General features: G+C 69.4%; 224 protein-coding genes and 3 tRNA genes (1 of these 227 cut by a window edge). 104 read left to right on the plus strand and 123 right to left on the minus strand.

Annotated features, from left to right (window positions below):
* The coding region (locus E7T09_RS21770) for a hypothetical protein (RefSeq protein ID WP_168734629.1) at positions 1-431 on the minus strand (431 nt) is incomplete at its 3' end.
* Positions 432-462: 31 nt separating this feature from the next.
* Between E7T09_RS21770 and E7T09_RS00010 the strand changes: the two genes are divergently transcribed.
* Positions 463-1,287 carry a DMT family transporter gene (locus E7T09_RS00010; RefSeq protein ID WP_240741533.1) on the plus strand — a complete coding sequence of 275 codons (825 nt, stop codon included), beginning with the start codon at positions 463-465 and terminating at the stop codon, positions 1,285-1,287.
* Positions 1,288-1,375: 88 nt separating this feature from the next.
* On the opposite strand, the gene E7T09_RS00015 is transcribed toward E7T09_RS00010, so the two are convergent.
* Both E7T09_RS00015 and E7T09_RS00020 read right to left on the minus strand, forming a co-directional pair.
* A complete protein-coding gene (locus tag E7T09_RS00015) occupies positions 1,376-3,409 on the minus strand; it encodes a GGDEF and EAL domain-containing protein (protein WP_136387114.1) in 2,034 nt (677 codons plus the stop codon).
* 63 nt (positions 3,410-3,472) lie between these two features.
* Positions 3,473-5,464: a S9 family peptidase gene (locus tag E7T09_RS00020; RefSeq protein ID WP_136387115.1), complete on the minus strand. Its 1,992-nt coding sequence runs from the start codon at positions 5,462-5,464 to the stop codon at positions 3,473-3,475.
* Between the two features lie 257 nt (positions 5,465-5,721).
* Between E7T09_RS00020 and E7T09_RS00025 the strand changes: the two genes are divergently transcribed.
* From E7T09_RS00025 to E7T09_RS00045, 5 genes are all read left to right on the plus strand, one after another.
* Positions 5,722-5,913 (plus strand): hypothetical protein, encoded by a 192-nt coding sequence (locus E7T09_RS00025; protein WP_136387116.1) that lies wholly within the window; start codon positions 5,722-5,724, stop codon positions 5,911-5,913.
* 118 nt (positions 5,914-6,031) lie between these two features.
* Positions 6,032-7,132 carry a M20 family metallopeptidase gene (locus E7T09_RS00030; protein WP_240741534.1) on the plus strand — a complete coding sequence of 367 codons (1,101 nt, stop codon included), beginning with the start codon at positions 6,032-6,034 and terminating at the stop codon, positions 7,130-7,132.
* Positions 7,133-7,334: 202 nt separating this feature from the next.
* Positions 7,335-9,476, plus strand: coding sequence for a GMC family oxidoreductase (locus tag E7T09_RS00035; RefSeq protein WP_136387117.1), 2,142 nt, complete (start codon positions 7,335-7,337; stop codon positions 9,474-9,476).
* Between the two features lie 89 nt (positions 9,477-9,565).
* Positions 9,566-10,582, plus strand: a complete 1,017-nt coding sequence (locus tag E7T09_RS00040) for an aldo/keto reductase (RefSeq protein WP_136387118.1) — start codon at positions 9,566-9,568, stop codon at positions 10,580-10,582.
* A gap of 262 nt (positions 10,583-10,844) precedes the next feature.
* A complete protein-coding gene (locus tag E7T09_RS00045; protein WP_136387119.1) occupies positions 10,845-11,141 on the plus strand; it encodes a hypothetical protein in 297 nt (98 codons plus the stop codon).
* Positions 11,142-11,147: 6 nt separating this feature from the next.
* On the opposite strand, the gene E7T09_RS00050 is transcribed toward E7T09_RS00045, so the two are convergent.
* Positions 11,148-11,843 (minus strand): PIG-L deacetylase family protein, encoded by a 696-nt coding sequence (locus tag E7T09_RS00050; protein WP_136387120.1) that lies wholly within the window; start codon positions 11,841-11,843, stop codon positions 11,148-11,150.
* A gap of 145 nt (positions 11,844-11,988) precedes the next feature.
* Between E7T09_RS00050 and E7T09_RS00055 the strand changes: the two genes are divergently transcribed.
* The 5 genes from E7T09_RS00055 to E7T09_RS00075 all read left to right on the plus strand — a co-directional run bounded on the left by E7T09_RS00055 (position 11,989) and on the right by E7T09_RS00075 (position 16,354).
* Positions 11,989-12,999 carry a GNAT family N-acetyltransferase gene (locus E7T09_RS00055; protein WP_136387121.1) on the plus strand — a complete coding sequence of 337 codons (1,011 nt, stop codon included), beginning with the start codon at positions 11,989-11,991 and terminating at the stop codon, positions 12,997-12,999.
* Entirely contained in the window at positions 12,996-13,973 is a 978-nt protein-coding gene (locus tag E7T09_RS00060) for a GNAT family N-acetyltransferase (protein ID WP_136387122.1), read from the plus strand. Before E7T09_RS00055 ends, E7T09_RS00060 begins: the two co-directional genes overlap by 4 nt.
* Before the next feature lie 152 nt (positions 13,974-14,125).
* Positions 14,126-15,082 carry a GNAT family N-acetyltransferase gene (locus E7T09_RS00065; RefSeq protein ID WP_136387123.1) on the plus strand — a complete coding sequence of 319 codons (957 nt, stop codon included), beginning with the start codon at positions 14,126-14,128 and terminating at the stop codon, positions 15,080-15,082.
* A gap of 1 nt (position 15,083) precedes the next feature.
* On the plus strand, positions 15,084-15,842 hold the full coding sequence (locus E7T09_RS00070) for an arginase (RefSeq protein WP_240741535.1): 759 nt from the start codon (positions 15,084-15,086) through the stop codon (positions 15,840-15,842).
* Complete coding sequence (locus E7T09_RS00075) at positions 15,839-16,354, plus strand: hypothetical protein (protein ID WP_136387124.1); 516 nt, start codon at positions 15,839-15,841, stop codon at positions 16,352-16,354. Before E7T09_RS00070 ends, E7T09_RS00075 begins: the two co-directional genes overlap by 4 nt.
* Before the next feature lie 110 nt (positions 16,355-16,464).
* On the opposite strand, the gene E7T09_RS00080 is transcribed toward E7T09_RS00075, so the two are convergent.
* Both E7T09_RS00080 and E7T09_RS00085 read right to left on the minus strand, forming a co-directional pair.
* Complete coding sequence (locus E7T09_RS00080; RefSeq protein ID WP_136387125.1) at positions 16,465-17,199, minus strand: ribonuclease H; 735 nt, start codon at positions 17,197-17,199, stop codon at positions 16,465-16,467.
* 21 nt (positions 17,200-17,220) lie between these two features.
* Positions 17,221-17,421, minus strand: coding sequence for an XRE family transcriptional regulator (locus tag E7T09_RS00085; protein ID WP_136387126.1), 201 nt, complete (start codon positions 17,419-17,421; stop codon positions 17,221-17,223).
* 47 nt (positions 17,422-17,468) lie between these two features.
* Between E7T09_RS00085 and pyrE the strand changes: the two genes are divergently transcribed.
* Entirely contained in the window at positions 17,469-18,029 is a 561-nt protein-coding gene (pyrE, locus tag E7T09_RS00090; RefSeq protein WP_136387127.1) for an orotate phosphoribosyltransferase, read from the plus strand.
* Positions 18,030-18,247: 218 nt separating this feature from the next.
* Here pyrE and E7T09_RS00095 read toward each other — a convergent pair whose 3' ends face one another.
* The 3 genes from E7T09_RS00095 to E7T09_RS00105 form a co-directional block, all read right to left on the minus strand.
* Positions 18,248-20,056 carry an ABC transporter ATP-binding protein gene (locus E7T09_RS00095; RefSeq protein ID WP_136387128.1) on the minus strand — a complete coding sequence of 603 codons (1,809 nt, stop codon included), beginning with the start codon at positions 20,054-20,056 and terminating at the stop codon, positions 18,248-18,250.
* Positions 20,053-21,855 (minus strand): ABC transporter ATP-binding protein, encoded by a 1,803-nt coding sequence (locus E7T09_RS00100; protein ID WP_240741536.1) that lies wholly within the window; start codon positions 21,853-21,855, stop codon positions 20,053-20,055. The genes E7T09_RS00095 and E7T09_RS00100 overlap by 4 nt, the downstream gene beginning before the upstream one ends.
* Before the next feature lie 124 nt (positions 21,856-21,979).
* Positions 21,980-22,729, minus strand: a complete 750-nt coding sequence (locus E7T09_RS00105; protein ID WP_136387129.1) for a peptidylprolyl isomerase — start codon at positions 22,727-22,729, stop codon at positions 21,980-21,982.
* Between the two features lie 78 nt (positions 22,730-22,807).
* On the opposite strand from E7T09_RS00105, the gene cmk reads away from it, so the two are divergent.
* Complete coding sequence (cmk, locus tag E7T09_RS00110) at positions 22,808-23,461, plus strand: (d)CMP kinase (protein ID WP_136387130.1); 654 nt, start codon at positions 22,808-22,810, stop codon at positions 23,459-23,461.
* 71 nt (positions 23,462-23,532) lie between these two features.
* On the opposite strand, the gene E7T09_RS00115 is transcribed toward cmk, so the two are convergent.
* Together E7T09_RS00115 and E7T09_RS00120 are read right to left on the minus strand one after the other, a co-directional pair.
* Entirely contained in the window at positions 23,533-26,151 is a 2,619-nt protein-coding gene (locus E7T09_RS00115) for a S8 family serine peptidase (RefSeq protein ID WP_136387131.1), read from the minus strand.
* 65 nt (positions 26,152-26,216) lie between these two features.
* The gene (locus E7T09_RS00120) at positions 26,217-26,978 is read right to left on the minus strand and encodes an Ig-like domain-containing protein (protein ID WP_136387132.1); all 762 of its coding nucleotides are present in this window, start codon (positions 26,976-26,978) and stop codon (positions 26,217-26,219) included.
* A gap of 297 nt (positions 26,979-27,275) precedes the next feature.
* Here E7T09_RS00120 and E7T09_RS00125 point away from each other — a divergent pair, with 297 nt between their 5' ends.
* Positions 27,276-27,827 (plus strand): hypothetical protein, encoded by a 552-nt coding sequence (locus E7T09_RS00125; RefSeq protein ID WP_136387133.1) that lies wholly within the window; start codon positions 27,276-27,278, stop codon positions 27,825-27,827.
* A 59-nt stretch (positions 27,828-27,886) separates the two neighbouring features.
* Here the strand turns inward: E7T09_RS00125 and E7T09_RS00130 are convergent, their stop codons facing one another.
* The gene (locus E7T09_RS00130; RefSeq protein ID WP_168734631.1) at positions 27,887-28,492 is read right to left on the minus strand and encodes a nitroreductase; all 606 of its coding nucleotides are present in this window, start codon (positions 28,490-28,492) and stop codon (positions 27,887-27,889) included.
* A gap of 7 nt (positions 28,493-28,499) precedes the next feature.
* Complete coding sequence (locus E7T09_RS00135; protein ID WP_136387135.1) at positions 28,500-29,291, minus strand: TatD family hydrolase; 792 nt, start codon at positions 29,289-29,291, stop codon at positions 28,500-28,502.
* Between the two features lie 171 nt (positions 29,292-29,462).
* On the opposite strand from E7T09_RS00135, the gene E7T09_RS00140 reads away from it, so the two are divergent.
* Genes E7T09_RS00140 through E7T09_RS00150 form a run of 3 tightly spaced genes read left to right on the plus strand, consistent with a single transcriptional unit; the run spans position 29,463 to position 32,122 of the window.
* The gene (locus E7T09_RS00140) at positions 29,463-30,077 is read left to right on the plus strand and encodes a hypothetical protein (protein ID WP_136387136.1); all 615 of its coding nucleotides are present in this window, start codon (positions 29,463-29,465) and stop codon (positions 30,075-30,077) included.
* 29 nt (positions 30,078-30,106) lie between these two features.
* Positions 30,107-30,997: an LptA/OstA family protein gene (locus tag E7T09_RS00145; RefSeq protein WP_136387137.1), complete on the plus strand. Its 891-nt coding sequence runs from the start codon at positions 30,107-30,109 to the stop codon at positions 30,995-30,997.
* Between the two features lie 30 nt (positions 30,998-31,027).
* Positions 31,028-32,122 (plus strand): LptA/OstA family protein, encoded by a 1,095-nt coding sequence (locus E7T09_RS00150; protein WP_136387138.1) that lies wholly within the window; start codon positions 31,028-31,030, stop codon positions 32,120-32,122.
* Here the strand turns inward: E7T09_RS00150 and E7T09_RS00155 are convergent.
* The 7 genes from E7T09_RS00155 to E7T09_RS00185 all read right to left on the minus strand — a co-directional run bounded on the left by E7T09_RS00155 (position 32,079) and on the right by E7T09_RS00185 (position 41,257).
* Positions 32,079-33,005, minus strand: coding sequence for an L-lactate dehydrogenase (locus tag E7T09_RS00155; protein ID WP_136387139.1), 927 nt, complete (start codon positions 33,003-33,005; stop codon positions 32,079-32,081). The genes E7T09_RS00150 and E7T09_RS00155 overlap by 44 nt on opposite strands.
* Positions 33,006-33,035: 30 nt before the next feature.
* Positions 33,036-33,479, minus strand: a complete 444-nt coding sequence (locus E7T09_RS00160) for a universal stress protein (protein ID WP_136387140.1) — start codon at positions 33,477-33,479, stop codon at positions 33,036-33,038.
* 145 nt (positions 33,480-33,624) lie between these two features.
* A complete protein-coding gene (locus E7T09_RS00165) occupies positions 33,625-35,346 on the minus strand; it encodes a M12 family metallopeptidase (RefSeq protein WP_136387141.1) in 1,722 nt (573 codons plus the stop codon).
* Between the two features lie 58 nt (positions 35,347-35,404).
* Positions 35,405-37,069, minus strand: a complete 1,665-nt coding sequence (locus E7T09_RS00170) for a C1 family peptidase (protein WP_136387142.1) — start codon at positions 37,067-37,069, stop codon at positions 35,405-35,407.
* A gap of 119 nt (positions 37,070-37,188) precedes the next feature.
* On the minus strand, positions 37,189-37,929 hold the full coding sequence (locus tag E7T09_RS00175) for a hypothetical protein (protein ID WP_136387143.1): 741 nt from the start codon (positions 37,927-37,929) through the stop codon (positions 37,189-37,191).
* On the minus strand, positions 37,926-38,138 hold the full coding sequence (locus E7T09_RS22560) for a zinc ribbon domain-containing protein (protein WP_136387144.1): 213 nt from the start codon (positions 38,136-38,138) through the stop codon (positions 37,926-37,928). Before E7T09_RS22560 ends, E7T09_RS00175 begins: the two co-directional genes overlap by 4 nt.
* Positions 38,139-38,239: 101 nt before the next feature.
* On the minus strand, positions 38,240-41,257 hold the full coding sequence (locus E7T09_RS00185) for a tetratricopeptide repeat protein (protein ID WP_136387145.1): 3,018 nt from the start codon (positions 41,255-41,257) through the stop codon (positions 38,240-38,242).
* A 278-nt stretch (positions 41,258-41,535) separates the two neighbouring features.
* Here E7T09_RS00185 and E7T09_RS00190 point away from each other — a divergent pair, with 278 nt between their 5' ends.
* The 4 genes from E7T09_RS00190 to E7T09_RS00205 are packed head-to-tail and all read left to right on the plus strand — an operon-like array spanning position 41,536 to position 46,317.
* Complete coding sequence (locus E7T09_RS00190; RefSeq protein ID WP_136387146.1) at positions 41,536-42,999, plus strand: MBL fold metallo-hydrolase RNA specificity domain-containing protein; 1,464 nt, start codon at positions 41,536-41,538, stop codon at positions 42,997-42,999.
* Between the two features lie 31 nt (positions 43,000-43,030).
* Entirely contained in the window at positions 43,031-43,528 is a 498-nt protein-coding gene (locus E7T09_RS00195) for a DUF3105 domain-containing protein (RefSeq protein WP_370293582.1), read from the plus strand.
* Between the two features lie 36 nt (positions 43,529-43,564).
* Positions 43,565-44,290, plus strand: a complete 726-nt coding sequence (locus E7T09_RS00200; RefSeq protein WP_136387147.1) for a DUF6683 family protein — start codon at positions 43,565-43,567, stop codon at positions 44,288-44,290.
* Complete coding sequence (locus tag E7T09_RS00205) at positions 44,287-46,317, plus strand: hypothetical protein (protein ID WP_136387148.1); 2,031 nt, start codon at positions 44,287-44,289, stop codon at positions 46,315-46,317. Before E7T09_RS00200 ends, E7T09_RS00205 begins: the two co-directional genes overlap by 4 nt.
* A gap of 46 nt (positions 46,318-46,363) precedes the next feature.
* On the opposite strand, the gene obgE is transcribed toward E7T09_RS00205, so the two are convergent.
* The 3 genes from obgE to rplU all read right to left on the minus strand — a co-directional run bounded on the left by obgE (position 46,364) and on the right by rplU (position 48,407).
* The gene (gene obgE / locus E7T09_RS00210) at positions 46,364-47,689 is read right to left on the minus strand and encodes a GTPase ObgE (protein WP_136387149.1); all 1,326 of its coding nucleotides are present in this window, start codon (positions 47,687-47,689) and stop codon (positions 46,364-46,366) included.
* Between the two features lie 122 nt (positions 47,690-47,811).
* Positions 47,812-48,087, minus strand: coding sequence for a 50S ribosomal protein L27 (rpmA, locus tag E7T09_RS00215; RefSeq protein ID WP_136387150.1), 276 nt, complete (start codon positions 48,085-48,087; stop codon positions 47,812-47,814).
* Positions 48,088-48,104: 17 nt separating this feature from the next.
* Positions 48,105-48,407 (minus strand): 50S ribosomal protein L21, encoded by a 303-nt coding sequence (gene rplU, locus E7T09_RS00220; protein ID WP_136387151.1) that lies wholly within the window; start codon positions 48,405-48,407, stop codon positions 48,105-48,107.
* Between the two features lie 414 nt (positions 48,408-48,821).
* Here rplU and E7T09_RS00225 point away from each other — a divergent pair, with 414 nt between their 5' ends.
* The 4 genes from E7T09_RS00225 to E7T09_RS00240 all read left to right on the plus strand — a co-directional run bounded on the left by E7T09_RS00225 (position 48,822) and on the right by E7T09_RS00240 (position 52,428).
* Entirely contained in the window at positions 48,822-49,199 is a 378-nt protein-coding gene (locus E7T09_RS00225; protein WP_240741537.1) for a YkvA family protein, read from the plus strand.
* Positions 49,200-49,267: 68 nt separating this feature from the next.
* Positions 49,268-50,680 carry a hypothetical protein gene (locus E7T09_RS00230; protein ID WP_136387152.1) on the plus strand — a complete coding sequence of 471 codons (1,413 nt, stop codon included), beginning with the start codon at positions 49,268-49,270 and terminating at the stop codon, positions 50,678-50,680.
* 1 nt (position 50,681) lies between these two features.
* Positions 50,682-51,845, plus strand: a complete 1,164-nt coding sequence (locus E7T09_RS00235) for a YbfB/YjiJ family MFS transporter (protein WP_240741538.1) — start codon at positions 50,682-50,684, stop codon at positions 51,843-51,845.
* Positions 51,846-51,915: 70 nt separating this feature from the next.
* Complete coding sequence (locus E7T09_RS00240) at positions 51,916-52,428, plus strand: RNA 2'-phosphotransferase (RefSeq protein WP_136387153.1); 513 nt, start codon at positions 51,916-51,918, stop codon at positions 52,426-52,428.
* Here the strand turns inward: E7T09_RS00240 and E7T09_RS00245 are convergent.
* Positions 52,415-53,050 (minus strand): DUF4291 domain-containing protein, encoded by a 636-nt coding sequence (locus E7T09_RS00245; protein ID WP_136387154.1) that lies wholly within the window; start codon positions 53,048-53,050, stop codon positions 52,415-52,417. The genes E7T09_RS00240 and E7T09_RS00245 overlap by 14 nt on opposite strands.
* 77 nt (positions 53,051-53,127) lie before the next feature.
* Here E7T09_RS00245 and E7T09_RS00250 point away from each other — a divergent pair, with 77 nt between their 5' ends.
* Positions 53,128-53,883 (plus strand): NAD-dependent deacylase, encoded by a 756-nt coding sequence (locus E7T09_RS00250; protein WP_136387155.1) that lies wholly within the window; start codon positions 53,128-53,130, stop codon positions 53,881-53,883.
* Entirely contained in the window at positions 53,880-54,332 is a 453-nt protein-coding gene (locus E7T09_RS00255; protein WP_136387156.1) for a DinB family protein, read from the plus strand. The genes E7T09_RS00250 and E7T09_RS00255 overlap by 4 nt, the downstream gene beginning before the upstream one ends.
* 53 nt (positions 54,333-54,385) lie before the next feature.
* Here E7T09_RS00255 and E7T09_RS00260 read toward each other — a convergent pair whose 3' ends face one another.
* Both E7T09_RS00260 and E7T09_RS00265 read right to left on the minus strand, forming a co-directional pair.
* Positions 54,386-55,597 carry a VWA domain-containing protein gene (locus tag E7T09_RS00260; RefSeq protein WP_136387157.1) on the minus strand — a complete coding sequence of 404 codons (1,212 nt, stop codon included), beginning with the start codon at positions 55,595-55,597 and terminating at the stop codon, positions 54,386-54,388.
* A 90-nt stretch (positions 55,598-55,687) separates the two neighbouring features.
* Positions 55,688-56,599, minus strand: a complete 912-nt coding sequence (locus E7T09_RS00265; protein WP_136387158.1) for a hypothetical protein — start codon at positions 56,597-56,599, stop codon at positions 55,688-55,690.
* 73 nt (positions 56,600-56,672) lie between these two features.
* On the opposite strand from E7T09_RS00265, the gene E7T09_RS00270 reads away from it, so the two are divergent.
* A complete protein-coding gene (locus E7T09_RS00270) occupies positions 56,673-58,313 on the plus strand; it encodes an HRDC domain-containing protein (protein WP_136387159.1) in 1,641 nt (546 codons plus the stop codon).
* Between the two features lie 55 nt (positions 58,314-58,368).
* On the opposite strand, the gene E7T09_RS00275 is transcribed toward E7T09_RS00270, so the two are convergent.
* The 4 genes from E7T09_RS00275 to E7T09_RS00290 are packed head-to-tail and all read right to left on the minus strand — an operon-like array spanning position 58,369 to position 61,402.
* Positions 58,369-58,707, minus strand: coding sequence for a ferredoxin (locus E7T09_RS00275; RefSeq protein ID WP_136387160.1), 339 nt, complete (start codon positions 58,705-58,707; stop codon positions 58,369-58,371).
* 3 nt (positions 58,708-58,710) lie between these two features.
* Positions 58,711-59,505: an ABC transporter ATP-binding protein gene (locus tag E7T09_RS00280; RefSeq protein WP_240741539.1), complete on the minus strand. Its 795-nt coding sequence runs from the start codon at positions 59,503-59,505 to the stop codon at positions 58,711-58,713.
* Complete coding sequence (locus tag E7T09_RS00285; RefSeq protein WP_136387161.1) at positions 59,498-60,520, minus strand: iron ABC transporter permease; 1,023 nt, start codon at positions 60,518-60,520, stop codon at positions 59,498-59,500. The genes E7T09_RS00280 and E7T09_RS00285 overlap by 8 nt, the downstream gene beginning before the upstream one ends.
* Positions 60,521-60,532: 12 nt before the next feature.
* Positions 60,533-61,402, minus strand: coding sequence for an ABC transporter substrate-binding protein (locus E7T09_RS00290; protein ID WP_136387162.1), 870 nt, complete (start codon positions 61,400-61,402; stop codon positions 60,533-60,535).
* Positions 61,403-61,823: 421 nt separating this feature from the next.
* Here E7T09_RS00290 and E7T09_RS00295 point away from each other — a divergent pair, with 421 nt between their 5' ends.
* Positions 61,824-62,114 (plus strand): hypothetical protein, encoded by a 291-nt coding sequence (locus tag E7T09_RS00295; RefSeq protein ID WP_136387163.1) that lies wholly within the window; start codon positions 61,824-61,826, stop codon positions 62,112-62,114.
* 10 nt (positions 62,115-62,124) lie between these two features.
* Here the strand turns inward: E7T09_RS00295 and E7T09_RS00300 are convergent, their stop codons facing one another.
* On the minus strand, positions 62,125-62,769 hold the full coding sequence (locus E7T09_RS00300; protein ID WP_136387164.1) for a lysophospholipid acyltransferase family protein: 645 nt from the start codon (positions 62,767-62,769) through the stop codon (positions 62,125-62,127).
* A 68-nt stretch (positions 62,770-62,837) separates the two neighbouring features.
* Here E7T09_RS00300 and E7T09_RS00305 point away from each other — a divergent pair, with 68 nt between their 5' ends.
* Complete coding sequence (locus tag E7T09_RS00305) at positions 62,838-63,467, plus strand: NAD(P)-dependent oxidoreductase (RefSeq protein ID WP_136387165.1); 630 nt, start codon at positions 62,838-62,840, stop codon at positions 63,465-63,467.
* Between the two features lie 3 nt (positions 63,468-63,470).
* On the opposite strand, the gene xseB is transcribed toward E7T09_RS00305, so the two are convergent.
* On the minus strand, positions 63,471-63,716 hold the full coding sequence (gene xseB / locus E7T09_RS00310; protein ID WP_136387166.1) for an exodeoxyribonuclease VII small subunit: 246 nt from the start codon (positions 63,714-63,716) through the stop codon (positions 63,471-63,473).
* A gap of 90 nt (positions 63,717-63,806) precedes the next feature.
* Here xseB and E7T09_RS00315 point away from each other — a divergent pair, with 90 nt between their 5' ends.
* Positions 63,807-64,481: a flavin reductase family protein gene (locus tag E7T09_RS00315; RefSeq protein ID WP_136387167.1), complete on the plus strand. Its 675-nt coding sequence runs from the start codon at positions 63,807-63,809 to the stop codon at positions 64,479-64,481.
* Here the strand turns inward: E7T09_RS00315 and E7T09_RS00320 are convergent.
* From E7T09_RS00320 to E7T09_RS00340, 5 genes are all read right to left on the minus strand, one after another.
* Entirely contained in the window at positions 64,478-65,101 is a 624-nt protein-coding gene (locus tag E7T09_RS00320) for a DNA-3-methyladenine glycosylase (protein WP_136387168.1), read from the minus strand. The two genes, E7T09_RS00315 and E7T09_RS00320, sit on opposite strands and share 4 nt — an antisense overlap.
* Before the next feature lie 597 nt (positions 65,102-65,698).
* Positions 65,699-66,427: a bifunctional dihydropteridine reductase/dihydrofolate reductase TmpR gene (gene tmpR / locus E7T09_RS00325; RefSeq protein WP_240741540.1), complete on the minus strand. Its 729-nt coding sequence runs from the start codon at positions 66,425-66,427 to the stop codon at positions 65,699-65,701.
* Positions 66,424-66,834, minus strand: coding sequence for an NUDIX domain-containing protein (locus E7T09_RS00330; protein WP_136387169.1), 411 nt, complete (start codon positions 66,832-66,834; stop codon positions 66,424-66,426). Before E7T09_RS00330 ends, tmpR begins: the two co-directional genes overlap by 4 nt.
* Before the next feature lie 33 nt (positions 66,835-66,867).
* A complete protein-coding gene (locus E7T09_RS00335; RefSeq protein ID WP_136387170.1) occupies positions 66,868-68,355 on the minus strand; it encodes an ABC transporter permease subunit in 1,488 nt (495 codons plus the stop codon).
* Positions 68,352-69,272 (minus strand): DMT family transporter, encoded by a 921-nt coding sequence (locus tag E7T09_RS00340; RefSeq protein ID WP_136387171.1) that lies wholly within the window; start codon positions 69,270-69,272, stop codon positions 68,352-68,354. Before E7T09_RS00340 ends, E7T09_RS00335 begins: the two co-directional genes overlap by 4 nt.
* Positions 69,273-69,435: 163 nt before the next feature.
* On the opposite strand from E7T09_RS00340, the gene E7T09_RS00345 reads away from it, so the two are divergent.
* Positions 69,436-69,627 carry a hypothetical protein gene (locus tag E7T09_RS00345; RefSeq protein WP_136387172.1) on the plus strand — a complete coding sequence of 64 codons (192 nt, stop codon included), beginning with the start codon at positions 69,436-69,438 and terminating at the stop codon, positions 69,625-69,627.
* Between the two features lie 114 nt (positions 69,628-69,741).
* A complete protein-coding gene (locus E7T09_RS00350) occupies positions 69,742-70,392 on the plus strand; it encodes an SRPBCC family protein (RefSeq protein WP_136387173.1) in 651 nt (216 codons plus the stop codon).
* 51 nt (positions 70,393-70,443) lie between these two features.
* Here the strand turns inward: E7T09_RS00350 and E7T09_RS00355 are convergent, their stop codons facing one another.
* Together E7T09_RS00355 and E7T09_RS00360 are read right to left on the minus strand one after the other, a co-directional pair.
* On the minus strand, positions 70,444-70,767 hold the full coding sequence (locus E7T09_RS00355; protein ID WP_136387174.1) for a hypothetical protein: 324 nt from the start codon (positions 70,765-70,767) through the stop codon (positions 70,444-70,446).
* A 10-nt stretch (positions 70,768-70,777) separates the two neighbouring features.
* Positions 70,778-71,365 (minus strand): TetR/AcrR family transcriptional regulator, encoded by a 588-nt coding sequence (locus tag E7T09_RS00360; protein ID WP_136387175.1) that lies wholly within the window; start codon positions 71,363-71,365, stop codon positions 70,778-70,780.
* A gap of 115 nt (positions 71,366-71,480) precedes the next feature.
* Here E7T09_RS00360 and E7T09_RS00365 point away from each other — a divergent pair, with 115 nt between their 5' ends.
* The gene (locus E7T09_RS00365) at positions 71,481-72,569 is read left to right on the plus strand and encodes a histidinol-phosphate transaminase (RefSeq protein WP_136387176.1); all 1,089 of its coding nucleotides are present in this window, start codon (positions 71,481-71,483) and stop codon (positions 72,567-72,569) included.
* Positions 72,570-72,872: a YkgJ family cysteine cluster protein gene (locus E7T09_RS00370; protein WP_136387177.1), complete on the plus strand. Its 303-nt coding sequence runs from the start codon at positions 72,570-72,572 to the stop codon at positions 72,870-72,872.
* Here E7T09_RS00370 and chrA read toward each other — a convergent pair.
* Positions 72,849-74,009, minus strand: a complete 1,161-nt coding sequence (gene chrA / locus E7T09_RS00375) for a chromate efflux transporter (RefSeq protein ID WP_136387178.1) — start codon at positions 74,007-74,009, stop codon at positions 72,849-72,851. The genes E7T09_RS00370 and chrA overlap by 24 nt on opposite strands.
* Before the next feature lie 105 nt (positions 74,010-74,114).
* Positions 74,115-75,224, minus strand: a complete 1,110-nt coding sequence (locus tag E7T09_RS00380) for an acyl-ACP desaturase (RefSeq protein WP_136387179.1) — start codon at positions 75,222-75,224, stop codon at positions 74,115-74,117.
* A 206-nt stretch (positions 75,225-75,430) separates the two neighbouring features.
* On the opposite strand from E7T09_RS00380, the gene E7T09_RS00385 reads away from it, so the two are divergent.
* From E7T09_RS00385 to E7T09_RS00395, 3 genes are all read left to right on the plus strand, one after another.
* Positions 75,431-76,351: a hypothetical protein gene (locus E7T09_RS00385; RefSeq protein ID WP_136387180.1), complete on the plus strand. Its 921-nt coding sequence runs from the start codon at positions 75,431-75,433 to the stop codon at positions 76,349-76,351.
* 92 nt (positions 76,352-76,443) lie between these two features.
* Complete coding sequence (locus E7T09_RS00390; RefSeq protein WP_136387181.1) at positions 76,444-76,914, plus strand: peroxiredoxin; 471 nt, start codon at positions 76,444-76,446, stop codon at positions 76,912-76,914.
* Positions 76,915-76,919: 5 nt separating this feature from the next.
* Positions 76,920-77,858: a ParA family protein gene (locus E7T09_RS00395; protein WP_136387182.1), complete on the plus strand. Its 939-nt coding sequence runs from the start codon at positions 76,920-76,922 to the stop codon at positions 77,856-77,858.
* Positions 77,859-77,861: 3 nt separating this feature from the next.
* Here the strand turns inward: E7T09_RS00395 and bshB1 are convergent, their stop codons facing one another.
* On the minus strand, positions 77,862-78,581 hold the full coding sequence (bshB1, locus tag E7T09_RS00400) for a bacillithiol biosynthesis deacetylase BshB1 (protein WP_136387183.1): 720 nt from the start codon (positions 78,579-78,581) through the stop codon (positions 77,862-77,864).
* A 100-nt stretch (positions 78,582-78,681) separates the two neighbouring features.
* On the opposite strand from bshB1, the gene E7T09_RS00405 reads away from it, so the two are divergent.
* The 4 genes from E7T09_RS00405 to E7T09_RS00420 all read left to right on the plus strand — a co-directional run bounded on the left by E7T09_RS00405 (position 78,682) and on the right by E7T09_RS00420 (position 81,158).
* Positions 78,682-78,756: transfer RNA gene (locus E7T09_RS00405), tRNA-Thr, on the plus strand.
* A gap of 134 nt (positions 78,757-78,890) precedes the next feature.
* Positions 78,891-79,256 carry a hypothetical protein gene (locus E7T09_RS00410; RefSeq protein WP_136387184.1) on the plus strand — a complete coding sequence of 122 codons (366 nt, stop codon included), beginning with the start codon at positions 78,891-78,893 and terminating at the stop codon, positions 79,254-79,256.
* 230 nt (positions 79,257-79,486) lie between these two features.
* Positions 79,487-79,786, plus strand: coding sequence for a DNA-directed RNA polymerase subunit omega (rpoZ, locus tag E7T09_RS00415; protein ID WP_136387185.1), 300 nt, complete (start codon positions 79,487-79,489; stop codon positions 79,784-79,786).
* 79 nt (positions 79,787-79,865) lie between these two features.
* Positions 79,866-81,158, plus strand: coding sequence for a sodium:proton antiporter (locus tag E7T09_RS00420; protein ID WP_136387186.1), 1,293 nt, complete (start codon positions 79,866-79,868; stop codon positions 81,156-81,158).
* A 29-nt stretch (positions 81,159-81,187) separates the two neighbouring features.
* Here the strand turns inward: E7T09_RS00420 and E7T09_RS00425 are convergent, their stop codons facing one another.
* From E7T09_RS00425 to ispF, 7 genes are all read right to left on the minus strand, one after another.
* Complete coding sequence (locus E7T09_RS00425; protein WP_136387187.1) at positions 81,188-81,769, minus strand: peptidylprolyl isomerase; 582 nt, start codon at positions 81,767-81,769, stop codon at positions 81,188-81,190.
* A gap of 49 nt (positions 81,770-81,818) precedes the next feature.
* Entirely contained in the window at positions 81,819-83,066 is a 1,248-nt protein-coding gene (locus E7T09_RS00430; RefSeq protein WP_136387188.1) for an aminopeptidase, read from the minus strand.
* Positions 83,067-83,071: 5 nt separating this feature from the next.
* Positions 83,072-83,665 (minus strand): DUF2087 domain-containing protein, encoded by a 594-nt coding sequence (locus E7T09_RS00435; protein WP_168734633.1) that lies wholly within the window; start codon positions 83,663-83,665, stop codon positions 83,072-83,074.
* Positions 83,662-83,889 carry a hypothetical protein gene (locus E7T09_RS00440; RefSeq protein WP_240741541.1) on the minus strand — a complete coding sequence of 76 codons (228 nt, stop codon included), beginning with the start codon at positions 83,887-83,889 and terminating at the stop codon, positions 83,662-83,664. The genes E7T09_RS00435 and E7T09_RS00440 overlap by 4 nt, the downstream gene beginning before the upstream one ends.
* A gap of 81 nt (positions 83,890-83,970) precedes the next feature.
* Positions 83,971-84,432, minus strand: coding sequence for a tRNA (cytidine(34)-2'-O)-methyltransferase (locus tag E7T09_RS00445; RefSeq protein ID WP_136387189.1), 462 nt, complete (start codon positions 84,430-84,432; stop codon positions 83,971-83,973).
* On the minus strand, positions 84,429-85,145 hold the full coding sequence (locus E7T09_RS00450; RefSeq protein ID WP_168734634.1) for a metallophosphoesterase: 717 nt from the start codon (positions 85,143-85,145) through the stop codon (positions 84,429-84,431). Before E7T09_RS00450 ends, E7T09_RS00445 begins: the two co-directional genes overlap by 4 nt.
* 17 nt (positions 85,146-85,162) lie before the next feature.
* Positions 85,163-85,654 (minus strand): 2-C-methyl-D-erythritol 2,4-cyclodiphosphate synthase, encoded by a 492-nt coding sequence (gene ispF, locus E7T09_RS00455; RefSeq protein ID WP_136387191.1) that lies wholly within the window; start codon positions 85,652-85,654, stop codon positions 85,163-85,165.
* A gap of 134 nt (positions 85,655-85,788) precedes the next feature.
* Between ispF and E7T09_RS00460 the strand changes: the two genes are divergently transcribed.
* Genes E7T09_RS00460 through E7T09_RS00470 form a run of 3 tightly spaced genes read left to right on the plus strand, consistent with a single transcriptional unit; the run spans position 85,789 to position 87,551 of the window.
* On the plus strand, positions 85,789-86,562 hold the full coding sequence (locus tag E7T09_RS00460; protein WP_168734635.1) for a GGDEF domain-containing protein: 774 nt from the start codon (positions 85,789-85,791) through the stop codon (positions 86,560-86,562).
* A gap of 56 nt (positions 86,563-86,618) precedes the next feature.
* Positions 86,619-87,059, plus strand: a complete 441-nt coding sequence (locus E7T09_RS00465; RefSeq protein WP_136387193.1) for a hypothetical protein — start codon at positions 86,619-86,621, stop codon at positions 87,057-87,059.
* 18 nt (positions 87,060-87,077) lie between these two features.
* A complete protein-coding gene (locus tag E7T09_RS00470; protein ID WP_136387194.1) occupies positions 87,078-87,551 on the plus strand; it encodes a hypothetical protein in 474 nt (157 codons plus the stop codon).
* Between the two features lie 3 nt (positions 87,552-87,554).
* Here the strand turns inward: E7T09_RS00470 and E7T09_RS00475 are convergent, their stop codons facing one another.
* The 4 genes from E7T09_RS00475 to E7T09_RS00490 all read right to left on the minus strand — a co-directional run bounded on the left by E7T09_RS00475 (position 87,555) and on the right by E7T09_RS00490 (position 93,085).
* The gene (locus E7T09_RS00475; RefSeq protein WP_136387195.1) at positions 87,555-90,380 is read right to left on the minus strand and encodes an ATP-binding protein; all 2,826 of its coding nucleotides are present in this window, start codon (positions 90,378-90,380) and stop codon (positions 87,555-87,557) included.
* Positions 90,381-90,449: 69 nt separating this feature from the next.
* Entirely contained in the window at positions 90,450-91,010 is a 561-nt protein-coding gene (locus tag E7T09_RS00480) for a YigZ family protein (protein ID WP_240741542.1), read from the minus strand.
* Positions 91,011-91,081: 71 nt separating this feature from the next.
* Complete coding sequence (locus E7T09_RS00485) at positions 91,082-91,699, minus strand: NUDIX hydrolase (RefSeq protein WP_136387196.1); 618 nt, start codon at positions 91,697-91,699, stop codon at positions 91,082-91,084.
* A 9-nt stretch (positions 91,700-91,708) separates the two neighbouring features.
* Complete coding sequence (locus E7T09_RS00490; RefSeq protein WP_240741543.1) at positions 91,709-93,085, minus strand: DUF4403 family protein; 1,377 nt, start codon at positions 93,083-93,085, stop codon at positions 91,709-91,711.
* 220 nt (positions 93,086-93,305) lie between these two features.
* On the opposite strand from E7T09_RS00490, the gene E7T09_RS00495 reads away from it, so the two are divergent.
* Positions 93,306-94,157, plus strand: coding sequence for an intradiol ring-cleavage dioxygenase (locus E7T09_RS00495; RefSeq protein ID WP_136387197.1), 852 nt, complete (start codon positions 93,306-93,308; stop codon positions 94,155-94,157).
* 305 nt (positions 94,158-94,462) lie between these two features.
* Here E7T09_RS00495 and E7T09_RS00500 read toward each other — a convergent pair whose 3' ends face one another.
* The 3 genes from E7T09_RS00500 to E7T09_RS00510 are packed head-to-tail and all read right to left on the minus strand — an operon-like array spanning position 94,463 to position 96,257.
* Positions 94,463-95,116 carry a ferric reductase-like transmembrane domain-containing protein gene (locus E7T09_RS00500; RefSeq protein ID WP_168734636.1) on the minus strand — a complete coding sequence of 218 codons (654 nt, stop codon included), beginning with the start codon at positions 95,114-95,116 and terminating at the stop codon, positions 94,463-94,465.
* Positions 95,113-95,964, minus strand: coding sequence for an FAD:protein FMN transferase (locus tag E7T09_RS00505; RefSeq protein WP_136387199.1), 852 nt, complete (start codon positions 95,962-95,964; stop codon positions 95,113-95,115). Before E7T09_RS00505 ends, E7T09_RS00500 begins: the two co-directional genes overlap by 4 nt.
* Positions 95,961-96,257 carry a hypothetical protein gene (locus E7T09_RS00510; RefSeq protein ID WP_136387200.1) on the minus strand — a complete coding sequence of 99 codons (297 nt, stop codon included), beginning with the start codon at positions 96,255-96,257 and terminating at the stop codon, positions 95,961-95,963. Before E7T09_RS00510 ends, E7T09_RS00505 begins: the two co-directional genes overlap by 4 nt.
* A gap of 62 nt (positions 96,258-96,319) precedes the next feature.
* Here E7T09_RS00510 and E7T09_RS00515 point away from each other — a divergent pair, with 62 nt between their 5' ends.
* A complete protein-coding gene (locus E7T09_RS00515; protein WP_168734637.1) occupies positions 96,320-96,754 on the plus strand; it encodes a secondary thiamine-phosphate synthase enzyme YjbQ in 435 nt (144 codons plus the stop codon).
* 4 nt (positions 96,755-96,758) lie between these two features.
* On the opposite strand, the gene E7T09_RS00520 is transcribed toward E7T09_RS00515, so the two are convergent.
* Positions 96,759-97,568: a phosphotransferase gene (locus E7T09_RS00520; RefSeq protein WP_205746930.1), complete on the minus strand. Its 810-nt coding sequence runs from the start codon at positions 97,566-97,568 to the stop codon at positions 96,759-96,761.
* A 205-nt stretch (positions 97,569-97,773) separates the two neighbouring features.
* Here E7T09_RS00520 and E7T09_RS00525 point away from each other — a divergent pair, with 205 nt between their 5' ends.
* Positions 97,774-98,991: an adenylosuccinate synthase gene (locus tag E7T09_RS00525; protein WP_136387202.1), complete on the plus strand. Its 1,218-nt coding sequence runs from the start codon at positions 97,774-97,776 to the stop codon at positions 98,989-98,991.
* Between the two features lie 110 nt (positions 98,992-99,101).
* Complete coding sequence (folE, locus tag E7T09_RS00530; protein WP_136387203.1) at positions 99,102-99,731, plus strand: GTP cyclohydrolase I FolE; 630 nt, start codon at positions 99,102-99,104, stop codon at positions 99,729-99,731.
* Between the two features lie 208 nt (positions 99,732-99,939).
* On the opposite strand, the gene glmU is transcribed toward folE, so the two are convergent.
* From glmU to E7T09_RS00550, 4 genes are all read right to left on the minus strand, one after another.
* Complete coding sequence (gene glmU, locus E7T09_RS00535) at positions 99,940-101,391, minus strand: bifunctional UDP-N-acetylglucosamine diphosphorylase/glucosamine-1-phosphate N-acetyltransferase GlmU (protein ID WP_136387204.1); 1,452 nt, start codon at positions 101,389-101,391, stop codon at positions 99,940-99,942.
* An 88-nt stretch (positions 101,392-101,479) separates the two neighbouring features.
* Positions 101,480-102,436, minus strand: a complete 957-nt coding sequence (locus E7T09_RS00540) for a prolipoprotein diacylglyceryl transferase (RefSeq protein WP_136387205.1) — start codon at positions 102,434-102,436, stop codon at positions 101,480-101,482.
* Positions 102,437-102,547: 111 nt separating this feature from the next.
* Positions 102,548-103,318 carry a twin-arginine translocase subunit TatC gene (gene tatC, locus E7T09_RS00545; protein ID WP_136387206.1) on the minus strand — a complete coding sequence of 257 codons (771 nt, stop codon included), beginning with the start codon at positions 103,316-103,318 and terminating at the stop codon, positions 102,548-102,550.
* 10 nt (positions 103,319-103,328) lie between these two features.
* Positions 103,329-103,565, minus strand: a complete 237-nt coding sequence (locus E7T09_RS00550; protein WP_136387207.1) for a twin-arginine translocase TatA/TatE family subunit — start codon at positions 103,563-103,565, stop codon at positions 103,329-103,331.
* 480 nt (positions 103,566-104,045) lie between these two features.
* On the opposite strand from E7T09_RS00550, the gene E7T09_RS00555 reads away from it, so the two are divergent.
* The 4 genes from E7T09_RS00555 to E7T09_RS00570 all read left to right on the plus strand — a co-directional run bounded on the left by E7T09_RS00555 (position 104,046) and on the right by E7T09_RS00570 (position 106,938).
* On the plus strand, positions 104,046-104,291 hold the full coding sequence (locus tag E7T09_RS00555; RefSeq protein WP_136387208.1) for a twin-arginine translocase TatA/TatE family subunit: 246 nt from the start codon (positions 104,046-104,048) through the stop codon (positions 104,289-104,291).
* A 126-nt stretch (positions 104,292-104,417) separates the two neighbouring features.
* Positions 104,418-104,981, plus strand: a complete 564-nt coding sequence (locus tag E7T09_RS00560) for a sigma-70 family RNA polymerase sigma factor (RefSeq protein ID WP_240741544.1) — start codon at positions 104,418-104,420, stop codon at positions 104,979-104,981.
* The gene (locus E7T09_RS00565; RefSeq protein ID WP_240741545.1) at positions 104,971-105,705 is read left to right on the plus strand and encodes an anti-sigma factor domain-containing protein; all 735 of its coding nucleotides are present in this window, start codon (positions 104,971-104,973) and stop codon (positions 105,703-105,705) included. The genes E7T09_RS00560 and E7T09_RS00565 overlap by 11 nt, the downstream gene beginning before the upstream one ends.
* 264 nt (positions 105,706-105,969) lie before the next feature.
* Positions 105,970-106,938 carry a ferritin-like domain-containing protein gene (locus E7T09_RS00570; protein WP_136387209.1) on the plus strand — a complete coding sequence of 323 codons (969 nt, stop codon included), beginning with the start codon at positions 105,970-105,972 and terminating at the stop codon, positions 106,936-106,938.
* Between the two features lie 77 nt (positions 106,939-107,015).
* Here E7T09_RS00570 and E7T09_RS00575 read toward each other — a convergent pair whose 3' ends face one another.
* Together E7T09_RS00575 and glpX are read right to left on the minus strand one after the other, a co-directional pair.
* Complete coding sequence (locus E7T09_RS00575) at positions 107,016-107,744, minus strand: SDR family oxidoreductase (protein ID WP_136387210.1); 729 nt, start codon at positions 107,742-107,744, stop codon at positions 107,016-107,018.
* A gap of 92 nt (positions 107,745-107,836) precedes the next feature.
* Positions 107,837-108,841 (minus strand): class II fructose-bisphosphatase, encoded by a 1,005-nt coding sequence (gene glpX / locus E7T09_RS00580; protein WP_136387211.1) that lies wholly within the window; start codon positions 108,839-108,841, stop codon positions 107,837-107,839.
* A gap of 119 nt (positions 108,842-108,960) precedes the next feature.
* Here glpX and E7T09_RS00585 point away from each other — a divergent pair, with 119 nt between their 5' ends.
* Positions 108,961-109,476: an HD domain-containing protein gene (locus tag E7T09_RS00585; protein WP_136387212.1), complete on the plus strand. Its 516-nt coding sequence runs from the start codon at positions 108,961-108,963 to the stop codon at positions 109,474-109,476.
* Positions 109,477-109,488: 12 nt separating this feature from the next.
* On the opposite strand, the gene E7T09_RS00590 is transcribed toward E7T09_RS00585, so the two are convergent.
* Both E7T09_RS00590 and E7T09_RS00595 read right to left on the minus strand, forming a co-directional pair.
* Positions 109,489-109,929: a hypothetical protein gene (locus E7T09_RS00590; RefSeq protein WP_136387213.1), complete on the minus strand. Its 441-nt coding sequence runs from the start codon at positions 109,927-109,929 to the stop codon at positions 109,489-109,491.
* Between the two features lie 62 nt (positions 109,930-109,991).
* Entirely contained in the window at positions 109,992-111,926 is a 1,935-nt protein-coding gene (locus E7T09_RS00595) for a hypothetical protein (protein ID WP_136387214.1), read from the minus strand.
* A gap of 60 nt (positions 111,927-111,986) precedes the next feature.
* Between E7T09_RS00595 and alr the strand changes: the two genes are divergently transcribed.
* A complete protein-coding gene (gene alr / locus E7T09_RS00600) occupies positions 111,987-113,069 on the plus strand; it encodes an alanine racemase (RefSeq protein ID WP_136387215.1) in 1,083 nt (360 codons plus the stop codon).
* A 77-nt stretch (positions 113,070-113,146) separates the two neighbouring features.
* On the opposite strand, the gene E7T09_RS00605 is transcribed toward alr, so the two are convergent.
* The 3 genes from E7T09_RS00605 to E7T09_RS00615 all read right to left on the minus strand — a co-directional run bounded on the left by E7T09_RS00605 (position 113,147) and on the right by E7T09_RS00615 (position 116,645).
* The gene (locus tag E7T09_RS00605; protein WP_168734638.1) at positions 113,147-113,728 is read right to left on the minus strand and encodes a YcjF family protein; all 582 of its coding nucleotides are present in this window, start codon (positions 113,726-113,728) and stop codon (positions 113,147-113,149) included.
* A 330-nt stretch (positions 113,729-114,058) separates the two neighbouring features.
* Positions 114,059-115,555 (minus strand): cysteine--tRNA ligase, encoded by a 1,497-nt coding sequence (gene cysS / locus E7T09_RS00610; RefSeq protein ID WP_168734639.1) that lies wholly within the window; start codon positions 115,553-115,555, stop codon positions 114,059-114,061.
* Between the two features lie 139 nt (positions 115,556-115,694).
* Positions 115,695-116,645 (minus strand): LysR family transcriptional regulator, encoded by a 951-nt coding sequence (locus tag E7T09_RS00615; protein WP_136387217.1) that lies wholly within the window; start codon positions 116,643-116,645, stop codon positions 115,695-115,697.
* A gap of 127 nt (positions 116,646-116,772) precedes the next feature.
* Between E7T09_RS00615 and E7T09_RS00620 the strand changes: the two genes are divergently transcribed.
* Positions 116,773-117,066, plus strand: coding sequence for a hypothetical protein (locus tag E7T09_RS00620; protein ID WP_136387218.1), 294 nt, complete (start codon positions 116,773-116,775; stop codon positions 117,064-117,066).
* 142 nt (positions 117,067-117,208) lie between these two features.
* On the opposite strand, the gene E7T09_RS00625 is transcribed toward E7T09_RS00620, so the two are convergent.
* The 3 genes from E7T09_RS00625 to E7T09_RS22400 are packed head-to-tail and all read right to left on the minus strand — an operon-like array spanning position 117,209 to position 118,213.
* Positions 117,209-117,862: an HD-GYP domain-containing protein gene (locus E7T09_RS00625; protein WP_136387219.1), complete on the minus strand. Its 654-nt coding sequence runs from the start codon at positions 117,860-117,862 to the stop codon at positions 117,209-117,211.
* A gap of 2 nt (positions 117,863-117,864) precedes the next feature.
* Complete coding sequence (locus tag E7T09_RS00630; protein ID WP_136387220.1) at positions 117,865-118,062, minus strand: hypothetical protein; 198 nt, start codon at positions 118,060-118,062, stop codon at positions 117,865-117,867.
* Positions 118,063-118,078: 16 nt separating this feature from the next.
* Positions 118,079-118,213, minus strand: coding sequence for a hypothetical protein (locus E7T09_RS22400; protein WP_255578366.1), 135 nt, complete (start codon positions 118,211-118,213; stop codon positions 118,079-118,081).
* Positions 118,214-118,236: 23 nt separating this feature from the next.
* On the opposite strand from E7T09_RS22400, the gene E7T09_RS00635 reads away from it, so the two are divergent.
* Positions 118,237-120,147: a hypothetical protein gene (locus E7T09_RS00635; protein WP_136387221.1), complete on the plus strand. Its 1,911-nt coding sequence runs from the start codon at positions 118,237-118,239 to the stop codon at positions 120,145-120,147.
* Positions 120,148-120,174: 27 nt separating this feature from the next.
* Here the strand turns inward: E7T09_RS00635 and E7T09_RS00640 are convergent, their stop codons facing one another.
* From E7T09_RS00640 to E7T09_RS00650, 3 genes are read right to left on the minus strand one after another with little or no spacing between them, the layout of a single operon-like run.
* Complete coding sequence (locus tag E7T09_RS00640; protein WP_136387222.1) at positions 120,175-121,014, minus strand: metallophosphoesterase; 840 nt, start codon at positions 121,012-121,014, stop codon at positions 120,175-120,177.
* A complete protein-coding gene (gene hspR, locus E7T09_RS00645; RefSeq protein WP_136387223.1) occupies positions 121,011-121,748 on the minus strand; it encodes a heat shock protein transcriptional repressor HspR, fused homodimer type in 738 nt (245 codons plus the stop codon). Before hspR ends, E7T09_RS00640 begins: the two co-directional genes overlap by 4 nt.
* A gap of 44 nt (positions 121,749-121,792) precedes the next feature.
* Complete coding sequence (locus tag E7T09_RS00650; RefSeq protein WP_136387224.1) at positions 121,793-122,758, minus strand: ion channel; 966 nt, start codon at positions 122,756-122,758, stop codon at positions 121,793-121,795.
* Positions 122,759-122,914: 156 nt separating this feature from the next.
* On the opposite strand from E7T09_RS00650, the gene E7T09_RS00655 reads away from it, so the two are divergent.
* From E7T09_RS00655 to E7T09_RS00700, 10 genes are read left to right on the plus strand one after another with little or no spacing between them, the layout of a single operon-like run.
* Entirely contained in the window at positions 122,915-124,303 is a 1,389-nt protein-coding gene (locus E7T09_RS00655; protein ID WP_136387225.1) for a dipeptidase, read from the plus strand.
* Between the two features lies 1 nt (position 124,304).
* Complete coding sequence (locus tag E7T09_RS00660; RefSeq protein WP_136387226.1) at positions 124,305-124,895, plus strand: phosphoribosylglycinamide formyltransferase; 591 nt, start codon at positions 124,305-124,307, stop codon at positions 124,893-124,895.
* A complete protein-coding gene (locus E7T09_RS00665; RefSeq protein ID WP_136387227.1) occupies positions 124,892-125,455 on the plus strand; it encodes a DUF402 domain-containing protein in 564 nt (187 codons plus the stop codon). Before E7T09_RS00660 ends, E7T09_RS00665 begins: the two co-directional genes overlap by 4 nt.
* Before the next feature lie 58 nt (positions 125,456-125,513).
* Complete coding sequence (locus tag E7T09_RS00670) at positions 125,514-126,002, plus strand: DUF4442 domain-containing protein (protein WP_136387228.1); 489 nt, start codon at positions 125,514-125,516, stop codon at positions 126,000-126,002.
* 36 nt (positions 126,003-126,038) lie between these two features.
* On the plus strand, positions 126,039-126,485 hold the full coding sequence (mce, locus tag E7T09_RS00675) for a methylmalonyl-CoA epimerase (RefSeq protein WP_136387229.1): 447 nt from the start codon (positions 126,039-126,041) through the stop codon (positions 126,483-126,485).
* On the plus strand, positions 126,482-126,856 hold the full coding sequence (locus E7T09_RS00680) for an antibiotic resistance protein VanZ (protein ID WP_136387230.1): 375 nt from the start codon (positions 126,482-126,484) through the stop codon (positions 126,854-126,856). The genes mce and E7T09_RS00680 overlap by 4 nt, the downstream gene beginning before the upstream one ends.
* 10 nt (positions 126,857-126,866) lie before the next feature.
* Entirely contained in the window at positions 126,867-127,820 is a 954-nt protein-coding gene (locus E7T09_RS00685; RefSeq protein ID WP_136387231.1) for a MoxR family ATPase, read from the plus strand.
* Positions 127,821-127,831: 11 nt separating this feature from the next.
* Positions 127,832-130,750: a transglutaminaseTgpA domain-containing protein gene (locus E7T09_RS00690; protein WP_136387232.1), complete on the plus strand. Its 2,919-nt coding sequence runs from the start codon at positions 127,832-127,834 to the stop codon at positions 130,748-130,750.
* 53 nt (positions 130,751-130,803) lie between these two features.
* Positions 130,804-131,298, plus strand: coding sequence for a hypothetical protein (locus E7T09_RS00695; RefSeq protein WP_136387233.1), 495 nt, complete (start codon positions 130,804-130,806; stop codon positions 131,296-131,298).
* Positions 131,299-131,328: 30 nt separating this feature from the next.
* Positions 131,329-131,718, plus strand: coding sequence for a hypothetical protein (locus E7T09_RS00700; protein WP_136387234.1), 390 nt, complete (start codon positions 131,329-131,331; stop codon positions 131,716-131,718).
* A gap of 194 nt (positions 131,719-131,912) precedes the next feature.
* Here E7T09_RS00700 and E7T09_RS00710 read toward each other — a convergent pair whose 3' ends face one another.
* Positions 131,913-132,647, minus strand: coding sequence for a pyroglutamyl-peptidase I (locus E7T09_RS00710; protein ID WP_136387236.1), 735 nt, complete (start codon positions 132,645-132,647; stop codon positions 131,913-131,915).
* Positions 132,648-132,718: 71 nt separating this feature from the next.
* On the opposite strand from E7T09_RS00710, the gene E7T09_RS00715 reads away from it, so the two are divergent.
* The 3 genes from E7T09_RS00715 (at position 132,719) to E7T09_RS00725 (ending at position 134,691) form a co-directional block, all read left to right on the plus strand.
* Positions 132,719-133,552 (plus strand): DNA-formamidopyrimidine glycosylase, encoded by an 834-nt coding sequence (locus E7T09_RS00715; RefSeq protein ID WP_136387237.1) that lies wholly within the window; start codon positions 132,719-132,721, stop codon positions 133,550-133,552.
* Positions 133,549-134,193: a pyridoxamine 5'-phosphate oxidase gene (gene pdxH / locus E7T09_RS00720; protein ID WP_136387238.1), complete on the plus strand. Its 645-nt coding sequence runs from the start codon at positions 133,549-133,551 to the stop codon at positions 134,191-134,193. The genes E7T09_RS00715 and pdxH overlap by 4 nt, the downstream gene beginning before the upstream one ends.
* Before the next feature lie 81 nt (positions 134,194-134,274).
* A complete protein-coding gene (locus tag E7T09_RS00725) occupies positions 134,275-134,691 on the plus strand; it encodes an organic hydroperoxide resistance protein (RefSeq protein ID WP_136387239.1) in 417 nt (138 codons plus the stop codon).
* Positions 134,692-134,740: 49 nt separating this feature from the next.
* Here the strand turns inward: E7T09_RS00725 and E7T09_RS00730 are convergent, their stop codons facing one another.
* The gene (locus E7T09_RS00730) at positions 134,741-136,252 is read right to left on the minus strand and encodes a 2-phosphoglycerate kinase (RefSeq protein ID WP_136387240.1); all 1,512 of its coding nucleotides are present in this window, start codon (positions 136,250-136,252) and stop codon (positions 134,741-134,743) included.
* 116 nt (positions 136,253-136,368) lie between these two features.
* Entirely contained in the window at positions 136,369-136,986 is a 618-nt protein-coding gene (locus E7T09_RS00735) for a TetR/AcrR family transcriptional regulator (RefSeq protein ID WP_136387241.1), read from the minus strand.
* A gap of 121 nt (positions 136,987-137,107) precedes the next feature.
* Here E7T09_RS00735 and ppgK point away from each other — a divergent pair, with 121 nt between their 5' ends.
* Both ppgK and E7T09_RS00745 read left to right on the plus strand, forming a co-directional pair.
* Entirely contained in the window at positions 137,108-138,004 is an 897-nt protein-coding gene (ppgK, locus tag E7T09_RS00740) for a polyphosphate--glucose phosphotransferase (protein WP_136387242.1), read from the plus strand.
* 41 nt (positions 138,005-138,045) lie between these two features.
* Entirely contained in the window at positions 138,046-139,209 is a 1,164-nt protein-coding gene (locus tag E7T09_RS00745; protein WP_136387243.1) for an amidohydrolase family protein, read from the plus strand.
* Positions 139,210-139,279: 70 nt separating this feature from the next.
* On the opposite strand, the gene E7T09_RS00750 is transcribed toward E7T09_RS00745, so the two are convergent.
* Both E7T09_RS00750 and E7T09_RS00755 read right to left on the minus strand, forming a co-directional pair.
* Entirely contained in the window at positions 139,280-139,837 is a 558-nt protein-coding gene (locus E7T09_RS00750) for a hypothetical protein (RefSeq protein WP_136387244.1), read from the minus strand.
* 56 nt (positions 139,838-139,893) lie between these two features.
* A complete protein-coding gene (locus E7T09_RS00755) occupies positions 139,894-140,367 on the minus strand; it encodes a hypothetical protein (protein WP_136387245.1) in 474 nt (157 codons plus the stop codon).
* Positions 140,368-140,537: 170 nt separating this feature from the next.
* Between E7T09_RS00755 and secA the strand changes: the two genes are divergently transcribed.
* Positions 140,538-143,147: a preprotein translocase subunit SecA gene (gene secA / locus E7T09_RS00760; RefSeq protein WP_136387246.1), complete on the plus strand. Its 2,610-nt coding sequence runs from the start codon at positions 140,538-140,540 to the stop codon at positions 143,145-143,147.
* A gap of 242 nt (positions 143,148-143,389) precedes the next feature.
* Here the strand turns inward: secA and E7T09_RS00765 are convergent, their stop codons facing one another.
* The 3 genes from E7T09_RS00765 to E7T09_RS00775 all read right to left on the minus strand — a co-directional run bounded on the left by E7T09_RS00765 (position 143,390) and on the right by E7T09_RS00775 (position 146,252).
* Positions 143,390-144,616: a diguanylate cyclase gene (locus E7T09_RS00765; protein WP_240741546.1), complete on the minus strand. Its 1,227-nt coding sequence runs from the start codon at positions 144,614-144,616 to the stop codon at positions 143,390-143,392.
* A 107-nt stretch (positions 144,617-144,723) separates the two neighbouring features.
* Positions 144,724-145,575 carry an ion transporter gene (locus E7T09_RS00770; protein ID WP_136387247.1) on the minus strand — a complete coding sequence of 284 codons (852 nt, stop codon included), beginning with the start codon at positions 145,573-145,575 and terminating at the stop codon, positions 144,724-144,726.
* Positions 145,576-145,790: 215 nt separating this feature from the next.
* A complete protein-coding gene (locus E7T09_RS00775; RefSeq protein ID WP_136387248.1) occupies positions 145,791-146,252 on the minus strand; it encodes a peroxiredoxin in 462 nt (153 codons plus the stop codon).
* 608 nt (positions 146,253-146,860) lie between these two features.
* Between E7T09_RS00775 and E7T09_RS00780 the strand changes: the two genes are divergently transcribed.
* From E7T09_RS00780 to E7T09_RS00800, 5 genes are read left to right on the plus strand one after another with little or no spacing between them, the layout of a single operon-like run.
* Entirely contained in the window at positions 146,861-147,847 is a 987-nt protein-coding gene (locus E7T09_RS00780) for a hypothetical protein (protein WP_136387249.1), read from the plus strand.
* Complete coding sequence (locus E7T09_RS00785; protein ID WP_240741547.1) at positions 147,844-149,061, plus strand: FTR1 family protein; 1,218 nt, start codon at positions 147,844-147,846, stop codon at positions 149,059-149,061. The genes E7T09_RS00780 and E7T09_RS00785 overlap by 4 nt, the downstream gene beginning before the upstream one ends.
* A complete protein-coding gene (locus E7T09_RS00790) occupies positions 149,048-151,123 on the plus strand; it encodes a hydantoinase/oxoprolinase family protein (protein WP_240741548.1) in 2,076 nt (691 codons plus the stop codon). Before E7T09_RS00785 ends, E7T09_RS00790 begins: the two co-directional genes overlap by 14 nt.
* A gap of 2 nt (positions 151,124-151,125) precedes the next feature.
* Entirely contained in the window at positions 151,126-151,629 is a 504-nt protein-coding gene (locus E7T09_RS00795) for a hypothetical protein (RefSeq protein ID WP_136387251.1), read from the plus strand.
* 6 nt (positions 151,630-151,635) lie between these two features.
* On the plus strand, positions 151,636-152,016 hold the full coding sequence (locus tag E7T09_RS00800; RefSeq protein ID WP_136387252.1) for a MerR family transcriptional regulator: 381 nt from the start codon (positions 151,636-151,638) through the stop codon (positions 152,014-152,016).
* A 360-nt stretch (positions 152,017-152,376) separates the two neighbouring features.
* Here the strand turns inward: E7T09_RS00800 and E7T09_RS00805 are convergent, their stop codons facing one another.
* The 6 genes from E7T09_RS00805 to E7T09_RS00830 form a co-directional block, all read right to left on the minus strand.
* Complete coding sequence (locus E7T09_RS00805) at positions 152,377-153,180, minus strand: HAD family hydrolase (protein WP_136387253.1); 804 nt, start codon at positions 153,178-153,180, stop codon at positions 152,377-152,379.
* Positions 153,158-154,231 (minus strand): ABC transporter ATP-binding protein, encoded by a 1,074-nt coding sequence (locus E7T09_RS00810; RefSeq protein ID WP_136387254.1) that lies wholly within the window; start codon positions 154,229-154,231, stop codon positions 153,158-153,160. Before E7T09_RS00810 ends, E7T09_RS00805 begins: the two co-directional genes overlap by 23 nt.
* Before the next feature lie 8 nt (positions 154,232-154,239).
* Entirely contained in the window at positions 154,240-155,010 is a 771-nt protein-coding gene (locus tag E7T09_RS00815; RefSeq protein ID WP_136387255.1) for an ABC transporter permease, read from the minus strand.
* Positions 155,007-155,933 (minus strand): ABC transporter permease subunit, encoded by a 927-nt coding sequence (locus E7T09_RS00820; protein WP_136387256.1) that lies wholly within the window; start codon positions 155,931-155,933, stop codon positions 155,007-155,009. The genes E7T09_RS00815 and E7T09_RS00820 overlap by 4 nt, the downstream gene beginning before the upstream one ends.
* Positions 155,934-156,110: 177 nt before the next feature.
* Positions 156,111-157,184, minus strand: coding sequence for an ABC transporter substrate-binding protein (locus E7T09_RS00825; protein WP_205746931.1), 1,074 nt, complete (start codon positions 157,182-157,184; stop codon positions 156,111-156,113).
* A 13-nt stretch (positions 157,185-157,197) separates the two neighbouring features.
* Positions 157,198-158,031: a sugar phosphate isomerase/epimerase gene (locus E7T09_RS00830; RefSeq protein WP_136387257.1), complete on the minus strand. Its 834-nt coding sequence runs from the start codon at positions 158,029-158,031 to the stop codon at positions 157,198-157,200.
* A gap of 1,034 nt (positions 158,032-159,065) precedes the next feature.
* On the opposite strand from E7T09_RS00830, the gene E7T09_RS00835 reads away from it, so the two are divergent.
* The 6 genes from E7T09_RS00835 (at position 159,066) to E7T09_RS00860 (ending at position 164,160) form a co-directional block, all read left to right on the plus strand.
* Positions 159,066-159,905 (plus strand): SDR family NAD(P)-dependent oxidoreductase, encoded by an 840-nt coding sequence (locus E7T09_RS00835; protein WP_136387258.1) that lies wholly within the window; start codon positions 159,066-159,068, stop codon positions 159,903-159,905.
* A complete protein-coding gene (locus E7T09_RS00840) occupies positions 159,902-161,152 on the plus strand; it encodes an MFS transporter (protein ID WP_205746932.1) in 1,251 nt (416 codons plus the stop codon). The genes E7T09_RS00835 and E7T09_RS00840 overlap by 4 nt, the downstream gene beginning before the upstream one ends.
* 113 nt (positions 161,153-161,265) lie before the next feature.
* Positions 161,266-161,607 carry a cyclophilin-like fold protein gene (locus E7T09_RS00845; protein WP_136387259.1) on the plus strand — a complete coding sequence of 114 codons (342 nt, stop codon included), beginning with the start codon at positions 161,266-161,268 and terminating at the stop codon, positions 161,605-161,607.
* Between the two features lie 90 nt (positions 161,608-161,697).
* Positions 161,698-162,720 (plus strand): zinc-dependent alcohol dehydrogenase family protein, encoded by a 1,023-nt coding sequence (locus tag E7T09_RS00850; protein WP_136387260.1) that lies wholly within the window; start codon positions 161,698-161,700, stop codon positions 162,718-162,720.
* 71 nt (positions 162,721-162,791) lie between these two features.
* Entirely contained in the window at positions 162,792-163,190 is a 399-nt protein-coding gene (locus E7T09_RS00855) for a cupin domain-containing protein (protein ID WP_136387261.1), read from the plus strand.
* 13 nt (positions 163,191-163,203) lie between these two features.
* The gene (locus E7T09_RS00860) at positions 163,204-164,160 is read left to right on the plus strand and encodes an AraC family transcriptional regulator (protein ID WP_136387262.1); all 957 of its coding nucleotides are present in this window, start codon (positions 163,204-163,206) and stop codon (positions 164,158-164,160) included.
* A gap of 766 nt (positions 164,161-164,926) precedes the next feature.
* Here E7T09_RS00860 and E7T09_RS00865 read toward each other — a convergent pair.
* From E7T09_RS00865 to E7T09_RS00875, 3 genes are all read right to left on the minus strand, one after another.
* Positions 164,927-165,502: a hypothetical protein gene (locus E7T09_RS00865; RefSeq protein WP_136387263.1), complete on the minus strand. Its 576-nt coding sequence runs from the start codon at positions 165,500-165,502 to the stop codon at positions 164,927-164,929.
* A 195-nt stretch (positions 165,503-165,697) separates the two neighbouring features.
* Positions 165,698-166,600, minus strand: a complete 903-nt coding sequence (locus tag E7T09_RS00870) for a DUF2141 domain-containing protein (protein WP_136387264.1) — start codon at positions 166,598-166,600, stop codon at positions 165,698-165,700.
* A gap of 71 nt (positions 166,601-166,671) precedes the next feature.
* Positions 166,672-167,448 (minus strand): carboxypeptidase regulatory-like domain-containing protein, encoded by a 777-nt coding sequence (locus E7T09_RS00875; protein WP_136387265.1) that lies wholly within the window; start codon positions 167,446-167,448, stop codon positions 166,672-166,674.
* A 134-nt stretch (positions 167,449-167,582) separates the two neighbouring features.
* On the opposite strand from E7T09_RS00875, the gene E7T09_RS00880 reads away from it, so the two are divergent.
* The 4 genes from E7T09_RS00880 (at position 167,583) to E7T09_RS00895 (ending at position 172,705) form a co-directional block, all read left to right on the plus strand.
* Complete coding sequence (locus tag E7T09_RS00880; RefSeq protein WP_136387266.1) at positions 167,583-167,792, plus strand: hypothetical protein; 210 nt, start codon at positions 167,583-167,585, stop codon at positions 167,790-167,792.
* Between the two features lie 450 nt (positions 167,793-168,242).
* Positions 168,243-170,288: an AAA family ATPase gene (locus E7T09_RS00885; protein ID WP_136387267.1), complete on the plus strand. Its 2,046-nt coding sequence runs from the start codon at positions 168,243-168,245 to the stop codon at positions 170,286-170,288.
* A gap of 8 nt (positions 170,289-170,296) precedes the next feature.
* Positions 170,297-172,321 (plus strand): AAA family ATPase, encoded by a 2,025-nt coding sequence (locus E7T09_RS00890; protein ID WP_136387268.1) that lies wholly within the window; start codon positions 170,297-170,299, stop codon positions 172,319-172,321.
* A gap of 150 nt (positions 172,322-172,471) precedes the next feature.
* Positions 172,472-172,705: a hypothetical protein gene (locus E7T09_RS00895; RefSeq protein WP_240741549.1), complete on the plus strand. Its 234-nt coding sequence runs from the start codon at positions 172,472-172,474 to the stop codon at positions 172,703-172,705.
* A 539-nt stretch (positions 172,706-173,244) separates the two neighbouring features.
* On the opposite strand, the gene E7T09_RS00900 is transcribed toward E7T09_RS00895, so the two are convergent.
* The 11 genes from E7T09_RS00900 to E7T09_RS22045 form a co-directional block, all read right to left on the minus strand.
* A complete protein-coding gene (locus E7T09_RS00900; protein WP_136387269.1) occupies positions 173,245-173,688 on the minus strand; it encodes a DUF305 domain-containing protein in 444 nt (147 codons plus the stop codon).
* Positions 173,689-173,812: 124 nt separating this feature from the next.
* Positions 173,813-175,456 carry a PQQ-binding-like beta-propeller repeat protein gene (locus E7T09_RS00905; protein ID WP_136387270.1) on the minus strand — a complete coding sequence of 548 codons (1,644 nt, stop codon included), beginning with the start codon at positions 175,454-175,456 and terminating at the stop codon, positions 173,813-173,815.
* Positions 175,453-176,148 carry a c-type cytochrome gene (locus E7T09_RS00910; RefSeq protein WP_136387271.1) on the minus strand — a complete coding sequence of 232 codons (696 nt, stop codon included), beginning with the start codon at positions 176,146-176,148 and terminating at the stop codon, positions 175,453-175,455. Before E7T09_RS00910 ends, E7T09_RS00905 begins: the two co-directional genes overlap by 4 nt.
* Positions 176,145-176,861, minus strand: coding sequence for a c-type cytochrome (locus E7T09_RS00915; RefSeq protein WP_136387272.1), 717 nt, complete (start codon positions 176,859-176,861; stop codon positions 176,145-176,147). Before E7T09_RS00915 ends, E7T09_RS00910 begins: the two co-directional genes overlap by 4 nt.
* Positions 176,858-177,181 carry a hypothetical protein gene (locus tag E7T09_RS00920; protein WP_136387273.1) on the minus strand — a complete coding sequence of 108 codons (324 nt, stop codon included), beginning with the start codon at positions 177,179-177,181 and terminating at the stop codon, positions 176,858-176,860. The genes E7T09_RS00915 and E7T09_RS00920 overlap by 4 nt, the downstream gene beginning before the upstream one ends.
* Positions 177,171-177,710 (minus strand): hypothetical protein, encoded by a 540-nt coding sequence (locus E7T09_RS00925; protein WP_136387274.1) that lies wholly within the window; start codon positions 177,708-177,710, stop codon positions 177,171-177,173. Before E7T09_RS00925 ends, E7T09_RS00920 begins: the two co-directional genes overlap by 11 nt.
* Positions 177,707-178,288 carry a cytochrome c oxidase subunit 3 gene (locus E7T09_RS00930; RefSeq protein ID WP_136387275.1) on the minus strand — a complete coding sequence of 194 codons (582 nt, stop codon included), beginning with the start codon at positions 178,286-178,288 and terminating at the stop codon, positions 177,707-177,709. The genes E7T09_RS00925 and E7T09_RS00930 overlap by 4 nt, the downstream gene beginning before the upstream one ends.
* Positions 178,285-179,967, minus strand: a complete 1,683-nt coding sequence (locus tag E7T09_RS00935) for a cbb3-type cytochrome c oxidase subunit I (protein ID WP_240741550.1) — start codon at positions 179,965-179,967, stop codon at positions 178,285-178,287. The genes E7T09_RS00930 and E7T09_RS00935 overlap by 4 nt, the downstream gene beginning before the upstream one ends.
* Complete coding sequence (gene coxB / locus E7T09_RS00940; RefSeq protein ID WP_136387276.1) at positions 179,964-180,908, minus strand: cytochrome c oxidase subunit II; 945 nt, start codon at positions 180,906-180,908, stop codon at positions 179,964-179,966. The genes E7T09_RS00935 and coxB overlap by 4 nt, the downstream gene beginning before the upstream one ends.
* A 169-nt stretch (positions 180,909-181,077) precedes the next feature.
* The gene (locus E7T09_RS00945; protein WP_168734641.1) at positions 181,078-182,046 is read right to left on the minus strand and encodes a GNAT family N-acetyltransferase; all 969 of its coding nucleotides are present in this window, start codon (positions 182,044-182,046) and stop codon (positions 181,078-181,080) included.
* A gap of 385 nt (positions 182,047-182,431) precedes the next feature.
* Positions 182,432-183,178, minus strand: coding sequence for a transporter (locus tag E7T09_RS22045; protein WP_240741551.1), 747 nt, complete (start codon positions 183,176-183,178; stop codon positions 182,432-182,434).
* A gap of 238 nt (positions 183,179-183,416) precedes the next feature.
* On the opposite strand from E7T09_RS22045, the gene E7T09_RS00955 reads away from it, so the two are divergent.
* Positions 183,417-184,196: a sulfite exporter TauE/SafE family protein gene (locus E7T09_RS00955; RefSeq protein ID WP_136387278.1), complete on the plus strand. Its 780-nt coding sequence runs from the start codon at positions 183,417-183,419 to the stop codon at positions 184,194-184,196.
* A 53-nt stretch (positions 184,197-184,249) separates the two neighbouring features.
* On the opposite strand, the gene E7T09_RS22155 is transcribed toward E7T09_RS00955, so the two are convergent.
* From E7T09_RS22155 to E7T09_RS00980, 6 genes are all read right to left on the minus strand, one after another.
* Positions 184,250-184,627: a hypothetical protein gene (locus E7T09_RS22155; protein ID WP_240741552.1), complete on the minus strand. Its 378-nt coding sequence runs from the start codon at positions 184,625-184,627 to the stop codon at positions 184,250-184,252.
* The gene (locus tag E7T09_RS22160; RefSeq protein ID WP_240741553.1) at positions 184,624-184,839 is read right to left on the minus strand and encodes an HAD family hydrolase; all 216 of its coding nucleotides are present in this window, start codon (positions 184,837-184,839) and stop codon (positions 184,624-184,626) included. Before E7T09_RS22160 ends, E7T09_RS22155 begins: the two co-directional genes overlap by 4 nt.
* Before the next feature lie 369 nt (positions 184,840-185,208).
* Positions 185,209-186,885: a hypothetical protein gene (locus E7T09_RS00965; RefSeq protein ID WP_136387279.1), complete on the minus strand. Its 1,677-nt coding sequence runs from the start codon at positions 186,883-186,885 to the stop codon at positions 185,209-185,211.
* 128 nt (positions 186,886-187,013) lie between these two features.
* Positions 187,014-188,636 carry a hypothetical protein gene (locus E7T09_RS00970; protein WP_136387280.1) on the minus strand — a complete coding sequence of 541 codons (1,623 nt, stop codon included), beginning with the start codon at positions 188,634-188,636 and terminating at the stop codon, positions 187,014-187,016.
* A 59-nt stretch (positions 188,637-188,695) separates the two neighbouring features.
* Positions 188,696-190,276 carry a hypothetical protein gene (locus E7T09_RS00975; RefSeq protein WP_136387281.1) on the minus strand — a complete coding sequence of 527 codons (1,581 nt, stop codon included), beginning with the start codon at positions 190,274-190,276 and terminating at the stop codon, positions 188,696-188,698.
* Between the two features lie 11 nt (positions 190,277-190,287).
* Positions 190,288-191,304, minus strand: a complete 1,017-nt coding sequence (locus E7T09_RS00980) for a hypothetical protein (protein WP_136387282.1) — start codon at positions 191,302-191,304, stop codon at positions 190,288-190,290.
* Positions 191,305-191,687: 383 nt separating this feature from the next.
* Here E7T09_RS00980 and E7T09_RS00985 point away from each other — a divergent pair, with 383 nt between their 5' ends.
* The 4 genes from E7T09_RS00985 (at position 191,688) to E7T09_RS01000 (ending at position 195,702) form a co-directional block, all read left to right on the plus strand.
* Positions 191,688-192,869, plus strand: coding sequence for a GAF domain-containing protein (locus E7T09_RS00985; RefSeq protein WP_136387283.1), 1,182 nt, complete (start codon positions 191,688-191,690; stop codon positions 192,867-192,869).
* Positions 192,866-193,555, plus strand: a complete 690-nt coding sequence (locus E7T09_RS00990) for a response regulator transcription factor (protein ID WP_136387284.1) — start codon at positions 192,866-192,868, stop codon at positions 193,553-193,555. Before E7T09_RS00985 ends, E7T09_RS00990 begins: the two co-directional genes overlap by 4 nt.
* 721 nt (positions 193,556-194,276) lie before the next feature.
* Complete coding sequence (locus E7T09_RS00995; protein WP_136387285.1) at positions 194,277-194,627, plus strand: hypothetical protein; 351 nt, start codon at positions 194,277-194,279, stop codon at positions 194,625-194,627.
* 40 nt (positions 194,628-194,667) lie between these two features.
* Positions 194,668-195,702 carry a nuclease-related domain-containing protein gene (locus E7T09_RS01000; RefSeq protein WP_136387286.1) on the plus strand — a complete coding sequence of 345 codons (1,035 nt, stop codon included), beginning with the start codon at positions 194,668-194,670 and terminating at the stop codon, positions 195,700-195,702.
* A 2-nt stretch (positions 195,703-195,704) separates the two neighbouring features.
* Here E7T09_RS01000 and E7T09_RS01005 read toward each other — a convergent pair whose 3' ends face one another.
* The 9 genes from E7T09_RS01005 to E7T09_RS01045 all read right to left on the minus strand — a co-directional run bounded on the left by E7T09_RS01005 (position 195,705) and on the right by E7T09_RS01045 (position 203,424).
* Positions 195,705-196,274 (minus strand): hypothetical protein, encoded by a 570-nt coding sequence (locus tag E7T09_RS01005; protein WP_136387287.1) that lies wholly within the window; start codon positions 196,272-196,274, stop codon positions 195,705-195,707.
* On the minus strand, positions 196,271-197,203 hold the full coding sequence (locus tag E7T09_RS01010; protein WP_136387288.1) for a hypothetical protein: 933 nt from the start codon (positions 197,201-197,203) through the stop codon (positions 196,271-196,273). The genes E7T09_RS01005 and E7T09_RS01010 overlap by 4 nt, the downstream gene beginning before the upstream one ends.
* The gene (locus E7T09_RS01015) at positions 197,193-198,500 is read right to left on the minus strand and encodes a zinc ribbon domain-containing protein (protein ID WP_168734642.1); all 1,308 of its coding nucleotides are present in this window, start codon (positions 198,498-198,500) and stop codon (positions 197,193-197,195) included. Before E7T09_RS01015 ends, E7T09_RS01010 begins: the two co-directional genes overlap by 11 nt.
* Positions 198,501-198,757: 257 nt before the next feature.
* Positions 198,758-199,510, minus strand: coding sequence for a hypothetical protein (locus E7T09_RS01020; RefSeq protein WP_136387290.1), 753 nt, complete (start codon positions 199,508-199,510; stop codon positions 198,758-198,760).
* Positions 199,507-200,181, minus strand: a complete 675-nt coding sequence (locus E7T09_RS01025; RefSeq protein ID WP_136387291.1) for a hypothetical protein — start codon at positions 200,179-200,181, stop codon at positions 199,507-199,509. Before E7T09_RS01025 ends, E7T09_RS01020 begins: the two co-directional genes overlap by 4 nt.
* Before the next feature lie 50 nt (positions 200,182-200,231).
* A complete protein-coding gene (locus tag E7T09_RS01030; protein ID WP_136387292.1) occupies positions 200,232-200,729 on the minus strand; it encodes a hypothetical protein in 498 nt (165 codons plus the stop codon).
* A gap of 40 nt (positions 200,730-200,769) precedes the next feature.
* The gene (locus E7T09_RS01035; protein WP_168734643.1) at positions 200,770-202,119 is read right to left on the minus strand and encodes a DnaB-like helicase C-terminal domain-containing protein; all 1,350 of its coding nucleotides are present in this window, start codon (positions 202,117-202,119) and stop codon (positions 200,770-200,772) included.
* The gene (locus E7T09_RS01040) at positions 202,116-203,138 is read right to left on the minus strand and encodes a hypothetical protein (RefSeq protein ID WP_136387293.1); all 1,023 of its coding nucleotides are present in this window, start codon (positions 203,136-203,138) and stop codon (positions 202,116-202,118) included. Before E7T09_RS01040 ends, E7T09_RS01035 begins: the two co-directional genes overlap by 4 nt.
* Positions 203,131-203,424, minus strand: a complete 294-nt coding sequence (locus tag E7T09_RS01045) for a helix-turn-helix domain-containing protein (RefSeq protein ID WP_168734644.1) — start codon at positions 203,422-203,424, stop codon at positions 203,131-203,133. The genes E7T09_RS01040 and E7T09_RS01045 overlap by 8 nt, the downstream gene beginning before the upstream one ends.
* A gap of 83 nt (positions 203,425-203,507) precedes the next feature.
* Here E7T09_RS01045 and E7T09_RS01050 point away from each other — a divergent pair, with 83 nt between their 5' ends.
* The 4 genes from E7T09_RS01050 to E7T09_RS01065 all read left to right on the plus strand — a co-directional run bounded on the left by E7T09_RS01050 (position 203,508) and on the right by E7T09_RS01065 (position 206,914).
* Positions 203,508-204,152, plus strand: coding sequence for a helix-turn-helix domain-containing protein (locus E7T09_RS01050; RefSeq protein ID WP_168734645.1), 645 nt, complete (start codon positions 203,508-203,510; stop codon positions 204,150-204,152).
* Between the two features lie 59 nt (positions 204,153-204,211).
* The gene (locus E7T09_RS01055; RefSeq protein ID WP_136387296.1) at positions 204,212-205,645 is read left to right on the plus strand and encodes a tyrosine-type recombinase/integrase; all 1,434 of its coding nucleotides are present in this window, start codon (positions 204,212-204,214) and stop codon (positions 205,643-205,645) included.
* Positions 205,646-205,772: 127 nt separating this feature from the next.
* Positions 205,773-206,717, plus strand: a complete 945-nt coding sequence (locus tag E7T09_RS01060) for a type IIL restriction-modification enzyme MmeI (protein ID WP_370293755.1) — start codon at positions 205,773-205,775, stop codon at positions 206,715-206,717.
* Positions 206,714-206,914: a hypothetical protein gene (locus E7T09_RS01065; protein ID WP_136387297.1), complete on the plus strand. Its 201-nt coding sequence runs from the start codon at positions 206,714-206,716 to the stop codon at positions 206,912-206,914. Before E7T09_RS01060 ends, E7T09_RS01065 begins: the two co-directional genes overlap by 4 nt.
* Position 206,915: 1 nt before the next feature.
* Here the strand turns inward: E7T09_RS01065 and E7T09_RS01070 are convergent, their stop codons facing one another.
* Positions 206,916-208,193: an AAA family ATPase gene (locus tag E7T09_RS01070; protein WP_136387298.1), complete on the minus strand. Its 1,278-nt coding sequence runs from the start codon at positions 208,191-208,193 to the stop codon at positions 206,916-206,918.
* The gene (locus E7T09_RS01075; RefSeq protein ID WP_136387299.1) at positions 208,190-208,822 is read right to left on the minus strand and encodes an RNA ligase family protein; all 633 of its coding nucleotides are present in this window, start codon (positions 208,820-208,822) and stop codon (positions 208,190-208,192) included. The genes E7T09_RS01070 and E7T09_RS01075 overlap by 4 nt, the downstream gene beginning before the upstream one ends.
* 470 nt (positions 208,823-209,292) lie before the next feature.
* On the opposite strand from E7T09_RS01075, the gene E7T09_RS22165 reads away from it, so the two are divergent.
* Positions 209,293-209,697, plus strand: a complete 405-nt coding sequence (locus E7T09_RS22165) for a hypothetical protein (protein WP_240741554.1) — start codon at positions 209,293-209,295, stop codon at positions 209,695-209,697.
* Between the two features lie 2 nt (positions 209,698-209,699).
* Positions 209,700-214,547, plus strand: a complete 4,848-nt coding sequence (locus E7T09_RS01085; protein ID WP_136387300.1) for a DUF4132 domain-containing protein — start codon at positions 209,700-209,702, stop codon at positions 214,545-214,547.
* Positions 214,548-214,936: 389 nt separating this feature from the next.
* Here E7T09_RS01085 and E7T09_RS01095 read toward each other — a convergent pair.
* A tRNA-Val gene (locus tag E7T09_RS01095) sits at positions 214,937-215,011 on the minus strand.
* A gap of 21 nt (positions 215,012-215,032) precedes the next feature.
* A tRNA-Ile gene (locus E7T09_RS01100) sits at positions 215,033-215,108 on the minus strand.
* A gap of 108 nt (positions 215,109-215,216) precedes the next feature.
* Between E7T09_RS01100 and E7T09_RS01105 the strand changes: the two genes are divergently transcribed.
* The 4 genes from E7T09_RS01105 to E7T09_RS01120 all read left to right on the plus strand — a co-directional run bounded on the left by E7T09_RS01105 (position 215,217) and on the right by E7T09_RS01120 (position 219,998).
* Positions 215,217-216,575: a glycogen synthase gene (locus tag E7T09_RS01105; protein WP_136387302.1), complete on the plus strand. Its 1,359-nt coding sequence runs from the start codon at positions 215,217-215,219 to the stop codon at positions 216,573-216,575.
* A complete protein-coding gene (locus E7T09_RS01110) occupies positions 216,568-217,410 on the plus strand; it encodes a hypothetical protein (protein WP_240741555.1) in 843 nt (280 codons plus the stop codon). Before E7T09_RS01105 ends, E7T09_RS01110 begins: the two co-directional genes overlap by 8 nt.
* 30 nt (positions 217,411-217,440) lie before the next feature.
* On the plus strand, positions 217,441-218,193 hold the full coding sequence (locus E7T09_RS01115; RefSeq protein ID WP_136387303.1) for an RNA methyltransferase: 753 nt from the start codon (positions 217,441-217,443) through the stop codon (positions 218,191-218,193).
* 74 nt (positions 218,194-218,267) lie between these two features.
* Positions 218,268-219,998 (plus strand): GAF domain-containing sensor histidine kinase, encoded by a 1,731-nt coding sequence (locus E7T09_RS01120; protein WP_136387304.1) that lies wholly within the window; start codon positions 218,268-218,270, stop codon positions 219,996-219,998.
* An 11-nt stretch (positions 219,999-220,009) separates the two neighbouring features.
* On the opposite strand, the gene apaG is transcribed toward E7T09_RS01120, so the two are convergent.
* A complete protein-coding gene (gene apaG / locus E7T09_RS01125; RefSeq protein ID WP_136387305.1) occupies positions 220,010-220,414 on the minus strand; it encodes a Co2+/Mg2+ efflux protein ApaG in 405 nt (134 codons plus the stop codon).
* A gap of 38 nt (positions 220,415-220,452) precedes the next feature.
* Here apaG and E7T09_RS01130 point away from each other — a divergent pair, with 38 nt between their 5' ends.
* On the plus strand, positions 220,453-221,520 hold the full coding sequence (locus E7T09_RS01130) for a M20/M25/M40 family metallo-hydrolase (protein WP_136387306.1): 1,068 nt from the start codon (positions 220,453-220,455) through the stop codon (positions 221,518-221,520).
* Between the two features lie 15 nt (positions 221,521-221,535).
* Here E7T09_RS01130 and dusA read toward each other — a convergent pair whose 3' ends face one another.
* Positions 221,536-221,824, minus strand: the 3' portion of a protein-coding gene (gene dusA, locus E7T09_RS01135) for a tRNA dihydrouridine(20/20a) synthase DusA (RefSeq protein WP_136387307.1). 749 nt of this gene lie beyond the right edge of the window; 289 of the gene's 1,038 nt are visible here — the last part of the coding sequence; its start codon lies off the right edge, out of view; the stop codon is at positions 221,536-221,538.

Raw genomic sequence — 221,824 nt, forward strand, 5'->3', positions numbered from 1 at the left:
GTGGGTACCAGGGCGGTGGCGACCGTGGCGGTCAGGGTGGCGGCTTCCGTCCCCGTGAAGACCGTGGTGGGTACCAGGGCGGTGGCGACCGTGGTGGTCAGGGTGGCGGCTTCCGTCCGCGTGAAGACCGTGGCGGGTACCAGGGTGGTGGCGACCGTGGTGGTCAGGGCGGCGGCTTCCGTCCCCGTGAAGACCGTGGCAGCTTCGGTGACCGCGAGTTCCGCCCGCGCGACGCGGCTCCCCGCGAGGCGGCCCCGAGTGGTGACGACCGTCCGCGCGCCCGGCCTGATCGCGGCTGGAGCAACACGCCGCGCCGCGACGACGAATAACCAGAGCTGGCTCATGGCGCCCACGGTGCTGTGAACCTTCAGGCCCGGCCGGGTGGCGATGTCCACCGGCCGGGCTTCTTCGTGCGCCACGCGGTCAGGCATCCGCTACACTCGGCAGCCTGATGGAGGGCCGGTGCTGAATCCCACCCTGAGCGGGCTGTTGTCGGCGGCCACCTACGGCCTGGGCGATTTTCTCTCGGGTCTTGCCAGCCGCCGTGATCCGCCGCTGCGGGTGGTGGCGCTCACGCACCCATTGAGTGCGGTGGCCATGCTGCTGCTCGCCTGGGGCCTGGGCCAGCCTCTGCCCGCCGTGGCCGAGCTCCTGTGGGGCGCGGCGGCTGGACTGGCGGGCCTGATCGCGGTGCTGGCCTTCTACCGGGCGCTCGCGCTGGGGCCGATGGGCGTGGTGTCGGTGGGCGCAGGGGCACTGTCGGCCCTCGTGCCGGTCGTGGTGGGCGTGTTCGGCGGCGAGGTGCTGGGCGTGTGGGGCTGGCTGGGCGCGGTGGGCATCCTGGCGGGCACCGCGCTGCTGGGCTGGCCGGCAGCAGGGGAGACGTCCGGGCGGGGCGTGCCGCTGGGCCTGCTGGCCGGGGTGGGCTTCGGCGTGTTCTTCGTGCTGCTGGCGCAGGCGCAGGGAGGCGGAGTGTTCTGGGTGCTGGGGGCCGCCCGTGTGGCGAGTTCCCTGGTCGCCGTACCGCTTGCGGCCGCCACGGTGGGATTGCGACCGCGCGGGCCGGGCCTGATCCTCGCGTCGGCCCCTGGCGACACGCTGGGGAACGTGTTCTACCTGCTGGCCGTCCAGGGTGGGCCGCTGGCGGTGGGGGCACTCCTTACCAGTCTGTATCCAGCGATCACGACGCTGCTGGCGGTCAGCGTGCTGCGCGAGCAGTTGCGCGCTCCGCAGTGGGTGGGCGTGGTGCTCTCCCTGGGTGGCGCAGCTCTGCTCGCCCGGCCCTGATTCCCTTTCAGGCGGAGAGGTGACATCGGCTCCGTCTGCTCAGCCCCGAAGTTGATCTGGAGAGCGGTGAATTGCTGTGGTGGGCTGGCTACGACTGGCCGCGGTGGGCCATGCCCACACCCTCGGCCGGGGCGGGCGCACCCGGCAGATTCAGTTCGACCGGGAAGGAAGTGCCGAAACCGGGTGTCGGGCGGCCCAGCAGGTACCCCTGGGCGCAGCGGGCTCCCAGTCGCCACGCGTGCCGGAGGCTCGCCACGGACTCGATCCCCTCGACGATCACGGTCACGCCCGATTCGCGGGCGTAGGCCATGATGGCGGCCAGCACGGCATTCGAGGTGGTGTCCATGGGTGCGGCCACCACGATGCTGCGGTCGATCTTCACGAAGTCCACCGGCATGCAGCGCAGCATCTCCAGCCCGGCGTTGCCCGCGCCCACGTCGTCCAGCGCCAGTCGGAAGCCGGCGGCGCGCAGGGCCGCAGCCTGCTGAAGCACGGCGGGAAGGTTCCCGGTGCTGCGCTCCGTGATCTCGATCACGACACGCTGTGGCGGCAGACCGGCGGCCTTCACGTCCCGCAGGAGCTGTTCGGCCAGCGGGGTCTCCTGATCCAGGGTCTGTGGAGAGAGGTTCAGGAACAGCAGCGAGCCCTGGGGCAGCTCCGCGGTGCGCGCCAGGATCGTGTGCAGACACTGCCGGTCGAGTTCCGCTCCTCGGTGAACGCGGGCGGCCACGTCGAACAGTTCCTGCGGCCCCCGGAAGCCGGAGTCCGCCGACGGGCGGGCGAGAGCCTCGAAGGCCATGGGCGCCTCGGAGGCGTGGCCCTGGCCCCCCAGTCCCCAGATCGGCTGGAACTCCACGTCCAGCGCACCGCAGCTGAGCAGGTCGCGCAGGGCGTCTACCTGTCCCTGCCCCAGCAGGCTGGCGCGGTCTTCGATCTCCTTGAAGGTCACCACGCGGTTGCGGCCCCGCCGTTTGGCGGCCCGCAGGGCCTGGTCTGCCTGCTGGTGCAGGTCGTCGGGTGAGATCGTACCGGACGTGGTCGTGGTGAGCCCCACGCTGATCGTCGGCAGGTGCCCGGCCGCCAGCGACGTGCGCAGGTCGTCGAGGGCGGCCCTCGCCTGATCGGACGGCAGCGGCAGCAGCAGCGCGAACTCATCTCCGCCCACGCGGTAGGACCGGCCTGGGAAGCCCATGCCCAGCAGATGTCCCACATCGGACAGGACGGAATCGCCGTGCAGGTGTCCGCCCCGGTCGTTGATGCTCTTGAACTCGTCCAGATCCAGGCGGGCCAGGGTCAGGGCCGTGCCGTCGAGCGCTCCCAGACGGATGGCGGCGCCCAGGCCCTCCTGGAAGGAGCGGTGGTTGCCCAGGGCCGTGAGCGGATCCGTGATCGCCTCGGCGCGCAGGCGGTTCATGGTCGTCTCGGTCGCGTAATCCAGGCGCTGCTGATGGCGCTGCATGAGGCGCCACAGGAGCACCAGGATGCCCATGCCCGCGAGGAACACCAGCGGCGCGAGCAGTGCCAGGGTGTCCTGCAGGCGGATCAGGCGGGCCAGCTGGGCCCTGGAGGCCACGCGGTGCGTGCGTGCGGCGGCGTCCAGCTGCGTTTCGAGCTGCGTGAACACCGGGTCGACCATGATGCGGTCGATGTTGTTCACGTGGACGGCGTCGTGCGTGCGGACGGCGGGAAACAGGGCAGAGTGCACGGCATTCACATACTGGCCGTGCAGGCTGACCAGGCGGTCGAGGCCCTGCCGTTCGTCCGGGCTGCTGTTGGTGACGGCCGCGCGGATCACCATCAGGACGGTGCGGCCGGCCTTGGCGTGCTGCGCCAGGATGTCCGGCCCCGGCTCCAGGCGGTATTTGCGTTCCAGGGACTCCTCGGTTCCTACCCAGTAGCGCGCTTTCTGGTACAGGTCACTCTGCCGGACGCTGCGGCTCACCGCGTGGGTCAGGGTGCTCGACTGCAGTGCGGTCAGCACGGCGAACAGGGCCATCGCCAGGAAGGTGACGGCCAGCGCGACCGGAATCACGCGGCGACCCTTGGTCTGGGGTGAGGGCAGCGCAGCGTCCACCGCGGATCCGCGCTGCGGTGGGACTGCGGTGCCGGGCTCTGACGGCATGCCCCGACTGTACGACAGCGGGTCTTACCCGTTCCTCACCTGCGCCTCGGCACAGGCGCCTCGTCAGTGGGCAGTATTCCCCAGCCAGCGGCCCAGCCAGTCCAGCGTTTCCTGCAGGCGAATCATGCGCCGGTCTGGACGACCGGAACGCGACAGTTCATGGTCCTCGCCGGGAAACCGCACGAAACGGGCAGGCACGCCCAGTTGCGTCAGCGCGGCGTACCACTGCTCGCCCTGCTCGATGGGGCAGCGGTGGTCGAGCACCGAGTGCACGATGAGGGTCGGCGTGCGGACGTCCTCCACGTACTGCAGGGGGCTCATGTCCCACAGTCGGGGCGTGTCGGCCCGCCGGTGCGCGCTCAGGCCCAGCTCGTCCTCCCAGAAGCGCAGGCCGATGTCCGAGGTGCCCGCGAAGCTGATCAGGTTGCAGATGCTGCGATCCGTGATGGCCGCCTGGAAGCGCGGGGTATGAGCCGTGATCCAGTTGGTCATGAACCCGCCGTAACTGCCGCCCATCACGGCGGTGCGCGTCCGGTCGAGGCGCGGAATCGCGTCCAGGCAGGTGTCGAAGAAGGCCAGCAGATCGTCCTGGTCGACGCTGCCCCACTGGCCGTGGATGGCGTCCACCCACGCCTGCCCGTACCCGATCGAGCCGCGCGGATTGCTGTAGCACACGCCGTAGCCCTGCGCGGCCAGCAGCTGGAACTCGTGCGTGAAGGCGTGCCCGTAATCCGTGTGTGGCCCGCCGTGGATGTTCAGCAGCGCCGGTGCCGGCGCGTCGCCGTCCGGCAGCAGCACCCAGCCCTCGCCCTCGCCCAGTGGCGTGGAGAAGGTCACGCGCTGCGGCGGTCGGGCAGGGAAGGGCAGACGGTCGTTCAGGGCGGTGACCGTGACGCCACTGAGCTCCACTTCCGGGAACGTATCCGCCGCTTCACGCAGCAGGGCCACGCCCGAGGCGTTCGCGGTGAAGGCGGCGATCACACCGTCTGGCCGGTGGTCGTGCGCCGTGACCCTTTCGTCCGAGCCGTCCAGGGTGGCGCGGAACAGGCCGCAGCTGCCGCGCACCGTCGAGCTGAACAGCATGGTCTGCCCGTCCAGCCACACCGGCCGCTCCGGCATGGCGCCCACGTGGCAGTCGCCGCCCACGGCATTGCCGACGGGATGGTCGTGCCCGGCGTCCAGGCGCAGCACCACCCCGTCGGGGCTGGTCACGTACAGGTGTGTGTGCTCGGTGTTGCCTTTCCCCTCGGGGCGACCCACCAGGGCGAAGCGCTCGCCATCCGGGTGCGGGACGACCGCCGTGATCGCCGAATTCCAGCGCGTCTGCTGGATAGGCTCTTCGTCTAATGGCAGGGCCCACACCTCCTGCTGCCAGTGCGCGGCCCGCAGGTCATCCGTAGAGCTCACGAACAGCACGCCCCGGCTGTCCGGCCGCCACGCGTACGCATTGATCGCCACGGCCGGAGCGTGCCACTCGGTCAGGGTGGCAGCCTGCACGTCATAGCGCCACAGGCGGGCGGGCCGCTCCGGCAGCCAGTCCTGGCCGTTGAAGCGGTAGCGGGGCCGGGTGATGACGCGCGCCTCGCCCCGTTCGTCCCGCCGGTCCTCATCGTCGCCCACGCTCAGGAACGACAAAAAACGGCCGTCCGGACTCCACTGCACGTCCTGCGCAGGGTTCTTCAGGTGGGTCAGACGCGTGGCCTCGCCCCCTGACAGCGGGAGCAGGTGCAGCTGTCCCTTCAGGCCCCCGCCGTCTCGCACGAAGGCCAAGTGCGTTCCGTCCGGCGACCAGCGCGGCGACGTGTCGCGCCCTTCGCCCGCCGTGATGGCCCGCGCCGCGCCGTCCCCGGCCAGCCAGATGTGGGCCCTGTAGCGGGGCCGCGCGAAGGTCGGCTCCGGCTTCAGCGGGTCTTCTTCCTCGACCCGTGAGAGTACGAAGGCAACGTGGCGGCCGTCCGGACTGATCTGCGGATCCGACGGGAAGGCCAGGGCCAGCAGACTCTGCGGTGTGGGTCGGGCCGGTACGGTGGACGGCGACGCGGTCGTGGCGGTCATCCGCGCAGTCAAGCACGGGGGGCCTTCGCGATCATGATGCTTCACTCAAGAACAGATGACGGCGCTCCCATGGCCAGCCTATCCAGCCATGACATGGCCAGCTAGCATAGGAGTACCGGTATCGGCGGCCCAGTGTGCGGGCCACAATCAGTCCTTCGTTTCGACGGAGGGCGTTTGTTTCTGCATGGCAGCCACCGGTACGGCCACCCTGGCACGCCCTCTTCCCATCTCTGTTCGCCGACACTGGAGGTCTGCGCATGCACGAGCTGTCCTGCACCTGGGTTCCCGGTACCACCAACGTCGTCCGGCTTCGTTTCAACGGACGCACCATCGAGATGACCAGCACCCGCCTGAGCCGTATTTTCGGGCCGAAGGTGCTCGGTGACCTGTACCTCCGGGGCCGCGCCGTCCTGCGCGCCGACGCCGGCCAGGTCGCCCAGCTGACCTGAGTTCCTCGCTTTCCTCGCGCGCGCCAGGCTGAAGCTGGCGCGCGCCGGTTTTGTGTTGAGGCCGGCGCCGGCCAAAGGACGCCCCTCCCGCTCACGGGCGCGCAGTACGATGGCCTTTATGCTGTCCGACCTGAACGCGATGCTGTCCGACCTGCACGAACTGGTCCGTCTCGAATCCCCATCCAGCGACCCGATGGCGGTCGCCCGCGTGATGGACGTCGTGGAGGGCTGGGCCCGCGACCTGGGGGCCACCACCCGCGCCCTGCCTGGCGGCACCCGCTCCCTGTGCTTCGGAATGGACGAGGGGGGGGATGCCCGCCCGCTGCTGATCCTGATGCATGCCGACACCGTCTGGCCGACCGGCACCCTCGATCAGATGCCGTGGCGCCAGGAACATGACCGGCTGTATGGCCCCGGCACCTACGACATGAAGGGCGGCATTGTCGGGGCCTTCCATGCGCTGCGCGCCCTGGGCCGCCAGTGGCCGGCGGGCGGCATCCACGTCCTGCTGTCTCCGGACGAGGAAATCGGCAGCCTGAGCAGCCGCGCGCACATCGAGGCTGCCGCCCACGAGGCCCGCGCGGCCCTGGTGGTCGAGCCGCCCGTGGCGGATTCGCACAACCTGAAAACCGGCCGCAAGGGCACCGGCGGCTACTGGCTCACCCTGACCGGTATCGCCAGCCACGCCGGCAACAAACCCGCCGAGGGGGCCAGCGCCATCACCGCCGCCGCCGAGGCGATCCTGGCCATTCAGGCATTGGCCCGGCCGGACGTGGGCACCACGATCAGCGCCGGGGTCATTCGCGGCGGCAGCGCCATGAACGTCATCCCCGAGCGCTGCGCCGTCGAGTTCGACGTGCGCGTGAGCACCCTGGCGGAGGCGGAACGCGTGGACGCCGCCGTGCAGGCCTGGCGGCCCACAGATCAGCGCGTGGGGGTGGATCTGACCGGCGGTCTGAACCGCCCGCCCTTCGAGCAGGGCGAGGACACCACCCGGCTGTACGCGCGGGCCCGCGACATCGCCGCCTCACTGGGCTTCACGCTGGGCCACGAGAGCGTGGGGGGCGGCAGCGACGGCAACTTCACCGCACCCATCACGCCCACCCTGGACGGCCTGGGCGCACCCGGCGACGGCGCGCACGCCGCGCACGAGCACATCCGCCTGGATCGCTGGCCCGCGCACGTGCAGCTCCTGACCCGTCTGATCCAGACCCTCTGACCTGGACGGGGCTCTGGTTGCCCGGGAAGCGGGAGAGGCGCCTTCAGCGCAGCGCACCGGCAAGGATGACCTGTCTGTTCCGTGCGCGGCAGGAGGCCGGTAGACAGGCCTAGAGTGACCGCACCCAGGCTCAGCGGTACGGGGATCGGTCGGCCCACTGAGCCTGCCCTGACGTCCGGCCGCGTTGATGGAGGTTCACTGCATGACCGATGCCCCCGACCGTCCGACCCTGACCGCCCTGGTCGACTGCCTCATTCCCGCCGACGACTTTCCCTCCGGCTGGGAGGCGGGCGTGGGCAGCTTCCTGACCTCCATCTTTGGTCGCGAACTGCGCGAACGCCGGGCCGAGTTCGGGCGGGGCCTGGACGCGCTCGACGCGGAAGCGCAGGTTCGGCATGGCCGGGAGTTTGCCGGACTGACGGCTGCCGAGCAGCACGCCCTGGTCACGCAACTGCTGGACGGTGACGCGCGGACGGACTGGGGAGCCCTGACCGCCGCCGACTACCTGCAGTGGGTGATTCGGCTGTGCATGCAGGGGTACTACGGCGATCCCGGCAATGGCGGCAACCGGGACGGCGTGGCGTGGAGGATGCTCAACTACCGCCCCCTGCCGGACGGCGCCCACTGGCCGGAGATCGAGGATCGGCCGCCGACGCTCACGGGCTGGGACGACCTGCGGGAGCACTACGACGCGGTTTTGGTCGGCGCCGGGGCTGGGGGCGGCGTGGCGGCGTGCGTGCTGTCGGAAGCCGGGCACCGCGTGCTGCTGGTCGAGCGGGGGCCATGGCTGGGCACGCACGACCTGCGGGGCGATCACCTGCGCAGCGCCCGGCTGTCGCTGGGGTACGAGCCGGCCAGCGGCCCCCCGCTGCACGGGAACCCGCGCGTGGCCGCCGGGCCGGGCGGCGAGAGCGTGATCCTGCCCAGCGACCCGCGCTGGCTGAACAACGCCATGACCGTGGGCGGCGGCACCCGCGTGTACGGCGCGCAGGCGTGGCGCTTCTCGCCCGAGGATTTCCGCATGGCGAGCACCTATGGGGTGCCGGAGGGCAGCACCCTGGCCGACTGGCCGATCACCTACGAGGATCTGGAACCCGACTATGACCGCGCTGAGTGGGAACTGGGCGTGTCCGGCGACCCGGCTGGGAACGTCTGCGCCGGGCCACGGCAGCGGGGCTACCCCATGCCGCCCCTGTCGCCCAACGGGAACGTGCGTGTGCTGGCGACGGGTGCACTGGCGCTGGGCCTGAAGACCTCGCCGGTGCCGCTGCTGATCAACTCCGTGCCGTACGGCGGGCGCGGCGCGTGCCTGCAATGCGGGGCCTGCGTGGGCTTCGGCTGTCCTGGTGAATTCAAGAACGATACGCGCAACACGGTGATTCCCCGTGCGCTCGCCACCGGCCGCTGCGACGTGCTCAGCGGCGTGCAGGTCGAGCGGGTCACCACGGACGACGCCGGGAAGGTCACGGGCGTCGCGCTGGTGACCGCACAGGACGGCGCCGTGCGGCGGCGCGAGATCGGCGCCGGTCAGGTGCTGCTTGGGGCGGGCGCGATCGAGACGGCGCGCCTGCTGCTGAACAGCGCCACCGCGCAGGAACCCACCGGCCTGGGCAACACGCACGATCAGGTGGGCCGGCACCTGCAGGGGCACGTATATGCCGGAGCCTTCGCCGTGTTCGATCAGCCCGTGCAGGACAGCCGTGGTCCAGGCCCCAGCATCGCCACGAACGATTTCCGGCATGGCAACCCGGGCATCGTGGGGGGGGCCATGCTCGCCAACGACTTCGTGCCCATGCCGCTGTGGATCTACTCGCTGCTCACGACCCTGACGCCCGCGCTGCCCACTTGGGGTCTGGCGTGCAAGCAGGCCCTGCGCGACCTGTACCCCCGTCTGGCGCTGGTGTTCGGCCCGGTGCAGGAGGTGCCGAATCCGGACGCCCGCGTGACCATCGACCCCGGAGTACGGGACGCGCTCGGGATTCCTGTCGTGCGGATCAGCGGGAACATCCACCCGGAAGACCGCAGAACGGCGGCGTTCATCTCGGCTCAGGCTGTGGAGTGGGTGAAGGCCAGCGGGGCCACGCAGGTCATCCCGCTGATCATGGCCCCGGCCGATGGGCCCAGCGGCGGGCAGCACCAGGCGGGAACCTGCCGCATGGGGAACGATCCCCGCACCTCAGTCACGGACGCCTGGGGCCGGGTCTGGGGGCATGAGAACCTGCATCTGGTGGACGGCTCACTGCACGTCACCAACGGCGGCGTGAACCCGGTGCTCACCATCCTGGCGCTGGCGTACCGGGTCAGCCGGCAGGTGGCGGAGCGCATGAACGCCGGGCCGGGCTGAGCCACGCCCGTTCTGCGGTGCTGGACACCTGCAGGGCGGGCCGTGCCATCATGCGAAACGTTCACATTGCTTTCCCCGGAGGTTTTGCCATGACCACGTACCGTCAGCTGGGCCGCAGCGGCCTGCACCTGTTTCCCCTGGGCCTGGGCACTATGCAGTTCGGCTGGTCCGCCGACGAGGCCGCCTCGCAGCCGATCCTCGACCGCTACTACGAGGTGGGCGGGAATTTCATCGACACCGCCGACATCTACACCATGTGGACGGCCGGCAATCCCGGCGGCATCTCCGAGGAGATCATCGGCCGCTGGATGAAAGCGCGCGGCAACCGCGACGACCTGGTCGTCGCCACCAAGGTGCGCGGCGCGATGGGCGAGTTCGGCGTGGAGGGCCGCAGCAGCATCAAGCAGCGCGAGGGCCTGTCGCGCCGCTGGATCCTGAAGGCCTGCGAGGACAGCCTGCGCCGCCTCCAGACCGACCACATCGACCTGTACCAGGTGCACTGGATCGACGCGCACACGCCCATCGAGGAGACCCTCTCGGCCCTCACGGACCTCGTGCGGCGCGGGTACGTGCGCTACATCGGGTGCAGCAACTACAGCGCATGGCGGCTGATGCAGGCCCTCTGGACGAGCGACGCCCGCCACCTGGAGAGCTTCGTGAGCATCCAGCCGGAGTACTCGCTGCTGTCGCCCACCCGCGCGAACTTCGAGCGTGAACTCCAGCGGGTGTGCGTGGAATACGGCCTGGGCGTGGTGCCGTGGAGTCCGCTGGGCGGCGGCCTGCTGACCGGCAAATACCGGCGGGGCCAGTCCCTGCCCGACTCCGTGCGGGCCGGCGAGGCGGGCCAGCGGCTGACCGAACACAACGACGCTGTGATCGGCACCCTGGAGACGGTGGCCTCGCGGCACGGCGCCAAGCCCGCGCAGGTGGCCCTGGCGTGGCTGCTCCAGACGCCCGCCATGACCGCACCCATCGTCGGCGCGAACTCGGTGGCGCAGCTCGATGACCTGCTCGGCACCCTCACGCTGACCCTGACGTCAGAGGACGTGGCCGAGATCGACAAAGCCAGCGACTGGGAGCGCGCCCGCACCGAACTCGAACGCTGACCGGACGGCCGGACGCGGATCCACCGTGGCCGTGCGGGTCAGGGCGGGCGTGGTGGCCTGGGCTTCCGTTCGCAGCGGGTGAGGCGACCCGCCCTGTGGCTGTCGTCCACCTTGACGCGCTCCTGTTCATGGGGAGCGCTTCCTGACCCTCTGCGGTCGGTCTGAAGCCGGAGCGCCTTTACAATGAGGCACCACCGTCTACTGCACCGGGACGACAGCTGCCCGTGCTGCCCGCCGCGCCGCCCTGGCCAGAGGTCTTTGCATGTTCAATCTGTTCCGCAAGAAAGCCGCCAACCCCTATGTGAAGCAGGACGACCAGCAGACCTTCCGCGTGCGCGTCCGCACCCGCCCGCACGGGGATGTGGTCGAGTTCCGCTTCACGAAAAGCGCCCACATCGGCATCGACGACGACGGCAACCACATCTTCCGCAAGCCCGTGGTGTCGTCCGAGCATTTCGACAAGGGAGAGTTGACCGTCCACTTCGACCGCAATTACACGGTGACCGGCACCGACGGCGAGAACGTGGACTTCATCCCGGTTCGCGAGTGGGAGGACTGACCCTCCTCAGCTGAGGCCGACCTCATGGAAGGTCTCGGTCATGATCCGCTGCGGGAACTTCCGGATGAAATCCACGGTGCTCAGCGCCTGGGTGCGGTGGCACGCGATCGCCTGCAACTTACGCGTGATGAACGGCGAGACGTCGTGGCGGGTATTGGGCTTCAGCCACAGGGCCAGCAGTTCCTCGTTCTCTGGCGGAATGTCGCTGGCGTAGTACCACAGCCGGGGCCGCTCGGGTTCCGGCACACGGTCCCACGCGGCCCTCGCGAGCCGGTGCGTGGTTACGTGATCCGGGTGCCCGTTGCTGCCGTTCGGCGGGAAGGTCAGCAGGATTTCCGGGCGGTAGGTGGTCAGGGCGCGATGGGCGACCTCGACCAGCGTCTCGAAGGGTTCGTCGATCAGGTGCTTGTCCGGAAAGTGGTGGTGCTCGAACACGCTGCCCTGTGCCCTGGCGGCGGGCGTCGTGAGTCCGATCACATCCAGCGCGGCGCTCAATTCCACCTCGCGAAGCCGGGCGAGTTCCTCCGGCGTGTTGCACAGACCCAGGGTACGCCCGGCCTCGCCGCGCGTCAGGGTGACCAGTCCGCAGGGCTCGCCGGCCTCCAGGTACCCCATCAGCGTGCCGGACGCGCCGTACACCTCGTCGTCGGGGTGGGGCACGATCAGGAGCAGTTTCAGGCGGGCGTCGGTCGCGTGACTCATGCCCAGGAGGATAGTCCAGCACGAGAGAATGGTGCACCCGCGCCACCGGCCCTCATTGGAGGTCGGACGAGCGGGTCGTGCCGGCCGACGGGCATAAGCCCATAGGCAGATGCGCGACCCCGGCGGATCGGGTCACGATGACGCCATGACTGCCCCTGAACTGAACGCGACCTTCACGCTCCGTGAGCCGCGATTGCCCGCCGATTACGCCCCGATGGCCGAGGTACTGACCCTGTGCCACCAGGAGTGGCCGGTCAACGCCGAGGATCTGGAACGCGATGACAGAACCCGCGATCCGAAGATGTTCCGCACGCAGGTGGTGGCCGAGCAGGACGGCCGGATCGTGGGCGTCGCGGGCTTCGGACATGACGACCGCTCCTTCGAGGAATGGCGCTACTGGGGCGGCGTGAACGTGCACCCGGACGCGCGTGGCCAGGGCATCGGGACGGCTCTGTACGACGAGCTGATGCGCCGGGCCACGGCCCGCGGCGCGCGGGAACTGCGCGCGGGCAGCAGCGACCAGCCGAACGATGTGCCTGGCCGGGCCTTCCTGGAAAAACGCGGGTGGTCGGCCGCCTGGGAACGCTACGAATCCCAGATCGACACCCGGACGCTCGACCTCGCGGCCCTGGGCGACCTGCTCAAGGCCGTGGAGGCGGACGGTGTGCAGCTCAAGTCCCTGACGGATCTGGCCGGTGATCCTGAACGGAACCGCAAGCTGTGGGAACTCGACTGGCTGCTCTTTCAGGACGTGCCGATGGGTACCGTCTTCACGAAGAAGACCATGGAGCAGTGGGTCACGGAGGAACTCGACGATCCGCATCTGGCTCCCGAGTTGTCCTTCGTGGCCGTGCGTCCCGGCGCGGACGATCCCCTGACGGGCGAGTACGTGGGCTACTCCACGCTGGGCCAGAGTTCCCCCGGCGTGTACTACATCGGGATGACCGGCGTGCTGCGCTCCGAGCGGGGCAAGGGCATCGCCAAGGCGCTGAAGGTCGCCGCCATGCGCGCCCTGCAACACGCTGGGGGCGGCGTGATCAAGACCTTCAACGACCCGCCGAACAAGGCCATGCTCGGCATGAACGCCGCGCTGGGCTTCGAGCGCACCGCCACCCGCTACCGCTACGAACTCCACCTGGACGGCGAACAGCCATGACGGCCGCCTCTACCCTGGTCATCCGCGAGACGACGGACGCGGATATTGCTGACATGGCGCGGATCATGAGTGAGGTCAACCCCGCCCACCCCTGGACGCCAGAAGCCCTGGCACACGAGATCGAGTTCCTGCAGTCGCACCCGCTGGGCCTGCACCTGGCGCAGTGGATCGCCGTGCAGTACGCGCAGCCGGTCGCCACGGCTGCCGCGCTGCAATTCGCCGGCATGTACCACCCGGATCGCTACCACGCGGAGGTCATGGTGCTGCCAAGTGCGGGCCGGCACGGGATCGGCACGCGGCTCGCGGACGTGCTGGACGCCCACCTGAGGCAACGTGGAGCGCGCGAGGTGCTGGCCGGCGCGTACGAGAACCACCCGCACGCGCTGGCGTTCCTGACGAGGCGTGGCTTCACGGAGGCCATGCGCTTCTGGGACAACGTCCTTGATCTGCGCGGCTTCGACCTCCAGGCCTGGGCCGAGCAGGCGCTGGTGCCGGACGGCGTGCGCGTTCTGAGCTATGCGCAACTGGTCGCCGAACTCGGCCCGGACGCCGCCCTGACCGCCTTCTACGAGGGATTCAAGGAGGCCCGCGAGGACGTGCCCCGCACCGGCGAGGTGACCCCGTTGACCCCCGAGGACTTCCAGAAACGCCAGGAGAATCCGTCCGTGTATCCGGAGGCCCAGCTGCTCGCGGTCACGGATCACGGCGAGGTCGTGGCCGTCTCGGAACTGTGGCGCGCGCAGAACGACCCGCAGCGCCTGGACACCGGCCTGACCGGCACTCGGCGGGCCTGGCGGCGCCGGGGTCTGGCGCTGGCGCTGAAACTCGCCGCGATCCGCGTGGCCCTCTCGCAGGGCGTCACCGAGATCTGGACGGGAAACGCGACCACCAACGCGCCGATGCTCGCCATCAACGACCGCCTCGGCTTCCGCACCCGCCCCGCGTTCATCGAGATGAAATGGGGCGGCGTGTGACCCAGGCCGCCCCGCTCGGACTCCTGCTGAAGAGGACAGAGCGGGCTGATGTCTGGGGAAGGCCCCGGCGGTTGGTTGCATGGCATCCTGATGGTTCTGCAACGTCGGCCCGGCGTTCCGGATCGTTTCGAACTCACCCGTAAGGAACCCGCATGCCACTGACTGTCCGCCCTGTCCTGGATCACGAGTGGGACGACGCTGCCCGCGCGTACTCGGCCGCCCATCCGCAGGAGCCGTACAGCGGCGCCGACCTGCGCAAACGCCACCGCGAGCAGCAGGACTGGAACTACACAGCGGCCACGCTGGTCGCCGTGGATGGCCCCGAGGTGGTCGGGATGGGCAGCTACTACCAGAATCCCGGCGCGTACCACAAGGATCGGTACACCCTCGACTTGGGGGTGCTCCCGGAGCGTCAACGGCAGGGCGTGGGCGGGGCGCTCTGGGCGGCGCTGGACGCGCAACTGATCGCACACGGCGCGGAGTCCATCCGCGTGCTGGCGCGCGAGGACCATCCCACCGCGCCGGGCTTCCTGGGTCGGCGGGGCTTCGTGGGCGGTAAACGGTACTTCACGAGCGCGCTCGACGTGACGGCCTTCGACGCCACGCCCTACGCCTCCACCCTGGCCGCCGTGGCCGCGCAGGGCATCACGATCCTCAGCCTGAGCGACCTGCGCGCCGCCGGGACGCCCGATCTGGAGGCCCGCCTGCACGCCCTGATGAGCGATGTGCGCCGTGACGTGCCCCGCAGCGAACCTGCCACGCCCCTGGCGTTCCAGGTGTTCGAGGAGGCCGTGCTGGGCGACCCCGGTTTGATTCCGGACGCGTATCTGGTCGCCGCGCATGCGGAACAGTTCATCGGTCAGACGGCGCTGTTCTCGTCTGACGTCAGCGACACCCTGTACACCGGTCTGACCGGTGTCACCGCCGCGTGGCGGGGCCGGGGCGTGGCCACTGCCTTGAAGGTGCGGGCCGCCGGTGTCGCCCGGATCAGGGGGGCGCCCACCATCCGCACCGACAACGCCAGCGACAATGCCCCCATGCTGGCCGTGAACGACCGCCTGGGCTTCGTGCGCGATCCTGCGTCCATCAGCTACCAGCGGGTCTACTGAGATGCTGCTCAGTATCGACTGGGACGCCTTTTCTGGAACGCGGGAACTGGTGTTTGACGCGCCCATCTGGGGCACCCGTGACCGCCCGCACGACCGGCTGGATGCGTGGTGGACTCGAACCCTCAAACGCGGCGGCAGCACCTGGGCGGCCCTGGACGCCGACTACCCGCTGTACCCCGGCTGGGAGGCCATCGGCACGTACGTGGACGTGCCCGCCTTCGTCGCCCTGAGCCACGCGGACGCCTGGACGTGGCTCCAGCAGTTCCCCGGTGAGGACGTCCTGAACATCGATTCCCACCATGACCTCGCCAGTTTCAGCGGCGATCCCCGTCGGGTGCGGCCCGGCAACTGGGCGGGCCTGGGCCTGGAGGCCGGGCTGATCCGCACCTATACCTGCTTGTACCCCACGTGGCATGAGCACCTGCCGGTCGCGGAAGGCTTCGACCTCGACCGAACCCGCGCGGAGCTGGGCGCCCTGCTGTTACCGGATGTTTGTGCGCGCACGACCCTGCGGCGGCAGGCCACGCCGCTCGACGGATGGCCAGAGGCGAGAGATGTACAGGCCCTGCTGCTGGTGCAGTCGCCCGCCTGGACGAACCCGGCGCACGATCCGGTCTTCATGGAAGTGGCCTGGGGGGTGGGGGCGGCCCCCATCACGGAGCCCCTGTCGCGGCCTGCCCCCTGTACTGCCGGTCAGGTTCGGGCCTACAATCACGTCACGACCCCGCCCGCCCACGCCCCACAGGAGACACCGACGTGACCAGCACCAGCGAACCCCAGACTGCTCCCGTCGCCTTCCAGGTGGGTGTGTTCGCGCTCGTCCAGCATCAGGGCACCTACCTGATCGTCCGGCACCACAAACCCATGCTGCCCGGCGGCTCCCAGAGCCTGCCTGGCCTGCTGCTTGAGGTGCCCGCCGGGAACAACATCATCGAGATGCACCTGCGCCGCGCGCTGCTGTCCCAGGTGGGCATCGCGGTCAGCGACCTGCGACTGGTCGGGTCGCATGCCGGACGGGGCGTGCAGAGCGGCAACGGTGACGCCCGGCTGAACCTGATCTTCGGCACGCAGTACTGCTCGGGCATCCTGAACCCCCAGCCCGACAAGCTGGCGAGCGCCGAATGGCTGCCCAGCCACGAGTTCGGCGAGTACAGCGGCTCGCCCGAATGGCTGCAATCTGCCATCCGCGAATTCGAGACCGTGACCCTGACCCCGGGAAGCCGCCCACCCGGCACGCCCAAGACGTCCTTCTTCCGCCGCCGTCAGGGCTGACACCACCATCCACCGCGCGCCCAGATTTCTGGGCGCGCGGTTCGTGCCACGGGTGACAGGTGCGGCCATCTGCCACCCGTGACGGGCACCCGGCAGCCGTCTGCAGGAAATCACGAGGCTAGGAACTCCACCTGCACGCCACTCGCATCGGCCACCTGCCGCGCCGCTCGCAACTGCGACTGCGCGCCCAGCCGCAGGGCCCGCTCCGGCCGGCGCCACAACGCCTGGGCCACCCGGCTCGCCCGCCGCACCACCAGCGACTCGCCCGGGTGCGCCAGCCCCACGGCCGCCATCAGTGCCTGCGCGCTCGGCGGCACCTCCGACGCGAGATCCAGCGGCACCAGCGCCGTCACGCGCTCCCCGGCCCGCCGCAGACTCACGCGCGCCTCCGCCCAGCCCGGCCGGTGCTCGATCAGCACGTCCGCCTGCACGCCGACCGGGGTGCCGACCAGACCACGCCGCGCCTCGTTCGCCAGCTCGTGTGCGGTCAGCATGTGCCGCCGCGTCCGGGGCGCGTACCCCACCCGCAGCGCCACCCCACGCTCCTGTGCGGCCTCCATTACTTCCCGCGCCTCGCCATGCAGCAACTCCGGCCCGCGACCCCGTCCCACTGCCGCGATCACCGCCTCGTTGTCCGTGTGCACCGTCAGCGCTTCCTCGGGCGGGGCCAGCCGCACGGCCTCCAGCACGGCCCGCACCTCGGCCAGATTGTTGTCCGGCGAATCCAGTTGCCCCTGGTAGCGCGCCGGCAGCGCCCCCGGCGTGATCAACACCAGCCCCCAGCCGCCCACCCCGGAGCCGTCCGGCAGCTCATGCCAGCTGGCATCCACGAACGCATGGTTCATGTCCTCACCCCCACGCGCCCGTTACAGCGTGATATCCAACCGCCGCTCCAGCACGGCCCGCGCCTTCTGATGCAGGCTGCGCGGATCGAAGTCCCCGCGCTCCAGCGCCCGCAGCAGCGCCAGCTCCAAGCCTGCCTCGTGCGCCAGTTCCTCCAGCCCGATCCCCAGCAGCTGACGACGCACCCGCACCACCACCGCCCCCGGAAACGGAACCGACTCCATACCCCACCATGCCACGCCACGCGTGTCCACAATGGAATAATCACCGCATGGACGTCCTCAAGCTCTACCAGGAAGCCGGCGCATACCACGAAGGGCACTTCCTGCTCGCCTCGGGCCGCCACAGCCCCAAATTCCTCCAGAGCACCACCCTGCTGCAACACCCGCACCTCACCGAACAGGTCGGTCAGGCCCTCGCTCAGAAGCTCGCCGACGCTGGCTTCACCGCCGACTTCATCATCGGCCCCGCCATGGGCGGCGTGGTGCTGGCCTACGAGGTCGCCCGGCATCTGCACACCCGGGCCATCTTCGCCGAGAAGGACGGCCAGGGCGGCATGAAGATCCGCGAGGCCTTCAGCATCGGAGAAGGGGAGACCTTCATTGCCGTCGAGGACGTCCTGACCACGGGCGGCAGCGTCCTGAAAGCCGTCCTGGCCGCCGAGAAAGCGGGCGGGCAATGTGCCGCGATCGCCTGCATCGTGGATCGGCGGACGCAGGACGGGCCTCTCAGCGGGTATCCGCTGGTGTCGCTCACGCGTCTGGTGTTCGATACGTATCCTCCAGACGCTGTGCCGACGTGGCTGGCGGAGATTCCCTTGCAGGAGATTTAGGGTTCGTCTTGGGTGGCCCCACCCCCTAGCCCCAGAGGGGCAGGGGGAGTAGCGCTGCGCTGGGCATGTGGTCGCTGTTGTCGTCCGGCTGGCCCTGGCGGTGGCTTCGTTCGCTTGGGCGGCGTCCCCGCCACCTGCGTTCACGTCGTCACCGCCCGCGCGCTGCGCGCCCGACGGCATTCGGTGGGCGCGCAGGGTGGGACGCTTCGCTTCTTTGCTTACCCCACGTCTTCCGCCCACAGGGCGCGCATTTCCTCGCTGCGTTCCAGCAGGTCGTCGAGGGTGCCCTCGTCCACAATTTTTCCGTGCTGCATGAGCAGGATCCGGTCCGCACGGGTCAGGGCGGCGCGGCGGTGGCTGACCACCAGACAGGTGGCGTCGGTCTCGGTGAACAGGCCGTCCCACAGTTGCGCCTCGGTACGGGCATCCAGGGCACTGGATACATCGTCGAAGACGAGCAGGTCGGCGTCGCGGGCGAGCATACGGGCCACCGCCGTGCGCTGCACCTGCCCGCCGGAGAGTTTCACGCCGCGTGCCCCGACGGGTGTGTCGAGGCCCTGCGGAAGCTGCGCGAGATCCGGTTCGAGCACGGCGAGGCGCACAGCGCGGCCCAGGCGGTGTTCGTCCTGGCCGCTCAGGACGTTCTCGCGCAGGCTGTCGCTGAACAGGCCTGGGAGCTGGGCCGTGTACGCGCTGCGGGGTGGGACGAGGAAGGTGGCGGCGTCGTCGACCGTCTGCCCGTTCCACTGCACGCTGCCGCTCTGGGCGGGCATCAGGCCCAGCAGGGCGCGCAGCAGGGTGCTCTTGCCGCTGCCGATGCGGCCGGTGACGACCACGAACTCGCCGCGCCGCACCGTGAAGGTAGCGTCCTGTACGCCCAGGCCGCTGGCGTGCATGGCGGTCAGGTGCGCCACGCGCAGTTCCTCCAGCGGCAGGGCGGGCGGAGCGGCGGGGGGAGCGCTGGGCTCGCCGCTGAGGAAGGCGTCGTGATGCTCGACGATCTTCGTATCTGGCGCATCCTGGAGCAGGCGGGTCATGCGGTCGTAGCTGACCCCGGTGCGGCGGTGCCGGGCAATGGCGTCGCCGAAGAAGCCCATGCTGCCGGTCAGGCGGGGCAGCAAGCCGATGAACAGCACGAAATCCGCGATGTCCAGCGCGCCGCCGCGCACCTTGTTCGCGCCGAGCAGCAGCACCAGACCCACGGCCAGGTTCACCATGTTCGTGTTCACGCCGCGGATCAGTTCCGTGAGCAGCACGTCACGCAGCGCGGCGTGGCGGCGCGTCTCGCCGAGACGCTTCAGGTGGGCAACCATGCCGTCCTCGCGGGCGGCGAGTTTCACGGCGCTCACGGCGTTGAAGGTCTCGCCGATGAAGTCGGTCACGCGGGCGGTCGCCTCGCGCATGCGGCGGCGGTACGTGCGGATGGTGGGCGACAGCCGCTGCACGAACGCGACCATCAGCAGCAGCGGCGCGCACACCAGCAGCGTGATCAGCGGATCGACGCGCGCCATCAGCGTGATCGCCACGATGGAGTACAGCACGAAGCCCGCACCGTCCACCCAGACTTCGGTGTAGCCGGCCACGTCGTCCACGTCGTCCCGGAAGCGGCTGACCGCCTCGGCGGGTGTGTCGGGCAGGCGGCGCGAGCGGGGCGCGGTCAGCAGGTAGCCCATCAGGTTGCGGCGCACCAGGGCGTCCAGCGTGTACCACAGCTCGATCCACGCGCGGAATCCCCCGTAGAAGATGCCGATGCGGCTGGAACGCACGAACGCGAACCATCCGACCGCGACCCACGCGGCGGCAATGGCCGGGTCGAGCGGCTGCCCGGCGACCTTGAGGCCCTCGGCGCGCTCCAGTGCCTGGAACAGCCGACTCACGGCCAGGGTCAGCAGCGCGGGCGACGCGTGAATCATGCCCCACATCAGCAGGTTGAACGCGAACAGCCAGGGTTTATACGCGAAGAGGCGCCGCGACAGCGCGAAGGTGCGCTCGCGGGTCGGTCTGGAGGCTGAGGGAACGGTCGTCATGCAAGCACCCCCTCGGCATCGTCCAGCACGCCGGCCCGGAGCAGTTCGGCGTAGTGGCTGCGCGGGTCGCGGGCCAGATGGGCGCGGTCGCCGTCCTCCAGCACGTGCCCGTCGCCAAGCACCAGAATCCGGTCGGCGCGGGCCACCGTATCGAGACGGTGGGCGATGATGATCGCGGTGCGCCCGGCGAGCAGGCGCGTCATGGCGGCCGTCAGCAGGCCCTCGGTGGCCGGGTCGAGGCGGCTGCTGGGCTCGTCGAGAATGATGACGGCCGGATCGAGCAGCATCACGCGCGCGAATGCCAGCAGCTGCGCCTCTCCGGCCGAGAGGCTGCCGGTGGGCAGGGGCGTGTGCACGCCGTTCTCCAGCCGGGCGAGCCAGGCGTCCAGCCCGACCTCGTGCAGGGCGGCCTCCACGCGGTCGTCGGGAATAGTGGGGTCGAAGAAGCTCAGGTTGTCTCGCACGCTCGCCTGGAAGAGCTGCACGTCCTGCGTGACGACCGCGACCCGCTGGCGCAGGGTTTTCAGGGGCACGTCCCGCACGTCCACGCCGCCCAGCGTGACCTGTCCGCCGGTGGCGTCGTACAGGCGCGACACGAGACGGGTGAGGGTCGTCTTGCCGCTGCCGGTTCGGCCCAGCAGGCCCACCGTCTGTCCGGCCGGCAGGACGAAGCTGACGTCATGCAGCACGCCGCGCGACTCGGGGTCGTCCGGGGTGTACGTGAACTCCACGTCGCGGAAGGCCAGGGCCAGCGCGCCGGCCGGGAGGGGCTGCGCACCGTCCACGATGCCGCTGCTCAGCGCGAGGATCTCGCCCACCCGGCCCAGGCTCGCGCCGGCCTTCTGCAACTCCTGAAGCTGCTGCGTGAGCTGGTCGATGGGTTCCTCGACCATGCTCATATACTGGTACATCAGGAAGGCGGTGCCCAGTGTGATTGCCCCGGCCGCGTACAGGCCCACGGCCGCCGCCAGGACACCCACGTACCCGACCGCGAACAGGATCATGCTCAGTTGCCACACCACGCTGCGCCGCCGCCACGAGCGGATCGAGCGGGTGAAGAACTCCCGCTGGGTGCGCAGGAAGGCGTTCAGATGGTGCCCCCCGGCTCCCAGCGCGCGGATGTCCTCCAGGCCCGAGAGGCGCTCCTCCACGAAGCCGAACAGTTTTGCGCTCGCCTCGCGTTCCTGGCGGGTGGGTTCCACGCCCAGCTTCCGCACGCGGTTCATGGCGGCCAGCGTGACCAGCGTGAACGCCGTGACACCCAGGCCCACGCGCCAGTCCACCCTGTAGAACATAAAAAGCGCGCCCGTGAGCAGCAGCGCCGCGCCGAACACGCGCACCGCGAACTGCGAGAAGAAATTGCTCAGCGCGGTCACGTCCCCGTCGATGCGTTCGATCATCTCGCCGGGCGTGCGTTCCTTGTGCTCACGCATGTCCAGCGACAGCAGGTGGGCCATCAGGTCGGCGCGCAGGCGGTTGGTGGCCGTCCAGCCGACCCGCGCGCCGACGAAGGTTGCGCTGGCGTTCAGCAGCTGAACGCCTACCGCCAGCCCGATGTAGATGCCCGCCAGCCGCACCAGCAGTCCCGGATCGGCCGCGCGGCCCAGCTTGGCGTTGTCCACGAAGCGGCTCAGGAGCTGCGGCAGCAGCAGGTTCAGGCCCACCGCGCCCAGCAGCAGCGCCGCGAGGCCCAGCACCTGCCATTTCAGCGGGCCCAGGTAGGTGCGCAGCACGCCCAGGGTGGAATGCCGGCCGGGAGAACTTCGGCCAGGCGTGTCGAGGTGAGGTTCGGCCATCATGCGTTCAGGCTAGAGCGTGCACGGGCATGGCGCATCCGCATAGTGGCGCATTCATGCGGAAAAACCCTCATGTAAGCGGCCGGAAGGGCGCAGTGCCACCCCTTCCGGCCCCGTGATCCTGCGCTCAGTTCTTGGTCAGGATCCGCACGCTGATGATCTGGTCGGCCACCGCGCCCGCGATGTCCGTGTTGTTCTGATCCATGGTGCGCGTCAGTTTCGGCAGCAGCGCGTCGCCCGTCACGACCTTCCCGAAGATGGTGTGCTTGCCGTTCAGGAACGTGGTGGGCACGAAGGTGATGAAGAACTGCGAGCCGTTCGTGGCCGGGCCGCTATTCGCCATGGCCAGGATGCCGGGCGAGTCGAAGGTCAGCTTCGTGCGGAATTCGTCCGCGAACTTGTAGCCGGGATCGCCCGTGCCCCACTCGGCCTTGGTGGCCATGTCCACGCTCTTGGGATCGCCCGTCTGGGCCATGAAGCCGTCGATCACGCGGTGGAACCGGATGCCGTCGAAGAAGTGGTTGCGGGCCAGGAACACGAAGTTGTTCACGGTGACCGGCGTTTCCTGCTCGTACAGGTCGGCCAGCAGCTGACCCTTGCTGGTGTCGATCAGCGCGTAGTAATCCTTACCGTCCTGGAGGGCGTAGTCCGGCTCAGATTTGAAAGTGCGCACCGGCTTGGCACTCAGGGGTGGCACCAGCGTGTACCCGGCCGGGATCGGCCCGGCCTTCGTCACGGCGGGCTTGGTCGTGGCGGGCGGCGTGGTGGTCGTGGTGTCCGGCTTGGTCGTGGACGGCGTGGTCGAGGTGTCCGCCGCCTTCTTCTGGCAGGCGGTCAGCGCGAGCAGCGCGGTGAGGATCAGGGCAGCGTGTTTCATGACCGTCCAAGTCTAGCGGCCCCGCGTGAGGGCGTACGGCCACCCAAAGGTGGGCGCAGGCGGCTACACTGCGCCCTGATGCAAGGACGCTCCGCCTCCGCCCCTTCCCAGATCGTCACCATCGACGGCGTGGCCGCCAGTGGCAAATCCAGCGTGTCCTCCGGCGTGGCCCGCGCTCTGGGCATTCCGTACCTCAGCAGTGGCCTGCTGTACCGTGCCGCGACCCTCCTCGCCTTGGAAGACGATGCCGACCTCAACGATGAACCGGCCGTCCTCGCCGCCCTGAAGACCCACCCGATCCGCCTGGAACCGCTCGCGGAAGGCAACCGCGTGTGGCAGGGAACACGCGACTTGACAGACGACCTGCACTCCACCCGCGTCGACCACGGCGTCAGCGTCGTGGCCGTGCTGCCCGGCGTGCGCGCCTGGGTCAACGAGCAGCTGCGGCAGGTGCCCCCGCCCTTTGTGGCCGAGGGCCGTGACATGGGCACGAACGTGTTCCCGCACTCCGCCGCGAAGTTCTACCTGACCGCCAGCCCCCGCGTCCGTGCCCAGCGCCGCGCGCAGGAACGCCCGGAAGACGTCGACGCCATTGAGGCCGCCCTGATCCGCCGGGATGACCTCGACCGCGTGCAGAGTGCCCCCGCCAAGGATGCCCATGTCATCGACACCGGGCCGCTCGACCTGGACGGGGTGATTCAGGCGATCCTGAAACGGGTTATGAAGGACTGAGCGAGTTCTGACCTTCGTCAAACAGGAGAGGCGGGCCGCACTGGCCCGCCTCTCCTGTTATGCCGCTCCGATCAGGGGCGAGCGACCTTGAATGACTGGCTGGTGTACGTCTCAGTGTCGGCCGGGTTGCTCGGATCACCCAGCGCCTTGAGCACCTTCAGGCGCAGTTTGTAGGTGCCGTTGGGCACGCTTGAACCGTCACTCAGGGTGCCGTCCCAGGGGATCTGGTAGTAATCCGCAGTGCTGGGGCTCCTGGACCAGTAGGGCTCCGTGAAGTAGTTGCCCACCGTGGCTCCGGTGCTGTTGAGCACGTCCATTCGGAGGGTGCGTGCCTGATGGTCAAGCACGAAATACACCAGTGGTAGATCCTGACCGGCCATCGTGAAGTCAATGGGCGTCGTGACCGGATCTGTTTCTGCGTAGGCGGTCTTCGTGCCGCTGTCATACAGGCCGGGATCATCAAGCACCTGAATGCTCTGGTAATCGCCCTTGAAGCCGCTGTAAGGAATGGTCATGTTGCTGCCCGCCGTGCTGCTCAGGGATAGGTAGCCGCCGTACTGCGACTTGTCCGGGGCACCACTGGGGGGTGTGACCACTACATTCAGTTCGGCTTCACCCATGGCGGGCACCGTGACCTGCACCGAACCGCCATCCACGCTGGTACCGTTCACACTCACCGTGGCGTACACCGTGCTGGGCTTGGGCGCCAGGGTCGTGCCTCCGAGCGTCAGGGCGGGCACGTGCGTTACGGTGAACACCTGCGCGGTCGCGCTGCTGTTCTTCAACACCACGACTTTGCTACGTGTGGTGAATGTGCTGCTGTCGCCCAGGCTGAGCTTCTCGGGCGTGGCCTGCACCGTGGAGTTGTACGCGCCCACGATGTTCACCATGCCGCCGCCCTGACGCTGCACGTAGTCTGGCGCGGCCGGATTCATGGTGCCGTCTGCGGCGCGGAAATAGCGCAGGGTAGCGGTGTTCATCAGCAGCGCGCGCATGTCCTTGGCGGCCAGGGACGGCCGTGCCTGCAACATCAGGGCGGCGGCACCGGCCACGTGCGGCGAGGCCATGGACGTCCCGCTGATCGTGTTGTACCCACTGGCGATCAGGCTCAGGGGCCACGTGCTCTTGATGTTCCCACCGGGCGCGGCGATGTCCGGCTTGAATTCCAGCTCTGGCGTCATCCCGTACGAGGAATAGGAGTCGATGGTGTTCGCGCTCGGGTTGTCGACCGTGGTGGTGCCTACGTTGAACTTCGCGGTGACGCCCGCCCCGATCAGGCCGTCAATCTTGGCGCCGTCCGTCGCGGAGATGGACACGACCGGAATGGTGATGGCCGGATCGCCGGCAGCCGGCACCACGGTCGGGGAGAGGTACCCGTAGGCGTTGTTGTACAGGATGACGGCGGCCGCGCCGGCCTTCTGGGCGTTGCTGGCCTTCTCGTAGAACGTGCAGCCGCCCCGCCGGATCAGGACAGCCTTGCCCGTCAGGCTGCCGGCCGGGAACGCTCCGCTGGCCGTGCAGCCGTCGTTCGTGGTGGCGGTGGTGCTGCCGGCCTTCTTGGTGATGGTCAGCGCGGTGGTGGTGCCGGGGGCAGGAGCGCCGTCGGCGGGCAAGTACCCGACCTTGCTGCCGTCGGGCGTGATGGTGAAGCTCGACAGGTCGAGTTTGGTGTTCCCCACGGACGCCACGGCGATCACGTTGTCGCCCGAGGCGGGAGTGCCCAGGGAATAGACTCCGCTCGCCCCGTCGTTCCCGGCCGAGATGGCCATCACGATGCCCTTCTTGACCATCCGGCTGGCGGCCTGGGCCAGCGGGGTCTCGGACCAGCCCCCAAACCCGCTGCCCAGGCTCATGTTCACCACGTTCATGCCGTCGGCGGTGGCCTTCTCCATAGCGAGCAGGATCACGTCGTCACCGCTGGTGCCGTCACAGCCGAAGATCTTGTACTCGCCGAAGCTCACGCCAGGGGCCACGCCCTTGTAGCCGGTGGTGGGATCGTTCCCGCCGATGATGCCCGACACGTGCGTGCCGTGCCCCGCGCAGTCGTTGGGCGTGGGATCGGGGTGGAGCACCAGGGCGTCGCCTGTCCCACCCGCGTCGTACTTGTCCCCCACGAAGTCGTACCCGGCCACGATGCGTCCTGTGAAGGCCGGGTGGCCCGCGTCGATGCCGGTGTCGATGACGCCGACCTTGACGCCTGCTCCTGTCAGACCGTATTCGTTCTGGGCGACATCGGCACCGATCATGCTTCCGGAATACACGTCGAGTGGCTGGAGGTTCAGCGGCTGCACCATGCCCTTGCGTGGATTGGCAACCATTTGTACCGGGTACACGCCGATCACGCCAGGAAGCGTGGAGATATGGTTCAGCTGCGTCTGCGTGGCCAGAACAGTGAATCCGTTGAAGAGCGTGTGGTAGCTCTGGAGTTCCTGATACTGGATGCCTCGCTGCGCAGCCTGGGCACGGAACGTGGCCTGTTGGCTGCCAATGCTCAGGCTGCTCAGAGAGGTGGGATCACCGGCAAGTTCCACAAACCACTTTTTCGGTGACAGGGCGGTGGTCATGTCCATGGTTGGACGCTGGCCCGTATGTGTGGCAGGGGTCGTGCTGGAGCGGGGAGTGCTGGAGCCACAGGCCCCGAGCAGCAGGGCCAGACTCATGGCGGACAGGATGGTGGCAGTGTTCTTCACGGACGGTTCTCCTTGAATGGACGACAGGCAGGGACGAGAAGCAGGGCGTGCGGGTGGACAGGCCCTCAGCGGCGGGTCAGGGCAACCTGATAGGTGTTGGTGGCCTTATCGTCCTTGAAGTTGGCAACCGGCGTGGGGCTGACGTCGTTGTCGTGGATGGCAGAGCTGGTGACCATCACGTAGTACGTGCCAGCGTCCGTGATGTTGAAGCGGATCTCGGATTCCAGGCCGCTGCCGCTGTCGTCGTCCTTTTCGAGGACGGTCTTGCCGTCCGGGAGGAGGATCATCACATACGGGTCGAGGGTGCTGGCCGCGTTGACGCTGACGCTCTGCACGGTGAGTTTGAGCATGTCGCCCGCCGCGGCATCGAATTTGTAGAAGTCGTGGTCGGTGTTCTTCCCGCTGATGACGCCGCTGGCCCCGCCACCGATGGCCAGGGCAGTGGCCTTGTCCGTGGTGTCGTTGGGTTCACTGGCATCGGTGGCCGTCACGCTCAGGGTCGCAGTGGCCTTGGCGAGATTGCCCGCCTTGTCGTAGGCACGGGCCTCGATGGTGTGATCGCCCACGTCGGTCGCGGCGTAGGGTTTCGTGACGTTGTAGGGAGCGCTGGTATCGCTCTGAACCAGCGTGCCGTTGTCGTAGAAGTCCACCTTCGCGATGCCGCCCGCATCGGTGGCCGTGGCCGTGAAGGTCGCGACGCCTGGAACGAGCAGGGGGGTGGGGCTCGCACTGACGCTAACCGTCGGTGGGGTGTGGTCGGAGGGAGCGCAGCTGCTGAGCAGCCCCCCGGTCAGGACGATCAGGGACAGGGCGTACAGTCGGTTCATGGCCACTCCTTCACAGTGAATTGAGCGAGAGACACGAGACGATCCGGCGTAGAGGGTGCCGTGATCGCGTGCCGTGGAAACGTCGGGTGCTTAAGGCGGACTTAAGCTGTGGTCGTGATGGGGGCAAGCTTATCGTCCGTTTACGCTCCGTGCAACCGTTCTCAGCGTCCGGCAACCCTGTCCTCATGAAGCTTTTCCTCATTGATGTCATTTGCCAGGTCGGCACTGCCCACAACCTGCCGTTTGCCTGAGAGTGGTCTTCACCTGCCTTGCGATCCGCTCGGGTACCCTATCTGCATGCGTCCTCACCGTCTATCTGCCCTTGTCCTGCCTGCCCTGATCCTTGCCGCGTGCGGTCAGACCTCCGTCAAGGCTCCAGCCGATTACCGCCTTAGTGGCACGCTGGCCGGCGACTGGGGCGCGGCGCCTCACCTGCGCCTGGCCCTGGTCGGTACGGGCTTTCCGGTGGCTGTTAGTACCAACAGTTCCATCGCGCAGAACGTCGTGGCAAACAGTGATGGCACCTGGGCGTTCGGCTTTGACCTGCCCAGCCCGCCCCTGCCGAACCTGGCGGGGGTGTATCAGGTGGTGGCCTTCAACGATGCCAACAACGACGCCCGCCTGACACTGGGCGAGACCTTCGCGCGCAACCGCGAGTGGCTGGTGTACAGCCCGGTCAGCGGCACCATCCCCGCCGTCAGCATTCCGGACTTCCTGCCCGGCGAGAGCGAGGGCCTGCCGGAACTGAAGGTGTCGGCCGGATGGAACCTGTACGACCGGACACAGGCGCTCACCGCCACGAACCCGCACGGCGTGCAGACGGTGACCGGCTACGACATCAGCCGCTGAGAGCTGCCGGGAACAGCAGGCACCTTCTCAGGGGCAGGACATGAGCGGCGTCCCCGGCATCATTCCGCCCAGGTGACCTTCTCGCTGAGGGGCGCGCGCGAACTGTCCGGCGCCTCCCCGGCGGGAGAGCCGAGGTAGATGAAGCCCATCAGGGCTGGTGCTCCCAGCGCTGCCGCCGTCACCGGACTGATCATCACCGCTCCACTTGCCCACTTGCTCGCCAGGCCGAAGGCCGTGGCGGCCAGCAGCATGTTCTGCGCCGCACACGCCAGCGCGGCCTGTTCCTCCCACAACGGGAACTTCGATGTTGCGGGCACATGCAGTTCCAGGCTGATCCACGCGGGGGCTTTCAGGGCGCGGGCCCGCTGCGCCGCCAGGGCCGCCTCGCTGTCCCGATCCGGCGCGCTCCCGGCCGCATAGGCCTGCGCGAAGATGTTTCCCAGCCGCTCGCGGGCCGCCCCGGTGAAGACCGTGAACCGCCACGGTTGCGTGCGCCCGTGCGTGGGTGCCCAGGTGCCCGCAGCGAGGATCGCCTCCAGCACCCTGCGCGGCACCGGATCGGGCCTTAGCAGCGCGATGTCTACGGTTCGGCGGCGCCGGATCACGTCCAGCACGACCTGCGCTTCAGAGAGGGGGGGTGGGACAGGTGCAGTGGACTCGATCACGTGGACATCATGCCCCGGACGGGGCGGCGGGCGGGTCGGGCAGGGCATACACCCGGCGGGCGTTCGCGTCGGTCACGGCTTCCAGGTCGGCCGCGTTCATGCCGCGCAGCTGCGCAATGAAGTTCAGCGTGTGCCGCACGTAGCCGGGCCGGTTGGGTTTGCCCCGGTTCGGCACGGGGGCCAGGAAGGGGGCGTCCGTTTCAAGCAGCAGGCGATCCAGCGGCAGCGCCTGCGCGGCCTCGTGGATCTCGCGGGCGTTCTTGTAGGTGGTATTCCCGGCGAAGCCGAAGAAGGTGTGAGGGCCGCGTTCCAGGCCGAACTTCAGCAGGCCACCGTGCCCGGAGAAGCAGTGCAGGATCACCGGCACGTCCGGCCACGCCCTCAGCACCTCCATGACGCCCTGGTGGGCGGCCTGTCGATCCTGCTTGTCGCGCGTGTGGATGACCAGCGGCTTGCCCGTGCGGCGGGCGAGATCGAGCTGCCACTCGAAGGCCAGGAGTTGCGCGGCGCGTTTCGTGTCGTCCCAGTAATCGTCGAGGCCGCTTTCACCGACGCCGACCACGCGGGGATGCCACGCCAGGAGCTCGATGGCGGCCCGGGTTTCGGGGCTGTCCTCGTCCGTATCGGTGGGGTGCAGGCCGACGGTCGCGTACACGTCACCGAACTGCTCGGCCAGGGTCACGGCGTTCCGGGCATGCTCGGGGCTCGCCCCGATGCACACCAGGGCGCTCAGGCCCAGTTCGCCGCGCGCGCTGGCGGGATCATCCAGGTAGTCGAGGTGCGTGTGCGTGTCGATCATGCCCGCCAGGGTAATGCTGAATTCGCCTTTACCCGTTCCGGTGGCCGCTTGATCCCACACCGGCGCAGGCAGGAACCCGGACAAAGGCCCCCGACGGGGGCGCACGTCGTCCACCGGGCCTCCCACTCCAGCCCCACCACTCTCATGAAGGGCGCGCGGTAAAGTGCCCGCGTGCCCAGAGCCGGTCTCTACGCCCTTCTCGTCATTCTGGGGTTCGCCCTGCTGTTTGCGTTCCTGCCGTCCGGCACGACGGCGGGCAGCCAGACGGGCGCCACCCTGAGTGGCGTGAAGTTCCGCCTGTATCCCAGCCGGGACGAGGACGCCGTGTGGTCATTCGCGGCCCAGCAGGTGACGAGTGATCCCGTGGCGGGCGAGACGCACCTGACCGGCCTGTCCGGCGGCCAGCGGCTCGTGAAGCAGCGTGATCCAAAGACAAACGCCCTCACGGGCCGTCAGACCCTCGACGCCCGGCTGGACACGCAGGATCTCACCATCGACGATCAGGACAACATGACCACCCGTCAGGCCAAGATCACGCTGGTGAACGAGTGTGCGGACATCGATCTTCGGGGCACGCCGGACTCGCCCGTGAAGATCGAGCAGGGTCAGGGGTTCAGTGCACCCGTGGCCGAACTGAGTTCGCCGCTGCTCAGCGGCCACATCGAGAACCTGCGCATGACCTTCGGCTTCAGCATTGAGGAGTCCGATCCGGCGCATTCCAACTTCACCTCGAATCTAGACACTACGGAACGCTGTGTGAACGGCAAGCGCGTGACCGGTACCTGAATCCCACCGTCTATCCCCAGGAGATCCCCATGAAACAAAAAGCCCTGTTCCTCAGCCTGCTCGTCACGACCGCCGCCCTCGCGCAGGCGGCCGATACCACCAAGCGCCTGATCACCATCCAGGGTGGGCCGCGCGGCGACCTGCGCAAGGGCCCCCTGACCTTCACGGGCAGTCCGGTCAAGGCGACCGTGAGCACCCTGAACATCGAGGCGTCGCAGGCCGTCATGTCCGCGCCCGCCGGCACGCTACTGATCGAGGCCAAAGGCAAACGCACCGCGGACTTCACGGGCAGCGTGGTCGTGACCCGTGGACGCCTGACCGCCAAGGGCGACAAGCTCGCGTATTCCGAGGTGACCGGGCAGGGCATCATGACCGGCACGCCCAGCGCGACCTTCGTGCCGGCCAACAAGGAAGACGGTGACGCCGTGGCGATCCAGGCCACCCAGATGAGCTTGGACGTGGACAACAATGTCTCGACCAGCACGGGCAGCGTGGGCCTGACCAACGGCACCCAGACCGGCAAGGCCGACAAACTGGTGTTCGACGAGGACAAGGAACTCGCACAGCTGACCGGCACACCCAGCCTGACCCGCGCCGCGAAGGGCGCCCAGAAGGAACTGGTGATGAGCGGCACTGAAGTCCGGGCCCGCACCAAGGAGAAGACGCTGTACGTGAAGGGCAACGTCAAGCTCGTGCAGGGCACCACGACCACCACCGGCGACGCCGTGTACTACGACGACAAGAAGAACGTGGCCTACGTGGTCGGCAACGCCGTGAGCGTGGACAGCAAGACCAAGGTCACGCTGCGCGCCCCCGCCAGCGGCTACCTGGAGCAACGCACGGACCTGGCGCGCGTGCGGGTGCTGAACTCGGCGTACAAGATTCCCGTGGATCAGTTCACGCTGCGCAGCGAGCAGTAAAGGCAGGTGGGCACGGCGCTACACTCGCGTATGGCCTTTCCCCGGCGATCCACGGCCGCCCTCCTGACGCTGGCGCTGCTGGGTGGCCCGCTGACGGGCGTGTTGCCGCTCGCGCGCGCGCAGCAGACGGCCTCGCCGGCGGACCAGGCGGCCCCGGCAACCTCTCCTGCGGCGCCCGCCCCGGCCGCCACGCCCACCGACACAACCGCGCCCGATACGGCGTCACCGGATGCCGGGTCGGAGAACGCCAGCCTGGAACTGGTGCGCAAGGGCCAGAAGGACGGCAAGGAACGCCGCATCCGGATCGTGCGGACCGGCACCAGCGATGAAACGGGCATCTTCACGGTCTGCAGTCCGCAAGACGGCGACCCTGAGAATGCACCGAACATCGCCGTATTCAGCGAGACGGGCAAGGGCGGCATCGAGATCACCATCGACAAGAACCTGATCCGCGTGCCGCTCGCGGTGGTCACGCAGCAGCAACCCAAGGAGGGGCAGGACGGCAGTGACGGCCGCGTGGAGGCCAGCGCCGGCACCGCCCAGTTCCTAGATGCCGCGCCGGCGGGGGCCACGGACCGACTCTCGAAGTGCGGCGTTCAGGCCACGCCGAAGCCCGCGCCGGACACGGTGTTCGTCACGCAGGGCAAGACCGAACTGAAGGGCCAGTCGCTCGTGTACGACGAGACCGACGGGATCGCCCGGATCGACGGGCCGATCACCTTCAACCGCCCCAACCAGACGGATCCGCTGACCGGCAAGAGCGACAAGATCGAGGTGGACGTCGATCAGGAGAAGACGACGCTGGTCGGGAACGTCGTGCTGAACTCGGCCGGTGGGCGGGTCAGCCGGGCCGCCCGCGTCGAGTACGACGACACCCGCAACCTCGCGCGCCTGATCGGCACGCCGGATCAGCCGGCCCAGAGCGTGAAGGGCGGCGATACCCTGACAGCAGGGATGATCCTCTACGACCTCGACCGTAACGAGGTGTACGCCGTGAAGGCCGAGGGCGGCACCATCACCGGCGAATTCCAGGACGGCGACACCGGCACGGACACCGCTCAGGGCGGTTCCACCCCTTCGACTACGCCGACGACCACTCCGCCAGGCTCGACCTCGCCGCCCTGAGCACGCCCGCACTGGCTTCCAGGGCCTGCCCCTCGGCGGGGGTCAGCTCGGGCATGACCGTGTCGATCACGCCCGCTGCGCCGACGATGCGCGGCAGGCTCAGGCTCACGCCGAAGGCCTCGGTGGGCACGCTGACGGTCAGGATCGCGCGCCGGTCGGCCAGAATACGTTCCGTGATGCGGGCCAGGGCCGCACCAATCCCGTAATACGTGGCGCGCTTGCCCTGAAAGATCGAGGCCGCCGCGCCCCGCGTGCCCGCCTCGATCTCGGCCTGGATCTCCGGCGTCCAGGGCCGCTGCCGGGCGGCCATGAACGCGGCTACGGGCAGGCCGGCCACCGTCACGGAACTCCACGCGATGACCTCCGAATCGCCGTGCTCGCCCAGCACCGCTCCGTGGACGTGCGTCGCATCCACGCCAGCGTGCTCGGCGGTCAGCCAGCGCAGGCGGGCGCTGTCGAGCACCGTGCCGGATCCCAGCACCGCGCGGCCCGGCAGCAGCCGCGCGGTCAGGTCGGTCAGGACATCCACCGGATTCGTAGCGATCAGTAGCGCGGCGTCCGGGGCGGCGGCCGCCACCTGCGGCAGCAGGGTTCGGAAGATCGCCGCATTGCGGCCCAGAAGGGCCAGCCGGGACTCGCCGGGCTGCTGGTTAGCCCCCGCCGCGACGACCACCACGCGGCTGCCCGCCAGCTCGGCCAGGGCACCGCTCCCGACGCGGGTGCCGTGACTGACCGGGCTGGCGTGCGCGATGTCCTGCGCTTCCGCTTGCGCGCGGGCTGGATCGAGGTCCGTGAGCAGCAGTTCACTGCACGAACCGCGCAGCACCATGGCGTACGCGGCCGTCGCGCCCACCAGACCCGCCCCGACCACGCCGACTTTCACGGCGGACCTCGTCTTCCTAGGCTGGGCACGTCAGCCGTGGCGAACCGTCAGCACCGGAATGCGGCTGCGGGCCACCAGTTTCTCGGCCGTGCTGCCCAGCAGGAAGTGTTCCAGCAGGCCCTGCTGGTGCGTGCCCACCACGATCAGGTCCGCGCCCCAGGCCTCGGCGGCGTCCAGGATGCCGGTCAGGGGATCGCCGACCAGCTGCACGGTCTCCTCGCCCGGCTGCACCAGCCGCGACATGACGCCCGCGTCGGCGTCCTCCAGTGCGTCCAGCAGCGACGGATCGGGCATGGTGGGAGTCACGCCACCCATCAGATCCGGCGTGACTCCGGCGCGGGCGTCCGTGACGTGCGCGAGCTTCAGCTGAGCGCCGGGAAAGCGGGTGCGGGCCGTCTGGAGCGCCAGCCGGGAAGCGTCGGAGAAGTCCACGCCCACGAGGATCTTCTGGAAGGAGGAGGGGGTCTGCGTCATGGCCCGAACGTACACCCCGCCCGTCAGATCCGCTTGAAAAATCAAGGGCACATGAAGATCTGCCTCCACTTCACCCGTGGGGGCAGGTCGGAAGCCGCGAGGCAAGGTGGTCACCGCCGCCAGAACGGTGACCGGGTGGCGGTCGTCAGAGCCGGAAGGGTGCGTTCCACGCGCGGTTCTGCGCCTTGAAGATCAGGTTCAGCAGGCCAGACGGGTCCGTGTAGAAGATCTCCAGCTGGTTGGACATGGTCTGGTAGCGCATCGCCAGCGGGCTGCCGGGCGTGGCCGCGCCAGGGTTCGAGATCGCGATGGGCCCGTTCCACCTGCCGTTCTGGGCCTTCCACGTCAGGTTCACGGCGCCGTTGGGGCCGACCGTGGCGACCTCCAGCTGGTTGTTGAGCGGGTAGAAGGACGCCACGATGCTGCGGCCGGGCACGCCGGTCTGCGGAGGCGTGATGGCGGCGGGCGGGTTCCACCGGCCGTTCTGGGCCTTCCAGATCACGTTCACCTGCCCGCGGTTGTCCACGAAGAAGCCCTCGAGCTGGTTGTTCAGCGGGTAATAGGTCAGGGTGATCCGCGCGCCGGGCGTGGTGACGTTCGCCGCCGAGATCGCCCCCGGCGGCACCCACGCGCCGTTCTGGGCCTTGTATGCCAGCCGGATGGCCCCGTCGTTGCCGGCGAACATCGCCTCGAACTGGTTGCCCTGCGGATTGAACACCACGCTCACGCCCCCGCCCGACGGTCCCTGGTTGGCCGGACTGATGGTGCCCGGAGCGTTCCAGGCGCCGTTCTGGGCCTTCCACAGCACGTGCAGGGCGCCGTCGTTGCCGAGGTACAGCACCTCCAGCTGGTTGTTCAGCGGGTAGAACGCGGCGTGCAGGTCACCTCCGGGGCGGATGGTGTTCGGGGCGGTCAGGCGGATGGGGTTCGACCACGCGCCGTTCTTCGCCTTGTACGTCACGTAGATCGCGCCGTCGTTGGCCGCGTAGAACGCCTCGAGCTGGTTGTTCAGCGGGTAGGCGACCATCGAGATGCGGGCGCCCTGCGGCAGCAAGCCAGGCCCCGACAGCGTGATCGGGCCCTTCCACCACGAGTTGTTGACCTTCCACACCAGGCCCAGCGCCCCCTGGGGCGTGACATACATCGTCTCGAACTGTTCGAGGTTGAAGGTAGGGTAATCGGCGATCTCAGGGCTGCTGCCAGGAACCGGCGTGCTCCCCTTGCCGTACAGGACGTTCACGCCGATCTTGTCGAGGTCGCTGAGCTGCCCGTTCCCGTTCCAGTTCGGGTTGCAGTAGTTCATGATCGAGACCTTGTCGTAGGGCGTCACGGTCCAGTCGGGCTCGGTACCCTGATGGTCCTGGTCGCAGTCGAACCGGTCGGAACGGTTCTGCTCGTGTGCGATGCCGAGCGCGTGCCCGAACTCGTGCGCGGCGATGGCCTGGATGCAGTACTGGCGGGTCTTCTGGCAACTGGTACTGAAGTTCATGAAGGTGAAATTCAGCTGCATGCCGTTCTGCACGCCGTCGATGCCCGTGCCGAGTGCCGTGGTATGCGAGCGGTTGTCGATGATCTGGATGCGGATGCCGCGTGAGTTCGCGGCGCACTTGCCCCAGCCGATGAAGCGCACGGCGGACGCGGCTTCCCAGGTGCGCTGCACCGCGTCGTGCACCCAGCCGCGTTCGGCGAGGTCGTTGCCGGGGTTCTCCCAGCACACGCCGATCTGTGCCGAGGGCCACAGGCTGGACTGCTGGACGCTGAGAGGCGCGCTGGTCTTGCCGATGTTCTCCTGGGCCGCCGCGCTGCCGGCGACGAACGCCAAGGCCAGGAGAGGGCGGAGGGCCGGACGGAACGGAACATGGATCATGGAGGCTCCTGGCGGGAAGAAGCGGCGCGCCCGCCACGCGCAGAATCAGTGACGCGGCTTACTGCGGCAGGATGCCGGTGCTGGCCTGTCCCACGAAGGTGCTCACCCACGTCCACGGCAGGTACACGTAGCCCTGGTCGCCCCAGCAGTCGCCCCAGGAGTTCTTCACGATGAAGTACCCGTAATCGTCCGCGATGGGGGCCGAGGGCACGGTCTGGTGCAGGTTCTGGCTGGAGATGAAGCCCGTGACGGTCATCACGTGATCCAGCTCGAAGTCGTCGGTGCCGTCGGCCTTCTTCTGCATGGTCTGGCGGGTCGCGTACCCGTTCGCGTCCGGGTTCATGTTGGACAGCGACGGAGCGCTGTTCGCGGTGGGTTTCACGTAACGCATGTCGAGTGTGATGGTCGTCGGGTGGCCCAGCACGGAGCGCAGCAGCAGGATCACCATCGACCGATCCTTGTCGCCCTGATCCCAGAAGTCGGTGGGCGACTGCATGCGGTAGCCGCTCGGGCTGCCGGTGTTCGGCAGGCTGCGAATCACGTACACGTGGCCGCCGAAGGGGACGGTCAGCAGGTAGCCCTGGAAGTTCGTGTCCGAGCACGGCCCGACGTGGTGGGTGGCGTCCTGGTAGCCGTCGCAGGAGTGCGTGTAAGTCTGGGTCTTGTCGTTCGACTGGCGGCTGTTGCTCTTGTTGTATTGCCAGCCCTTCTCCAGCGCGAAGGTGTAGTTCGCGGCGCTGGCCTTCTGCGCGATGTAGATGGGATCGCCGCCGTCCCCGTAGGTGCGCGGGGCCCAGGTGATGAAGCGGTTCGCGGCGTAATCCTGCTCGGAGAGGTTCACGAGCTTGTGGTCACGCCGGGCGATCTCGGCTTCGAGGGCCGCGACGGTCGCGAAGGCCCAGCAGGTGCCGCGCTGCCCCTGATCCTTCACGGTGGTCGTGAGGTTCTTGAGCGGCCAGTCGAAGTTCTTGTAGATGCCTGTGGCCGTCGGCGCTTCGCAGGCCCCGGTCTGCGTGCGGTCGAGCTGGTCTGCCGCCCCCACCTCAAGGTTCGCCGGGTCGAGCAGGTATTTCAGATTGGCGATGGAGGCGCGGTCATTGATCAGGACGTCACCGAGCGCCTTGTTGTAGCGCACGATCGCCGCCTGATCGAGGCTGGTCACGCTGTCCGGGGAGGGCAGCCCCAGCTGCGTAGGAGAGAACCCCAGCGCCTGTTGCAGGTCCGGGTACAGCTGGGTGTACAGCCGCGCTTGGTTGTCACGGGTGGGGAAGGTGCGGGCGTGCGTGGCCAGACTGGCCCGCCCGAACGCGTTCCCGAGCAGCGTCACGGCTTTGGCGCCGCCCGCCGTATCGACTAGGAGGCGGTGATCGCCATCCGCGTTGATGGCCGAGGCGTCCGGGCCACTCAGCAGATTCCCGAATTCCGGGAACTGGCCGATGTACTGCGTGGCGTCCAGGGTGTCCTGGTCGTCCTGGGCCTTCTGGGCGGCGGCCTCGCGGGCCAGGTCCTCTGGCGTGATCGCGGTCGCGCCGCCCTGCACCAGCGTCCGGAATTCCTGCGGCGTGATCGTCTGCGCGCCCGCCGGCACGTTGTCATCGAAGCTCGGCTGGGTCTGGAAGAACGCCTGGAGGCTCGGATCGGGTGTGCTGCCGCCACCACACGCGGAGAGCAGGGCCGTCAGGGCGACGGATAGCGTGAACATCAGGGTATGACGACTGGACATGATGGTCTCCCTGGGCGTGAAGGCCCGTCCCGCTCCGGCGTGAACCGGGCGGGCATGGGGTGAAGGACGAACCAGGCGCGGGTGCCGTCAGGACGGACGCGGCGCGGCAGCAGGGTCGTTCAGTGCGTGCAGGTCAGGTCGATGCGGAAGCTGGGATCCTTCACGCCCCAGGGCAGCGCCTTGGCGAAATCGCCGCCCTCGCTTGGCGCGACGCGCCACAGCAGCTTGGTGGGCGGGCGGCCCGCACTGGCGTTATTGCCGTCGATGGTCGTGACGACCCCGCGCCACACCCCGGAGGGAGGCAGCTGGCTGAAGGTGAACTTCTGGCCGTTTAGCTCGTCGGTGGTGCCCCAGTTCATGGGGGTGCCGTCGGCCGCGAGGAAGGCCATGTGGGTGCTGTCGGCCATCAGCATGCCGTCCGCGCCGGTCATCATCTTGCTGGTGCCGTTGCGCACTTCCAGATCGAGCGTCCAGCGCCCCGAGTTGTCCTCGGGAACCAGCCGCAGGTTGCTGAACTTCACGCGCCACACGCCGTTGAACAGGGTCTGGTTCAGGCAGCCGGACAGCGCCGTGAGCTGCTGCGAGCCGCCCGCCACCGTGCCGTTCCCGGCCGCCGCCATGCCCGCCGTCGTGGTGATGCTGAGCGTGCCGCCCGCCGTGCTGACCTTGAAGCCGGCCGCGCTCAGTGCACTGACCGGCACATAGTTCTGCCCGCCGATGTTCACGACTGTGCCCGGCACCACGCGCCCGTTGATGCTGATCCGGATGGCCCCCGCCGCCAGCGCCGTGGCGGTCAGCAGCAGGCCCAGGCCCAGCGTGCGTCTGTGGTGTCCCTTGCCCTGTGTGTTCGCTTCCCTCATGTCGTTTCTCCCCCCGGAGTGATCAGGTTCCGGCCGCAGCGGGTGCAGTAGCGCGCGTACGGACTGGTGATGTCGGCGTGGCAGGCCGGGCACTGTCCGACCAGCCGCGTGCCGTCGTGCGGGCAGTACCGCTCCTCACTGTGACTGGGCAGCGTGCGCCCGCACCTCGGACACAATCTGTACGTGACCCCCCGGTTCACCCCAGTCATCCCTCCACCTCCTGCATACACGGTGCTGCCCACCGGGTGAGGGAACGGTCAGGCCACAGCCCCATTCTGCCGGAACCCCAGCCCCTGTGACTTGCTGACCGTCAGGCCGTTTGGGCGCCCAGGTACTCCTGCCAGCGTTCCGGCAGGGCCACGCCCACCGCGGCCAGCTGCTCGCGCGCCGCGCTGTACAGCCGCGACAGGCTGCGGTGGTTGCCGCTGCGGCGCAGGCCCTCCAGCGTCAGGGCCAGCGCTGCCTCGTCCAGGGTGTCTTCCTCCCACACCAGGCGGGCGGCGCGGGCACTGGCAGCCGGATCGTCGTCCAGGGCTGCGCGGGCTTCCCGCAGCAGGGCAGCGTGCAGCGCCTCCCTCAGCGCCTCACCGGTCTCCGGGGGCAGCGGGCCGCGCCACAGGCCCAGGGCCGGCCGGGCCAGGAAGGCCGCCGCGTCGCTGGGCACCTCGCCCAGGGCATAGCCGCCCGGTGTGGTCAGGATCACCGCGTGGCCCGCCGCCGCCCGCAGCGCGGCCACGCCCTGCTTCAGCGCGCCCAGCGCCTGCGCCTCCGGCCGCCCCGGGTACAGGTCGTCGGCCAGGTCCAGCCGGGTGACCTCGGCGCGGCCCTGCAGGCGGGCCTCCAGCAGCCGCAGCAGCAGGGCCCGGCGCAGCTCGCCGCGAACGGCCACACCGTCCAGTTCCAGCGGCCCCAGCACCCGCAGGCGCACCTCGCCCGCCGGGGCCAGGGGACTGCCCAGGGCGCGGCGGGCCAGCAGCGCCCCCAGTCCCTGACCGCGCTCCTCGAACTGCCGCGCCAGGGTCTCCAGCCGTCCCCGATCTCCTTGCAGCCGCGCGCTCTCCAGCGCGACGCGGTTCGCTTCGTAGTCTCCCAGGTGCTCGCGCGCCGTGGCCTCGGCGGCCTCCAGCGCGGCCAGGGCCTCCTCTCGGCGGCCCAGGGCGTCCAGGGCCAGCCCCCTGGCCACGCCGTTGCGGCTCAGCGTGCGGGGATCGGCACTCAGGGTCGCGGCCCGCTGCTGGGCCTGCTCGGCCAGCTCCAGGGCGCGCGCTCCCTGTCCGGCGCGGGCGTAGGCGCGGCTGGCGTCCGCGAGCGTCTCGACCAGCAGGCGCGGATTGTCCAGCTCGCCTGCCAGCCGCAGGGCCCGCCGGGCGTGGTGCAGCGCGAGTTCCCCGGAGAGCGGCGCGTCGCTCAGCGTGTACAGCGAAGTCAGCATGCCCAGGTTGTTCAGCAGGAAGTGCGCGCCGTCCAGGTATGTCAGGCTGCCCTGCGCCTCGCTCAGCGCGTCCTCGGCCCGGTCGAGTTCACCGCGTTCGAGGTGCAGCTCGGCCAGCATGCCCAGGCTGCTGGCGGTACCGCGCGCGTCGCCCAGGCGGCGGCGGGCGTCCAGGGCGCGGCGCACGCTGTCCATCGCCTCCTCCAGTTCGCCCAGCATGCGCAGGAAGGCCGCGCGGTTGTGCCACAGCGCGCTCGCCCCCACCTCGTTGCCGGTTCCCTGCATGGCCCGCGCTGTCTCGGCCGCCTGATCGGCGGCGGCGCGGTACTCGCCCTGGTGGAACAGCAGCATGACCTGCACGCCCAGCAGCCGCTGCCGCTCCGGTTCGCTCAGCGGGCCGGCCAGCAGGGCGCTCAGTTCCCGCGCGGCGTCGTGCCGACGGCCGGTGCCGAGCAGGGCCATGGCCACCGCGCTCCGTACCGCGACGCTCGCGGCGGCCTGCCCGGCGGCGTTCAGGGCCTCCCAGCGGGTCAGGGCGCCCGTGTGATCCCCGATGTTCTGGAGGGCCAGAATCCTCGCGCCCTCCACCATTACGCCGGGCGGCTGGACGTCCAGCAACGTGTCCAGGGCCGCGCGGCCCCCCGTCCTGGCGCTCAGGGTGGCGGCCAGCGGCAGCATCTGCGCGGCTAGCGTGGGCTCCCGCAGGGCGAGGGTCGCGAGTTCCAGCGCGCGCGGGAGGTCACTGCCCTGCAGCAGGCCAGCTGCCTGCCCGGCCAGCACCGCCCGGCGTTCCGGTGTGGTCAGGTCGCTGGCGCGGGCCAGCAGTGCGCCTGCCTGGGCGTGCAGGCCACGCCCCTGGGCCTCCTCGGCCGCGCGTTCCAGCAGCGTGGCCGCCTCGGCGGGTGGCGTCTGCGCGGCGTCCAGGAAGGCCACGGCCCGCAGCGGGTCGTCCCGGTAGGCCTCCAGTGCCCGGCGGGCCAGGGTGCGCGCCAGATCCGGCGTGACCTGGGCACGCAGCACCTCCGCGTACAGCGGGTGGCTGAACGTTCCATGCTCACCACTGAGGAGGCCCTGCTGCCGCAGGTCATGAATGCCCGCCTCCAGCGCCTCCGGGCTCAGATTCGCCACGTGCGCCCACACGTCCTGCGGCGCGTCCGGCACGCACGCCCGCGCGTCCATGATGGCCCTGTGCTGCCCGGCGCGTTCCAGCGTCAGGTCGATCAGCGCCTCGATCCGGCCGGGCAGGCGGGCCTCGTCCGGCGCGCGCCAGTGCCAGCGCTGCCCGTCGCTGTACAGATGCCCGCTGCGCACCAGGAACCGCACGTATTCCAGCGTGAACAGCGGGTTTCCGCGCGCCCGCCCGTGCACCCACGCGCACACCTCCGGCGGCAGGGCCGGGCCGAGTTCCTCGGCACACAGGGCGGCGGTGGCCTCCGCGCCGAGCGGCTCGACCGCGCAGGCTGCCAGGCCCTCCGGCACGGTGTGGCGGGTCGTGAACAGCAGGGCCACGCCCCGGGCGCGGCCCAGCAGTTCCGCCAGGGTCAGCAGCGCCGACGCCTGCGCGGGCGTCGCGTCGTGCAGGTCGTCCACGACCACGCCCACCGGCGCGTTCGCGGCGATCAGCGTGGCCAGCGCACCCAGCGCGCCATCTCCGTCCGGCAGCCTGCGCAGCGCCGCTTCGGCCCAGCCGGGCAGCGCACGGGCCGGGGGCAGCCGGGCGGGCCAGTCGGCCAGCGGCAGGGTGGCCGGCAGGGTATGCGCGCGCGTCCCTGCGCGTCGCAGCAGGTCGTGTGCGGCGTGGGTCTTGCCGACCCCGGCCGGGCCGTGGTACGCGAGGACGGCCCCCTGTCGGCGGCTGTGCAGGGCCCGCATGACCGCCTGTTCCTCACTGCGCATGGCCCATTGTGGCGCACTGGGCGGTGGTGCGGTCAGGGGCCATGGAATCCAGTGGGCCGCCGTCCCTGGAGGCGTGCATTGATCGGAAAGCTATTCACAGGGCCAACCCGAACGTTGGGCGGAAGTCCAGCGTTTTGGGCAGGCATACCGCACGCTGACGTCCTTCGTGCCTGGTATCGAATTGCACCGCTTGCGGAGAAGGCAAGGGTGACTGGCAGGACAGCGCCGCCGGTCTAGTCTGTTCGGGCTGGATCGTGTAGGGGGGTACACTCCAGGGCATGCACATGAAGAGCTTCGGCGCGGCCCTGACGGTCACGGGCAGCATGCACCTGCTCACGCTGGGCGGCAGCAAGCAGGTGCTGATCGACTGCGGGCTGTTCCAGGGCGGCGATGAGATGGAGGCCCGCAACCGCGAGCCCTTTGATTTCGACGTGCGCGGCCTGGACGGCGTGATCCTCACGCACGCGCACCTGGACCACGTGGGGCGGCTGCCGCTGCTCGTGAAGGGTGGTTACCAGGGGCCCATCCACTGCACCGCGCCCACCGCCGCCCTGGCCGAGACGGTGCTGCTCGACTCCGCGAGGTTGCAGGAGGACGGCTACCGCATGGATCTGCGCCACGCCCGCCGTCAGGGCCGTGAACACGAGATTCTGCCCCCCCTGTACGAGGAAGCGGACGTGCACCGCACCCTGGCCCTGCTGCGCCCGGACCTGGACTTCGGGCAGACCACGAGCGTGGCGGGCCTCCAGGTCACGCCGCAGCGGGCCGGGCATATTCTGGGCAGCGCGTACCTGGTGATCGAGAGCAGTGAGGGCCGCCTGATCATGTCGGGCGACCTCGGAAACCGCGAGAGTGGGTTGCAGATCGACTTCACGCCGCCCCCCGAGGCGGACGCGGTGGTCATCGAGACGACCTACGCCAACCGCAGCCACCGTCCGTGGAACGAGACCCTGACCGAGTTCCGGGACGCGCTGCGCGCCGCCGTGCGTGCCAACGGCAAGATCCTGATTCCCACTTTCGCCATCGAGCGCGCCCAGGTGATCCTGTACACCCTCAAGCACCTGATGGACGCCGGCGAGGTGCCGCGCATCCCGGTGTTCCTCGATTCCCCCATGGCGACCCGCGCCACCAACGAGTACTTCGAGTTCGGCGACGAACTCATCCCCCCCGTACGAGACGCCCTGCGCGCCGGCGAGGACCCTTTCCGGCCCAGCACGCTGCACGTGGTGCCCACCAGCGCCGAGTCGCAGCGCCTGAACCGCTACGATGGCCCCGCGATCATCATGGCGGGCAACGGCATGATGACCGGCGGACGCATCCAGCATCACCTCAAGCATCACCTCTGGAAGCCCAGCACCACCCTGATCATCGTGTCGTACCAGTCGCCCAGTTCGCTGGGGGGCCGGATCGTGACCGGCGCGGATCACGTGCGGATCATGGGCGAGGACATCGCCGTGCAGGCCCATGTGCACACCATCGGCGGCTTCAGCGCGCACGCGGATCAGGACGACCTGCTGGCCTTCCTGGGTACCACCGGCACCCCGCACGTGTGGCTGGTACACGGCGAGCCAGAGGTGATGGACGCCTTCGTGCCTGTGCTGGCACAGCGCGGCCTCAAGGGTGACCTCGTTCCGGATCGCCAGGAGGTCGACCTGCTGGGCAGCGGGTTCACGCAGGGCCGCCCGCCCGGCCTGGTGCTGGACGGCACGGTCGACGCCGCGAGGGCCGAGGGCGGCGAATAGGTCTCACGGGCGGTGGGGTACCCTGGACGGGATGATGCGCGCCGCGTTCCCCCTGCTGCTCCTGCTGCCCCTGACCGCCTGCGGTTCCAAGGGCATCGAGGGCGTCCAGACCTACACGTACCCGGCCGGTGACCACCGCAGCGGCTCCCTGGTGTACTCCGAGACCCCCCCGGCCGGCGGGGCACACAACCCCATCTGGCAGAACTGCGGCGTGTATTCGCAGCCGCTGTACAACGAGTACGCGGTGCACAGCCTGGAGCACGGCGCGGTCTGGATCACGTACCAGCCGACCCTGGACGCCGCGCAGGTCGACACCCTCAAGAAACTGGTGGATGGCCGCCCGTACACCCTGCTCAGTCCCTACGACGGCCTGCCCAGCCCGGTCGTGATCAGCGCGTGGGGCGCGCAGCTCAAGGTCGACAAGGCCGACGACAGCCGTTTGAAGGCCTTCCTCGACAAGTACGAGCAGGGCCCCACCGCACCTGAACGCGGGGCCGCATGCTCCGGCGGGTACTCCGGCACGCGATAGACCGGACTGGCCGACCATTCCATTCCAGGAGACACGATGCCGAACGGACCTTCCCGTACCCGACACGCGCTGCGTTCCCTGCTGCTGCTCAGCGCCCTCGCCCTTTCCCACGCGTCGGCCCAGACGACACCCGCGACCACGGCGCCAGTCCCCGCTGGGCTGTCCGGCTCGGTCTTCAAGCTGATGGGTCAGGTGGGCACCCCGCCCGCTGCGTCCACGCCGAAGGCCGCCGTGCTGACCTTCAAACCCTCGGCCCAGGTGCGCCAGAAGGCGATCGATGACTTCCTGACGTTGGTGGCCGGGCAGAGTCCGGACCTCGCGGCCGAACTGCGAAAGACCCTGGCGGGCACCGACCTCTTCGCCCAGATCGAGAAAGAGGAGCGGCGGCTGTTCGGCCCCGGCATGAGCGTGAACAACGTGGCCGACGCCTGGGCCACCTACTGGGGCTACGCGTGGCTGATGACCCGCCGCCGCACCGACGATCCCACGCCCCGCCAGATGCAGGGCCTGCGCGCCCAGTTTCAGTCCCTGCTGCTCCAAGTACCCGGCGTGACCGGGAGCACCGACGCCGCCCGGCAGCAGCTGAGCGACCCGCTGACCCTCCAGGTCGTGCTGTACGGGCTGCTGGCCGAGGCATGGAAGGATCAGCCGCAAGCTCTGGCACAGTTCGGTGACCAGCTGGCCCAGACCTCCCGTGACCTGGGCTTCGACCTGACCCTGCTGACCCTGACCGACCAGGGCTTCGTGGTGCAGAAGAAATGACCACGACCACAGCGCGTCGGTCTGCCCTCCCAGCGGTGGCTCCGTGGAGCGGGGTCGTTCCGGTGATCCGGCGCGTGCTCCTGTCCGCCCTCCTGCTCGCCCTGCTCGGCTTTCCGGTGCAGGCCGCGAAGGTGGGCAGCGCCACCTACGTGGCCCCGGACGGCTGGACGGCCAGCGTTGCCAGCGGCATGGCGACCCTCGCGCCCTCCGGTGGCGTCTCGGCCGGGCTGATGCTCGTCATTCCCGACCAGAAGGTCAGCGGCGAGGCCAGGACGTGGTTCGCGGCCACCGTGAAGCAGCTGTCCAGCGATGGGCAGGTCACGGATCAGAGTGACGTGACGGCAACGACTTCCGGCGGCGTGACCCTGCTGGCCGCCGCCAGCACCGTCAAGCTGGCCCAGACCACGCAGTACCGCTTCTACACCGCCCGCCTGTCGGGCACCGGCACGGCCACGGTCTACGTGCTGGTCACCCCCACACTCGAGGCCTTCAAGCGGTACCAGACCGATTACGTGTCGCTGATCCGCTCGGCCGCGCCGGCAACGGCAAGTGGTGGAGCGGCCACGGGGAGCAGTCCGGCGGGCGGCCCCCTGACCGGAACGAAAACGGCCTTGCCCGCCGTCAAGCCCATGAACGCCGCGCAGTTCATCGCGGCGGGAGGAAATCCGGAGGTGGCCGTGATCCCCGATGAATTCCGCTGTTACCAGGAGAAGGGTGGCAGCAGCCTCACGCCGGAACTGACCGTCCAGATCCTGTCTGGCGGCAAGTACCGTACGGCGTATGGCTCGGGCAGCTACACGGTTCACAAGGACAGCAGCCTGATCAAGACCGACTGGATGGGCGGCCCGCTGGACGGCGCCTATGGCTACCTGACCTTCGGGAACGACGGCCAGACCCTGAGCCTGCGCGACGTGGGCGAGGCCCAACTCGACACCGCCCTGAGGTTCGAGTGCTACCAGCGCGGCCCGCGCGAGAACCGGCAGTTGCTGGAGTTCCGGCTCCGCACGCCCGCCGTGGCCTCCTATCCCTGCACCCTGACCGACGGCAGCGGCAAGGGCGGCGGCACCCTGGAGATTCTCGCGGCCGGTGCGTACCGCCTGGGGGGGCAGGGGGGCCGGTACAGCACGGATTTCCGCAGCGATCAGGATCAGGACTGGAGTTCCCTGGACTTCACGGGCGGCCCGCTGGACGACACGAGCGGCACCTACCAGGAGGACGCGATGGGCGTGCGTACCCTGCGGATCTCCAGCCCGAAACGCGAGTGCATGAAGGCCGTGAAGCCCACGCCGATTCCCCGCTACGGCACGGCCAAAGCGCCCGCCCCGCCGAAGGGCAGCGGTGGCCTGAGCGGCGCGTATGCCCGCTGGTACCCGGATCCGCTCGCCGCCTCGGGCTATGGCGGGTGCGGCGGCCTGTGCTGGGACGTGTACGTCTTCGACAAGGCCGGGTACGTGTACCCGCACGAACCCGATCGGGGTCTCGATGAGGCCGACTGTACCCGCACGCATCCGAACGGCCTGCCGGTGTGCGAGGTGTACCGTGTGCAGGGCGGCCAGATCGTGATCGGTCAGGACAAGCCCATGACCCTGGCCAAGTCGGGCGCGGCCCTGAAGCTCGGTGGCGACACCTACCAGCCCCTGCTCAAGCTGGACGGCCTGAAGCTGAACGGCGCGTACGAGTCGAAGTCCTTCGTGGGCGGCGGTACGAGCACCGTGAGTGGTGCGTTCCAGACGAACCTGACGTTGACGCCGCAGGGGCGCTTCAGCCGCGAACGCAGCGGCGGCGTGAGCGCGACCACCACCGACACCGGGACGAACCTGGGCACCGTGACTGGCGGCGTGACCGTCACCACCGAGCGGCAGAACAGCGGCACGTACCGCGTCACGGGCTACACCCTGGAACTCACGTACGGCGACGGGCACGTCGAGCGCCTGTTCGCCTACACGCTGCCGGACAAGAGCGGCAGGCCGGATCTGGGCCTGCTGCGGCTGGGCGGATCGACCTACACGATCCCCGATAAGAAGTAGCGCCGGGGCAGGGGATCCCCGCCGCCGGCGCGCTCAGTGGGCATGGTCAGTCGCGCTGATCCTCATCGTCGAAGTATTCGAAGCGGTGCGCGCCGATCTCGACCGTATCGCCCGCGCGGGCGCCGGCGCGCCTCAGGGCGTTGTACAGGCCCTGGCGCTTGAACACGCCGCCCAGGTATTCGGAGGCGTCCTCCAGGTACCGCGAGAAGCGCGTGATGCGCGCCTCGAAGCCGCCGCCATGCACCGACCAGACCCGCTCGGGCTGGCCGTCGTTGATGATGCCCACGCCTCGCGCGGCCGGATCGATGCGGAACTCGACCCGCAGGGGTTCCTCGACCACCGTGTCGGGCTCCAGCTCCAGCGCGTGCCGCTCCGTCCACAGTTCGAAGGCGGGCATCATCTGGAACAGCGTCTCGCGCATCTCCGGCAGGCCCAGGCCTTCCTTGGCGCTGACCTTCAGCACGGGCAGGCCGAACTCCGAGAGTTCATCCTCGACCATGGTCGCCAGATCCGCCTCGACCAGTTCCACCTTGTTCAGCGCCACCATCGCCACGTTCTCCAGCAGCGTCGGATCGTACGCCTGCAACTCGGCCTGCAACGAGCGCAGTTCCTCCACCGGGTTGCGGGTCACGTCCAGCACGTACACCAGCAGGCGCGTGCGGCTGATGTGGCGCAGAAATTCCAGGCCCAGGCCCTTGCCCTCGCTGGCGCCCTCGATGATGCCCGGAATGTCCGCCATGGTGAAGCGCTCGTCCTGGCCGTCACGCGCCACCACGCCCAGAATCGGCGACAGGGTCGTGAACGGGTACTCCGCGATCATGGGGTTTGCCCGCGACAGGGCCGCCAGCAGGCTGCTCTTGCCCGCGTTCGGGTACCCGACCAGGCCCACGTCCGCGATCAATCTCAGTTCCAGCCGCACGCGGCGCTTCTGTCCCGGCACGCCCAGCTCCGCGAACCTCGGGGCCTGACGCGTGGAACTCGTGAACGTGCTGTTCCCGCGCCCGCCCTGTCCACCCTGCGCGATGATCTTCTCCTGCCCGACCGTCACGAGGTCTGCCAGCACGCGGCCGCTGTCCTCGTCGAAGGCCGTGGTGCCTACCGGCACGTCGATGTAGATGTCCTCGCCGTCCGACCCCTGGCGCAGGCGGCCCTCGCCGTACGCGCCGTTCTGCGCCTTGAACTTCCGGCGACCCAGCAGGCGCTCCAGCGACTCCACGCCCTCGATCGCCCGCAGGATGATGTCCCCACCCTTCCCGCCGTGCCCGCCGTCCGGGCCGCCCTTCTCCATGTACTTCGCCCGGTGGAAGCTCATGGAGCCGTCGCCGCCGTTCCCGGCGTTCACCTCAATATTCAGTACGTCACGAAACGCCATCTTGCTCCCTCTGTGTTGTGATGCCCTGTGTTATGAACGCCGTAAAAACGTGCTTCTGGCGCTGCAAAAGAAAATGCGCCCTGCCCTTCTTTGCGGGCAGGGCGCACTGGAACAGCTGGACTTCAGTCTGCTGCGATCTCGGCCTGCACGGGTTCGACGCTGATGAAGCGGCCGGTGCGGCCACGGTTGGTGAACACGACCTTGCCCGCTTCGAGCGCGAACAGGGTGTGGTCGCGGCCCATGCCCACGTTCGGGCCGGCCTTGAATTTCGTGCCGCGCTGGCGAACCAGGATGTTGCCGGCCAGCACGACCTCGCCGCCGAACTTCTTGACGCCCAGCATCTTGGGCTGGCTGTCACGTCCGTTCTTGGACGAACCTACGCCTTTCTTGTGTGCCATGTCGTCTCAGCCTCCCCTTAACCCTTGATCCCGGTGATCTTCAGGGTGGTGTAGTCCTGGCGGTGGCCAGTGCGGCGGCGGAACTGCACGCCGCTCTTGTACTTGCGGATGTAGATCTTGGGGCCACGGCCGTGCTCCACGACCTCGGCGTTCACCACGAACTTGCTGACGGCGTCGCCGAACAGGGCCTGGTCTCCGCCCACGAACAGGGGCGTCAGGTCGAGCTTGTCGCCCGCTTCACCCCTGAGGCTCTCGACGTGGATCACGTCGCCCTCGGAGACGCGGTACTGCTTTCCACCGGTTTGAATGATTGCAAACATGTTTCTCTCCTGCCTTGCCGCGCTCCGGAACGCTGCCCGGAGTCGCTGGACTGCTGTGCCCTGCTCGCACCCGCCGCCTGGCGGGTCACCAAACAGGGACTGTAGCACATCCGGGCGGACACTGGGAAGCAGAGGAACACGCCCGAAACCGGAAGGTGAGGAACCGGTGACGGGCAGGGCAGTCAGCACACACCCCGCAGGTGGGGGTGAAGGCGTGCGTGAGTGCGTGTTCCCGTCATCGTTACGTGTCCTCGCGGTACACGTGGACTCGCCGGGGCGAGCTCGGTTCCTGATTCCTCCGGGCGGCGCACCCTGGCGGGCGGCCGCTGCAAGCCAGGAGTGTACCAGTTCGCCGGGCTCCGCGTAAAGCGGCGGGCACCGGAACTTTCCCCGGCCGGGCCGCGTATTCACCCCGTGATCCTGTCTCCTGTGCTGGCCCGCCTCCGTCCCATCTGGCGCGACGCGCTCGCGCTGCTGTATGCCGTCCGTGACCGCCGTACCCCGGACCGCGCTAAATGGATCGCGGCCGGAGCGCTGCTGTACGCCCTGAGCCCAGTCGACCTGCTGCCGGACGGCGTGCCCCTGCTCGGCCTGGGTGACGATCTGGTGATCGTTCCCGCCCTACTGGCCTTCGCGGCGCGCGGCTTGCCCGCCCCGGTGCTCGCGGACGCGCGCCTGCGCTCGGCTCGGCTGGGCCGGCAGGTGCCGTGGCTGCTGCCCACCCTGGTCGGCCCGCTGGTGCTGGGCGGCGTGCTGGTTCTCTGGGGAGTGCTGCGGTTCCTGCGGGGCTGAGCCTTCCGCCGTCGGGGGCTGTTCGGGTCACTCCGGAACGCGGTGCCTGCGCGCTATCCTGAGGAAGAATGATTGACGCGGCCACCACCTGGCACCAGGCCACTGCGGCGCTCGCCACCGGCGAGTACGACTCGGCCTTCGACGTGCTGGAACACGCCATGAATGAGGCCAGCAAGGACGTCCGCGCCCGGCTGGCCCTGTACCTGGGCAGCATGCACACCCTGTACGGCGACGCCGCCACCGAACCCCTGGGCGCGGCCCTGCAGGAGGCCCGCACCCTGAACCCCGCCCTGCGCAGCGATCCGCTGTACCAGGCGCTGTCGGCCGAGCTGGACGCCCGCACCCGCGGCCCGGACGCCGCCGCGCCGCCCCCCCTGGCGACCGGCGCGGCCGATCCGCTCGCCCGGTACCACGCCATCTGCGCGCTGGCCCTGTCCGAACGGCAGCAGGAAGCCCTGGACGTGACCCTGGCCAGCACCGAGCTGCCCGAGCACCTGCGCTGGCGCCTGCGCTCGTGGCAGGCCGACGCGCAGGAACAACTGGGCCACACCCAGGACGCCGTGCTGCTGTATGCAGAGGCGGCGCACCTCGCGCAGGGGGTCGACCGGGCCACCATGCTCCAGGAACAGGCGGCGCTGCTGATCCAGCAGGGCCAGCCGGAGAACGCGAAGACTGTGCTCGATCAGGCGCGGCCCCTGTACCCGCAGCGGCCCGGCGAGGACGAGGCGCTGGGCCTGGCCACCTGGCATTACCTGCGCGCCCAGGCGCTGCTGAACCTGAACCAGCCGGACGCCGCGTTCGACATGATCCGCGAGGCCGACCGCCTGGAACGCGAGCACGGCGACCCGAGTTACGGCGTGTCGCTGGTGCGCGGCCAGATCCTCACGCAGCTGGGGCGCCAGGAGGAAGCGCTGGAGGCATTCGCGGACGCCCTGAAACTCGCCGGTGATGCCGACCGGCCCTACGCGAACCACGAGCTGGGCGTGGCGCTGCTCGATCTCGACCGGCCCGTCGAGGCGCGCGAGAAGCTGGAAGCGGTGCTGAACGAACCCGAGTACCCGTACCACCCGGAGGTGCTGGCCGACATCGCCGAGTGTGATTACCGCCTGGGGCGGTTGCAGGAAGCGCAGCTGGAAGCCGAGCAGGCCCTCGCGCAGGGGGCCGTCGTGCCCGCCAGCCTGGTGCTGGGATCCGTCGCCATGGATTACTTTCAGCTGGACGACGCCCTGGAACACTACGAGCGCGTGATCCGCGAGGCCGCTCCGGACAGCCGCGACTGGATTACCGGGCACCAGATGGCCGCCGACGTGATGGCGCAGCAGGGCTTCCCGAACCCCGCCGCCGCCTACGCGCACGCGCAGCAGGCCCTGGCCTCCACCCCGGAAAGCGACGACTGGCACGTCACGCTGCAAGATCACCTGCGCAAGGCCGAGGCGATGATGGAACAGGGCGGCGCGCCGGGTGGCCGCATGCTGAACTGACGTGACCCGGCCGGTGGCCGCCCGGACAGCCCTGCTGGACATGCTGGCCCTGTCGCTGGGCGGGGCGGTCGCGCTGGGCTTCGCCCGCTTCGCATACGCGCTGCTGCTGCCCGTCATGCGCGCCGACCTGGGCTGGTCGTTCACGCTGGCGGGGGCCATGAACGCCGCGAACGCCCTGGGCTACCTGCTGGGCGCCCTGACCGCCACGTCCCTGACCGCCCGCTGGGGTCTAAAACGCGTCTTCCTCGGCGGCCTGATGCTGACGGCCGCTTCGCTCCTCGCCTGTGCGCTCACGGGCCTGAGCCTCCCGCTGCTGCTCGTGCGTCTGCTGGCCGGCCTGGGCGGAGCCCTGGTCTTCGTCAGCGGCGGGGGCCTCGCGGCCCTGGCGGCGCGCGCCCATCCGGAACGCAGCGCGCTCCTGCTGGGCGTGTTCTACGGCGGCAGCGGCATCGGGATCATGCTGTCGGCGCTACTGCTCCCGCCCCTGCTCGCGGATGGCTGGCGGAGCGCGTGGGTGGCCCTGGGCCTCGCGTCGCTGGCCTGCCTGCTGCTGACCCTGCGGCCCCTCACACGCTTTCCGGAGCGTGGCCTGGGGGCGCCGGCGGGGCAGACGCCCGCCTCGCTGCGCCCGCTGGCGTGGACTCTGGCCGCCTACACCTGCTTTGGCATCGGGTATATCGCGTACATGACCTTCATCGTCGCGTTCCTGCGCGCCAATGGAGCCGGCCCGCTGGTCACACCGTTCTGGGCGGTGCTGGGCATGGCGGTCGTCGTGAATCCAGTGGTCTGGCGAAGCCTCGCCACGTCCGCCCGTGGCGCGCGGGCCATGACCGCGCAGATGCTCACGCTTGCCGCCGGGGCCACGCTGCCTCTGCTCAGCACGCACCCCGCCGCCCTGTTCGCGTCGGGCATCCTGTTCGGCCTGAGCTTCCTGGCCGTCGTGACCTTCACCACCATCATCACCCGGCGGGTGCTGCCGGAACACGTCTGGGCGCGCGGCATCGCGGCCTTCACGGTCGTGTTCGCCGCCGGGCAGGTCAGCGGCCCGCTCCTCACCGGCCTCCTGGCCGACAGCGCGGGCGGCCTGCGTCTGGGCCTGGGCGTCAGCGCCCTGGTACTGCTGCTCGGGGCGGGCCTGGCCCTGCGGCAACCCGATCCGGGCTGAGCCATCCGGCGTGGCGGCCGCCGGGCATCTGGCCGATGTCGCCCACGAGGCCACAGGGGAGACTGCTCCCATGACCGATCTGACCCTCTCGAAACGACTGTCGTACCTGCTGCGGCACGCCCCGCAGGAGGCGGGCCTGACGCTGGCTGCCGGCGGCTGGGTGCCGCTGGAGCCCCTGCTGGCGCACCTGCACGTGACCCGCGCCGATGTCGAACGCGTCGTGGCTGGCAGCGACAAGACCCGCTTCAGCCTGCGCGGCGACCACATCCGCGCCAACCAGGGGCACAGCGTCCCGGTCGACCTGGAACTCCAGGCGGTCACCCCCCCCGAGTTGCTGTACCACGGCACGCACCCCGGCGCGCTGGACGCCATCCGCCGGGACGGAGTGAAGGCGATGACCCGCCACCACGTCCACCTCTCGCCCGATCAGGACACCGCACGCAGGGTCGGCGCGCGGCGGGGGAAGCCGGTAGTCCTCACCGTCAGGGCAGGGGAGATGCACGCCGCTGGGCATGCGTTTTTCGTGAGTGAGAATGGCGTCTGGCTGACGGACACGGTTCCGCCGGCATTCATTCAGGAGTGAGGCCGAGCCGCTGCCGCGTACCTGGGTCGCTGACCGGATACACGTCCTCCGCTGGTGTGACCAGCCGTTCCAGCCGGTCGAGGTTCCCGCGCTGTTCGTGGACGAAGGCCGTGACGTCCTCCACGCTCACCAGCCATTCGTCACCGAAGCGGCGCAGCGTCTCGCCGCGCAGGCCCAGTTGAAGGGCACGGCGGGCCAGCGGCCTTCCGTCCGGCGCGTTATCCGGATCCCATTGCAGGCGCACATTCGAGGTGGCCACCGCCTCTTTCCACTCGTCGGCCGTGAGGTGTGGGGCGGCGGTGGCCGAGGACGCCACCGCGTCCCGGAGGAGCGAATCGAAGTGCACCCTTGGAAGGGTCAGGGCCAGCACATGGGTCTGGCCGTCCTTGCTGGCCCAGCCAGAGCGGGACATCATCCACAGAAAATTGGGTTTGATCCAGCTCATGCGCGTGAAACTGAAGCCGCCGCCGAAGCGGCCTGTTTCCACCGCGTATTTCGCGATTTCGGGCCGGTAGGCCTGATAGACGACGATGTGCTCCGCATCGGACTGCGACAGGATGTGCTTTCCCTGCTCCGGCCAGCGGGCTGCTTGCGGGGCATAGGGTTCCGTTCGGAGGTTCATCCCCACACTCTGCCGTTGTGGCGCGCGTGGCCCAAGCGTCAGGTGGCCCACGCCATTGCACGCGTTAGCCTGCGCGCATGGATCTTGCTCAAGCCCGTGCCGCCCTGCACGCCGCTCGCCGCGTGGCGGTGCTGACCGGCGCGGGTGTGAGTGCTGAGAGTGGCATTCCAACGTTCCGCGATGCGCAGACCGGTCACTGGGCGCGCTTCCGTCCGGAAGACCTCGCCAGCCCTCCCGCCTATGCGCGCGATCCTGAGATGGTCTGGGAGTGGTACGCGGGCCGTTACCGCGACGTGCTGGCCGCGCAGCCGAACGCCGCGCACCACCTGCTGGCCCGGCTGGAACGCGAGAAGGGCGCGGGCTTCTTCCTGGCGACGCAGAACGTGGACGGCCTGCATGAACGCGCCGGGAGCGGCCAGGGCGGCGGGCGCATGGTGGAACTGCACGGGAACCTCCTGACGGCGCGGGACGAGGTGACGGGCGCGGTGCTTCCGTTGCCCGCCCCAGACCTGCTGGTCACGCCGCCGACCTCACCGGGCGGGAACCGCATGCGGCCGAACATCGTGTGGTTCGGCGAATACCTGCCGGAAGAGGCCCTGCACGCGGCCACCCGCGCCTTCCAGGCGGCCGACGTGGCCCTGATCGTCGGCACGAGCGGCGCGGTGTACCCGGCCGCCGGCCTGGCCGGGGAAACCCGTTACGCGGGCGGCATCGTCATTGAGGTCAACCCGGACGAGACCGAGCTCTCGCACCTCATGACGTATTGCGTGCGCGACGTGGCCTCGCGTGGGCTGGCAGCCCTGCTGGACGGCGGGCGTATGCTGACTTCATGAGCCAAGTCGATCGTCATGCCCGCCAGTTCCAGATGCACCGCGCCGCCCTGATCGACCTGTACGCGAACCTGCCCGAAGAGCACGCGAACTTCAGCGCCTGGGATGGCGGTATGACCTTCCTGCGGCTGGCCGATCATCTGGCGGGCAGCGCGGGGCGCGTCGTCAGCATGGCGCGTGGCGAGACGCCCGGTGCGCCGCCAGCGCCCAGTGAGAGCCTGGCCGACGCGCGGGATCGTCTGGAGCACAGCCAGGAGAACGTGCTGGCCACCATCCGCGCCCTGAGCGACGACGACCTGACGCGGCGGGGGCCGGGGGTCGGCGGGCAGGAGATGGCCGTGTCGGAGCTGCTCGACATGCTCGTCACGCACGAGGCGCACCACAAGGGACAGGTGTGGACGATGGCCCGCATGGTGGGCCTCACGCCCGGCCGCTACGTCAAGATGGGGTAAGACGAACGCCGGGCGTTGAGAGAGCCACACGCTCAACGCCCGGCGTTCTGGGTTCAGTTGATCATCTTGGTCTTGTTGGTCATGAAGTCCATCAGGACGTACTGGCCGATGTTGTGCGGCGTGGTGAAGTACGCCTTGCCCTTGGTCATCTCGGACACCCGGCGCACGAAGCCCACCAGTTCCGGGTCGCGGGCGAGCATGAAGGTATTGACCTGGATGCCGCTGCGGCGGCAGTTGGCCACCTCACGCAGGGTGGCGCCCAGCACGTAGGGGTCGAGGCCGTAGGCGTTCTTGTAGATGCGGCCGTCGGGCAGCGTGAGGGCCGAGGGCTTGCCGTCGGTGATCATCACGATCTGCTTCATGTCCTTGTTCTCGCGCTTCAGGAGCTGCTGCGCCAGCCGCAGGCCGCCCGCCGTATTGGTGTGGTACGGCCCGATCTGTGCCTGCGCCAGCTTGTGCACCGGCACCTCCTCGGCGGAGTCGTGGAACAGCACGAACTTCACGGTGTCGCCCGGGTACTGCGTGCGGATCAGGTGCGCCAACGCCAGCGCGACCTGCTTGGCGGGCGTGAAGCGGTCCTCGCCGTACAGGATCATGGAGTGCGAGCAGTCCAGCAGCACGACCGTGGCCGCCGAGGAGTTGTACTCGGCCTGCCGGATCACCAGGTCGCTTTCCTCCAGGTTGTCGAAGCCCTTGCTGATCACGTTGCCCAGGGTGGCGGTCGTGTCGAGGTTCATGGTGTCGCCGAATTCGTAGTTCTTGAGTTCGCCGGTCATCTCGACGCCACTGGCGTACTCGCGGGTGTCGTGTGCGCCCGCGCTGCTGCGGCCCAGGCCGCCCATCAGGTCGCGCAGGCTCTTGTAGCCCAGGAAGTCGATGCTCTTGTCCGTCAGGTTGAACTTGGCGTCGCCGGGATCGCCGTTGCCGCCCTGGCCCTCGCCGTCCTCGAACTCCTTGCGGATGAAGCCGTCCTGCTGGAGCCGGTCCATCAGGCGCTCGATCTGCTGGCCCAGCGGCGTCTGGCGGACGTCGTCGGCCTGCATGGCCTCCATCAGCTGGTCTTCCGGGATCATGTTCCGTTCGGCCAGGGCCTCCAGGATCGCGTCGAACAGGTCGTCCATGCTGGGGCGCGCGTTCGGATCCGGGTCGTACGGATCGTTCATGCCCTGCCCGAGCAGCGCTTCCTGGATCATCTGCATGAGTTCGCTGGAGTCGAGCTGATCCAGTTCGCCCTCGAATTTGCTGTACCGGGTGATGCGGGCCATGAAAACCTCCGTTCACCACAGCATGGCGCGTTTGCGGGGCGGCATTTGTAACGGGCGGTCAGGTGTGCAGGCGCTGCCGGGCGTCGTTCGTCACGCCGGGCGGAACTCGCTGCGCTGCTCAATGGTCAGCGTCAAGGTGACCTGCACGCCGCGCGAGACGAGCGTGACGTGCACGGGCAGGCGCGTCTCGCTGCTCGTGGTCTGTGTCAGGCCGTCCCGGCGGAGGGTCATGGTGCCGGTTCCCTGCGCTTCCCCGACGGCGCTGCCCAGGGTGAAGGTCACGCGCGGCAGGGTGCCCTGGCCTCCGGTCGTCAGCGTCCACGGACCGTAGGCGCGCTGGATGGCCGTGCCCTGCTGTCCATCGGCGTCCGGAGCGGAAGGCATGGACGTGGTGGCGACCGGCACGGGTGCGGCCTGCACGCCCTGCATCAGGGCCATGCGCGTGTCCGGCCCGGCCAGCGCCCGCAGCAGCAGGTCGAGCAGCGGCGCCGCGTTCAGGTCGCCCGTCAGTGGAACCGGGCCGCCACTCCACGCGCCGTCCAGCGGCCAGCCGGGCGGCAGGGGGGCAGCTTCACCCTGGATGGGCTCCAGCTGCTCCGGGCCGCTCCCGCCATCCGCGCCCAGCGTGCGGGTCGAGCGTGCGGTGGCCGCCACGCCGCCTTCCGGGGCGAGCACCAGCGTGGTTCGCAGGGTGATGTCCTGCGCGCTGCGGGCGGTCACCACCGTGAACGCCTTCCCATCCAGCGTGAGTGTCCAGTCGGGCGCGGCGCGGCCCAGATCCCGGCGGATGGCGGCCAGCGTCGCCGGATCGACCGCAGTGCCCTCCACAGCGCTGGCCCGCACGTCCGAGATGGTCACGCGCGTGGTCGTGGTCAGGCGGCCTACGCTGGACGCGCCCACCGCCGCGCCGGGCCGCACCGGAGCCTGCGCCGCCGCCAGGCCACCCAGCAGGGAGCCGACCAGCAGAACCATACGGGAGCCAGCGCGCAGGGTGGACGTCACCCGTCCAGCGTACAGGGCGCGGCGTCCGGCACCGTCACGCGCGGGCCACATGGCCGTGCGTCACAATGGTTTCATGACCTCCGCTTCCCGACCCCTGCGCCCCGACGCCCGCCTCGTGCGGCTCCATGCCCAGCGCGGCGACCCACAGGCCCGGCTGGCCGGCGCCCTGGCCGATCTGGAAGGCGCCACCTGGGGCCTCCTGCTGCGCGACGAACCGGCCCTGGCCCAGCAACTGGCCGCGATGCTGGGCCACGGCACCCTGCGGGTGGACGCCCGCCTTCGTGTGAACCGGGACGCGCTGGCCGCCGCCGGTCTGGCCGCCGCGAATGCGGATGGCGAGTGGCGCGGCGCGCGCGCCGTCTGGCTGCTGGAGCCCACGGCGGCCGACCTGGACCGTGCCCGGCGGGCTGGTGTGGACGTCATCGTGGATGGCACCCTGGCGCCCGGCGGCGGGTGGCTGGCCCAGGGCGCGGCGCTCGTCGTGTACCGCGATTCGGTCAGCGTGACGGGCCACGGCGACGCCCCCCTGAGCGCCGTGTTCGGCTCGGGCCGCGCTCCGGACGCCGCCGCGCCCGCCCCGAGCGACCTGCTGGTGGGCCTCGCGCTACGCGACGTGGCCACCCTGCCCCTGCGGCTGGCCCGCGCCGCCCGCACGGTTGCGCAGCTCGCCGATCGCCTCGGCGGCGCGGCGCAGGTCGCCGGCCCGACCGCGCTGCTGCTCGCCCCGGACGCCGCGCCCGACTCGGACGCCCCGCTGGGTGGCGTGGTCGCCAGCGCCCGCAGCGTGCCGGGCGGCGTGCTGCTGTGCCCCGGTCTGGAGGAAGTCGACACGACCCTGGCGCTGCTCCGACAGGACGACGGGCCGCCCGTGACCGCGCGTCCGTCCGAGGAGCCGCCGGTCGCCCGTCCGGCGGAACCCCGGCGCGAGGAACCCCGCCGGGACGAGGGCCGCCGCGACGACTTCCGCCGCGATGGCCGGGGCCGCGACCGCGACCGGGGTGGACGTGACCGCCGGGACTTCGGGAACCGCCCCGACAGCGCCCGGCCCTCCACGCCGGACGTGCCCGAACGCTTCACCTTCGACGCGCCCGACACCACCCACGAGGCCGTGCAGGCGACCCCGCCCCCCGCCCCTGCGGAGGAGAGCTGGGAACCGGAAATCGTGTACAGCGACATCGCGCACGCGCAGGTCAAACTGCCCATCCCGGTCAGCTCCGGCCCGGACGCCCCGAATCTCGGCGACGAGCTTCCGGACGTGCTGCACCAGCCCGATCACATGGCCGCTGCCGATGAACCCGACACGCCCCAGGCGAGCCCCGAACCCCGCGAAGCCGACGCGCGGCCCCAGGGACGCCGGGATCGACCTGGCCGGGATCGGGCGCCGCGTGAGCGGTTCCAGCCTGAGCCCTCCGTGGACGCCGCGCCCCTGATCGCCCCGGATCTGCCGGTCCCGGCGGTGACGGACGGCAAGGACGATCCGGCGGCCGACCTCAGCGACGAGCAGGCCGCCGTGTACGCCAGATTGCGCGAGTGGCGCAACGCCGAGGCCAAACGGCAGGACATCAGCCGCTTCATCATCGCCAGCAACGCCACCCTGGCCGAGATCGCCCGCCGCGTGCCCTACACCGAGGCCGACCTGAAGGCCGTGAAGGGCATGGGGCCGGAGCGGCTGCGGAAGTACGGCGACAAGATCCTGGAAGTCGTGCGGGGCTGATCCGGAGTGGCCTGGAGCCGGAGGCACCGTGTCCTCCGGCCCCCTGACTTTTCGGCTAGGTCGGCCCGTACTGGTGTTCCGCGGGCAACTCATTTCTTTCGTGGACGGCCTGGGCGATCCTTGCGGCCAGGGGAACGTCCACGGCGGCGTACCACGCCTCCTCCAGGCCGGAATCCGTCTGCCGGTACACGCACAGGCTGGGGCCATAGCTGCACGAGCCCAGGCAGCCGCTCTCGGTCAGGCGCAGGCTGCCGCCCCGCTTGTAGTACGCCAGGGACTGCCGGTCGAGGTGGTTCCACAGCGCCTTGTACAGCAAACTGGAACCGCGCGCCTGACAGTTCGGGCCGGTGCATACCAGCAGGTGGCCGGAGGTCTTGAAGTACTGGGGCGGCACCGGTCAATCCTCGGGGATGACGAGCAGTCGGTCTGCGTCACGCACCACTCTTGCGCGCACCCCATACGCGGTGTGCAGGTGCAGGGGTGTCAGAACCTCATCCGGGGTGCCGGCGGCCAGCACCCGGCCCTGATGTAGCAGCACGATCCGGTCGGCGCGGGCGGCGAGGTTCAGGTCATGCAGCACCGCCACGACGCCCAGGCCCCCGGCGACCTCGCAGCGCAGGTGCCGCACCACCTCCAGCGCGTAAGCGAGATCGAGGTGGTTGGTCGGTTCGTCGAGCAGCAGGAAGCGCGGCCCGGCCACCAGCGCGCGGGCCAGCGCGACCCGCTGGCGTTCTCCGCCGGAGAGTTCATCCACGCGCCGCTCCTCGAACTGCGTGGTGTCCGTGCGTGCCAGGGCGGTGTCCACGGCGTCCTCGTCGGCCTGCGTCCAGGGGCGGGTGGGAATCAGCCCCCAGCGCCAAGACCCGGTGCCGCGTCCCAGGGCGACCACGTCCCGCACGGTGGTGCGGCCCGGCAGCTCCTCGCTCTGGGCCAGGAAGGCGAGCTGGCGGGAACGGGCCGCGCGGCCCAGGGCCGCCAGCAGAGTCCCGTCAAGGCACACGGTGCCCGCCTCGGCGGGGGCCAGGCCCAGCAGGGCGCGCAGCAGGGTGCTCTTGCCCGCGCCGTTCGGGCCGATGATGGCCGTGAACTGCCCCGCGTGGAAGGTCACGCTGACGTCCCGCACGGCCGGGTGATCGCCCGCACGCACATGCAGACCGCTGGCCACCAGGGTGCCCGTGCCGGTCTCAGTCACGTTGGCTCCGCAGCAGCCACAGGAAGAACGGCCCTCCCAGCAGCGTGGTCACGATGCCCACCTGCGACAGCACCGTGGTTCGGGCGAGCAGGTCGGCCAGTACTAGACCCGCGCCGCCCAGCACCGCGGACGTGAGCAGCAGCGTGCGGTGCCCGGCCCCGAAGGCCAGTCGCGCGATGTGCGGCACGATCAGGCCCACGAAGCCGATGATGCCCACGTACGCGACCGCGCCCGCCGTGGCGACACTCGCGCTCACGACGACCAGCAGCCGCAGCCGTTCCACGGGCACGCCCAGCGAGCGGGCAGTCAGGTCGCCCAGTTGCAGCGTGTCCAGCGCGCGCGACAGCAGCAGCAGCAGGCCGCCGCCCACCGCCACGTAGGGCAGCACGGTCGCCACGTCGTGCCAGCCGCTGAAGCCCAGGTCGCCCAGCGTGTACGACAGCACCAGCCGGGCCCGGTCCTGTCCGCGCAGGATCAGCGCCGTGCTCAGGGCGCTCAATACGCTCCCAATCACCACCCCCGAGAGGATCAGGCGCGTGGGCGGAAAGCGGCGGCCCTCGCGGGCCAGCACCAGCGTCAGGGCCACCGCGCCCAGCGCACAGACCAGCGCGGCCACGGGAATCACGGCGCGCGGCCAGTTCAGCACGACCGCCACGGTCGCACCCAGCGCCGAGCCGCTCGCCACTCCCAGCAGGTACGGATCGGCCAGCGGATTGCGGAACACACCCTGGAACGCCCCGCCACTCATGGAGAGGGCCGCGCCGACCAGCAGGCCCATCACCACGCGCGGCAACCGGATCTGCCACACGATCACATCACTGCCAACCAGCTCGTGCCCGGTCACGCCGCGCCACAGGGCGCCCAGCACGTCGCCCGGCGGCACCGTCACCCGGCCCAGCCCGGTGCCCAGCACGACGGCCACGGCCACCAACAGGGCCAGTCCCAGGGCCCGCGGCACCCGGCCTGCCCAGCGCCGGGCGGGGCGCGCCGGGCGGGCCGGGGAGGGCGTGCTCATGGCCACCGGCCCTTACCGGAACAGTTCCGGGTGGATCAGCTTCGCCAGGGCCCGCAGCGCCGCCGGGAGCCGGGGGCCGGGGCGCGACAGGTTGCTACTCAGGTCGGCCGGCAGCGCGATCACCCGTCCGGATTTCACGGCGTTCAGAGTCGCCCAGCCGGGGCGGGCGGCGGCCGTCTTCGCGTCCAGGCCGAGCATGAGCTGTGGGTTCGCCTTCACGATGAATTCCGGATCGACCTTCGGGAAGTCCCCCATGCTCTCAGGGATGATGTTCTGAGCACCGGCCTTGGTGAGCAGCACGCCCATGAACGACTTCGGCCCGATCGAGTACGGCGTGGGGTCGATCTCGAAGTACGCGGTGGGCTTGGTGGGCGCCGCGCGGGTCAGCACCTCGGTCTTCGCGATGTCGCGCGCCATGGTCGTCACCAGCGCCTTCGCGGCCACCTCACGGTTCACCACCTTGCCGAGGATCAGGATCTTGCTGAACACCTCGTCGTACGTTTCGGGATTCACGGCGACCACCGTGATGCCCGCCTGCGTGAGCGGCCCATCCAGCTTGCTGTACTTGCTGACCAGCACCAGATCGGGTCTCGCCGCGACAATCGCCTCGATATTCGGCGTGTACAGGTCGCCCACCTTCGTCACCTTGGCAAGCTGCGCCGGGTAGTCGCTGTACTGATCCACGCCCACCAGGCGGTCGCACAGGCCCAGCGCACACACCGTCTCACTGGTGCTGGGCACCATCGAGACGATCCGCATCGGCTCGGCCTTCACGGTCACCTTGCGGGCCAGGTCGTCCGTCAGGGTCAGGGGGTAGGCGGTTGCGGCGGCGGTACCGGCCAGCGTCACGCTGAGGATGGTCGTCAGGGTCAGGATCTTCATACGGTCTCCTTCCCTTCGCAAAGAAAGCCGCCCCGCCAGGACGCCTGGGGGGCGGAAGTGGTGCGCGCCGGTCAAGGAATGCCGGGCGTTCCCTCCTTCCGCGAGAGGTCAAGCCACACACGCCGCGCAGGGCAGATCGTGTGGACGCTGAGGGTGTTCGGACTTTCCAGAGCCTGGATTACCGTTGCGCGACAGTGCCGGAATGGGCCGCAGGATTGAACCTGTTGTGGCCGTCACCGGGCTTCCCCCGCAGGCGTCGGGGCCACTATAGCCTCACGGATGAGGTCGGGGCCAATAACTGGGGCGTATGCTGACGGCGCGGAGGTCATCCGAAGTGCGTGCGAGACCGTTCTGGCTCATCCCGGCTGCCCCGGTGTTCCTGATCGTCGTGGGCACGGCGGCCTCCTCGGGGTGGAGGGCTATGGTCAACCCTGTGGCGGTGCAACGCGACCTGTTCCGCCCGGTGCTGCTCGCCTGTCAGGCTGAGCTGCGTTTGCAGCATCCCCAGGACGTGACGCTTCGGGTCGATCTGAACAGTCTCGGAATGAGCCGGTACGTCGAGCGAGATGATCAACGGCGCTGGGAAGTCGATGGTGTTGTGGAATTGCGTGGTGAACGAACGTCCTTCGACTGCGACGCGGTCGGCTCAGGTCAGGCCTTGACGGTGACCTTCGCCACCTCGCTGCTTTGGGCAATCCCTCCGCCAGACTGAACCCTGCTGTTCACTCCGCCTGCGACAACCGTGCGAGTTCCGTGCCGAGTTCGGCGGTCACGGCCTTGATGCCACCTTTGGGTGAGATGGGGGGGCCAAACCGCACCACCCAGCGTTTGCCCTGTTTGCTGATCCCGGCGGGCAGGATGGGCGCGCGGCCCTTCGCGGCGATCAGGGCCACGCCGCCGTGGAGTTCCTGGCCGCCGCGCGTGCCCTCGGGGAAAATGCCGACCGTGCCGTTCTCCTGGAGCACGCGCACGGCGGTGCGGATGGCGCCCACGTCGTTCCCACCACGGTCCACCGGGAAGCTGCCGCCGGTGCGGATGATCCAGCCGATCAAGGGCAGGAACAGTTCTTTTTTCGCCATGAACTGCAGGTACCGGCCGGCCGGCAGCGCCCGCGCCACCAGGAAGGGGTCGAGGCCCGAGACGTGATTGGCGGCAATGACCAGCGGCGTTCCGGGGGGAGGCACGTGCTCCTGGCCCTGGACGTCGAGCTTCATGCCGCGCAGCAGCACTGGCAGGTAGGTCACGGCCAGCACGAAGCGGTACATGCGTGGGTCGACCACGGGCGCGGCGCCAGGGTCGGCCGGCCGGGCGGTGTCGGTCGGGGCCGGCGGGGCCTGGGAGGGATCGGGACGCCGGGCGTCACTCATACCCGGCAGGATACGCCCAACGCAAGCCAGGGCACGGTCTGATCTGCCCAGGCGCGTAGCCTCGGGGCATGAACATCAGCGTGATCGGGGCGGCAGGCGGCGCGGGACGGCGGATCGTGGCGCAGGCGGTGCAGGCTGGGCACACGGTGCGGGCCCTGGTGCGCACGCCCGAGCAGGAGGACATGGTCTCGTTGCACGGAGCGCAGCCGGTCAAGGGCGACCTGACGGGCGAGTGGCAGGCGGTGCTGGAGGGTGCAGACGCGGTCGTGTGGGCGGCCGGGGCAGGAGCCAGCGGGAACTTCCAGGGTATCGACGGTGACGCCCTGATCCGCGTGGTCGACACCCTGCTTTCGCATGGGCCGCGCCGTCTGGTGGTCGTGAGTTCCATGGGCGTGGACCGGTCCGAGCAGATGCCGCCCTTCCTGAGCGCCGTGCTGAGGGTCAAGGCGCAGTCCGACGCACACGTGCAGGGCAGTGCCCTCGACTGGACGGTCGTGCGTCCGGCCGGACTGAACGACGAGCCGGGCACCGGCCTGGTGCGTGCCGCCGCGACTGTCGACCGCGGCTCCATCTCCAGGGATGACGTGGCCGCCGTGGTGCTCGCCTGCCTGGACGATCCGGCCACGGTCGGGCAGACCTTCGAGGTCGTGCAGGGGTCGCAGGCCGTCTCGGACGCGCTGGCCGGGCTGTCGCGCTAGGCGCTACCCGTCGTCCTCGTCCTCTTCATCCTCGGTGTCGGGATCGTCGCCGTCGGCCCAGTCGCCAGCCAGCACGGTACGGACGGCCTCCAGGCGCTCGCGGCACGCGGCGTAGGCCACGCGGGCTTCCTCCAGCAGTGGCAGCACGCGATCCAGGTCGGCCTCGCCGCTCTCCAGTTCCGTGGCGATCCGGGACAGGGTGGCGTACGCCTCGCGGTACGACGGAGTAGCTGGACTCACATCCCGCATGCTACCTGCCCCCTTGCCCAGAGGCCGGGACGTGCACACAATGGCCGCCAGGAACAGCACATCGTTCCGGGCGCGGCGATACGCTGAGACATGACCACCGAGCCCGCCTTCACGCACTTCGACCTGACCACGTTGCCCCAGGGAGCGCGGTACAAGCTGGTGACCGGGATCGTGGTGCCCCGGCCGATCGCCTGGGTGAGCACGCTGGACTCGGCGGGGCACGTGAACCTCGCGCCGTTCTCGTTTTTCAACGTCATGGGATCCGATCCGCCCATCGTGGCCTTCGCGCCTGGCGATCACGCCGAGGGAAGGCCGAAGGACACGGCGCGCAATATCCCGCCCGGCGCGGACTTCACCGTGAACCTGGTCAGCCGAGAGCTGGCCGACGCCATGAACGCCACCGCCACCGATTTCCCTGCGCACCTGGGTGAACCTGGGGTGCTGGGCATTGCGCTGGAGGCGGGCGTGCGGGTCTCGACGCCGCGCGTGGCGCTCAGTCCAGCCGCGCTGGAATGCCGCGAGGTTCAGACCATCGTGATCGGCCGCACGCGCATCCTCCTGGGCGAGGTGCTGGGCGTGACCATCCGCACGGAGGCCGTGCTGGATGCCGGGAAGCAGTATCTCGACACGGCGTCCCTGGACCTAATCGGCCGGATGGGTGGGCGGGGTGGCTACGCCACCACGCGCGACGCCTTCACCATCGACCGCGTGAGTTACGAGCAGTGGCGGGCCGCCCAGGAGCAGGCCCGGTCGGCACAGGATTAGACGGGCGCGCCCCCCGCTTTCGCCAGCGCATTGTCGGCCCACAGGTACCGGGCCGCGAGTGTCCGGTACGGACTCCACAGCGTCAGCACCTCGAAATGCTGGGCGTTCGGGTGCAGCCGGGCCAGGCCCTGCCTCAGCGCCAGATCGCCCATGCTGAACACGTCCGGTCGGGCCAGGGCAAACATCAGGAACATCTCCACGGTCCAGCGGCCGATGCCGGGCAGGGGCACCAGCGCCGCGATCACCGCCTCGTCGTCCAGGCGGGCCAGATGGTCGAAATCCACCGCGCCGGACTGCCGGGCCGCCGCGATGGCCTGCACGGTGTGCACCTTCGCCCACGACAGGCCCACGCCGCGCAGAGTCTCACCGGGCGCACGTTGCAGCGTGAATTCGTCGATGGTGCCCAGCGTGTCGAGCAGGCGGGCATAGATGCTGGCGGCGGCCTTCACGCTCAGTTGCTGTCCGGTCACGGAGCGGATCAGGGTGCCGAAGGGATCGGGGGTGGGAGCCAGGACACTCAGGTCGCCCACGCGCGCGATCACGTCCCGCATGACCGGGTCGCGGGACAGGTGCACGGTGGCGTCGGCATGGTGTTCCAGGGGCGCGGTGGGGCGGGTCATGGATGCCCATTCAACTCCTCCGGCTGCCCGGCCGCTACGGGCGTGGATGCATTCCACAGCCCCTGGCAGCCAGAACCACTTAAGATGAAAGCGTGAACGCCCTCACGCGTATCGCGTCCGTGGTGTTCCTCAGTGCCCTGATCGTGTCGCCAGCCGCCGCGCAGGTGCGGATCGGTCAGGTGACCCTGACCCCGGTCAAGTCGACTGCCGTTCCACCGGCCTCGGCGGGGAGCGCGTCCGACTACGCTTTTCAGCCGGTGCCCAGCGGCATGAATGAACTGCGCGGGCGGATTTCATCCCCGGCCGGTCGCCAGAGCCTGCCGACAGGCAGCTTGATCCGCGTGTCGGTCATCGATACCGGCGTCCTTCCCGTACGGGGTGTGTCCAGTGCGGTCTTCAGCACGACGCGCCTGCCCACGTTATATCAGCTGTTCTACGGTCGAACGCGCCTGCTTTCTGGTCACCCCTATGTCGTGCGCTGCGTCGTCACCGCGCCGTCGGGCCGCGTGCTGTATCGCAGTGTGGACGTCCCCCTGCCGCACCTGCCCCGCGCGGTGCCTGGCCCTTACCGCCTCTTACCCAGGGCCCTGACGCCAGCTACAGGTTCCAGCCGCCCGCGACCTCCAGCTCCTGTCCGGTCAAGTAATCGCTGGCCCGCACGAAGCCAAGTGCGGCGTCCACGAGTTCCTGCACGGTGCCCAGCCGCCCGGCGGGAATGTCGCGCAGCGGCTGGCTGACGCTGGTCTCGATCACGCCGGGCGACACGACATTCACGCTGACGCCGCTCCCGGCCAACACCACGGCCAGCGCGCGGCTCAGGTGCAGCACGCCCGCCTTGGCCACCACATACGGCACGATGCCCGGTCGCGCCAGGATATTCCGCGCCCCCGCGTACCCCAGGTTCACGATCCGTCCATACCCAGCCGCCTGCATCAGGCCCGCCGCTTCCTGGCAGGTGGCGAACGTCGAGGTGAGGTTGCTGCCCAGCATGTCGGCCCACTCGGCATCCGTGGTCTCCAGCAGCGGCCGGTGCACGTAATTGCCCACGTTGTTCACCAGCACACCCAGCGGCGACTCTGGAAAGGCCGCGTGCGCGCTGCTCACGAGCTGTCGCGCCTGGACCGGATCGGTCACGTCCGCCCGCAGGGTCACGGCCTGCACGCCCGTCTCACGGCACAGTCGCGCCGTTTCCCCCGCATCCTGCTCGCTGTTCCGGTAGTGCACGGCCACGTGGAACCCCTCGCGGGCCAGGGCCACGGCCAGCGCCCGCCCGATCCCGCGTGCCGCGCCCGTCACCAGCGCCGTACGCCGCGCCGCGCCGCTCACAGGTTCTCGCGCTGGAGGGCGAGTTCCACCAGCGTCCGCGTGAAGGTGTTCAGCGGGTAGTCCAGGGCGCCGTGCAGGTGCACCCACGCCCACTCCTCGATCTCCTCATTGGGCACGATGTCGTGGCCCGACGTGGACGCGAAGAAATCCACGAGCAGCAGGTGCGCCTCCGTATGGAACTCGGGCGAGAGCACGGCCTCCTGCGTCTGCGCGTACAGCACGTCGTGTAGTTCAAGCCCGACCTCCTCCTGAAACTCGCGCACCACGGCGTCCAGCAGGGTCTCGCCCCATTCGACCTTGCCGCCGGGCACGCCCCACCGGCCCCGCCACTTGGTCGTCCGGACGAGCAGCACCCGGCCATCCGTGCCCCATACCAGCGCCCCCACGCACACCGTCGGCCTCTGCATGCCCGGCAGCCTAGCGTGCCCGGTCAGCGGAGGTCAGCGTCCACGCCTACGCATCACGCGGCGTTCGAGGGTGGTGATCAGCCAATACACCAGCACGCCGAACAGGATCAGCAGGGCGATGGCGGCGAACTGCGTGGCCTTGTCGTAGTACGCGCCGGCCGCCTGCACGCGGAAGCCCAGGCCCTTCTGGTTCGGATCGACGAACTCCCACACGACCGCGCCGATGAGCGCGAGGCTGGCCGCCAACCGCAGGCCGCCCAGCAGAACCGGCAGTGCTCCGGGCAGTTCCAGATGGGTCAGGCGTTGCCAGAAGGTGGCCCGCAGGGAGCTGAAGACCTCGTGATACGCGCGATCCACCTCCCTTACCCCCACCAGCGTGGAGACGATGATCGGGTACAGGGCACTCAGGGCCGACACCAGCACCGCAGGCAGGAACCCGAACCCCAGCCACGAGACCAGCAGCGGGGCCAGCACCACGATGGGTGTGCTCTGCGACGCCACGAGGTAAGGACTCAGGAACCGCTCCAGCGGCCGGACCTTCGCCAGGGGATACCCGATCACGAGGCCCAGCACACCGCCCAGCAGCGTGCCCGCCAGGGCCGTGCTCACTGTTACCCAGAACGAAGAGGCGAACAGGGCCGGAGTGCCGACCAGTTTTCCCCACACGGCGCCGGCCGTGGGCAGCAGGAACGGCTGGTTCAGCAGCGTGGCCGCCACCGTCCAGCCGACCAGGCCCAGCGCGATGGCCAGCAGGGGCAGCAGACGCGACCAGCTGAACGGATCGCGCGCGTCCGTGCGAATCCGGGTGGAGTCGCCCGCGCCGAGCACCTCGCGCAGGTGCCGTTCCAGGCCGTCGGTGTAGGCGCTCACGCGGCCCTCGCCGCGCGTGTCGAGGATTTCCACGATCTTCCCGTTCCTCAGTACCGCCACGCGGTCGGCCAGCCACACGGCCTCGCGGATGGAGTGCGTGACGAGCACCGTGGTGCGCCCGGTCTTTTCGTGCAGGTGGCGCAACTCGGCGTTGAAGCGTTCGCGCACCAGGGCGTCCAGGGCCGCGAAGGGCTCGTCGAGCAGCAGTACGTCGCCGCTCTGCGCCAGGGCGCGGGCCAGGGCGATCCGGGCGCGCATGCCGCCGGAGAGCTGCGCCGGATAGTAGTCGGCGTAGGCGTCCATGCCGACCAGATGCAGTGCCTCGCGCGCTTCCAGGCCGCCGCCGGCGCCGAGCACGGCCGGGAGCTGCACATTGCGCAGGGCGGTGCGCCAGGGCAGCAGCCGGTAATCCTGGAAGACCAGCGCGGGCGTGGACTCCACCCGCACGGTGCCGGACACGGGTCTCAGCAGCCCGGCGATGACGCGCAGCACGGTGCTCTTGCCTCCGCCGGACGGGCCGATCAGCGCCAGGAACTCGCCACGCCGGACGTCCAGGGTCACGCCGTCGAGGATCGTCTCGCCGCCCAGCTGCAGCGTCACGTCCCGCAGTTCGATGGGCGAGTCCACAGTCGTGAGCGGCGCGACGGTCATGCGCTCACCGCCGGGCGGGGGCGGCCCACCGTGTTCACCACGATCACGCCCACGATGGCGATGGCACCGCCGATCAGGGCGGCCACGTGGGGCACCTCGCCCAGCCACAGCCACGCGATCAGGATGGCGAAGACCGGCGAGATGTACAGGAACGACGTGGTCGTGCTCGGCCCCACGCGCGACAGCGCGAAGGTCCACGTGAGGTAGGCGAGCGCCGCGGGGAACAGCCCGATGTAGATCACGGCGAGGTGCGCGCCCAGAGGCGCGGCCCGCAGTTGCCCGGCGAATCCGGGCAGGAACACCAGCATAGGCACGGTGCCCAGGATCAGGGACCACACCGTGAAGTGCAGCGGGTTCATCTGCTTCAGGATGGGTTTCTGGAACACGAAGTACAGCGACGTGAACAGGGCTGCCGCCAGGATCAGCAGCGCTCCACGCGTGAAACTCAGGCCCTGGCCGCTGCCGACCACGATCAGCGTCACGCCGCCCAGGCTGACCAGCGTGCCCAGCCAGCCCAGGGTGTTTAGGCGTTCGCCCGCGAAGCGGGTGGCCAGCAGCGCCGTGATGACCGGCCCGGCCGCGATGATCAGGCTGGCGGTGCCCGCCGGGACGCTGATTTCGCCGTAATTCAGGCAGACGTGGTACAACGTGATGCCGGAAAAACTCAGCAGCGCGATCCGCCAGGCCAGGGCGAAGGGCGGCAGCGGAATACGCGCCACCAGCGCGTAGATCGTCAGTGCCACGGCGGCCACCAGGAAGCGGTACAGCGTCAGGTGACCCGGCGTGAAGGCCGCCAGGCCCGCGCGGATGCCCGCGAAGGCGGAGGCCCAGAATGCGATGGTCACGAGGATCGCCGCGAGTGACAGCGGATCGAGCCGTCCGGCGGCGGCAGCAGTAACGGAGGACGACGAACTCACCTTGCCAGCCTAGAGCACCGTGGCGGGACGTGACGGAACCTGCCTCAACCCTGGCGCAAGGCGGGGCACATCCGGTTCACCCGCCCAGACGCAAGCATGGGATCAGCATTGAGCTGCAGGGCAGCCCGTCCAGCGCGGCGGACGGGCACAGGAGGAAGCCCCTATGGGAGAAGGCAAGCCGGGTACCGTCAGTACCCCCGAGACCATGGACACCCACACCGGGAGCGCCACGGCCACACACGGCGCGAACACCAACCTCGACCCGAACACGCATGGTGGCCCGCTGACCGGCGCCGATCAGGCCGCCACGCGCGAGGTTCACGAACAGCACGCGCCAGACGACAAAGACGACTGAGCCCGGCCGTGAACCGTGCGCGGCTGGCCCCTGGCACGCGTTTAAGTCCGGTTGGGTAAGACTTCACCTCACCCATGATGAGCGCGCCTACACTGCCACTCACGGAGGAATGACATGACCAACAACCAGACAGGAATGGATCAGACACGCATGATGACGGGAGCCGCCGGCGGCGCCCTCGTCCTGATGGGCCTGCGCAAACGCGGTGTCCTGGGCCTGGGCCTCGCGGCCGTGGGCGGGTACCTCGCCTACCGCGCCGCGACCGGCAATGACCCAGTGATGGCCGCCGCCGGCCTGGGTGGCAGCGCCACAGCGTCCAAGCCGATCTTCGTGGAGCACAGCGTCGTCATCGAGCGCAGCCCGCAGCAGGTCTATGATTACTGGCGCAAGCTGGAGAACCTGCCGCGCATCATGAGCCACCTGGAAAGCGTCACGGAACTCGATCCCAAGCGCAGCCGCTGGGTCGCCAAGGCGCCGCTCGGCACGCATGTGGAATGGGAAGCGGAGATCGTGAACGACAAGCCCGGCCAGCGCATCGGCTGGCATTCCCTGCCCGGCGCCACAGTGGACAACGCAGGCAGCGTGCAGTTCGAAGAACTCCCGGGCGGACACACCCGCGTGCACGTGGCGCTGTCGTACCGGCCGCCCGCCGGCCCGCTCGGTGCGGCGGTGGCCAAGCTGTTCGGTGAGGAACCCAGCCAGCAGATCGCCGAGGATCTTCAGAAGTTCAAGGCGGCGTTTGAGGGCACCAATCCGCAGGCGTAATCCCTGAACCGACCGAGGCGGCCCTTAGGGGGCCGCCTCGTCATTGTGCCCTCAGTCCTCTCGGTCGGCCGGGCCGGGCGTCTCCGCCACGATCTGCGCACCCTCCTCGATCACGGTCAGGGAGCGCAGCGTCTCGCCCTGGTGCCAGCCGTACTCGGGGCGCTTCAGGCCCAGCGCGGCAGCAATAGCCTCAGCGGCGCTGCGCTCGGGTTCGCCGTCCAGGCTGAATAGCAGGAAACGCCGTCCCCCCGGTGCAATCCGGATGAACAGGTCGGTGCCGATCTCCAGCTGCTGTGTGCGTCCCAGTGTCGCGGCGCGGCCCTGCGCGTAGGTCAGCGCCTCGCGGATCTTCACGGTGACGGTGGGGTGGCTCATACCGCTTTCCTCATGCGTTCGTCCTCAGGCCGCGCAGCAGCATGTCAGCGAAGGTGTCGGCCACCTCACGCGGGCTCATGCGGCCATCCGGCCGGTACCACGTGTACGCCCAGTTCACGGCCGACAGCACCAGGTAGGCGGTCATCTTCGGGTCGAGATCCGGGCGGAACGCCCCGGCCTGCACGCCCTGCGCGATCAGTTCACGGTAGAAGGCGTCGATGGAATCGCGCCAGCCGGTCACGCGGCCGTACGCGGCGGGTGACAGGTGTTTCCACTCGTGGAAGAACACCGTGGCGCTCTCCATGTTGTCGGCCACGACCTGCACGTGCCGGCGCATGGCCTCGCGCAGTTTCTCCTCGGGCGGCAGGGTCACGTCACGCAGCGGGAACAGGGCCTCGTCGAACTGGCGGGAGGCGCGGTTCACGATCTCGACCAGCAGTTCCTCCTTGCCGCTGATGTGCGCGTACAGACTGCCGCCTTGCATGCCCAGTTCGCCCGCCAGGTCCCGCATGGACGTGGCGTGGTAGCCGCGTTCACTGAACAGCACGCTAGCCGAGTCGAGGATCTGTTCACGGCGGGATTTGAGGGGGTCAGTCATGGCGCGGACGCGTCCTGGGGCGCGGTCACCCGAGGGTAGCATGCGTCCAAACGGGCGTTTGGCTTGAGCGGACGACCGGCCGGAACCCGTGTGGGCAGGTGGTAGAACAGATCCCATGACCACTCCACCCTCCACCCAGACGGCCCAGGACGGCCCGGCAGGCATCCGGCCCTCGGTGCGCGCGGTGCCCGCCTACCCGTTCACGCCCACGGACGCGCCTATCAAGCTCGATCAGAACGAGAACCCGTACGATTTCCCGGAACGCCTCAAGGCGCTGGCCGTGGGCCGCCTGATGGAGCGCCCTTGGAACCGGTACCCGGATCTGCACGCCGACGAACTGCGCCGCCGCATCGCCGCGCTGGAAGACTGGGATGAGCACGGCGTGGTCGTGACCCCCGGCAGCAACGTCCTGATCAAGCTGCTGACCGAACTGGCCGGGATCGGGCAGACGGTGCTGACCGTGAATCCGACCTTCAGCGTGTACACCCTGGAGGCGCAACTGCTGGGTGCGAATCTCGTGCAGGTCAGCCTGAACGATGATTTCTCATTGCCGGTCGAGGGGCTGCTGGCGGAACTGCGGTCACGGCCGCCGGGCGTGCTGTACATCACGCAGCCGCATGCCCCGACCGGGCACCTGGACGCCACCCAGAGCGTGCAGACGCTGCTCGACGCCGCCGGCGACTGGGTGGTGGTGCTCGACGAGGCTTACCACCAGTACGCGCACAGCGACCTCAGGGCCCTGGTGCGCGCCCACCCGAACGCGGTGAGCCTGCGCACCTTCAGCAAGGCCTGGAGTCTGGCAGGAGCGCGGGCCGGCTACGCGCTTGGGTCGCCGGATCTCGCCGCGAACATCCAGAAACTCGTGTCGGCCTTCACCATGAACGCCCTCACGCAGGCCGTACTGGAGGTGGCCCTGGAGCACCCCCACTACGTGCAGGAACGGGCCCTGGAAGCCGTGAGTGAGCGCGGCCGGATGCTCGAAGCCCTGCAGAACCACCCGACCTGCACGGCCATTCCCAGTCAGGCGAACTTTTTCCTGCTGCGCACCCCGGACGCCGACGCCGCGTACCGCCAGTTCCTCGACCACGGAATCGTGGTGCGCCGCCAGGATCGCCTGCACCTGCTGCGGGGGTGCCTGCGAGTGTCGGTCGGCACGCCTGCCGAGAACGACCGCTTCCTGGCCGCAGCCCTGGCCCTGCGCTGAGTGACCGACCCGTTCCAGCCCCCGCCGGGCACGCCCCAACGCAGCACGCTGGTGCGGGACTGTACGGCGTGCGGTGCGTGCTGCGCGGCTCCGGACATCGCTGCGCTGCGCAAACCGCTGGGTGTGCCGTGCGTGCACCTGGGAGCCGACTGCCGGTGCGGCATCTACACCATGCGGCCGCAGGTCTGTCGCAACTACGCGCCGGACTGGGTCTGCAGTGAGGTCGCCCCCCTGCCGACGCTGGACGCCCGCATCCGGCGGTTTCTGGAGATCTACGGCCTACAGGACGAGCTGACCGAGTAACGCGCAGCCCAGCACCACGATCCACGCTGGCAGCCGTCCCGCCGTGAGCGCCGCGTAGGCCGCGAGCGCCACGGCCAGGTCACGCGGCCCCCGCACGGCGCCCGTGAAGACCGGCGAGTACAGCGCTGCGAGCAGCAGCCCCACCACGCCCGCATTCACACCCGCCAGGGCCGCGCGCGCGGCCGGCTGGGCCGACAGCGCCGACCAGAACGGCAGGGCGCCCGCCATCAGCAGCAGGCCCGGCAGGAACACGCCCACCGTCGCGAGCAGCGCGCCCAGTACAGGGGAGAGTGCGTGCTGGGCCGCGCCCAGGTAGGTGGCGAAGGTGAACAGCGGCCCCGGCACGGCGTTCGCCGCTCCATACCCGGCGATGAACGTCCCGTGCGTCAGGAAGCGCGGGACAAAGCCCGCCTCCAGCAGCGGCAGCACCACGTGTCCACCCCCGAACACCAGCGCGCCCGCGCGGTACGTGGCCTCCAGCAGGGCCCAGCCGCCAGACAGCGGGGCCAGGAGGGGCAATGCGAGCAGCCCGGCTCCGCACAGTCCGATCAGGAGCAACCCGGTCATGCGGGACACCGGCACCGTGGGCAGGTGCCCTGCGGTCGCGTGAGCGGACGGCAGGAACCGCCACCCGATCAGACCGCAGGCCAGCAGGGCCAGCACCTGCCAGACCGCCCCGGGCAGCACGACCAGCAGCGCGGCCACGCCCAGGGCCAGGGCGACCCGCACACGATCCGTGACCAGACTGCTCCACATGCCTGCCACGGCCTGCGCCACGATCGCCACCGCCGCAACCTTCAGGCCGGCCAGCGACCCGGCCGCGCCCACATCACCCAGGTTCCCCACGCCCACCGCGAAGGCCAGCATGAGCAGTGCGCTCGGCGCGGTGAAGCCCAACCACGCGGCCAGCGCCCCTGGCCAGCCTGCCCGCAGCAGGCCGACGGCGAAGCCCGTCTGGGAACTCGCCGGGCCGGGCAGGAACTGCGCCAGGGCCACCACATCGGCGTAGCCGGCCTCGCTCAGCCACGCGCGGCGCGTCACGACCTCCGTGCGGAAGTACCCCAGGTGGGCCACCGGCCCCCCGAAACTCGTGAGGCCCAGCCGCAGGAACACCACGAAGACTTCCAGCACGCGCATGCAGGTCAGGGTAACCGCTTCCCGGTCAGCGGGGCGTCAAAAGCAGGCCGCCCCGGCGTGGGCCAGGGCGGCATGTCTGACGTTGCGTGTGCTCAGTCGGCGGCGTTAATCATCGGCTGCCTGACCGCCCGGCTGCGGGTGGCCGCGCCCCGGCACCTCGGGATTCTCGACGAACACGGTCGGGTCGAACTCGTCGAAGCCGATCTCCTTCTCGTACTCGCCGATCTTCAGGTGCAGACGTTTCACGTCGCCCTCGACCTGGCCGTAATCGAAGGTGTCCCAGATGGCAGTCGTGCGCGGGTTGTAGCCCTCGTAATCCGGCACCTCGCGCGTCTTGCGGATGCCTTCCTCCAGCGCCTTGCGGCTCTCCACGCCCAGGTTCCGGAACGCGACCTGCATCACGTCCCGCTGGAAGTCGCGGGGGCCGTAGATGCCAGCGCGGTACACGGTTTCCTGGAACTGCTGCCAGTCCGGAATCAGCGTGGCGGCGGGCATCGAGAACTGCCCGATGATGGCCTTCATGGCTTCTAGCGTCTGCTGCGGATAGTAGTACAGGTACATCCGTACGCCTTCCAGGAAGAAGTTGTAGTGCGCGGCCTCGTCGACCGCGATGGTCTGCGCGACCTTGGCCAGCACGGCGTCCTGCACGCCCTGGAGCGCGGGCTTGTCGCTTTTGCCCTGCGCGATCTTCATCATGTTCAGGTAGTTCAATTGCGTGGCCCGCTCCTGGAATACCGTGTACACGAGGTTGTGGATCGCGTCCGGGAAGGGCAGTTCCCACGTCTGGGATTTCAGGCGGTGCTTGTACTCCTCGATGTACGCGGGGCTGCGCTGGCCGCTGAACAGCAGGGCGTTCTCCCAGGCGTCGGCATGCTTCTCCTCCTCACTGCCCCAGCGCATCTGGAAGTGCGAGCGGCCGTGGCTGCGCCGCACTAGGTGGATCAGGCTGCTGGTGAAGTCCGGCGCGTACTGCTCCACGGCAAAAAAGCCCTGGATGACCGTCACGAGTTCCGGCGGCAGATCGCGGCCCATGGTTCGCCACTCGAAGGAGCGGTCGGCATTCCAGTTGCGCGTTTCCTGGCTGCGGGCGGTGTACCAGCGGTACAGACCCAGGAAACCGCGTTCGATCAGGCGGTCTTTTTCCTTGTTGCTGAGCAGCCCGGCCGGGGTGGGCGGGCGGTCGATCAAGGTGTCGGGCGGCAGGATATCGGCCACGGGGGTACCTCCTCGGGAACCGTCCGGGACAACGACACGGGTGGACGGTACCACTCCACCCTACTCGCCCGGCCCCAGGGCAGCCGTGTTCGGGAACGCGGTTCAACTTGCCGTTTCCTCACCATTCCGGCTCCGATACTCATGAAAGTGGTTCGGACATCATGTGCGCTCTGGGAACTGCGGCTGGCACATTATCGTGAAAATCGATGAAACCCCTTGTCGGTATGATGGTCGGCTTAACACTCCTCCTCACCGCGTGCCCAGCGACCCCACTGCCAGCACCGGCGAACACGCTCGACGTGATTCTGGGCGGCGTGGTCAGTGCGCCAGTCGTCATCTCCGATGCCTTAACTGATGCCGTGCTGTTCGACGGCACCATTGAGAACAGCAGAACATTCGGCAATTTCAAGGCCGGTACTGTCGTGCGCGTCGATGGGCGTCCGGTTACGGGATACGACGCGCCGGCCGTGCACTACGTCAACGTCACGGCAAAGTCGACGGTGACACTCACCTACAAGCAAAGTGCGTCGCCATCACCTCTTCCACACATTCCCACTGGGAATGTCCGGGGCACCGTGCGGCTCGCGCTCGGGACGCCGCCTGTCGGAGCTGACAGTGATGCCATCGGTAAGACCATCTTCTATGGCTACAGCACGCGCGGGGGATACGAAGTGTCTATCGGGAGCGTGGACAGCCAGCTGAAATTTGACATGATTCTCAGTGAAGACCCAGCGATTGCCTCGGACTCCATGGGCACCGTCGTCGACTCCATGACCAGGGGCTGCACGATAACAGTACGCACCATCAGTGATCCAGCGGCCAGGATCAGCCCGCTGGGCAACGGAAACGATGGCTCGTTCTCGCTCTACTCCTCAAACCCAACCATTGAGCTTCCCCTACATGCCGTCGTGAGCGAGACGAACCGTACCCCGGTCGAACTGGTCTACGCGGATCGGCCCGTGACCACGACTCTGGCCGCACAATGCGGCACTGGGGCCTTGAACCTCGACCTGCGACTGAACCAGGGGTGGAATGTCGTGGAACATGCAGCCGGTCAGGGCGTGGGCGGACAGGTGAACCTGAAATCATCGGCGGTCTCACCACTCGACCTGCTCCTGACCCCCTGACAAGATCTTGACTGCCTCTGCGGTGCGTCGTCACGGATGACGCGGCCTCGAACTCACCATCGGGTCAGGCTGGGGGCCGCTACACTTCCCGCATGACGTCTGCCTCCCCGAACCTCGTCGGCCAACTGGCCCCGGATTTCACCCTGCCTGCCTCCACGGGGCAGACGGTCACGCTCAGCTCGTACCGTGGGCATCAGCACGTGGTGCTGGTGTTCTACCCCCTGGACTTCAGTCCCGTGTGCAGCATGCAGCTGCCCGAGTATTCCGGCCGTCAGGATGACTTCGCGGACGCCGGGGCGGTCGTGCTGGGCATCAACCGGGATTCCGTGCACGCGCACAAGGCCTGGGCGGCCGAGTACGGCATCGAGGTGCCCCTGCTGGCCGACATGAAACTGGACGTGGCCCGCGAGTATGGCGTGGCCATCGACGACCGCGCCATCAGCGGCCGGGCGGTGTTCCTGATCGACCGCACCGGGGTGGTGCGCTACCAGCATGTCGAGGAGAAGACCGGCGATTACACCGTGCGGCCCGAGGCCGTGCTCGCCAAGATCCGCGAGCTGTAAGGCGCGTGCCGGAAGTCCTCAGTTTCATCAACCTCAAGGGCGGCGTCGCCAAGACCACCACCGCCGTGCAACTGGCCGACACGCTGGCGTTCATGAAACAGAAACGCGTGCTGGTCATCGACCTCGATCCGCAGACGAACGCGACCCTGGCCCTGATCGGTGAGGAACGCTGGGGAGAGGCCGACGAGGCCGGGCAGACCCTCGCGCACCTGTTCCTGGATCAGGTGAACGGCACGCACGGCTTCGACGTGACCCGCGCCATCGTGAAGGGGGCCAGCAACCTGAACAAGGTGCCCGCCAGCGTCATCGATCAGCTGCCCGCAGACTCCCGCTACGGACGCGTGGACGTGCTGCCCAGCTCCATCCGCCTGATCGACGTGCAAGACCGCATGCAGGACATCGCCGCGCGTTCGTTCTACGCCGTGAATCCCATGGAGGTCGTGCGGAAGTTCATCGCCCCCAGTTTCGACGCATACGACTATGTACTGCTCGACTGCCCGCCCAATCTGGGCTTCATCACGCAGAACGGCCTGGAGGTCAGCGACCACTACGTGATTCCCACCATTCCCGACCGGCTGAGCACCTACGGCATTCCGCAGATCGCCACGCGCATCGGCGACATCCGCCGCGCCCGCGACCTGAAGCTCCGCTGTCTGGGCGTGGTGATCACCAAGTACCAGTCGACCAGCACCCAGCACCGTCAGGGCCTGGAGCGCCTGGAAACCGACCTGGAGCGCGCATTTTCCGGAACTGGCGAGCGCACCCCGCCCATCCTGAACACCATCCTCCCGCAGACGAACGCCAGCGCCGAGGCCATGAGCTTCGACCGCCGCACCAGCACCTACCGCGACAAGTACGGCAGCACCCAGGTCGGCGGTCAGGCCGCGTACAAGTACGGTCTCGACCTGGCCGACGAACTCGACGATCTCCTCGCGCTCCGCTGAGGCCTACAGCGCGGCCGGATCGACCAGTAGGGCGTTCTCCACCTCGAAGGCCTCGGCGTAACGAACGCGGCCCAGGGTGCCCCAGTAACTCTGCCGTGCCCGGCGGCGCTCCACGATCTCCGGCGTGACCGTCTCCGATATGGCCGCCCCGGCGAACTGGCTCTCGTGGGCCAGGATGGCCGCCGCCCACACTTCCTGCACGCCCTCCACATCGACCAGCAGGGTCGGTGTGATGTCCGCGTTGCCCTGGTACATCAGCACGCGCGACACCCGGTGCGGGTCGCCGCCCACGTAGGCCTTCTGAAGCTGGGCCAGATGCACCGCGCGCTTGCTGAGGTGATACGCGCCGAAATGATCCGGGTGCCGATCCTTGAAATGCGGCACGACCAGCACTTTCGGGCGCACCGCACGCAGCGTCGCCGCCAGCCGGTGCGCCGCCTTGGCCGTGTCCACGATCTCGCCGTCCACCAGGCCCAGTTGCCCACGCCACGCCAGACCCATGATTTGTGCCGCCCGCGCGCACTCCTGCACACGCACGTCCGGCGTGCCCTGCGTTCCCTTCTCGCCGCGCGACAGCTCCAGGATGCCGACTTTCCGGCCCGACTGCGCCAGCCGGATCAGGGTGCCGCCCGCCCCGATCTCCGCATCGTCCGGATGGGGCGCCAGACACAACCAGTCCAGCGGCTGAACCTCACCATGCACCGTCTCGAACGCCGAATTCATTCGGCCAGGATAGGGCCTGAACGTCACCCTCCCTCCGCATGGCGCCGCTTGACACCCCCCGCCCGCATTCCTATACTCTCTGAGCTTCCGTGCGAAGTGGGCCAGTGTAGCTCAGTGGTAGAGCAGCTGATTCGTAATCAGCAGGTCGTCGGTTCAAGTCCGACCCCTGGCTCCAACAGAAAACCCCGCGCTGAGCGGGGTTGTTTTGTTTCTGGGCCGGCTGCCGGAGTGAATCCTGCCAGGGTCGGGATACGACCGCAAGGGCCAAGAGGGGACGAACCGCCTTGCGGCGGCGGGTAGGCTGAGCGCATGAACCCCCAGAGGATCACGCACGTGCATCACCAACTGCGCCGGCCCCGTCCGTTCGTGGATCTGGCGGGATTCTTTCTGTTCTTCGGCATCTCCGGGGTGGATCAGGGCAGGGAAGCGAGGCTGCAGCGGCGCTTCGAGCAGGAGACCTTTCCACACCGGGTCACGGCGCGGCTGTCGCCTTCGCCGGGTCAGGGCCGCTACCGGCTGGAGGGGATGCCAGAGGAGGTGGCCCGGCGACCGTGGGTGGTGAACCATCCGGGACAGGCCGTGACGACCCTCAGCGATGACGGCTGGGCAGCCTTCCAGGCCTGGCAACGTGGCGGGGCGCGTGAGGTGCGGGCGGTGCCGATCGCGGAGTCCTGACGGCAGTCCTGCGTCGGGCCGCGCCCCGTCCTTCACCTGGAGTGGTTCCTGCCTCATGGGATCGCCTGTCCTGCGCGTGCCGGGCCAGACCGCCCACACACGGCCCTCCGGCTGCGCTACCGTGATGTCATTTGCCCACACTGTGGATCAGGGCTGGCCGTGCCCGGCCGTGGTGGAGTACAGTGGGGGGCTGACGGTGCGGCCCCGCGCCGCGCCAGGGAGGAACGAGGATGGCGGAACGAGACATTGACAAGCTGCTGGCCATGACGGACAGCAAGTACCGGCTGAGCGTGGTGACGGCCAAACGTGCCCTGCAACTGCGGAGCGGCGCTCCCAGCGTGCTGCCCACCGAGCAGCGCGTGCGCACCCGCAACCTGGTCACGCAGGCCATGCGTGAACTAGCGACCGGGAAACTCACGGTGGGCACGGATCTGATGGACGAGAGCCGCTTCCATCAGGACTATGTGCGGCAGCGGCAGGCGCAGCTCCAGGCGCAGCTGAACGCCGAACGCGAACGCGAACGCGACTGAGCCGTGAACTGTGGGCGGGCCGGATGAGATGTCCGGCCCGCCGCGTTTCTGGGAGGGCAGGGCGGGACTATGGTGGGGCATGCTGACTGCCTTTGCCGTGCTGCTGTGCTTCACGGCCCTTCTCGCGTACCTGAACGAGCGTTTTCTGCACTTTCCCACCACGGTCGGCGTGACCCTGGCGGGCGCGCTGTCCAGCATTCTCCTGATCGTGCTGGACACGCAGGGTGTGGTTCCGGGCGTCCGGAGCTGGGCGGCCGGACTGCTGAACACCCTGAACTTCACCAATTTCGTGCTGAACGGCATCCTGAGCCTGCTGCTGTTCGCCGGATCGCTCAGCCTGGACGCCGGACAGATGCTCCGGCAGCGGGGCAGCATCCTATTGCTGGCGTTCTTCAGCACCGTGATCAGCACCTTCCTGATCGGTGTCGCCGCGTACGGCGTGTTCCAGCTGCTGGGCCTGACCGTGCCCCCGGTGTGGGCGCTGCTCTTCGGCGCGCTGATCAGCCCCACCGATCCGGTGGCCGTGCTCGACCTGCTGGGGCGGGCGCGGGTGCCCGCGAGAATCAAGATCCTGATCGCGGGCGAGAGCCTGTTCAACGATGGCGTGGGCGTCGTGATCTTCCTGGTGATCGCTGCCGTGGCCGGCATCGGGCCGCACGGCACGTCCATGGACGTGAATGCCATGACGGTTCTGACCCTGTTCGCGCGTGAGGCACTGGGCGGCGTGCTGTTCGGCGCGGCGCTCGGTTACGGCGGCTTCCTGATGCTGCGCTCGATCGCTCAGCCGGCGGTCGAAGTGCTGATCACCCTGGCCCTGGTGCTCGGCGGGTACGTGGCCGCCGCCGCACTGGGCATGAGCGGCCCCCTGGCCATGGTCGTGGCGGGCCTGGTGCTGTCCGCGACCAAGCACCTCGCATTCGACGGGGCCACGCGGCAGCACGTCGAGACCTTCTGGGAGACCATCGATCAGGTGCTGAACATCATCCTATTCTCGTTCATCGGGTTGGATGTGCTGCTCACGCGGCCGAGCATGGCGCAGGTGGTGGCCAGCGTGATTCTGATCGGCGTGGCTCTTGCTGCGCGGTATATCAGCGTGGCCCTCCCCTTCACCCTGGTTCGGGCGCGGGAGGGCTACGGGGCATACACGGTGAGGCTGCTCACCTGGGGGGGGCTGCGCGGCGGTATCGCCATCAGCCTCGCGCTGGGCCTGCCCGACAGCCCGTACCGGCCGCCGCTGCTGACCGCCACCTACGCCATAGTGCTGTTCACCATCGCCGTGCAGGGCCTGACTATCATGCCGCTGGTGCACCGCGCGGTCGCCGCGAGCGGTACAGAAAGTTCAGAGCAGAGGGCAGGGGGCGCCCCTCTCTAGCCCCCTTGCCCTCTCCTTTCCGCCTCGACTTATTTCTCGACGAGGTACGCCTTCTCGATCACGTCGGGCGTGCCGCCCATGCCGGGCTGGATGCGCGTCAGGCGCGGCAGGACGTCCAGCCCCTCGACAACCTTGCCGAACACGGTGTGCTTACCGTCGAGGTGCGGGGTATCCACGAAGGTGATGAAGAACTGGCTGCCGTTGGTGGCCGGGCCACGGTTGGCCATGCTCAGCACGCCCGCGCCCCGGTGGCGGTGCTCGGAACCGAACTCGTCCTCGAAGTCGTAGCCGGGGCCGCCCGCGCCGGTGCCGCTCGGGTCGCCCGTCTGCGCCATGAAGCCGTCGATCACGCGGTGGAACTTGATGCCGTCGTAGTAGTGATGACGCAGCAGGTACGCGAACGAATTCACGGTCACGGGCGCGTCGTCTGGGTACAGCTCGACCACGATGCGGCCCTTGCTGGTCTCCAGCACGGCGCGGTAGGCCTTGCCGGGTTCGATCCCGTTGCCCAGCTCCGGGGCGCTACTGAATTTAGTCTGGCGTTCGGCGCTCAGTTCGGGCGTGACGTGGTAGCCATCGGCGGCGTACATATCGGCAGTCATAAGCTCCATTCTACCGGGCGGATCATGAGCACGTCCAAGATCGGGACCAGGCCAGTCTTCAGATGACCCACTCGCCGGCGCGCATCAGCGGCTCGCGCTCGCCGCTGGCGGTGATGCCGTCCACGTCGGTGTCGGGCGTGCCGATCATCCAGTCCACGTGGATCAGCGAGTCGTTCCCGCCCGCCGCCACGACCACGGCCTCGTCGTCGCCGCCCACGGCGTTGGTGGGGTAGCAGCGGCCCAGCGCGATGTGGCTGGCGGCGTTCTCGTCGAACAGCGTGTTGAGGAACAGCGTGCCGGTCTGCGCCACGGGCGCGGAGGCGGGCACTAACGCGATCTCGCCCAGGTGCGCCGCGCCCTCGTCCGTGCCGATCAGGCGTTCCAGGGTGTCCTGGCCGCGCGAGGCCGTGACCTCCACCGCCCTGCCGCCCTCGAAGCGCACGCGTATGCCCTCGACCAGTTGCCCGCGCACGCTCAGCGGTTTGCTCGCCACGGCCCAGCCCTCGACCCGGTCGCGGTGCGGCATGGTAAACACCTCGTCGGTGGGCAGGTTCGGCACGGCGTAGATGCCGTTCTTCGCCGCCTCGCCGCCCCCCATCCAGATATGGTTGGTGGCGAGGCCAACGGTCAGGTCGGTGCCCAGGCCACTTGTCAGGTGGACGGCCGCGTACTGTTTGTCGTTCAGCAGACGGCTCAGCCGTCCGAGCTGCGCTGTGTGCGCCGCCCACGCGGCCACAGGATCGTCACCGTTCACGCGGGTTGTGGTGAAGATGTCGGCCCACAGCCGCTCCACGGCGTCCGCCTCGCTCAGCTGCGGGTACACGCGGGCCGCCCACGCGGGTGTGGCGATGGCCGCGACCGTCCAGTTCACGTGCATGCCGCCGATCGCCTCCATGACGGTCTTCATGGCCTGCGCCTGCGCCTTGCTGCGCGCCGCGACCCGCTCCGGGTTCACACCCGCCAGCAGCGACGGATCCTCCCCGACAATGCTGATCATGGCGTACCCGTCGGCGACCATCGCCTCGCGCTCGCTCGCCACCCAGTCCGGCAGGAACGTCACGGCCTCATCGGTGCCGTCCTCGTACAGCGCGAGCTCCAGGTGCGGATCCGTGTACACCACGCGTACGTCCGTGGCGCCGGCCCGGTAGGCGGCGCGGGCCGTCAGGCGGGCCAGTTCGGTCGCCTCGACGGGCGCGGCGATCCGCACCTTGCCCCCCTGCGGGAGGTTCACGCCCGTGCGGACGAGCAGGTCGGCGTAACGCGCGAGCTTCGTCTGGAAGTCGCCGGTGGTAGTGGAGGAGGTCATTGGAGCTACTCTACCGGCCCACCCGCGCCCTCGTCCGACGGGCCGGGACTGTCGGGAGTGACGCGCCAGTACACGCCCCGGTCGCGGGCCAGGATGTTCATCCCGATCATCTCGCGGCGCAGCGTGGCGACGTCCGGATGCACCTCGCCCAGGATGGCGTTCACCTCGCGCTCGGGGTAGCGGCGGCCCGGCCCGAACAGCAGGCCCAGTTCCTGCATGACCACCATCTTCTTCTTCAGTTGCGCGGGAATGGTGGTCAGCTTCCCGGCCCGGAAGAACGAGCGCAGCACGCGGTTCCGGTACGGGTCGGCCGCTGGCAGGGCGGTCGTCTCCCCCCGGATGAGTCCGGCCAGCGTGGCGTCCAGCGCCGCGTGATCCGGGCCGTGCAGCCGCGCGTGCCCCTCCTGGCGGGCCACCATCAGGCCGACCTCGACCAGTTGCGCCAAGTGGTGGCTCACCGTGGCGGGCGCGAGGTTCATCAGCCGGGCGAGGTGGTCGCCCGCCAGCGGCTCCGACCACGTCAGGCGCAGCAGCGTCAGCCGCGCCGGGTGCGACAGGGCCCGGAACACGGCTGCGCGGGCGTTCAGGTCGTCACTCATGACCAGTCTCCCTGCGGCCAGGGGCGGGTGCCGTGAGCATGGAGGTGGGCCGCCGCGTAGATGCCCAGGGCCGCCATCAGGGTGTCGAAGCGCGCCTGCGCCTTCGCGCTGCCCGCCGCATCATTGGCGGTTCGGGCCAGCCGAAGGTCGAGCAGGCCGGTCATGAGGTCGTGATGACGGGCGTTCATGCGGTCTTGCGAGGCGAGTGTCGGGGGCATGGCCATAAGATTCGATCCTCCTCGAATCAAATTACAAGATTCGATGGGCATCGAAATCAATCGTTTGGCCTAGACCCGTGCGCTGGCCTACCAGCCCTCGATCTGCCGCCCCGCCTCGAAGGCCGCCACGCCCGCTGCCACCGACAGGTTCAGGCTGCGGCCCCCGCCCGGCTGCGGCAGCTTCAGTTTCGGCAGGGCGTCGCGCAGCCACGCGGGCAGGCCTCGTGATTCCGGGCCGAACAGCAGGTAATCCCCGCGCGCGAAGCCCGCCCGCGTGTGCAGCTGCGTGGCGTGTGTGCTGAACGCGAAGACCCGTGCTCCCGAACCCAGCGTGCCCTGAAAGGCCGTCCAGCTCGCATGCTCGTGCAGGGTCACGCCCTGCAGGTAATCCATGACGGCCCGGCGGAACTCGCGGTCATGCAGGTGAAAGCCGTACGGTCGGATCAGGTGCAGTTCAGCGCCCAGCACCGCGCAGGTGCGCGCCACGTTGCCCACGTTCCCGGCCTTTTCCGGCTCGAACAGCACCACCCGCAGCAGGGGAGGCGTCATGCGCGGGCGCTCAGGGCCCGCCAGTGGGCGGTGGAGGCATACGCCTGCCGTGCCGGCACGGACACCAACGTCAACTCCGGGTATCGCATGGCCGTGAGCGTTCCTCCGAACACGCAGCCGGTGTCGAGGTTCACGGTGCGTCCTCGCCAGTCGGGCTCCAGCACCGACGTGTGGCCGTACACCACCAGGGCCGGGCCCGTGTAGTCCGTCACCCAGTCCACTGGCCCGTCGGCCCCGTCGGCGCGGCTTCGGCCAGACCTGCGACCCCAGACGTTGAACTGTTCACGCTCGTCCGGGTCGTCCGACTTGAGTTCCCCGGCATGCACGACCAGCAGGCGGCCGCCATCCAATTCCAGCCGGGCGGGCAGGGATGCCAGAAAGCGCCGCATCGCGTCGCGTTCGGCCTCTGACACCGCGGAGAGCTGATCCAGCGACACCAGCAACGACTTCGACGTCTCGACCGCTTCGCCCTGAAGGGCGCGGGCCAGCCGCTCGTCGTGGTTGCCGCGCACGCACAGGGCCGTGCCACGCTGCACGGCGTCCATCACCAGCCGCACCACGGCGGCAATCCGGGGGCCACGGTCGACCAGATCCCCCACGAACACCACCTGACGGCCCGGCGGCGGCGTGAGCGTTCCGCCGCTGCACGCGTACCCCAGCCGGGCCAGCACGTCCAGCAGTTCCTCGAAGCAGCCGTGGACGTCTCCGATCACATCGTAGGCCACCGGCATCAGGTCGCGGCCCCGGATCGGGCCAGCAGCACCGTCACCCGCACCTGCACGTGCGCCGGGGCCTGTCCCTCGGACGTCTTGAAACTCACGCCCACCTCCGTCTCCGGCAGGTTCAGCAGCGCCGCCACGTTCCGGGCGATCTCGGTGCGCCTCGGCCCCAGCTTCGGCCGGTCCAGCGTGACCACCAGCGCCACGTTCACCGGCCCGTACCCACGCTCGCGCACCAGCTCCAGCGCCCGCTCCACGATCACGCGCGAGTCCAGGCCGCGCCACTCGGCCGCCGTATCCGGAAAGTACTGACCGATGTCGCCCAGCGCCAGCCCTGACAGCAGCGCGTCGGCCACGGCGTGCAGCACCGCGTCGCCGTCGCTGTGGGCCACCGCGCCGTGGTGGGCCTCCGGCAGCGGCACGCCCCCCAGAACCAGGGGCCGCCCCGCTTCCAGCCGGTGCGCGTCCTCGCCGTACCCGATGCGGTAGGGAACAGAAACCATGCCGCGAGCATAGGCCACCGGCCCCCTGCCTGCGACCAGCTGTTAACGCCCCGCTAATGCCCTCCCTGCCACGCTGCCCACAGACCGGTTGGGGCCGCGCCACAGCACCCCGGCGGCCCAAGGGAGCGCGCGACATGGGTCAGGATCTACCCGACGATCTCTTCGAATTCTTTCCGCTGCCCACGCTGTGCTGGCCAGCCACAGACCACGCGGCTGAACCGCAACCGAATCTCGCCTACCGGCGCACCTATCCGCCCGGCGCCCTGCCGGGTGCCGGCACCTGGGCCGACGGGCACCACATCCAGCGCCTCCTCACACAGGACGGTCACCTCCGCTTCAGCCGCGTGCACCTGACCACCCTGCCCGGCGGCACGCGGCTGGCCACCATCGAGGACGTCCACGAGTACCACCAGGACGCCCTGACCGGCCTGCTCGACCGCCGCGCCCTGCAGCACGATCTCCGAACCCAGACGCCGGGCAGCGTGACCCTGCTCGACATCGACCACTTCAAGGCTGTGAACGACACCCTCGGACACGCCGCCGGCGACGACGTGCTGTGCGCGCTGGCCGCGCTCGTCGCCACGGTCGCCTGCACCTGCAATGGACACGCCTACCGCGTGGGCGGCGACGAATTCCTATTGCACACGCCGCGCCCCATCCCGGCCGACCAGCTGGATCAGCTGCACGGACAGTTCCGGCTGGCCATCTCCCGTCTGGGTGTGCCACGCGGCCAGATTTCCAGCGGCATGGCTCATGCCCCCCGCGACGGTAACACCATCCGGCACCTGATCCTGCACGCTGACGCGCAACTCGGTGAGCACAAACACCACCGGCAAGGCGCCGTTCACCGTCTGAACCTGGAGCCGGAGCCCACACCCCACCGTCCGGCGGGCTGGACGCACCGTTGACTCCGCACGCGGCCCTGCTCCGCTCCAGCGCCCACCCCTCCCCTCCAGAAGGACGCATGAGGCACCTGCCTACCCTCCCGGAACTCACGGGCCTCCACGAGAGCGGCGGCTCCCTGATGGGCACCACCACGCGTGGGCCGCTGGCCCTGTACCGCTACGTCCCTCTACAGGGGGCGGTGCTGACTGGGCAGGTCATTCCCTTCGCCGCGCGCTGGCCCGAGCACCTGAAACTGCTGATCTACCGCTACTCGCCGGTGCCCCCCCTGCCGCGCGGCATCCTGCCCCCGCACCTGCTGGAACGCCTCGGCGTTCGCCCACGCGACCTCGATGGCCTGCGCCCCTGGGATCAGCTGACGTACCAGGGATGGCCCGTGTACGTCTGCCTGCTCGACCGGCCCGGGGCGCGCCCCGCCGGCATCATCGAAAGCCAGTTCGAACAGCTCCGCCTGGACGTGCAGCCGCTGGGCCTGCCGGGCAGTGCAGGACAGGGGCCATAGAGCGCCACAGGAGGATGTATGACGGATCCCAACAACGACTCCGGAGAGGTTCCCGTTCCCTTCAGGACTCTGTTCGTCGATGACCGCACGGGGTACATCTACGGAGTCACCGAAGGCGACAGCCAGTACCCGCTGTACGTCTTTACACCGCTCAGGGAGGCCTGCGTCGGCCACTATGAAATCCCGGTGGGGCCGAACTGGCCGGAATACGCGGTCGATTTCGTGTTGACCTATGTTCCCGTGACGGCGGCCATTCCGGCGCCGTACCCGAGTGGGATCACCCTCGGCATCAACCGGCGGCCGAAGGACACCCAGAGGCCCTGGGATCAGGCGACCTACCACGGCTGGCCCCTGTATTACGTGGCGGATCATCAGACGAAGGCCGAGAAAGGCAACCACCCGGCCATGTTCGAGCCGGTCACGCTGGACATCGAGGTCATTGAGCCCAGCGACGGAGTAATCACACTGCCTGGACCGAACATTGGGCCTTGAAGTTCAGCGAGAGTCAAGGTGGTCGTGAAGCCACGCCCGGAGCGCGCCCACGTCCAGCGGTGGCCCGGCATTCGGGGTCGGGCCGGCCACGGCCTCTGCCCGCCGCCGCTGTTCGGTATGTGTGTTGTGATCCTGGGCAATGGCCGCCGCAAAGGCACGGACGCCTGCCGGGTCGGAGGCCAGCAGGTCCGCGGCCACGATCAGGAACAGTTCGATGGCCGTCCAGGGATTGCTCCCCTTGGCCACCCGTGGCATGGCCTCGCTGGCAGACTGCCGGGCCTCCAGTGCGCGGCCTCGGGCGTAGAGCAGCGCCGTGTCCAGCAGGGCGACCTCAATCTCGATTTCGGCATCTTCGACGGTTCGCAGCCTCTCCCGGAGATGCGCGGTGACGGCCTGCGCCTCCCGGAGGTTGCCCTGGCGAAGGTTGATCCGGCTTCTGTAGGTCAGGCAGAGCATGGCGCTGCTCACGTCACCAAGACGTTCGCAGGCCATCTGGACGTCCGAAACCTCTGCGAGCAGGGCATCGAGATCGGTGTCCGGCAGGTAGAGGCTGGTTTGCAGCATGTACCGGCGGACATGCAGGCCCAGGCTTTCCGGGAGTTCTGGAAGCAGGCGCACAATAGCGGCCAATTCCGCGCGGATTTCGGCGGTGTCCGCAAAAAAACTGAGGCTGCCCAGGATGTTCATCCGGTACCCCACGACCCGCATCCGGTCTCCGAGCTGTTCGGCCAGCGCCAGGGCCTGCCGGATGAGGTCGACGGACGCCCGGTACTGGCCCTGCTGGGCACGGACACTCCCCAGCGTATTCAGCACTTTCATCCGGCTCGCTGGGTCGCCGGCCAGCGGACCCTGCAAAAAACGGGCGGCCAGCGTCTGCGCGTCCAGCAGCCGTCCGGCACGGTACGCCAGCCACATGCACGCGATCTGGGTGGCCGCCTGCACGTCGGCGGGCGCTGTGGCGTCCTCGGCCTCGTCGGCCAGCAGCGCGAACACGTCGGTGCCGCTGCCCAGCAGGCCGCGCCGGTCGTAGTGGGCCAGCAGGTGATTCACGGTGCTGGCCTGAAGCGTGCTGTCCCGGAGCGCGTTCGAGACGGCCAGCCGCAGGTTGCCGCGCTCCAGATCGACCGGAGGACTTTCCGGGGCCTGCGCGGTAAACCACGTCAGGTAGTGCTCGGCATGGGCACGGCGGGCAGCGTGCGCCAGTGCCGGGTGCGCCTGGGCCTGGGCGTTCAGGACGCCGGTCAGGGCCGGGTATACGCGTAGGCGCTCACTGCCCGGCTGGTACGTTTCCAGAAAGGAATGGGTCAGCAGGGCGTCCAGATCGTGGTCGCTCACGCCCAGGGCGGGCGTGTCGGCCGGGTCGAAGTCGGCACACACGCCCAGGCGCAGGGCGGCCTCGCGCTCGCGCTCGTTCAGCAGCTCCCACGAGCGCTGGGCGACCAGCATCAGGCCCCGGCGGCCATCGTGATCGCCGCCGGGACTGCTGAGGGTCGCGGCCTCGTGCAGCACGCGGGCGTAGACGTCGTCCAGGCTTTCCACGCGCAGCCACGACGCAGCCAGTGCCAGGGCCAGCGGGTGCCCCAGCAGGCGGCGGGCCAGGCCGCCGATCAGGGCGGCGTTGTCCGGGCTCAGGGTGAAGTCGCGGCGCACGCGGGCCGCCTCGCGCAGAAACAGGATCACGGCGCTGCTCGCGGCGATCTCCGGCAGGTCGGCGTCGGGCGGCGGCACGTCCAGGCCGCCCAGGGTCAGGGTCAGCGTGTCAGCGGCCACCGCCTGGCCGGGCGGCGCGAGCTGGCCCAGTCGGCGGCGGCGGCCGCTGAGCACCCAGCGCACGTCCGGCAGGTCGCGGCGCAGGGTGCCCAGCAGCGCTGCGAGGTCGTGCAGGTCGTCCACGCCGTCCAGCAGGATCACGGGCGAGTCTCCCAGCAGCGGCGCCAGGCCCGCCCAGGTCCCCTGCACGGCCTGACCGGGCGCGCTGGCCCCGGCCAGGCGGGGCAGCAGGTCGGCGCTGCTCCGCGCTCCCTCGGAGTCGACGAGCACGGCGTGGCGACCTGCACGGCTCAGTTCGCGCAGCAGTTCGCGGCTCAGGGTGCTCTTGCCGATCCCGCCGGGGCCACTGACCGCCGCGACCGCCCCGCCGGGCCGGGCGGCCCACGCCAGCAGCGCGTCCAGCGGCTGGGCACGGCCCAGCATGCGCCCCGTGCGGGTGGTGGAGGCGACGGGTGTGTCGTCCGGGCCGGTCAGTCCGTGCAGTTCGGCCCGCAGTTCGGTTTCCAGCGCGCTCCCGGGCAGCGTCAGGGCCAGCAGGCGGCGCAGCAGCTCCGGTTCGGCGGGCGGCGCACCCGGCAGGCGGTAGGCGCGCTCCGTGAGGGCCTCGGCGTGTGCCGGATCGCTCGCCTCGGCCAGGGCCAGCACCTCGCCCTGCACATGCCGGGCCAGCCGGGTGCGCCAGCCCTCCACCCACTCCTCGAGGTCCGTGGAGACGTCGCCGAGTTTCACGCCCCCCAGGAACGCGCCAGGATAGGCGTTCAGGGCCGCCTGCCCGCGCAGGGTGAGCAGGCGGGCGGCGTCGCTGGGCAGCGAGGTCTCCAGGCGTTCCTCGCCTTCCAGGGCGCCGGGCGCGGCCTCGCGCAGCACGTACAGCGCGACGCGCAGGCTGGACTCCGGCTGCCGCGCGTTCGGCCACAGCAGCGTCCGCAGATCCCGGCGGGGCGTGGGTCCCTCCAGGGCCACGTACGCCAGCATCACCAGACTCTTCACCTTGTGGAACGTGCCCAGGTGCAGGTCACCCAGGGTTCGCAACTCGTCGGTGAACGTCGGTCCGGTCATGGGCTACCGCCGAGTCTACCCTCCGCTCCTCCGGCGGGGCAGGCCGGTGGCACCGGTCGTCCAGTCCGTTCAGGGTTCGGGAGGGTCGGTCTCGATGTGGGCTGCGCCGCGTGTCGCGTCCCGCAGGGCTGATGTGAAGGCGGGAACGTCCTCCGGGAACAGCTGCACGTCGAGCGTCACGCCGGCCGCGCCATATGCTTCCTCGCCGCGCACAGTGTCGAAGGTGACCAGCGCGTGGTACAGGGCGCTCACGTGCTCGAACGCCACGCGAACCATCACGGACTGCCGGGGGCGGACCTCCAGCCGGGGCGCGGTGCGCAGGCACTCGGCCGCCGTGCCTCCGTAGGCGCGCATCAGGCCGCCCGTGCCCAGGTTCACGCCGCCGTAGTACCGGACGACCACGACCATCACGTGATCCACGTCCTGTCCGTGGATGGCGCGCAGGATCGGGGTGCCCGCCGTCCCGCCCGGCTCGCCGTCGTCGTGGAAGCGGACGGCCGGGCCGATCTGGTACGCCCAGCAGTGGTGCGTGGCGTCCGGATAGCGGCTCTTCAACGCTGCGAGCTGCGAGAACGCTTCCTCCGGCGTGTCGGCCCGCTGGGCGAAGGCCAGGAATTCGGAATGGTTCACCACCGCGTCGTGCCGGTGTGGGCGCTCCAGCGTGGTGAACGGGGCGGGCAGCGGCTTGGGAACCTCCGCGCTCAGAGCAGGCCCCGGTCTTCCAGGTGCCGGCGCGCGTGGAACAGCGTCAGGCTGCTCGGCCCGTCGTGGATCTCTCCGGTCTCCAGCATCCGGTACACCTCGCGCAGGGGCATGACCACGCGCTCGATGGTCTCGGTGTCCTCGTGGGCCATCTCTCCCAGGGTCACGCCCAGCGCCAGGAAGGGGTAGAACACCACGCCGCTGATGCTCGGCTGCGGGTAGAAGCCCGGCAGCGGCAGCCACTCACCGCCGCGCCCGCCGACCTCCTCGGCCACCTCGCGCTGTGCGGCGGCCAGAACGGACTCGCCGGGTTCGATGCCGCCCGCCACGACCTCGGTAATGGTGGCGCGCAGCGGGTACCGGTACTGGCGGATCAGCACCGCGTCGCCGCTGTCCACGATCGGCAGCGCGAACACCGCCCGTGGGCCGCGCTGCCGGTACTGGTACGTGGTCTCCACGCCGCTGGGCAGCCGCACCCGGTCTTCCGAGAGGGCGCGGCGCCCCTCGAACAGCACCCTGGTCGAGAGGGTCTCCCAGGGCTGCGCGGCGTCCTCGACCAGCGCAGGCCAGTTCGGGTGCGTGTCCGCAGGCACGTCGGACTCGGGTCGGTCACTCATGCCCACAGGCTAGCGCGCACGTCCGGCAGCGGCGTCCAGCCCGGCCACGTCCACGCGCGCGGCCAGCGTGCCCGAGGCGGCGGCCGTCACGATCAGCGCCCCCGGTGTGACATCCAGGCCGCTCAAGTGCAGCGTTCCCACCGTGCCGGAGAGCGTGACGCCGGGCACCGGCCGGAAGGGCAATCGGGCCTGAGCCTGCGTGCGGGCGCGTTCCAGCAGCGGCCCCAGTTCCACGTGTGCCGCCTGCCGCACGAAGGCCTGCGCTCGGGCATCGGCCAGCCAGCCGATCACGCGCCCGGTCAGCCCCTCACGCCGCGTGACCACCGTGGCGCCCTCGAGGGTCAGGGTGCGTCCGGCGCTGTCCAGCACAGGCGTGCCGGTCACGTTGGCCGTCGCCTGCACCTTCAGGCCCAGCGGCCCGCTGACCTGCACGTGCACGGCCGCCCTGACCTGCTCTCCGGCGGGCGTCAGGGTCACGTCCAGCACGCGCAGCGTGGGATGGGTCGGTACGGGCAGCGGAATGGTCCGCGCCGCCGCGTAGGACGTCGCCAGCCGGGACAGGTCGGGCCACGCCAATCGCGCGGGCACGCTCAGCTGCACGCCGTCCTGGACGGGCCCCACCCGCACTGGCGGCAGGGGAGAGGGCGCGTCCAGCGGAACCGCCTGCCCGAGCTGAGCCCGCAGATCGAAGGCGGCTCCCAGCGTGAACGTCACGGCGTCCGGCGTGACCCGCACGGGCGTGACCGCCAGCGTGCGTCCCGTGACGAGGGCGCTGGCGGGTTCCGGAGTGGGCAGCGCCCACGGCTGCTGGCCCCGCGTCCACAGCGCCTGCGCCCGTTCGCGCAGCCGCGCGCCCTGCTGCACGGCCCGCTCGACCTCGGCCGCCACCCGGTCAAGCTGCGCCTGCACCTGCGACTCCACCAGGGACTGCACGCTGATCCGCACGCCCGGCGCGAGATCCACGCCCAGCGGGTCGGTCCAGAGCGCGCTGCCGACCACGCGCACGCCCGCGTCCCACTCCGGTGTCACGTACGGCGTCACAGTCAGGCGCACGGTCGCCTCCCCGCCGAAATTGCGGGCCAGGATGGCCCCCGTCCCACCCGGCCCGGCCCGGAACGCCGCGCGGATGGGCACGCTCACCACCAGTCCGGCACCGTCGGCCGACGGGTGCACACTGACGTGCCCCACGCGCGTGACCGTGCCCGTGAGCTGCACGCTCAGCAGGCCTCCCAGGTACGAGCGCGTCTCGTCCAGCCGCGCGAACTCGGCGGGCACGCGGGCGTTCGCGGCCACCTGCACGCCGGCCAGGGGCACGGTCAGCGGCACGGCCAGAGTCGAGGACGCCGCAGGTTCAGCTGACGAGGCGGCGAGGGCGGACGCGGACATGACCGCAGTCAACACGACCGGCATGAGAGGGCGCAGGGCGGCACGCATGCCGGGCAGCTTACGGTGCCGTGGTGAGCCGCGTTCCACCCGGTGAGACCTCTGAGAGCGGGGTGAGTCTTTGCTGTGCCCAGCGCGGCTAAACAGGTTCTGAACATCGGGGCGGTACAACACCGTCAGCGCGGATCCGAAGGCGCGATTCCACTCCCTGGAGGACCCATCCATGACGATCATCCCCCCCTACCCGGCCGACGACCACGACCATCACGACGACCTGAACGACCTGGGCCTGCAGGCCGATCAGGCCATGCTGGCGCGCTCCACCCTGGATCGTCGCAGGGTACTGGCGCTCGGCCTGCTCGGCATCGGGCTGCTGGTCGGCTGCGGCACCAGCGCCACCCCAGCGGGCACCGGCACGACCGGCACCGGCGACTGCCCCGCCGTCATTCCCACCGAGACGGCCGGGCCGTACCCCGCCGATGGCTCGGCCGCCTCCGGGCAGTCGGTGAACGTCCTGACGCGCAGCGGCATCGTCCGCAGCGACCTGCGCACCAGCGTGAGCACCGGCACGACCGCCGCCGGAATTCCCCTGACCGTGATACTGAAACTCGTGAATACCAACGCCAGTTGCGCGTCACTCAGCGGCTACGCCGTGTACCTGTGGCACTGCACCCAGAACGGCGAATACTCGATGTACTCCTCGGCCGTGGTGGGCGAGGACTACCTGCGCGGCGTGCAGGAAAGCGGCTCGGACGGCACCGTGACCTTCCAGACGATCTTCCCCGCGTGCTACTCGGGCCGCTGGCCGCACATTCACTTCGAGATCTACCCCACGCTGGCCTCGGCCACCAGCGCCGCCAGCAAGATCCAGACCTCGCAGCTCGCGCTGCCGAAGGCCACCCGTGACGCCGTGTATGCCACCAGCGGCTATTCCAGCAGCGTCACGAACCTGTCGCGCATCACGCTCGCCACGGACAACGTCTTCAGCGATGGCGTGAGCACCCAGACCCCCACCATGACCGGCAGCACCAGCGCCGGATACACGGCGAACCTCACGGTCGGCCTGGCCCGCTAGGAGCAGGCCGGGCAGGAGGGAGGGGCGTAGGCATGACGGGCCCTGTGCCCCTCTCTCCTGCCTGGAACCGTCGCTGCCACCCACTGTGGTGTGGCGTGCTGCGGGAAGACCAGCCAGACCGCACGTGACCTGAAGCGGCTGACGCTTCCGGTAACCCGCGGTCTCCGGGACTATCTGAAGGGCAGCGGCCTTGCGGCTTCTCCGCAGTCAGATCGCTGTCCCAGGACAAGCTGAGGAGGGTGGCCGCGCCAGACCAGACGGAGCGGTGACCGAGCCAGCGTGGTCACCGCTCCGTCTGAGCCGCTTCAGCGGTTCGCCTGTCCTCTCTGCCTCTGCCGCACGTCCAGCAGCCGCAGCCCAAAGGTATACGCGACCAGCGCCACCGACCCGCCGTACAGGAGGCCCAGGTGATCGCTGCCCGAAGTGATGCCGTGGGCGGTCAGCAGGCCGAAGGCGGGATAGGCCGCGAGGTGCAGCGCCTTCCAGACCTGCGGAGATAACCTTCTGCGCACCTGCGTGCTGAACACCACCAGCGCCAGCGCGTACAGGCCCAGCGTGCCCAGCGCCACCGGCAGCGGCCGCACCGTGCTCGCGCCCGGAATGAGGATGGCGGCCAGCGACTGCGGGGCCTGCACGTCCACCGTAAGCAGAATGCCGTGCAGCACGCCCAGGGCCAGCGCGAAGCCAGACGCGACCCCATGCCAGCCCGCCTGGTACGCGCGGCTTAGCCAAGGTGGCGAGTACCGGCTGCCCAGCAGCGCTCCGGTCGCGGTCGTGATCGCCAGCAGTAGGTACGCGACCGTGCCCGTCGCCCGGTTCATGCTCCACGCCAGCGTCTGCGGCCCCAGGTGCAGCCAGCACGCCGCGTAGGCCAGGCCGAATGCGACCAGCAGTCCGGCGGTCAGCAGGGTGTTGCGCTCGTCATCCAGCACGCCGTTGATGCGGTGGGTGCGGGTCATGCGGCCCACCGTCCCCACGCGCCGTCCTGCCAGCCGTGCATCCGGTGGTGCCGGTCGAAGGCCAGCAGCCGCGTTCCAGCCGGGGCGAGGTCGCGCAGCACGTCGTCTGCTCCCAGCAGCGCCAGTTTTGCCAGGGTCTCGGCTACAGTCACGCGGCCTGCCAGCGCGGTCACCTGCACGAACGTCGTGTCGGCGCTGCATCCGGTGCGCGGGTCGATCAGGTGATGCCCGCCGGTCCACGCGCGCTTCAGGACGCTGCTGGTCGCCACGCCGGCCACGCCCGCGCCGAGGTGCACGTACATGGGCGAGCCGTCCGGCGTCTCGATGGCGATCGTGCCGCCGCCGGTGAACTGGGTGTGCAGGTCGCCGCCCGCGTCCAGCACCGCGTTCCCCCCCAGGAAGCGCGCCGCCTGTTCCGCGATCCAGCCCTTCGCCGTGCCGCCCAGATCGAGCCGCACCCCGGCGGGCAGCCGGATCACCTCGTGCGTGACCAGCACGCCGTCCAGCGCAGGCACCGGCACAGGCGTCCGCACGGGGGCGTCGCCGGGGGTGCCGACATACCCGGCGGCTTCCAGCGCGCCCAGGACGGCCGGGGTGACCAGACCGTGGGTGCGGCGGGCCACGTCCAGCGCGTGCCGCACGGCGAGCATCAGGTCTGTGGGCGGGTCGAGCAGCTCACCCTGCTCGTTCAGGCGGGTCAGGGGCGAGGGCCGGAAGCGGCTCAGCACGGCCTCCAGGCGACGCACCTCGTTCAGGGCTGCGAAGGCCCCCTGCCCGGTCGCGCGCACCTGCGTGCCCAGCGCCTCCAGCGTCAGCTCCGGCACGGGCAGCAGATCGGCGGGCCTCATGCGCCCCTCGACAGGCCGCTGGGCGCCTGGGCTGGCTGTGACGAGTATGTGGCCGCTGGCGCCGCCTGAGTCCAGCCGCGGTCGTCCGTGGTGGCTGTCCAGCCCTGATCGTCCATGCTGGCCGGATCTGACGTCGTGGTGCCGGTCGTGGCGCTGGAGGTAGCTGTGCCGGAACCCAGCCAGAAGGTCGTCAGCCCCAGTGCGAGGCTGCCGCTCAGCAGCAGCAGCGCACTGGTCGCCCGCCGCAGATCGAAGGGCCTGGGAGTCGTCCGGGTGGGGGGCGGAGTGGTCATGCCCGCAGTGTTCGCCCACGCGGTTAAACGGCGGGGAACGGCCTGTGCTTTACCCTGCCCCCATGTGGCTCGAGCGTGACCTGACCCTGAGGCCCGTCCGGCGCGGCTTCCACCTCATCACCCGCGAGGTCGTCGCGGCCCTGCCGGAACTCTTGGGCGTGCGCGTAGGCCTGCTGCACGTCTTTCTCCAGCACACCAGCGCCAGCCTGACCCTGAACGAGAATGCCAGCCCGGACGTCCGGCGTGATTTCGAAACGTACTTCAACCACGCCGTGCCCGATAGCTGGCCGGACTTTACGCACACCCTGGAGGGGCCGGACGACATGGCCGCCCACATCAAGGCCAGCCTCCTCGGCCCCAGCCTGAGCGTGCCCGTGCGCGCCGGACGCCTCGCGCTGGGCACATGGCAGGGGATTTACCTGTGCGAACACCGCGACCACGGCGGCCCACGACGGCTGCTGCTCACCGTGATGGGAGAGGAGCAACCGACCGCGTGACGGGTTACGACGGGCGCTGTCCGGCCGCCCGACGGAGCCACGCCCGCGTCCACCGCCGTGCAGGATCGAGCGTCCCGTCCTCCACTTTCCCGCTGAGATCCTTGATCAGGTATCGCCCCGCCCACGCCAGAAAGGGCGCCAGGCCATCGGACGTCACTTCCGTGGCCCGGGAGTACGCCTCCAGGTAGGCCCGGCGCAGGCGGCGCACGGCCTGCCTGTGCTCGGGGGACAGCGCCAGGATCGCCGGATCGACGCTCAGGATGCTCAGTGTCCGCGCGACATCGAGTCGGGCGTCGCCCAGCCGCGCTCCTTCCCAGTCCAGCACCGTTCCAAGCTGACCGCCGTGAACCAGCACATTGAGCAGATGCAGGTCGAGGTGCAGCAGCGCCTTCCCCTGGACGGGCGCGTCATCCGGGAGGCGCAGAACCTGGCAGATCGCGTCAGGGACGTGCCAGGCGTGCAGCCAGGCATGCAGCTCGCCCAGGCGAAGGCCCAGCCGCTCTGCCGATGTCGGGTCACGCCACAGGGTGTCGACCAGGAGGTCGCCGGGCATCCAGGCGGTGACCAGCGCGGCACCATCATGTATGAGGCGGACGTGGGCAGCCGGTACGGGAAAGCCGTCCTCCCATAAAGCCCGCAGCAATGTCGCCTGGTGCCGTGCCGGGGGCAGCGTGTCATAGACCTTAGCGGCGAAGGTCGCCGTGTGGGTCTGTACTTTCCAGGTGGGCCACCGCGATCCGCCGGGTAGGCGCGAGGCGGTGCGGATGCCCTCGGGAAAGAAGCCGTCCAGCAGGGCCTGTGACACCTCCAACATCCGCCCAGTGTATGCACTGGGGGAACGTGAGGACGGGCAAGGCGATGCAGCCACGGCACGGCGCCGCGTCCGCGTAAACAACCCTCATCCCACGCCGATGCATTCGGTTACAGTGAGGCACGGTGCCGCGCGCCGTGCTTTTTTTTGACCCCTGGCAAGGAGACAAAAAGAGTAAGTCTGGGTACGCGGCGGCAAAGGGGCTGAAATGCCTGGAATTGCAATTGTTGGGGCCCAGTGGGGCGACGAGGGGAAAGGGAAGATCACGGACTTCCTGGCCCCGGATGCGGAGTTCGTGGTGCGGTACCAGGGCGGCGCGAACGCCGGGCACACGGTCACGGCGAAGGGGCAGACCTTCAAGCTGAACCTGCTGCCCAGCGGCGTGCTGCACGACGGAACGGTGTCCATCCTGGGTGACGGCATGGTGATCGATGCGGACAAGTTCCTGGAGGAACGCCGCAACCTGATCGCCGGGGGCCTGAATCCGGAACTGCGGATCAGTGACCGGGCGCATCTGGTGCTGCCGCATCACAAGTACGTGGATGGCCGCAAGGACTTCGTGGGCACCACCGGGCGCGGGATCGGCCCGGCGTACGCGGACCGGGCGCGGCGGGTAGGCATCCGCTTCGGGGACCTGGCGGACGATGCGGTGCTAGCAGAGCGGCTGGAGCGCCTGCTGGAGGCCAAGCCGAACAGCACCCGCGAGGCCGGTTGGGCAACGGTGCAAGACGGCCTGGATGGGCTCGCCTTGGTGCGCGAACAGTTGCTGCCTTTCGTGCAGGACACGGGGGCGCAGCTGCGCGAGGCGATCAAGGGCGGGCGCAACGTGCTGTTCGAGGGGGCGCAGGCAACGCTGCTCGACCTGAATTACGGCACGTACCCCTTCGTGACCAGTTCGCACCCCACGGTGGGCGGGATTCTGGTCGGGGCGGGCGTGAACCACAAGGCGATCCACAAGGTGTACGGAGTGGCGAAGGCCTTCAACACCCGGGTGGGCCATGGCCCCTTCGTCACGGAAGTGCTCGATGACGAGGGCATCCTGCGCCTGCGCGGCGACGGCTCGCAGCCGTGGGACGAGTACGGCACGACGACCGGCCGTCCTCGCCGGGTGGGCTGGCTGGATCTGGGACTGCTGAAGTACGCGGTGGACGTGAACGGCCTGGACGGCCTGGTCATCAACAAGATGGACGTCCTGGCGGGCCTGGAGACGGTGCCGGTGTGCGTGGCCTACGACGCTGATGGGCAGCCGGTCATGCGGCAGATGAAGGGCTGGGCCACGACGGACGGCGCGACCAGCCGCGCCACGCTGGCCAGGGAAGCCCAGGCGTACTTGGATCTGATCGAGGAGACCGTGGACTGCCCGGTGGTGATCTTCTCGGCCGGTCCGGCACGCGAACAGACCTACGGTGAGGTCAGCTGGCACTGATGGGCCAGGCGGCCTGATCGGGCCGTCCTGAAACCAATTTGACAATTGCCGCGCGTGGGGGTGACCTACACTCGCGGCATTCATGTTCATTCCGCCTTCACCTGGGCAGGATGAGAAGGAGCTCCACCTTGACCACGGAACCGATGATCAGCGCCGCTGACGAGAAACATGAAGTGCCCGGATTGCGCGCCCTCACCCACGGGTGGCTCGAAGCCATCGGCGAAGACCCGGAACGCGAGGGGCTCCAGAAAACCCCGCATCGCGTGGCGAAAGCCTGGGGGTTCCTGACGGCCGGCTACGCGAAATCCCTGAAGGATGCCGTAGGAGACGCAGTCTTTGCCGCCGACGGCAGCGAGATGGTGATCGTGAAGGACATCGAGTTCTACTCCATGTGCGAGCACCACATGCTGCCCTTTTACGGCCGGGCGCACATCGCGTACATCCCGGACGGCCAGATCCTGGGCCTGAGCAAGTTCGCGCGCATCGTGGACCTGTATTCCCGGCGGCTGCAGGTGCAGGAGCGCATCACGACGCAGATCGCGGACGCCGTTCAGGAGCTTCTGAATCCCAGGGGCGTGGCCGTGCTGATGGAAGGCGTGCACCTGTGCATGGCGATGCGGGGGGTGCAGAAGCAGAACTCCAGCACGACCACCTCGGCCATGCGGGGGCTGTTCAAGGATGACCCCCGAACCCGCGCCGAGTTCATGAGCGCGGTGCAGGGAACACTGCGCAGCCGTTGAGTACGGGGCTGGGCGGTGGCGTGGCCGCCTGAGTGAGCCTACTGTTCAGACGAGATCCAGAGTGCAGTCAGGACGGAGGGCATTGGCTGCCGCCCGTGCTGACTGCTTTGACGTTCGAGCCGGACAGTCCGCCCCAGCTGTGGCTCACGCCGTTCCCTTGCGGTGCTCCCGACCGGAAAGTGGAGCCTACTCCCTTCCCGTGGGCGCCTTAGTCCCCCTGTTTCCCCAGCCACGCAGCCAGCCACGGCAGTTTGCCGTTCACCTGCTCCCGCAGGCCGCCCCAGTACCGCCGGGACCAGCCCTCGATGGTGCGCTGCTTGCCACGCGCCACGGCCATGGCCCCCTCGGGTACATCGTCGTGCACCGCGCTCCCGGCGGCGATGAATGCAGCGTCCCCCACCGTGCGGGGGGCGATCAGGGTCGAGTTGCTGCCGATGAACACGCCCGCGCCGACCGCCGTGCGGTGCTTGTTCACGCCGTCGTAATTCGCGACGATGGTGCCCGCTCCGACGTTCGTTTCCTCACCGATGGTCACGTCGCCCAGGTAGGCGAGGTGTCCGGCCTTCACACCGGCCGCGAGTTGCGCGTTCTTCGTTTCCACGAAGTTCCCGATGTGCACGCCCACGCCGAGCACCGTGCCCGGACGCAGGCGCGCGAACGGCCCCACGTCACTGCCCGGTCCCACCCGTGCTCCCTCCAGCACGCTGTGTGGTTTCACGACCGCGCCCGCCTCTAGAATGCTGTCGCTGATCACCGCGTACGCGCCGACGGTCACGTCATCGGCAAGGCTGGTCTGGCCGCGCAGGATCACGCCGGGCTCCAGCGTCACGTCCCGCCCGAGCGTGACCGTGTCTTCGATATACACGGTCTCCGGCATGTGGATGGTCACGCCGGCCCGCATGTGATCGGTCGTGATGCGCTGCCGGATGATGCCCTCGGCCTCGGCCAGTCCGGTGCGGTCGTTCGCGCCGATGACCTCGCCCGGATCGTCCAGTTTGAAGGCGTGCACCTCGGACCCCTGGGCGCGGTACAGGCCCAGCAGATCCGTCAGGTAATACTCGCCGCTGGCATTATTGTTGGTAATTCGGTGCGCGAGATCCGTGGCGCGTGAGTCCAGCAGGTACACGCCGCTGTTGAATTCCCGCACGGTGCGTTCCAGCGCCGAGGCGTCCTTGTGCTCCACGATGCGTTCCACGTTGCCCTGCCGGTCACGGATGATCCGGCCATACCCGCTCGCGTCGGGCAGTTCGCCGGTCAGGATCGTGAACGCACTGTCGCGTTCTCGATGGTCGTCCAGCAGGGCGCGCAGGGTCTCCAAGCGTAGCAGGGGCGTATCGCCGTAGAGCACCAGCACGTCCGCGCCCTGGTGGTCGGTCAGGGCGTCCAGGCCGCACAGGAAGGCGTGCCCGGTGCCGAGCTGTTTTTCCTGTCGCGCGAACATCACGCCACTGCCGTTCAGGGCGGCCTCCACTTGATCCGCGCCGTGCCCGGTGACCACGACCACCTGCCGCGCCCCCACTTCCTGCGCGGCCTTTACGGCCCACGCGACCATCGGCCGGCCTGCGACCGGGTGTAGCACCTTCGGCACCGCCGACTTCATGCGGGTGCCCTGCCCGGCGGCCAGGATCACCACGTCCAGCGGACGTTCGTTTGCGTTCATGTCATGTCACCTTCCGGGAGTGTACTCGGGCCACAGGCCCACACCGACAGCCTCCAGCCGCGTGGTGCTGGGCTGCCCGGTGGATTGGTCAGGCTCCGGCCGGCGCCTTCGCGCTCGCGCCGTCCTGGGTCAGGAACTCACCCGTGGTGGCCGAGCGGTCGTCCGGGCGGGTGCGGATGCGGATCAGCATCCAGATGCTCACGATGATCAGCGGGATCGAGATCAGGTGCGTTTCTGTGAACAGTCCGATCCCGGCCTTGTCCAGGCCCTGGCTCAGGTACGCCTTCGGGAACAGGGGATTCAGGCGGAAGGTCTCCTCCCAGCCGGCGCGCAGGATCGAGTACCACAGCCAGAACTGCCAGAAGGCCCAGCCGGACTTGCGCGACCGCAGCCAGTAGTACGCGGCCACCGACAGGATGATGCCGATGATCACGCCGTACATCTGCGTGAAGTGCACTGGCGCGGTCATCACGACCTGCCCGCCGATGGTCTGGCAGTACTTCGACAGGTCGAGATCCGGATTGGGATTCGGCACGCACATGCCCTCGTGGAAAGCTCGCGCGGAGGCCGGCCAGTGGAAGCCGATGGGCCAGCCTGTCACGCGGCCCACGGTGTCCGTGCCGTTCATGATGTTCCCGATCCGCCCACCGATCACGCCGAAGGCCACTCCCGGCACCGCCAGATCCGCATAGCGGAAGAAATCGAAACGGTAGCGCCGCGCGAAGTAGATGATGGTCAGGATGCCGCCGATCAGGCCCCCGTGGATGCTGATTCCCCCGGCGCGCAGGTTGACGATATCCAGCAGGACGCGCGGGAAAGGAATTCCGGAGAACTGGTTCCAGGACGTCAGGACGAAGACCAGCCGCGCCCCCACCAGGCCCCACACGATCATCCACAGGATCATGTCGTTGAAGAGGTCAACGTTCAGGCCGCGCGCGCGGGCCATGCGGGTGCCGACCCACACGCCGGCCACGATGCCGAGCGTGATCAGCACGCCGTACCAGGCGATGGTGAACCCACCGATGTTCAGAAAGACAGGATTCATAAGTCGGTGCCAGTGTACGGCCTGCCGCGCTCCCGGTCACGGGTGGAAGTGGAACCATGCGAACGCCGCCCGACCCAGTACGTGGGTCGGGCGGCGTTCAGAGGCGCCGGTTCAGGTGCCCAGGATAGGCGTCTCGGCTTCCTCCGGCGGAGGCAGGCGGAACACGCGCGACAGGAGCACCCCCAGTTCGTACAGCAGGTACAGGGGCACGGCGACCATCAACATGTTTCCGGGATCGGGGGTGGGCGTGATGACGGCGGCGGCCACCATCACGGCGACCAGTGCGAAACGCCAGCCCTTGCGCAGCATCACGTGGTTCACGATCCCGATCTTGGTCAGGATGACCGCCAGGATTGGCAATTCGAAGGCCAGGCCAAAGGACACCAGGAAGGTCGTCATCAGGCCAATGAAGTTGTACAGGCCAAGGTTGGTGTCCAGCGGTCCGAAATCCAGCAGGAATTTCACCATGGCCGGCAGCACCAGTTCATAGCCGAACAGTGCCCCGCACAGGAACGACACGCCCGCCCCGATGATGAAGGGCAGCGCCCAACGCCGCTCGGTGGGGTACAGTCCTGGCGCGATGAAGCCCCAGACCTGCCCGAGAATCAGCGGCAGCGACAGGGCCAGGCCTGCCCAGAAGGACAGGTTCAAGCTCAGCAGGAACTGATCCGTCAGGTTGAAGGTCACGACCTTGACCTTGCCGCTCTGGTAGTTCACTGAGCCTTGCAACGGAGCTTCGATCAGCGCGATCAGCTGGGTGCGGTACTGGAAGGTGATGGCCATCGCCACGACCAGGATCACCACGCAAATGATCAGGCGCTTCCGCAGTTCGTCCAGGTGATCGAACAGCGGTGCGCTCTTGAGGTCGGCGCCTTGCGACATGACCGGAACCTCAGCTGCGGCGGTCGCTGACCGGCTGGGCGGTCACGTCCGCCATGGGGGCCCCCGTGACCGGGTCGAGCTGACGGCTCTGCACGTCGGTCACGGGCTTGGACGCGTCCGTGGTTTCCTTCTTGAACTCGCGGATGCCCTGACCCAGGCCCTTGCCGAGTTCGGAGAGTTTGCGGCCCCCGAAGAGCAGGGCAATCACGACGATCAGCAGAATGATTTCCAGGGGACCTAAGGACATGGGATGCCTCCAGTGCTGAGTTCGTTTCAGCGGTGTGCGGGTAGGGGGAGAAGGTGGGCTGAGACCGAACGGCTTGCCGCATCATCGGCGTGAACACCCAGGCATATGCTCGACCGGCCCGGCCGGATCATCACCCAACCTTAAGCTAGCCCCCTGGCGTTCAGCGAGTGTTAAGAGTCTGTCGCAGAACGCACCTTTAGGGCGAATCGACAGGCTGGTGTCGGCGCTCCTGTGGCTGGCGATAGGTCGGCCTTGCAGGCCGTGTCAGCCGGACAACCGCGTCCGCACAGGTGTGGTCTGTAATGTTTCCCGAGCCATTCCATCTGGCGGCCATCTCCGACTCACCCGGCGGGGGGTGATCCAAGTCCGGTGGCCCCGCATATCTCTGGTCAGGTGGATGGCCCTCCGGAGTGCCGGGGGTGCCGACAGCCACTCCCACATGGCGGCAGAGCGCTTCCATCCTCTGACAAGGAGTTCAACATGCCCAATATTGGTGCCCCGGAACTGATCGTGATCCTGATTGTTGCCCTGGTCGTCTTCGGACCGCGCAAGCTGCCGGAACTCGGCAAGAGCCTCGGCGCGGGCCTGCGCGAGTTCCGCAAGGTCACGAGTGGCGTGACCGAAGAATTCAAGACCACCGTAGCCGCACCGAGCATCGCGCCGGTACAGGCCGTGCCCGCCACAGCGGTGACGGCCCCCACCGAGTCGGCGCCGCGCGTGTCCTGAAGGGTGTGGCGTGTTCCGGGTGGCCCGGAGCGCGTGAAGTCGTCGGCGTTCAGACCGTTCTGTAAGGCGCGGTAAGGATAGGGTCCATACGGCCGTCATGCGCTTTGTTAACCTGTGCTGGCACCCATGACGGAACTCGGCCACCTGCACGACACCCCAGATGAGACGCTGATGCTCATGATGGCTGGCCGTCACGAGGAGGCCCTGCGGGAACTGCACCGCCGCTATGCCCGGCTGCTCTACGGGTTGGGTGGGCGCATGCTCCGGCAACCGGACGACGTGGATTCCTGCGTGCAGGACGCCTTCATGAATGCCTGGAAGCACGCGGCCCGCTTCGATCCCAGCCGCGCCAAGGCCAAGACGTGGCTGGTGAGCATCGCCCACCACCGCTTCCTGCAACAGCTTCGTGATCGGCCGGACGCCACCCTGGAACTCGAAGACTGGGATGAACCGACGGCCGCCACCGACCCCACGGACGCCATCGTGGCCCAACAGGCGATGACCGCCCTGGACGACTCGCAACGGCATCTGGTGGAGTTGATGTACTACCGGGGTTACACGCACTCCGAACTCGCCACGATCACCGGCCTGCCCCTGGGCACAGTAAAATCCCGTCTGCGGATCGCCCTGGAGCACATGAGGACTTCGCTCGCACCCGGCGGAAAGGAGGGGAAAGACCGTGGAACATGAAGAACGCCTGCTCGCCAGCGCCCTCGGCCAGCTTTCCCCGGCCGAAGAGGCAGCGCTGCAGGAACAGCTGAAGACGGATCCAGCTCTGCAACAGGAATGGCAGGCGTTGCACGAGACCCTCAGCTCCCTGCTCGATGACCTTGATTTAGAGCAGGTGACGATTCCGGCGGACGCCGAGGATCGCCTGATCGCGCGGTTGCACGTTGAGAATCTCAGCAGCGCGGATACCAGCGACATAGGCACGTCTGTCCCCCTCGTTTCAGGGGTCACGCCGGCCACGACGCCGATGCCCGTTCCCACTGCTGCGCCGGATGTGCGTAACCTGGCCCGTCGGTCTGCGTGGTGGCTGGTGCTGCCCCTGGGCCTCGCGGCAGCGGTCGCTCTGCTCTTTGCCCTCCGTCCGTCCGGTGATCCTCTGGAGCGGTACGCGCATACTCCCGGTGCTGTCAGCACCCCTGTCCTGGCCAGCGGTCAGCCGCTCGGCACCCTCGTGCGCCTTGCCAACGGCCGTGTGTTCGTGCAGCTGAATCGGCCTGCCGATCCCGGCCGAACCTACCAGCTGTGGCAGATTCAGGCGGGGACTCCGGTTTCCCTTGGCGTGTTCGACGAGGCGGGCCTGCTCACGGCCGCCCTGCCGCCCCATGCGACCATTGCGGTCAGTGTCGAACCGGCTGGTGGAAGCCCGCAACCCACCACGAAGCCGCTGTTTGCCCAGTCCGTATAGAGGCCATGATCAGCGCCCTGCCGTTCTGAAGGCAGGGCGTTGATCTTTGGCCGCGTTGTTGGGCTGGATCCACTACGCAGCCGCCAGCGTCTTTAGGCCATCTTCACGCTTGCACGATCCGTGATCCAACCGGCTGCACCTCGCTTAGAAGCTCAGTGAAGGCGCACCTGACCCACTCCTGACCGATGTTCCGCTGCGGGACTTGGTTCACGGCCTGCCCCTCCATCCGCCCCGTTCCCGCCCCTAGTCCACGGAGGTTCCACCATGTCCCAGAACGTTTCTACACGCCGCAAGTTCCTCGGTATGACCGGCCTCATGGGTGCCGGCGCGGTGCTGTCGAGCTGCGCCACCACCATCGCCGCTGCTCCGGCCAAAGCGAACCTGGACGCCATTATCTTCAACTTCGCGCTGAACCTCGAATACCTGGAAGCGGCTTTCTACCTCGCGGCGACCGGCCGCCTCGCTGAACTCGACGCGGTGGGCGGTGACAGCAGCAAGGTGATCCTGCCCAGCGGCTTTACCGGCAAGGACGGCATCGGCGTTCCCGGCATGTCGGCGGGCGTGCGCGCCTACGCCAACGAGACGGCCACCGACGAGAAGAACCATGTCGCCGTGATCCGTGCGGTGCTGTCGGCGGCTGCGGGTGTCAACGGTCCCGTCGTACAGCCCACGCTCGACCTGACCAACTCGTTCCTGGCGGCGGGCAACCTGGCCTCTAAGGGCGCAATCACGGGCTTCAACCCCTTCGCCAACGAACTTTTCTTCCTGCACGGCGCGTTCGTGTTCGAGGATGTGGGCGTCTCGGCGTACAAGGGCGCGGCGCGCCTGCTGGTCGACGACACCGCCGGCGGCAACCTGGAGAACGCGGCGGGCATTCTGGCCGTCGAGGCCTACCACGCCGGCATGATCCGCACCCTGCTGTACCAGCAGAAGGACGTCGTGGCCGCCGCCGGCCTGACCGTCGCCCAGATCGTCCAGGCGATCAGTGACCTGCGCGACGCCGTGGACGGCAGCAGCGACGACGACCAGGGCATCACCTCCAGCGTGGCCACGGAATCCAACATCGTGCTCGCTGACAAGAACTCCATCGCGTACAGCCGCAGCCCCCGCAACGTGGCGAACATCGTGTTCTTGGACACAACCGGCGCGGCCACCAAGGGCGGCTTCTTCCCTAACGGTATCAGCGCCCAGACCGCCGGCACCGCGACCGTCGACTTCAGCAAGATCCTGTAAGACCAGTTCAGTCGGCTATAGGGCCTGGACGTCGTGGTGACCGACGTCCAGGCCCTCGTTTTGCCCGAATCTTCTGGTCAGATGCTCCAGCCGCCGTCCACCAGAATCTCCTGTCCCGTGATGTAAGCCGCCTCTTCCGTGGCCAGGAACGTGATGGCCGCCGCGACCTCGCCCGGCTGCCCGAACCGTCGGGCAGGAATGCGCGCCGTCAGTTTCTCGGCCTCGGCGGGATTGGCGTGCAGGGCCTTCAGCCGATCCGTGGCCGTGTAGCCGGGCGCCACCGTGTTGCACGTCACGCCGTCCTGCGCGACCTCCAGCGAGAGGGTACGCAGGTGGTTCGTGACGGCGGCCCGCATGGCATTGCTGATCGGCAGCGACAACGAGGGGCGGCCCACGGTGAGGCTGGTGATCGCGATGATCCGTCCCCACCGGCGCTCGCGCATGCCGCCCAGGACGCGCTCCACCAGCCGGGTGGTACTGAGGAAGGTCGTCTCGAAGCCGCGCTGCCAGGCCTCGTCACCGACCTGACTGGGCAGGCTGGGGGGAGGGCCGCCCGCGTTGCTGACCAGGATGTCCACCTCACCGGCAGCTGCCACAGCCGCCTGCACGCCCTCGGGAGTGCTGACGTCCGCGACCACCCAGCGGATCCCGAGGGTCTCGGCGGCGCTGCGGAGCGTGGCTTCGTTTCTGGCGGCGATGGTCACGTCGGCTCCCTGATCACGCAGTTGCGCGGCGGCAGCCAGCCCGATGCCCTTGCTGCCACCCGTGACCAGCGCGCGTTTCCCGTCGAGTCTGAAGAGTGCCATGCCCGCAGGGTAGCGGGTTCGCGCTCAGGACATGACCGGAACGCTGTGCCGCGGCTGGCACACTCCCGAACTGGTGGCGAAGCAGGGTCGCCTCAGATCCGGATGGTGACGCGGGCCTTGTCGTCCTCCAGGTGCACCGAGTCGATGAAGCGCACCACTCGGGTGGCGTAGCCCATCACCAGCGTGTGCGTCCGGGCCCCGCCCGCGAAGCGCCGCACGCCGTTCAGCAGTTCCCCGTACGTGATCCCGGTCGCGCTGAACACCATCTGTGCGCCGGGGGCCAGATCGGCCGTCTTGTACACGCGGTGTTCGTCCACGCCCATCTCGCGGAAGCGCGCGCGCATGGCGTCGTCCTCGGCCAGGAAGCGGCCCTGGATCTCCGCGCCCAGGCACTTGCACGCGGCGGCCGACAGCACGCCTTCCGGCGCTCCGCCCGAGCCCATCAGGGCGTGCACGCCCGTGCCGCGCACGCCCACGGCGAGGCCTGCGACCACGTCGCCGTCGCCGATCAGCTTCACGCGGGCACCGGTGGCGCGCACGCGGCGGATCAGGTCGACGTGCCGTTCCCGATCCAGAATCGTGATCATGAGGTCGTCCACTTCCCGGTCGAGGCTCTGCGCGATCACGTTCAGGTTCGCCTCGACCGGCCAGTCCAGGTTCACGCGCCCGGCGGCCGGGGGCGGCACGATCAGCTTGTCCATGTAGCAGTCCGGAGCGTGCATCAGGCCGCCGCGTTCCGACAGGGCGATCACGGCCAGCCCGTTCGGCAGACCCTTGGCGGTCACCTCAGTGCCCTCGACCGGATCCACGGCGATGTCCACCTCGTACTGCCCGTGGCCGACCTGCTCCCCGATGTACAGCATGGGGGCCTCATCCATCTCGCCCTCGCCGATCACGACGGTGCCCCGGATATCCAGGGAGTTCAGCAGGCCGCGCATGGCCTCGGTGCCCGCGCCGTCCACGGCGTTCTTGTCGCCCAGACCCAGGTAGCGGCTGGCGGCCAGGGCAGCCCCCTCCGTGACGCGCGCGGTCTCTAGCACCAGCGCATGCTCGAAACTCTGTGAGTCCTTCCCACCGGGCGGCCGCGTGCTCGTCATGCTAGGAACGTAACACGCACCATCGTGCGACGCGCGCTGGGAGCGGTTCCAGCCGTGTCACCCGGTGGGGGAACCGGCGAGGCACGGGGAAGGGCCGGTTCGCGGCTTATGCTCGGAGCATGCCACACCGCACCCTGCTCCAGCGCGCGGCGCGCAAGGCACGGGGCTACCTGGCCAAGATCCGCCGCCTGCTGCGCAGCGTCCGTGCCGACCAGGCCCACCCGGACGACAGCTGGGCCGCCGCCCGACTCCAGCCAGCCGAATGGCTCGTGTACGCGGCAATGGATCCCCGCGACCGCGAGCACGCCTGCCGCGTGACGCAGGCCCTGCTGCGCGACCATCCGTACGCCCATCCGGAGGTCGTGGCCGCCGCGCTGCTCCACGACTGCGGCAAGAGTCTGCGCCCCTACCGCGTGGGCGAGCGCGTGCTGGTCGGACTGATCCCGAACCGGCTGGCCCGCGTCCTGCCGCCCCTCGGGGCGCTCGGGATCAGAGCCCACCACCCGGAACTCGGTGCCCGGCTGCTCGCCCACGCAGGCGCACGTCCCCACGTGGCGCGCCTGGTGGCCCGGCATCACCACCCGGGCGGCGATCCGGACGCCATGCTGCTGCACGAGTACGACGACCGGGAGTAGACGGCGTTCAGGTCAGGGCGCGGCGCCGACCGTTACTTTCGGGGCGCGCACCCAGAGGGCACGGCCCTTCTCGTCCTGCACGCGGGCCACGACCTGCACCGTCTGTCCGGCCCTCAACCCCGCAGCACTGCCCGACGCGGTGCCCTGCATGCAGGTGGAACCACATGTGCTGCGCTGTGCCGAACCGACCGCACCCTTCCACACGCCCGCGTCCGTGACCACATACACGCCGGTCAACCGCAGTCCGGGTCCGAGGGAGCGATCCGCATGAAGGCGAACCTGTACCTTGAACGTGCCACTCCGCACCGTCGGCATGGCCAGCGCGGTCACGAGGGTGCCAGAGACGTTCAGTGTGGCCGGAGCGCCCAGCAGTTCGACCGTCGGCGTCGGAGCCTGCGGGGCCGAACAGCCGGCCAGAACCAGCATGGTCAGGAGCAGCAGGACGCGCCTCATGCGGCAAGAGTAGGGGACGGCCGTGAGACGCGCATGCGCCGCCGCTCAAGCCGGGTAGCGGCCTACCAGTCCAGATCCGGAATGGTGCCCACCCGATCCGCCGGCTGATCCGACACCAGGCTGTAGGTCACGACGTATGTGCCCGGTACGACCTGGGCGAGCACCACCGCGTCCCCATCGAACCGCGCCTTCGGGGCGGTGCCCTGGGGGCCCTGCACGTTCAGGCCGGAGCGCGTCCCACCCGTGGGCAGCGGATCGATCAACCGCACATTGGCCAGGGTACTGTCCACGGCGAGGCGCAACGTCACGGTGTAGCCGCCGGTCACGGCGTCCAGCGTCTTCGCCAGACTGGCCCGCGCGCCGCCCTGGACGTTGCGCGTCACGTTCGATCCGCCGGGACTGCGAACCCGCGCCGCGCCGGTTGTGCGCAGGTCGATGGGATCCAGGATCGCCTCGGCACTGTCGCTGCGACACACCCGGACCGGTACCTTCAGGCGCAGGGGCAGCCCGGCACTGAATTCCCCCGGCACCTCCAGCGGGTAATCGGTGGTCCAGCCGCTGGGCAGCGTGAGCTTCAGGCGGCCCGGCAGACGCTGCGGGAAATCCGTGTGGGCGGTCGCGGTGAGCTGAGTAACGTCGCAGGCGTTCACGATATCCGGACTGGTCACCAGCGTGATGTCGGCCTGCACGCGGTACTCGATGGTCACGTGGGACGTGGCGCTGTCGGTCACGTGGCCGGGCAGGGGAGGGCTGACGGTCGCGCCGGGTACCACGCCGGGCTTGACCGGGTAGTCGCCGGGGGCCAGCGGCACGGTGCCGGGCGTGCTCAGCGTGCGGCCCGCGACCTCGAAGGGGGTGCCGGTCAGCGGGAGGCGCTGCGTACCGTAGATCGCCACGGCGTCCACCGTGAGCCGCCCCGACGGGGGCCGGGCCATGAAGCGCACCTTGGTGAAGCCCGGCTGGAAGCGCACCTCGGCGGGCGACGTGATGTTCCCGGTGCCCTGCACGATGCTCGCGCTGATCGGCACGTACCCGGCCGGCAACAGGGGCCGCACGACAGAATCGCCGACCAGCGCGTATGAGGCCCCGGGAATCGGCTGGCCCTGCGGATCGACTACGTCCACCAGCAGCTGGTTGCTGACCTTCAGACCCTCTGGCGGGGTGAAGCCGCCCACCTGTGCCCGCACGGGCTGACCGTCCAGCCGGAAGGAATACCGGATGGCATTGCTGAACTGCTTGGTGGTCGGCAGCACGCGAATGTAGATCTGCCACGGGCCGACCATGGCGGCCGTGATCACGAAGGGATCGGTCACGGTCTCGCCGTTCCCGCTGACCTTCAGGTTCACGCGGGTGCCGCCGGGCTGTACCACCCAGGTTTCCGCCTCTCCGGGCCCGTCGACGTCGTAATTCTGGAGGCCCACGGTCTTCCCGACCCAGTCGGGCGTGACGTTCAGCGTGGCGGCCAGCACCGCCGTCTTCTCGCTCGCGCGGGCATTCACGCTGAAATCGCTGGTTTCCAGTACGAAGGGCGGCGCAACCCGCAGCGCGAAGGAATTCTTGCCATCGCCGCTGCTCACGACCTTCAGGGTATAGACGCCGGCCGCCAGTCCTCCGGCGAACAGGCTCTCCCAGGTGTGTTCCCGGTTCATCCCATAGCGCCGTTCAAGAACAAGGCCGCCCGGCCCGCTCAGCGTGAACGTACTCTGGAACACCTCGTTCTTCTTGTAGATCTCGTCGCCGAAGTACCCGGCGCTGCGCCGCCCGTCCACGTAATCCGCGAGGTTGAACGTCGGGCTGTACACCTCCAGCCCCACCGGCTTCCCGGCGTCCTGGTCGGAGACGCGGATCACGTAGGATTCCTGTGCCTGGGGCCATTTCTGCCCCACGGACACCAGGGGCAGGACGCCCTGCACCTGCGCGTCCGCCTCACCCGCCACGAAGACAGAGGCCAGCACGGTCAACATGGAGATCACGGTCTGCAGCAAGGGCGTGGGCATGGCTGCCCCGAGAATACACGTGCCTTCCAGCCGCGCCGGATCACGCGCTACAGTGCCCCCATGACTGCGGCGCCCCCGCCCGAGTTCGCCGCGCGCGCGCGCGCCCTGATCTCCGAGACCGCCCTGCTGCATAACCTCGCGGCCCTGTCCGCTCGGGCCGAGGTGCCCCTGCTGTTGCCGGTCAAGGCCAACGCCTACGGGCACGGTCTGGAGACCATTGCCCGCCCGGCCGCCCGCTCCCCGCACCTGTGGGGCTTCGCGGTCGCCGTGCCGCGCGAGGCGCAGGCCCTGGCCGCCCTAAACCTCGGCAAGCCGATTCTGCTGCTCACTCCCCCCACGCCTCAGGAGGTGCCGGCCCTCGTGGCTCTGGGCGTCCGGATTCCCGTCGCCACCCTGGCGGAAGCCGAGGCCCTGCCGGAACACGCACGCGCGCACCTGAAGGTCGACACCGGCATGAACCGCCTGGGGGCCCGGCCAGAGGCGGCGGTCGCAGTTGGCCAGCGGCTCGCAGAGCGCGGCCAGCTGGAGGGGGCCTACACCCACTTCGCCACCAGTGACGAGCCGGATCTGGGGTTCGCGCACGAGCAGTTCCGGCGCTTCACGGCAGTTCTCGCAGCCCTTCCCCCGCTGCTGGCGCACGCTTCGAACGGGGGCGGCATTCTCAGCCTGGGTGCCCTGCCAGGCATGGCGCTGGCCCGGCCTGGCCTGGCTGCCTATGGGTTCGCGCCCCCGCACCTGCGGGAGGTGCTCCCGCTGCGTCCAGTCATGTCCCTGCAGGCCCAGGTCACCTTTGTGCATGGAGCCCACGCGGGCGAGACCATCAGCTACGGCGGCCTGTACACCGCCCCACGCGACCTGACCCTGGCCACCGTCGGCATCGGGTACGCCGATGGCTATCCCCGGAACGCCACCCTGCATGCGCAGGTGACCGTACAGGGCGAACGCCGCCCCGTACTGGGCCGCATCTGCATGGATCAGTTCATGGTCGACGTGACCGGGCTGGACGTGAAGGCCGGGGACTGGATCGACCTATGGGCCGACCAGGGCATCACCGTATCGGAGGTGGCCGCCTGGGGAGGCACCATCGAATACGAGGTGTTGACCGGGCTGGGAGCCCGCGTGGATCGGGTTCTCGCTCCCTGACCTCATACTGGCATCGGCGAAACCAGTCAGGCCATGCGTCCGAGAGGAGGATGGCCTGGGCGGCAATCACGTGATGGTCAGTTCGGGCCGTTCGGGCCGCTGGTGGGCCCCTTGTGTTCCGCACGGCGGCGCAGTTCGCTGGCCAGATCCGTGAAGTCCTGCGCGCTGGGCAGCACCCGGCGAGACTGCTGCTTGGCCTCCTGCACGACCTGCACACGCTGCTCACGGGAATCCGGCAGGCCCAGGCGCTTGCGCTCGAAGTAGTTCTGCGCCACCCGGCCCAGCGCGAAGGTCCAGCCGTACACGGCGGGCGCGGTGATCAGGCCTCCGATAATCGGCAGGGCCAGTTTTGCCAGCCCTCGCATGACCTGGCGCGCTGCCACGCCGTAGGCGACCGTCACGCCCAGTTCACGCACGATTTCCAGCGAACGCTCCGGCGTGATGTCGAAGCCATACACCTTGCCGATGTGCAGCACCATCTTCGCCTGCACCGGGGTGATCAGCAGGATGTCCGCGAACGGAATAGGTTCGACCGCGATCGCGCCCGCCAGCAGCGCGGCGCTCTTAATGACCTCGTCGGCGTTCTCGTCCTGCGACCGCGCCGGATCGACATCGAAGTTGAAGTTGTCGAGCACCTGTTTCACCAAGGGCGGCAGCATGTGTGGAGTGTACGCCTACCCCACCCAGACGTATGAGGCGCAGGTGAATGACCGCCCACAGGCGCTTTGACCGATGACCAGCGCTTGTCCGGCATACGTCGGATCGGAAGCCTCGAGGGCAGGATGTCGATGGAAAGGGCCCAACAAATAGGACACGCCCAAGGGGGGGGGTGGCGTGTCCTGAGGAGGGAAGGATGAGGGTGTTGACCACCGCTCGAAGCACATCCTACAGAGTCTTGGCCAGAGGTTCCTGACAGGATGGCCAGCGTCCCTTCATTATCAGCGTCCTGTGAAGGTGCTGGTGGTCTTCGCACTTGGCATCACAGAGAATCAGCGCTTCCAGCGGGGCCCTTCCTTGGTGTCCTCGACCGTCACGCCGACGCCAGCGAGCGTGTCGCGCAGCGTATCCGCCTCGGCATACTGCTTGGTCAGGCGGTAGTTCTGCCGGGCCTTCAAGACCAGCGTCATCAGAGCGTCCACGACCGGCGCGTCGTCCTGTCCGCGTGGCGTGGAGGCGTCGCCCGCGAAGAGGCCCAGCACGCCACCGCCCAGCGACAGGTAGGCGTTCCGCACGCGCTCCAGCGTCTCACGGCCGGGCGTCCCCGCATTCAGCGCCGCGTTCACGTCAGTGGTCAGGCCGAACAGGGCGGCCACGGCCTTGGGCGTGTTGAAATCGTCGCGCATGGCGTCCTCGAAGGCCTGCACGTGCCCGGCAATCTTCGCGTCCAGTGCGGCGTCCTGCCCGGCGGGGGCCGCTTTCAGGCGCCGCTCGACTTCGCCCAGCGTCTCGGCCAGACGGCGGTAGCCGTTGCGGGCGCCCTCGAAGGCCTCCTGACTGAACTCGGTGACCGAGCGGTAGTGGCTGCCCACCAGCAGGAAACGCACCACCATCGGGTCGTGCTGCTCAAGCACGTCCTGGATGGTCGTGAAGTTCCCCTTGCTCTTGCTCATCTTCTCGCCACCGATGGTCAGCATGTTGTTGTGCATCCAGTAGCGTGCAAAGGGGTGCCCGGCCGCCTCGGCCTGCGCGATCTCGGCCTCGTGGTGCGGGAACTGCAGGTCCAGGCCGCCGCCGTGGATGTCGAAGCCCTCGCCCAGGTACTTCAGGCTCATGGCCGAGCACTCGATGTGCCAGCCGGGAAAGCCCACGCCCCACGGCGAGTCCCAGCGCATGATGTGCTCCGGCCCGGCGTTCTTCCACAGCGCGAAATCACGCGGGTCACGCTTCTCCTCGCGCACGGCCTCGCGGGTGCCCTCCTCCTGGTCGTCCAGTTTGCGGCCTGAGAGCTTGCCGTATTCTGGCCAGCTCCTCACGTCGAAGTACACGCTGCCCGCCGACTCGTACGCGTGGCCATTCTCGATCAGTTCCTCGATCAGCTTGATCTGCTCGCCGATGTGCCCGGTGGCGCGCGGGTTAATGCTGGGCTTGAGGATGTTCAGGGCGTCCATGTCCTTTACGAACGACCAGAAGTACTTGTCGGCGACCTCCATGGGTTCGAGCTGCTCCAGCGCGGCGCGGCGCGCGATCTTGTCCTCGCCATCGTCGCTGTCGTTCTGGAGGTGCCCCACGTCCGTGATGTTCGCCACGTAGCGCACCGCGTATCCGAAATGCATCAGCGCCCGGCGGATCACGTCGAAGGCCACTTCCTTCTTCGCGTGGCCCAGGTGGGCGTCGCTGTACACGGTCGGCCCGCACAGGTACATGCCGACCCGCCCCGGCGTGGACGGCACGAAGGTCACCTTGCGGCGCTGCATGGTGTCGTAGAGGACGATGTTCGGGTCGGGGCTGCGGCCAGTGGTCTGGAGGGTCTCGGATGTGCGGGTCATGGTGGGCTCCTTCGCGGCCAAATCAAGCGGGCAGGGCAATAAAAAAACCGCGCCACCGTCAGGGCGCGGTTGGGCAGTCGTGGCTGCCTACCGCAGGATTGGGCAACACTGGGTTGGAAAGCGCTGCGCCGTCATGCCCTCAATGTAGCAGAGGAGCGGCAGCGCGCCACGCGCCCGCCGGCCGTGTGTCCGGCATGCCCAGCGAGGCCACCAGCGCGGCGGTGAACTGCCGGATGATCGGCAGGTGGGCCCGTTGCGGCAGGGTCGCCACCGCCAGCGGCCGGGTCAGGGACTGTGGAAGGGGCAGGGCCACCAGCCCGTCCGGCAGGGGCAGAAGCGCCAGGCGCGGCATGACCGTCACGCCCAGCCCATGGCGCACCATGCCCAGGATCACGCTGTCCTGGTCGATCTCCGTGACGGCGGCCGGGCTGATGCCCAGCGGGCGCAGGTACGACTGAACCCGCACGTGGCAGGAGTTCAGCCCTGGTGGGAGCAGCAGCGCCGACCCCGCCACCTCCTCGAAGGTCACCGGCTGATTTCCCCGCGCTTCCGGGGCCACGAACAGGTACTCGTCGTCCAGCAGGGGCGTCAGGCGCAGGCCGGGCATGTCCTCGCCCACCACCAGCGCGATATCCGCCTGACCGTCGCGTACCTGGGCCTCGCCGCCCCCGTCGGCCTCGCCGTCCAGCAGCCTCACCGTCACACCCGGATGCTCCCGTCGGAAGGCGGCCAGCACCGGCGGGAGCAGGTGCGTGGCCGTCGAGCGGAACGACGCCACCCGCAGCACCCCGGAGAGCCCACCCTCGTCCTGGGCGGCCAGCAGCACATCTGCGGCGGCCTGCACCGCCGTCCGCGCGTGGGCCAGCACCCGCGCCCCCGCCGGCGTCACCACCGTGCCCGCCGGGGAACGCCGCAGGAGGGGACGGCCCACCAGATCCTCCAGTTTGCCCACCGCCTCGCTGAGCGACGACTGCGACACGCCCAGCTCCGCCGCCGCTTCCCCAAACCCGCCCGCGTCCGCGACGGCGAGCAGCGCCCTGAGTTGCGGCAGGGTCGGCTGGGTGAGGGTGGTGGATTTCCCGGTGGCCATGCCCCAGTCTACCGCTCAGTCCTATCGGGCCCCATCGGGTCACCCGATGCCCCTGAGGGCACGTGCTGGTCTTGCCCGATGTCCTGCCGACCCCCCTCAGGCGCACAGTGAGGGCAGGAGGTTCACCATGACCCTGCATACCCCCGCTCGACCGCCCCACCTGCCCCAGAGCCTCGCGCACACCGATTCGGACAGCGCTGACCGGCCCACGTACATCTTCGAGGCGCTGCTCGCCGGCCCTGTGTCCCAGCCCATCACGGTGCCGGGCTGGACGGTGCGCGCGTGGCCGGTCGCCCGCCTCGGTGACGCCACCCTCGAAGTGCGTGCCGATGGCCTGCGCGACAGCCTGGCTGACCTGCACGCCGCGCTGCGGGACGCCGGTATTTCCGCCCTCGGGCCAGTCCGCGCCCGCCACCACTGAGCTCGACGTGTCATCCACAACCCGCTGTCCGCAGAAAAAGGGCAACCTTCATTCGAGGTTGCCCGGTTCTATTGTTGTTTTGTCGTTCTGAAATCGCTTTCCGGATCGCTTGATCGAACGTCGGCTGAACTGGAGGCCCCGCTCAGTTGCCATACACCTGCAACACCTGGTGCACGAAAATCCGCACCAGCCTCGGGTCGAAATCCGTGCCCGAGTGATCCAGCAAATACTCCACCGCCTCGTCCGACGACCACGCCGGGCGATACGGTCGATCCGTCACGAGCGCGTCGTACACGTCCGCGACCTTCAGAATCCGTGCCAATACCGGCACCGACTCTCCGATCAGGCCCGCCGGATAGCCACGTCCGTCCCAGCGTTCATGATGGTGTTGCACCGCATTCAGGATCTCCGAGTCCACGTCGGGCGCCATGGACGCCAACCGCCGACCCAGGGCCGGGTGTTGCCGCATGATGTCCTGTTCCTGCGCCGACAGCCCACCGGGCTTGTTCGTGATGCGCGGATCGATGGCCGACTTCCCAATATCGTGCAGCATGCCTGCCCAGATCACCTGACGGATCCCCAGGGTCGTGCGAACCTCGCCGGCTTCCAGGGCCAGACGCAGGGCCAGCATCGTCACCTGCCGCTCGTGTCCCTCCGCAGGACGGCCCAGCAGCGTCCTGATCCAGCTGCATGCCTCTTCGAAGGTTTCCTGCACCACGGCGTCCGGCGCCTGCGACAGCAGATTGACCGTCTCCGGGAGACGATCGTCATATTGTCCGAGCACCGGGTCGATCATCGTTATTCCAGTCCGTAGCAGGTCAGGCGACCAACCTGGAGGGACAGCGCGTCCATGCGGTTGGCCAGCAGGCTGCTGGCGGCGGGGCGCACATTGGCTGCGTGCACATCGGTGATCGCGCGGGCCAGCGGGGCGGCGGGCTTGGATTCGGTGCTGTTCTGGCGGGCGCGGGCCGCGTAGGTTGAGTAAGCTATGCTCATGATCGTCCCCCTGTCCCTACTTGGTGGTGCTGACCGAGGTCGTGGTGGAGGTGCTCTTTTCGAGACCGTAGCCGCCCACCGGGACGGCGCTGGCCGCCGTAATCACGAGGGTGATGGTGAGGGAAAGGGCCGTCCGCAGGGATTTGCGCATGGGTGTATCTTAGGTGAGGGGATGTGAAAGAGCGATTTATGCCTGCTGGACACGTTCAGACTGCGTTCGAGGGCGGCGACTACGGAGCTGTATTAACAGCTCTTAATGGTCGTCCGGGCCTGAACGCCGATGAGCTGGCGATCCTGGGCATCTCGCTCCTCAGAACGGCCAATTTCGCGTCCTGCGAGGAACCCCTGGAACTGGCCATGGCCCTCGGGAACCGGGAAGCCGCCGTGGAATTCGGCAACTTCCTGCGCGCCACCGGACAGAGCCGCCGCGCGATCGATCATTTCCGCGATCTGCTGACCGATCTGAGCGGTGAACTGCGTTACAGGGCCCTGCGGTGGTACGGGGTGACCCTGGAGCAGGTCGGCGAGGACGGGGCGGTCAGGGCGATGGAGGAGGCCCGCCGTGGGTACCTGGCGCTGGGTGACCGCCGGATGGCGGCCCGGATTACCCATACGCTCGCCGCCAGCCATTCCGTGCACGGGGATTACGGCACCGCCATGAAGCTGCTCGACGCCGCGATTCCCACACTTGCCCAGGAGCACAACCAGCGCCCGCTGCTCGCGGCGATGTGCACGCTGGTCGATGTACAGATTGAGTGTGGTCAGTTCGACGCGGCATCGGAGTCATTGGAACGGGCTCAGGCTATCGCCGAGGGCTTACAGGACGCTTACATGGGCCTGCACCTGGACGCACGCCGCGCCAACATCATGCTCATGACCGGCGATTACGGCGGGTATCAGACTCTGCTCGAAAGCCTCGCCGAGCGGAGTGCGGCCATGGGCGAACCCCAGGTCACCGAGCATGCCCTGAACCACCTGGCCAACCACCAGAGTCGCATCGGCGAGCATGCCCTGGCCGTGCGGACGATGGGACGGCTGCGGGCCAGCACGTCGAACCTGTCCCTCCACAGTCGCGTCGTGCTCGGCATGATGACGCTGCGCCGGGGGGACGCCGCTGGGGCCCACCGCATGCTCCTGGATGTCCGGGATGAAGCGCTGCGCCGCAACGCCATGACCGATGCCACGCGGGCACTCCTGCTCGCCGCGTACAGCGCGTACTCGATGAACGACCTCACGCGCTGCTCCGATCTGCTCGCCGAGGCCCTGATGGAACTCGCGGGCCAGCCCCGCGCCCAGACGCGCGCGACCGTCGCGCCCGAACTCCGCGAACTCGAGGAGATGCTGGCCTTCGCGCGGCTCAGTCCGAATCTGGCGCCGCTGCTGGAGGCCGCGCTGGAGGACGCTTCACACCTCAGCGGCACCATGCGCGACGACCTGTTCACCAGTGGCATGCGGCTGGAGGTCATGACGCTGGGGCAGGAACTCGTGCTGCGCGATGGCGTGCCCTGCACCATGCGCGTGCGGGGCAGCGTGGCCGTGCTGACCTACCTGGCCCTGCACCCGCGCAGCACGCGCCAGACCGTGATCACCGATCTGTGGCCCGAGCGCGATCCGAAGAAGGCGGCCACGTATTTCCGGCAGTGCATCGCGGACATCCGGGAGGCGATCGGGGCCGACGTGATCCTCGTGGAGGGCGCGCACCAGTCGCCGGAGTATCGGCTGAGCAGCAAGGCGACCGTGATCCTCGACAGCCAGCGGGTGCTGCAGCTGGTGGCGAACGGGCAGGTGCCGGCGGCGGTCGCGGCTTACAAGGGTGAATTCCTGCCGAACCTGGAAGCGAGCGAGTGGGCTGACGAGCAGCGGATTCACATCCGGGAGGCGCTGCTGGGCTCCCTGCACGGGGAGATGCGGGCGGCGCGGCTGGGCCGCGAGTACCGCCGGGTGGTGCTGCTGGCCACCGCGATTCTGGAGATCGATCCGTCCGACATGGAGACCGAGGAACTGCGGCTGGACATGGCGCGGGAGGTGTCGGGGGCGGCGGAGGTGGCCCGCTTCGAGGCGGAACGTCACCGCCGCATGAACTGAACCCTGGTCCGCCGACCCAGGCTCAGGTCAGAAGTCGCCCAGGTCGCCGCCGAGTGAGACGGTCTGGGCGACACCCTGGTCGTCCAGCCGGGCAATAAAGCCTGCACCGTCGCGGTAGGCCATGCCGCTGTCCATGGCGACGCACAGTCCGCCCGCGTAGGTGATCGGCTGGGGTTCGGTCATCTCGGTCTCCAGCATGAGTTCATCGTGCAGGACGTACACGGGGGTATGGCCGTGCACGAGGTGGGAGCCGCCGTAGGTGCTGAGGAGGTTCGACGCGACCGTGGCCGCGTCGTGGTAGGTGAACGCGAGGCGGTCGGCGAAGTGATTCAGGAAACTGCTCCAGATCTTGGGATCCTCGTTGTGCAGCAGGGAGAGCACCGAGCGGTTCACGGCGTCCACGCTGCGGCCCAGTCGGCGGTAGAAGGCGCTGTCGGCGTGCATGAGCAGCCAGCCGTCGGCGTGCGCCATGGCGGGCCGGGCGCGCAGCCAGTCGAGATCGGTGATCTGCACCTGGGCTGCGTCGCTGCTCTGGCCGCCGTTGCTGCGCCAGTAATCGAGGAAGCCCAGGCTGTCGCCGGGATCGCGGGCACGGAAGTGCTGCGCGGCGAGGAACATGACCTCGTGGTTGCCGATCAGCGCGGTAACCTGCCCCCCCGCGTTCAGTGCCTGCCCTTCCAGCGTTCGCACCAGACGGATGACGTCCATCCCGCGCGGCCCCCGGTCGAGGTAATCGCCGAGGAACACCAGGTGGCTGGGGCCACCCCTCCAGGTCGAGTCGTGGTCGATCAGGCCCGCCATCAGGAGCAGGCTGTGCAGGGAATCGTAGGCACCGTGGACGTCACCGACCACCCACAGGGGCGTCACCTCGTACCGTCCGGATCGGTGTCGCTCCCGTCATGCTGCGCGGCGGAGTCGTCACTGGCGGGTGGCAGCGTGCGCAAGCGGGTCATGCGTTCCGTGAGGTCCTCCTGGATGCGGCGCACGTTGCCTTCCAGGTGGGAGCGGGCCCCGTCGAGTTCATGGCGCAGCCGCATGATCTCCTCGACGCCGGCGAGGTTCACGCCGAGTTCCTGGGTCAGGCGGCGGATCTCGCGCAGGTGGTCGATGTCGCGCTCGGAATACAGCCGGGTCTTGCCACTGCTGCGGCCCGGCCGGATGAGCTGCTTGCGCTCGTACAGCCGTAGCGTCTGGGGATGCATATCCACCAGTTCCGCTGCAATGGAGATCACGTACACGGGGCGGTCTTTGGGATCGCTGGGCGTGCCGCCCTCGGGCAGGGCCTGGGCCTGACCGCGCAGTTCACCCTCCAGCCGTTCGATCTCGGCCTCGAATTCGCCCTGGAGGTCATCGAGTTCATGCTGGAGCCGCATGACCTCCTCGACGCCGGCGAGGTTCACGCCGAGTTCCTGGGTCAGGCGGCGGATCTCGCGCAGGTGGTCGATGTCGCGCTCGGAATACAGCCGGGTCTTGCCACTGCTGCGGCCCGGCCGGATCAGGCCCTTGCGCTCGTACAGCCGCAGCGTCTGGGGATGCATATCCACCAATTCCGCCGCCACGGAAATTACGTACACAGGGCGATGTTTAGAGTCCGAGGCCATAACCTGACGTGAGTATACGGGAGGCAGGATTGATGCAACGGGCGCTATGAGCCTTCTGGCAGGGGAGCAGGGTGCATGTCATGCAGCCGCCGCGCGTCCACGGCGAGCAACCCGCCGTCACGGACGTACATGCTGGCGAACGCCTGGCCCCAGCGGATCTCGCTGGCGTGGTAGCTGATCCGGGCCTGTACCGGCTGCTGCGAAATCTCGTCGACCGCCCGCAGGACGACCAGCACCTCGGCCTCACGCCGCGCCAGCTCGGCCTCGCTCAGGTCGCGCAGGGGACTGCGGTCGTCGATGGGATGCACGACCGTCCACGCCAGCGGGAAGAACGTCACCCGGGAGCGTTCCAGGGTCAACGGATGGAACTGCCGTTGTGGGCCGGCGCTCAGGGGGCCAGGGGCACGCAGCGACAGGACGACCTCGGCCGTGATGTCCGTCAGGTCGCCCCGCCGGCCGTTCACGAGCCGCAGCATCAGGCCGCGCCCGCCCCGGTACGGCGCGACGACCGCGTGGTCGCTGAACAGGATGCGGTGCGTGGGCCGGGAAAACCGCGCGAACAGCATGCCGGTCACGAGGGCCACGGCCATCAGGCCCACGAAGGCCTCCAGCGTGACGAGCACGTCGGCGGCCACGGACACCGGGTACACGTGCCCGAAGCCGATGGTGCCGAAGGTCTGCACCGAGAAGAAGAAGGCCCCCAGCAGGCGCGGGCCGGCCTGGTCGGGCTGTTGGCTCAGCGCCCCGGCTCCGAGCGCGAAATACCCGGCGGCGAACAGCGCGTTGAGCAGCAGGTACAGCGCCAGCGCCACCGCGAAAAAGCGCGGCCACGACATGGCCAGCAGCATGGTGTACGGGTTGTACGCGCCCAGGCCCAGGCCCACCCGGCGGGAGTTGAAGCGCCCGTCACGGCTCAGGAAGCGGGATTCCGCCTCGAACACCCCGGACAGGCCCAGGTCACCGGGAGCCGATGCGCCGGTCTCGGGCGCAGGAGCCGGGCGGGTGGTCATGGGCGGAAGTCTAGCGCTGCGCCCACGAGGACGAACCGGACGTTCCACACGGTCTGTCCTCCCCTGTGGCACGAGCGAGGATGGGCGGCAGAACCTGAAGGGAATCCGGAGGACGCCGGATCGGACGCGGCCCGGCGGGGGCACTATCATCCGCGCATGACGACTGCCGATCTCTCCACCCACCTCGACCGCGACGGAGCCCGCGAGGAACTGTTCGACCTGCTGCGGATTCCCAGCGTGAGTGCCGACCCTGCGTACGCCGACGACGTCGTGCGGGCCGCCGAGTGGTTCCGCACGAAACTGGCCTCGCTGGGCTTCACGGCCCGCGTGGACGCCACGCCGAAGCACCCGGTCGTGTACGCCGAACGTCTGGATGCCCCCGGCAAGCCCACCGTGCTCATCTACGGCCATTACGACGTGCAGCCCGAAGCGCCGCTCTCGGAATGGATCTCGCCGCCCTTCGAGCCGGAGGTGCGGAACGGCCGTATCTACGCGCGGGGCAGCACCGACGACAAGGGGCAGGCCTTCGCGCACGTGCGCGGCGTGGAACTGCTGCTGGCGCAGGGCCAGGAGAATGGAGCACCGCTGCCGGTGAACGTGAAGTTCCTGCTCGAAGGCGAGGAGGAGATCGGCAGCCCAAGCATCGTGCCCTACCTTCAGGCCCACGCGGAGGAACTGAAGGCCGACGTGATCCTGATCAGCGACGGCAGCCGTTTCGCCGCCGACGTGCCGACCATCACCTACGGCCTGCGGGGCCTGAGCTACGTGGAAATCCATGTGCAGGGCGCCAACCGGGATCTGCACAGCGGCGCGTACGGTGGGGCGGCCCCCAATCCCATCAACGCGCTGTGCCAGATCATCGCCGGGCTCAAGGATGACCAGGGCCGCGTGACCATTCCCGGCTTCTACGACAACGTCGAACCCCTGACCGACCAGGAACGGCAGATGTGGGCCTCGCTGCCGCACAGCGACGCCGAGTTCGCCGGGAGCATCGGCGTGGCCTCTCTGCCAGGCGAGGCCGGGTACTCCGTGCTGGAACGCCTGTGGGGCCGCCCGACGCTGGACGTGAACGGCATCTGGGGCGGCTACCAGGGCGAGGGCAGCAAGACCGTGATCGCCGCGAAGGCCGGCGCGAAGGTCTCCATGCGCCTGGTGCCGGGCCAGGATCCGGGGCGCATCACGGGCCTGATCCAGGAGTACGTGCCGCGCATCGCGCCGCCCGGAGTGACGGTCGAGGTGATAGACCACCACGGCGGCCAGCCTATGAAGTTCAGCACCGACAGCCCGTACATCCGCGCCGCCAACCGCGCCCTGAAGCGCGTGTACGGCCGCGACGCGGTGTTCGCGCGCACGGGGGGCAGCATTCCCATCGTGGCCTCCTTCGCGGATATCCTGCACACCGAGGTGCTGTTTGTTGATCTGGGCCTGAACGAGGACGCTCCGCACAGTCCGAACGAGAGTTTCGCCGTGCAGGACTTCGAGAACGGCATCCTGACCAGTGCCTACCTGCTTCAGGAACTCGGCGCGGATCCGGACCGCGCGTAACGTGCGGCTGGGCTTTCTCGCCTCGCACGGCGGCAGCGCCGCGCGGCACCTGACGGCCGCGTGCCAGGACGGGCGGCTGGACGCCACGGCCGCCGTGCTGATCAGCAACAACAGCCGCTCGCCCGCCCTGGCTTGGGCGCAGGGGGCGGGCCTCAGCACCGCGCACCTGAGCAGCGCGACCCATCCCGATCCGGACGACCTCGACCGCGCCATCCTGGATGTTCTGACCGCCGCGGGCGCCGATACCCTCGTCCTCAGCGGATATATGCGCGAACTCGGGCCGCGCGTGCTGGGCCACTACGCGGGGCGGGTCGTGAACATCCACCCCAGCCTGCTGCCCCGTCACGGCGGCCGGGGCATGTACGGTGACCGCGTGCACGAGGCCGTGCTGGCCGCCGGAGACTCCGAATCCGGCGCGACCGTGCACCTGGTCACGCAGGGCATCGACGAGGGGCCGGTGCTGGCCCAGGCGAGGGTGCCCGTCCTGCCCGGCGACACGCTGGACACCTTGAAGGCACGCGTGCAAGTGGTCGAGGGCGACCTGATGCTGCGGGCTGTGCGTGATCTCGCAACGCGGGTGTCGGGCGCGTGAAACGCAAGGTCTTCGATCTGCGCTCCTGGGGCCGTGTGGCGCGGCACACGCAGACGGTGCTGACCCTGCCGGGCTACGTGATCGTGGACTTCGAGGCGCACGAGGTCACCCGGCCGCTGGACGTGGATTTCGGTGGCCGCCCCCTGCGCGTGCTGGACGTCGGGTACCGCTGGGTGCGCTTCCATCCGACCGGCAGCGGGGAGGGAACGCTGGGCAGCGCCCTGACCGCGCAGCTGGACGCCTCCGGCCAGCCCGTGCAGGTGTACGTGGACATCCACCTGGGTGAGGGCGTCGGCGAGGACGGTCTGCCGTGGACGGACGACGCGTACCTGGACGTGATCGGAAACTGGCATGTGGAGGATGGGCAGGGCGCCCGCGTGACCGAGGCGCACGTCATCGACGCTGAGGATCTGGCGGCGGCCGTGCGCGAGGGAAGGGCCACCCCGCAGCAGGCGCGGGCCGTGTGGGCGCGAGCGGAGCAGGTGAGCGCGGAACTGCTGGCGGACACCTATGCGCCGCTGGACGTGCTGCGGCGGTACCTGAGCGATCCATACACCTGATCTCGGTGGGCGGCGCGCCCTGTAGACTTGGACTCAGTTCAAGTTCCGGAGGTTCGCCATGTCCGAGTCCCGTACCCTGCCCGCCCCCGCCGTCACGGCCGTCCAGCACGCGCTGCACGCCATCCCCATGAACGCCACGGTGGGCGTGCGGATCACCGATGTCGGCGTGGGCTGGGCCACCGGGGAATGCCCGGACACGGCGGCCTACCGCAACCACCTGGGCACCATCCACGCTGGAGCGCAGTTCCTGCTGGCCGAGGCGGTGAGCGGCGCGGCCTTTGCCGGGGCCTTCGCGGTGCAGCTGGCGCAGGCTGTCCCGCTGATCGAGAAGCTGGAAACGCATTATGTGGGGCGTGCAGTGGGCAGCATCACGGCCCGCGCGGAGATCGAGCTGGCCAGCATCGCGGTCGCGCATGCCACCTATGCGGCGGACGGCAAGGCCCGCCTGATCGTGAAGGTGACCGTGCAGGACGCGGAAAACAAGGATGTGATGCGGGCGGTCGCCCGCTGGTACCTGCGCTCGATGGCGTCCCTGCGCGCAAATTAAGACACAGAGCCCTGAAAAATGCTTTAGCCTGCGCTCATGCCGGTCACGCAGCTCGACCACGTCGCCATCGCCACCCCGGATCTCGACGAGGGCAGCGCCCCGTACAGGGCACTGGGCCTGCACCCCGAAGGGCCCGATGAAGACGTCGAGACCCAGGGCGTGCGCGTGCGGGCCTTTCAGGTCGGCGACACGCTGATCGAACTGCTGATGCCCACCCGCCCGGACAGCCCCATTGCCGCGTACCTGGAGAAACGCGGCCCCGGCCTGCACCACACCGCCTACCGCGTGACCGACCTGGACGCCGAGATGGCCAGCCTGCAGGGCCAGGGAGGCCGCTTCCTGGGTGACCGGCCAACACCCGGCCGGGCCGGAACGCGCGTGACCTTCCTGCACCCGAAATGGGGCCAGGGCACGCTGATCGAACTCGTCGAGCATCCCGCCGACCGGACGACCGGAACCGCGCCGGCTGGAGCCCCCCAGTGACCCGAAACTGCGGCCGCTGGTACCTGACGGCCCTCGCGCTGCTCGGCCTGGACGGGCACCTGTCGACGGCCGGACTGCTGGGTGGCCTGCCAGACCGGGCGCTGCACCTGCTGCTGCTGGCCCTGCTGGGCTTCGCGCTGACGCGCGCGGCCGGGCGGCGGGGCTGGCCGCTGGCCCTGTGCGCGTGGTGGAGCGCGGCCCTGCAATGGCACTTGGCCTTCGTGCCAGGTCACGAGGTCGGCGTGAACGTCTGGCTGCCCGACGTGCTGGCCGCGTCGCTGGGAGGATGGCTGGTGGCGCGGCCCGCGCGCGCCGCGTCCAGGGCGAACAAGGGCCGACCGGTTGCAGTTTTGTCAGAGTTCTCACGCTAGGCTGCGCTCGATGACCGCCGTGACCTCCGCCCACTCCCCGGTTGGTCACCACGCGTCCCTGCTGAGCACCGTCCTCGCGCAGCTCGACCAGGTGATCCTGGGCAAACCCGGACAAGTGCGACTGGCCCTGGCCTGCCTGCTCGCGCGCGGGCACCTGCTGATCGAGGATCAGCCGGGGGTGGGGAAGACCACGCTTGCCCACGCCCTGGCGCGCACGGCCGGCCTGCACTTCCGGCGCGTGCAGTTCACGGCGGATCTGCTCCCCGCCGACCTGACCGGAGTCAGCGTGTGGGACGCCGCCGCCTCTACCTTCCGCTTCCATGAAGGCCCGGTCTTCAGCGAGGTGCTGCTTGCCGACGAGATCAACCGCGCCACCCCCCGCACCCAGGGCGCGCTGCTGGAAGCCATGGAGGAAGGACAGGTGTCCGAGGGCGGGATCACGCGCCTGCTGCCGCGCCCGTTCTTCGTGATCGCCACGCAGAACCCGGCCGCGTTCGTGGGCACGTCCCCGCTGCCTGAAGCGCAACTCGACCGGTTCCTGATGACCGTCACGCTCGGCTACCCGGATCCGGCCGCCGAACGGCAACTGCTGGAAACGGGGGGCCGCAGCGTGACCGTGCGCGACCTGCCACCGGTGCTGGACGCCCCCACGCTGCTCCGCATGCAGGCCGAAGTCGATCACGTGTACGCCGCCGCGCCGCTGCTGGATTACCTGCAGCTGCTGGCCCGCGCCACGCGCCAGCATCCGGCCTTCACGGCGGGCCTCAGCCCGCGCGCCCTGCTGGCCCTGCTGGCGGCGTCGCGGGCGTGGGCGTACCTGCACGGCCGGAGCATGGTGCTGCCCGAGGACGTGCAGGCCGTGTTTCCGGCCCAGGCGGCCCACCGCCTGCCGCTGCGCGAAGGGCACGCGCACGACCTGCCCGCCCTGCTGCGCGGCGTGCTGATCGACACGCCGATTCCCTGACCCGCTCCGTCATGGCCGCTCCCAGCCGCACTGACCTTCGCGCCGTCTTCACGCCCGGCCGGCCGGTGGGGGTGCGGCTGGGCCTCACGCAGTTCGGCACGTCGTACCTGCTGCTGGTCATGCTCACTCTGATCGGCTGCGTGAACTACGACCTCAGCCTCGGCTACGGCCTGACCTTCCTGCTGGCGGGCGTCTGGGCGGTCGCGGCTGGGCAGGCCATGCGCGCCGCCCGCCGCCTGAACGTCCGCGTGAGCCCGCCCCAGGCGAGCGTGGCGGGCGGCGAGGCCGTGTACACCGTGCAGGTGGGCGCGCCCGACCGGGACATTCCGCTGGCCGTGATCGTCACGACCTCCCAGGGAGACACGCGCTACGTGAACGCGCGCGTGCAGGCTGGAGAAGCGCGCACCATCGGGGTGGCGGTGCCCGCCCGCGTGCGCGGCCGCCTGACCCTGACCTCCGTGCGGGTGGGGGCGCTCGATCCGCTGGCGATCTGGCAGGCCACCCTCCGCCCGGTGCCCGCCGCCGGCGAGGCCTGGGACGTGACGGTGCAGCCCACTCCGGAAGCGGCTCCTCCACCGTTCCCGGCGCGGGTGGACGTCGGTGGGGGTGATGGGACACGGCGCACCCGAGGGGATCAGGAGTTCGCGAGCCTGCGCCCCTACGTGCCCGGCGATTCGCCCCGACAGGTGTCGTGGCGCCACGTGGCCCGCACGGGCACCCTGCTGACCCGCGAGACGGACGCTCCACTGGGCTCCGCCGTACACCTCGACTGGCACGATACGGCCGGCGCCGGTTCCACCGAAGACCGCCTGTCCCGCCTGGCCGCGTGGATCGCGGGACTGCGCGCGTCCGGGCACGCGTTCTCGCTGAACCTGCCCGGCCAGTCGCTGGCGGCCGGTACCGGGGAAGCGCACGCGACCCAAGCGCTGGACGCCCTGGCCCGCGTGACCCCGTTGCCGGACGCTCCGGCGGGCAAGGTCGGCCGCACGTCGGCTCCTGTGGGCCTGAACGCCTTCGCCATGCGCTCCACCCTGATCGCCCTGGCCTTCGCGCTGGCACCCGCCGTTCTGCGCGAACCCGTGTGGATCACCGCCCTCATCGCCGGTCTGCTGGTGCACACCGACTGGCGGGTGCACCGTGCGCGCGCGCCCATCCCCACGTGGGTGCTGGGTGTGGTCGCTGGGATCAGCGCCGCGCTGCTGGCGGGCAGTTACGGCACCCTGCTGGGCCGCGACGCGGGTACGGCCCTGCTGGCCCTGCTGGCCGCCCTCAAGACCGCCGAGAGCCGCACCCGCCGCGACGCGAACCTGCTGATCCTGCTGGCCCTGTTCGTGGCGAGTACCCACTACTTCTTCGGCCAGGGGCCGCTGACCGCGCTGCACTCGGTGCTGGCCGCGTGGACGCTGCTGGCCGCCGCCGCCCGCTGGACCGTGACCGCGCCGGACGAACCCCCGCTCACCGAGAACCGCAGCGCCGTGCAGGCCGGCATGGCCCTGGCCCTGGCAATTCCTCTGGCCCTCACGCTGTTCGTGCTGTTTCCCCGCCCCTCCGGGCCGCTGTGGCACCTGGCAGTCCAGGGCAAGGCGTCGACCGGACTGGCCAGCGAGATCACGGCGGGTGAGTACAGCGACCTCGCGCAGAACCGTGCGGTGGCCTTCCGCGCGGACTTCCAGGGGCCGGTGCCGCCCGCCTCCGAACGCTACTGGCGCGGCCCGGTCTACGAGGCCTACGACGGGCAGCGCTGGACGCAGATCCGGCAGAGCAGTGCGTCGGCCAGCGTGGACTTCAGCGGGCCCTCCTGGACGTACACCATGACCATGGAACCGAGCAGCAGTCCGTGGCTGCCCGTGATCGACGCACCCGCCACCCTGCCCGCCGGCACCTTCATGACCACGAACTTCCAGGCGTACATGCTGCGGCCCCCCAGCACCCGCGAGCGCGTGACCGTGCAGAGCCGCGTGGCGCGCCTGGGCGTGCGTGAGTACGACGAGCGCCTGCGCTTCGACCAGACGCTCCCCGCCGGAGAAAGCCCGCGTGCCGTGGCCCTGGCCGCCAGCTGGAAGACGCTGGAACCCGAGGATCGCGTCCGCGCCGCCCTGAGCTTCTTCGGCCAGGGGGGCTTCACCTATACACTCTCGCCGCCCACCCTGCCCCGTCACGACCGGGTGGACGCCTTCCTGTGGGGCTCGAAGCAGGGCTTCTGCGAACACTACGCCAGCGCGTTCACCTTCCTGATGCGCGCCGCCGGGATTCCTGCCCGGATCGTGGGCGGGTACCTGGGCGGGGAACTCAACCCGGACGGCGGGTACCTGATCGTCCGGCAGCAGGACGCGCACGCCTGGAGCGAGGTGTGGCTCGCCGGTCAGGGCTGGGTGCGCGTGGATCCCACGGCCCTGATCGCCCCGGCCCGAGTGAATGCGGGGGTGCAGACCGCGCTGGGCAGCCCGCAGGCCACGGCCGCTCCCGCCCCCACCGCCCTGGAACGCATGCGGCTGCGCCTGGACTCTATCCAGAACCGCTGGGACGATCTGGTCATCGGCTACGGCGACGAGCAGCAACAGACCCTGCTGACCCGCGCCGGGCTGGGCAGCGTGGGCGGCGCCCGGTACCTCGTTGCGGTGCTGGCGCTGGTGACGCTGGCCCTGCTCCCGGCCGCCCTGTGGCGACGCCGCGCCACCCGACCCCGCGATCCGGCGGCCCGCGCCCTGCACGACCTGACCGTGCGTCTGCATCTGCCCCGCCATCCCGGCGAGACCCCCACGGCCTACGCGGAGCGCGCCCGGAGCCTGTGGCCGTCCCTCGCCCCGGCCCTGGACGCTGTGGTGCAGGCCTACCACGCGGCCCGCTACGCTCCGGGTGACGGGGGCGACCCGCAGGTCGCGCTGCGGGCTGCCGTCCGGCGTGTCCGGCGGCCTCCCCGCTCAACCTGAGTCCTGCCCACCTGCTTCCAGTTCCGAACGCCCACATCCCGTAGCATGGGTGCGTGAACGTACCGCGCGTCTTCCTATCCGTGATCGCCGGGTGCTCGGCCGCGTTGATCGCCTACGCGGCGGCCTTCGTGCGGGGTGACCTGGGCGGCGTCATGACCTACCTGCACGCCCGCGCCGCGCTGCGCCACCTGCGTGAGGGAGGCGCGGGCCCAGCCGCCATCCAGGCTGCCCGCGAGCACCTCCAGGCGGTCGGAACCCAGGTGGCCGATCCGGCCCTCGCGGCGCGGCTGATTCCCGTGGCCCTGCTCGTGGCCGTGGTCGTGGGTGCGCTCGTCTGGCGGCTGTTCGACCGGCAGTCGTCCCGCCCGGCCCTGAGCGCCCAGGAACGCATGGTGGAGCGGTTCGCGCGCCGCAACGGGGGGCGTTTCACGCTGGGTGACCTCAGCGAACGGAGTCCGCTGACGGGTGAGCAGGCGCGCACCGTGACCGCCCGCATGGCTGACCTGGGCCGCCTGACCCGCGACGGCGAGACGTACCGTCTGTCATGAGAGGCCGCCTGTCATGAGGAGCCGCGGGTCATGACTCCCAACGACCTGGCCACGCTGCTCGACGAGGTGGATCACGATGCCTGGGAGAGCGTGCAGGCCGCCCTGGCCCGCATCGAGTGGCAGCCGCACCCGCGCGTGGGCTGGCTCACCACGCACCTGCGCGCCACGAAACACGAGTACTGGACGGTGATCGCGGCTGCGACCGCCACCCCCGCCCCCCCGGACGACGCGGGCCTGACCCGCCTGATGGTGTGGGAGGTCGAGGCGTCGCGTGCCCTGCCACTGGCTTCACTGGACGCGCCGGTCGAGCACGCGGGCCGCTCCTTCACGGTGGCCGGCCTGCTGCGCCTGAACGCCCGCCACACCGCGTGGCATGCCGGGCAGATCGCGGCGCTGGCCCCTTCCGAACGCCGCGCCTGACATGCCCCGCGAGCGGCCCTTCCTGACCGACCCCAGCCCACAGGGCGCAGCCCCGGCGGGCGCCGTCCCGGACGCGCTGTACGACCTCGCCGTGAACCGGGCATGGCTGGTGGTGCGCGGCGTGGGCCGCCCGGACGCGCTGGCCGCGTGGCATGCCCGGACGCGCTTCGCGAGGCGGGTGCCGCTCGACGCGGTCAGGGCGTCTCTGGGTCTCCACCCCGGTTCCGGCGAGTGGCACTGGCAAGGTGGCCCCCAGGGTGCGTGGGTGCCGGGCCGCGCTCCGTTTCCGTGACCTCCAGCGCCGCAGTGATGGTGCGGACGGCGACCTCCACGGCCCGCGTGATCTCGTCCTGCGGCAGGTAGGGCAGGGGAGGGCGGTCGCCGGGCCACGCCAGGGCCACCGCCGCGTTTGCGGGCACGTGCAGGAAGCCGCAGGGGACGTCCGCCCGCCCGGCCTGCGTCAGCCGGTGCCGCGCGTGGTACAGCACGAAATTGCAGACGTACAGTCCGGCCGTGTTGCTGATGTGGCCGGGAATGCCCTCATCCCGCCACGCGGCCAGGAGGTCGCGCAGGGGCAGCGTGCTCAGGTACGCGGGCGGGGCGCCGTCGTCCGGACGGATGGGCGTATCCCGGTACACCTGCCCGGCGTTATCCGGAATGTCGAAGTCCATGACGTTCACGCCCACGCGTTCCAGCGTCATCTGCGGGCGACCGGCGGCCAGTCCGGTCATCAGCACGGCGTCCGGGCGGTGCGCGTCCAGCAGCGCATCCAGCGACCGTCCGGCGGCGTGGGGTTCCACCGGAAGCAGGGCCGAGATCACGCGCACTTCCCCGATCTCCAGGCCGCCCAAGGCTTGCGCGGCCCGCGCACTGGGATTGTCTGGATGCGTGTGGAAGGGCTCGAAGCCGGTGAGCAGCAGCGTGCGCATGCGCGGAGCATAGCGGCCCAACCGTCACGTCGCACCCGGCAGCCCGGCTCCACGCGGCCTATGCTGCCCCCATGCCGGAACTGCCGGAAGTCGAAACCACCCGCCGCAAGATTGAGCCGCTCATGCGTGGCTGCACCATCCTCCGTGTTGAGCACGACGCGCCGCACAAGTACCGCGACACGCACCTCGCCGTGGGGCGGCGCGTGCAGGGACTGTCGCGCCGCGGCAAGTACCTGCTGCTGAACCTTGCCGCCGCCGACGCGGCCGACGGCGATCCGCATGACCTGGAGTTCATCGTGCACCTGGGCATGACCGGCGGCTTCCGGCTGGAGCCCGGCAAGCACACCCGCGTAACCGTGGAAACCGACGCCGGCCTGCTGCACTTCGACGATGCCCGGCGCTTCGGGAAGATGGCCGTCGTGCGGCCCGGTGACTACGCGGGCATGCCGACCCTGGCGGCCATGGGCCCGGAGCCCCTCTCGGATGAGTTCCGCAAGAAGGATTTCATCGCGCTGGCACGTGAGGCGGGAGCCGTGAAACCCTGGCTGCTGTCGCAGAAACCCGTCAGCGGCGTGGGCAACATCTACGCCGATGAGGCGCTGTGGGAGGCGCGGATTCATCCTGCCCAGACTCGCCTGACTCCTGCCGAGGCCAGACGCCTGTACCACGCGGTCCGCGACGTGATGGGCCGGGCGGTGGAGGCCGGGGGCAGCTCGCTGGGCAACGGGGTGGGCAACTACCGCCAGCACGACGGCGCTCCCGGCGCGTACCAGCACGAGCACCACGCCTACGGCCAGGACGGTCGGCCCTGCCCCCGCTGCGGCACGGAGATCGTCAAGACCGTGCTCGCCCAGCGCGGCACGCACTACTGCCCGACATGCCAGGTGCTGAGGAGCAGGTCGTGACGGATCTGACCTCCATGCGCGTCTCGTACACCCGCGACGAACTGCGTCGCGCCGACCTGAAGGCCGATCCGCTGGCGCAGTTCCAGGGCTGGCTGGACGAGGCCCTGCGCGAGAAGGTGCCCGAACCGTACGCCCTGCACCTCGCCACGGCGGACGCCTCGGGCCGGCCCTCGGTGCGCACGGTGCTGCTGCGCGGCGCGACCCCGGACGGCCTGACTTTCTACACGAACTTCGAGTCCTACAAGGGCCGGGACTTGTCGCAGAACCCGCAGGCGGAGATGCTGTTCTACTGGGCGGCGCTGGAACGGCAGGTGCGCGCCTCCGGTCCGGTGACCCGCGTGCCTGACGCCGAGGCCGACGCGTACTTCCATGTCCGGCCGCGCGACTCGCAACTGGCCGCGCACGCCAGCGACCCGCAGAGCGCCCCGATTGTCGACCGCAGGGCGCTGGAGGAGAAGTTCACCGCGCTCGAGGGGATCTACCCGGCGGGGACGGTCATTCCGCGCCCGGCCTTCTGGGGCGGCTACCGCCTGGACGTGCAGGAGTGGGAATTCTGGCAGGGCCGCGAGGGCCGCCTGCACGACCGCTTCCGCTACGCCCGGCAGGGTACGGACTGGCAGATCGACCGCCTGATGCCCTGAACCCTGTTCCCCACCCAGGCACCAGGTCGATGTACGCGCACCCGACATTCGCCCACGCCATTCAGTGCCATCCTGCCCCCTGTGAGTAACCACTACACCGCAGAAGCAACCGCCACCGGTGGCCGGGCCGGCCATTCCAGAAGCAGCGATGGCCGTCTGGACGTGCCCCTCAGCGTGCCCGCCGGCATGGGGGGCGACGACGGCCCCGGCACCAACCCCGAGCAGCTCTTCGCGGCTGGGTACGCCGCCTGCTTCCAGGGCGCGTTGGGTGTGATCGCGCGCCGCCAGAAGCTCGAGCTGTCGGCCGACTCGACCATCACTGCCCGCGTGGGGTTGCAGCGTAGCGGCCTGGCCTTCGGGATGGACGTGGAACTGGAAGGCCACTTCCCCGGCCTGACCCCCGAGCAGGGCCTGGAACTCATGCACGCGGCGCATCAGGTCTGCCCGTACTCGGTCGCCACGCGCGGCAACGTGGACGTGCGCCTCCGCGCAGTCTGATCGCCCGTATCCGTGCGGGTGGAAGGATGCTTCCCCGCGCGGCTGCGCCTCAGGTGCCGGGACTGCCCGCCACGTCGCGGGCATCCAGGGCAAATTCGGACAGGTCATCACCCAGGAGATCTGCCCGCTCCTGCGCCGTGAGAGCCACCATCACGCGCCTCAGCACCACATCCACCGCCTGATCCGCGCTCTCGTCCAGGGTCAGGCCGTCGAGCAGCGGCACGTCCTGCTTGCGGGCCACGTCCTCGAGTTCCTCCTGCATCATGCGGATCTCGCGGAAGTACTTCATGTAGCGGTGCATGGGGCGGCTCGCGGCCGTTTCCTCGTCGCGGGACTGGAAGTGCCGGCGGTGTTCCTGCTCGTCGGGCAGGCTGACCAGCATGGGCACCACCAGCGCGCCTGCGAAGGCCTCGGCCCGCAGGTAGCCGGGCACCAGATGGACGCCCTCCAGCACCAGCGAACTGCCCTCCTGCACGCTGCGCTGCACCACGGCCTGCAGGCCGACGCTGACCTGCTGCACCTGATCCCGGAACCCGGCCAGCAGGGCCGCCCGGCCCGGCTGCTCCGGACGGTCCGCGCCGGGCGGCACCAGGGCCTCCCACGCGCTGAAGGTGCTGGCATGCAGGGTGGGCAGCAGGGCGGGGGACACCATGGCGCGCATGACCTCGCGGATGGAATCGGTGCTGACCACGCGGGCGATTCCCAGGCGGTAGGCGATCTCGGCGGCCAGGAAGCTCTTGCCGGTGCCACTCACGCCCCCCAGCAGCACGATCACCGGGCGTGGCGGGCGGCGGATCACGCGCAGCAGTCGGTAGCGGGCGCTGACATCTGGGCCGACCTCGTCCCTCAGGAGCCGCTCGACCTTCTCACGGATGACGTGGCTGCGAACCACCCGGTCCTCCGAGCCGCGCAGGTCGCGTTGCGTGACGCGCGCCACCCGGCGCGCCACGTCCGGGGCCACCCCGGCGGCCAGCATGGACTGCACCAGGAGACCCTTCGAGAAGGGCGCCGGGGCGGAACTCCCGCTGCCCTGCACACCCAGTTTCCCGCGGTTGCGGCGCAGGTACCGGTAAGTCTGGCGCAGATGCTCGCCGTAGGTGGCTTCCAGCACCTCCTCGGTGCGGTTGTCGATCTCCTCGGCGCTGAGGGTTCGCACGCCCGCCCGGCGCAGCTGCACGTCCACGGCGCTCGCGGTCGCGTAGGCCTCCCGGCCAGTCAGTCCGGCGTCTTCCAGCGTGCGGGCCAGGACGCCCCGGCTGAACGGCAGGTGGCCTTTTTTCGCGGTGACCAGGATGTCCACGAAGGCTGGGGTCTGCCGCGCGGCCTCGGCGGCCACGGTGTCGCCGCATACGCTCTGGGCCACCTCGACCATCAGGGCCTGAAGTTCGTCGGGCGACACCAGCGTGCGGCGCGCCAGGCGCAGCTGCTGCTCCACGCGCCGCGCTGCCGCCGCCGCCTCGCCCGTGGGGGCGCCGGCGTTGACCAGCGATTCCACGACCAGTCCGCGGCTGAACGGGAAGGCGTGGCGGGTCGTGCCGATGCGCAAGTCAGGCTGGGTGATGGCCGGTGACCTCCAGGGTGGGATGAAACGGCGGACGCGTCCCTCGGGGGCAGTCTACCCTCCAGGGCTGACAGAACCCTGTCGGGAGCGACGTTTGCCCTGCACCTGACCGGGGATCAGCGGCGCGCGGTCTCGCGGCTTACGGCCCCGTCCAGCAGCAGGTTCAGCGCAAGCCGCATCTCTTCTTTCAGCGGACGGTCTGTGCCGTAGGCCGCCCAGCGCAGCGCGACCATCAGGTAGGTGTCGGCGATCAGGTTGCTGATGCGTTGCAGGCTCAGGTCGGTTCTCAGCTGGCCGCCCTGGTGCAGGGGCGTGAGGATCATCTCGATCACCTTGCTCAGCGGCAGCGCCTGGTACGCCGTGCGGGCGCGTTCCGGGTTGGGGTTCAGCACCTCGTAGGCCAGCGGGGGGAACAGGTCGCGCTCGCTGGTGTTGTGATCGGCCAGGCGATCCCACACCTCGTACAGCACGCTCAGCGGCGCGACGCCCGCCTGAAGGCGCTCGGAGGCGTGGTCGCGCAGGCGATCCATGACCTCGCTGCCGTAATCGAGCAGCACCGCTTCCTTGTAGGGGTAGTAGTTGAAGAACGTCCCCCTGGACACGTTGCTGGCGCGGGCGATGTCGGTCGCGGTGGTCGCCTGGAAGCCGCCGCGCTTGAACAGCTCGATGGCCACGCCGTAGATCCGGGCCCGGCGTCGTTCCTTCTGGCGTTCGCGCAGCGAGGTGGAATCCATTGCCCTCACACTATACCGAAGGGTTCAAAATTGCACCACGTCCAACAAAGATCCGGTCAACCGGGCCGTGCCATGAAGACGCCCTGACATTCCCCCCGCCCGCGTGCTTTAGGCTGGGTTCATGAGCGTGATCCTCGGCATCGACATCGGCGGCAGTGGCATCAAGGGCGCACCCGTGGACACCACCACCGGAGCGCTGCTGGCCGAGCGTGTCCGCATCCCCACCCCCGAGGGCGCGCGGCCCGAGGACGTCCGGGACGTCGTGCGGCAGCTCGTCGAGCACTTCGCCCTGCCCGGCGCGGTCGGCGTGACCTTCCCCGGCATCGTGCAGCACGGGCATACCCTGAGCGCCGCGAACGTCGACAAGGGCTGGATCGGCCTGGACGCCGACACCCTGTTCACCGACGCCACCGGCCATGACGTCCACCTGATCAACGACGCCGACGCCGCCGGCGTGGCCGAGGCGAAATTCGGCGCGGGGGCCGGCGTCCACGGCACGGTCATGGTGCTGACCTTCGGCACCGGGATCGGCAGCGCCCTGATCCTGAACGGCACCCTGATCCCCAACACCGAACTCGGGCACCTGTGGCTGCGCGACAGGCACGCCGAGACCTGGGCATCGGACCGGGCCCGCGAGATCGACGACCTGAACTGGAAGCAGTGGAGCAAGCGGGTCAGCACCTACCTGCAGCACCTGGAACTGCTGTTCAGCCCGGACCTGTTCATCATCGGCGGAGGCGTCAGCAAACGCCCGGAGAAATGGCTGCCGCACCTGCAGCTGGCCCGCAGCAAGGCGGTGCCCGCCCAGCTTCAGAACGAGGCCGGGATTGTGGGTGCCGCCATGATGGCCGCGCAGGATCGCGTCCGGGTGCCTCGCCCCGCCGGCCCGGTGGTCGGGCAGGCCACGGTGCCCCGCAAGCTGAAGGCCGATCCGATCCAGCCCCCCAAGAAGGCCGCCGTAAAGAAGGCCACGGCGAAGAAGGCGCCCGCCCGGATCGCACCCAAGGCGAAGAAGTAGACCGGCGGGCGGCTGCCGGCGCCGTGCCCTAGCATGCCGGCATGACCGTGCCCGCCGAGCCCTTCACGCCCCGCCTCCTCACCTGTGACGTGCTGTACACCGGCATGGGCGGCGGTCATGCACCGGGCGGCGTGGTCGTGGTGGGGGAGACCATCGCCGCCACCGGGAGGCCGGACGACCTGCGCCGCGCCTACCCGCACGCCCGCGAGGAGAACGTGGGCGGCATCATCGCCCCGCCGCCGGTGAACGCGCACACCCACCTGGATATGAGCGCCTACGAATTCCAGGCACTGCCGTACTTCCGCTGGCTGCCGGAGGTCGTGGTGGCGCAGCGCGACCTGCGTGGCGTGGCCGGGGCGCAGGCTGGAGCGGACACGCTGGCGCGGCTCGGCGCGGGCGGTGTGGGCGACATCGTGTGGGCACCGGACGTGATGGACACCCTGCTGGCCCGCGCGGATCTGAGCGGCGTGCTGTACTTCGAGGTGCTGGGCGCGTTTCCCGAACAGGCCCCGGAGCGCTTCGCGGCCCTGCGGGAACGGATTGAGGGCTGGCGCGCGCGCGGGTTGCCGGAGGGCCTGCGTCTGGGAATCACGCCCCACACGCCCTTCACGGTCAGCCACCGGCTGATGCGGCTCGTCGCGGAGTACGCGCAGGGCGAGGGCCTCCCGCTGCAGATTCACGTGGCCGAGCACCCCAGCGAACCCGAACTGTTCGCCACGGGTGGCGGGCCGCTGTGGGAGCACCGTCTGAAGCCATTCACGCCCGCGACCTTCGCCGAGGTCATCGGCCGCGACCCGGAACCCGGCCAGACGCCGGTGCGCTACCTGGACGAGCTCGGCGTCCTCGACCGGCAGCCCACCCTGATCCATATGGTGAACGTCACGCCGGACGACATCGCCCGCGTGGGCCGCGCCGGCTGCGCGGTGGTGACCTGCCCGCGCAGCAACCGCCACCTGGACTGCGGCGTCTTTCCGTGGACGGCCTTCGCGGCGGCCGGCGTGGAAGTCGCGATCGGCACGGATTCGGTGGCCAGCGGGGGCTCCCTGGACGTGAGGGACGACGTGGCCTTTGCCCGCACGCTGTACCCCGATCTCGATCCGCGCGTGTTGGTGCGCGCCGCCGTGAAGGGCGGCCACCGGGTGCTGGGCAGCCGAGCGCCGTTCATCCGGCGGGGGGAGGCGTGGAGCGACGCCTACCGGTGGTGATCGGGCGCCTTTCTAATGAAGGCAGGCCCATCCCCGGTGCTGTGAGTGGGCCTGAACTGCGCGGCCGGGATCAGGTGGTTGTCGGCCACTCGCGGGAATGCACGGCGTCCGCGCCGAGGTCACGGCGGCGGGCCAGCACGGTCAGGAACGCCAGGGCTGACAACCCGCTCACGGCCAGCGGAGCCAGCACCGGGATGTTCGAGCGGAACGGCCCGCCGCCGGGAGGGCCGCCCTGGGGGCCACCGGCCGGAGCGCCTGCGGGTGCCGCCGGCTCGGAGGGGGTTGCACCAGCCACTGTGCCTGTGGTCGTGACCTGGGCCTGCCGCGCGGCGAACTTCGCGGCGTCCTCCCTACGCGTCTCGCTGTGCTCGAACACGCCGACGACCCCCACGACGGCCAGCAGGGGCAGAACGATCAGGGTGGTGGTGCGCACGGCCGCGGCGCGCACGAAGCCCAGCAGCGTGAAAATCAGGCCCGCGATGGTGGCGACGAAGCCGATGATCTGTGTGCCCTTCTCGTAATGCTGGTAGCCGATGAGTTCATAGAGCACACCGGCGAAGGCCAGCGCGCAGCCAGCCAGGACCAGTTCCGGGAAGCTCGTTCGGGCCAGACGTTCCAGGGCGTTCATGCCCAGAGGCTGACAGGGGCGTGTTAAGAACCCGTGTAGTCCGGCATCGTGGGAGGTCAGGGGGTCTGGCTGGTGATTGCGTCACACGTGCCGGTGGCCACGACCTTCCCGGCCCGCTCGTAGGTGAGGACGCCGCGCAGCGGGCTGGCCACCGCGCTCTCGACGCGGCAGGTGTAGCTGACGCCCTCCGATTCGCCCACCCAGCGGAAGCGGGCCACACGGGTCGAGGGCGTATAGTCCGCGACTGCGAAACCGGCCTGGCTGTTCTCGAAGGCGTTGATCTGGTCGCGGGCGTTCACGCTGCCGCTGCCGTTCGGGACGCCCACCAGATCCTTGATGGACACCGTGCTGGTGACGGCGCGGCCATCGACCAGCCCGCTGACCGTCCACGTCTGTCCCACCGTCAGCGGACCTGCCCGGCGGGGCGAGGGGCCATTCGCGTCACGTTCGGCGAGCATGGAGTACAGGGGGGCGCAGGCGCCCAGGAGCGGCAGGGTCAGGACCAGGGGCAGCAGGGCAGGGGAGCGCATGGAGGCAGCATACGGGCCGCAGATGAGCGGGCACACATGATCCGCCGCGCCTGTGAAGGACGGCATCGGTCTTCACATTCAGCCTGAGTCTGGGCCGCTCAGGTTGCCTTCGCCCCTCTCACTGAAGTCGTGAGGTTCCAGTCAGGGTCAGGGCGGTATACTCGCGTGTCATGTTCCGTGTCCTGAACAAAATGTTTGATACCAACCAGCGCGACGTCGCGCAGATCGTGAAGACGATCGTGCAGCCCGTGAACGCCCTGGAAGACGAGATGAAGCAGGTCGAGGATCTCGCCTCGGCGTTCATGGAATTGCGCCGCCAGGTGCAGGAGGAAGGGAAAACCCTGGACGACGTGGTCGTCCGGGCCTTCGCGCTGATCCGCGAGGCCGGCCGCCGCTCCATCGGCAAGCGTCACTACGACGTGCAGTTGATCGGCGGGTACGCCCTGCACAAGGGCCGCATTGCCGAGATGCGCACGGGCGAGGGCAAGACCCTGGTCGCCACGCTGGCCCTGGCGCTGAACGCCCTGGAAGGCAAGGGCTGCCACCTCGTGACCGTGAACGATTACCTCGCGCGGGTGGGGGCCGAGGAGAACTCGCTGCTGTTCCGCACGCTGGGCCTCACCGTGGGCCTCGCCAACCGCGAGCTGCAGCCCCACGAGAAGCAGGCCGCCTACGCCTGCGACATCACCTACGTGACCAACAGCGAACTGGGCTTCGACTACCTGCGCGACAACATGGCCCAGAGCCGCGAGGCGCTCGCCCTGCGCGCCGACAGCCCCCTGAATTTCGCCATCGTGGACGAGGTGGACTCGATCCTGATCGACGAGGCCCGCACGCCGCTGATCATCTCCGGCGCGGCCGAGAAGGCCACGGACCTGTACTACGTGTACGCCAAGCTGATCCGCCGCCTGAAGAAGGGCCTGCCTGCCGAACCCGGCGTGCGCACCGAGGCGACCGAGGACTACACCATCGACGAGAAGGGCAAGCAGGTGCACATCAACGAGTCGGGCATCGCCAAGATCGAGCGGCTGCTCTCGCTGAACGACCTGTACAGCCCCGAGAACATGGACAAGGCGCACATGATCACCCAGGCCATCCGCGCCGCCGAGCTGTACCACCGCGAGAAGGACTACATCGTGAACGCCGAGGGCGAGGTCATCATCATCGATGAATTCACGGGCCGCAGCATGCCCGGCCGCCGCTACGGCGAGGGGCTGCACCAGGCGATCGAGGCCAAGGAAGGCGTGAAGATCGAGAACGAGAACCAGACGCTCGCCACCATCACGTACCAGAACTTCTTCCGTCTGTACAAGAAGTTCAGCGGCATGACCGGCACCGCCAAGACCGAGGAAAAGGAATTCCTCGACATCTACGGCAGCGACGTGCTCGTGATCCCCACCAACCGCCCGGTGATCCGCAAGGACAGTGAGGATCTGGTGTACCGCACCAAGATGGGCAAGTACGCGGCCGTCGTGGAGGAGGTCAAGGAGATGCACGCCTCGGGCCGCCCGATCCTGATCGGCACGGCCAGCATCGTGACCAGCGAGCAGCTCAGCGGCCTGCTCACAGACGCGCAGATTCCGCACTCGGTGCTGAACGCGAAGTTCGAGGCGCAGGAAGCGAGCATCATCGCGCAGGCTGGCCGCAGCGGCACCGTGACCATCGCCACGAACATGGCCGGGCGCGGCACGGACATCCAGCTCGGCGGGAACAGCGAATTCGTGATCGGCGAGGCCATCGAGCAGCAGCTCGGCATCAGCCGCTTCTCGCCCGAGGCAGAGAACTTCATCAAGGCCGTGAGCCGCGAAGACCCGCAGGCCATGGAACTCGGCATGCTGATCCCCGGAATCACCCCCGAGTTCATCACGCAGGCCCAACAGCTGCACACCGACATGAAGGCCGACGCCGTGCGGGTGAAGGAACTCGGCGGGCTGCACATCGTAGGCACCGAACGCCACGAATCGCGCCGCATCGACAACCAGCTGCGTGGCCGCGCTGGCCGCCAGGGCGACCCCGGCAGCAGCCGTTTTTACGTGTCCTTCGAGGACGACCTGATGCGCCTGTTCGCCAACGACCGCGTGGTCGCCATGATGGATCGCCTGGGCATGGACGACTCGCAGCCCATCGAGGCGAAGATGGTCACGGGCGCCATCGAGAAGGCCCAGGCGCGCGTGGAAGACCGCAATTTCAGCACCCGCAAACAGCTGCTGGAGTTCGACAACGTCATGAGCAAGCAGCGCGACACCGTGTACGCCCAGCGCCGCGAGGTGCTGCTCGGGCCAGACGAGGACGTCGAGGAATCGACTGAGGGGATGATCGCGGACTTCGTGGACATGCAGCTCGCCACGTACCTGCCCATCGACCAGAACGCCGAAGCCTGGGACATCGAGGGCCTGCGGACGGCCGTGGTCGATGCCGTGCCGCAACTGGAAGGCTTCGACTTCGAGGCCCTGCGCGCCCTGAGCCCCGCCGACGCGCAGAATGCCCTGCTGAAGGCCGTCGCGGACTCCTTCGACGCCCGCCGAGAAGAACTCAGCCCCACCATGCTCAACTCCCTCTCGCGCTACGTGCTCCTGCAGGTCGTGGATCAGCACTGGAAGGAGCACCTGCACGGTATGGACGTGCTGCGCCAGGGCATCGGCCTGCGCGGCTACGGCCAGCGCGACCCGTTCACGGAATACAAGTTCGAGGCGACGAATATGTTCAACGAGATGATCGATACCCTCAAGGGCGAGGTCACCAAGTTCATCTTCCGCATGCAGTTCGGCGGCGCTGCCTGAGCGTCACCTGACTCCAGCGGGGCGGCCAGTGGATTCGGCCGCCCCGCTGCTTTGTCCGCCCCAATGAAGTCGTCTACAGAACCAGCGACAACTGAACCCTGCCCTGTACCCAGCAGCCGACTCTGTGTTCAGGGCCGTGTCAGAACCGCCCCGTCACCTCAGTCAGCGCCATAGATGCTTCGCGCAAGTTGTGCGGCCAGTCGGGAGTCGGACGGGATGGGGGCCAATCCAGCGTCGCCTCGTCAGGAGGGAATGCCCTCACGTCCCCGTGGCCTCTCATGAGTCAGGGTGCGCTCCTGCCAGCTTGGCGCCCGCGCGGGGTGGTTCGCCTTGGAGGCGTACATGGCCCTGTCTGCGCGGGCGACCGCGTCCTCCAGCGCTTCTCCCGCCCGCACCAGCGTGCGGCCCACGCTGACGGTGCAGCCCAGCGCCTCCCCGGCCAGCTGGGTGGTCAGGGTGCTGACCTGCGCCTCCACGGCCGCTTCAGACCCGGTCAATAGGAGCACGAACTCGTCTCCGCCCCAGCGGCCCGCCACGTCCTCCGGCTGCGCCACGGCACGCAAAGCCGCGCTCAGTTGCCGCAGACACTCGTCACCCGCCGCGTGCCCCCGCGTGTCATTGATGCGTTTGAACTCGTTGATGTCGCACACCAGCAGGGTCGCGACGCGGGTTGCTGGCCCCGCCTCCCATGCCGAGAACGCCGACCACAGTCCCCGACGGTTCAGCAGCGCTGTCAGGGGATCGTGCTGCGCCTGCCGCCACAGTTCTCCCTGGAGCGACTGCACCTCGTGGCGCCGACGGTCGGCGTGCAGGATCCAGAACGCGAAGGTGCCGCCCACGGAGAGCAGGGTCACGCCCAGGTACATCAGCACGTTCGGCCCGTTGAGGGCGAACGCCATCGCCTCGCCGTGCCCCGTCGCCAGCAGCACCGTGCGGGGCACCGTCAACATCGCCGCCAGAACCAGTACCCCCATATTCAGCAGGTAAGCGGTGCGCAGCGCCGGCTCCGCGTGCACCAGCTGGACGATCAGGCGCGTCAGAGCCACATGCACCGCCCCCAGGTAGCCACACACCAGTACGAACCGGGCGGTGAACTGATCCCCCAGCACCGTCAGGGCCGCGAGTGTGACCAGCGTCCCGGCGATCACCAGAGCCTGCCGCAGCACCTGTGGGCGGGTCGGTGGTCGTCGCCCGAACCGGTGGAACGCCAGCAGGAACACCGCCGATCCGGTCATGACCAGCCCGTTGCCCAGGAGGATCGATACCGTCTGGGTCTCGGGGGTGCGCAGCGCGCTGACCAGCATCCCCAGCACGATGGCGGCGTGCCCGACGGCCCAGCACCGCCATCCTGGGTACGACGGCCGAAGGTATGCCAGCGCCACCGTGAGCAGTGAGACCAGGGTCGTCACGCCCCACACGGTGCCGGCCATCACGACCATGCCAGGATCTGCAGTCCATTCGTACGCCACGCCACTCCTCCCGAATCACGATGCATTGCGGCTGTCCGGGCAGTAGAGCAGGGTACGGCTGTCCAAAGTCTTACGTGTCGCGCCTCCCAAGGATCGTCCCGGCCCCGTCAGGGCGTGGCCGCCGGTTCCTGTATCCCTGGTAACGCCTGACCGCAGCGGCGACAGTACCGGGCATCCGTCTCGTGGCGCTCCAGGCCGCAGCGTGGACACGGCCGGTCACTGCGGCGATTGGCCTGCGCCTGCGCCAGTCCCACCGTCACGATGCCAGTCGGCACCGCGATGATCCCGTACCCCATGATCATGGCCACCGAAGCGAGGGTCTTGCCGACCGGCGTTTTCGGGGCGATGTCCCCATACCCTACGGTGGTGAGGGTCACGACCGCCCAGTAGATGCTGGTCGGAATGCTGGTGAAGCCGTACTGTGGCCCCTCGATCACGTACATCAGCGTGCCGATCACGACGATCATGGTCAGGACGACGGCGAGGAACACCGTGATCTTCGCGAGGCTGGCCCGCAAGGCCAGGGTCAGCACGCTCGCCTCGGAGATGTAGCGCACCAGCTTGAAGATGCGGAAGATCCGCAACAGCCGCAGCACCCGGATGATCAGCAGGAATTGAGCGCCCGGCACCAGCAACGCCACATATGCGGGCAGGATCGAGAGCACATCAACCAGGCCGAAGAAACTGAACGCGTAGCGCCGGACGGTGCGGGCCGCGATCAGGCGCAGCACGTACTCCACGGTGAACAGCACCGTCAGGATCCACTCCAGGGTGCGCAACACCGACCCGAAGCGGGCACGGTAGATCCCGACACTGTCGAGCATGACCGCGAGGACGCTGAGCACGATGGCGAGGATCAGCAGGACGTCGAACACCCGACCGGCCCGGGTATCCGAGTTGTCGATGACGTTCGCGAGCGTGTCCCGCCACGCTGCCCGCTCTGGCCTACCGCTGCGCATTCCGGCAGTGTAGGGGCTGGCCGTCCCAGGGAACGCCCCGTCCTCACGGTACCCGGTCAATCAGCCAGTCCCACCGGCGCCTGCACCAGCGCTCTGGTATGGGTCGCTGGCGAGGGTCGATACCACCGGTGTGATCCCAAGACCAGAGGGGTGGTCGGTGTTCTGACGCGATGAGTGCAGTGAGCAGCGCTCCAGCGGGTCAAGACGGAGTGCCGTCAGGCCCTCAGATTCCGCACCTCGGCCAGGACGGTCTGCGCGTCCAGCGCTGGATCCACATCGATCCATTCGCGCACGATCACGTTCTCTGGATTCAGCAGAAAGGTGCAGCGCCGTGGCCGACGCACGTCCTCGTCAGGCCACGGCTCGCCCAGCACTCCGAACAACGTGCTGAGCTGCTGTTGACCATCGTCCAGCAGCGGGTACTCCAGGACGCAGAGATCGCGGAACGCGAGCTGATCCTGCCTCGGATCGCCGTTGATCCCCACGAGATCCACGCCCAGGGCCTGAAACTCGGAATAGACCTGCTGGTAGCGCCGGGCCTGCAACTGGCAGTGCGTCGTCGCCGTCTTTGGAAAGAAGAACAGCACCCGCCAGCGGCCCGACGTCGGCTGGTAGGCCGCGCCCGAATCCTGAATGGCCGTGAAGGTCGGCACCGTGTCCCCAGTCTGCAAGTTCATGCCGAGAGTGTAGAAGGCGGATCGCCGGGTCAGATGTGCGCAAGGAGCTCGGCAACCGTTGACCTGGACACGGGCCAGCTCGCCAGGTGGACTCTGAGAGTAGATGGACAGAACTGTCGTCTGGTGCCGTGAACCGCGGCGACGTTCGGCTGGGACGGGTAGAGGAGAGGAGGGTGACAGCTTTCATCGTGTGCCGCGCAGCAACCGGGGCGTATAGGAACGGTAACCTCTGAATCCACACTCAAAGCAGGTACACAAATCGCTCCACCACTGACAACGCAAGCCGAATCGAGCAGGAGTAAAAGGAAAAACGCCGCCTAGATCGGAGTTTCCTTGCTGGGCAGTATAGGACTTGAACCTATGACCTCTCGCGTGTGAAGCGCGAGATTTGCCGTCTAGGTCGCGTTATCTCGCGTTCTTGGGCGGGGCTGCACTGGCATCTCGCCCTATCTCACCCCCGTATTCACCTCTTGGTTGTCGGTCACTATCGGTCAAAGGGCCAGTCTCAACCCGACGCTGGCCACCTTCCGTCCAGGCGGAGCACCCCACGCTACACAATCCATACTATCCTGATTGCCTTGGTCGGATTTATTCCGTATGCTCCAGGCATGACCGTCCGCTCCGCCCTTGTCCTGACCCTCGCCCTTGCCAGCACCGCGAGCGCCGCGCCCCGCGATCCGGTGCAGTTCGCCGGTGTCCTCGAACAGATGCGCGGCCACTACGACGCCATGCTCCTGAACGTCAAAGCGGGCAACCAGACCCTGGCGCTCAAGCATGCCGGTCACCCCGCCAACGAGCTGTATGCCGCCGTGCAGGCCGATCTGAACGCCTCCCTGCGCGCCCGCTTCCTCGCGGACTACAAGGCGATCGACGCCGCCCTGAAGACCCGCGTGCCGGCGACCGTGCAGGCCGCCCTGAACACCTTTTCCAAAGATGTCGACGCTGCGCTGGCGACCGTGCCGGCGGCCACCCGACAGGATCCCAAATACATCGCGCGCGTGATCTCCACCATCCTCGGCAATACCAAAACCGAGTATGGCGAAGGCGTGCGCGCCGGCCAGATCATCAATCCCGCCGAGTATCAGGACGCCCAGTTCTACCTGGCGCGGGCCAGCGGCTGGCTGACCCGCGCCCAGCGCCTCTTCCCGGCCGACCAGGGCGGGCAGGCGGCGGCGGCCCTGGCCCAGGCGAAGACCCTGCATGCCGCGAAGGCTGAGCCCACCGCGTTCAGTGCCCAACTCGACCGCGCCCGCACGGAACTGGCCGAGATCAGCGGCGATCCCCTGACCCCCACCAGCGGACCCATGGCGGAGTTCGACGCGATCGATGCGCTGCTCGCCCAGGCGAAAAGCCACTACCAGGGCGGCATGACCGACGCGGCCAACGAGGCCGTCATCAGCGCCTACCTCGACCACTACGAGCAGCTCGAGGCGCCGCTGGCCGTGAAGGACAAACCGCTGGAACTGAAGCTCGAGGAGACCCTCAAGAACGCCCTGCGGCAGCTGATCACCCGCAAGGTCACGCCGGCGCAGTTCACGGCGGCCGTGGACGCGGCCCTGGCCGACCTGCGCCGCGCGCGGGGCCTGCTCCAGTGATCCGGCGTCTGGTGGCCCTGCTGCTGGTGCTGCTCACCGCCACCGGCGCCGGTGCCCAGGGCGCCGTGGACGTCCCTCAGCAGTTGCGAACGGCACATGACCTCGTCGCGCAGTCGCTGCGTGAATACGCTCAGGGGCACACGGAGCAGGCCTTCCGCACGGCCCGCAGCGCCTACCTCGACCACTTCGAGTACGCCGAGCCGCCGCTGCGGGTGCTGAACCCAGACCTGATCCTCGAGATGGAGTACCGCTTCTCGGACCTGCGCAACGGAATGCGTGACGGGCAACCGGTCGCCGAGCTGCAGCGCGTCGCCGGCGACATCAATGACAGCCTGCGAAAGGCCGAGGGCATCGTCAGCGGCACCGGCGTTCTGGCGCCGACCCTGGCGGCCACCGGGGGCTTCACCATCCTCTTCCGCGAGGGCCTGGAGGCCGCGCTGCTGCTGGCCGCGATCTTCTCGTACCTGGAGAGCAGCCGCAACGGTCGCCTGCGCCGCGCGGTGTGGTGGGGGGGGGCGGCCGCGCTCCTGGCCACGATGGTGACGTGGGCGCTGGCGACCTACGTGCTGTCGATCGCCCCGGTGTCGCGTGAACTGATCAGCGCCGTGACCAGCGTCATCGCGGTGGTGATTCTTTTCTCGCTGTCGTTCTTCCTGCTCCAGCAGACGGATCGCCGCCGCAGCGCGGAGTTCATGCGGGCGCGCCTGGGCCAGGCCGTGCAGAGCGGGAGTCTGCTGGCGCTGGGTCTGGTGACCTTCACGACCATCTACCGTGAGGGCTTCGAGACCGTGCTGTTCTATCAGGCGCTGGCCGTCGCGAGCGGCCCGGTGCTGAACTACATGTACCTCGGCATCGGTCTGGCCGCCCTGGCCCTCGCGGTGACCTTCATGCTGCTGTTTCGCTTCGGTCGGCGCCTGCCGACCGCGAAGCTCTTCCCGGCGCTCGTGGGCGTGACCGCCCTGTTCGCCGTCGCCTTCGTCGGCAACGGCGTGCGTGCCTTCCAGGAAGCCGGCTGGATCGGCGTGACCAACCTCTATGGGCGCCTGCCCACGCTGGATCCCAACGTCTCGGCCCTGACGGGCCTGCACCCGACGGTGGAGACGCTCGCCGCACAGGCCCTGATGGTGCTGGTCTACGCCGCCGGGTACGGCTATGTCCGCTGGTCGAGCCAGCGCCACAGCCCACAGGTGGCGGGTCGCCTTGAGCGGCACTGAGTCCCCCCCGGCCGTCCGGATTGGCATCGACGTCGGCGGCACCTTCACCAAGGGGGTTGCCCTGGGCATGACGGGGGAGATTCTGGCCGTCTCGCACGTGCCGACCACCCACGATCACGACCACGGCGTGTCGGCCGGGGTGCTGGACGCCCTGAACCGGCTGCTCGACGCGCTGCCCGAGGCCACGCCGGTCATCCTGGTCGCCCACTCCACGACGCAGGCGACCAACGCCCTGCTCGAGGGCGACACCGCCCGGATCGGCGTCCTGGCCCTGGGCGAACGGCGCGACGAGAGCCGCATCCGGAAAGTGACCCAGGCGCCCGCGGCCCTGAAGGCGCAGTGGGCCTTCGTGGCATCCGACCAGGAGGATCTTCAGGCGCGCGTCGACGCCGTGCTGCGCGGCTGGCAGGCGGCCGGCATCGAGGCCGTGGCGGTCAGCGAGGCCTTCGGTGTGGACGACCCGGCCGGAGAACGGCTGGCCGGTGCCCAGGCCCGGAGTCTCGGACTTCCCGTCACCCTCGGGAGCGAGCTGAGCGGCAGCTACGGCCTGGAGATGCGCACGCTCAGCGCTGCCATCAACGCCAGCATCCTGCCCACCATGCTGCGCACTGCCCGGCACGTCCGCGCGGTGGTCGAGCAGCGTCTGCCCGGCGTGCCGCTGCTGATCGTGCGTGGCGACGGCGGCGCCGCGAGCCTGGAGGCCTTCGAGGAAACCCCGCTGCACACGGTCGTGAGCGGCCCGGCGGCCTCGCTCGCGGGCGGCATCCTGCGCGAAGGCCTGATGGACGGGGTGTTCTTCGAGGTGGGCGGCACGAGCACCAACATCGGCGCCATCAAGGACGGCCAGCCGGTTCTGAAGTACATGACCGTCCTCGGCGCCCCGACCGGTCTGCGGGCCGTCGACATCCGCATCGCCGGCGTGGCCGGGGGCAGCCTGGTCCGCCTGGGAAAGCGCCGCATCGAGGACGTCGGCCCGCGCAGCGCGCACATCGCCGGGCTGCCGTATGCCAGTTTCACGCCGCCGGCCCAGCTCGCCGGCGCGCAGCTGGTCGAGCTTCCCCTGGAGCCAGACGACGGCCGCCGCTACGCCCTGCTGAGCACCCCCACGGGCCAGCGCTTCGCCATCACCCCCACCTGCGCTGCCAACGCGCTGGGGGCCATCGGTGAGGACGGCCGGGCCTTCGGGGAACCCGAGAGTGCCCGGCTGGCGCTGGGCCTGCTCGGGAAGCGGCTGGGCGCCAGCATGGAGGACGCGGCCAGCGCCGTGCTCGAGGCCAGCGCCGAGAAACTCGTCACCCTGGTGCGGGATCTCGCGCGGGAACACGGCCTGCAGGGACTGCCGCTGTATGGCGGCGGCGGCGCGGCCAGCGTGCTCGGCCCCGTCATGGCCCGGCGGCTGGGCGTCCCCTTCCAGGCGGTGCCGCAGGCGGACGTCATCTCCTCAATCGGTGCCGCGCTGGCGGTGATCCGGGTCGAGCGCGAGCGCACGGTCACCCGCCAGGATCCGACCGTCCTCGACCTGCTCGAGCGGGAGGTCGGCGACGAGGCGGTGCGGCTGGGGGCCGATCCAGCCAGCCTGCGCGTGGAGACGGCGTACCTGCCGCAGGAGGGGCGGCTGCGGGCCGTGGCGGTGGGCGCACACGCGCTGAGCGCGCAGACCCGCGTGCTCGACCACGACCAGCTCAACGCCCAGGCCCGGCTGGTGCTGGGCGACACCGCCCGGCTGGTCTTCGGGGGGCAGTACCACAGCCTGTTCACGGCCGCGCGGGAAACCCGCATCCTGTGGCGCCGGAAGGCACAGCACCCGGCGCTGGTGCTCGACCAGTACGGTGGGCGTCTGCTGCGCTTCGACGATGCGGAGGTGCTGGTCGGTTCGCCGGCGGACGTCTTGGCCCGCTTCGGCGCGGGCGTGGCCGGCACCACCGCGCCCCAGGTGGCCGTTCTGACGCCCACGCGACTGCGCGACTATGCTCATCTGCATGACCGCGCCGCGCTCACACGACAACTGCACGACAGCCTGCGCCTGGAACCCCAGGTGGCCCTGATCGTGCGCCAGGAGTAACCGTGCTTTACCGCAAGCAGCGCACGTCCCTCCCTGTGTGGCTCACCGGCCTGCTCGTCGTGGTGGCCTTCGCCCTCGGCTTTCTGGGTGGGCGAAGCAGCGCGCCGCCCGCCACCCTGTCGATCCTGCTGGCGCCCGATGAGCAGCACCTGCGGCAGGCCTCTGGGGCGCTGGACATCGTGGAACTGGAGTACGCCCGGGGGCTGGCGGGCAGCGCCGAGAGCGTGGCGGCCAGCCGGCGGGCGGCGCAACAGGCGCAGAGCGAACTCGGACAGGTGAAGGTGCTGCCGCAGGTCAGACCCGCCGAGGTGCGCGCCGCCCAGGACGCCCTGACCAGCGTCGGCCGCGCCGTGCAGAGCTCGCAGCCCCAGGGCACGCTCGCCCCCCTGATCCAGCGGGCCCGTGACCGGCTGGCCGCGCTGGCGGTGACCCGCTCCTCGAACCGGGCGCCGACAGTGGTGCTGGCCACCTGGCCTGACTCCATCCCGCGACCGCTGAGAGCGTGAGCGCGGATGGATCCAGGAACGGACGACCCGGACGGTCTGTGGACGATCGGGCGCCTGGCCGCAGAAACGGGTGAGGAGATCCGAGTGGTGCGGTTCTGGACGGATGCCGGTCTGGTGCGGCACACCCGGCGGGCCCACGGTCACCGGGGCTACGGCCCCGATGCTGTGGCTGAAGTGCGCTTCCTGCGGGTGGCCAAACAGGCGGGCTTCTCGCTGGACGCCATCAAGCACATCCTGTGGTGGCCCGGGGACGATTGGGCCGCCGGGGTACAGCTCGCGGCGATCCGCCAGCAGCTCGCCCGGCTCCAGGTGCTCGAACACCTGATCCTCGAGCGCCTGACCCTGCGACCAGGACAGGGCGAAAGGCACACACTGGAGCGGCCCTGAGCGCAACGAGAACCGCGGGCTGCTTCACGTGGCGGGAGGGCAGGGGTCCCAGCAGCCGACCGCGCCGATCTGGAGAGCTGGCGCGACATCCTTCGCCGGACATAAGCACATCTCCCACGCCTTGCCGCCCTGATTCTTGCGGGCGGCAAGGCGTGGGAGGTCATCGTCGGCTCCGGCGGCAGCCCTTGCGAGGCCCGGCCCGGTGACAGCACCCCAGTCGACCGCGATTACGCGTTGGCGACCGTGCAGGGCATGAACGACAGCCCCGTGCATATCCGCACCTCCGGCTTCGACGAGATTTCCGGCGAGACGACGGTGATGGCCAGCTGGGACCTGTCAGCCAGAGCGGGAACCGCTCCTTCACGTCATCGGCGCGAGGCCCTCCATCCACGCGCCGAGGGCCGCAGGTGACGCGACCTGCGTCCCGGCATGTCCCACCAGCAGTGGCAGCGTGCCGACCTGCACGGCGTGCCCGGCCCTGGCGAACATGGGCAGGTCGTTGTCGCTGTCCCCGAAGGCCCAGGTGTGCCGGAGGGGTACGTCCAGCGCTGCGGCGATGCGCGCCAGCGCCGCTCCCTTATCCACGCCGGTCGGTGAGACGTTCATGTTGTCCGCGTACGGTGGCTGCGCGCCCACGATGACCAGGTGCGGGCAGGCCGCCTGTACGTTCGCCTTCCATGTGCCTATGTCATCGTGAAAGCACCACAGGCCCATTACACCATCGGCTGGCAGCGGCTCGAAGGGCACAAAGGGCCGGTGGGCCAGGGCCCAGCGCTCGCGCCATACTGCTTCATCCGGCAGGGGAGACAGTTCGGCGTGTACGCGCTCCCGCGTCAGGGCCAGCAGGTGTCCGCCGGGAGGCCGCAGGGCACGCACGGCCGCGATCTCCGCTTCCGTGAGACTAACCTGATAGACGACCTCCTGGCCCCGCAGAATCAGCGAGCCCGTATGCAGGGCCACGGCGTCGGGTATCAGCGCGTCCATGACGTTCGGCGGCACATCGTCCCGACCGGTGATCACCGCGACCTTGACCCCGCGTGCCCTCAGCCGGGCGACGGCCGCCCGTGTCCGCGCCGGGACGAGCAGGCCGCCGTCCTCGACCACCGTGCCGTCCAGATCGAAGGCCAGCAGGCGCGGCGCTTCAGCGGGTGTCGCGGACGACATGCACCGCCTGCGGCGGAATGGACAGCGCCGCCGCCGCGCCCAGGTGCAGGCGCTCCGCCTGCGCGCCCTGGAGGTCGATATCCAGCTCGTGCTCCCCGGCCCCCACGCTGACGCGGGTCACGGCCCCCATGAAGCGCATCTGGCGCACCAGCACGTCCAGGTCGCCGGGAAGACGGCCGGCGGTGTCCGTCAGGCGCAGTTCCTCGGGCCGCAGGTAGATCCGCACGGGGTCGCCGGCCACGAAGCCGGTCAGAGGGCGGCCCACGGTCATGGGTGCGTTCAGGCCCGGCACGTGCACCGCGCCGCTCGCGGGGTCGCTGACCTGTCCGCTCAGGCCGCTCGACGACCCGATGAACTCCGCGACGAAGGGCGTAGCCGGCTGGCGGTAGATCTCGGCCGGCGTGCCCACCTGCGCGATCAGCCCCTTGTCCATGACCACCACGCGATCCGAGATGGCCAGCGCCTCCTCCTGATCGTGCGTGACGAAGATGGTCGTGATTCCGGTCTCCTGCTGCACACGCCGGATCTCGTCGCGCAGGCTCAGGCGCACCTGGGCGTCGAGCGCCGAGAGGGGCTCGTCGAGCAGCAGCACCTGCGGCCGGATGGCCAGGGCGCGCGCCAGGGCGATGCGCTGTTGCTGCCCTCCCGAGAGCTGCGCCGGGTAGCGGCCCTGCAGGCCGGGCAGGCCGATCAGCTCGAACAGCTCGTTCACCCGCTGTTTTTTCTCGTCGGCACCCAGGCGGCGCACGTCGAGCCCGAAGTCGACGTTCTCGCTCGCCGTGAGGTTCGGAAACAGGCTGTAGGCCTGGAAGACCATGCCCATGTCGCGCTGCCGGGCGGGCGTGCGCGTCAGGTCACGGCCGCCCAGCACGATCTTTCCCGTGTCCGGCGCGAGGAAGCCCGCCACGATCCGCAGCAGCGTGGTCTTGCCGCACCCGGACGGACCGAGCAGCGTCACGAGTTCGCCGCGTTCCAGGCTCAGGTCGAGGGGATGCAGGGCCACGCTGGCGCCGTAGGTCTTGGTGATGTTCGAGAGGTGCAGTTCGCTCATGGGGTTCCTCAGGTCTTCCGGGCGGCGCGGGATTCCACGTTCAGCAGGATGTACATGGCCAGCCACGTGAACAGCAAAGCCATGATCGCCAGCGCCGAGGACTCGTTCGCGCGGGTGGACGCGATGTAGCTCATGTACACGGGCAGGGTCTGGTACAGCAGGACGTTGGCGAAGGTGAACTCGCCCAGCGCCAGGGTCAGGATCAGCAGGATCGCCCCCAGCACGGCGCCGCGGACGTTCGGGAGGATGATGCGGCGGATCAGGGTGCCCCAGCCGGCGCCGCAGCTCTGGGCGGCCTCGCTGAGTGTCTGGAGATTCAGGGCGCGCATGCCGTTGTCGAGCGTGCGGTAGGTGTACGGAATCGCCAGCACGGTGTAGCCGACCACCAGAAAGTGCGGCGTGCCCACGAACCACTCCGGCCCCCGGTACAGCCCGCTGATGCCGCTCACCAGCACGATCGGCGGCACGATGAAGGCAATCACCGACAGCACGTTGAAGAAGCTGCGCAGGTGCTGGGCGCGCAGGTTCACCCAGAACACCGCCGGGAACACGACAAGCAGCGTCAAGGCGATGGTCTCGACGGCCAGCATCAGTGAGAGCTTGAACGACGCGATGAAGTTCTCCTCCTGCACCACGCCGCCGTATGCGCTGAGGTCGTAGCGGTTGCCCCCCTGCCACATGCTCGCCACGACCAGCGACACCAGCGGCGCGAAGAAGTACAGCGCGAACAGCAGGATGACGAGGCCCCCGCCGATCCCGAGGCCGGGCCGCCGGGTCATACCCGCCACCGGCTGCTCTGCTTGTCGAACCACACGTACAGTCCGGTCGTGATGAGCATGATCACGATGATCAGCAGCGCCAGCGCCTGACCCAGCTGCGGGTCGCTGAGCACGTTGCCGCTCATGACCGCCGAGATCTGCAGTGGCAGCAGCGGAATGTTCCCCGACGTCAGCGCATAGGGCGTGGCGTAGGTGGCAAACGCGTTCCCGAACAGCATGGTCGCGCAGGCGAGCAGCGAGGGCATCAGGATCGGGAGGCCTACCCGCCGCCAGTACAGCCACGGGCCCGCGCCCAGGTTCTCGGCGGCCTCCTGCCATTCCTGACGCAGGCCGTTGATGGCAGGTGTGAACAGGATCACCATCAGCGGAATCTGGAAGTACAGGTACACCAGCACCAGCCCGCTCAGGCTGAACAGGCTGAACCCCAGCGCCTGGAGGTTGATGCCCACGGCCAGCAGCAGCTTGGTGATCACGCCGGTGCCGCTGAGGGTCATCAGGAAGGCCAGTGCCAGCGGAATTCCCGCGAAGTTCGACGCCACGCCGGAAAAAGACATCAGGGGCCGGCGGATCCACGGAGGACTGTGCGGCCCCAGTGCCACCCACGCGAGCAGCGCGCCCAGCACGGCACCCAGCACCGCCGACCAGAACGAGACGAGGACGGTGTTCTTCAGGGCTGTCACGTACTGGGCCTGGCCCAGCATGGCGAGGTACTTCGTCGTGAAGTGGCCGCCCTCGCCGCGCACCGCGCCGACCAGCACACTGAACGCGGGCAGCACCATGAAGGCGAGCAGCACCAGAAACAGCGGTCCCACGAACAGCCAGGTGAGGCCGTCCAGGTGCGGCAGGGACAGGCGGCGCAGGGTGGCAACCGGCCCGACCGCCTGCGCGAAGGCCCGCTGCTCGGCGGGGTCGAGTTCAGTCATGGGCGTCTTCCGGGAACGAATGAACGGACTGGGTCATCGGCGGTCTCCTTGACGCAGGGGAAGGGCAGGCCAGCTTGCTCCTCCAGCATGCGCCGGTTATGAAGCGGGCGGGCTACCTCCCCACGGGAGGGAGGTAGCCCGGCGTTCAGTGGCGCGGCAGGTCAGCGACCTGGCGGCTTACTGCATCTGCTTGGGCCAGCTGGCCGACAGGGTTTCCTTGGCCTTGGTGGTCTGGGCCGGCGTGGCGAACTTCACCTTGCTGTACACGGCCGCGTCGGGCAATTCATTGAGCATGGCCTGCGGGATCACGCCGCGCTTGACCATGTCGGTAAAGCGGATCGGGTGCGCGTAGCCCTTGAGGAACAGCAGCTGGCCCTCGTCGGAGGCGATGAATTCCATCCACAGTTTGGCGGCGTTGGGGTTGGGCGAGTAGGCGCTGATGGCGGTGGCGTAGTGGCTGCCATACACGCCGTCGGTGGGCACCACGGTCTTGTAGTTGATCTTGCCGGCCATGGCCTTGGTCTGCGCGAGGTTCAGGTAGTCCCAGTCGATCACGATGGGCGTCTGGCCGGACTGCACCGTGGCGGGCGACGCGGCGACCGGACTGAAGTTCCCGGCGGCCTTGAGTTTCGCGAAGAAGTCGATGCCCGGCTGGATGTTGTCGAGCGACCCACCACTGGCGAGCGCGGCGGCCCACACGCCGCTGAACGCGGCGGCGGCGGTGGTCGGGTTGCCGTTCAGGGCCACCATGCCCTTGTACTCGGGCTTGAGCAGGTCCGCGAAGCTCTTGGGCACGTTCTTCACGACGTCGGTGTTCACGCCGAAGGAGATCACGCCGAAGTAGTTGCCCATCCAGTTGCCGTCCTTGTCCTTGGCGCTGTCGGGGATGCTGGCCCAGGTGGACGGCTTGTAGGGGGTCAGCAGCTTTTCCTGCACACCCTGGATGGCGAACGACGGGCCGACGTCGATCACGTCCGGGCCGCGCTTCTGGCCTTTCAGGGACTTCATGGCCGTCAGTTCCTCGGCGCTGCTCGCCTGCGGGGAGGCGTTGGTGATCTTCAGGCCGTACTTCTTCTGGAAGGTGCTCATGATCTCGCCGTAGTTCGCCCAGTCTTCGGGCAGCGCGATGGTGTTCAGGCCCGCGTCCTTCTTGGCGTTGGTCACGATCATGGCAGGAATGGCGTTCTGGGCGATGGCCGCAACGGCGACACCGGTGACCAGCAGGGCGGACAGGACGGGCAGTTTCTTCATTTCGGACTCCTTGTCAGAGGGCAGGTTCAGGGACGGGGTTCGGTGCGGGCAGCGACTGGATCCAGCGGACGGCTGCGTCCACGTGATCCGGCACGACTTCCAGCACCAGATAGGGATCGGTGGTCGTGGACTGCAGGGCGCGCAGCACGCCGGGCCAGTGCAGCGTGCCCTCGCCGGGAGCGAGATGTTCGTCGGCGCTGCCGTCGTTGTCCTGCACGTGGACATGGCCCAGCAGCGGCGCGGTCTGGGTCAACCAGCCCTGCGCGCTCAGGCCGCCGTGCTGGGCGCCCACATGCGCGTGTCCGGTGTCCACGCTCAGGCGCACGTGCAGCGAGTCGAACGATGCCACCAGCGCCAGCAGCGGTGCCGGGTCGCGGTCGAGGATGTTCTCGATGACGACGGTCACGCCCTGCGTCGCGGCGCGCTCCACCACCGGCTCCAGCGTGAGCTGTGCCAGCCCGATCTCCTGGCTCAGCGTGCGGCGGTGTTGCACCATCGGGTGGCCCCAGAAATAGAACGGCGAGTGCACGACGATCCACTCGCCGCCCACCACTTCGGCAAAATCGAGTGCCTGGGCGTACCGGCCCTGCACGACGCGGCGGATCTGCGGGTCGAGGGCGTCCAGGTGCATGTTCCAGAACGGAGCGTGCACGCCGATGCGGCCCGGATGGTGCTGGAGCAGCGCGGCCTGTTGCCGGGCGAGGGCCGGCCAGTCGCCCTCCATGAGTTCGGTGCTCTCGCACAGATCCTGCAACTCGATGTCACGGGCGCCTTGCATCAGCCACTCGGCGTGCCGTTCCAGGGCGGGCTGCATGACCGCGAGCCCCAGGCGCTGCAGGTCGTTCATGGAACCGCCTGGCCGGTGAGGTGGGAGCAGCAGCGTGACATATCTCACGGAACCGTAGGCGCCGAATGTCAGGGCATGTTCAGGTGTGGGTGGCCAGTGGCTGGTGGCGTCCTGCGGAGTGCAGGGGGTGAGCAGAACCAGTCCGGCCCGAGTGCGGAACAGGGCGTGAGGGAGCTGACTGTGACGAACAGTGCCGTCGCTGCATGCCCCTGCACCGAAGGGCGTCCGGAGGCGATTACACCCCGCTCCGCCCGGTCAGAACCGGATCTCGACGGGAGGGTGCACCGCAGGTTCGCATCTGGATCGATGGGGAACCACCGGCCGCTACTCTCGCGTGCCCGAGTTCCGGCATACGCCCTGCGCTCCGGAAGATCGCGACAGAGATCATCGACCCCAGCGCCGCTTCCCGCGGTTGAGGACGGCTGGAGGCCTGTCAGCCCCACCTCAAAGCGGTGACCGGACGCGTGGGTGGGCCTCAAGGAGCGGGTAGGGCGTGGTCGGCGGCCTCCAGCGCGCTGGCCATCCACTCGCACGAGTCGCGGTATTAACGCTCATAGCCGATGCCGCGGCGCAGGACAGCCTGCACCCCAAGATTGTGCGGCGACATCGAACTGGTGATCGGCAACCTCGTCAATCCCCATGCCCATGAGCTGATGGTGATCGGGCCGGTCTTGACGCAGCGTCTCGAGGGGGGCAGATCAGCTCGATCGTCGTCCCTGAACACCTGCTCCTCCGCTTGACGCCGCAGCAATGGTCAAGAGCATCAGGGATGTAATCGAGAGCTTTGGGCAAGTCGGCGTCCGTCCGGGCCACTACACTTGCTGCACGTGTCCGACTCCTGGACACCGCAGCGCAGCGCATCACGACAGCGCTCAAGCGTGATTCACCCCTTCAGCATGCTTCGTCAGGGCCAGCGCCCCGGCGGGCCTCGCTCCCACCCTCGAGAGAACTGCAACGGGTTCACCGCGCAGCGACGTAAGAATCCATCACCGCCCTAACCAGCAGTCACCGCCCTAACCAGCAGGAGGACACACATGAGCAAGGTCTATTTCATCACGGGCAGCAGCCGCGGCATGGGCGTCGATATCGCCCGCGTGGCACTGGCCGCCGGGCACCAGGTGGTCGCCACCGGTCGCCAGCCGGCCGCCGTCGCCGCCGCCGTCGGGGCGCACGAGCACCTGCTGGCCCTGCAGTTGGACATCACGGTGCCCTCGGAAGCCGAGGCGGCGGTGCAGGCCGCACTCGACCGCTTTGGCCGGATCGATGTGCTCATCAACAACGCGGCCAGCTTCCAGGCGGGCTTCTTCGAGGAGGTCAGCCCCGAGCAGTTCCGCGCGCAGCTCGAGGTGAACTTCTTCGGCGCGCTCAACGTCACCCGCGCGGTGCTTCCGGTGTTGCGCCGGCAGCGCCGCGGTCAGGTCGTCACGATGTCCTCGACCGCCGGGGTGGTCGCCGGGGAATTCACCTCGGCCTACGCGGCATCCAAGTTCGCGCTAGAAGGCTGGATGGAGGCGCTTCGCCCCGAGGTCGCCCCCTACGGGATCACCATCACAGTCGTCGAACCGGGCTTTTTCCGCACGCAGCTGCTGGAGAAGGAATCGACCATCCTGCCTGCGCTGTCGCTCGACGATTACGCCGAGCGCACCCGGCAGATCCTCCCCGCGTGGGCCGAGATGAACGGCCGGCAGGCGGGCGACCCGGCGAAGCTGGCCCGCGCCCTGGTCACACTGCTCGACTCCCCGAAGCCGCCCGAGCGCTGGGTCGCCGGGAAGGACGCCGTGCAGGGCGTGACGCAGAAAGCCGAAGCGCTCCGCGCGCAGGCGAACGCCTTTCCAGAGCTCTCCACCACGCTCGACCACGAGCAGGCATCGTGAGCGCAGGCACACCCAGTCTGCCCGCGACCGCAGGAACGCCGGCGCCGACGGTCGCCAGATGGAGCGCCGTCCTCGCTCTGACGCTGTGCGTCGCCACCCTGATCGCCTCCGAGTTCATGCCTGTCAGTCTGCTGACGCCGATCGCCGCCGACCTGCACCTGAGCGAGGGGCAGGTCGGGCAGGCCATCTCCGTGTCCGGCCTCTTCGCGGTGCTCACCAGTCTCGTCATCGCCTCGGCCACGCGCGGGATCGATCGCCGCGCCGTGCTGCTGGCACTGACCGTCCTGATGGGCGTTGCCGGCGTACTGGTGGCTCTCGCGCCGAACGCCGCCGTCTTCATGGCCGGGCGGGCGCTGATCGGCATCGTGATCGGCGGCTTCTGGTCGATGTCGGCCGCCACGGTCATGCGCCTCGTACCGGCGCCGGACGTGCCGCGGGCCCTGGGCATGCTCAATGGTGGGGGAGCCCTGGCCACCACCATCGCCGCGCCCCTGGGCAGCTTCCTGGGCCAGTACATCGGGTGGCGCGGCGCGTTCAGCGCGGTGGTGCCCCTCGCGGCGTTCACCGTGGTCTGGCTGTTTGTGAGCCTGCCCGCCCTGCCCTCCGCGCGGGGTGCCGGGGGCGCTTCGGTGTTCCGCGTCCTGCGCCGGCCGCACGTGCCGGTCGGTATCCTGGCGGTCACCCTGTTCTTCCTGGGACAGTTCACGCTGTACACCTACCTGCGCCCGTTCCTGGAGTCTGTGACCCAGGTCGGGGTGTCGGCGCTCTCGCTGATCCTATTGATGACGGGCGGCGCGGGTCTGGTGGGCAACGTCGTGGTCGGCGTCCTGCTCCGGACGCGGTTCTATAGCCTCCTGATCGCCATGCCGCTCGCCATGGCCGTCATCGCCGTGGCCCTGACGGTGTTCGGCAGCGCGCCCGTGCCGGTTGGCGCGCTGCTGGCTGGGTGGGGCCTGATCAGTACGGCTGCGCCCGTCGCGTGGTGGACCTGGCTCAGCCGGGTGCTGCCCGACGACGCCGAGGCCGGCGGCGGCCTGATGGTGGCCGTGATCCAGCTGGCGATCGCCCTGGGTGGGGCCGCCGGCGGGTGGCTGTACGACGGCAGCGGATACCGCAGCACCTTCGCCCTCAGCGCGGCGCTGCTGTGCGTGTCGGCAGCACTCGCCTGGGTGGGCTGGAGGGCGAGGCGTCCCGGCGGCGTCGCAGTCGTCACGACGGGCCATGCCCCGGAACGGCACGGCACGTGAGGCCCGCAGGAGGAACACTACACAGGGGGAAGTCCATCCTGCTGGCCGCCCTCGTCGCCGCGGCGGCTGGTGGTTCCGCCGGGGCCAGCCGATCCACCACCGGGAGGCCACACGTGAAGATCACCATCGGCACCGCGACGTTCACAGCCACGCTCGAGACCACGCCCGCGGCCCAGGCTTTCGCCGACCGGCTCCCGCTCACCGTGTCGATGACCGAGCTGAACGGCAACGAGAAATTCTTCGACTTCCAGACGGCCCTGCCCGCCCGCGCGACGAACCCCGGCACCATCCGTGCGGGCGACCTGATGCTGTACGGCCCCCGCACGCTGGTGCTCTTCTACCGCTCGTTTCCCACGACGTATGCCTACACCCGACTCGGGCGCGTTGATGATCCGGCGGGGCTGGCGGCTGCCGTGGGGGACGGCCAGGTCACCGTCACGTTCACCGCGCCGTAAGGCCGCGACACAGGGCCGCCGCCGATGTCCCTACCTCCGCCGGGCGCCATGTCGGCACCTCGCCCGACCCCATCACCAGGGAGACCACCCATGAAAGGAACCATGCTGTACGGCCCCCACGACATCCGGTACGAGGAGCGTCCAGATCCGGCCATCCTCGAACCGACCGACGCGATCATCCGGATGGTCGCCACCTGCGTGTGCGGCTCTGACCTGTGGCCCTACCGCGGCGACGACGTCCACGCCCAGCCCGTGCCGATGGGCCACGAGTACTGCGGCATCGTGGAGGAGGTCGGCCGCGATGTCCGCACGGTGAAGCCCGGCCAGTTCGTGGTCGGCTCGTTCTTCGCGTCCGACAACACCTGTCCCATCTGTAAAGACGGGTACCAGAGCCGCTGCGTCGATGCCCGTCCCATCGGTGCTGAGGGCGCGCAGGCCCCCTACCTGCGGGTGCCGCTCGCGGACGGCACCCTGATCGCCACCCCGGACGTGCCGTCGGACGACCTGATTGCCAGCCTGCTCGCGACCTCCGACGTGCTGGGCACCGGCTGGTTCGCCGCCGCCGCGGCCAAGGTGCGGCCGGGCAAGACGGTGGTGGTCGTCGGGGACGGCGCAGTCGGCCTGCTGGGCGTGCTGTCCGCAAAGGAGATGGGCGCCGAGCGCATCATCATGATGGGCCGCCACGGGGATCGGCAACGCCTCGCCCTGACGTTTGGCGCGACGGACATCGTGACCGAACGCGGCGACGAGGGCGTGGCCCGCATCAAGGAGATGACGGGCGGCCTGGGTGCCCACTCGGTGATCGAGGCGGTCGGGACGCAGGAGTCGATGATGCAGGCCGTGCGCTCTACCCGCCCCGGTGGACACGTCGGGTACGTCGGGGTATCGCACGGCGTGGCCCTGCCCGGCCTGGAACTGTTCTTCTCCGGTGTGCATCTGCATGGTGGCCCCGCGCCCGTGCGTCGCTACCTGCCGCACCTGATCGACCTGGTGCTGGGTGGCACGATCGATCCAGGCCGGGTGTTCGACCTGACGCTGCCGCTCGACCGGGTGGCCGAGGGCTACCGCGCGATGGACGAGCGCCGCGCCATCAAGACGCTGCTGCGCCCGTAACGACCCCTGGCGGGCGTCGCGATGTGAACGCCCGCTCACCAGAGACCTAAGTCTTTCAAGGAGGATCAGTCATGGAGATCACACGAGCAGGCACGCGGCCGTCGACCCCGGGACCCGCCGAGTGGTTCACGGGCACGGTGCGTCTGGATCCGCAGTTCACGGCTCCCGCTCCCGCCCGCGCCGCCGGGAGCAACGTCACGTTCGAGCCGGGCGCCCGCACCGCGTGGCACACCCACCCCCTGGGCCAGACCCTGATCGTGCTGAGCGGCGCGGGGCGCGCTCAGCGCGAGGGCAGTGCCATCGAGGAAATCCGGCCGGGAGACGTGGTGTGGTTCGCGCCGGGCGAGAAGCACTGGCACGGCGCGGCGCCGACCACAGCCATGACGCACCTCGCCATCCAGGAAGCGCAGGACGGCACCGCCGTGGTGTGGCTGGAACACGTCACCGACCAGCAGTACCACGGCACGTGAGGAAGGCCGCCGCATGACGACCCCTGCCGCACGGCTCCCGGGAGCGGGCCAGGTGACACCGTCCGACGACCTGTCCCGGCTGGCCGGGCTGATCCGGCTCCACGCCCCATACGACGGGGACTTTCCCCTGCGTGTACCCGGCGTGTCGGTGGCGCGCAGGGCGCGGGTGCACGAGCACCTCCAGCACAATGTGCAGCGCCCGGCCCTGTGTCTGGTGGCGCAAGGCAACAAGAGCGTGCAGGTCGGCCCGGACACCTACGAATACGATCCGCAACGCCTGATGGTGTACGCCGTCAACCTGCCCATCGCCTTCCGTGTGACGCGCGCCAGTGTGGCCGAGCCGTTTCTCACCTTCAAGCTCGACCTGGATCCGCCGCGCATCGCGGCGCTGAGCCTCAAGCTCTTCCCGCACGGTCTGCCGCCCGTGCACCATCAGCGTGGCGTGCATCTGACGCCCTCGAACGCCGCTGTCATGAACGCGGCGGCCCGACTGTTGGACGTGATGCGGGAAGACCGAGAGGCAGCGTTCATCGGCCCGCTGATCGTGGATGAACTGCTCACCCGGCTCCTGCTGAGTCCCATCGGCGCGCAGGTCGCCCAGCTCGGACAGGTGGAGTCCAGAGTGGGCCGCATCGCCCGCGCCATCGACTGGATTCACGCCCACTACGACGAGCCGCTGGAAGTCGAGGTTTTGGCGGACTTCGTGCACATGGGCGTGTCCACCTTCCACGCGCACTTCAAAGCGGTGACGTCCATGAGCCCCCTTCAATTCCAGAAACAGGTGCGGCTCCAGGAAGCGCGGCAGCTGATGCTGTCGTCCCCGGTGGACGCCACGACGGCCAGCCGGCAGGTGGGCTACCAGAGCGCGTCGCAGTTCTCCCGCGAGTACAGCCGGCTGTTCGGCAGCGCGCCCTCGCGGGACATTGCCCGCCTACGCGAACCGGGCGGCCCACAGCTCGGCACGCTGTGACGGCCCGACCTCACAGGGGAGGACGCCATGACCGAGACGAGAATTGCGCTGGTGACCGGCGGCAACCGGGAGCTGGAGGTCTGCCGTCAGCTCATGTCGGTCAAGGGTCCGGTCACGACATAGACAACACAATGAAAAAACCTCGACTCAGTCGAGGTTCCTGTTGGTGGGCGGTATAGGACTTGAACCTACGACCTCTCGCGTGTGAAGCGCGAGATTTACCGTCCAGCTCGCGCTAAGTCGCATTATCTCGCGTTAGTGAGCAGAGCCGCAACGGCATCTCGCCCTATCTCAGCCCCATATTCACTCGCTTGTTGTCGGTCACTGTCGGTCAAGGGCAACGGGGCAGGCGAAGCGCGCTTCGCCTGCTACCGCCTGTGCGATCGCGAAGGCGTCGTTCAGCAGGTTGCTGGTCGGGAACGCCCAGCCAAACTCGACTGGGCATGGTGGAGGGCGTGAGCCGCGGCGCGGTCGTAGGTCAGAGGAGAACCGCCTTCTGGAGCTCACTGGGTTCGCTGCGGGTGTGTTGCCCGACTACTCACAGGCCACGCCGTCGTGGTCGGTGCATTGCCCGCTTCCCCGGTGAGCGAGCCATACGCCCACCACCAGCGCCAGCCGTCGCCGACCACGAAGGCGTGATCTGGGAAACGGCGCTGCGGCACTTCCTATCACGCGCGGCGCGCAATGATCTGCGCGTCATCTCACCGCGCGAACGGGACCCCAGTGACTCTGGGGTCCCGTTCGCGCGGCGTTGTGTTTCTGGCGCTCAGGTGCCCAGCAGGGCCGGGCGCTGTACCGTTCGGGGCCGAGCCAGGCTCAGGCCCAGCAGGAACCAGCCGATGGCCGTGTGCCACGCGAACTCCGCCTGCGGTAGGTCTTCGAGCCGCGCGAGGATCATGTACGCGAGTCCGACGGGCAGCGATATCCCGCACACCAGCGGCGCGAGGCGGTGCGGCAGCGGGAGGACGCGGGCGATCAACACGGCGACACTTACCACGAAGGTCAGCAGCATACCCAGAGGCCATGTGAGATCCGTCACCATGTACAGCGGGCTGTCTCTATCCACGTTCAGGATGTCGAGCGGCCCCTGGAGGGCGGCGAGCGCGATCGTGACGAGCGGCAGCGTGACGATGAGGCGGCCGAGCCTTCCGGTGCCGGTCGCGCGCAACTCGCGCAGGCCCAGCATGGCGCAGAACCAGCCGACCGCGAACACGACGTACGTAAGGTTGCCGACCACGTCGTCCTGCCCATTGAGGACGCGTGCGAAGTTGTGCCGGAACGCGTTGATGAGCATGGCGGGCGCGCCGAGCATGGTGATGATCCCGAGGGTACGGACGTTCATGGGGCCTCCTATGAGGATTCGGGCGGGCCCGGGGAGAGGGTGGGGGTGGCGACCGGCCGTCGCCGCCGTCTTCCATGCCAGGGAGGGGAGCACGGCCCTGTGGGCATCAGGTTGTCCCACCACCCGGCCGGTGATCCGCTCCGCCAGGGCGAGCCACCATCCCAGGCCACCTTCTGGCAGAGCGGTGCACGCTGGTCAGTCCACGGTCACGAGTGCCATGCGGACGTCCTGCGCCGGGGGTCGCACGCCGGGCCGGGGGCCGGGAGCGTCGGTGGTGCTGTAGATGTCCACCAGATCCCCTGAATCGAGCACGCCGTTGTTGTTGGTGTCTTGGATCGCACTCAGCAGGTACGGGCGGTCTTCCAGCGCCGGGAAGGTGAAGGCGCCGCTGCCGGTCACCGGCCGGGTCTTCGTGGCGGGACTGGTGCACTCGGGATCCTCGGCGTAGCACGCGACGATCAGGGTGCCGGCGACGCTGTGGCCGGCCGGGGCGGTGACGGTGCCGCTGATCCCGATCCTGGGGAAGGTCGTGCCCGGCCGGTCCGTGCGGTGGAAGGCCGTCGGACTCCCTGAGCCGTCCTCGGTCTGCGTGTACAGGGCCTCCTTGCCGTCGTCGTCGATGCTCAGTGCCCAGCGGCGCACCGAGGGCGTGACCGGGGCGTGCTTGACGGGCCCGCCGCACACGGTGGACTGCACGTCCCCCTCCGTCGGCGTGAACGTCATGCGGGTCCCGCTGAAGGTGGCGTTCCCCCGCTCGGTGCTCAGGATCCTGCTCTGGCAGGAACCGCCCCCCACGGCCAACAGCCCGGTGTACGCGTAGGTGCCGTCCGCGTGCAGCTTCAGGATGAAGCTGCTGCCGGTCGCGCCCTGCCACGCCCCGCTCGAGGGATCGTAGTACCCGATGGGGGAGGCCTCGCCGGCCTGCCACTCGCCCTGGAGTGCCGCGGGCATGGTCGACGTGCCGCCCGGCGTCGGGAGGGGTGTGGGCGGCGGGGTACCGCCAGCGGCTGAACTTCCACCGCACGCGCCCAGGGTGACTGCGAGGAGCGCAGCGGCGAGTGTGACGGCGGCTTGGTGGTGGATACCAAATCGTTTCATGGGAACTCCTGTCGGCCTGGTCATCCAGGCGGGGCGGGGATCAACTGCGACGCGCCAGAGTTGAGGCGCGCTCATGGCGCGAGGCTCACGGTGAGATCGGCGAACAGGCCGTAATCCGGGGTCTCGTGGAAGGTGATCGTGGTCTTGGAGGAATACACGTCCTCGTCGCGGCCCATCAGTACCATCGGGCGGGAGGGGCCGCTCGGCGGGACATAGCGTGCTGTCACGACGTACTTCCCGATCGGGATGTCGCGCACCATACGGTCGTCGAGGAAACGCCTGATCACCGACCCAGCGCTGCCGTCGATCAGCGGGCCGTCGGGCGTCAGGGTGAATTCCACCCGGTTCAGGTCAAAGTCCCCGTCGCCGCCGGCATAGGGGTAGAGCTTGCCGCCGTACGTGCCGCCACCCGCGATCTCGCCGGAGATTTTCAGGGTGAAGTTGCGGATGGCACCGGCGTCAGTGGCGAAGGCCGCCTCGGTGTCGGGCACCAGGGTCAGGTCATACCACTGCCCCGCGTATTTCGTCCGCACTCGCCCTCCGGCCCGCCAAGTGCCGATCTGATCTCTGGGAAGCGCAACGGTGTAGCGGCCTTGCGCGTCGGTGGTGCCCAGCGCGTTCATGTTGTAGTACAGCGTGTTGTCCGCCCAGACTTCAGCTCCGGCAATGGGCTGGCCGGCAGCGTTCTTCACGGTACCCGTCATGGTGTAGGGCGTACCCTGATCGGGTTGACCTCCTCCGGTCTGGCCGGGCGGGGGGGTGTTGGTGCCCGCCTGACTGCCACCGCAGGCGGCGAGCAGGGCGGTCAGGACGAGGGCGGCGATGGCAGTGCGGGTACGCGTGTTCATGGGGGTCTCCTTCGCCACCTGTGGGCTGGCTTGGAGCGAACCGTAGCCGGGGGTGAATGGCTGACGGATGGCACGCCCTGCAGTGGCGAGGCCGCGTCACGCAGGAGTCACGCCCTCCGGCGCACCGTGGCGTCATGGACGTCCTGATCGACCTGGGCCTGCGAGCCCTGCTGCTGGTTCTCCTTCATCCCCTGCCACGCGGGCTGCTGCTCGTTCTGGTGGCCCTGTACGGCGTGGGCTGCGGCTGGTCCGTCTGGGCGGTCGCGGGGTGCGCCCTGCTGAGCCTGGCCGGCTTGGTGTGGTCGCTGGCGGGGTGGGTGGATGCACGAGCCCGGCGCCGCTGAGGCGGTGGGCAGTGCGGGCTTTCCGCCGGCGCTCCTGCGGGGTGCCATGCCGCAGCCATGCCCCCTCTTGCGTGTCAGCACGCCCGAGTACGGAGTGGAAGAAGCCCATCCTGCACGCCCTGAAAGTCACCCTGTCCGCTCTCGCCGTGATCCTCGGCCTGGCCGCCTGCGGCGACATGTCAGCCCCGCGCAGGGCGGCGCTCCGGACCCCGGCAGCGCGGTCGGGGAGGCGCTGCTCGCCGAATTCCTGGGCGAGTCGCCCACCACGTCAGTGTTGCCCATCGAGTACTGCGATCCGATTACCGGCGCCGAGGTGGGCAGGAGCAGCGGGATCCCCGAAGCGACCGCCCAGGCCGGCTCCGAGCGCACGGAGATCATCGTGACCACAAACGGAGGGCAACCCAAGGATGTCGCGATCCGTGTCTGTGGCTTGATAGACTGCCCGCACCCATGTCGGATGAGTTGCCCTGGGCGCTGACGCTGCTCGGCCCTCCGGCGCTGCGCGCGCCGGACGGGCGCACGTGGCGGCCCGAGCGCAAGACCCTGCTGCTGTTGGCGTACGTGGCGCTGGAGGGCCCCACTCCCCGCGCCACGTTGGCCGCGCTGCTGTGGCCGGACACGCCCGGCGGTGCGAGGCGCAACAACCTGGTGCACCTGCTGCGGCGCGCCGCCCGTCGCTGCGGCGTGGCCGTGATCGACGGCCAGGAGGTGCTGGCCCTGCACGGCCTGCGCGTGGACGCCCGCGCGCTGCTGGAACCGTCGAGCACGGACGCCGGGGTGCCGGCGGGAACCCTGCTCGACGGCGTGGACGTGGACGATCTGCCGGAAGTCGAGGAGTGGCTGGAGGCGTGGCGGGAGGAACTCGACGCGCGGCGGCGGGCGCGGCTCGCGCACGCGGCGCAGGCGGCAGAGGATGGCGGCGAGTGGACGGCGGCGCTGCGCATGGCCGGGCAGCTGCTTGATCTCGACCCGGTGTCCGAGGACGCGCTGCGGCGGGTAATGCGCCTGTACGCCCTGGCAGGTGACCGTCCAGCGGCCCTGGCGGCCTTTGCACGTGGCCGTGAGATCCTGGCGCGCGAGCTGGGCACTCGCCCGGACGCCCCGACGCTGGAGCTGGCTGGCCAGATCGAGCGTGGCGAGGCCCTGGCGGGAGCGCGGCCGGCAGCGGCGCTGCCGCTGGGGGTGCTGCGCCCGCCGGTGCTGGTGGGCCGCGCGGACGCCTGGGCACAGTTGGAGGCCGCGTGGTCGGCGGGCCAGACGATCTACGTGACAGGCGACGCGGGGGTCGGCAAGACGAGGCTGGCGCAGGAATTTGTGGCGAGCCGCGGCCGGGCGCTGTTCCTGCCAGGCCATGCGGGCGCGCAGGACGTGCCCTTCGCGGCGGCGGCGCACAACGCCCGCGCGCGCCTCGCAGCGACCCCAGACGCGGCGCTGCCGGACTGGGCGCGGCGGGAACTGTCGCGCGTGCTGCCAGAACTCTGGTCGGGCGCGCCCCCCTCGCCCATCGACTCGGAGGCGGCGCGCCTGCACTACTACCTGGCGCACCTGGAACTCGTGCGGCTGACCGCGCCGGGGTTCGCGGCGGTGATCACCGACGACGTGCAGTACTACGATGCGGCGACCGTCGAGCTGGGCGCGTTCTTCCTGACCCAGAGCCGGGCGCCGGGCGAGCCGGGCGAGGTGCCCCGGCACGTCATCACATACCGGAGCGGCACGCTGAGCGCGCACACGCAGGCGCGCATTGACGCCCTGGTCGACGCCGGCGTGGCCGCGCGCGTGGAGCTGGACGGACTCGACGTGGACGCCACGCGCGAGCTGCTCGCCACGCTGGACGTGCCTGCCGGCGACCCGGCGCTCGCGGCCGCCCTACACGAGGTCACGGGCGGCAACCCGCAGTTTGTACTGGAGGCCCTGCGCCATATGTTCCGCAGCGGCGAGTTCCGGGTGGACGACCACCTGAGTCGCCCTGAGGGGGTATTTCCGCTGGTGGAGAAGCGTCTTGCGGGCCTGTCGGGCGCGGCGCTCCAGGTGGCGCGCGGCGCGGCGGTGCTGGGCGACCAGTTCACGCTGGAACTGCTCGGCGAGCTGCTGGGCCTTGGCCTCCCGGACCTCGCGGGCGCGTGGGAGGAATTGGAGGCCGCGCAGGTGGTCGTCGGAGAGCGCTTCAGTCACGACCTGGTGCGCGAGGCGGTGCTCGCAGGCCTGCCGGACACCGTCCGGACGGTGCTGCACCGAGCGGCGGCGCGCACTCTGGCCCGGTACGGCGGGCATCCGGGGCGGGTGGCGCGACACTGGCAGGCGGCTGGCGACGCCTCGCAGACGGCCGTGTGGTGGATGCGTGCCGGCGAGGCCGCTGGCGCATCCCTCCGGCCCGGGGAAGCTGTGGCCGCCTTTGAAGCCGCGGCCACGGCCTACGCTTCGATCGGCGACGAACCCGGGCGGGAGGCGGCCCGCCGCGCCGCCCTTGCCCTGAATCGCGCCCCGACCTCCGGGTAGCATGAGCCATGCGTGAGGATTCTCTTCCCGGCGCGTGGCGGCTGAACCTGCTCGGGCCACCCACACTGCGCGGCCCAGACGGACGCGCACACCCCCTGGGCGGCAAGGCCCTCGCCCTCGTCGCGTACGTGGCGCTGGAGGGCGCGGCCCCGCGCAGCCGGCTCGCCGGCCTGCTGTGGCCCGACACCGTTGAGGGCACCGCCCGTAATAACCTCGTGCACGCGCTGCGCCGTTTGCACACCGCGCTCGGCGCGGAGGTGGTGGTGTCGGGTGATCCTCTCACGCTGAGCCCGGACGTGCGCGTGGACGCCACGGCGGACTTGGGGGTGGGGGAACTGCTGGCCGGCGTCACGTGGCCCGAGCTGCCGGAACTGCACGACTGGCTGCTCGCCTGGCGCGAGCGGCTGGATGGGGAACGTGCCGCCCGCTGGCGCGCCGAAGCGCAGCGCCTGGAAGACGGGGGCGCGTGGGCGGCGGCGCTGGACGTGGTCGCCCAACTGCGCACCGTCGATCCCCTCTCCGAGGACGCCCTGCGCCGCGAGATGCGCCTGCGCTATCTGCTCGGCGACCCGGCTCACGCCCTGGCCGTGTACGGGGAGGGCCGGGCGCGCCTGCGGGCCGCGCTGGAGCACGAGCCGCTCCCCGAGACGCAGGCCCTCGCCCACGCCATCGAGCGCGGCACGGTCAGCGCGGCGCCGCCCACACCGGTGCCGTCCCTTGCGCAGCGGGTGGGCCGGCCCCCCCTGGTCGGCCGGGAGGCGGAGTGGGCGCAGATGGAGGCCGCATGGGCCGCAGGTCAGGGCGTCGTGCTGCTCGGCGAGGCAGGCGTGGGCAAAACGCGCCTCGCGCTGGAGTTCCTGGAGGCGCATGGGGGAGGCATGCGCTTTCGCGGCTGCGTGGGCGACCGCGGCCTGCCGTACGCCACGCACGCCCGCACGTACCGGCAGGTGCTGCACGCCTTCCCAGACGTCACCCTGCCCGCGTGGGTGCGCCCGGAACTCGCCCGCATCCTCCCGGAGCTGGGCGACGCGCCGCCACCGCTGACGGACGAGGTGCAGACCCACCACTTCTGGCACGCGAAGACCGAGGTGCTGGGTGCGGCCATCGCGGCGGGCCTGCGCCGCATGGTGTTCGACGACGTACAGTTCATGGACGACGCGAGCATCGAGGCGGGGGCCTTCGTGTTCGCCCACCTCGGCTGGGGCCGGCCGGACGCGCCGTATCGCACCATCCACTGTGCGCGGCCGGGCGGCCTGAATCCCGCGCAGCAGGGCGTGCTGCACGCGATGGTCGGCAGCGGCCTGATCCGCGTGATCGAGCTTGCCCCCCTGTCCGGGGAGGCCGTGCAAGCGCTCGTGGCGGCCCTCGACCTGCCCGCCCCCGGTGCTCACACGGATTCCCTGGCCGACACGCTGGGTCGCTACACCGGCGGCAACCCCCAGCTGCTGTTGGAGGCCGCCCGCAGCCTGCACGGCGTGCCCGCCACCCCAGACGGTTCGCTGCCCCTGCCGCCCGCTGCGGGCAGGATCACAGCCGCCCGGCTCGCCCGGCTGTCACCGGCGGCCCTGCACGCCGCGCGGGCCGCCGCGGTGCTCGGCAGTGACTTCGACGTGGATCTTGTCGCGCAGGTGCTCGGTACGCCGCTGCTGGCGACCATGGACGCGTGGGAGGAACTGGAAGGCGCGCAGGTCATGCGCGGCGCCGCCTTCGAGCACGACCTCGTGGCCGACGCGGTGCTCGCGGCAACGCCTGGCCCGATCCGGCGACTGCTGCATCGCGCGGCCGCCCGCACGCTCTCCGCCCAGCACGCCCCCCCGGCCCGCGTCGCCCGCCACTGGCACGCTGGCGGGGACGTACGCGAGGCCGCGCCATATTTCGCCCGCGCCGCCGAGGCCGCCCACCACGCGTACCGCCCCGCCGAGGCCGCCGGGTACGCCCTGGAGGCTGCGGCCGCGTACGAGCAAACCGGCCAGGCGGAACTCGCCGCCCTGTGGCACAACCACGCTGCGAGCCCCGGCTCTCTGGGGGCGTGAGGGCCACTTCCGCACAAGCGGCATCATCCTGTGGCCATGCCCAGCCGGGCAGACTCGGGGCACGTTCCTCGGCACGCGCTGCGGAGAACGAACGCACCGTCTGGGCGAGGAGCCCAGTCCGGCAGCCTGACCCGCCTTGGAGGAATTCCTGTGACCAGTCCCGATCCTACATCGCCGTTTCCGCCCATTCCGGAGCGCGGCGGGCGCATATTCGTCCTGCGCGTGTGGCACGAGCCGGCCACGCTGCCACACACCCCGGTGTGGCGCGCCTCGGTCATGCACGGCGCCCACGGCCAGCGCCGCTACTTTGACTCCATCGACGACTGCGTCGAGCACCTGTACAGCAAGTGCCTGCACGCCGATCTGGGGCTTCCGCCGGAGTGATTCGTCAGGCCATCGGGTGCCATCGTCTGGTGGGCTGGCGCCGGTCAGCGGCAAAGGCTAACCACAGTCCCCATGCACCACTGCCCTCCACCCAACGGGCCGATCGCGTCATAGGTTCTGCCGCGCGGCGCCGCGGACGTGCCAGGGCGCCAGCCGGGTGAAGGAGGACTGGGCATTCAAGGGATCTAGTTCCACTCACGTCCTCAGCGCCGTGCCGAGCAGCGATGCGATCACTCTCGTGACGCCAGGGCGCCGGTATTCGGCGTGCTGAGACATCGACCTGGGCGCCGGAGGAGTCATCGGGTTTGAGACGGCGCCGAGATGTGGCCGTCGGCGCCGTACGCGGGGATGCGGCGTGTGCAGACGCCTTTGGCTTCCTTCAACCCCACAGATGAGCGTGCTCGCCCACGCGACGCCGTAGGGTCGGGCGGCCAGCCTCTGCACGTGGCCAGTGCCCTGCCGGCGCGATGCCCATGACATCAGACGTGTGCCAGCAGGCGCGGCGTCATGGACGCCGACCGCTGACTGCATCCCGGCCGTTACCTGCGGTTCAGGTCGGTGATCAATGCCTTCATCTCGCGCTCCTGCGTGGCGATGATGCCGTCGGCCAGCTTCCGAACCCGGGGATCGCTGATGTGCGCCCGCGAGCTCGTCAGGATCGCGATCGAGTGGTGCGGGATCATCGCCTTCATGTAGGCCACGTCGCCTACCGTCGCCTGCGACCGCACCAGGTAGAGCCCCAGTCCAAACAGGACGGCGCTCGCCGCGAAGATGCCGGCGTTCACACGCCGGTTGCGGTACATCCCCTGCATGAACGCCAGCATGATCACGGCCATCACCGCGCCCATGTACAGCGCCATCCACATCCGGGTCTGACTGAAGTACACGTGGTCGAGCTGATAGGTGTTGAGGTACATCAGGCCGTACATGACCACCGTGGACGTGACGATCATGGCGACAAACCGCCCGTAGTGGTTCTTCATCGGCATGCTCCGCTTCATCGACTGCTCGCCAGATGTCGGGGCGTTCATGGGCCCATTCATGTCGGTCCTCCGAATGGGTGGTCAGGTTCCCTTACAAGGAGCGCGGCAGGAATGCCATGGATCGTCACGGCAGGCGGTACAGCACGACACGGTTCCCACTGGGCTTCGGGAGCGGCCCAGTCCACGTGCCACCGGCGGCGACGGCGACGTACTGCCTGCCGCCGGCAAGGTACGTGATGATGCCGCCCAGGATGGCGACCTTCGTCTGGTCGCGGTACAGCACCTTGCCGGTCTTCGCGTCGAGGGCCTGCACTTCGCCGTTCATGTCGCCGGTAAAGAGCAGGCCGCCATCCGTGGAGGCGAGGCCCGAGAGCATCGGGGTCTTCTGGTGCACCTTCCAGGCAACCGAGCCGTCTGCGGCGTTGACGGCGTAGGTCCAGCCGCTGGCCTTGCCGGGTGGATCGAAGGTGGCGCTGCCATCGAAGTAGAACATCCCGGGAATCAGTTTTCCCGGTTTGAGTGTGTATGCGGCGCAGAAGTCGACGGTGTTGATGTAGATCAGTGCCAGCCCCGGGTGGTAGGCCGGGCCATTCCATTCCACGCCGCCGTTCATGCCGGGGCAGGTGCGTTGCGGGTTTTTCTCGACGGGCGGCGTGCCGGTGTTCAGCTGCGTGGACACCGGGGTCTTCGACACCAACTTGTGTGTGGCGCGGTCGTAGATGAAGAGGTCGGCGGCCTTGGTGCCCAGCGTCATATAGGGTTTGCCGGCACGGCTGTAGAGGGCGGGGGCGGCACTGGTGTCCCAGTCATGCACGTCGTGCGCGAGCTGCTGCACGTACCATTTGAGCTTGCCGGTGTCGATGTCCAGGGCGACGACGGAATCGCTGAAGAGGTTCGCGCCTGCGCGGTTCCCGCCGTTGAGATCCGCCTGCGGGTTCCCGAGCGGGACGTACAGCGTCCGGGTCGCCGCATCCAGGCTGACGGACGTCCAGTTGGCGCCGCCGCCGTGTTCGCGCGCCTGGTCATTGGGCCACGTGTCCGCACCGAATTCGCCGGCCTGTGGGATGGCATTGAAGCGCCACAGTTCCTTGCCGGTGCGGATGTCCAGGGCCGTGATGTAGCCGTTCGCGGCCCAGTCGCCGCCGGCCGTGCCGATCAGCAGCTTGCCGTCGAACGCGATGGGCGCGGCGGGAACGAAGGCCCCGCTGGTCGAATCGACGAGGTGCGCGTTCCACAGAAGCTTGCCGGTCTTCGCGTCGTAGGCGAGGACGTGCCCGTCGGGCGCGCCGCGCATCACACGGCCCTGCGACACGGCCACCCCGCGCTGCGCGGGGTACACGATGGGATCCTGGTACCTGTACTCCTCGTGCCAGATGACCTTGCAGTTTGTGGCGTCAGCCGCGTACGTGCCGCTGGGCGTCGTGAAGTACAGCGTGCCGCCCACCTCGACCAGGCTGGTCTCGAAGGTCGTGGAGAGGTGCAGGTCGAGCGTGCAGAGCTTCTTCAGCGTGGCGACGTTCGCCGTCGTGATCTGCTTCAGCGGGGAGTGCCGCTGGCTGCCCGGATCGCGTCCGGTGGTGGGCCAGTCCGTGGTGGCCGGATCGGTGAGCTGCGCGTCGGTGGGCGTGGACGTGCTGGCCACCGCGCTGAAGGTCTGCGTACTGGGCGTGAAGGGAGGCGCGTGCTGCGGGTCTCCCTGCGCCAGGGCAACGGTACACAGCGTCAGCATGAACACGCTGCGGGTCAGGCGGGTGGAGGATCGGATCATGGCGTGTCCTTCTGCGGGGTCAGGGAGGCGACGTAGGCGGAGACGTTCTTGAGCTCGTCGTCGGTGAGCGGCTGTGTGATGACGTGCATGGCGTTCTGACCAGGCTGGTCGCCCGGCGGGGCAGCCCGTACCGTGCGCAGGTACGACATCGCGTAGCCGGGACTCTGATGGAACAGCGAGGGCGTGCCGCGCTGCGGGTCGCCGCGTGCTGTGTCGCCGTGGCAGACCGCGCACGCGATCACGCCGCGCGCCGGCTCACCGTGGTCGTACAGGCGCTGCCCGGCGGCCACGTCCGCGCTGCCCACCGACGGCCACGCGCCCACGGGCTTCTGCGCGGCGAGGTACACGGCCATATCGGCGATCTGCTGCACGTCGAGTTTCTGGAACACATTGATCATGCTGGTCACGCGGACATCCGGGATGTTGCCCTGCCCATGGTGGAAGCGCAGCATGTTCTTGTACAGCAGGGCCACCTGCTGCCCGGCGAGGTTGGGAATGTCCGCGTTGGTCGGCTGCCCTTTTCCTCCGTGACAGCTCTCGCAGTAGTACGCGCCGATCAGCGTCTTGCCGCGCGTGGGCTCCCCGGCGGGCATGGGCTGCTCCGGCACCGTGGCGGGCCGCAGCGCGTACATCAGGCCACCGGCTGCGGCGAGCACGCCGAGCAGGGCCGCAGGGGCCGTCCAGCGCGTCACGGCAGACTCCGGGCGGGCATCGCCTCGACATACGCGGCGACCGCACGGATGTCCGCGTCGCTCAAGCTCCGCGCGACGGTGCGCATGGCCTGCGGGCCTGCCTGTCCGTCGGCGGTGGTGACCGGTAGCGCCCGGTACCCGTTCAAGCGGTAGGTGACGTATCCAGCGTGTTGTCCACGCAGCGCAGGAATCAGCGGCGTGGCCGTGCCGGTCCCCGCGTCGGTGTGGCAGGTTCCGCACGCGATCACCCGATCCCTTGGGCGGCCGCGCACGTAGAGGGTCTGACCGGCCACCAGGTCACTGTCAGCCGGCGGGCGGGTCGCGGGGGGGGTCGGGTCGGCCGCGTACATGCGTGCCAGCGCGGTAATCTGCGCGTCCTTCAGGTTCGCGGCATACCGCGGCATGATCCCGCTGCCGTTCCGTGCACCCTGCCTGCGGAAGGCCTTCAGGCGCGCCTCCAGCCACTCCGGACGCTGCCCGGCCAGCACCGGGATGTTCGACAGTGGGGAGCGTCCCTGGGCGCCGTGACAGGTGGCGCACCCCAGCCGAACCTGCAGGTCGCCAGCGTCCATGCGGGTCGTCGCCGGCACGGCGGCCGGCACCGGACGCGGCGCGGGCGTCGGAACTGACGCCGGTGCCTGGCCGAGCGCCCCGAGCACAACGCCGCCGCCCAGGATCGCCGTCACGCTGCACCAGATCCACAGGCGCGTCATGGCCGCTCTCCCGCCGAGGCGTCCAGCCACGCCCGCCAGGAGGCCACGCCCTCACGCACCCACAGCCACACCCCCACCAGGACGGCGAGCGCACCCAACACCGCAACGCCCCAGCTGGGCCATACGGTGCCCAGCGCGATCAGCGTGATTCCCGTCGCCGTGATCAGCGGTGCGGAGGTGTGGCGGACGTGCGGCAACTCCTCTGGGGGGTGCCAGTCGTCACCGGGCCGCAGGGCCGGGCTGGACGGTTGCGCTGGATGCTGACGGGGATCGGCATCGTCGGGCTGTGTGGGCGTGGTGGTGTTCAGGTCACGCGACATGCCGCACCTCCGGAGGAGTCTCGTCCCCTTCGCGACCCACCAACCGGGCCACCACAATCAGGCCGGCGGTCATGTACAGCAGGCCGCCGCCCACCCACATCAACGTGCCGGCGGCGGCGGCGCCTGAACCCATCCCGCCGTAGGCGACCCACGCGCCAGTTAGGGCGCACACCGCCATCTGTGCGACCACGACCACCAGGGCGGCCACGTCCGCGCGCCACACCACCAGCGCGAAGGGCAGGCCGGCCGCAAAGAACAGCCCGCCTTCGACCGCGAGGAGGGCGGGGGCCGCCTGAGCACCCATCATGACGCGGGGCAGGTGGGCCACGACCGTCACGGTCGCCAGCGCCAGGAACCCCGCCAGGGCGGGCACGCGGGGCCGCCAGTCGGGCCGCGCAGCGAGCAGTGCGGCCGGCACCAGCAGCGAGAGGATCAGGTGCGCCAGCATGTGACCCGGCATGCGTCCCATGGCGTACAGTGCCGCCGCGGTCAGGGACAGCAGCGGCGCCGCTACCCGCCACACGATCATGTCATCCTCCAGACGTAGAACACTAGGTACAGCACGACCCACACGGCGTCCACGAAATGCCAGTACAGCGCGGCGGCGGCGACACCCGGCGCGCGGGGCCCGATCAGGCCGCGCGCACTGAGCACGCCCAGGCCCAGCAGCACCGGCAGGCCCAGCAGCACGTGCAGGCCGTGCAGGCCAGTCGCGGTGTAAAAGGTGGCGTAGAACAGGCTGGCCCCGACCGTGCCGCCGACCGCGTTCAGATGCCGCCACTCCAGGCCCTGGGAGATGGCGAAGACCGCGCCCAGCAGGGCAGTCACGACGTACAGCGCCGCCGCGCCGCCACGGCGTCCCGCCTGACGCTCGCGCTCGGCCAGGAGCAGCGTGCCACTCGAGCCCCACAGCAGCGCGCTGAACACCAGCATGCGCGCCGGGTCGAGCAGGTCCTGTCCGCTGGCCGCGCCCGTGCGGCGCAGGTACACGTTCGAGATAATCAGAAGCAGGAACATGACGGTATCGCTCGCCAGGAAGGCGATCATGCCCAGGTGGGAGCGTGACATCCGGTCGGACGGGATGGCGGTCGCAGGGGCGCCGGTCACCGGTGACCACGCTCCTCCTCGCGGATGTGTCCGTGGCCCTGCTTGTCATGTCGCCTTGGCCGCACGTGATCCATGTCGTCGGGGTGCTTGAGATCCCACAGCGGGCGGCGCGAGTGCAGCGGCGGAAGCAGGGCGAAATTCCCCTCCGCAGGGGGGCTCTGCGTGAGCCACTCCAGCGTCCAGCCGTTCCACGGATCGCGTCCGGCCACCTCGCCGTGCGTGCGCGAGCGGATCAGGTTCACGAGCAGCACCAACAGGCCGATCCCGAGGATGAACCCGCCCACGGTGGAGATCAGGTTCAGGATCCCCCAGCCGGGCAGATCCGGGTAGGTGTACACGCGCCGGGGCATGCCCATCAGGCCCAGCAGATGCTGCACCAGGAACACGCCGTTGAAGCCGACCACATTCAGCCAGAAGCCCCAGCGGCCGAGCCGCTCGTTTAGGAAGCGGCCGGTGATCTTCGGGTACAGGTAGTGCAGCCCCGCGAGCGCCGCGAACAGCGACCCGCCGAACAGCACGTAGTGGAAGTGCGCGACCACGTAGTAGGTGTCGGTCAGCTGCCAGTCGATGGGCACCACGGCGAAGCTCACGCCGGTCACGCCACCGAAGGTGAACTGCACGATGAACGCCGCGGCGTACAGCATCGGCAGCGTGTAGCGCACCGAGCCCTTCCACATGGTCGCCAGCCAGTTGAAGACCTTGATCCCGGTCGGAATGGCAATCAACATCGAACTCATGCCGAAGGCGAGTTCCACCGGCCACGCCAGGCCGACGGCGAACATGTGGTGGGCGTACACAGCGAAACTCAGGAAGGCGATGGCAACGGTCGACCACGCCACGAACTCGTAGCCGAAAATCGGCTTGCGTGAGAAGACCGGGATGATCTCGCTGATCAGGCCCCACGCCGGCAGGATCAGCAGGTAGATCTCGGGGTGGCCGAACAACCAGAAGTAGTGCTGCCACAGCACCGGATCGCCGCGCGTGAACAGCCCGGCTCCGAGCAGGCGGTCGACCTCCAGCATCAGCAGCACGGCGGTCAGGCACGGCAGCGCGAACAGAATGATGAAGCCGTTGACCCACGTCATCCAGGCGAACATGGGCATGCGCTTGAACAGCATGCCCCGGGCCCGCAGCCGCGCCCCGGTCACCAGGACGTTCACACCGGTCAGGGTGGTGCCGTAGCCGCTGACGATCAGCGCGGCGGACCACAGATCCACGCCTCGTTGCGGCGTGAAGCCCGTCTCGCTCAGGGGCGCGTAGCTGAACCAGCCCTGCGAGGGCGCGCCGGTGAAGGGACTGAGGTACAGGAGGACGCCGCCGCCGACGAACAACCACAGGCTCAGGGCGTTCAGGCGCGGGAAGGCCATGTCGCGCGCGCCGAGTTGCAGGGGCAGAAGGTAGTTCGTGAAGCCCAGCAGCAACGGTAGCAGCACGAAGAAGATCATGGTGGTGCCGTGCATGGTCAGGAAGCGGTCGTAGGTCTCGCCAGACAACAGGCGGTTGCCGGGCACGGCGAGCTGCACGCGCATGACCAGCGCTTCCAGGCCGCCCAGCCCCAGGAACACGGCGGCCGCGCCCATGTACGTCAGGCCGATACTCTTGTGATCCGTGGAGGTCAGCACGTCCCACGGTCGCGCGGAGCGGGCGAGCGGGCGGGACACGGCGGGGGCGTCGGTCACTTGAGGGCCTCCAGATAGGTGGTGAGATCGCCGATCTCGGCGTCCGTGAGGGGCAGGGTGGGCATGTGCACGCCGGGCTTGATGCCCTGGGTGTCAGCCAGCCAGTGGCGCAGGTGCGCGGGGGTGTTCGTCAGGACGCCCCCGGCGATGGTCGGGCTCGATGCGAAATGCGTGAGTTCAGGGCCAAGGGCGCCGGCGTGCGGAAAGCTGGACGACAGTCCACGCACCAGGTGACACGCGCCACACTGCACCTGTCGGAAGGTGGCCTCTCCACGCCGGGCGCCTGTGTCCGCGACGGCCATGGCGGGAGCGGCGCGCTTCGCGGCGCCACCGGCATAGGCGGCGGGATCCTCAGCGACCACCGTGAAGCGCATCCACGCGTGCTGCGCGCCGCAGAACTCGTTGCAGGCACCACTGTACCGGCCCGGCGCGCCCGCCTCGATCCACAGCCGCGCGTGCTGGCCAGGAATCACATCGATCTTGCGGCCCAGCTGCGGCGCGGAGAAATCGTGGATCACGTCCATGCTGGTCAGGTCGAGCAGGACGCGGCGTCCGGCCGGGATGTGCAGCTCGCCGGTGGACTGCGCACCGTCCGGGGTGCGGAACGACCAGTACCACTGGTGCGCCGTCACGTACACGTCCGGCGCCCCGCTGCCGGTGGCTGGGGACGCCGCCGCCGCCGCGCGTACGGTAGCCACCAGCAGCCCCACCACAAGCAGCGCCGCACCGGCGATCCAGCCCCACTCGTCGGCGGCATTCCCGAACACCTGGGCGGGTTCACCGTCCGCGCCGCGGTGGCGGTAGCGCCACATCAGGTACCACAACAGTCCGGCCACGGCCAGGAAAACGGCGCCTCCCAGCCAGAACGTCAGGCGCGTGACCTCGAACAGGGGCTGCGCGAGGGTCGACGCGGGATCGAAGACGGGGAAGGAACTCGACACACTCACCTCGGCTGGAGATCGGAGTGGCGACCATGGCGCTCTGGCTGGAGCGGTCAGGGCCGCTCGGACGGCAATGTCGTGTCACGACTTTGACTGGCTCAGCGTACGCGTCCCTTCAGTGCACCACCAATTGAGGGTTGGTTCATGAAATCACCGGGCGAGCGTGGGCTCACCCGGACGGCGGCACCGTGAACTGCCAGCGTTCCCCCCCGCCCAACGGCAGGCGCACCGGGATCACGCTGGTGACTTCGAGGTGGAGGTCGTCCAGGACGCGTTCCCAGAACCGCCGAGCCCCTCCATTCTCCCGGTGGAAGTCCACAGTCCACGTTCCGCGGCGGGCGCCAAGCAGATCACGCGCCAGCGACCGGCCCAGGCCGCGCCCCTGCCACGCAGGCACGACGCTCAATTCCGACAGCGCGAACCGCGTGGCATCCCGGCCCTGCCGCAGCAGCACGAAGCCGGCAGGCCGCTGGTTTACCCACAGCAACTGGGCGTGATCCGGGCCGCCCTGCCAATACCGCTTGAAGGGGGGATACCGGTACTCCCCGCTGGCCGTCATGGGGACATGGTGGTATGGACTGAGGGCATGCAGGTGGTGTTGAAGGAGCGTCCAGGTGAGGGCCTGGTGCCTGGCCGCCGCTGGCCGGAGGGCATAGTCCGGCACCAGCGCCGCCGGCCCCTGCGGGTTCAGGAAGGCCGCCTGCACCGCCTGAGACCGTAAGGTCGCCTCCCACCGCGACAGGGAGGCGCGCACATCCGTCCGCTCCTGGCCGAGCTGCAGCACGAGCGCGCGCGTCACTTCATCGACGCGGCGCGCGCCCTCAGCCGTCAGGATCAGCAGGGTGCGGTTCCCCCGGGCTGGATCCACCGCGCGCTGCAGCAGCCCATTGCGCTCCGCCCGCTGGGAGAGCTCCACCACGCTGTTGTGGCCCAGCAGCATGGACTCGGCCAGCTCACCAACGCTGGGGGTGCCGGTGAGATGCCCGGCCACGTGCACCAGCAGCGCGTACTGTTGTGACGTCAGGTCGGCCGCCTGAATGTGCTGCAGGCTGGCCCGGTCATAGCGCACCACCGCGTCCCGGAAGGTGGCCAGCGTTCGGTAGGCAGACGCAGCGATCTCCGTGTGGGCACGATTCATCCTGACCATCCCTGGACGCGTTCAAAGTCAGAACACACTGCCATCGCACGGCCTCCCGCCCTCCGCGCCGAAGCCGCTCCCCAATGTGGGGGATCAGACCTTAGGGAACCACGCTCCATGTCGCCTTCATCATGAATCACAACGGCGTCGCGTGCCCTTGAGCACTGATGCTGGTCGGCACGATCCCCCACGACGCCCCGGTCGCGGTTTGGTCGCCCAGCGCGCCGGGTCGGCCACCAGGGCGAGCGATTTGGCCGGCGCGCCATGCACCACTACCGCGACCACGAAGGCGGTGATAGCAGGGTACCGATCGGGAATGCGCGGCCGTACTCGACCAGGCATGGTGGGCATGAGCCACGTGGTCGTGGTCACAGCAGAACCGCCTTCAGCCCATGAGTTCCAGCAGGTACAGGGCCACGAACCCCGCAAAGAACGCGGCGGTGATCAGCGGCGTCTCCTTGACCTCGTGTGCCTCGGTCAGGAGTTCCTCGGTGACCAGGAACAGCAGCGCCGCGGCGCCGAAGGACAACACGATTTCCAGCGCCAGCCCCGACAGGCCCTGCAAGAGCGTGCCCCCGAGCAGCGCCCCCAGGATCACCAGCAGACTCAGGCCCGTCACCGTGGCGATGGTTCGGCCGCGGGATGTGCCCGCCTGCCCCAGACTGGATGCCACCGACACCCCGAGGAACAGCAGTTCCAGCGTCAGGGCCACCACCAGCAGCGTCCCCACCCGCGCGCCCGCCGCGAAGCCCACGCCGATCAGCAGGCCGTCGATCAGGACGTCGATGCCGACCACTGTGATCAGCCCGACGTTGCTTGCCTCCTTGCCGGTGGTCTGGGGGCCGACGCCCTCCAGCCGCTCGGCGAAATGCCGGATGAGGAGCATCACGATGACGCCGAGCGCGAAACCGATCACCACGCCGACAGGCTGGTGATTGCGCGTGATCTCGGGGAGCAGTTCGCCGGCGGCGGCCGCGAACACCACGCCTGCGGCGAAGTGCTGGACGAGGCTGCGCAGCTGATCGCTGGGCGTCCTGAAGGTGGCGACTGTGCCGCCCAGGATGGTGGCCGCCACCGGGATCAGCGTCAGGGTCAGGATCTGACCCAGCGGCGCACTCAAGAGCGTGGGCACCCAGTGGCCATCTGGGGGCGCTGAGTGTCGACAGTGCCCGAATGGTCAACGCGTCGCGCGCGAGCTGCACCAGACCTGAGGGAGATCAGTCGGGCCGTCTCACAGTGCGGGGCTGCCGAGCGCGCGGAAGTCATCCCTCACTGTAGCTGAGCGGTCGCTCATACATGGACTTGGTCGGGATTGTTTCGCCCTACGTCATCGGTGCTGCTGCGCTGCACCTTCCGTAGAATGCCTCGGCATGTCGTCCCTCGATCTGCTGGCACTCGTCGTGATTTTCTTCGCGACGAGCGTCATCAGCGTCGTGACCGGCGCCACCTCTTTGATCACCGTGCCCGCCCTGCTCGCCTTTGGCGTCCCGCCCACCGTCGCGCTCGGCACCAACATGCTGGCCCTGACTGCGCTCAGCGTCGGCGCCTCAGTTCCGTTCCTGGGTGGTGACACCCTGGATCGGTCCCGCCTGCCTGCCCTGATCGGCCTGACCCTGATCGGCTCCATCGCCGGCGCGCTGCTGGTCTTCAGGGTGCCGCCGACCATCCTGCCCCTGATCATCGCGGTCGCCATGCTGGTGGTGGCAGTCGTTGTCCTGCGGTCGGCCCGCCGCGCCACACCGGAGCTTCCCTCCCCGCAGCACGGCCCATTTGTCGGCTACGTGCTCACGCTGCTGCTCGCCGTCTACGGGGGGTTTTTCAGCGGCGGGTACGTGACCCTACTGACGGCGGCCTTCGTCACGGCGTTCCAGATGCCCTTTCTGCGGGCGGTGGCGACCACCAAGGTGGTAAACGTGGCCTCGTCGCTGGTGGCCACAGTGATCTTCGCGTGGCGCGGCGTCATCGACTGGCGTCTGGGCGCGGTGCTGGCCGTGATGATGTACGTGGGGGCGACGCTCGGGGCCCGCTGGACGTTGCGGCTCCCCGAGGCTGTCGTGCGCCGCGTGTTCGTGGTGACCGTGGTGCTGCTCGCCATCAAGACCCTCGCCCTTGATGTCCCGTGGGGACAGCTGGAACAGCTGTCCCCCTGAGGATCACGCCGCCGAGCATCAGACACCATGGCAGGCGGCATCATGGCCGGCCGTCAAGCAGGGGTGGGCGTACGTCCTGGGCGTGGGGTGGCACCTGTCCCTGCGAGACGGTTCAGCAGCAGGGCGTTGACGGTCACGATGACGGTGCTGGCGCTCATCAGCAGCGCCGCCCACTCGGGGCGCAGCAGCAGGCCGTAGCTCGGGTACAGCACGCCTGCCGCGATGGGGATCGCCAGGACGTTGTACGCCGCCGCCCAGAACAGGTTCTGCCGGATCTTCGACTGCACGCGCCGGGCGAGCACCACGGCGCCCGCGACCGCGGCCCGGTCGTTTCGCACCAGGATCACGTCGGCGGTCTCGACGGCCACATCGGTACCGGCACCGATGGCGATGCCCACGTCGGCCTGCGCGAGCGCGGGCGCGTCGTTCACGCCGTCACCGACATCGCAACCATGCGGCCCTGGGCCTGGAGTTCCTGCCCCTTCGCTGCCTTGTCCTCCGGGAGCACATCGGCGATCACGGTGTCGATGCCGAGGTCACAGGCCACGGCGCCGGCGGTGCGGCCGTTGTCGCCGGTGAGCATCACGGTGCGCACGCCCGCGTCATGCAGGGCGCTTACCGCCTGACGGGCGGTCGCCCGCACCGTGTCGGCGACCGCGGCACTGTCCCCGCACGGACAACAAAAGAAAAGACCTCGACTGAGTCGAGGTTTACGTTGGTGGGTGGTAGAGGACTCGAACCTACGACCTCTCGCGTGTGAAGCGCGAGATTTGCCGTCTAGGACGCTTAAATTCGCTCTAACTCGCAATCTGGCCTGCGGGTATTGGGGCCGCTCACGCTATCTCACCCCGTATTCACTCGCTGTCTGTCGGTCACTGTCGATCAGCGTTTGAGGTGGGCGATTGACACGGGCCACGCACATCACCTCGTCAGCGCCGTCCTTCCCGACCACGGTGTCAGTGGTTCGTGGCGAGGAAGGTACCGCGCCCGAAATGAGGCGAGGACGGCAACCTCACTGCACCACGAGGTCGAGGGTCGACACCCGCACGTCGAAGTGCATGCTCTGCCCGCGGGCGTCGCTCACCGTCAGCGTCGTCGTGCCGGCACTCACCGGCGTCACGGTCAGGGTTGTCCCTGACACGCTCGCCGTCACATTGCTGTTGTTGGCCGTCACGGTGAAGGCGCCGCTGTACCCAGCTTCCTGAAGAGTGAAGGCCTTCGCGGCGCCACTGGGGAAGTCGTACAGCGCCGGAACCGGCTGCGTGCCGTCCAGCACCGTCACCGGGTTGCCTTTGACTGTCAAGGTCAGGGTCTTGACGGTCACACCACCGCTGGCCACCGTGATGGTCACCGGCCCCGATGTGTTCGGCGCCGTGATCGGGAAGTAGGCGTTGTCCGAGTCGTCATAGGAGAGCTCTCCGACCACTGCTCCACCTGTGGCTGTCACCGTAGGTTCTGAGGCGATCTCGATGCCGTAGATGTCCTGCAGCGTCACATACAGGGTGCTCGTCTGACCCGTGTTCACCGTGTCCGGCGACAGGTTGATAACCGAGTTGTCGAGACTGACCGGCCCGTTTTTGGGAGCGTAGCTGACTGGCGCGCCGACTACGCCCTCGAAGTTGAGCGCGAACGTGTACCAGGGATAGGGGCCTCGCGGCACACTCATCGGGGTGGTGAAGAGGAAATGGGCCTCGCCGTTGGCATCGGTCACAGTGCTCTCTGGGTTGAAGGAGCCAAGACCGCCGGAGTCGGCCGTCACCCGCACGCCGCTCGCATGCACGGGCCTGCCCAGGTAGGAGAACAGTTTGCCAGTGACGTGCATGATGGAGCCGGGAATCCCCGTATATGTGTTGTAATCAATGGCAACACTTGCTGAGTGAAGCGCACTCACGGCGTAGTCGGCACTCGCGAGCGAACCTGTCGTGGTGGCGCAGTTCCCATCTGGCGGAATGAACACCGTGGTGATCTGATCGCCCGTGTTTGTGGGCTCCGGCGCCGTCAGAACCGGCGCGCTGGTGGTGCCACCCGTCAGCGTGAAGGCCGGATTGCTGCTGCAGACCCTGAACGCTGGCAGACCAGGATCGAGGATCACCTGGCCGCTCGCATCCTTGAGCGTCACCGCGAGGGTATACGCCCCGCCCTGGTCGAGACCCACCTGGTGCGGGCCATTCCCGTATGAATCGTAGTCGTAGAGGTCGCCCAGACGGCTGGTCACGCTGAGGGTGCCGCTCCCGGCGGCCGCCACGCCCGTCAGGGTCACCGTCAGCGGGGTGTTGGCGCCGGCCGTGACCGTGATCTGCTGAGTGGATGTGGACAACACTGCGCCGTGCACGTCCAGTGCGTCGATCACCAGGGTCTGCGATCCCGCGGGGACGACGAGCGAGAAGGTGCAGCTGACGCCCCCGCTGACCGCTGCGCAGCCGGGGGCGTTGGCGCCGACTCCGAAGGTCTGGTCGACCGTGCCGATCCGCACGCGGACGGCCGTGGTGCCGGCAGACAGGAACTGTGCCCCCAGCCCGCTGGCCTTGACCGCCGGGATGAAGAGCTTCAAGGTGGCGCTGCCGGTGGCCTTCACCGGCGTCGAGGGTGCGGACGAGGTGGGGTCAGGGGTCGTGGTGGGCGCTGTCGACTGGGAGCACGCGGCGAGCAGCAGGGTGAGCGAGAGCAGAGAAGCCAGTCTGAGGTGCATAGAAACCGTCCTTTGAAGGGATGACGTGAAGGTGTCGGCTCACCAGCGGTGAATCGGTCGTCGAAGAGCGCGAGCTGGGAGGGCGACGCCGCGTGGCGCCATCCCAGCTCGCTTTGGGGTGCCCAGCCTCAGTGCACGGTGATGCTGACGGTGGTGACCGTCACGTCGAAGGTCACGGTCTGACCGTACTGGTCGGTGATCGTGATGGTGCTCACGCCCGCGCCGATCGGCGTGACGGTCAGCACCCCGTTCGTGATGGTCGCCGTGGCGACGCCCGGGTTGCTGGACGCGGACGTGAACACGCCCGTCGACCCCGGCTGGCTGAGGGTGAAGGTCTGCGCGCCCCCGCTGCTGAAGTCGAACACCGGCGGGATCGGCTGGCCGCCCACCGTGATCACGACCGGGTTGGCATTGACGGTCAGCGTGCCGGTGCCCACCGTGTTCCCGCCGACCTTCGCCGTGAAGACCACCGTGGTCGGGTTGGCCGTGATGCTCGTCGGCGCGGTGACCGGGAAGGTGAACACGTTGTTCACGGCGGCACCGCCCATGGCCGCGCCGATGGTCACGCCGTTCGTGCCGGTCAGCGTCGGCGCCGTGGTCACCGGGTTGCCGTTGGCGTCCTTCAGGGTCACGGTGACGGTGCTGCTGCCGCCCACGAACACGGTGTCCGGCGTGACGGTCAGGGTGGAGGTCGTCGCGTTCGCCGTGCCCGCGACAGTCGTGAAGGACGCGGTGCCACTCACGCCCGCGCTGCTGGCGGTGACGGTGCCGGTCGTGATGGTGGTGGGGGCGATCACGTTCACCGATGCCTGACCGGTCGAGTCCGTGACGTCCGACGCCGCGCTGACCGAGCCGGCCGAGGTGCTGAAGCCCACGGTGCGCCCGGCCACCGTCAGCAGGTTGTGCTTCGCCGTGTACAGCTGCGCCGTGGTGACCGCGCTGGAGCCGGCCACGATGGTCGCCGGGACGCTCGCCTCCAGGGTGAAGGCGGGCACCGTCAGCGCCGTGCTGGCCAGGGGGTTGGCGGTCGTCGAGCAGTTGCCGTCGGCGGGGATGAACAGCGTGGTCGTCTGCGCCGCGCCGGTCGGTTCGGGGGCTGTCACGACTGGGGTGGTGGTCGCGGCGCCCGCCACCGTGAAGGCGGCGTTGGTGCTGCACACCGTGAAGGTGGGCAGGCCGGGGTTCACGATGATCTGCCCGCTCGCGTCGCGCAGGGCCACGCCGAAGCTGAACGCGCCGCCGCGGTCGAGGATCGCGCTGCCGGTGGCCGCCGTGACCTCTGCGGGACGGCTGGTGGGCGTGAGGCTGCCCAGCCCAGCCGCCGCGACCCCGGTGAGCAGCACGTCGAAGGCGTTGTTCTGGCCCTTCACGACCGTGACGGTCTGGGTGGAGGTGGACAGCACGTGGTTGGCGGCGTCCAGGGCGTCGAGGCGCAGGGTCTGATCCGCGCCGGCGCTAACGGTCAGCGTGAAGGTGCACGACACGCCCCCCGTGACGGCTGTGCAGCCGGGCTGGGCGGCCCCGACCGGGAAGGTCTTGTCGTAGGTGCCCAGGCGCACGCGCAGGCCCGTGGTGGTGGTGGGCACGTACTGGGCGTGGAAGCCGCTGGCGCTGGGGATGAAGACGCTCAGGGTGGCGGTGGCCGGCACTGGGGTGGACGCTACGGGCGTGCTGGCGGTGGGGGCGGGGGTGACGCTGGAGCAGCCGGCGAGAAGGAGGGCGGAGACGAGCAGGACAGCGCGGTTGGTCATCATGGGGAACCTACCTTGAAGGGTGAGAGGGCGAAGGGCGAGGCGTGCGGTGGTGGAGATCATGGGGTGGGGACGGCAGCTGTGGTGATGCCGCTGACGGTCACGGGGGTGGTGCTGCTCGTGGTGGTGCCGTTGCCGAGCTGACCGTTGCTGTTGTAGCCCCAGGCGCGCACGGTGCCGTCCGCCAGAATCGCCAGGCTGTGGTAGAGACCGCCCGCGATCTCAACGGCCGGGTTGCTGGCCGTGATGCCGCTGACGGTCACGGGTGTGGTGCTGCCCGTGGTGGCGCCGTTGCCGAGCTGACCGAAGTTGCTGTAGCCCCAGGCGCGCACGGTGCCGTCCGCCAGAATCGCCAGACTGTGGTAGTTGCCGCCCGCGACCTCGACCGCTGGGTTGCTGGCCGTGATGCCGCTGACGGTGACGGGGGTGGTGCTCTTCGTGGTGGTGCCGTTGCCGAGCTGGCCGACGTTGTTGTAGCCCCAGGCCCGCACCGTGCCGTCCGCCAGAATCGCCAGGCTGTGACTGTATCCGGCGGCGATCTCAACGGCCGGGTTGCTGGTGGTGATGCCGCTGACGGTGACGGGGGTGGTGCTCTGTGTGGTGGTGCCGTTGCCGAGCTGGCCGTAGCCGTTGTACCCCCAGGCGCGCACGGTGCCGTCCGCCAGAATCGCCAGACTGTGACCGTTTCCGGCGGCGACCTCAACGGCCGGGTTGCTGGTGGTGATGCCGCTGACGGTCATGGGGGTGGTGCTGTCCAAGGGGCTGGGGTTGCCGAGCCGTCCGCTGCTGTTGTTCCCCCAGGCGCGCACCGTGCCGTCCGCCAGCAGGGCCAGACTGTGACTGTCACCACCGCTTATAGCGTCACGCGCCGAGATCGTTTTTAGACTCTGGGTGGCCAGCACGCTGCCCATTCCACATGTCAGGCCCGAGTAGGCGGTCAGGGTATGCGTTCCGGCCGTGGTCAGCTCCACCCGGTAGCGGTTGGGGAAGGTTGCATCGCTGATGTTCGTGACTCTCACGTTACTGTCGCCGCACAGGGTGGCATCTGCGGGAGCGTGGTTGACGGTGTCACCCACCGCATCTTTGGCCAGGATGTCGTAGTACGCAACCAGGCTGTGCCCGCCGCTAAAGCGGAAGCGCGCGTAGTTGCCGATGACTTTGGTCGCCGGATCGAACTGCTGCACCGCAGATCGAAGGCTGTATGTCACGTTCACGGCGTCGAGCGTCATGTCCAGGGCGTTGTCCTGACCCTTGACCACCGTCAGGCCCTGGCTGCCCTGCGAGATCAACACGCTCGTGGCGCTGTACGCCTTCACGGTGAAGGTGTGTGCGCCCGCGCTGACATACAGCTTGACCGGGCAGCCGCTGGCCGTGCAGGTCAGGCTCGACAGGGCAATCGTGGTCGGCGCGGCGCTGTCCACGGCCACGGTCAGGCTGGTGGTCTTGCTGGCGTTCAGGTACTGGCCGCTGATGGCCTTGAGGTTGGGCAGCACCAGCCGTACCAGGGACTGCTCTGGGCCGGGTGTGCCGATGGTCGGGGTGGTGGTCGCCGTGGGGCTGGCGGCCTGTGGGGCGGTGGGCTGGCTGCACGCGCTCAGGGCGAGCAGACCGGCCAGCAGGAGACGTCGGGGAACGGTCATGGCGGCTCCTGTCAGTGCGCAGTGACGGTCGTGGTCGTCACCGTGAGGGGAAGGTCAGTGTGCAGGGCGCCCGACGTGAACGTGACCATGCAACTCCCGGCCGCAAGCGGCTGCACCGTGTAGCTGGTGGTGGTGCTGGTCGAGGCGCCCGCCGTGACCGTGGCGATCCCCGCGCAGGTGCCGGTGACCGTCGGCGCCGCGAGCGTGCTGCTGCGCGTGACCGTAACCGTCTGCGGCGTCACCGCGTTCAGGAAGTCGAGGCTGGTGGGCGTGGCGTACAGCACGCTGGGGGCGCTGACGGCGCGGGTCGAGGCCAGGAAGATCGCGGTGAACGGCTCGATCCGGGTCACGGCCGCTACGGTGGTGAGCCCCTGCGTGCTGGTCGTGACCCGCAGCGCGAGCAGGTCGCCGTTCCGGACCGTGGCGCCGCCGGCGACGGGCAGCCCATTGACGATGGCCGTGCCGCCCAGCGTGCTAACCGTACCTTTCCCGCCGCTGAGATTGGCGAGCTTGCCGCTGAGGCTGCTCACGGTGCTGCCCAGCTCGGCGCTGGTCACGGGCGGGTACAGGTACGGCAGGGGGCTCCCCGGCGCGTTGCAGATCAGAATGATGGGCTGGGTGGTGGTCTTGCTGCTGCCCGGTGCGGTGCCGGTGATGGTCAGCGTGCCGAGATAATTCTGGGGCGTCTTTGGGCAGGTGGTGGTCATGGTCAGGGCGGCCTGACCGGATTTCAGCGTGCCGCTGGCGGGCTTGACGGTGACCCAACTGGGGCCGGTGATGCTGTAGGCCGCGGCGCCCGTCAGGGTGAGCAGGAAGCCGGTCGTGGTGGTCTTGCCGGTGGTGCCGGTGAGGATCACGGCCCGCAGGTCGCTGAGGGCCTGGCCGTCGAGGGTGCTGACGTCCGGAGCCTGATCGGCCACCAGGGTGAGCCACGGGGTGTCGGCGCCGGTTTGCGGCTCTGGCTTGGAGACGCTTCCACAGGCGGTCAGTGCCAGCAGGGTCAGGAGGAAGGGAAGATGTCGGGTCATGTGGAACCTCGGCGCGTGGTAAGCACGTGAGTGGACGGCGTAACTTGGCAGGTTCGTTCGGTGTGGTCTGCGTTTCTCTGGATCCCGCGCACCCTATGCGGAGGGGCGTGAATGAGGCGTGAATGCCGATCCGATAGAGGGGAGGATGACCACACAAGGCGCAGCGGGCGGCACACCAGGAGTCGGAGGCGCATCCCTTTAGGGGCGCGGCTGGGCATGGTGTCCTGGATGAAGGCAGTCTGAGCGCAGGTTCAGGCAGACCATAGGGGGGAAACCCCCGGCCCATCGGGCCGAATTGCAAACGGTAACAACAGCAGGAGATCGTCAGCGTTTGGTAGGGATTGCCCCCTAGGTGATCCCTGTAGAGCGTGCCAGCATCACGCATGAGCGCCACGCGGCCCCGGGCTGTGCCTGCCCCCCTGGATTGGTCCGTCTACGCGCCGCAGATCGTTGAGGATGCCGAGGCGGCCCTCGGCTTCGCGTTCATCGTGCTCGCCCGCTTTGACGTGGAGGCGCGCACCTCGCAGCCCGTGTGCTTCGGCGGTCTCCACGGGCGCAACGTCCAGCGCGCACTACGCTTCGCCCAGCAGCATGTGCCCAATTTCGATCTGCACCTGGTCAACGACCTGGACGCCAACCCACTGCTGCGCGCCGTCCTGGATGGCCGCGGCCCGGTGATCGGCTCCATCGAGGACTTCACTCGGGGCGTAACTTCCCCCCTGGTGGCCCGCATTGCCCGTCATCTCGCCGGCGCCGGGGAATGCCTGACGCTGCCGCTGTGCGTCGAGCACCGCGTGCTCGGCTGCCTGTCCGTGTACCAGCGGGATCCTCACTTCAGCCCCACCCAGATCCGCACGGCACAGGCCTTCGCCCGGCAGGTGGCCCTCAGCATCCACAACGCCGAACTCCTCGAGGAGGGCCGGCGCACAGCGGCGGCCCTGGACGCGTCCCGCCGCCTGGTGAGTGACTCGGAGGAACGCACCCGGCGGGACATCAGCGAATTCCTGCACTCCCACGTGCAGTCCCGCCTGCTCGTCGCCGAGTACCGCCTGGGGGAGATCGGGGAGATCAGCGCGGACGCCCGCGCCCAGATCGACGCCGTGCGCGCCGATCTCGAGAACCTGCGCGAGCACGATGTGCGCCAGGCCAGCCATCAGTTGCACCCGGAGGCGCTGCGCATCGGTCTGGTGACCGCGCTGCAGCTCATGGCTGCCCGCCTGCAGGGCGTACTGGATGTGCGGCTGGTGGCGAATGACGCTGTAATCGACGCGGAACGCACGCTCCCGATGGATCTGCGGCTGGTCGCTTTCCGCGTGATCGAGGAGGCGCTCGGGAACGTCCTCAAGCACGCGGAAGCGGATTCCGCGACCGTGTGGCTGGAGCAGGAGGCGGGTACCCTGCGGCTCGACATCATGGACGATGGCTGCGGGTTCTCGCCCACCCACCGCCTGCCGGGCCTGGGGCTCCTGAGCCTGGGGGCGCGGGTTGAGAGTGCGGGGGGACGCTGGGGCATCGAGAGCCGGGCGGGTGGCCCCACGCGCCTGTGGGCGGAGGTGCCCACGTGAGCCCACACACGGACTTCCGCGTGGTGCTGATCGAGGACGAGAAGCTGTTCCGCGACCTGCTGTGCCACGCGCTCGAGCAGACCGGCCAGGTGCGGTGCCTTGGGGCCTACGGAACGTCCGAGGCGGTGCTTGCCAGCGACCACCTAGATCGCGCGGAGGTAGCGCTGCTCGATATCGACCTGGGTGGAGAGGACGGCATCACGCTGGGCCGGCAGCTGCGGGAGCGGTATCCCAACCTGGGGATTGTCCTGCTGTCGAACCACGCGCATCTGGCGTTCGCGCGCGAACTCATCGCCGCGAACCTGACGGGGTGGGCTTACCTGCTGAAAAAGTCTGTGCAGGATGTCCAGACCGTCTTGCGAGCGATCGAGGGGGTGCGCCGGGGGCAGGTGGTGCTCGATCCGCAGCTGGCGCAGGGCCTGCCGGGCGGGTCACGCGCCGCGCCCTTGACGCCGCGTCAGCTGGAGTTGTGGAGCCTGATCACCCAGGGATATTCGAACTCGGCGATGGCGCAGCGGCTGAACCTGAGCCCAAAATGGATCGAAAACGCGTTGGGTGGACTGTACGCGGCGCTGGGCATCGACACGCGCGATCCACAGGTCAATGCCCGGGTCGCGGCCGCGCTGCTGTATGCCCGGGAAGCAGGCGGCGCCCACCTGACGGTGGTGAACGATCGTCGGAGCTGACCAGTCGGCTTCAGAGATTCAGGCGTCTCCAACAATCTCACGCTCTGAAGGCGTGTCATGACCAGGCGCCATTCGAACCGGCGAACGGTCACCCCGTTTCGGGTGGGCTGGGCCCTAATCAGCGTGACGTCCCGCGCCGCGTCGCGGTTTCCAGTAGCCAGCGTCGTCACCACCCAGCCGGACACCCGGTCGCCGACGATCCAGGACACGGGATTGGTGCGTCTTGGCTCCGTGACCCGGACGATCGGCGGCGCCCCGACCTGGATGAGCCCCAGTCCCGGCGTGGCGAGCAGTGCTCACGCGGCGCGTGTCATCGACCTGAACATGCCTTACTGTCCGGACCACTCCACCAGCTCGCGCGCGCTTGATGGCGCTCTGGGCCGCATCGAGGTGCAGCTGCGCGATGGCCTGGCCCCGGTTGGCGCACAGGCTGACGACCGCGCCTCAAGTCAGAGAACTCGACGACAGCCGGGCGGCCAGGTTCTTCGATGGGTCGCGCCTGCTGCCGCTCATCGCCTCGACCACCCATTGGGTGCTGAAGGTGGCGCACGCCGATCTCGCAGAGGATCACGCAGCCGGCCTGAGTCAGAATCTCCACCGCGATCCGTTCACAATGATGCGCCAGGGGGGGCGGCCAGAGTTCAGGGGCTTCCAGGGCTGAAGCTCTCCACGACGGAGGCGGGAAGGCGCCAGACGGCGCACTGTCCTATGCTGCAGGTCCATGCGTCAAAAGCTGCTGGATGGATTCGAGCGCGCCGTGCCCACCACCGCGCGGCTCCGCCATGAATGCCTGTGGGCCACCGCCTGGACGGTGCCGCTGTGGGTGCTGCTGCAGCTCCCCGCCGCGACCAGGGCGCTGTCGCCGCTGCTGCAGGCCCTGGTCGATGATGGGCACTGGGTGATGGCGTGGCTGCTGGTGCCGCTGTGCGTGCTCGTCGTGGTGGGGAGCTGCGCTCTGGCGATCTGGAACCGTGAAGCCCGTGATCTGCTGCCATACGCGGTGCTGGCGCTGTTGGACGCGGTCATGATGCGCGAGATTTTCGCGGGCCTGGGCGCACCCCCGCTGAGTTAAGGCGCCGCGCTGGTGCGCCACCCGCTACCCTGGGAACCCCATGATCCTGAAGGAGTCCACGCCGGCCCCGACCACCGACCGCTTCCAGCGCGCCGGCGACGAGGCCGAGAAGCAGATGGCCCACTACCTGCGCCGCGCGTTCGGGGCCGATCCTGCCATCCACGTCTTCAACGACCTGCGCCTGGAACACGGTGGCGAGGCGGCCCAGATCGACCACCTGGTGCTGCACAAGGCTGGGTTCATCATTATCGAAAGCAAGAGCGTGACCAGTTCCGTGAGCATCAACGACCGCGAGGAGTGGGCACGGGAGTGGAAGGGCCAGAAGCGCGGCATGCCCTCGCCGGTGCTGCAGGCGCGGCGGCAGGGGGATCTGCTGCGGGCGCTGCTGCAGGCCCACCGGGAGGAGCTGCGCAACAAGATCCTGTTCGGCATGAAGCAGGGTGGCTTCCAGGGATTCCTCATCGACGTCGTGGTGGCGATCAGCGACAGCGGCGTGGTGCAGACCCACCAGGCGCTCCCCGAGGTCAAGAAGGCCGACCAGGTGCCGGATCGCGTGAAGGAGCTGATGGCGGAGCACAGCGCGCTCGCGCACCCGTTCTCGCGCGACAAGCGCAGCGAGCAGTGGGGCTTCAACCTCACTCCAGAGGAGTTCACCAAGGTCAGCGCGTTCCTGCGGGCCAGGCACACCGAGCGGCACGCCGCGCCGGCGCCGTTGGGTACCGAGCCTCCCGCTACCGCGCCGGCGGCGGTGGGCCGGCACGCTCCAGAGCGCCCCACCTCGGTGCCGGCGCCGTCGGTTGGAACCCCGCGCCTGGCCCCGGCGCCGTCGATTTCTTCGCCCACCAGGGCCGACCCTGTAGCGGCGTTCCAGTGCGGCAAGTGCGGTGGCGGCGACCTGGAGATCAAGTTTGGGCGCAGCTACTACTTCCACTGCCGGGCCTGCGACGGGAACACCGCGATCCGGCTGACGTGCCCGGCGTGCGGGGCGGCGGCGCGCACCCGCAAGGTTGGGCCGCAGTTCTACCGGGACTGCCCGGCGTGCACGCGCTCGGAGTTGTACTTCACCAACCCGTAGGTTCATATTCCGGCGACGTCGAGCTCGACGTCCACCATCCAGCCGTGGTCACCATGGCCGCGATCCGCCCACGCCGCGCCAGTCAGGATGACCCGCCTGCTGGCGGTCGGTGGCACGTCGCCGTACGCGCGCTGCGCCTGCCACACCGGCGCGGCGACGATGCCCGGCACGCCCGCGAGGAGCAGGCCATCGGGGGCTGCGTGGGTGATCCATTGTGCGCCGCCCAGCGGGATCGGTAACCGCACGTGCGGCGCGCCGGCCCCGCCGAGCGCCGGCTCACCCATCTGAGCGCGCTGGCTGGCGATGGCGTTGACCAGCAGCGTGACGGGCACGCCGGCCACGTCGCCTCCTCGGCGCAGTTCCTGGGCTTCACCTTCGGGCGTGCGGTCAGGGTGGTCAGCACCGCCCAGTAGCGCGGCGACCGAGACGTCCTGTCCGGCCGCCTGCCAGTACGCCTGCTCGGCGGTGGCGAGGGCGACCAGGCCGCAGGCGGCGCGCAGCTGGCGCAGGTGGTGGAGCTGTTCGGGGGTGGGGTGCAGGGGCAGTTCGTGGAGGCGAAGTCGTGGGGTCATCGTGGCGTCCTTGGGGTGTGGTAGGTGGGGGGCAGCGGCTGCAGCGCGGTGGCGATGGTGCGCGCGCCGTACGTCAAGCCGGTGCGGCTGACACGCTGAATCCAGCGCGCCGGGCGGTAGAGGGCCGCACCGTGTAACAGCCGCTCGAGCTGCGCCGGGTCGGCCGTGTGCTGGGCAAGCAGCCGCGCGAGGGCGAGGTCGGCGCGGGAGTGGTCGCCGAGGTGAAGCGTGAGATCGCCGGCGTCGTACAGGTATGCGAAATACGCGCCGTGGGTATGCCGCGCGAGGCGCAGCACCTCGGCGTCGGCGCGCTGAGGTGGCTGAGGTTCAGAACGCCCGGGCGCTCCTGAGTGCGGCGTGACCAGGGCATGCAGCGCGCGCAGCCCAGCTCGGCGCGGTTCCACGGTGCTGGGGCTCCCTGGCAGGTGGCGGCCGCTGCAGGTCACGTACCCCGCGCTGATCAGCTCCAGCCCGGCGCCGCGCCGCCCGGCCACCGGGAGCGTGCCCAGCGCCAGGGCGTGGAGGCCGCTGCCCGACACGCTCACCTCCGTGTAGGTCGGGCCAAGCGTATCCAGCAGCCGCTGCGCGACCGGGTCGACGGTGCCGTTCACCAGCGCGTCGTCGATGTCGACCGCAACCAGCGGCAGTCCACCGATCACCGCGCGGCCCGCGTCGAGGGCGAGCCCAATGCCCGCGCAGCGCCCGGCGCGCCACAGCGCCAGGGCGTCGCCAAACGGCAGGCGCCACCGGGGATCACCGGAATCCACCGGGTACAGCCGCCCACCGGCCACGCGGCACGGCCGTTTGCCTAGGCGGCCAGTGCGGCGCGGCTCCAGGCGGAACGGCAGGTAGGCGTTGACTGCGCGCAGCGCCGCCGGCCAGTGGCACTCCAGAACGTCCCACGGGCCCGGCGGCGCCTCACCCGTCACGGCGGGCCGCCAGCATCTGCAGGGCGCGCTGCCGGTGGTTGCGCGCCGCGTTGATGTCCGCCGCTTCCCGCTGGCCGCACGGGCACGTGAACGGCCGCCCGCTCCCCGGCCGCGGCCGAACCCGGCCGCACCGTGAGCAGGTGCGCGTGGAGTACGCCGGCGGGGTGCGGATGAGCTCCACACCGTGCACCGGGGCCAGCGCCGTCAACCAGTCCAACGCGGCGCGGATGCCGATTCCGGGATCGCCGGCGTAGTCCGCGTAGCTGCCGTGCCAGCGGAAGCCGCCCCAGGCGACGTCTTCCACCGCGCACACCCGGTGCATCAGCGCGAGGGCGATCAGCTGCTCATGCCCTGGCCGCATGCGTTCAAACAGGGCCCGCCGTGCCCACGCCCGGGCGCGCCGCTCGCCGTGAGGGGTGATGCCTGGGCCAGGATCCAGGGCAGGCCAGACCCACGCCCCGGCGTGTGGCCGCGGGATCACCCCGTGCATGGCCGCTGACGCGTACGCCCAGGTGTGGCGCTGACCAGGGTCGACGCCCAGGACGTCATCAACGAGCCACCTGCTGGGCGCCGGGACGTGAAACGACCACACCACTTCCCAGCGCGGCGCCGTGGGGGTGCCTACGTCACGCAGGACGACCTGGTCGCGGCAGGTCGGAGCGCCCGGTGGCGGCGCCGGTGGCGCGCTGCGGCCGTCCAGTAGCAGCCCCACGGAGGCGTACCGGGCCCGCAGGCGCAACGCGTCAGCCGCCGGCTGGGGCGCACCACCGCTAAAGAACGCGGCTTCTGCCTGCGTCAGCCGCTCGGCTTCCCGCCCCAGCCGAGCGTGATGGCGGTGCCACAGGGCCTGGGCAAAGGGCGTCGGCAGCAGGTACAGGTCGGCCTCCACCAGGGCGTGGTCACCGAGGCCGAGAATCTCCAGGGTGACCTCATCGACCGGCAGCACGTTGCGCAGCGCGATGACAGGCGGTGGGAGGGCATCTAGGGTCGTCAGATCGCTGACGCGGCGCGGCCGCAGGGCGGGGGCGCGCCACACCTGCGCCACGCTGCTGACCGCCCACCCAAGCGCGCTCGCCGGCATGGACGGCCAGCCGAGGCTCCCGCGCAGGTGCTGGAGCTCACCCACGAGGCGCTGCTGGGTCACCGTGGGCGGCCACACCCGCGCATCGGGCGCCAGGCGGGGGAGCGGCGCCGCCCGGCCCGGCGCGGCGTCGACCAGGCTGAGCGGGTGGCCCGCAGCGTGGTGCAGCAGGGCCGTATGCACGGTGAGCTGCGCCGCGCGCACGGCGCTGGCCATACGGCGCAACCCCCGGAGCTGGCCGGGGGTCGGGTGAAGGGGCTGGGAAAAATCAACATGTCGATCCGTCAATGGGTCTCCTCTGAGATCGGCGTGCCTGGCGCGGTCTACCGTCGCACGCAGCCAACACCTCATTGACGTTTCAAGATGGGTGTGGTTCGGGGCTGTTTACGTGGTTCCACCCCTGCTGCTTCTATCCCCCCTCCCCGTGCTCAGTTCTTCCGTTGACTACCAAGACGCTGTGGCCTTGCGGCCGTTCAGCTCCCTAGCAGCCGCGCGATCACGGCGCCGACCAGACTGCTGGCGCCGGACACCACGGCCACAGGCCACAGCGCCGCCCACGACGCCGAACGTGACTGGGTGGCCAGCCGGTGGTGGGCCGCGACCCAGGCATCCAGGGCGGCGGTGAGCGCGCTCAGGTGATCGGTCCGCTGCCTGAGGTCGCGCGCGCTGGCCGTCACCGTGTTGTTGGCCTGCCGGATTCGCTCAAGGTGGGGGAGCACCTGGGGCAGTTCCAGCGTCATGCGGTTCAGGGCCGCGTACAGATCCGCGAGGACATCCCGGTGCTCCTCGACGACGCCACCGAGCTGGGGGGCCACCTCGGTCAGGCGCCAGCTGACGGCGCGCAGATCCGCGACCATCTCGCCCAGCGGCGCCGGATCGGCCGGTTCCTCATCCGGGGCCGCAGCCACCCATCCGCGGGCCGTGAGCAGCGCGGCCAGGGCGGCGCGCCGGCTGCGGGCGCGCCCGGACTCCCGGTGGGCGCGCGCGAGGGCCATCAACACCAGGAGTTCTTCCGGGTACATCCGCCCACCCGACGACCCCGTGGGCAGGGCGCCGCCGAGCAGCCCCTCGGCCTCGTCGCCGAACCGCCGCAGGGCCTCGTCGGACAGTTGCAGGCGCGCGCGGGCGCTGGCGGTTGGGATGAGGGGGCCGAACTCGCCCTCCAGCATGCGGTCGTACAGGGTCGCCTCGGCCTCCGTGTCCCCACCGTCCGGGGTGGGGATCACTGCGCCGCCCCCAGATCTGGGATACGGAGCCGTTCCCCCACGCCACCGTCGTGGGGCCGGGGGGGGCACCAGTCCACCGTGCGGACGACGACCACGGCGGTGTCGGGCAGGACGCGGCGCGCCAGGGTGAGGATCCTCCGGGTGCGGGCCTCTGAGCCCGTGCCCCACAGCTGGGGCCGGGGAACGTCGCCGCGGCGCTGGGGCTGGGCGTAGCTCAGGAGGCGCTCGGCCAGCACAGCGGTCGTGTGCGAGCCCGCGTCATACTCGACCCACCAGTGGTCAACCTCCCCATCCGCCCAGCACGTCCACACGGCGTCGGGGGTGGGAAGGCTCAGCCAGCGGTCGGGCGAAAGTTGTACGGCGCCGTCGTGCGCGCGCACCGTCCAGGTGCCCCACCCGGCCCCACAGTGGTGCCGCAGCGCCGCGGTGCCGGCCAGCTGGCGAAGCAGATCCCCGTCGTAGGCGGCCACCCGGGCGTCCCGGCAGAGAAAGGTGACGTGGTGCGGGGTGCTGTGGCGGGTGAGCCCGAGGCGGCGCTCGGCGAGGGGCCACCCGGCGGTGGCGGCGTGGTTCAGGATGGTGGGCACGTCGTGGCCCGTGAGGCGACACGCCTGCCCCACGGTCAGGGCGAGGTCGAGGCGAAGGGCGCGGGCGAGGGTTTCCAGGGTCATGGTCATCTCCAGGGGCCACGGTGGGCCGGTTCGGGCCATGACCGTGGTGGTCAGGCTCGGGATGCGCGGGCTTGACGGGTTGCGGCTTCCTTGGCCGCCTTATCGGCCTTGGCGGCGAAGTCGGTGCGCCAGTCGATGGCCTCAACAGACAGGCGCAGTTTGGCGGCCACTCGGCAGGCCTCATAGGCCGAAGGCTGCAGGCGTCGCAGCCGCCACTCGGTGACGGTCTTGGTGGGCCGGCCGGTGGCGACCTTGACGTCAGAGCGGTTCAGGCCGGCGGCGTCCAGCGCGTCGGCGAAGGTCAGGCGCTCCAGGGGCACCAGATCACCGGGCGCGATCTCCCGCAGCAGCAGCGTGGTGGCCCCGACGGTCAGCTGATGCTGGGCCACCAGGGCGGCCGCGGCGTCGGCCGCGGCCTGGCCAGACAGCCCGAGCTCCTTGAGCGCGCCCGTCAGCCGATCTCCGGTGAGCACCTGCAGGCGAATCTGCTGAGATCCGAAGTGCACAGCGGCCAGGGCGAAACTGCGGGCTTGGGTGAGCTTGTCCATGGCTTCACCGTAGCAGCGGGGTCTCGGCGGGTTCGAGTATTCAGAGCGGAACCAGCCGCTGACAGCTCCCGTCCCACCCGGCCCGAACCGTGGTGACCGTGCCGTGGCGCTGCTTGGCAATGATCAGTTCCAAGATCCCGGCGTCTGGCGTGTAGGGGTGGTAGTACTCATCCCGGTAGGCCATGACCACGGTGTCGGCAAAGGCCTCAATTTCACCGCTCTGGCGCAGGTCACTGAGCACGGGTCGGTGGTCGGCACGGTACTCGGCGGCGCGCGACAGCTGAGCAAGCAGCCAGATCGCCACGCCATGCCGGCGCGCCGCCGCCTTGAGCTGGGCCGTGATTCGCCCCAGCACCACCGTCTCGTTGCTGCGGCCGTCATCAGCAACGATGCAGTGCAGGTGATCCACCACCACCAGCCGCACGCCGGTCGAGGCGGCGTGGGCGATCGCCTGCTCAAGCTGTTCTGGGGTCTGAAGTTGATCCACTATGTGCAGGGGCAGCGCGTCCAGCCGCGTCGCCGCCGCGTCGAGGCGTTGCAGGCCACGTTCGCCGAGGTCGTGTGGCGCTCCATGGGCAGCGCGCATCACGCCGGTGACGTCACACCGGGCCTCACACGCGAGCGCGCGCATGGCGAGCTCGCTCGCGGCCATTTCCAGGCTGATCACCAGGCCCGGGATTCCGGCTTTGGCCGCCTGCAGCGCGATCCACAGCCCCGTCAGGCTCTTGCCCATCGCAGGGCGACCGGCCAGCACGACCAGGTGGCAGGGCAGCACCGTGAGCGCCGCGTCCAGCGCCGGCAGCCCGGTGGGGATCAGGGTGGCAGTGGGCTCGGGGTGATGGATCTGGGTGATCACCGTGCGCGCGAGCGCGCCGAGGGCCAGACCGGTGGTGGGGCGCCCGATGGGCTGGCCCGCCAGGGCGGTGAGCTCATGGAGCGCGGCGCCGAAGTCGTGGGGCGCCTGCGCGTGGCGGCGGGTCAGCGTCTGCAGGGCCTGGCTGACGCGGCGCTGGTGGACGGCCTGGCCCAGGGCGGCCCGGTGGGCGTCCAGGGTGTCGACGGTCGAGGCCTGGGTCGCGAGGGCCGTGAGGTACGCGGGGCCCCCGAGGGCAGCCAGCGGATCTGTTCCCAGGGCGGCCGCGACGGTCACCACGTCCACCACCCCGCCGCCGAGCTCCTCGATGGTGCGCCACACGCGCTGCTGGGCCCCCCCGAACTCTTCAGCCTGCACGCCGAGCGCGCGCAGGCGGCCCAGGGCGGCGGGACTCGTCAACGCGGCGCCGAGCAGGGCCGCTCCCGCGAGCTCGGCGGCGTCGTGGGGCGGCGGGGTGGGGGAGGGCGGCGTGGCCGTCGCGCGCTCGGCTCGGGGGGGTGGGCGGCGCACCGTCACGCGATCACCTCGAAGTCCATCAGATCCTTCAGCAAGATTTCGCGGCCGTCTTCGAGCAGCAGGGTGGGCCATCGGCCGCTCAAGACGTCCTGTACCCGCGCCGTGGTCTCGCCGGCGATGCGCAGCTGATGGTCCAGCACCCGGGCGCGCAGGGCGGCGAGGTCGAGCTCCCCGCGGGATTCGGTGGGGGCAGCGTCGACCTGGGGTGGCGGTTCCACCCGGGCCAGCACGCGGCTGAGATAGCTCACCGGGTGGCGCACACCCGCCCCCAGGGCCGCCCGGACAGCGCGCCGCACCCGTGCCGCGCCGTGGGTCGCCAGCGCAGCCTCGACGGCCATGATCACCGCCTGGCCCTGATCGGACGCCGCATCCACCTGACTGCGGGCAAGCACGGTCTGCAGGTCGCGCCGGATCGGGGCCGCCCCATCGCCTGCCGGGGGGTGAGCTGCACCCTGTGCGCTGTCCCCGGCCTGCGGGCTGCACCCCGGTTCCCAGGCCACAGGCGCTGCAGGCCCGCACCCGGCCTCGGGTTCCATACCGCCCGCGCCCGGCGCGGGCCGGGCCTCAGCCTCTGGCTGGATAGAAGGCGATTCACCGCGACCGGCCCGGCCGCGGGCGGGTTTCCCGGTGGCGGTGGACGCCGGACGGCCGCCCCCACTGCCAGCGCGCGGCCACGCGGGCGCCGAGGGTGAGGTGGCGCGGAACACGTACCGCCCCCCGGTAAACCGCCCGCGGATGCGCGGGTTCTGGACATACGTGGCGTAGCCCAGCCGCTCAAGCTCCTTCAGGCCGGTCTCGACGGCCTCGACGCCCGTGGCGAAGTTGTCGGCGATCTCGGTCACGTAAAACCGCCATTCAATTCCAGGAATCGTCTGGCGCGCGAGCGCGTAGGTGAGCAGTCCAAGGGCCTTGGCGCTCATGCGCGGATCCATGACCGTCTGCAGCGGCACCGCCACGTAGCCGCGCCCGGGCTCCACGGCCTGCAGGTGGGGCGTCAGGGCGTTCGCCGGTTCAGTCATCGGCGCCGCCCCGCGCCGCGTCGGCCGCGCGCTGCGCCTGGGCATGGAACGCGGCGAGCACCTGGGCGCGGGAAAACCGCCACCCGTTGCCGACGTACCAGCCGGGAATCATGCCCTGTTTGACCAGCTCAATGAGCACCGGCTGGCCGATCCGCAGCAGCTTCGCCGCTTCCGCGGTGTTCAGGATGGTGTCCGCCTGCCCCGAGCCCTGCTGCAGGGCGGTCACGCGGTCAAGGAGCGCGGGGAGGGTGGTGTTGATAGCCTGGGTCAGTTCGTCGAGTTGCACCCGCGGGACGCTGGCAGGTGGGGGGGGTGGGGACGTATTCGTCTCCCATATATCTCATCCCAAGGTCAATCAAGATCATCCGCATGGATCAAGACCCCCCAGCCACGGCCTGGCTTGGTGCGGTGGCTTTTGCGGCCACGGCGCCCCCGGATCAGCCGGATGAGGACGTGATCTGGATCCCAGATCACGTCACGGTCGAGCTTGCGGTGCCGTCGCCGCGGCCCGGTCTGGATGCTGTTAAGGCGGGGATGTGGCTGCGTCTTCGCCGCAAGGCCCTCGGCCTCAGCGCCCAGGACGTGGTCGACGCGACCGGCATGCCACGCGTGCAGTACCTCAGCCATCTGGAGCGCGGCGTGGTGCACCCCGCCCACTCGCAGTACTGGCCGGCGCTGCAACGGGCCCTCGAGCTCACCGCGTCCGACGCGGCGATGATCGAAGGGCGGAAGGCGGGTGTCACGACCGGGCCGGACGTGCGCTACCCCCTGCCGATCCGTGCTGCTGCCGAGGGAACGGGCGCCCGTGCCTACCTGGTGGAACGCGACGTGCTTGTGGTTGACCACGAGCAGCGCGAGCTCGAGGTGGGCCGCGAGTACCTGGCCCTCGCCGGTGACCGGGTTGTGCGCGGGCGCGCCGTGGACGTCGGTGGCCGGCAGCTGCTGGTCAACGACCGCACGGTGGCCGACATCCAGGTGCTGGGCCGCGTTGTGCACGTGGGGCACACCATTTAACGATTGAGCACCTTCCCGTCAGCCCGAGGCCTACACCCCAGACCTGCAGGAGACGGAGCATGAGCAAGAAGACGAGCACCACGAAACAACCCGGCAAGAAGATTCCCACTCGCACGCCTGCCAGCACGATGCTTCCGCAGCCTGACGTTAGCCCCACTGATCAGACGGGTGCTGAGGGCCCCGAAAGTACGGAACAGCTGTTTAAGTTCGATCCGGACTTTAAGCTACCGATCTCGGTGTCGATGCGCAAAGACGGCCGCTGGACCTACACCGTCGACTTCGGTGTGCATGCCACAGGTGAGCGTCATCGTACGTGCAGCACGCGGAATACGGAGGAGAAAGCCTGGCGCGAAGCGATTAGGGTCTACCTCGCGGGCCCGTCGGCGCTGCGTGCCGCCGCGCCCGTACTTACGGTGTCCATGCTGATCGGACGGATCATGGAGCGCCGCGGGTCTACCGGCGAATACAGCACGCAGAGCAACCTCGCCTGGCTGCATCAGATCATCGACCAGCAGGTGGGTCAGCGGCTTGTGTCTCAGCTGACGAGCGACGACGTGCACAACGTGCTGACCACCCTCGGTGAGACGGATGGTGATGGCACACCGCGGTATTCGGAGAGCACGCAGTGTAAGGTCTACCAGCGCCTGTGCCGCGTCCTTGACGTTGCGGTGCACGAAGGGGCTGTCCACCAAAATGTCGCGCGCCTGCTCGATAAGGATCTCCGGCCGACCCTGTCGAGCAAACCGTGGACGGACGCCTGGACCACCGAGGACGTCCAGAACGTTCTCCGGACGGCCGCGGAACTCGATCCGAAGCTGTTTCCGCTGATCGTGCTGGCATTTGCCAGCGGCGTCCGCATCGGCGAACTCGTTGGTGCACGGCTGTCGGACTACGATCCGGTCAACAACACCTTCAGGGCCTTCGGCACCGCCAAGGAAGGTGGGGGGCGAGGCAAGGGCAAAAATGTCCGGTCGCACCGTGAAATCCTGCTTCCCGACGAGGTTCAGGACGTGTTGAAGGATCATCTGGAGCGGCTGGGCCGTCTGCGGGCGGATCTCGGGCCCGCCTGGGGCATCAAGCGCGTGTGTACCGAGGAGACGCGTGAAAAGAAGCGCCAGGCCGCGTTGAAGCAGTGGGGCCGTGGCTTTGACCAGACCTTGAAGCCGGCCAAGCCCGTACCGACTGAAACGCATGAATGGCTGTTCCCCACCCCGAGGGGCACGCGCGACCACAAGAACAACATTGGGCGGCGGTGGCGCCGAATCCTGCAGACGGCGGGCATGGAGCACCGCGTCTTCCACACCGTACGCGCGACGTGCATCACCGCTGCTCTGGAGGCCAAGGTTCCCCTCAACGAGATTCAGGCGATGGTGGGTCACGCCTCGCCGGTCATGACGCTGCTGTATTCACACCGGCCCAAACAGAGCACGGCCGCCAAGCGGATGGCGGCGCAGCTCGGCCTCGCCGGCATCCTGAAGAAGCGCAAGCCCTGAGCCATCCGGTCTGAGGACGGCGCCGACTGACCAGTCGGCGCCGTGTCTTTGATCTGTTGGTGGGCGCGCCAGCGTCAGCGCGGAGTGACCCCAATTCAACCCACTCGCGGCGCGCCAGCACACTATCCTGCGTACCACTGCACCCCATGAATTCGCCGAGAAGTGGCGTATCGAGGCCGGCCGCCTGAGCGAGCGCGCCGGCTACCAGGACCACTGGCGCGACCTGTGTGCCCTGCTCGGCGAGCCCACGCCCACCCAGGCCGGCCTCGGCGACGACTACGCGTTCGAGCGCCACGTGAAGAAGGTCGGTACTGGCGAGACCGGCTTCGCCGATGTGTTTAAGCGGGGGCACTTCATCGTCGAGTACAAGGCCCAGGGCAAGAGCCTCGGCAAGGCGTGGCAGCAGGCCCTGCTCTACGCGTCCGAGCTCGGCAACCCGCCCCTGCTCGTCGTGTGCGACCTCAACCGCATCGAGATCCACACCAACTTCACTGGGTCGTCCCCGCGTACCATCGCCCTGACCCTGGACGACATCGAGCGCGACGCCCCCGTCGGCGGCGACCTGACGGCCCTGAGCGCCCTGCGTGCCCTGTTCCGCGACCCAGGGCTGCTCGATCCCCGCCAGCTGCGCGAGCGCGTCACGCAGGACGCCACCGCCCAGGTGGGCCAGGTCGCGCAGGCATTGACCGCGCGCGGCGTCGACCAGACCCGCGCGGCGCACTTCCTGATGCGCGAGGTCTTCGCCGTGTTCGCCGAGGACGTTGGCCTGCTGCCACGTGGCCTGATGACGCGAGTCCTCAAACGCGCTCAGCTGCCCCCAGATCGCAGCGAAAGTAACTTCCAGGAGCTGTTCGCGGCCATGCAGGGCGGCGGGGACTTCTGGGGCGAGGATGTCCGGCACTTCAACGGAGGGCTGTTCGACGATGGCGCGGCGCTGCCGATCACCGAGGGGGACGCGCGGGCGCTGTTACAGGCGGTGACGCTCGACTGGGCGCAGGTAGAGCCCGAGATCTTCGAGACGCTCTTCGAGAACTCGCTGGACGACGTGACGCGCAGCAAGCGCGGAAGGTGACCCTGACCGGGGTTTACAACGACGTCGAGCGGCTGCGCGTGACGCCGAACGCGACGCATCCTGTCGCGTCGCTGGTGACCGCCCACGCTCGCCTCGACCAGGCTGTGGCCGCGGCCTACGGCTGGGAGTGGCCGCTGGCCGACGACGAGGTTCTGGCGCGGCTGCTGGCGCTGAACTTGGCGCGCGCCGCTGGCTGATCTACCCTCCCAGATCGCCGAAGCCCACCTCGCCGAGCGCGCTCCCCTCAGCATCGAGCCAGCGTGTGCGGTGCGCCTCGGTGAGGTGTGGGAACTCGGCACTGTCGTACTGCGCTGCGATGGCCGCGGCCGGCACTGAGCGTGTTCTGGCGGCGTTGCGCCGCTGGGCGACATGTTCGGGCGTCGTCCACACCAGCAGCGTGGTCAACGCGCCGTAATCGTGGCCGAGACCCAGCACCGCCCGGCGGAAGTCCTTGCGCAGCGACGTCGCGTCCCACACCACCTTCCGATGCCGGCGCAGGGCCTCCTTCAGGCGCTCCCGGGCGAGCTGCATTACCTGCCCGTTGAGCTTCTGGCTGCCCGCGTCCCCGCCGAGTTCCAGTCGCAGCGCGTCGAGCGAGATGATCTCGTGCTCCGGCAGGTGTTCCCGCACGAAGGTGCTCTTCCCACTGCCGCTCGGCGCCACCGTCACCACCAGCTCGGGGAAGCCGGCCCGGGCCGGGTGGCTGCGGGCGACAGCCTCATCCGGCGTGGTGATCAGGCCCTCCTCGAACGCCTGGATGCCACGGCCCAGCGTGAGGTCACGGAGATTATCCGTGCCCGGGACGTGCCCGGCAATGTGCTCGGCCCAGCCGGCATAGGGCGCGTCTCCGTAGACCCCATGCTCCTGCGCACCGAGGGCAAACAGTTCCACCCACTCGAGCTTCTCCTGCTGATCCGCCGTGATCCGGCCCCGCAGGTCCGCTCGCTCGAGCAGCGTGAGCAGTTCAAGGTCGACCTGCCGCGCGAGGCGCCAGTACGCGGCGGCGCTGCCGTTCTCCACCGTGCGGGTGAGCTGGTGATGGTGGCCCACCAGGCCCAGGACGCCCCAAGTCGTCGGCCAGTCGAGGCCGAGCGCGCTCAGCCGGTACGCGAGCTCCGACCGTCCCCGCTCGGCGTGGCGGGGCGAGACGATCCGCGTCTGGCCGTGATCATCCTGCTCTTCTCGGGTGGTGAGAACCTTGCCCACGTCATGGAGCAGCGCGCCGAGCAGCAGGATGAGGCGGCGCTCCGGGGAGAGGCCGTGTTTCGCGGCCAGTGTGTCGGCTTCCCGGAGCACCAGCGCGGTGTGGACGGCCACGTCGCCCTCGCCGTGCCACTCGGGCTCTTGGGGCGTGCCGGCCAGCCGGGGCAGCAGGGGCAGCGCGGCGCCGAGCGCGACGATGAGCTGTGCCGCGTCCGGGGTGGCGCCGGCCTTCAGCGCCGCGAGTGCCGGATGCAGGGGGGTGGTCGTGATCATGGCCGCGTCCTCAGCCGGTTGGGAACGACCTCCCCGTGCATCCAGTGCTGATCGGTCTGCACGTGCCCGCGCCGCACGTACTTGGCGAGCGATGTGCCAAAGTCCTCGTAGGCGAAGCTGTCGGTGACCCGCACGACGTAGCCCTCGGTGGTGTCGAAGTTGATCTCGAGGGCGCGGGTCAAGGCCTCGTCCCAGGGGCCGCGGTACAGCTCGCGCGGCGTGGGCAGGGCGAGCTCCTCGGCCCACATTCGGGTCTCGTCCCAGGACAGGGCACGGTTGTGCTCGTCCCACACGGAAAAGAGGTAAAAGTAGCCCTCGAGGTCGTCGTAGGCAATGGAATGTCGGGCATAGAGGTACTCGCCGCACAGCCGCCAGCCCTCGGGGATGCGGTAGCCGAGCTCGGCCTGCAGGGCCTTCATCAAGTCGCGTGAGGGATGGGGTCGGGGGTCGAGCGAGCGGGCGTGGACATGTTTCGGGTAGACCGAGGTGGACTCGCCGTCGAGCTTCTCGGTGATGACGACCTCGCGGCCGTGGAACTGATCCGCGCTGCCCAGCACCTGGTCGTCGGAGGTGAGGCCCGGCGACCACGGCAGGTGGGAGGTGCGGGGGTACTTGTAGTGGCGTTCCATGGTGGGCCTCGAAGCGATGGTATGGCTCGCAGGGGGCGGCGCACATGCGCCAGATAGCGCATGAACCTCGACGCCAACGGACTCCAGATCAAGAGTTTCCAGGCGGGCAAGAAGCGTGATGACCTCGAAGGCCCACGCGGTAGGGGATTGACTTTCCCCGGTCTCGTGGGCCTTCATGCGAAGTGACCATGCCACGCACCTCCACCCTAGCGCTCAGCATCGTGACCGCGCTGCTGAACCGGGCCACCAGCGTCAGGTGGCCTCGCCGCGTTCACGAGCGTCAAGATGAGCACCCTGTGCCAGAGACGGGCACAGGAGACTTTCACCACCTCCGCCGATCTCCGGCGTCAAGCCAGGCCACCAACCCACCAGCAAAATCCAGTCTCGAATTACGCTATTTACATATCTCATTCTTCCAGTTAAGCTGAAAGGTGAAGCGCCCCACCATCCTACCCACACGAGGTTCCTGCATGATCGTCGAAACCAAGCTCATCGGCCGCCGCACTCCGTTCGAACGCCGCCCCATCGACCTGCCGGACGGGCCGCACACGCTGCGTGGACTGCTGACGCATCTGGTTCACCACGAGGTCGCCGCGTACCACGAGCGGCAGGCCAGCGTGGGCGTGCTACGCATCATGACCGAGCGCGAGTTGCAGGACGCCGTGGCCGGGGGCCGCGTGGCGGTGGCCCCGCAGGAACGCGGCGTGGCTGTGAATGCCGACGACGCCACCCGAACCGCCCTGACCGCCTTCGGAGATGGGCTGTACTACGTGTTCATCGACGACCGGCAGGTCTCCGATCTCGACGCGCCCGTGGCCCTGCGCCCCGACAGCACCCTGCTGATCGTGCGCCTGACCGCGCTGGCCGGGGGCTGACCATGGACGTTCAGGAACTGTTGCGCTCGTATGAGCAGCCGTGGAAGGCCGACTTCGAGACGCGGCTGGGCACCCTGCCGCCGGGCATCGTCACGATCATTCGAGACAAGCTGAACGGACTCTCCGCAGCGGATCAGGCGTTCACTGATCTCCTCCATACCAGCGACGCCGCCGCCCGCTACGCCATCGCCGCCGTGTTCTTCCCGCACTTCCCGGATGTGGCCGCCGGCACGCTGGACGCCCTGCTGACCCGGCACCCCTATCCGCAGGGCTACGCCCGCCGCGCCTTCCGCGCCCCCGGCCATAGGCTGGCGGCAGCGCACGCGCAGGCGTGGCTGTGGCAGACGTGGCACGTGACCCGCGAGTACCCGCAGCCCATCGAGTGGTTCGCGGTGCACGCGGGCCTGCTGAACGCGTGGCAGGCGCAGGGCCTGGGCCTGCTGCTGGCGCAGGCGATCAGCGACGGCCACGAGGAGGTCTTCCAGATCCTGCGCGACACCGCCGGCACGCAGCACCCGGTCGCCCGCATGGGCCGCCACGTGCCCGCCGCCCTGCTGTCGAGCACCCGCGAGGACGCCTGGGCCCTGGCCGAGGGCCTGCTGCTCGCCGCCCAGCGCCAGGAAGGACTGCGGCAGGTGATCCTGGAAGCGGTGGACGAGGCCAGCGTGGACGCCTTCACGCGGACGCTGCGCGTGATCCTGAAGGAAGATCTGCTGCGCTTCGCCGCCACGCTGCGGGCCGCGTGCGTGTGGTTCGGCCTGAACTACGACGTGACCGACGTGAAGATCGTGCGGGCGCTGCTGACCCAGGCCCTGACGTACCTGGAGGATGAAGACGCCGCCCGCACGGCCGTGACCTCCGGCCCGGCGGTGGACGCCTACCTCGCCCTGTTCGTGCTGGGCATGCGCGCCGCCGTGCAGGCCGCCGATCTGGCCCGCCCCCTGCTGACCGACCCGGACGCGGCCCACCGCATGGGCGCCGCCCAGTACCTGATCGCGGCCGACCTCCTGACGGACGAGGATCGCCGCACGCTGCTGCGGGACGCCGACCTGCGCCTCGGCGCGCTGGCCGGAACGGCGGTAAACCGCTGGGGAACCGGCAGCCCCCTGTTCACCTTCGAGGAGTACGAAACTTACGCCCTGCGCCTGCCAGACGCCCCGCGGCACGACCCGCTGCTGTTCCCGTGGCTGGGGCACGTTCCCGCCCGCAGTGACGCGCTCGACACCCTGCCCATCCTGCGTGGCGAGCGGCCCTTCTCGGCGCTGGCCCCGCACCTGGGCGGGATGAGCAGTTATGGCAAGAGCGTGCTGCTGCGTCAGCTGGGCGAACATGCGAAGTCGCACCTGCTGGACGCGCCCACCCGAACCCTGCTGCTCACGCTGCTCCAGGATCGCAACAGCAGCGTGTCGCAGGAGGCCGTGACCGTCATGGCCCACTTCACGCCCCACCCGGACGAGGTCGCCGTGGTGCACACTCTGCTCAAGCGCAAGAGCGGCGACCTGCGCCGGGGCCTGATCCGACTGCTGGCCGCCGACCCGGAGATCGCGCAGACCAGCGCCACGGCGCTGCTGGGCACCACGAACGCCGAGCAGCGGCAGGCGGGCCTGCAACTGCTGCTGGAGACCGGCCGCCCCGCCCCCCAGGGCTTCACCCCGAAGAACGTCACCGAGCAGACGCTGCTGGCCCGCCTGACCGACCCCGGCTCACAGGTCACGCTGCGCGACGGCCTGGGCCTGTTCGACCCGGCCGGCCTCACGCGGCCCACGCCGCCGACCGTGCAGGAGCGCGACTATCCGGCCGACCTGCAGCGCGGCGCAGCGCTGCTGCGTTCCCTGGACGCCGTGATCGTCGCCCACCGGGAAACGCCCCTGATCGGCGTGGGCTGGGACGGGCAGCAGACCATCCTGCTGGGCAACCTGGACGGCTGGAACCTGCGGCCCCGCGACCACCGGCCCATGCCGCTGCTCGAGCTGTGGCAGGGCTGGTGGCAGGTCCGTCCGGACGCCCAGGACGGCGACCTGACCCGCATGCGCTGGACACTGTCGCATTTCGTGGCGCGGACGGACACCACGGCCGGCGAACTGGATGCGGAACTGCTGGAGATCCTGGGACTCGATCAGGACGATCTCGAAGTGCTGGAAGGTGCCGACGATCAGGCCGAGCACCAGTCGGCCGTGACGTCTGCGCAGATCCTCCAGACCCTGCGCCGGCAGACGCTGCACCGCACGCTGGGGCCGCTGGTCGCCCTGCGGCTGGAGCATGCCGATCTGGTGCAGGCCGTGGTCAGCTTCCTGCACGGCGAGCACGCCACGCCCACCGATACAGATATGGCGCTGGACGCGTGGGAAACCGCGCTGTCATACCTGCCGCATGACGTCGAGCTCCACATCGATCCGCAGTACGCGTGGCGCACCCAGGATCCCCGCGACCTGCTGTCGCCGCTGCGCCCCTCTGGCGCGTGGACGACGTGGGCGCCACAGCAGATGCAGCGCCTGTGGAATCTGAGCCTGTCCCAGGGCACGGCCTTTCCGAAGCTGCCCCGTCAGCGGCCTAACACTGCCCTGCTACTGCACGCCTATGCGCACGGCTGGGCGACCCGCGACGACCTGTACGACCAGCTGATCGGGGCACGCCCGGAACGGCAGGGACACTATTACGGCAACGATTTCGATGACCTGGGCACCTACACCCGCCGCGCCGTGAAGGCCGAGTTGCCCACCCACCCGGACTGGCTGGCCGCCGTGAAGGCCGTCCGTGACCGCGTGCTGGAGGTCGAACTGGGGCGCGGCGATCTGGAGACCCCCGCTACCCGGCCGGCGCTGGCCCTCCAGGGCGTCCACGGCGCGGCGCTGACCCTGCGCCTGCTGGCGGGTCTGGGGAAAAATCCCCTGAAACGCGGCTACCAGGGGAGCAGCGAGGGCCGCGACGTGACCTTCAGCCACCTGATCCGCGTGTCGTTCCCGCAGCCCGCCGACACGGCTGCGAGCCTGCGCGCCCAGGCCCAGGCGCTGAAGATCCCGGATTCACGCCTGCTGGATCTGGCGATGTTCGCGCCGCAGTGGGCCACGCTGGTGGCCGGTGCGCTGGGCTGGCCCGGCCTGCACGACGGTGTGTACTGGCTGCACGCCCACACCCGCGACAGCAACTGGAGTGTGCCCGCCGACGTCCGCGAGGCGTGGGAGGCCGAGATCAGCGAGCGCACGCCCCTGAGCGCCACTGACCTTACCGAGGGCGCGGTCGATGTCGCGTGGTTCCACCGCACGTATAAAGCACTGGGCAAAGAGCGCTTCGCCGCCCTGCTGGACGCCGCCAAGTACGCGAGCAGCAGCGGCGGTCACAAACGCGCCGAACTGTACGCCCGCGCCATCCTGGGTGAGCTGGACGAGACCGACCTTCGCGCCCGCATCCGCGAGAAACGCACCCAGGACGCCGTCCGCTCGCTGGGGCTGTTGCCGCTGGCCCGCGCAAAGGCGAAGGCCCTGAAGGAACTGGAAGAGCGCTACCGCGTGCTCAGCGACTTCCGGCGCGAGGCCCGGCAGTTCGGGGCGCAGCGGCAGGCCAGCGAGCGCCTCGCCGCCGACATCGGCCTTCAGAACCTGGCCCGCACGGCCGGCTATACCGACCCGCAGCGCCTCGTGTGGGCCATGGAGGCCCGCACCGCGCCCGACTGGACGCAGACCGTCACGGTGGATGGCGTGACCCTGGGCATCGCCCTGACCCCCGGCGGCGAGGCCAGCGTGACCATCCGGCGCGGCGAGAAGATCCTCAAGACCCTGCCGCCCGCCCTGAAGAAGGTGCCGGAGGTCGTCGCCCTGCGCGACAGCGTGACCGAGCTGAACGCCGCCCGCAAGCGCATGCGTGCCGCCCTGGAAGAGGCGATGATCCGGGGCGACCACCTCCAGCCGCAGGAACTGCGCGATCTGGCCTTGCACCCGGTCATCGCGCCCATGCTGCGCGGCCTGGTGTGGATCGTGAACGAGGCGCACGCCGGCTGGTGGGACGGCGACACGCTGCACACGCCAGACGGCCCCCAGCCCATCGGGGATCATGCCCTGCGGCTCGCACACCCGCACGACCTGTTCATGGGCGGGCACTGGACGGCGTTCCAGGCGCAGGTCATGGATCGTGGCCTCGCGCAGCCGTTCAAGCAGGTCTTCCGCGAGTACTACCCGCCCACCGCCGCCGAACTGGAGGCCCGCCGCAGTACCCGCTTCGACGGCCACCACGTCCAGCCCGCGAAGGCCGCCGCCCTGCTCAAGACCCGTGGCTGGGTCGCCGTTCCCGAGGAGGGGGTGCGCAAGACCTGGCACGCCGAGGGCATCAACGTCTGGATCGACACCAGCCTGGGCTACGGCACTCCCAACGAGGTCGAGGGTACCCCCCTGACCGCCGCGTACTTCGTGCCGCGCGACGGGCAGGAGGCCATGCCGCTGTCGCAGGTGCCGCCCCGCGTGTACAGCGAGACCCTGCGTGACCTCGATCTGGTCGTGTCCGTGGCCCACGTCGGCGGCGTCGATCCCGAGGCCAGCCAGAGCACCGTCGAGATGCGCGCGGCCCTGCTGCGCGAGACCCTGCGCCTGCTGACCCTCGACAACGTCCGTGTGATGAACGACCACGCCCTGATCGACGGCCACCACGCCCGTTACACCGTCCACCTGGGCAGTGGCACGGTTCACCGGCAGCCCGGCGGGTTCCTGTGCATCATCCCCGTGCACAACCAGCAACAGGGCCGCCTCTTCTTGCCCTTCGCCGACCCGGATCCGCGCACGGCCGAGGTGATCAGCAAGGTGCTGCTCCTGGCCGAAGACCGCCGGATTCAGGATCCGACGATTCTGGAACAGCTGCGGTGAGGGGTTGGCCCGCCATCCCCGATGCTCACCCTAAAGTCGGTAGCCCTACCTGTGCCCGGTACGCCGCCACAGGCCACGTCCGTCCGCCGCCCTGCCGCACCCACTCGGCCGCGCCGACTGCAGCCCGCTGGATGCACTTCCAGCGCGGATCGCCGCTGGGCGCTGGGACGCATGCGAGTACGCGGCCGTGTGTGGCCGTGAGTCGCTGCGCGCGCGCTTGCTGCAGCTGCTCTGAGGACATCCGACAGTGGGTAAGGGCCGTGCCGCGCTATCCACCGCCGTGTATAAACCATTGCTTTTTGAGTGCTTGTCGGTCAACTGTCGGTCAAAGCGCTTGTCCCTACGGTGACAACGCAAAGAAAAAACCTCGACTGAGTCGAGGTTTCTGTTGGTGGGCGGTATAGGACTTGAACCTACGACCTCTCGCGTGTGAAGCGAATGCTCTACCACTGAGCTAACCGCCCGGCCGTGCTGCCTGAATGGTGTGGTGGGCCCTGCCGGATTTGAACCGGCAACCAATCGGTTATGAGCCGACTGCTCTGACCGTTGAGCTAAGAGCCCGGACTGCCGAGGTGCCCGCCTTCAAGGCGAGGGGAAGTGTACCCACTGGGTGCCCGCCTTGTCAAACGTGTTCTCGCTGGGTGGGGGGCAGGCAGGTAGAGTGCGGGTATGCAAGTTGTACACGTGGGCTCGGAGGTCTTTCCCTACTCGAGGTCCGGCGGCCTTGGCGATGTGCTGGGGGCCCTGCCGGCCGAGCAGGCGCGCCTGGGGGCGCAGGTGACGGTCGTGTCCCCGTGGTACGCGGGACTGGCGGGCACGCCGGCGCCGGTGTGGGAGGGGCGGATGCCGGAGGTGTCCGGCGCGTTGGGGAATCCGGTCGTGCGGCTGGGGGAGATTGTCGAGGGTGGAGTGCGGTACGTGTTTATCGGCATGGGCGTGTTCGAGCGGCCGGGCCTGTACCACGACGATGACGTGTGGCGGTACTCCCTGTTCGGGCGGGCGGTGCTGCCCGCTCTGGCCGTGCTGGGCGTGGTGCCGGACGTGGTGCACGGGCATGACTGGCAGGCGGGGCTGGTGGTGGCGTACGCGCATCTGGCGGGTATCCGCACGGTGTTCTCGGTGCACAACCTGCAATACCAGGGCCGCTGGAACCTGGCGGAGGCGTCCCACTGGACGGGTCTGCCGGGCTGGACGCTGGGGCCGGACGCGCTGGAATTCCATGGGGACATCAGCCTGATGAAGGGCGGGCTGAGCTTTGCCGACCACGTGACGACCGTGAGTCCGACCTATGCCCTGGAGATCACCACCCCGCAGTACGGGGAAGGGCTGGAGGGCCTGCTGGTTCGCCTGACCCGCGAGGGGCGCGTGAGCGGGATCATCAACGGCCTCGATCAGGAGCGCTGGAATCCGCGCACCGATCCGGACATCCCGGCTTTCTCAGACAGGGCGGGCAAGGGGGCGGCCACGGAGGCCCTGAGGGCCGAGTTCGACCTGGATGGCGCGCCCATCCTCGCGACCGTGAGCCGGCTGGCGGATCAGAAGGGCATCGACCTGCTGGTGGAGGCGCTGCCGGAACTCGTGCAGGACTGGAACGTGGTCGTGCTGGGCGGCGGCGATCCGCTGCTGACGGGCGCGCTCCTCGGCTGGTCGCAGCACGCGCGGGTGGTGTTCAAGCAGGGCCTGAACGAGCCGCTCGCCCACCGCATTTACGCCGGGGCGGACGCCTTCGCGATGCCCAGCCGTTTCGAGCCGTGCGGGCTGTCGCAGATGATCTCCATGCGCTACGGCACGCTGCCCGTGGTGCGCGAGACGGGCGGTTTGGTGGACACGGTGCCCGAGGACATCGGCTTCCGCTTCGCCGGAGCGACGGCCGAGGCCCTGGCGGCGGCGTGTGGCGAGGCCCTCGCGGAGTATGGCCGCCCGGACGCGTGGGGAGCGCGGATCGAGCGGGCCATGCAGCTCGACTTCAGCTGGTCCGGCCCGGCTGGCCAGTACCTGGAGCTGTACGAGCGGCTGACGCGTGCCTGAAGCGGGGCTCCCTGCGGGCCTGACCGTGCGGGCCGTCACGCCAGACGCGCTGCTGCCCGGCCTGGCCGCCCTGTACGGCGCGGCCGAGGAGGACATGGCCTGGATGGCAATGGCCTGCACGGCGGGCTGGATCGTGCTGGATGAAACGGAGGTTCTACTCGCGGCGGTGGGAGCGCGGCCCAGCCCCCGGCATGGTGCGGAACTGCTGGGTGGGGCCTTCGCGGGTGCCGCGCAGGTTCCCGCGGCCCTGGCGGTCACCGAGTCCGCGCACGAGGCGGTGGGGCGCGTGTATGCCTTCGCGGACGGCACGCTGTTCCCGCCGGTGGAACTCCTGGCCGCCGGCTTCCGCGAGGTGGGGGCGTACCGCCGCCTGGAGGGCCGCGTGCCCTACCGCCACGCGGACGTTCCGGACGGCGTGACCGTGCGCGTGCTCGCGGACGTGCCGGACGCGGGCGTGCGCCTTCAGGCCCTGGGCACCTACGAGGACCGGATCGGGCACCATGCCGTGGCTCCGGAAGCGGCGCGGGATGGTGTGGGCGGCTTCGACTCGCACCTGAGCGCCATCGCCCTGGATGGGCAGGGGCAGGGCATCGGGATCTGCCGCGTGGCGCTGGAAGGAAACACGGGCCGGATGGACTCGCCCGGCGTCCACCCGGCGTGGCGGCACACGGGCCTGCGCGCCGCGCTGCTGAACGCCGTGAACGGCCGCCTGCGCCACCAGGGCATCACGCGCGTGAGTGTGGATTCCTGGGGCGACACGCCTGCCGAACTCGCGCACGACCTCGGGCTGGGGCTGAGCGTGGTGGACGAAACGCCGATCCTCGCCCTGGGGTAGGCGGGAGCGCGGCGCGGTAGCATCCGGCCCGTGAACCTCGCCGTCGTGCTCGTGTCTCCCAAAACTCCCGGCAACATCGGTTCGGCGGCGCGCGCCATGCTGAACATGGGGGCCGCCGACCTGCGCCTGGTCGCGCCGCGCTGCGATTACCTCGACCCGCAGAGCGTGGCGATGGCCGTGCACGCCGCCGATCTGCTGCGCTCGGCCCGCGTGTACCCCACGCTGCGCGAGGCGCTGGCCGACCGCGACCTGAGCGTGGGCACCAGCGCCCGCGTGCGCGCGGACCTGCCGCCGGGTCGCCATCCGGCCACGCTGCGCCCCCTGGTACGCGCCGCCGCCGCGCCCGCCCTGGTGTTCGGGCCGGAGGAGACCGGGCTGATCAACTCCGACCTGGAGCAGTGTCAGGTCACCGTGCGGATTCCCACCGGCGATTACGCCAGCCTGAACCTCGCGCAGGCCGTGCTGCTGGTGTGCTACGAGTTCCTTCAGGGCGGCGAGGATATCAGTGCCAGCGAGCGCAAGACCGCCACCCGTGAGGAGATGGAGGCCGTGTACGGCCACCTGCGCGAGACCATGGAACTCATCGGCTACACCGACGCGGTGCGTGCCCGGCATACGCTGCGGCTGTGGCGGGCGCTGCTGGACCGCGCCCTGATGAGTTCGGCCGAGTCCCGGCTCTACCGGGGGTTCCTGCGGCAGGTGCACTGGAAGGTGCAGGACGCCGCCCGGCGTGGTCGGGACGCGCTGCAGGCCGGGCAGGCGGAACCGCCCTCGGACGGCTGAAGACCGGGCGCCCGGCCAGGAAGCGTCCGGGATACCGGTGAGCTTGACCGGCGTGGCCTAGACTGACCTCGACTATGCAGGTGCCCGTCTCCCTTCCCTCGTCGCCACGCCCACCCGCCGCGCCCCCGCGCGTCCGGCTGTCGGATCGGGTGCGGCTGGTGCGCAATGTGCTGCCGCCGCTGATCATCCTGGTGGTGGGCCTGGTCGAGTTCCTGATCTCGCGGCTGAACAGCGTCCAGGGCGAGCAGTGGGCGCACCTGCTGTTCTACGGGCTGGTCGGCCCGGCCGTCACGTACTACAGCGTCGAGTGGATCGCGGAGGGCACCCGCGCCCGCGAGCGCGCCGAGCGAGAACTGCGCGACCTGTACGGCCAGCTGAGCATCTCGCACGCGCGGCTCCAGGCCGTGCAGGAACTCATGCGCGACCTGGGCGGCGCCCCGGACATGGGCGCGGTGCTGGAGGTGGCGGCGAGGGGCGCGGTGCGGGTCACGGGGGCCACGCACGCCACCCTCAGCGTGCCGGGCGGCCTGAGCGGCAGCGCGCGCGGCGACACGCTGCTCTCGGCGCCCAGCGCCGCCCTGCACCCGCTGGCCGTCCGTCTGCCCGGCGGTGGGGAGCTCCTGCTGCACTTCGAGACGCCGCCCAGCCCCGACACGCACGCGCTGGCGCAGGCGCTCGCCTCCGAGGTCACGACCGGGATCGAGGCCGCGCGGCAACGCACCCTGGACCTCATGACGCTGTACTCGGTGGATCAGAGCATCCGCGCGGAGCGCAACATGCGCCGCCTGCTGTCACGCGTCACGCGCACCATGGCCGAGCGGGTTGGAGCCGATGCCCGCGCCGCGTACCTCAGCGACCAGGACGGCGTGCTGCGCCTGGAATACGCGCAGGACCGGCGGGGCGAGGCGCAGGGCGGCATGCCCGCGCCCCCCTTCGCCGCCGAGGTGGCCGCGTCCACCCTGCCGCTGATCACGGACGGCCTGCCGGCCAGCGAGGTCTTCCCGGACGTCCGGAGCGTGCTGGGCCTCTCCATGCGCGACGAGGAGGGCCTCGTGGGCGTGCTCGTCTTCGGCCACCACGACGCCGGCGCCTTCGACGACGCCCGCCTGCCGCTGCTCGCCCTGATGGCCGGGCAGGCCACCCTGGCGGTCCGCAACGCCCGCGCGTACCTGTACTCCGAGGAACTCGCCATCGGGGACGAACGCGCCCGGATCGCCCGCGAGATTCACGACGGCGTGGCCCAGTCCCTGGCCTTCGCAGCCCTGAAGCTGGACGTGGTCGCCCGCCAGCTCCACAGCGACCCGGTGCGGGCCGAGAGCGAGGTCAAGGACGCCAGCGCCCTGCTGCGCGAGCAGATCCGCGAGGTCCGGCGGTCGATCTTCGCGCTGCGGCCCATCGACCTGGAACGCTACGGCCTGCTGGAGACCGCGCGGCGCTACGTGCTGGATTTCGGCGAGCAGAACGGCGTGCGCGCCAACCTGGACGTCAGCGGCGAGATTCACCTGTCGCCCGGCGACGAGGCCGTGATCTTTCGCATTCTGCAGGAGAGCCTGAACAACGTCGCCAAACACGCCCGCGCCCGCGAAGTGAGCGTGACCCTGCACGGCGGGATGATCGTGACCCTGCGCGTGCAGGACGACGGCGTGGGCTTCGACCCCGAGCACGTGAGCGGCCGGGTCTCCTCGGCGGGCGGCCTGGGCCTGATGCAGATGCGTGAACGCATCCAGGCGCGCGGCGGCCAGTACCGCATCCTGTCCGCGCCCGGCCACGGCACCGTCATCGAGGCCGAGATGCCGCAGGCCTGAACGGTCCTGGTTCAGTTCAGGACACGGGTTCCCGGCACGTCCAGCACAAAGGCCGGAATCGGCACCTGGGCACGGACGCCCCAGGCATCCTGCATCACGTAGTGGCCGCCCATGCGGCCCGGCGTGGCCTCCACCGTCACGAAGGAATCGTAGGTGAACGACCCGCCCGGCGGCAGCACCGGCTGTTCTCCCACCACACCCTCGCCGTCCACGACGGTCGCGCGGCCCGTGGCGTCCACGATGTCCCAGTGCCGGGCAATCAGCTGCCACGTCTGGTCGCTGCGGTTGTGCACGGTGATGACATACGTGAACAGCTGCCGCTCTGGGCTGCTGTGCGCGGGCAGGTGCTGGACGGCCACGACCACGTCGATGTCCGGATTCAGGTGCTGGTTGTCCGGCAGGGTGGGACGGCTCATACGGTCAGCATAGCCGGGGCTGGCATAGACTCGCGCGCGTGATCGCCGACTCCTCCGTCATCAATGAAACCTTCCTGACCGCCCTGCTGGAACAGGCCGCCCCGAGCGGATTCGAGCGCCGCGCCGCCGACGTCTGGCTCGCGGAGGCCGCCACCTTCGCCCGCACCAGCGAGGATCACTACGGCAATGTGTACGCCGAACTCGGCCCCGAGGACGCCCCGGCCGTCATCCTCACCGGGCATCTCGACGAGATCGGCCTGATGGTCAGCCACGTGAATGACCAGGGATTCGTGCACGTCATGAACCTGGGTGGGTGGGATCCGCAGGTGCTTGTCGGGCAGCGCATCCGCCTGCTAGCGCCCGGCGGTGACGTGATCGGCGTAATCGGCAAGAAGGCCGTGCATGTCATGGACGACGACGACAAGCGCAAGGCCAGCAAACTGGAAGACCTGTGGATCGACCTGGGCCTGGACGCCGCCGACGTGAAGGAGCGCGTTCCCGTGGGCACGGTCGGCGTGATCGAACAGCCCACCCTGCGGGTCGGCACGAAGATCGTCAGCCGCGCCCTGGACAACCGCGTGGGCGCGTTCATCGTCCTGGAGGCGTTGCGCGCGTTGAAGGGCCCTGACCTGAAGCACCGCGTGGTCGCCGTGGGCACCAGCCAGGAGGAGATCGGATCCTTCGGTTCGAAACTCGCCACGCACCGCGTCGATCCCATCGCCGGCGTCGCTGTGGACGTCACGCACGAGACCAGCCAGCCCGGCGTGAAGCCCGAGAAGTACGGCGTGGCGCCCTTCGGCAGCGGCGCGAACCTCAGCGTGGGGGCCATGACCAGCCCCACGATCTTCCGGCAGATGCAGGCCGCCGCGAAGAAGGACGCCATTCCCTACACCCTCAGCGCCAACCCCCGCTACACCTACACCGATGCCGACACCATGGTGCTGAGCCGCTCCGGGGTGCCCAGCGCGGTGGTCAGCGTCCCCAACCGGTACATGCACTCCCCGAACGAGATGGTCGACGCGCGCGACGTCCGGGCCTGCATCGACCTCATCGCCGCGTGGATCCGGGAACTGGAGGCCGAACCGGACTTCACCCGCCGGAGCTGAGGCGCCGCGGGGCGCTCAGGCCGGCTGGACTTCGCTCGTGCCGGGCCGGGCGTCCAGGACCGCGTCCGGCACCCCGTCCAGCGCGGCCCGGACGACGTCCAGTCCGGCGCCGGGCCGGTGCCCGTGCTCGCTGAGCGTGCGTTTCCAGTGGCGCGCTCCGGGCTGACCCGTGAACAGCCCCAGGGTGTGCTTCATCATGCGGTTCAGGGGCTGGCCCTGGGCGAGGTGCGTTTCCACATACGGCAGGAACGCCTCGATCGCCTCCCGGCGCGTGACCGGGAGACCCTGCTCGCCGAACACGTCC

Origin of the sequence: Deinococcus sp. KSM4-11, assembly GCF_004801415.1 — a bacterium.
GTDB lineage: Bacteria > Deinococcota > Deinococci > Deinococcales > Deinococcaceae > Deinococcus.

Excerpts from the sequence above, each read along its gene's own strand:
- E7T09_RS00015 (WP_136387114.1), bottom strand. The coding sequence starts at position 3,409 with ATGCCGTCAGAGCCCGGCACCGCAGTCCCACCGCAGCGCGGATCCGCG.
- E7T09_RS00020 (WP_136387115.1), bottom strand. The coding sequence starts at position 5,464 with ATGACCGCCACGACCGCGTCGCCGTCCACCGTACCGGCCCGACCCACA.
- E7T09_RS00025 (WP_136387116.1), top strand. The coding sequence starts at position 5,722 with ATGCACGAGCTGTCCTGCACCTGGGTTCCCGGTACCACCAACGTCGTC.
- E7T09_RS00030 (WP_240741534.1), top strand. The coding sequence starts at position 6,032 with ATGCTGTCCGACCTGAACGCGATGCTGTCCGACCTGCACGAACTGGTC.
- E7T09_RS00035 (WP_136387117.1), top strand. The coding sequence starts at position 7,335 with ATGACCGATGCCCCCGACCGTCCGACCCTGACCGCCCTGGTCGACTGC.
- E7T09_RS00040 (WP_136387118.1), top strand. The coding sequence starts at position 9,566 with ATGACCACGTACCGTCAGCTGGGCCGCAGCGGCCTGCACCTGTTTCCC.
- E7T09_RS00045 (WP_136387119.1), top strand. The coding sequence starts at position 10,845 with ATGTTCAATCTGTTCCGCAAGAAAGCCGCCAACCCCTATGTGAAGCAG.
- E7T09_RS00050 (WP_136387120.1), bottom strand. The coding sequence starts at position 11,843 with ATGAGTCACGCGACCGACGCCCGCCTGAAACTGCTCCTGATCGTGCCC.
- E7T09_RS00055 (WP_136387121.1), top strand. The coding sequence starts at position 11,989 with ATGACTGCCCCTGAACTGAACGCGACCTTCACGCTCCGTGAGCCGCGA.
- E7T09_RS00060 (WP_136387122.1), top strand. The coding sequence starts at position 12,996 with ATGACGGCCGCCTCTACCCTGGTCATCCGCGAGACGACGGACGCGGAT.
- E7T09_RS00065 (WP_136387123.1), top strand. The coding sequence starts at position 14,126 with ATGCCACTGACTGTCCGCCCTGTCCTGGATCACGAGTGGGACGACGCT.
- E7T09_RS00070 (WP_240741535.1), top strand. The coding sequence starts at position 15,084 with ATGCTGCTCAGTATCGACTGGGACGCCTTTTCTGGAACGCGGGAACTG.
- E7T09_RS00080 (WP_136387125.1), bottom strand. The coding sequence starts at position 17,199 with ATGAACCATGCGTTCGTGGATGCCAGCTGGCATGAGCTGCCGGACGGC.
- E7T09_RS00085 (WP_136387126.1), bottom strand. The coding sequence starts at position 17,421 with ATGGAGTCGGTTCCGTTTCCGGGGGCGGTGGTGGTGCGGGTGCGTCGT.
- pyrE (WP_136387127.1), top strand. The coding sequence starts at position 17,469 with ATGGACGTCCTCAAGCTCTACCAGGAAGCCGGCGCATACCACGAAGGG.
- E7T09_RS00095 (WP_136387128.1), bottom strand. The coding sequence starts at position 20,056 with ATGACGACCGTTCCCTCAGCCTCCAGACCGACCCGCGAGCGCACCTTC.
- E7T09_RS00100 (WP_240741536.1), bottom strand. The coding sequence starts at position 21,855 with ATGATGGCCGAACCTCACCTCGACACGCCTGGCCGAAGTTCTCCCGGC.
- E7T09_RS00105 (WP_136387129.1), bottom strand. The coding sequence starts at position 22,729 with ATGAAACACGCTGCCCTGATCCTCACCGCGCTGCTCGCGCTGACCGCC.
- cmk (WP_136387130.1), top strand. The coding sequence starts at position 22,808 with ATGCAAGGACGCTCCGCCTCCGCCCCTTCCCAGATCGTCACCATCGAC.
- E7T09_RS00120 (WP_136387132.1), bottom strand. The coding sequence starts at position 26,978 with ATGAACCGACTGTACGCCCTGTCCCTGATCGTCCTGACCGGGGGGCTG.
- E7T09_RS00125 (WP_136387133.1), top strand. The coding sequence starts at position 27,276 with ATGCGTCCTCACCGTCTATCTGCCCTTGTCCTGCCTGCCCTGATCCTT.
- E7T09_RS00135 (WP_136387135.1), bottom strand. The coding sequence starts at position 29,291 with ATGATCGACACGCACACGCACCTCGACTACCTGGATGATCCCGCCAGC.
- E7T09_RS00145 (WP_136387137.1), top strand. The coding sequence starts at position 30,107 with ATGAAACAAAAAGCCCTGTTCCTCAGCCTGCTCGTCACGACCGCCGCC.
- E7T09_RS00150 (WP_136387138.1), top strand. The coding sequence starts at position 31,028 with ATGGCCTTTCCCCGGCGATCCACGGCCGCCCTCCTGACGCTGGCGCTG.
- E7T09_RS00160 (WP_136387140.1), bottom strand. The coding sequence starts at position 33,479 with ATGACGCAGACCCCCTCCTCCTTCCAGAAGATCCTCGTGGGCGTGGAC.
- E7T09_RS00165 (WP_136387141.1), bottom strand. The coding sequence starts at position 35,346 with ATGATCCATGTTCCGTTCCGTCCGGCCCTCCGCCCTCTCCTGGCCTTG.
- E7T09_RS00170 (WP_136387142.1), bottom strand. The coding sequence starts at position 37,069 with ATGTCCAGTCGTCATACCCTGATGTTCACGCTATCCGTCGCCCTGACG.
- E7T09_RS00175 (WP_136387143.1), bottom strand. The coding sequence starts at position 37,929 with ATGAGGGAAGCGAACACACAGGGCAAGGGACACCACAGACGCACGCTG.
- E7T09_RS22560 (WP_136387144.1), bottom strand. The coding sequence starts at position 38,138 with ATGACTGGGGTGAACCGGGGGGTCACGTACAGATTGTGTCCGAGGTGC.
- E7T09_RS00185 (WP_136387145.1), bottom strand. The coding sequence starts at position 41,257 with ATGCGCAGTGAGGAACAGGCGGTCATGCGGGCCCTGCACAGCCGCCGA.
- E7T09_RS00190 (WP_136387146.1), top strand. The coding sequence starts at position 41,536 with ATGCACATGAAGAGCTTCGGCGCGGCCCTGACGGTCACGGGCAGCATG.
- E7T09_RS00195 (WP_370293582.1), top strand. The coding sequence starts at position 43,031 with ATGATGCGCGCCGCGTTCCCCCTGCTGCTCCTGCTGCCCCTGACCGCC.
- E7T09_RS00200 (WP_136387147.1), top strand. The coding sequence starts at position 43,565 with ATGCCGAACGGACCTTCCCGTACCCGACACGCGCTGCGTTCCCTGCTG.
- E7T09_RS00205 (WP_136387148.1), top strand. The coding sequence starts at position 44,287 with ATGACCACGACCACAGCGCGTCGGTCTGCCCTCCCAGCGGTGGCTCCG.
- obgE (WP_136387149.1), bottom strand. The coding sequence starts at position 47,689 with ATGGCGTTTCGTGACGTACTGAATATTGAGGTGAACGCCGGGAACGGC.
- rpmA (WP_136387150.1), bottom strand. The coding sequence starts at position 48,087 with ATGGCACACAAGAAAGGCGTAGGTTCGTCCAAGAACGGACGTGACAGC.
- rplU (WP_136387151.1), bottom strand. The coding sequence starts at position 48,407 with ATGTTTGCAATCATTCAAACCGGTGGAAAGCAGTACCGCGTCTCCGAG.
- E7T09_RS00230 (WP_136387152.1), top strand. The coding sequence starts at position 49,268 with ATGATTGACGCGGCCACCACCTGGCACCAGGCCACTGCGGCGCTCGCC.
- E7T09_RS00240 (WP_136387153.1), top strand. The coding sequence starts at position 51,916 with ATGACCGATCTGACCCTCTCGAAACGACTGTCGTACCTGCTGCGGCAC.
- E7T09_RS00245 (WP_136387154.1), bottom strand. The coding sequence starts at position 53,050 with ATGAACCTCCGAACGGAACCCTATGCCCCGCAAGCAGCCCGCTGGCCG.
- E7T09_RS00250 (WP_136387155.1), top strand. The coding sequence starts at position 53,128 with ATGGATCTTGCTCAAGCCCGTGCCGCCCTGCACGCCGCTCGCCGCGTG.
- E7T09_RS00255 (WP_136387156.1), top strand. The coding sequence starts at position 53,880 with ATGAGCCAAGTCGATCGTCATGCCCGCCAGTTCCAGATGCACCGCGCC.
- E7T09_RS00260 (WP_136387157.1), bottom strand. The coding sequence starts at position 55,597 with ATGGCCCGCATCACCCGGTACAGCAAATTCGAGGGCGAACTGGATCAG.
- E7T09_RS00270 (WP_136387159.1), top strand. The coding sequence starts at position 56,673 with ATGACCTCCGCTTCCCGACCCCTGCGCCCCGACGCCCGCCTCGTGCGG.
- E7T09_RS00285 (WP_136387161.1), bottom strand. The coding sequence starts at position 60,520 with ATGAGCACGCCCTCCCCGGCCCGCCCGGCGCGCCCCGCCCGGCGCTGG.
- E7T09_RS00290 (WP_136387162.1), bottom strand. The coding sequence starts at position 61,402 with ATGAAGATCCTGACCCTGACGACCATCCTCAGCGTGACGCTGGCCGGT.
- E7T09_RS00295 (WP_136387163.1), top strand. The coding sequence starts at position 61,824 with ATGGTCAACCCTGTGGCGGTGCAACGCGACCTGTTCCGCCCGGTGCTG.
- E7T09_RS00300 (WP_136387164.1), bottom strand. The coding sequence starts at position 62,769 with ATGAGTGACGCCCGGCGTCCCGATCCCTCCCAGGCCCCGCCGGCCCCG.
- E7T09_RS00305 (WP_136387165.1), top strand. The coding sequence starts at position 62,838 with ATGAACATCAGCGTGATCGGGGCGGCAGGCGGCGCGGGACGGCGGATC.
- xseB (WP_136387166.1), bottom strand. The coding sequence starts at position 63,716 with ATGCGGGATGTGAGTCCAGCTACTCCGTCGTACCGCGAGGCGTACGCC.
- E7T09_RS00315 (WP_136387167.1), top strand. The coding sequence starts at position 63,807 with ATGACCACCGAGCCCGCCTTCACGCACTTCGACCTGACCACGTTGCCC.
- E7T09_RS00320 (WP_136387168.1), bottom strand. The coding sequence starts at position 65,101 with ATGACCCGCCCCACCGCGCCCCTGGAACACCATGCCGACGCCACCGTG.
- E7T09_RS00330 (WP_136387169.1), bottom strand. The coding sequence starts at position 66,834 with ATGCAGAGGCCGACGGTGTGCGTGGGGGCGCTGGTATGGGGCACGGAT.
- E7T09_RS00335 (WP_136387170.1), bottom strand. The coding sequence starts at position 68,355 with ATGACCGTCGCGCCGCTCACGACTGTGGACTCGCCCATCGAACTGCGG.
- E7T09_RS00345 (WP_136387172.1), top strand. The coding sequence starts at position 69,436 with ATGGGAGAAGGCAAGCCGGGTACCGTCAGTACCCCCGAGACCATGGAC.
- E7T09_RS00350 (WP_136387173.1), top strand. The coding sequence starts at position 69,742 with ATGACCAACAACCAGACAGGAATGGATCAGACACGCATGATGACGGGA.
- E7T09_RS00355 (WP_136387174.1), bottom strand. The coding sequence starts at position 70,767 with ATGAGCCACCCCACCGTCACCGTGAAGATCCGCGAGGCGCTGACCTAC.
- E7T09_RS00360 (WP_136387175.1), bottom strand. The coding sequence starts at position 71,365 with ATGACTGACCCCCTCAAATCCCGCCGTGAACAGATCCTCGACTCGGCT.
- E7T09_RS00365 (WP_136387176.1), top strand. The coding sequence starts at position 71,481 with ATGACCACTCCACCCTCCACCCAGACGGCCCAGGACGGCCCGGCAGGC.
- chrA (WP_136387178.1), bottom strand. The coding sequence starts at position 74,009 with ATGCGCGTGCTGGAAGTCTTCGTGGTGTTCCTGCGGCTGGGCCTCACG.
- E7T09_RS00385 (WP_136387180.1), top strand. The coding sequence starts at position 75,431 with ATGAAACCCCTTGTCGGTATGATGGTCGGCTTAACACTCCTCCTCACC.
- E7T09_RS00390 (WP_136387181.1), top strand. The coding sequence starts at position 76,444 with ATGACGTCTGCCTCCCCGAACCTCGTCGGCCAACTGGCCCCGGATTTC.
- bshB1 (WP_136387183.1), bottom strand. The coding sequence starts at position 78,581 with ATGAATTCGGCGTTCGAGACGGTGCATGGTGAGGTTCAGCCGCTGGAC.
- E7T09_RS00410 (WP_136387184.1), top strand. The coding sequence starts at position 78,891 with ATGAACCCCCAGAGGATCACGCACGTGCATCACCAACTGCGCCGGCCC.
- rpoZ (WP_136387185.1), top strand. The coding sequence starts at position 79,487 with ATGGCGGAACGAGACATTGACAAGCTGCTGGCCATGACGGACAGCAAG.
- E7T09_RS00420 (WP_136387186.1), top strand. The coding sequence starts at position 79,866 with ATGCTGACTGCCTTTGCCGTGCTGCTGTGCTTCACGGCCCTTCTCGCG.
- E7T09_RS00425 (WP_136387187.1), bottom strand. The coding sequence starts at position 81,769 with ATGGAGCTTATGACTGCCGATATGTACGCCGCCGATGGCTACCACGTC.
- E7T09_RS00430 (WP_136387188.1), bottom strand. The coding sequence starts at position 83,066 with ATGACCTCCTCCACTACCACCGGCGACTTCCAGACGAAGCTCGCGCGT.
- E7T09_RS00435 (WP_168734633.1), bottom strand. The coding sequence starts at position 83,665 with ATGAGTGACGACCTGAACGCCCGCGCAGCCGTGTTCCGGGCCCTGTCG.
- E7T09_RS00440 (WP_240741541.1), bottom strand. The coding sequence starts at position 83,889 with ATGGCCATGCCCCCGACACTCGCCTCGCAAGACCGCATGAACGCCCGT.
- E7T09_RS00445 (WP_136387189.1), bottom strand. The coding sequence starts at position 84,432 with ATGACGCCTCCCCTGCTGCGGGTGGTGCTGTTCGAGCCGGAAAAGGCC.
- ispF (WP_136387191.1), bottom strand. The coding sequence starts at position 85,654 with ATGGTTTCTGTTCCCTACCGCATCGGGTACGGCGAGGACGCGCACCGG.
- E7T09_RS00460 (WP_168734635.1), top strand. The coding sequence starts at position 85,789 with ATGGGTCAGGATCTACCCGACGATCTCTTCGAATTCTTTCCGCTGCCC.
- E7T09_RS00465 (WP_136387193.1), top strand. The coding sequence starts at position 86,619 with ATGAGGCACCTGCCTACCCTCCCGGAACTCACGGGCCTCCACGAGAGC.
- E7T09_RS00470 (WP_136387194.1), top strand. The coding sequence starts at position 87,078 with ATGACGGATCCCAACAACGACTCCGGAGAGGTTCCCGTTCCCTTCAGG.
- E7T09_RS00475 (WP_136387195.1), bottom strand. The coding sequence starts at position 90,380 with ATGACCGGACCGACGTTCACCGACGAGTTGCGAACCCTGGGTGACCTG.
- E7T09_RS00485 (WP_136387196.1), bottom strand. The coding sequence starts at position 91,699 with ATGAGTGACCGACCCGAGTCCGACGTGCCTGCGGACACGCACCCGAAC.
- E7T09_RS00490 (WP_240741543.1), bottom strand. The coding sequence starts at position 93,085 with ATGTCCGCGTCCGCCCTCGCCGCCTCGTCAGCTGAACCTGCGGCGTCC.
- E7T09_RS00495 (WP_136387197.1), top strand. The coding sequence starts at position 93,306 with ATGACGATCATCCCCCCCTACCCGGCCGACGACCACGACCATCACGAC.
- E7T09_RS00500 (WP_168734636.1), bottom strand. The coding sequence starts at position 95,116 with ATGACCCGCACCCACCGCATCAACGGCGTGCTGGATGACGAGCGCAAC.
- E7T09_RS00505 (WP_136387199.1), bottom strand. The coding sequence starts at position 95,964 with ATGAGGCCCGCCGATCTGCTGCCCGTGCCGGAGCTGACGCTGGAGGCG.
- E7T09_RS00510 (WP_136387200.1), bottom strand. The coding sequence starts at position 96,257 with ATGACCACTCCGCCCCCCACCCGGACGACTCCCAGGCCCTTCGATCTG.
- E7T09_RS00515 (WP_168734637.1), top strand. The coding sequence starts at position 96,320 with ATGTGGCTCGAGCGTGACCTGACCCTGAGGCCCGTCCGGCGCGGCTTC.
- E7T09_RS00520 (WP_205746930.1), bottom strand. The coding sequence starts at position 97,568 with ATGTTGGAGGTGTCACAGGCCCTGCTGGACGGCTTCTTTCCCGAGGGC.
- E7T09_RS00525 (WP_136387202.1), top strand. The coding sequence starts at position 97,774 with ATGCCTGGAATTGCAATTGTTGGGGCCCAGTGGGGCGACGAGGGGAAA.
- folE (WP_136387203.1), top strand. The coding sequence starts at position 99,102 with ATGAGAAGGAGCTCCACCTTGACCACGGAACCGATGATCAGCGCCGCT.
- glmU (WP_136387204.1), bottom strand. The coding sequence starts at position 101,391 with ATGAACGCAAACGAACGTCCGCTGGACGTGGTGATCCTGGCCGCCGGG.
- E7T09_RS00540 (WP_136387205.1), bottom strand. The coding sequence starts at position 102,436 with ATGAATCCTGTCTTTCTGAACATCGGTGGGTTCACCATCGCCTGGTAC.
- tatC (WP_136387206.1), bottom strand. The coding sequence starts at position 103,318 with ATGTCGCAAGGCGCCGACCTCAAGAGCGCACCGCTGTTCGATCACCTG.
- E7T09_RS00550 (WP_136387207.1), bottom strand. The coding sequence starts at position 103,565 with ATGTCCTTAGGTCCCCTGGAAATCATTCTGCTGATCGTCGTGATTGCC.
- E7T09_RS00555 (WP_136387208.1), top strand. The coding sequence starts at position 104,046 with ATGCCCAATATTGGTGCCCCGGAACTGATCGTGATCCTGATTGTTGCC.
- E7T09_RS00560 (WP_240741544.1), top strand. The coding sequence starts at position 104,418 with ATGACGGAACTCGGCCACCTGCACGACACCCCAGATGAGACGCTGATG.
- E7T09_RS00570 (WP_136387209.1), top strand. The coding sequence starts at position 105,970 with ATGTCCCAGAACGTTTCTACACGCCGCAAGTTCCTCGGTATGACCGGC.
- E7T09_RS00575 (WP_136387210.1), bottom strand. The coding sequence starts at position 107,744 with ATGGCACTCTTCAGACTCGACGGGAAACGCGCGCTGGTCACGGGTGGC.
- glpX (WP_136387211.1), bottom strand. The coding sequence starts at position 108,841 with ATGACGAGCACGCGGCCGCCCGGTGGGAAGGACTCACAGAGTTTCGAG.
- E7T09_RS00585 (WP_136387212.1), top strand. The coding sequence starts at position 108,961 with ATGCCACACCGCACCCTGCTCCAGCGCGCGGCGCGCAAGGCACGGGGC.
- E7T09_RS00590 (WP_136387213.1), bottom strand. The coding sequence starts at position 109,929 with ATGAGGCGCGTCCTGCTGCTCCTGACCATGCTGGTTCTGGCCGGCTGT.
- E7T09_RS00595 (WP_136387214.1), bottom strand. The coding sequence starts at position 111,926 with ATGCCCACGCCCTTGCTGCAGACCGTGATCTCCATGTTGACCGTGCTG.
- alr (WP_136387215.1), top strand. The coding sequence starts at position 111,987 with ATGACTGCGGCGCCCCCGCCCGAGTTCGCCGCGCGCGCGCGCGCCCTG.
- E7T09_RS00605 (WP_168734638.1), bottom strand. The coding sequence starts at position 113,728 with ATGCTGCCGCCCTTGGTGAAACAGGTGCTCGACAACTTCAACTTCGAT.
- cysS (WP_168734639.1), bottom strand. The coding sequence starts at position 115,555 with ATGACCCGCACATCCGAGACCCTCCAGACCACTGGCCGCAGCCCCGAC.
- E7T09_RS00615 (WP_136387217.1), bottom strand. The coding sequence starts at position 116,645 with ATGGCCACCGGGAAATCCACCACCCTCACCCAGCCGACCCTGCCGCAA.
- E7T09_RS00620 (WP_136387218.1), top strand. The coding sequence starts at position 116,773 with ATGACCCTGCATACCCCCGCTCGACCGCCCCACCTGCCCCAGAGCCTC.
- E7T09_RS00625 (WP_136387219.1), bottom strand. The coding sequence starts at position 117,862 with ATGATCGACCCGGTGCTCGGACAATATGACGATCGTCTCCCGGAGACG.
- E7T09_RS00630 (WP_136387220.1), bottom strand. The coding sequence starts at position 118,062 with ATGAGCATAGCTTACTCAACCTACGCGGCCCGCGCCCGCCAGAACAGC.
- E7T09_RS22400 (WP_255578366.1), bottom strand. The coding sequence starts at position 118,213 with ATGCGCAAATCCCTGCGGACGGCCCTTTCCCTCACCATCACCCTCGTG.
- hspR (WP_136387223.1), bottom strand. The coding sequence starts at position 121,748 with ATGGCCTCGGACTCTAAACATCGCCCTGTGTACGTAATTTCCGTGGCG.
- E7T09_RS00650 (WP_136387224.1), bottom strand. The coding sequence starts at position 122,758 with ATGACCACCCGCCCGGCTCCTGCGCCCGAGACCGGCGCATCGGCTCCC.
- E7T09_RS00655 (WP_136387225.1), top strand. The coding sequence starts at position 122,915 with ATGACGACTGCCGATCTCTCCACCCACCTCGACCGCGACGGAGCCCGC.
- E7T09_RS00670 (WP_136387228.1), top strand. The coding sequence starts at position 125,514 with ATGTCCGAGTCCCGTACCCTGCCCGCCCCCGCCGTCACGGCCGTCCAG.
- mce (WP_136387229.1), top strand. The coding sequence starts at position 126,039 with ATGCCGGTCACGCAGCTCGACCACGTCGCCATCGCCACCCCGGATCTC.
- E7T09_RS00685 (WP_136387231.1), top strand. The coding sequence starts at position 126,867 with ATGACCGCCGTGACCTCCGCCCACTCCCCGGTTGGTCACCACGCGTCC.
- E7T09_RS00690 (WP_136387232.1), top strand. The coding sequence starts at position 127,832 with ATGGCCGCTCCCAGCCGCACTGACCTTCGCGCCGTCTTCACGCCCGGC.
- E7T09_RS00700 (WP_136387234.1), top strand. The coding sequence starts at position 131,329 with ATGACTCCCAACGACCTGGCCACGCTGCTCGACGAGGTGGATCACGAT.
- E7T09_RS00710 (WP_136387236.1), bottom strand. The coding sequence starts at position 132,647 with ATGCGCACGCTGCTGCTCACCGGCTTCGAGCCCTTCCACACGCATCCA.
- E7T09_RS00715 (WP_136387237.1), top strand. The coding sequence starts at position 132,719 with ATGCCGGAACTGCCGGAAGTCGAAACCACCCGCCGCAAGATTGAGCCG.
- E7T09_RS00735 (WP_136387241.1), bottom strand. The coding sequence starts at position 136,986 with ATGGATTCCACCTCGCTGCGCGAACGCCAGAAGGAACGACGCCGGGCC.
- ppgK (WP_136387242.1), top strand. The coding sequence starts at position 137,108 with ATGAGCGTGATCCTCGGCATCGACATCGGCGGCAGTGGCATCAAGGGC.
- E7T09_RS00745 (WP_136387243.1), top strand. The coding sequence starts at position 138,046 with ATGACCGTGCCCGCCGAGCCCTTCACGCCCCGCCTCCTCACCTGTGAC.
- E7T09_RS00750 (WP_136387244.1), bottom strand. The coding sequence starts at position 139,837 with ATGAACGCCCTGGAACGTCTGGCCCGAACGAGCTTCCCGGAACTGGTC.
- E7T09_RS00755 (WP_136387245.1), bottom strand. The coding sequence starts at position 140,367 with ATGCGCTCCCCTGCCCTGCTGCCCCTGGTCCTGACCCTGCCGCTCCTG.
- secA (WP_136387246.1), top strand. The coding sequence starts at position 140,538 with ATGTTCCGTGTCCTGAACAAAATGTTTGATACCAACCAGCGCGACGTC.
- E7T09_RS00770 (WP_136387247.1), bottom strand. The coding sequence starts at position 145,575 with ATGCGCAGCGGTAGGCCAGAGCGGGCAGCGTGGCGGGACACGCTCGCG.
- E7T09_RS00775 (WP_136387248.1), bottom strand. The coding sequence starts at position 146,252 with ATGAACTTGCAGACTGGGGACACGGTGCCGACCTTCACGGCCATTCAG.
- E7T09_RS00780 (WP_136387249.1), top strand. The coding sequence starts at position 146,861 with ATGACCGTCCGCTCCGCCCTTGTCCTGACCCTCGCCCTTGCCAGCACC.
- E7T09_RS00800 (WP_136387252.1), top strand. The coding sequence starts at position 151,636 with ATGGATCCAGGAACGGACGACCCGGACGGTCTGTGGACGATCGGGCGC.
- E7T09_RS00805 (WP_136387253.1), bottom strand. The coding sequence starts at position 153,180 with ATGTCGTCCGCGACACCCGCTGAAGCGCCGCGCCTGCTGGCCTTCGAT.
- E7T09_RS00810 (WP_136387254.1), bottom strand. The coding sequence starts at position 154,231 with ATGAGCGAACTGCACCTCTCGAACATCACCAAGACCTACGGCGCCAGC.
- E7T09_RS00815 (WP_136387255.1), bottom strand. The coding sequence starts at position 155,010 with ATGACCCGGCGGCCCGGCCTCGGGATCGGCGGGGGCCTCGTCATCCTG.
- E7T09_RS00820 (WP_136387256.1), bottom strand. The coding sequence starts at position 155,933 with ATGACTGAACTCGACCCCGCCGAGCAGCGGGCCTTCGCGCAGGCGGTC.
- E7T09_RS00825 (WP_205746931.1), bottom strand. The coding sequence starts at position 157,184 with ATGAAGAAACTGCCCGTCCTGTCCGCCCTGCTGGTCACCGGTGTCGCC.
- E7T09_RS00830 (WP_136387257.1), bottom strand. The coding sequence starts at position 158,031 with ATGAACGACCTGCAGCGCCTGGGGCTCGCGGTCATGCAGCCCGCCCTG.
- E7T09_RS00835 (WP_136387258.1), top strand. The coding sequence starts at position 159,066 with ATGAGCAAGGTCTATTTCATCACGGGCAGCAGCCGCGGCATGGGCGTC.
- E7T09_RS00850 (WP_136387260.1), top strand. The coding sequence starts at position 161,698 with ATGAAAGGAACCATGCTGTACGGCCCCCACGACATCCGGTACGAGGAG.
- E7T09_RS00855 (WP_136387261.1), top strand. The coding sequence starts at position 162,792 with ATGGAGATCACACGAGCAGGCACGCGGCCGTCGACCCCGGGACCCGCC.
- E7T09_RS00860 (WP_136387262.1), top strand. The coding sequence starts at position 163,204 with ATGACGACCCCTGCCGCACGGCTCCCGGGAGCGGGCCAGGTGACACCG.
- E7T09_RS00865 (WP_136387263.1), bottom strand. The coding sequence starts at position 165,502 with ATGAACGTCCGTACCCTCGGGATCATCACCATGCTCGGCGCGCCCGCC.
- E7T09_RS00870 (WP_136387264.1), bottom strand. The coding sequence starts at position 166,600 with ATGAAACGATTTGGTATCCACCACCAAGCCGCCGTCACACTCGCCGCT.
- E7T09_RS00875 (WP_136387265.1), bottom strand. The coding sequence starts at position 167,448 with ATGAACACGCGTACCCGCACTGCCATCGCCGCCCTCGTCCTGACCGCC.
- E7T09_RS00880 (WP_136387266.1), top strand. The coding sequence starts at position 167,583 with ATGGACGTCCTGATCGACCTGGGCCTGCGAGCCCTGCTGCTGGTTCTC.
- E7T09_RS00885 (WP_136387267.1), top strand. The coding sequence starts at position 168,243 with ATGTCGGATGAGTTGCCCTGGGCGCTGACGCTGCTCGGCCCTCCGGCG.
- E7T09_RS00890 (WP_136387268.1), top strand. The coding sequence starts at position 170,297 with ATGCGTGAGGATTCTCTTCCCGGCGCGTGGCGGCTGAACCTGCTCGGG.
- E7T09_RS00900 (WP_136387269.1), bottom strand. The coding sequence starts at position 173,688 with ATGAAGAACCACTACGGGCGGTTTGTCGCCATGATCGTCACGTCCACG.
- E7T09_RS00905 (WP_136387270.1), bottom strand. The coding sequence starts at position 175,456 with ATGATCCGATCCTCCACCCGCCTGACCCGCAGCGTGTTCATGCTGACG.
- E7T09_RS00915 (WP_136387272.1), bottom strand. The coding sequence starts at position 176,861 with ATGACGCGCCTGTGGATCTGGTGCAGCGTGACGGCGATCCTGGGCGGC.
- E7T09_RS00920 (WP_136387273.1), bottom strand. The coding sequence starts at position 177,181 with ATGTCGCGTGACCTGAACACCACCACGCCCACACAGCCCGACGATGCC.
- E7T09_RS00925 (WP_136387274.1), bottom strand. The coding sequence starts at position 177,710 with ATGATCGTGTGGCGGGTAGCGGCGCCGCTGCTGTCCCTGACCGCGGCG.
- E7T09_RS00945 (WP_168734641.1), bottom strand. The coding sequence starts at position 182,046 with ATGAATCGTGCCCACACGGAGATCGCTGCGTCTGCCTACCGAACGCTG.
- E7T09_RS00955 (WP_136387278.1), top strand. The coding sequence starts at position 183,417 with ATGTCGTCCCTCGATCTGCTGGCACTCGTCGTGATTTTCTTCGCGACG.
- E7T09_RS00965 (WP_136387279.1), bottom strand. The coding sequence starts at position 186,885 with ATGCACCTCAGACTGGCTTCTCTGCTCTCGCTCACCCTGCTGCTCGCC.
- E7T09_RS00970 (WP_136387280.1), bottom strand. The coding sequence starts at position 188,636 with ATGACCAACCGCGCTGTCCTGCTCGTCTCCGCCCTCCTTCTCGCCGGC.
- E7T09_RS00975 (WP_136387281.1), bottom strand. The coding sequence starts at position 190,276 with ATGACCGTTCCCCGACGTCTCCTGCTGGCCGGTCTGCTCGCCCTGAGC.
- E7T09_RS00980 (WP_136387282.1), bottom strand. The coding sequence starts at position 191,304 with ATGACCCGACATCTTCCCTTCCTCCTGACCCTGCTGGCACTGACCGCC.
- E7T09_RS00985 (WP_136387283.1), top strand. The coding sequence starts at position 191,688 with ATGAGCGCCACGCGGCCCCGGGCTGTGCCTGCCCCCCTGGATTGGTCC.
- E7T09_RS00995 (WP_136387285.1), top strand. The coding sequence starts at position 194,277 with ATGCGTCAAAAGCTGCTGGATGGATTCGAGCGCGCCGTGCCCACCACC.
- E7T09_RS01000 (WP_136387286.1), top strand. The coding sequence starts at position 194,668 with ATGATCCTGAAGGAGTCCACGCCGGCCCCGACCACCGACCGCTTCCAG.
- E7T09_RS01005 (WP_136387287.1), bottom strand. The coding sequence starts at position 196,274 with ATGACCCCACGACTTCGCCTCCACGAACTGCCCCTGCACCCCACCCCC.
- E7T09_RS01015 (WP_168734642.1), bottom strand. The coding sequence starts at position 198,500 with ATGGCCAGCGCCGTGCGCGCGGCGCAGCTCACCGTGCATACGGCCCTG.
- E7T09_RS01025 (WP_136387291.1), bottom strand. The coding sequence starts at position 200,181 with ATGACCCTGGAAACCCTCGCCCGCGCCCTTCGCCTCGACCTCGCCCTG.
- E7T09_RS01030 (WP_136387292.1), bottom strand. The coding sequence starts at position 200,729 with ATGGACAAGCTCACCCAAGCCCGCAGTTTCGCCCTGGCCGCTGTGCAC.
- E7T09_RS01040 (WP_136387293.1), bottom strand. The coding sequence starts at position 203,138 with ATGACTGAACCGGCGAACGCCCTGACGCCCCACCTGCAGGCCGTGGAG.
- E7T09_RS01050 (WP_168734645.1), top strand. The coding sequence starts at position 203,508 with ATGGATCAAGACCCCCCAGCCACGGCCTGGCTTGGTGCGGTGGCTTTT.
- E7T09_RS01055 (WP_136387296.1), top strand. The coding sequence starts at position 204,212 with ATGAGCAAGAAGACGAGCACCACGAAACAACCCGGCAAGAAGATTCCC.
- E7T09_RS01070 (WP_136387298.1), bottom strand. The coding sequence starts at position 208,193 with ATGATCACGACCACCCCCCTGCATCCGGCACTCGCGGCGCTGAAGGCC.
- E7T09_RS01075 (WP_136387299.1), bottom strand. The coding sequence starts at position 208,822 with ATGGAACGCCACTACAAGTACCCCCGCACCTCCCACCTGCCGTGGTCG.
- E7T09_RS22165 (WP_240741554.1), top strand. The coding sequence starts at position 209,293 with ATGATCGTCGAAACCAAGCTCATCGGCCGCCGCACTCCGTTCGAACGC.
- E7T09_RS01085 (WP_136387300.1), top strand. The coding sequence starts at position 209,700 with ATGGACGTTCAGGAACTGTTGCGCTCGTATGAGCAGCCGTGGAAGGCC.
- E7T09_RS01105 (WP_136387302.1), top strand. The coding sequence starts at position 215,217 with ATGCAAGTTGTACACGTGGGCTCGGAGGTCTTTCCCTACTCGAGGTCC.
- E7T09_RS01120 (WP_136387304.1), top strand. The coding sequence starts at position 218,268 with ATGCAGGTGCCCGTCTCCCTTCCCTCGTCGCCACGCCCACCCGCCGCG.
- apaG (WP_136387305.1), bottom strand. The coding sequence starts at position 220,414 with ATGAGCCGTCCCACCCTGCCGGACAACCAGCACCTGAATCCGGACATC.